Annotated in this window: 134 protein-coding genes, 1 tRNA gene and 2 rRNA genes; 55 read left to right on the plus strand and 82 right to left on the minus strand. The window is 46.9% G+C overall.

The features are described 5' to 3' along the window. Positions 1-231 precede the first annotated feature (231 nt). From AB6805_RS26875 to AB6805_RS26895, 5 genes are all read left to right on the plus strand, one after another. Positions 232-303, plus strand: a tRNA-Met gene (locus AB6805_RS26875). A 150-nt stretch (positions 304-453) separates the two neighbouring features. Beyond that, a complete protein-coding gene (yiaA, locus tag AB6805_RS26880; RefSeq protein WP_370912522.1) occupies positions 454-876 on the plus strand; it encodes an inner membrane protein YiaA in 423 nt (140 codons plus the stop codon). A 283-nt stretch (positions 877-1,159) separates the two neighbouring features. After that, a complete protein-coding gene (locus tag AB6805_RS26885; RefSeq protein ID WP_370912523.1) occupies positions 1,160-2,008 on the plus strand; it encodes a hypothetical protein in 849 nt (282 codons plus the stop codon). 567 nt (positions 2,009-2,575) lie between these two features. Next, complete coding sequence (locus tag AB6805_RS26890; protein ID WP_370912524.1) at positions 2,576-5,551, plus strand: SusC/RagA family TonB-linked outer membrane protein; 2,976 nt, start codon at positions 2,576-2,578, stop codon at positions 5,549-5,551. A gap of 20 nt (positions 5,552-5,571) precedes the next feature. After that, on the plus strand, positions 5,572-7,203 hold the full coding sequence (locus tag AB6805_RS26895) for a RagB/SusD family nutrient uptake outer membrane protein (RefSeq protein ID WP_370912525.1): 1,632 nt from the start codon (positions 5,572-5,574) through the stop codon (positions 7,201-7,203). A gap of 106 nt (positions 7,204-7,309) precedes the next feature. Here the strand turns inward: AB6805_RS26895 and AB6805_RS26900 are convergent, their stop codons facing one another. After that, the gene (locus AB6805_RS26900) at positions 7,310-9,439 is read right to left on the minus strand and encodes a thiamine pyrophosphate-dependent enzyme (protein ID WP_370912526.1); all 2,130 of its coding nucleotides are present in this window, start codon (positions 9,437-9,439) and stop codon (positions 7,310-7,312) included. Between the two features lie 79 nt (positions 9,440-9,518). On the opposite strand from AB6805_RS26900, the gene AB6805_RS26905 reads away from it, so the two are divergent. After that, the gene (locus AB6805_RS26905; protein WP_370912527.1) at positions 9,519-9,953 is read left to right on the plus strand and encodes a MarR family winged helix-turn-helix transcriptional regulator; all 435 of its coding nucleotides are present in this window, start codon (positions 9,519-9,521) and stop codon (positions 9,951-9,953) included. A gap of 208 nt (positions 9,954-10,161) precedes the next feature. Here AB6805_RS26905 and AB6805_RS26910 read toward each other — a convergent pair whose 3' ends face one another. The 4 genes from AB6805_RS26910 to AB6805_RS26925 all read right to left on the minus strand — a co-directional run bounded on the left by AB6805_RS26910 (position 10,162) and on the right by AB6805_RS26925 (position 13,095). After that, a complete protein-coding gene (locus AB6805_RS26910; protein ID WP_370912528.1) occupies positions 10,162-10,773 on the minus strand; it encodes a fumarylacetoacetate hydrolase family protein in 612 nt (203 codons plus the stop codon). A 53-nt stretch (positions 10,774-10,826) separates the two neighbouring features. Further along, the gene (pth, locus tag AB6805_RS26915) at positions 10,827-11,408 is read right to left on the minus strand and encodes an aminoacyl-tRNA hydrolase (RefSeq protein ID WP_370912529.1); all 582 of its coding nucleotides are present in this window, start codon (positions 11,406-11,408) and stop codon (positions 10,827-10,829) included. 87 nt (positions 11,409-11,495) lie between these two features. Then, positions 11,496-12,086 (minus strand): 50S ribosomal protein L25, encoded by a 591-nt coding sequence (locus tag AB6805_RS26920; RefSeq protein ID WP_370912530.1) that lies wholly within the window; start codon positions 12,084-12,086, stop codon positions 11,496-11,498. A 40-nt stretch (positions 12,087-12,126) separates the two neighbouring features. Continuing rightward, positions 12,127-13,095, minus strand: a complete 969-nt coding sequence (locus AB6805_RS26925) for a ribose-phosphate pyrophosphokinase (RefSeq protein WP_370912531.1) — start codon at positions 13,093-13,095, stop codon at positions 12,127-12,129. A 279-nt stretch (positions 13,096-13,374) separates the two neighbouring features. Between AB6805_RS26925 and radC the strand changes: the two genes are divergently transcribed. Both radC and AB6805_RS26935 read left to right on the plus strand, forming a co-directional pair. Then, positions 13,375-14,082 (plus strand): DNA repair protein RadC, encoded by a 708-nt coding sequence (gene radC, locus AB6805_RS26930; RefSeq protein WP_370912532.1) that lies wholly within the window; start codon positions 13,375-13,377, stop codon positions 14,080-14,082. A 46-nt stretch (positions 14,083-14,128) separates the two neighbouring features. Then, the gene (locus AB6805_RS26935) at positions 14,129-15,115 is read left to right on the plus strand and encodes a Gfo/Idh/MocA family protein (RefSeq protein ID WP_079471006.1); all 987 of its coding nucleotides are present in this window, start codon (positions 14,129-14,131) and stop codon (positions 15,113-15,115) included. A gap of 141 nt (positions 15,116-15,256) precedes the next feature. Here AB6805_RS26935 and AB6805_RS26940 read toward each other — a convergent pair whose 3' ends face one another. From AB6805_RS26940 to AB6805_RS26955, 4 genes are all read right to left on the minus strand, one after another. Further along, complete coding sequence (locus tag AB6805_RS26940; RefSeq protein WP_370912533.1) at positions 15,257-15,934, minus strand: 2-C-methyl-D-erythritol 4-phosphate cytidylyltransferase; 678 nt, start codon at positions 15,932-15,934, stop codon at positions 15,257-15,259. A 67-nt stretch (positions 15,935-16,001) separates the two neighbouring features. Next, a complete protein-coding gene (gene queA, locus AB6805_RS26945) occupies positions 16,002-17,051 on the minus strand; it encodes a tRNA preQ1(34) S-adenosylmethionine ribosyltransferase-isomerase QueA (RefSeq protein ID WP_370912534.1) in 1,050 nt (349 codons plus the stop codon). A gap of 98 nt (positions 17,052-17,149) precedes the next feature. Next, positions 17,150-18,898: an ABC transporter ATP-binding protein gene (locus AB6805_RS26950; protein WP_370912535.1), complete on the minus strand. Its 1,749-nt coding sequence runs from the start codon at positions 18,896-18,898 to the stop codon at positions 17,150-17,152. 20 nt (positions 18,899-18,918) lie between these two features. Then, on the minus strand, positions 18,919-19,689 hold the full coding sequence (locus AB6805_RS26955) for an AMP nucleosidase (protein ID WP_370912536.1): 771 nt from the start codon (positions 19,687-19,689) through the stop codon (positions 18,919-18,921). Positions 19,690-19,782: 93 nt separating this feature from the next. Here AB6805_RS26955 and AB6805_RS26960 point away from each other — a divergent pair, with 93 nt between their 5' ends. Beyond that, positions 19,783-20,226, plus strand: a complete 444-nt coding sequence (locus tag AB6805_RS26960) for a type I restriction enzyme HsdR N-terminal domain-containing protein (protein ID WP_370912537.1) — start codon at positions 19,783-19,785, stop codon at positions 20,224-20,226. Positions 20,227-20,461: 235 nt separating this feature from the next. On the opposite strand, the gene AB6805_RS26965 is transcribed toward AB6805_RS26960, so the two are convergent. The 4 genes from AB6805_RS26965 to AB6805_RS26980 all read right to left on the minus strand — a co-directional run bounded on the left by AB6805_RS26965 (position 20,462) and on the right by AB6805_RS26980 (position 23,633). Continuing rightward, entirely contained in the window at positions 20,462-21,880 is a 1,419-nt protein-coding gene (locus AB6805_RS26965; protein ID WP_079470855.1) for a Glu/Leu/Phe/Val dehydrogenase, read from the minus strand. Positions 21,881-21,923: 43 nt separating this feature from the next. After that, positions 21,924-22,160 (minus strand): CcmD family protein, encoded by a 237-nt coding sequence (locus AB6805_RS26970; RefSeq protein WP_370912538.1) that lies wholly within the window; start codon positions 22,158-22,160, stop codon positions 21,924-21,926. Continuing rightward, on the minus strand, positions 22,157-22,819 hold the full coding sequence (gene ccsA, locus AB6805_RS26975; protein WP_370912539.1) for a cytochrome c biogenesis protein CcsA: 663 nt from the start codon (positions 22,817-22,819) through the stop codon (positions 22,157-22,159). Before ccsA ends, AB6805_RS26970 begins: the two co-directional genes overlap by 4 nt. Positions 22,820-22,964: 145 nt before the next feature. Then, on the minus strand, positions 22,965-23,633 hold the full coding sequence (locus AB6805_RS26980; RefSeq protein WP_370912540.1) for a heme exporter protein CcmB: 669 nt from the start codon (positions 23,631-23,633) through the stop codon (positions 22,965-22,967). A gap of 125 nt (positions 23,634-23,758) precedes the next feature. Here AB6805_RS26980 and accC point away from each other — a divergent pair, with 125 nt between their 5' ends. Further along, positions 23,759-25,249 carry an acetyl-CoA carboxylase biotin carboxylase subunit gene (gene accC / locus AB6805_RS26985; protein WP_370912541.1) on the plus strand — a complete coding sequence of 497 codons (1,491 nt, stop codon included), beginning with the start codon at positions 23,759-23,761 and terminating at the stop codon, positions 25,247-25,249. Between the two features lie 76 nt (positions 25,250-25,325). Continuing rightward, the gene (locus AB6805_RS26990) at positions 25,326-25,808 is read left to right on the plus strand and encodes a GtrA family protein (RefSeq protein ID WP_370912542.1); all 483 of its coding nucleotides are present in this window, start codon (positions 25,326-25,328) and stop codon (positions 25,806-25,808) included. Positions 25,809-25,846: 38 nt separating this feature from the next. Here the strand turns inward: AB6805_RS26990 and AB6805_RS26995 are convergent, their stop codons facing one another. After that, positions 25,847-26,416, minus strand: coding sequence for a thymidine kinase (locus AB6805_RS26995; protein WP_370912543.1), 570 nt, complete (start codon positions 26,414-26,416; stop codon positions 25,847-25,849). A 90-nt stretch (positions 26,417-26,506) separates the two neighbouring features. On the opposite strand from AB6805_RS26995, the gene AB6805_RS27000 reads away from it, so the two are divergent. After that, positions 26,507-27,490 carry a hypothetical protein gene (locus AB6805_RS27000; protein ID WP_370912544.1) on the plus strand — a complete coding sequence of 328 codons (984 nt, stop codon included), beginning with the start codon at positions 26,507-26,509 and terminating at the stop codon, positions 27,488-27,490. On the opposite strand, the gene AB6805_RS27005 is transcribed toward AB6805_RS27000, so the two are convergent. Then, complete coding sequence (locus tag AB6805_RS27005; RefSeq protein WP_370912545.1) at positions 27,460-28,722, minus strand: 3-deoxy-D-manno-octulosonic acid transferase; 1,263 nt, start codon at positions 28,720-28,722, stop codon at positions 27,460-27,462. The genes AB6805_RS27000 and AB6805_RS27005 overlap by 31 nt on opposite strands. Before the next feature lie 109 nt (positions 28,723-28,831). On the opposite strand from AB6805_RS27005, the gene AB6805_RS27010 reads away from it, so the two are divergent. The 6 genes from AB6805_RS27010 to rfbD are packed head-to-tail and all read left to right on the plus strand — an operon-like array spanning position 28,832 to position 34,804. Then, a complete protein-coding gene (locus AB6805_RS27010; RefSeq protein WP_370912546.1) occupies positions 28,832-29,959 on the plus strand; it encodes a DegT/DnrJ/EryC1/StrS family aminotransferase in 1,128 nt (375 codons plus the stop codon). 9 nt (positions 29,960-29,968) lie between these two features. After that, a complete protein-coding gene (locus tag AB6805_RS27015) occupies positions 29,969-31,282 on the plus strand; it encodes a UDP-glucose/GDP-mannose dehydrogenase family protein (RefSeq protein ID WP_370912547.1) in 1,314 nt (437 codons plus the stop codon). 17 nt (positions 31,283-31,299) lie between these two features. Then, the gene (locus AB6805_RS27020; RefSeq protein WP_370912548.1) at positions 31,300-32,244 is read left to right on the plus strand and encodes a UDP-glucuronic acid decarboxylase family protein; all 945 of its coding nucleotides are present in this window, start codon (positions 31,300-31,302) and stop codon (positions 32,242-32,244) included. Positions 32,245-32,257: 13 nt separating this feature from the next. After that, on the plus strand, positions 32,258-33,313 hold the full coding sequence (gene rfbB, locus AB6805_RS27025) for a dTDP-glucose 4,6-dehydratase (protein WP_370912549.1): 1,056 nt from the start codon (positions 32,258-32,260) through the stop codon (positions 33,311-33,313). 54 nt (positions 33,314-33,367) lie between these two features. Further along, complete coding sequence (gene rfbC / locus AB6805_RS27030) at positions 33,368-33,928, plus strand: dTDP-4-dehydrorhamnose 3,5-epimerase (RefSeq protein ID WP_370912550.1); 561 nt, start codon at positions 33,368-33,370, stop codon at positions 33,926-33,928. A gap of 9 nt (positions 33,929-33,937) precedes the next feature. Further along, positions 33,938-34,804, plus strand: a complete 867-nt coding sequence (gene rfbD / locus AB6805_RS27035) for a dTDP-4-dehydrorhamnose reductase (RefSeq protein WP_370912551.1) — start codon at positions 33,938-33,940, stop codon at positions 34,802-34,804. Positions 34,805-35,272: 468 nt separating this feature from the next. Here rfbD and AB6805_RS27040 read toward each other — a convergent pair whose 3' ends face one another. Then, the gene (locus AB6805_RS27040) at positions 35,273-35,968 is read right to left on the minus strand and encodes a hypothetical protein (protein ID WP_370912552.1); all 696 of its coding nucleotides are present in this window, start codon (positions 35,966-35,968) and stop codon (positions 35,273-35,275) included. Between the two features lie 160 nt (positions 35,969-36,128). On the opposite strand from AB6805_RS27040, the gene tyrS reads away from it, so the two are divergent. Further along, on the plus strand, positions 36,129-37,409 hold the full coding sequence (gene tyrS, locus AB6805_RS27045; RefSeq protein WP_370912553.1) for a tyrosine--tRNA ligase: 1,281 nt from the start codon (positions 36,129-36,131) through the stop codon (positions 37,407-37,409). 102 nt (positions 37,410-37,511) lie between these two features. Here the strand turns inward: tyrS and AB6805_RS27050 are convergent, their stop codons facing one another. Both AB6805_RS27050 and AB6805_RS27055 read right to left on the minus strand, forming a co-directional pair. Beyond that, positions 37,512-38,798 carry an amidohydrolase family protein gene (locus AB6805_RS27050; protein WP_370912554.1) on the minus strand — a complete coding sequence of 429 codons (1,287 nt, stop codon included), beginning with the start codon at positions 38,796-38,798 and terminating at the stop codon, positions 37,512-37,514. 40 nt (positions 38,799-38,838) lie between these two features. Next, complete coding sequence (locus AB6805_RS27055; protein WP_370912555.1) at positions 38,839-41,886, minus strand: amidohydrolase family protein; 3,048 nt, start codon at positions 41,884-41,886, stop codon at positions 38,839-38,841. Positions 41,887-42,075: 189 nt separating this feature from the next. Between AB6805_RS27055 and AB6805_RS27060 the strand changes: the two genes are divergently transcribed. From AB6805_RS27060 to AB6805_RS27075, 4 genes are all read left to right on the plus strand, one after another. Next, entirely contained in the window at positions 42,076-42,519 is a 444-nt protein-coding gene (locus tag AB6805_RS27060; RefSeq protein WP_370912556.1) for a hypothetical protein, read from the plus strand. 63 nt (positions 42,520-42,582) lie between these two features. Further along, positions 42,583-43,917 (plus strand): glycerate kinase, encoded by a 1,335-nt coding sequence (locus AB6805_RS27065; RefSeq protein ID WP_370912557.1) that lies wholly within the window; start codon positions 42,583-42,585, stop codon positions 43,915-43,917. Between the two features lie 84 nt (positions 43,918-44,001). Then, on the plus strand, positions 44,002-45,177 hold the full coding sequence (uxuA, locus tag AB6805_RS27070; protein ID WP_370912558.1) for a mannonate dehydratase: 1,176 nt from the start codon (positions 44,002-44,004) through the stop codon (positions 45,175-45,177). Between the two features lie 307 nt (positions 45,178-45,484). After that, the gene (locus AB6805_RS27075) at positions 45,485-45,955 is read left to right on the plus strand and encodes a MarR family winged helix-turn-helix transcriptional regulator (RefSeq protein WP_159454348.1); all 471 of its coding nucleotides are present in this window, start codon (positions 45,485-45,487) and stop codon (positions 45,953-45,955) included. Positions 45,956-45,962: 7 nt separating this feature from the next. On the opposite strand, the gene AB6805_RS27080 is transcribed toward AB6805_RS27075, so the two are convergent. After that, positions 45,963-46,922, minus strand: a complete 960-nt coding sequence (locus AB6805_RS27080) for a FecR family protein (RefSeq protein ID WP_370912559.1) — start codon at positions 46,920-46,922, stop codon at positions 45,963-45,965. A gap of 167 nt (positions 46,923-47,089) precedes the next feature. On the opposite strand from AB6805_RS27080, the gene AB6805_RS27085 reads away from it, so the two are divergent. Next, complete coding sequence (locus AB6805_RS27085) at positions 47,090-48,388, plus strand: tetratricopeptide repeat protein (RefSeq protein WP_370912560.1); 1,299 nt, start codon at positions 47,090-47,092, stop codon at positions 48,386-48,388. Here AB6805_RS27085 and AB6805_RS27090 read toward each other — a convergent pair whose 3' ends face one another. The 5 genes from AB6805_RS27090 to AB6805_RS27110 all read right to left on the minus strand — a co-directional run bounded on the left by AB6805_RS27090 (position 48,389) and on the right by AB6805_RS27110 (position 56,051). After that, on the minus strand, positions 48,389-48,625 hold the full coding sequence (locus AB6805_RS27090; RefSeq protein WP_079470877.1) for a hypothetical protein: 237 nt from the start codon (positions 48,623-48,625) through the stop codon (positions 48,389-48,391). It abuts the gene before it with no gap. A gap of 101 nt (positions 48,626-48,726) precedes the next feature. After that, a complete protein-coding gene (locus tag AB6805_RS27095) occupies positions 48,727-49,884 on the minus strand; it encodes an alginate lyase family protein (protein WP_370912561.1) in 1,158 nt (385 codons plus the stop codon). 4 nt (positions 49,885-49,888) lie between these two features. Continuing rightward, the gene (locus tag AB6805_RS27100; protein WP_370912562.1) at positions 49,889-51,688 is read right to left on the minus strand and encodes a glycoside hydrolase family 36 protein; all 1,800 of its coding nucleotides are present in this window, start codon (positions 51,686-51,688) and stop codon (positions 49,889-49,891) included. Between the two features lie 8 nt (positions 51,689-51,696). Continuing rightward, on the minus strand, positions 51,697-53,532 hold the full coding sequence (locus AB6805_RS27105; protein WP_370912563.1) for an alpha-L-fucosidase: 1,836 nt from the start codon (positions 53,530-53,532) through the stop codon (positions 51,697-51,699). Then, positions 53,529-56,051 carry a glycoside hydrolase N-terminal domain-containing protein gene (locus AB6805_RS27110; RefSeq protein WP_370912564.1) on the minus strand — a complete coding sequence of 841 codons (2,523 nt, stop codon included), beginning with the start codon at positions 56,049-56,051 and terminating at the stop codon, positions 53,529-53,531. Before AB6805_RS27110 ends, AB6805_RS27105 begins: the two co-directional genes overlap by 4 nt. Positions 56,052-56,626: 575 nt before the next feature. On the opposite strand from AB6805_RS27110, the gene AB6805_RS27115 reads away from it, so the two are divergent. After that, positions 56,627-57,508: a helix-turn-helix domain-containing protein gene (locus AB6805_RS27115; RefSeq protein ID WP_370912565.1), complete on the plus strand. Its 882-nt coding sequence runs from the start codon at positions 56,627-56,629 to the stop codon at positions 57,506-57,508. 96 nt (positions 57,509-57,604) lie between these two features. After that, on the plus strand, positions 57,605-58,270 hold the full coding sequence (locus AB6805_RS27120; protein WP_370912566.1) for a siderophore-interacting protein: 666 nt from the start codon (positions 57,605-57,607) through the stop codon (positions 58,268-58,270). Positions 58,271-58,280: 10 nt separating this feature from the next. On the opposite strand, the gene AB6805_RS27125 is transcribed toward AB6805_RS27120, so the two are convergent. From AB6805_RS27125 to AB6805_RS27145, 5 genes are all read right to left on the minus strand, one after another. After that, on the minus strand, positions 58,281-58,883 hold the full coding sequence (locus tag AB6805_RS27125; protein ID WP_370912567.1) for a DNA-binding response regulator: 603 nt from the start codon (positions 58,881-58,883) through the stop codon (positions 58,281-58,283). Positions 58,884-59,205: 322 nt separating this feature from the next. After that, complete coding sequence (locus AB6805_RS27130) at positions 59,206-60,684, minus strand: sulfatase (protein WP_370912568.1); 1,479 nt, start codon at positions 60,682-60,684, stop codon at positions 59,206-59,208. A 436-nt stretch (positions 60,685-61,120) separates the two neighbouring features. Further along, on the minus strand, positions 61,121-62,464 hold the full coding sequence (locus AB6805_RS27135) for an alpha-L-fucosidase (RefSeq protein WP_370912569.1): 1,344 nt from the start codon (positions 62,462-62,464) through the stop codon (positions 61,121-61,123). Positions 62,465-62,498: 34 nt separating this feature from the next. Further along, a complete protein-coding gene (locus tag AB6805_RS27140; protein ID WP_370912570.1) occupies positions 62,499-64,658 on the minus strand; it encodes an alpha-galactosidase in 2,160 nt (719 codons plus the stop codon). Between the two features lie 22 nt (positions 64,659-64,680). Beyond that, positions 64,681-66,477, minus strand: a complete 1,797-nt coding sequence (locus AB6805_RS27145) for an alpha-L-fucosidase (RefSeq protein WP_370912571.1) — start codon at positions 66,475-66,477, stop codon at positions 64,681-64,683. 663 nt (positions 66,478-67,140) lie between these two features. Here AB6805_RS27145 and AB6805_RS27150 point away from each other — a divergent pair. From AB6805_RS27150 to AB6805_RS27165, 4 genes are all read left to right on the plus strand, one after another. Next, complete coding sequence (locus AB6805_RS27150; protein ID WP_370912572.1) at positions 67,141-67,713, plus strand: TetR/AcrR family transcriptional regulator; 573 nt, start codon at positions 67,141-67,143, stop codon at positions 67,711-67,713. 40 nt (positions 67,714-67,753) lie between these two features. Beyond that, positions 67,754-68,194, plus strand: coding sequence for a universal stress protein (locus AB6805_RS27155; protein WP_370912573.1), 441 nt, complete (start codon positions 67,754-67,756; stop codon positions 68,192-68,194). Positions 68,195-68,390: 196 nt separating this feature from the next. Continuing rightward, positions 68,391-70,970 carry a phosphatidylglycerol lysyltransferase domain-containing protein gene (locus AB6805_RS27160; protein WP_370912574.1) on the plus strand — a complete coding sequence of 860 codons (2,580 nt, stop codon included), beginning with the start codon at positions 68,391-68,393 and terminating at the stop codon, positions 70,968-70,970. A 57-nt stretch (positions 70,971-71,027) separates the two neighbouring features. Continuing rightward, positions 71,028-71,738, plus strand: a complete 711-nt coding sequence (locus tag AB6805_RS27165) for an AcvB/VirJ family lysyl-phosphatidylglycerol hydrolase (RefSeq protein ID WP_370912575.1) — start codon at positions 71,028-71,030, stop codon at positions 71,736-71,738. Here AB6805_RS27165 and AB6805_RS27170 read toward each other — a convergent pair. The 5 genes from AB6805_RS27170 to AB6805_RS27190 form a co-directional block, all read right to left on the minus strand. Then, entirely contained in the window at positions 71,728-72,423 is a 696-nt protein-coding gene (locus AB6805_RS27170; RefSeq protein WP_370912576.1) for a LytR/AlgR family response regulator transcription factor, read from the minus strand. The two genes, AB6805_RS27165 and AB6805_RS27170, sit on opposite strands and share 11 nt — an antisense overlap. A 441-nt stretch (positions 72,424-72,864) precedes the next feature. Then, positions 72,865-73,011, minus strand: a complete 147-nt coding sequence (locus AB6805_RS27175; RefSeq protein WP_370912577.1) for a hypothetical protein — start codon at positions 73,009-73,011, stop codon at positions 72,865-72,867. 348 nt (positions 73,012-73,359) lie between these two features. After that, positions 73,360-74,730 (minus strand): TlpA family protein disulfide reductase, encoded by a 1,371-nt coding sequence (locus AB6805_RS27180; protein WP_370912578.1) that lies wholly within the window; start codon positions 74,728-74,730, stop codon positions 73,360-73,362. A gap of 196 nt (positions 74,731-74,926) precedes the next feature. Then, positions 74,927-77,110 (minus strand): DUF5916 domain-containing protein, encoded by a 2,184-nt coding sequence (locus tag AB6805_RS27185; RefSeq protein ID WP_370912579.1) that lies wholly within the window; start codon positions 77,108-77,110, stop codon positions 74,927-74,929. Between the two features lie 201 nt (positions 77,111-77,311). After that, positions 77,312-79,924 carry a family 20 glycosylhydrolase gene (locus AB6805_RS27190; protein ID WP_370912580.1) on the minus strand — a complete coding sequence of 871 codons (2,613 nt, stop codon included), beginning with the start codon at positions 79,922-79,924 and terminating at the stop codon, positions 77,312-77,314. 456 nt (positions 79,925-80,380) lie between these two features. Here AB6805_RS27190 and AB6805_RS27195 point away from each other — a divergent pair, with 456 nt between their 5' ends. Beyond that, positions 80,381-81,964, plus strand: a complete 1,584-nt coding sequence (locus AB6805_RS27195) for an FMN-binding glutamate synthase family protein (protein ID WP_370912581.1) — start codon at positions 80,381-80,383, stop codon at positions 81,962-81,964. 97 nt (positions 81,965-82,061) lie between these two features. Here the strand turns inward: AB6805_RS27195 and AB6805_RS27200 are convergent, their stop codons facing one another. The 6 genes from AB6805_RS27200 to AB6805_RS27225 form a co-directional block, all read right to left on the minus strand. Continuing rightward, positions 82,062-82,835, minus strand: coding sequence for an amidohydrolase family protein (locus tag AB6805_RS27200; RefSeq protein WP_370912582.1), 774 nt, complete (start codon positions 82,833-82,835; stop codon positions 82,062-82,064). A 116-nt stretch (positions 82,836-82,951) separates the two neighbouring features. Further along, positions 82,952-83,677, minus strand: coding sequence for a 6-phosphogluconolactonase (pgl, locus tag AB6805_RS27205; protein ID WP_370912583.1), 726 nt, complete (start codon positions 83,675-83,677; stop codon positions 82,952-82,954). Positions 83,678-83,722: 45 nt separating this feature from the next. Then, entirely contained in the window at positions 83,723-85,228 is a 1,506-nt protein-coding gene (zwf, locus tag AB6805_RS27210; RefSeq protein ID WP_370912584.1) for a glucose-6-phosphate dehydrogenase, read from the minus strand. A 24-nt stretch (positions 85,229-85,252) separates the two neighbouring features. Beyond that, a complete protein-coding gene (gene gndA, locus AB6805_RS27215; RefSeq protein ID WP_370912585.1) occupies positions 85,253-86,671 on the minus strand; it encodes an NADP-dependent phosphogluconate dehydrogenase in 1,419 nt (472 codons plus the stop codon). A 147-nt stretch (positions 86,672-86,818) separates the two neighbouring features. Continuing rightward, positions 86,819-89,398, minus strand: a complete 2,580-nt coding sequence (locus AB6805_RS27220) for a phosphoenolpyruvate carboxylase (protein WP_370912586.1) — start codon at positions 89,396-89,398, stop codon at positions 86,819-86,821. Between the two features lie 344 nt (positions 89,399-89,742). Next, entirely contained in the window at positions 89,743-90,585 is an 843-nt protein-coding gene (locus AB6805_RS27225; protein ID WP_370912587.1) for an energy transducer TonB, read from the minus strand. Positions 90,586-91,665: 1,080 nt separating this feature from the next. Between AB6805_RS27225 and AB6805_RS27230 the strand changes: the two genes are divergently transcribed. Next, positions 91,666-92,496, plus strand: a complete 831-nt coding sequence (locus AB6805_RS27230; RefSeq protein WP_370912588.1) for a YitT family protein — start codon at positions 91,666-91,668, stop codon at positions 92,494-92,496. Between the two features lie 42 nt (positions 92,497-92,538). Here AB6805_RS27230 and AB6805_RS27235 read toward each other — a convergent pair whose 3' ends face one another. Continuing rightward, entirely contained in the window at positions 92,539-93,594 is a 1,056-nt protein-coding gene (locus AB6805_RS27235) for a cellulase family glycosylhydrolase (RefSeq protein WP_370912589.1), read from the minus strand. Between the two features lie 186 nt (positions 93,595-93,780). Here AB6805_RS27235 and AB6805_RS27240 point away from each other — a divergent pair, with 186 nt between their 5' ends. Further along, complete coding sequence (locus AB6805_RS27240; RefSeq protein ID WP_370912590.1) at positions 93,781-94,902, plus strand: acyltransferase family protein; 1,122 nt, start codon at positions 93,781-93,783, stop codon at positions 94,900-94,902. A 108-nt stretch (positions 94,903-95,010) separates the two neighbouring features. Then, positions 95,011-95,796 carry an SDR family oxidoreductase gene (locus AB6805_RS27245; RefSeq protein WP_370912591.1) on the plus strand — a complete coding sequence of 262 codons (786 nt, stop codon included), beginning with the start codon at positions 95,011-95,013 and terminating at the stop codon, positions 95,794-95,796. A gap of 1 nt (position 95,797) precedes the next feature. On the opposite strand, the gene AB6805_RS27250 is transcribed toward AB6805_RS27245, so the two are convergent. Further along, the gene (locus tag AB6805_RS27250) at positions 95,798-96,451 is read right to left on the minus strand and encodes a hypothetical protein (RefSeq protein WP_370912592.1); all 654 of its coding nucleotides are present in this window, start codon (positions 96,449-96,451) and stop codon (positions 95,798-95,800) included. Positions 96,452-96,584: 133 nt separating this feature from the next. Between AB6805_RS27250 and AB6805_RS27255 the strand changes: the two genes are divergently transcribed. Next, entirely contained in the window at positions 96,585-97,823 is a 1,239-nt protein-coding gene (locus AB6805_RS27255; RefSeq protein WP_370912593.1) for a glycoside hydrolase family 105 protein, read from the plus strand. Positions 97,824-97,880: 57 nt separating this feature from the next. Here the strand turns inward: AB6805_RS27255 and AB6805_RS27260 are convergent, their stop codons facing one another. The 4 genes from AB6805_RS27260 to AB6805_RS27275 form a co-directional block, all read right to left on the minus strand. Next, on the minus strand, positions 97,881-99,311 hold the full coding sequence (locus AB6805_RS27260; protein WP_370912594.1) for a SusD/RagB family nutrient-binding outer membrane lipoprotein: 1,431 nt from the start codon (positions 99,309-99,311) through the stop codon (positions 97,881-97,883). Positions 99,312-99,324: 13 nt separating this feature from the next. After that, positions 99,325-102,507, minus strand: a complete 3,183-nt coding sequence (locus AB6805_RS27265) for a SusC/RagA family TonB-linked outer membrane protein (RefSeq protein ID WP_370912595.1) — start codon at positions 102,505-102,507, stop codon at positions 99,325-99,327. 586 nt (positions 102,508-103,093) lie between these two features. Then, positions 103,094-103,480, minus strand: a complete 387-nt coding sequence (locus tag AB6805_RS27270; RefSeq protein ID WP_370912596.1) for a hypothetical protein — start codon at positions 103,478-103,480, stop codon at positions 103,094-103,096. A 190-nt stretch (positions 103,481-103,670) separates the two neighbouring features. Beyond that, on the minus strand, positions 103,671-104,504 hold the full coding sequence (locus tag AB6805_RS27275) for an N-acetylmuramoyl-L-alanine amidase (RefSeq protein ID WP_370912597.1): 834 nt from the start codon (positions 104,502-104,504) through the stop codon (positions 103,671-103,673). A 153-nt stretch (positions 104,505-104,657) separates the two neighbouring features. Between AB6805_RS27275 and AB6805_RS27280 the strand changes: the two genes are divergently transcribed. Both AB6805_RS27280 and AB6805_RS27285 read left to right on the plus strand, forming a co-directional pair. After that, positions 104,658-105,539: a lysophospholipid acyltransferase family protein gene (locus AB6805_RS27280; RefSeq protein ID WP_370912598.1), complete on the plus strand. Its 882-nt coding sequence runs from the start codon at positions 104,658-104,660 to the stop codon at positions 105,537-105,539. A gap of 45 nt (positions 105,540-105,584) precedes the next feature. Then, on the plus strand, positions 105,585-106,616 hold the full coding sequence (locus tag AB6805_RS27285) for a fatty acid desaturase (protein WP_370912599.1): 1,032 nt from the start codon (positions 105,585-105,587) through the stop codon (positions 106,614-106,616). Here AB6805_RS27285 and AB6805_RS27290 read toward each other — a convergent pair. Together AB6805_RS27290 and AB6805_RS27295 are read right to left on the minus strand one after the other, a co-directional pair. Further along, on the minus strand, positions 106,564-107,268 hold the full coding sequence (locus AB6805_RS27290) for a DJ-1/PfpI family protein (RefSeq protein WP_370912600.1): 705 nt from the start codon (positions 107,266-107,268) through the stop codon (positions 106,564-106,566). The genes AB6805_RS27285 and AB6805_RS27290 overlap by 53 nt on opposite strands. Positions 107,269-107,334: 66 nt before the next feature. Continuing rightward, positions 107,335-108,231 carry an aldo/keto reductase gene (locus AB6805_RS27295; protein ID WP_370912601.1) on the minus strand — a complete coding sequence of 299 codons (897 nt, stop codon included), beginning with the start codon at positions 108,229-108,231 and terminating at the stop codon, positions 107,335-107,337. A 156-nt stretch (positions 108,232-108,387) separates the two neighbouring features. Between AB6805_RS27295 and AB6805_RS27300 the strand changes: the two genes are divergently transcribed. The 3 genes from AB6805_RS27300 (at position 108,388) to AB6805_RS27310 (ending at position 111,640) form a co-directional block, all read left to right on the plus strand. Next, positions 108,388-108,591, plus strand: a complete 204-nt coding sequence (locus tag AB6805_RS27300) for a hypothetical protein (protein WP_370912602.1) — start codon at positions 108,388-108,390, stop codon at positions 108,589-108,591. A gap of 1,132 nt (positions 108,592-109,723) precedes the next feature. Continuing rightward, entirely contained in the window at positions 109,724-110,677 is a 954-nt protein-coding gene (locus AB6805_RS27305; RefSeq protein WP_370912603.1) for an ADP-ribosylglycohydrolase family protein, read from the plus strand. A 132-nt stretch (positions 110,678-110,809) separates the two neighbouring features. Next, positions 110,810-111,640: a DUF6515 family protein gene (locus AB6805_RS27310; RefSeq protein ID WP_370912604.1), complete on the plus strand. Its 831-nt coding sequence runs from the start codon at positions 110,810-110,812 to the stop codon at positions 111,638-111,640. Positions 111,641-111,713: 73 nt separating this feature from the next. On the opposite strand, the gene AB6805_RS27315 is transcribed toward AB6805_RS27310, so the two are convergent. Further along, positions 111,714-113,357 carry a YgcG family protein gene (locus AB6805_RS27315; RefSeq protein ID WP_370912605.1) on the minus strand — a complete coding sequence of 548 codons (1,644 nt, stop codon included), beginning with the start codon at positions 113,355-113,357 and terminating at the stop codon, positions 111,714-111,716. A 73-nt stretch (positions 113,358-113,430) separates the two neighbouring features. Between AB6805_RS27315 and AB6805_RS27320 the strand changes: the two genes are divergently transcribed. The 3 genes from AB6805_RS27320 to AB6805_RS27330 all read left to right on the plus strand — a co-directional run bounded on the left by AB6805_RS27320 (position 113,431) and on the right by AB6805_RS27330 (position 115,942). Further along, entirely contained in the window at positions 113,431-113,955 is a 525-nt protein-coding gene (locus AB6805_RS27320; protein WP_370912606.1) for a hypothetical protein, read from the plus strand. A 185-nt stretch (positions 113,956-114,140) separates the two neighbouring features. Further along, the gene (locus tag AB6805_RS27325) at positions 114,141-115,238 is read left to right on the plus strand and encodes a hypothetical protein (RefSeq protein ID WP_370912607.1); all 1,098 of its coding nucleotides are present in this window, start codon (positions 114,141-114,143) and stop codon (positions 115,236-115,238) included. Positions 115,239-115,477: 239 nt separating this feature from the next. Continuing rightward, positions 115,478-115,942 carry a VOC family protein gene (locus AB6805_RS27330; protein ID WP_370912608.1) on the plus strand — a complete coding sequence of 155 codons (465 nt, stop codon included), beginning with the start codon at positions 115,478-115,480 and terminating at the stop codon, positions 115,940-115,942. A gap of 200 nt (positions 115,943-116,142) precedes the next feature. Here the strand turns inward: AB6805_RS27330 and AB6805_RS27335 are convergent, their stop codons facing one another. Both AB6805_RS27335 and AB6805_RS27340 read right to left on the minus strand, forming a co-directional pair. After that, a complete protein-coding gene (locus AB6805_RS27335) occupies positions 116,143-116,877 on the minus strand; it encodes an anti-sigma factor (RefSeq protein WP_370912609.1) in 735 nt (244 codons plus the stop codon). A 3-nt stretch (positions 116,878-116,880) separates the two neighbouring features. Then, the gene (locus AB6805_RS27340; protein WP_370912610.1) at positions 116,881-117,471 is read right to left on the minus strand and encodes an RNA polymerase sigma factor; all 591 of its coding nucleotides are present in this window, start codon (positions 117,469-117,471) and stop codon (positions 116,881-116,883) included. Between the two features lie 117 nt (positions 117,472-117,588). Between AB6805_RS27340 and AB6805_RS27345 the strand changes: the two genes are divergently transcribed. From AB6805_RS27345 to AB6805_RS27360, 4 genes are all read left to right on the plus strand, one after another. After that, on the plus strand, positions 117,589-118,695 hold the full coding sequence (locus tag AB6805_RS27345) for a hypothetical protein (protein WP_370912611.1): 1,107 nt from the start codon (positions 117,589-117,591) through the stop codon (positions 118,693-118,695). A gap of 106 nt (positions 118,696-118,801) precedes the next feature. Then, positions 118,802-120,787, plus strand: a complete 1,986-nt coding sequence (locus AB6805_RS27350; RefSeq protein ID WP_370912612.1) for a PKD domain-containing protein — start codon at positions 118,802-118,804, stop codon at positions 120,785-120,787. Between the two features lie 26 nt (positions 120,788-120,813). Continuing rightward, a complete protein-coding gene (locus AB6805_RS27355; RefSeq protein WP_370912613.1) occupies positions 120,814-123,471 on the plus strand; it encodes a CHAT domain-containing protein in 2,658 nt (885 codons plus the stop codon). A gap of 79 nt (positions 123,472-123,550) precedes the next feature. Further along, complete coding sequence (locus AB6805_RS27360) at positions 123,551-124,186, plus strand: DUF5710 domain-containing protein (protein WP_370912614.1); 636 nt, start codon at positions 123,551-123,553, stop codon at positions 124,184-124,186. Here the strand turns inward: AB6805_RS27360 and AB6805_RS27365 are convergent. From AB6805_RS27365 to AB6805_RS27375, 3 genes are all read right to left on the minus strand, one after another. Further along, entirely contained in the window at positions 124,181-125,035 is an 855-nt protein-coding gene (locus AB6805_RS27365; RefSeq protein WP_370912615.1) for a tol-pal system YbgF family protein, read from the minus strand. The genes AB6805_RS27360 and AB6805_RS27365 overlap by 6 nt on opposite strands. Before the next feature lie 50 nt (positions 125,036-125,085). Continuing rightward, entirely contained in the window at positions 125,086-125,913 is an 828-nt protein-coding gene (gene yhdJ / locus AB6805_RS27370) for an adenine-specific DNA-methyltransferase (protein ID WP_370912616.1), read from the minus strand. Between the two features lie 80 nt (positions 125,914-125,993). Further along, positions 125,994-127,634 (minus strand): hypothetical protein, encoded by a 1,641-nt coding sequence (locus tag AB6805_RS27375; protein ID WP_370912617.1) that lies wholly within the window; start codon positions 127,632-127,634, stop codon positions 125,994-125,996. A 101-nt stretch (positions 127,635-127,735) separates the two neighbouring features. On the opposite strand from AB6805_RS27375, the gene AB6805_RS27380 reads away from it, so the two are divergent. Further along, positions 127,736-128,374, plus strand: coding sequence for a Pr6Pr family membrane protein (locus AB6805_RS27380; protein ID WP_370912618.1), 639 nt, complete (start codon positions 127,736-127,738; stop codon positions 128,372-128,374). 6 nt (positions 128,375-128,380) lie between these two features. Here AB6805_RS27380 and AB6805_RS27385 read toward each other — a convergent pair whose 3' ends face one another. The 6 genes from AB6805_RS27385 to AB6805_RS27410 form a co-directional block, all read right to left on the minus strand. Further along, the gene (locus tag AB6805_RS27385) at positions 128,381-129,406 is read right to left on the minus strand and encodes a glycoside hydrolase family 5 protein (protein WP_370912619.1); all 1,026 of its coding nucleotides are present in this window, start codon (positions 129,404-129,406) and stop codon (positions 128,381-128,383) included. Positions 129,407-129,418: 12 nt separating this feature from the next. Next, positions 129,419-133,576 (minus strand): two-component regulator propeller domain-containing protein, encoded by a 4,158-nt coding sequence (locus AB6805_RS27390; protein ID WP_370912620.1) that lies wholly within the window; start codon positions 133,574-133,576, stop codon positions 129,419-129,421. A 107-nt stretch (positions 133,577-133,683) separates the two neighbouring features. Then, complete coding sequence (locus AB6805_RS27395) at positions 133,684-134,286, minus strand: hypothetical protein (protein WP_370912621.1); 603 nt, start codon at positions 134,284-134,286, stop codon at positions 133,684-133,686. A gap of 27 nt (positions 134,287-134,313) precedes the next feature. Further along, on the minus strand, positions 134,314-135,447 hold the full coding sequence (locus tag AB6805_RS27400; protein WP_370912622.1) for a glycan-binding surface protein: 1,134 nt from the start codon (positions 135,445-135,447) through the stop codon (positions 134,314-134,316). Between the two features lie 33 nt (positions 135,448-135,480). After that, positions 135,481-137,163: a RagB/SusD family nutrient uptake outer membrane protein gene (locus AB6805_RS27405; RefSeq protein ID WP_370912623.1), complete on the minus strand. Its 1,683-nt coding sequence runs from the start codon at positions 137,161-137,163 to the stop codon at positions 135,481-135,483. A gap of 11 nt (positions 137,164-137,174) precedes the next feature. After that, on the minus strand, positions 137,175-140,357 hold the full coding sequence (locus AB6805_RS27410; protein WP_370912624.1) for a SusC/RagA family TonB-linked outer membrane protein: 3,183 nt from the start codon (positions 140,355-140,357) through the stop codon (positions 137,175-137,177). A gap of 458 nt (positions 140,358-140,815) precedes the next feature. On the opposite strand from AB6805_RS27410, the gene AB6805_RS27415 reads away from it, so the two are divergent. Beyond that, complete coding sequence (locus AB6805_RS27415; protein WP_370912625.1) at positions 140,816-141,844, plus strand: aldo/keto reductase; 1,029 nt, start codon at positions 140,816-140,818, stop codon at positions 141,842-141,844. A gap of 78 nt (positions 141,845-141,922) precedes the next feature. Here AB6805_RS27415 and AB6805_RS27420 read toward each other — a convergent pair whose 3' ends face one another. Beyond that, entirely contained in the window at positions 141,923-142,564 is a 642-nt protein-coding gene (locus AB6805_RS27420) for a hypothetical protein (RefSeq protein WP_370912626.1), read from the minus strand. 451 nt (positions 142,565-143,015) lie between these two features. Between AB6805_RS27420 and AB6805_RS27425 the strand changes: the two genes are divergently transcribed. Further along, positions 143,016-145,559: a TonB-dependent receptor gene (locus tag AB6805_RS27425; protein WP_370912627.1), complete on the plus strand. Its 2,544-nt coding sequence runs from the start codon at positions 143,016-143,018 to the stop codon at positions 145,557-145,559. A gap of 140 nt (positions 145,560-145,699) precedes the next feature. On the opposite strand, the gene AB6805_RS27430 is transcribed toward AB6805_RS27425, so the two are convergent. After that, on the minus strand, positions 145,700-146,827 hold the full coding sequence (locus AB6805_RS27430) for a tetratricopeptide repeat protein (protein WP_370912628.1): 1,128 nt from the start codon (positions 146,825-146,827) through the stop codon (positions 145,700-145,702). A gap of 692 nt (positions 146,828-147,519) precedes the next feature. Between AB6805_RS27430 and AB6805_RS27435 the strand changes: the two genes are divergently transcribed. Both AB6805_RS27435 and AB6805_RS27440 read left to right on the plus strand, forming a co-directional pair. Further along, a complete protein-coding gene (locus tag AB6805_RS27435) occupies positions 147,520-150,753 on the plus strand; it encodes a SusC/RagA family TonB-linked outer membrane protein (RefSeq protein WP_370912629.1) in 3,234 nt (1,077 codons plus the stop codon). A gap of 15 nt (positions 150,754-150,768) precedes the next feature. Then, complete coding sequence (locus tag AB6805_RS27440; RefSeq protein WP_370912630.1) at positions 150,769-152,295, plus strand: RagB/SusD family nutrient uptake outer membrane protein; 1,527 nt, start codon at positions 150,769-150,771, stop codon at positions 152,293-152,295. A 73-nt stretch (positions 152,296-152,368) separates the two neighbouring features. On the opposite strand, the gene AB6805_RS27445 is transcribed toward AB6805_RS27440, so the two are convergent. From AB6805_RS27445 to AB6805_RS27530, 18 genes are all read right to left on the minus strand, one after another. Then, complete coding sequence (locus tag AB6805_RS27445) at positions 152,369-152,644, minus strand: hypothetical protein (RefSeq protein ID WP_370912631.1); 276 nt, start codon at positions 152,642-152,644, stop codon at positions 152,369-152,371. Positions 152,645-152,775: 131 nt separating this feature from the next. After that, a complete protein-coding gene (locus AB6805_RS27450) occupies positions 152,776-154,299 on the minus strand; it encodes an aldehyde dehydrogenase family protein (RefSeq protein ID WP_370912632.1) in 1,524 nt (507 codons plus the stop codon). Next, positions 154,299-155,192, minus strand: coding sequence for a DUF1338 domain-containing protein (locus AB6805_RS27455; RefSeq protein ID WP_370912633.1), 894 nt, complete (start codon positions 155,190-155,192; stop codon positions 154,299-154,301). Before AB6805_RS27455 ends, AB6805_RS27450 begins: the two co-directional genes overlap by 1 nt. A gap of 17 nt (positions 155,193-155,209) precedes the next feature. Continuing rightward, positions 155,210-157,501 (minus strand): aminotransferase class III-fold pyridoxal phosphate-dependent enzyme, encoded by a 2,292-nt coding sequence (locus AB6805_RS27460; RefSeq protein ID WP_370912634.1) that lies wholly within the window; start codon positions 157,499-157,501, stop codon positions 155,210-155,212. A gap of 4 nt (positions 157,502-157,505) precedes the next feature. After that, complete coding sequence (locus tag AB6805_RS27465) at positions 157,506-159,395, minus strand: trehalase family glycosidase (RefSeq protein WP_370912635.1); 1,890 nt, start codon at positions 159,393-159,395, stop codon at positions 157,506-157,508. 5 nt (positions 159,396-159,400) lie between these two features. Beyond that, positions 159,401-162,493, minus strand: a complete 3,093-nt coding sequence (locus tag AB6805_RS27470) for a glycoside hydrolase family 2 TIM barrel-domain containing protein (RefSeq protein ID WP_370912636.1) — start codon at positions 162,491-162,493, stop codon at positions 159,401-159,403. 66 nt (positions 162,494-162,559) lie between these two features. Further along, positions 162,560-164,086 (minus strand): RagB/SusD family nutrient uptake outer membrane protein, encoded by a 1,527-nt coding sequence (locus AB6805_RS27475; RefSeq protein WP_370912637.1) that lies wholly within the window; start codon positions 164,084-164,086, stop codon positions 162,560-162,562. Positions 164,087-164,109: 23 nt separating this feature from the next. Next, positions 164,110-167,193, minus strand: coding sequence for a SusC/RagA family TonB-linked outer membrane protein (locus AB6805_RS27480; RefSeq protein ID WP_370912638.1), 3,084 nt, complete (start codon positions 167,191-167,193; stop codon positions 164,110-164,112). A 223-nt stretch (positions 167,194-167,416) separates the two neighbouring features. Beyond that, positions 167,417-169,087, minus strand: a complete 1,671-nt coding sequence (locus AB6805_RS27485) for a tetratricopeptide repeat protein (protein ID WP_370912639.1) — start codon at positions 169,085-169,087, stop codon at positions 167,417-167,419. Between the two features lie 322 nt (positions 169,088-169,409). Beyond that, the gene (locus AB6805_RS27490; protein ID WP_370912640.1) at positions 169,410-170,261 is read right to left on the minus strand and encodes a VOC family protein; all 852 of its coding nucleotides are present in this window, start codon (positions 170,259-170,261) and stop codon (positions 169,410-169,412) included. A gap of 61 nt (positions 170,262-170,322) precedes the next feature. Beyond that, positions 170,323-170,997: a helix-turn-helix transcriptional regulator gene (locus AB6805_RS27495; RefSeq protein ID WP_370912641.1), complete on the minus strand. Its 675-nt coding sequence runs from the start codon at positions 170,995-170,997 to the stop codon at positions 170,323-170,325. A gap of 347 nt (positions 170,998-171,344) precedes the next feature. Further along, a complete protein-coding gene (locus tag AB6805_RS27500; protein WP_370912642.1) occupies positions 171,345-173,330 on the minus strand; it encodes a SusD/RagB family nutrient-binding outer membrane lipoprotein in 1,986 nt (661 codons plus the stop codon). 11 nt (positions 173,331-173,341) lie between these two features. Beyond that, positions 173,342-176,677 carry a SusC/RagA family TonB-linked outer membrane protein gene (locus AB6805_RS27505; RefSeq protein ID WP_370912643.1) on the minus strand — a complete coding sequence of 1,112 codons (3,336 nt, stop codon included), beginning with the start codon at positions 176,675-176,677 and terminating at the stop codon, positions 173,342-173,344. Positions 176,678-177,982: 1,305 nt separating this feature from the next. After that, positions 177,983-179,365, minus strand: coding sequence for a tRNA uridine-5-carboxymethylaminomethyl(34) synthesis GTPase MnmE (gene mnmE, locus AB6805_RS27510; protein ID WP_370912644.1), 1,383 nt, complete (start codon positions 179,363-179,365; stop codon positions 177,983-177,985). Positions 179,366-179,500: 135 nt separating this feature from the next. Further along, complete coding sequence (locus tag AB6805_RS27515; RefSeq protein ID WP_079470954.1) at positions 179,501-180,337, minus strand: energy transducer TonB; 837 nt, start codon at positions 180,335-180,337, stop codon at positions 179,501-179,503. Between the two features lie 37 nt (positions 180,338-180,374). Continuing rightward, the gene (locus tag AB6805_RS27520; RefSeq protein ID WP_370912645.1) at positions 180,375-180,992 is read right to left on the minus strand and encodes an ExbD/TolR family protein; all 618 of its coding nucleotides are present in this window, start codon (positions 180,990-180,992) and stop codon (positions 180,375-180,377) included. A gap of 64 nt (positions 180,993-181,056) precedes the next feature. Then, positions 181,057-181,710, minus strand: coding sequence for a biopolymer transporter ExbD (locus AB6805_RS27525; protein ID WP_079470956.1), 654 nt, complete (start codon positions 181,708-181,710; stop codon positions 181,057-181,059). Positions 181,711-181,779: 69 nt separating this feature from the next. Next, a complete protein-coding gene (locus AB6805_RS27530; protein WP_336389237.1) occupies positions 181,780-182,634 on the minus strand; it encodes a MotA/TolQ/ExbB proton channel family protein in 855 nt (284 codons plus the stop codon). Positions 182,635-183,370: 736 nt separating this feature from the next. Here AB6805_RS27530 and AB6805_RS27535 point away from each other — a divergent pair. The 3 genes from AB6805_RS27535 (at position 183,371) to AB6805_RS27545 (ending at position 187,972) form a co-directional block, all read left to right on the plus strand. Beyond that, positions 183,371-185,932: a zinc-dependent metalloprotease gene (locus AB6805_RS27535; protein WP_370912646.1), complete on the plus strand. Its 2,562-nt coding sequence runs from the start codon at positions 183,371-183,373 to the stop codon at positions 185,930-185,932. Positions 185,933-186,073: 141 nt separating this feature from the next. Next, positions 186,074-187,099 carry a LacI family DNA-binding transcriptional regulator gene (locus AB6805_RS27540; protein ID WP_370912647.1) on the plus strand — a complete coding sequence of 342 codons (1,026 nt, stop codon included), beginning with the start codon at positions 186,074-186,076 and terminating at the stop codon, positions 187,097-187,099. A 33-nt stretch (positions 187,100-187,132) separates the two neighbouring features. Beyond that, complete coding sequence (locus AB6805_RS27545) at positions 187,133-187,972, plus strand: hypothetical protein (RefSeq protein ID WP_370912648.1); 840 nt, start codon at positions 187,133-187,135, stop codon at positions 187,970-187,972. 68 nt (positions 187,973-188,040) lie between these two features. Here AB6805_RS27545 and rrf (AB6805_RS27550) read toward each other — a convergent pair. Together rrf (AB6805_RS27550) and rrf (AB6805_RS27555) are read right to left on the minus strand one after the other, a co-directional pair. Then, a 5S ribosomal RNA gene (gene rrf / locus AB6805_RS27550) occupies positions 188,041-188,152 on the minus strand. 163 nt (positions 188,153-188,315) lie between these two features. Further along, positions 188,316-188,427, minus strand: a 5S ribosomal RNA gene (gene rrf, locus AB6805_RS27555). Positions 188,428-188,519 lie beyond the last annotated feature (92 nt).

Genomic DNA, 188,519 nt, shown 5'->3' on the forward strand with positions numbered 1-188,519 from the left:
TTATTCATATCAAACTATTAGTCATCTCTTCTATAAAAATATTTTTTCATCTCACAGAAAATAAAAGAGAAGCGCCAGACCAATTCCCTCAAATGCGCTAGGGCACTACATTATACCGGATCTGTTTTTCCGCGCAAAAACCTCATTGCCCTGAAACATGCGGCTGTGCTCATAAAAAACAACATTTAAATTTTGTGGTTTAAATTATTTACCTACATTTGCACTCCACAATGCGAGGTAGAGCAGAGGTAGCTCGTCGGGCTCATAACCCGAAGGTCAGTGGTTCGAATCCGCTCCTCGCTACAAAAAGTAAAAGTCCTGTACTGAAAGTGCAGGACTTTTTTTATACCACAACAGATCGAAAATAAATAGTATTATTACAACAGGCCATCAATACCTGAAAGCAGTTTTTGTTAGCCATCAACCCAATCCCTAAACAAATTTTATTACTCAATGAAACAAAAACCATCAATGGCATTTATTGCCGCCTCCTGGGTAGCAGTATTTGCAGGTATCCTGGGCTTCATCATCGGCCTGTGGAATGCATCCACTATGCAACTGAATGAAAAAGGATATTACTTCACCGTTTTAATGTACGGCCTGTTCGCAGCGGTATCTGTCCAGAAGTGCGTGCGCGACAGGATTGAAGGCGTTCCGGTAACCGACATTTACTATGGTCTCAGCTGGGTGTCCATGTTGCTCACCATCCTGTTGCTTACTATCGGACTATGGAATGCCACCCTTGCACCAAGTGAAAAAGGTTTTTACGCATTTGCATTTTTGCTGAGTGTTTTCGGTGCCATCACGGTACAGAAAAATACCCGCGACAGCCAGGCCGCGAAAGCAGGCAACGGTCCCGTTTCCGGCGATATCTGATACTTTCTTTTACAGGGAGACTGGTTAGTCTCCCTGTTACTCCCCTCCCTCTTTTTCCGGAATCTATAAATATTTTTCCTGAATCGTCTTCCACAGCAATTGCTGCGGCGGTACATTTACATTATCACCCTGTGGACACCTACTTAAACAGGGCATCAAATATTATATCTATCCTCCAATCCCTTATAATACATCTCCTGAAGTGATTAACAGTATTCCTGCTAATCACTTTTTTTTGCGCCATATTATAATATATTTGTTGATAGTTAACCTTTTTATCCATATGGGAAACAAGATCTATACTGCCATTACCGCAGGTATTGCAGCAATAGTGGTTATTTTTATTGCAGTGCGAACTGTGCGTAAAAGCAACCAGCCGGAGTCAAATGACAAAGCCGGAGCAGCTGCCGCTGTTGTGCTGGATGAAGCGGCAGTACAAGCTGCAGTGGCGGTAGACAGCGTTACCTATGAAATGAAGACAGCAGCAGAATTTCCACTCAGCGTTTCCCAGCTCCGGGATGCCACTGCCTACCTGTTGCATGAACAACTGCAACTGGACAGCCATGTGGTGAAAAAAAGACAAACTTTTGATCTCGCGCTGATGTGGCATTCATATGTACAACCGCTGTATTATGAAGGAGAATCGGAAGATCCGTATAACACAACCGCCTATACGAAAAATCGTGGATTAGAGTCCGCTATCCGGCAATTTTCCTGGACTGGCCGGGACGAAGCCCGGCTGCATGAATCCTTCGCCCGGTATAAAAACCTGTTATACGAAATGCTGCCGTATAATACTTACCAACGTTCCGCGGCACGTTATTATGTGGAAAAGTTATTGCTCACGTATAGCGCGCTCCAGGCAAATGAAAATGTAACGGCACAGCTGGAAAAACTCTATATAAAGATGGCCGTCAGTACTGATCATGGCCTGTCAGAAAATTTCATTGGAGAGGTCAGACAGGTGTTAAACAGCATGAACCGCGTAGATCCTTCTCTGAATAACAACGATCTGAATGCACGCCGGATGACCGTTTGGCTGGTTTCTTTCTGGGCCAGGCGCTACAACGAAGGTAATCAGCAAGCCGTCTATGAAATCCTGAAAGAAATCAGCGATATGTACAGCCGGTGATTGATCCGGTAATATCCCTCCGTTTGACCCCGATCTCAAAAAAAAATGTTAAAAATGATTTCATTTAATACAAATAAATATTACTTTTATTCCGGGCAAGAGAAAATGTGCTGCGTTATTTGACTTGTTATTTAATAAAAGATTCCCATGAATCTTTTTTTTGGAACCTATTGCTAAATCGATTTTTTAACGGAGACTATGATAGGCGCCGGGAAATCTATGCATTACACACCGCGTATGAACGAAAAAAAATATAGTAATTAAAATATATTCCAGGTAAAAAAGCTAACTGAACTTGTTATTCTTATTGTTTGCTAAATCGATATACTACTGACTAAAACAGTACTGTAAGGATCGTACATTTTGCTTATGCGAATATAATGGGAACCATGGCATGCCTGACCGGAAACCAGGCAGCATCTTCATTCAGGAGATATTTTTCACTATTTAAATGATTAAACCAGTATCTGAAAAATTTTAAAAATCAGCCTGTAGGCTTATTGCTAAATCGTTTTTTCTAGTAAGCATACCAGGCTTTTCTTTATTAACCAACTTCAATTAACGTATATGCACAAACGATCCACGTTTTGGGCACGGACCTGCTTTGCCAGTATGGTACTGATGCTCTTCTCGCTGTTTGCCTTTTCACAAGGCAAAACCGTATCCGGAAAAGTAACGGATGCCAATGACAACGCCGCAATTCCCGGTGTATCTGTTCAGATAAAAGGAACCAGCAGCGGAACCATCACCAAACCCGATGGTACCTTTACGCTGCAGGCACCGGAAAATGCCGTGCTGATATTTACTTTTGTTGGTTACCTCCCCCAGGAAGTGCCGGCATCAGCTACTGCCATGAATGTAAAACTGGCAGCTTCCGTAAAGTCGCTGCAAGACGTAGTAGTAGTGGGTTATGGTACCCAAAAAAGAAATGAAGTAACCACTTCAGTAGCCACCGTAAAGGCGGAAAACTTCAACCAGGGCGGCTCCCGCTCTCCAATGGATCTGATCCAAGGTAAAGTAGCCGGCTTATCCGTTACCAGGACCCAGGGGAATAACCCCAACAGCGGCGCTTCTATACAGATCAGGGGTATCAGCTCCATATCCGGTGACATGAAGCCGCTGATCGTTGTGGATGGTATTCCCGGAGGCAACCTCGATCTGCTGCAACAGGACGATATCGCCACTTTCGACGTATTGAAAGACGGTTCCGCAGCAGCTATTTATGGTACCCGCGGTAACAACGGGGTAATCCTCATCACTACCAAAAAAGGTAAAGCAGGTGACCCGCAGTATACTTACTCTACCTACCTGCAACGCGAAGCAGTAGCCAAAAGGCCCAGCATACTCAGCGCAGCAGAATATGTAAAAGTGGCTGGCGCTACCAACGACCAGGGCGCCGATGTGGATATGTATGATCTCCTGCTCGACAAAAACAACCTTAGTCATTACCACAACTTCGCGGCCTCCGGTGGTACTGCCAACAGCAACTACCGCGCATCCCTTTATTACAACGATGCCAATGGTATTGCCCTCGAAAACGGCCGTAAACAATACGGCGGAAGGGTAAATGTAAACCAGACCGGCTTACAAGGCATGCTCACCATGCAGTTCAACCTGGCAGGCAATTTCAGTAAAGCCAACTTAAACGGTGGAAACAGCGGTGACGGTGATAACAAAGCCGGCAACCCAGGCGCCGATTTTGAGCAGGCAGTACAACGGAATCCTACTGCTCCAATCTTTGGACCTGATGGTAAATATGTTGAAACAAACGGTTTCAACAACTACAATCCACTGGCCCGCTTACAGCAGGAATTATACGAAAGGGATCAGAAAACCTATTCAGGAGATGCACGTATAACGCTGGAGCCTATTCAGGATTTGAAATTTTCTGCCTTCGGCGCTATTGTCCGCGATGAATATACCGACCGCCAGTATAAAATGAAGGCTTCCCGCTCTTCCATCCAGGACTTCCAGGGTGGCGGTTATGCGTATAAAGCCAATTCCGCCGCTATGGATAAAACTTTTGAAGCTACGGTAGACTATACAAAAACAATCAATTCAGACCATACATTCAATGTGCTCGGTGGCTACAGCTATCAGTACAGCACCCTGGAAAAGTATGCCATGGATAACAATGGTTTCCTCACCGATGCATTTGAAGACTGGAACATCTCTGCAGGTAACGCCTTAAATGATCCAAAACTGCCACGCCCTACACAGAGCAGCAACAAGGTAGACAACACCCTCATTGCATTCTTCGGCAGGATAAACTATAACTACAAACAGAAATACATGTTGCAGGCTATCCTGCGCCATGAAGGTTCTTCCCGCTTCGGTGCCAACTACAAATGGGGTAACTTCCCTGCAGTATCCGCCGGATGGGTGATTTCAAAAGAAGCCTTCATGCAGGACCTCACCGTTATCAACCACCTGAAACTGCGTGCCGGCTATGGTGTTACCGGTAACCAGGGTATTCCTAACTACCAATCCCTGATCACATTGGGAACAGGGGGCGCTTACCTCCAGTATGGTAAATGGATCCAGACTTATGGTCCCAATAAAAATCCAAACCCGGACCTGAGATGGGAAAAGAAGAAAGAGTTCAACGTGGGTCTTGACTTCTCCCTGCTGAAAAACAGAATCGGCGGTTCCGTTGATGTATACAGCCGTAGAACAGAAGACCTGTTATTCAACTACACGGCACAGCTGCCCTCCAATATCCTGGATAATATCTTCACCAACGTAGGGGAAATCTCCAACAACGGGGTGGAAGTAGTGATCAATGCGGTACCGGTAAGAAGCAAAGATTTTTCCTGGAACAGTGATCTCGCCTTCAATTCCCAGCGGAATAAAATGGTGTCATTCTCCAACCAGATTTATAAAGCCACTGAACAGTTTTATGGCGATCTCCCATCTCCGGGTAATCTTGGTCAGGCCATCCGCGTAGTAGAAGGCGGTCCGCTCGGCACTTTCTATGGCTACCGCTACGCCGGTCTTACCGACGACGGCAAATGGCAGTTCTATAAAAAAGATGGCAGTAAAGCCACTACTTCTGAAATCAATCCGGACGACAAAACAGTGATCGGAAATGGTATTCCCAAGTACATGGCTTCCTGGAACAATACTTTCCGTTACAAGAACTTTGACCTGAGTATCCTCTTCCGCGGCAAATTCGGTTTCGATATCCTGAACCTGCAGGATATGTACTTCGGTAATAAAAAATGGAAACCGAATAACATGTTATCATCTGCTATCGGTAAAAATGATAAGCTGAATGACGATCCACAGTTCTCTGACTACTACCTGGAAAAAGGCGATTTCGTGAAACTGGATAACATCACCCTCGGTTATAATTTCAAACTAAAAACCAAATATATCCGCAACCTGCGCGTGTATGCGAGCGGCCGTAACATCGCCACCATCACCAAATACAGCGGTCTTGATCCCGAACTGCAGGATACCGCGCTGGATTCCGGTATTGATGGAAGAGGATTTTATCCACGCACCCGCTCCTACACTATCGGATTGAACCTTGGATTTTAAAAGCAGCAAAATTGTAACGTATGAAAAAAAATAAAGCATATATCAGCGCAGCCCTGCTGGCCCTCGGATTGAGCGCCTGCACCAAGCTCGATGAAAAACCATACAGCGAAATTATTTCAGATAATTTTTATCATAATAAAGAAGAAGTACTGTCTGCCGTACTGCGTCCGTTTACGCATGCCGGCGCATGGGCCGCTCCTACCGGTCAAACCGGCTACTGGCGCCTGCAGGAGCTCTCCGCCGATCAGCTGGCATGGCCGCAGAAAGGCAAACACGGTTATGATGGCGGTAACTGGATCCGCCTGCATAACCATACCTGGATTGCCAATGAAGACAATGCCTGGAACCCGTGGAGACTGATGTACTGGGGAATGGGCTTCTGTAACAATACACTGGTAGATCTGGCGGCGATGGACTTCACCAAAATTGGTATGACCAATGAAGACAAAGCCTCCTTTATTGCAGAAACAAAAGTGGTGCGCGCATGGCATTACCTGAAACTGATGGACCTCTATGGTAACATTCCCATCGTAACAGAAGTAGGTACACCGGCATCTCCGGCTACCAAAACCCGCAAAGAAGTATTTGAGTTCGTTGAAAAAGAACTGAAAGAAAATGTGGAATTGCTGAAACCATTATCCGCAGACATGGTAGGCCGCGTTACCAAAGCGGGCGGCTATGCGATGCTGGTAGAGCTGTATCTCAACGCACAGGAATGGACAGGCACCCCACGCTGGGACGACTGTATCAACTATTGCAATAAGATCATTGCAGGCGACGGCGGCTCCCTGAGCGGCGCTGTGCCCGCACTGGAACCGGATATTTTCCGCGCTTTTGCCAACAACAACAATACCTCCCCGGAAGACCTGTTCCAGCTCGCCTATGACCTGAGAGCCGGCAACTCCCGCTTCGGATGGCAAGGTGATTTCTGGCACTACCGTCAACGCCAGGTCTACAACGCAGACGTAGATGGAAACAACAGTATCGTTGTGGTTCCTACTGCTTATGATGCGTATAAAGACAATGATCTCCGCAAGCAAAAGTGGATGCTGATCGGACCTCAGAAAAAAGATCCGGCACTACGCACCAGCGTTGCAGACAGTTTGGTACTCGGCACAGAAGAATACAATGGAAAACCACTTGTATTTGTGAAAGAAATCCGCAGAAACACAGAAGGAGAAAGCGGCGCCGGTGGCATGACACAGGGTGAAGAGAACAGCGGCGCACGTTTCGCGAAATATGTTCCCGGCACACAGAGCGATCCTAACTATTGGGGCAACGACTTTGTATTATACCGTTTGACAGAAATTTATTTCAACAAGGCGGAAGCACTGATGAGAAAAAATAACGGCATCGCAACACAGGATGCGGTAGATCTTATCAACACCTGTAAAAAGCGTGCTTTCAAAGCGGAAGACTGGGCAGCAGAGGCTTATACCCCTACTACGCTCACCATGAATGAACTGCTTGCTGAAAGAGGCCGTGAGTTCATCTTTGAAGGTAAACGCCGTTCGGATCTGATCCGCTTTGGCAAATTTACCACTGCCACCTGGTGGGATCATCAGCCATCTGCTGATAAGTACAAGCTGTTCCCGATTCCTTTCAAACAAACAAGTATTAATCCTAACCTGGTTCAAAACCCTGGTTACTGATAAACTGGTTAGGGTAAAGTAGTAAACGACTTTAACCTGGATGCGGAAAACCCAAAACGGCCGTCTCTTAATTGAGATGGCCGTTTTCAATTTAGTATCGTGATGGTCAATAGGCTAGCAGTTCGCTGATAGCAGCTGCTACTTTCCCGGGCGTTGGCAACATGGCTGCTTCCAGGCCGGTGTTAAGCGGCACTGCCGGCAAATCCAGCGCGCCCACCGTAAATACAGGAGCATCGAGGAACCGGAAGCATGTTTGCTGAATGCGTCCTGCCAATGCCTGTGCAAAAGAATTATTGAGTTGTTCTTCTGTAAGGATCAGGCATTTCCCGTGTTGCTTCACCATGTCAAATACCAGTTCTTCATCCAATGGGAAAAGGGTGCGCAGGTCCACTATGGTTACCTGGCCGGGATAGGCCTTAGCAGCAGCTTTGGCCCAGTAAACGCCCATTCCGTAGGTAATAATGCAAAGTGCATTGCCCTGGGCAGTATCTTTTGGATGTGCGCGTTGTATTATATTTCCTTTCCCTAACGGCAGCAGGTAATCAGCTGCTGGTTCTATGGTCATGGCATCGAGTGTACCGGGCACTTTGCTCCAGTACAATCCTTTATGTTCCAGCATCACTACCGGGTTGGGATCCAGGAATGCGGCTTTCATCAGTCCTTTCATATCGGCAGCATTGGAGGGATACACCACTTTGATTCCCTTAATGCTTAACAAAGTGGATTCCACACTGCCGGAATGATAAGGGCCACCACCGCCATAGGCGCCCACCGGAACGCGGATAAGGGTTTGTACGGGAAATTTACCATTGCTCAGGTAACACGACTTTGATATTTCTGTAACCAGTTGATTGAATCCAGGGTAGATATAATCGGCAAACTGTACTTCCACAATGGGTTTTACGCCTACGGCAGATAGACCTGCAGTAGCGCCAATAATGTACGCTTCCTGTATCGCGGTGTTATATACGCGGTGTGGTCCGAATTTTTCGCCCAGGGTCGCCGCTTCGCGGAACACGCCTCCCAATCTTACGCCTACATCCTGCCCAAATAAAATAGCTTCCGGATACTGCTGCATAATCTCTTCCACAGCGTGAAGGGCGGCATCTACCATTACTACTTTGGTTTTACCGGCTGGTATGCGGGTACCACTTTCGGCTGTTACCAATGCAGGCGCAAATACATGCTCCTGCACCGTTTCAGGCAATGGTTCCGGGGCCTGTACAGCCTTGTCAAATGCTGCCTTTATATCGGCCACGGCGGTCTGCTCAATTTTGTCCAGCTCCTCCGGAGTAATGCCGTGTTTCAACAGCAGCGCTCTCATTTTAGGGACCGGATCATTGGCTGCATGCTTTTCCAGGTCTTCCGCGGAGCGGTACCATTCTTTTCGCACGCCGGAAGTATGATGTCCCAGCAGGGGTACATTTGCCTGTACCAGTATGGGCCGTCGTTCTTGTCTTACATAACTGATAGCGGTTTCCATCGCGGCATAGCTGGCGGTGAAGTCGCTGCCGTCTACCCGCATGCGCTCCAGGCCTTTAAACCCGGCGGCATATTCATATGCATCCATTGTTCTTACTTCTGCCGCCGTGGCGGAGATACCCCAATCGTTGTCCTGTACCAGGTAAATTACCGGCAGCTGTTTCAAAACAGCGAATTGCAGGGCTTCGCTCACCTCTCCTTCTGTTACGCTGCCATCTCCGAGGGAGCAGATCACTACCGGCAATTCCCCATCCGGCCCTGTTTTCAGCAGGGGAGAATGTATTTGTTCCAGGTATTGCAGTCCCTGGGCCATGCCGGTGGTGGGGATTACCTGCATACCGGTGGCGCTGCTCTGGTGGGGAATCTGCGGCTTACCGGCCGCTCTGTTGTTAGGGTGACTGTAATAAGATCTTCCGGCGGAAAAAGGATCTTCTCCTTTCGCCAGCAATTGGAGCATTAGTTCATAAGGAGTAAAACCGATAGCGAGCAACATGCTCTCATCCCGGTAATAGGGGCTTACAAAGTCCCACGGCCGCAATTGCAGGCCGGTGGCTATTTGTATGGCTTCATGTCCACGGGAAGTGGAGTGAACATATTTGCAGATTTGCCGGTTTGCCTCATAGATAGCGGCCATACTGCCGGCTTCACACATCAATCGCCAGGCCGTTAATAACTCCGCCCGTTCGCCGGCGTTACCACCCCTGTTGGTGGCCGGCGTTTTTAAAGTTGAAACGCTTGTGTTATCTTTAAACACAGTAAGACTGTTTTGGTGATGATGGTAATTTAAAAACAATAGTTGCCATAGCAACAGTTGCTAATGCAAATTAATTAATATGCCTGATACTTTCGTCAGTAATCCCTCTTTTTTTAAGTTGGATGCTACGCTCAAAAAATTGCGCAACTATTGGCAAAAAACGTTTGATGCCCAACAGAAGGACATTACAGTGGATCAGTGGTTGCTGATTGAGAACCTGTATAAACACAAAAAAACCACCCATAACGAGCTGGCCCGTAATACCTCAAAGGATATTACCACCATTTCCCGCATCATTGAGCTGCTGGTAAAAAAAGGGCTGGTAAAAAGGGAAGCCGATGTGTACGACCGCCGGAAGGTATATTTACAACTCACCCCGGACGGAGTGGAAAAATATAAAGATGTAAAGTCGCTGGTATACGATATGCGTAAAATTGGCTGGAAAACGCTGACAGAAACGGATTATGCCGAGTTAACGCGGATCCTGGACACGATTTACGCAAATATTCCATAGCGAATTTTGTCTTTCTCAGGATTACGCTGATTTTGCTGATTAGCTGGATTTTTACTTTTGGATTTTTTTTGATTTTTAGATTTAATAATTATGGGAGATAAGAGCGAATATATCCGCTTCTATCTCCCATAATCCTTTATAAAATCCAAAAGTAAAAATCCAGCTAATCAGCAAAATCAGCGTAATCCTGAGAAAGACAACCTACGCGCTATCTAACAGAAAATTCCAGCAGGCTGTCGTTTTCAATAAATGCCTCGAAGTCGTCTCCGATTTCCGTTGGTCCTACGCCGGCAGGGGTACCTGTAAAAATGAGATCCCCTATGTTCAGGGTAAAGAAGCGGGAAATATAGGCTACCAGGAAATCGAAGGAGAACAAAAGGTCCTGCGTATTACCGGATTGCGCCAATGCCTTGTTTTTATACAGGCAGAAATTGATGTCTTTTTTATCCATTTCCGGGGTAATAGGGATGAAATTGCCTACTACTGCGGAGTTATCGAAAGCTTTGGCAATTTCCCAGGGTAATCCCTTCGCCTTTTGCTTATCCTGCAGATCCCGGGCGGTAAAATCGATACCTACGGAGATATGATCGTAGTATTTATCTGCAAACTTTTCCTGGATATGTTTACCGTTTTTGCTCACCCTGAGTACCAGTTCGCATTCGTAGTGCAGGTTGGTGGTAAATTCGGGGTAATAAAATGGGTGCCCGTTTTGCAGCAACGCATTCTTTGGTTTCATAAATAACACCGGTTCTGTGGGCACTTCATTCTTCAACTCCCTGGCATGGTCGGCATAATTCCTGCCTACGCAAATAATTTTCATAATGCGTTTGTTTTAAAGTATAAAAAAAGCAGATAGGGACCAGATGAACAAATTTATTTCACGGATGGGAAGGTCAGTTTATTACTGTCGTTCATAGTACGGGCAATGCCGATACTGGCAAAACTTTCAATGATATCCGAACATTTCCATATTTTCTCTTCCACAATCCGTTCTTCTGTATTTTTCCATTTACTGAGTACAAATTCCACCTGACGGCCTTTGGGATAATTATTACCTACCCCGAAACGCAGGCGGGGATACTGGTTGGTGCCCAGGGATTCCTGGATGCTTTTCAGGCCGTTATGCCCGGCATCACTGCCACCGGGACGTAAGCGGAGCACATCCAGCGGAAGGGCCAGGTCGTCGAGGATCACAAGCAGGTTTTCCACGGGGATCTTTTCCTTATCCAGCCAGTATTTGATAGCCTTACCGCTCAGGTTCATGTAAGTGGTGGGCTTAATAACAATAAACGTTTTCCCTTTCCATTTACATTCCGCCACATCGGCGAGCCGGTCGTTCCGGAAGGAGGCTTTATGCCTGGCAACAAAATCATCTACCACATCAAAACCTATATTATGACGGGTATGCCGGTATTCCTCGCCGATATTGCCTAATCCTGCTATTAAGTATTTCATACGGGTCGTTTTCGTACCTGGAGATTTCCAAAATTAAAAAGCCCCTCTAAAAGTAGAGAGGCTTTTTGGAAAAATATATCTAAAAGATTATTTCTTTTTAGCATCTTTTTCAGCAGTTGCTTCTTCCTGACGCAGCTGACGGGTCATTACCACAGAAGCGATTGGAATACGCGGAGAGTTGGTGATTTCAACACCTTCAATTTTCACGTCTTCTACACGGATGTTCGCGTTTAGTTCCAGGTTATCGATGTTAACTTCGATATTTTCAACCAGGTGCTTAGGTAAAGCCTTTACTTTCAGCGCTTTCAGTTTGCTAACCAGTTTACCGCCGGCTTTAACACCTGCAGAAGAACCAACCAGTTTAATAGGAATGGTAACAGCAACCTGTTTGTCTTCTACCAGTTCCATGAAATCGATGTGAGCAAGTGCATCAGTAACTACATCAAACTGCATATCTTTCAATACGCATCTGTAAGTTTTAGCACCCAGTTTAATTTCTGCAATCTGGAAAGCTGCAGTGTAAACCAGTGTTTTGAATGCTTTGGCAGGAGCTGAAAAATTAACAGTTTCTGCACCCCCGTAAATAACGCAAGGCACTTGTTCCTCAGAACGGATCTGGCGGGTGGCTTTTTTGCCGAATTCGCTCCTGAGTTGTCCTTCGATGGTTATTGTGTTCATTGTTTAGACAATTTATATTGATTATTAAAATACTATGTTATCAATCTCCCCGGCGGTGACTGTGAATAAACAGGCTGGTAATTGATTTGTTTTCGTGCATATTACGGATGGCTACCGCAAAAAGCTCTGCAACAGATATCACCTTGATCTTGGAACCGGCTGCCTGTGGTTTGATAGGAATGGTATCACATACCACTATCTCCTGCAGTACTGATTTCTCGATATTTTCGTACGCATTTCCGCTGAAAACGGGATGGGTACAAAAAGCACGTACACTCCGGGCGCCTTTTTCCATTAACAGGTTGGCGGCTTTTGAAAGTGTGCCTGCAGTATCGCAGATATCATCAATGAGCACAATGTCCCTGTTTGTCACATCTCCTATCACTACCATTGATGCTATTTCATTGGCTCGTTTACGATGTTTGTCGCAAATAACCATTTCAGCATTAAAGTAAGACGCTACTTCACGTACCCTATTGGTACTTCCTACGTCAGGGGACGCAAAGGTAAGATTTTCCAGCTTTAAATTCTCTATATAAGGAATAAAAATAGCTGAACTATCAAGATGATCTACCGGGATATCAAAGAACCCCTGGATCTGAGGTGCATGCAAGTCCATGGTTATCACCCTGTTAGCCCCTGCCGAAGTAAGCAGATTAGCCACCAGTTTAGAGCCGATAGCCACGCGGGGCTTATCTTTTCTGTCCTGACGGGCGTATCCGAAATAAGGAATTACTGCGGTGATGTAGCCGGCGGAAGCCCGCTTGGCAGCATCAATCATCAACAGCAGCTCCAGCAGGTTGTCTGAAGGCGCACTGGTTCCCTGGATCAGGAAAACATAGTCCCCCCGGATACTTTCCAGGAAAACAGGCTGGATTTCCCCATCGCTGAATTTCTGAATCTTTACTTTGCCAAGACCGCCATTAAGACCCTTGCCATATTTCTTGGCAATTTTCTCGGCCAATGCCGGATTACTGTTGCCTGTGAAAATTTTTACTGAAGGTTGCATACTAGATACTAGTGGAAAAGAGGTTGCAAAACTAGGATTTTTTGGGAGTACCCGCCTGATTTTTTTTCAAATACAAATTATATAGCTGTTAAAAATCAGCTATAATTGTCACATTATCATAACGTTTTAAAAGATAATAGGTCCCGAAAAATTCCCATAACGATCGGTACCGAATATAACGATTTTATAACGATCCCCTGGTAAAAGGAAAAGAAAAATGTGTTTGGAAGAACAGGTGTGTCATGTTAGGTTCGTATATTTGGATAAATGGAATAAGTCATGTTTGTTGATGTTAACCCGGCTCCCCACCTGGCTATTCATAAATGGCCGGATAATGAAAAGCCAAGAGAAAAACTGATCAATATAGGCCCTACTGCGCTAAGCGATGCAGAGTTACTGGCAATCCTGCTGCATACAGGGCATAAAAGCAAATCCGCCCTTGAGCTGGCAAAGGAAATCCTGCACCTGGCCAATAACAACCTCTCCGAACTGGGAAAAATAAACGTAAAAAAGCTGCAAAAAATCCGGGGAGTGGGTTATGCCAAGGCTGTTACCATACTGGCCGCTATGGAGCTGGCCCGCAGGCGGCAAGCCGGCACCATCCATAAAAAAACAGTGATCAACAACGGATCGGATGCAGCTATGTTTTTCAAGCCCATGCTTGCAGACCAGCCCTATGAAACCTTCCATGTCCTGTTCCTCAGCCACGCCAACAAAGTGCTTCATTACCGCCACCTCAGTACCGGCGGCATCACCAGCACGGTAGTGGATCCCCGCATTATTTTCCGGGAAGCACTGGATACAGGCGCCACCAAGTTATTACTCTGCCATAACCATCCTTCCGGCAGCCTCCGCCCCAGCCAGGCCGATCTCCGGATTACCAGCCGCATAAAAGATATGGGAATGCTCTTCGATATCCAGGTAATGGATCATATCATTGTATCCGAAACCGGGTATTACAGCCTCGCGGAAGAAGGGATGATATAAATCCCGAAATGTGTTTTACTTTCGCACATATTTATTCATTTTCCATATGCTCAAAATAGGACTCTTCGGCGTAGGACATTTAGGTAAGATACACCTCTCTCAACTGGCCACTATGAAAGACGTAGAAGTAGTAGGCTTCTATGATCCCAACAATGCAAATGCAGCCAGCATCTCCGAGCAATATAATATTCAGCGGTATACCACCGCGGAAGAACTGATACTGTCGGTAGACGCCATTGATATTGTGGCGCCAACCACCCTGCACTTCAAATTATGCGAACTGGCCATCCGTAACGGCAAACACATATTCGTGGAAAAACCCATGACCAACACCATGGACGAAGCCAAAACATTGGTTAAACTGGTGGAAGAAGCGAATATAAAATTCCAGGTAGGCCACGTGGAAAGATTCAATCCCGCTTATCTCGCACTCCGGGGATATGATCTCAAACCCATGTTCATTGAAGTACACCGCCTCGCAGAATTCAATCCCCGCGGTACAGACGTAAGCGTTATCCTCGACCTGATGATCCACGACATCGACATCGTGCTGAGCATCGTGAAATCCACCGTGAGCCGCATCTCCGCCAGCGGAGTAGCAGTTATGAGCGACACGCCGGATATCGCCAACGTACGCATCGAATTCCATAATGGCTGCGTAGCCAATCTCACTTCCAGCCGTATCTCCCTGAAAAAGATGCGCAAAATGCGCCTCTTCCAGAAAGATGCTTACATCGGCATCGATTTCCTCGATAAAAAAACAGAGATCATCAAACTCAAAACACCGGAAGACGAAGGCTTGTTTACCCTGGATATTGAAACCAACAGCGGCAGAAAAACAATCGCCATCGATAACCCGGAAATAAAACAATCCAATGCCATCCGTATGGAACTGGAAATGTTCCGCGACAGCATCCTGCAAAATAAACCGGTTGCCGTAAATGCAATCGACGGCCTGCAGGCAATGGATGTAGCCCACCAGATCCTCGCAAAAATAAATAAAGGTCTGTCTGAAACAGCCTCCGCTAAATAGTTATGCTTGTAACCCGGCGAGGTAATTATGCAACAGTGATACGCTTACCAATCGCCGGGTTACGGCATTCGTCGTTTTGGCCAATACTGCAAAAGCAGCAGGCTTTACCCGCAGGTAACGTTATCTTCTATGACAGGCACTTTAGCTACGCTCCTTCAGCAACACTTCTGCAATAGCAAGATCAAGCGGTTTCGTAATTTTAATATTGGACTCTTCTCCCGGCAGCAGATACACAGGATACCCCAGCCGTTCCACTACGGTGGCTTCATCCGTAAACAACGGATCATAGGGCAGTTCAAAGGCGGGCAGGATCAACTCCGAAAGAAATGTTTGCGGCGTCTGGATAATCCTGAAACGGTCGCGGTCCACAGCAGCATTGCTGCCGTCTGATATCTCCCGGATACTGTCTTTCATATCAATCACCGGGATAGCACTACCATGGATAAGCGCTGCTTCATAACAGGCACGGATCAACGTAGTGGATACCAGCGGACGCACCCCGTCGTGTACAAATACCACCGACGGGTGTTTTACCTGCTGCAATCCATTCTGTACAGAATGAAAGCGGGTATTTCCTCCTTTTATAATGGCGATGTCCGGCAGTTTATCAAAAGCCTGCAGGATGTGGTTGGCGAAAGTAAAATGAGCTTCAGGAAGCACCAGCACAATTTCCATATCCGGAAAGGCGGTCGCAAAAGCGGCAATAGTGTGGTACAATACAGGTTTACCGGACAGCTCCAGGAACTGTTTGGGAACAGCGCTCTGCATCCGGGTACCGGACCCGCCGGCAACTATGATAGCAACTTTTTTATATTCCATAAAAAAAGATCGGGGATTTTCTTATCCAGTTGGCTGAATAAGAAAATCCCCGAAAAGTGCTTTGTAATTAAACGATCAGCATGGCATCACCATAGCTGAAGAAACGGTATTTCTCTTTAATCGCCTGCTGGTAAGCCTCCATGACCAGGTCATATCCTGCAAAAGCGCAGGTCATGATGAGCAGGCTGGTTTTAGGCAGGTGGAAGTTCGTTACCAATGAATTTGGAATGGCAAAATCATATGGCGGATGAATGAACGTATTCGTCCATCCTTCAGCTGCTTTCAGGTGGTTTTGCGCAGTTACGGAAGATTCTACAGCACGTACAGAGGTAGTACCAATAGCACAGATCTTGCGGTTTTCTTCTTTCGCTTTGTTTACCACTTTCACCGCGTGTTCTTCAATATGAAAATACTCCGCATCCATTTTGTGTTTGCTCAGGTCTTCCACTTCAATAGGGCGGAAAGTACCTAAACCCGTGTGCAGCGTTACTTCTGCAAACTTAACACCTTTAATTTCCAAACGTTTGATCAACTCACGGCTGAAGTGCAAACCTGCAGTAGGTGCAGCTACAGCGCCCTCGTACTTGGCATACACGGTCTGATAACGCTCTTTATCTTCGTCTTCCGGTTTGCGTTTTATATACTTAGGCAATGGCGTTTCTCCCAGCTGATCAAGCACCTGTTTGAACTCTTCATCATTACCTTCGAATAAAAAACGGATGGTACGGCCTCTTGAAGTAGTGTTATCAATTACCTCTGCTACCAACGTCTCGTCGTCGCCAAAATACAATTTGTTACCTACGCGGATTTTACGCGCCGGGTCAACAATTACATCCCACAGGCGGTTTTGCTTGTTCAGCTCACGCAGCAGGAATACCTCAATTTTTGCTCCTGTTTTTTCTTTACGGCCATATAACCTTGCCGGAAATACCTTTGTATTGTTCACAATCATTACATCCTTGTCGTTGAAATAACCGAGGATGTCCTTGAATACTTTGTGCTCAATTTTGCCGGTATTACGATGTACCACCATTAAACGTGATTCATCTCTTGTCTTGGTAGGGTGCTGGGCGATCAGATTTAAAGGAAGATCGAATTTGAACTGTGATAGTTTCATATTACGGTATGAATAAATTTTAGAGGTGCAAAGTTATCAATTATTATCTACATCATCAAAAAATGATGTATAACGTATAATAACCAGATAATTATATATTATATTCCTTTAGGAATGGCTGCTATCAGTTGTTGCGTATACGGGTTTTCCGGATGGTTATACACCCTGTCGGCTGCGCCCTGTTCTACAATCTTTCCTTTCTGCATCACCATCATCCGGTCGCTGATAAACCTTACCACGGAAAGATCGTGTGAAATAAAAATACACGTAAAGCCCAGCTCTTCCCGTAAACGGATCAGCAGGTTCAGCACCTGCGCCTGCACACTTACATCCAGCGCAGCTACCGATTCATCACAGATGATAAAAGAGGGTTCCACCGCCAGGGCACGCGCTATCACAATCCGTTGCCGTTGACCGCCGGAAAATTCATGCGGGTAACGGTTAAAATGCTCCGGCAGCAGATTCACCTTCTCCAGTAATTCCTGCACTTTTGCTTGCTGCTGCCGCTCCGTACCATACAAACCATGCACTTTCATTGGCTCCAGGATAGCGGCCCCAATGGTTTTCCGGGGATTCAGCGATGCGTATGGGTCCTGGAAAATCAGTTGCATATCCTTCCGCAGCGCACGCATCCCGGTGGCCGACAAACTGCGTATATCCTGTCCTTTATAAATAATACTTCCTGCGGTTGGTTCTGCAAGTCTTAGCAGCGACCGGCCCAAAGTGGTTTTACCACAACCAGATTCGCCTACCAGCCCAAGCGTTTCACCGGTGATTACCCGGAAGCTCACATCGTCCACGGCTTTGGCCCATTGCAGCACTTTGCCGGTGATACTCCTTTTCACGGGAAACCACGTTTTCAGCTGATGCACCTCCAGCAGAGGTGGCGCGGCTGCCAGCTGTTGCTCCCGCTGCCGCAGCACTGCGTCAGGGATTACCAGCGACTGCATCACATCCCGGATGGCTCCGGCTTTTTCGTGTATCTGTCCCCGTGAGTCCGTCTCCATAAAATCCCGGATCACGGGCAATCTCACCAAACGTTTATCCAGCGGGGGCCGGCAAGCCAGCAGCCCCTTTGTGTACGGGTGTTGCGGATGCAGGAACACCTCTTTCACCGTTCCTTCTTCCACAATATTCCCTTTATACATCACCACTACCCTTTCCGCTATTTCCGCTACCACGCCTAAATCATGGGTAATAAAAATAACGCTCATCTCCATCTGCTGTTGCAGTTCCCGGAGTAGTTCCAGTATAGCTTTTTGCACGGTAACATCCAGCGCTGTAGTGGGCTCATCGGCGATGAGCAGGCGGGGATGGCAGGAGATGGCCATCGCGATCATGACCCGTTGTTTTTGTCCGCCGGAAATTTCGTGGGGATAACGGTCCATGATCGCTGCCGGATCAGGGAGCTTTACCTTTTGGAAGAGGGCGATCACTTCCCCGCGGGCGGCCTTGCGGCTTACGCCGGTATGCAAACGGATCGCCTCCGCCACCTGCTCTCCGCAGGTATGCAGCGGATTCAGCGCCGTCATGGGTTCCTGAAAAATCATGGCAATTTCGTTGCCGCGGAAGCTACGCATGGTAGCATCAGGCAACTGCAGCAGGTTTACTGCTGTTTCATCTGCAGCCTGGTAAAGGATCTTTCCACCGGAGATGGTACCAGGCATATCAATGAGTCGCATAAGCGAAAGGGCAGTAACGGATTTTCCGGAACCGGATTCTCCTACTACGCCTACAATTTCACCCTTTCCTATGGAAAGGGAAATCTGATTAACAGCTGTTGTTGTTGTTTGTCCGGACCTGAATGTTACCTCCAGGTCCTGTATCTCTACCCGCGTGGAAAGCATACCCGGAAGATACAACAATTCTAAAAACGCAGGTGCTTCACGGTCTGGTGACTTTCAATCAGCTTCTGTAAGGAGTCGATGCCTACTTTAAGATGGCGTTCCACAAATTTAGTGGTCACCTTTTTGTCGCTTTCTTCCGTTTTTACGCCTTCCGGCACCATCGGCTGATCAGATACCAGCAATAAAGCACCGGTAGGAATCTTGTTAAAGAAACCAACAGAAAAGATGGTGGCTGTTTCCATATCCACTGCCATTGCTCTTATCTTTTCCAGGTATTGTTTAAATGCGGCATCATGCTCCCATACACGCCTGTTGGTGGTATAGCAGGTGCCTGTCCAGTAATCGTAGCCGGAATCACGGATCGTGGTGGAAATGGCTTTTTGCAAAGCAAATGCAGGCAGTGCGGGTACTTCCGGGGGAAAATAATCGTTGCTGGTACCTTCCCCGCGGATAGCGGCGATAGGCAGTATCAGGTCGCCGATGTTATTCTTCTTTTTTAATCCGCCGCATTTTCCGAGGAATAATACCGCTTTCGGGGAGATGGCAGATAACAGGTCCATTACGGTAGCAGCACCCGGACTTCCCATACCAAAGTTGATAATGGTAATATCACCTGCCGTAGCGCATTGCATAGGCCGGCCAACGCCAACGATTTCCACGTTGTTCCATTCGGCAAACATTGTTACATAATTACTGAAGTTGGTGAGGAGGATGTGGGAGCCAAATTGATCCAGTTTCTCACCCGTGTAGCGGGGCAGCCAGTTAGCTACAATTTCGTCTTTTGTCTTCATAGCTTTTTGACAAGCAAATATAAGGTTTTGTTCGCTAACCTCAATATTATCCTAATGTAACTATCTTCGCAATGGTATTAAATCAGTTATATCTTGATCGCGATCAGCTTCCCTCCACCCGATTTCAAAATTATGAAAGAAGGCAGCAAAGAACTCATCTTTGACCGCTTCCGTAAAAAATATGTGGTACTCACACCGGAAGAGTGGGTACGGCAAAATTTCCTGAACTACCTGGTGAAAGTGCTGAATTACCCGGCATCCCTGATAGGTATTGAAAAGGAAATTTTTCTGGGAGAGATGAAGAAGCGATTCGACATCGTAATATACAACCGTGCAACACAGCCCTGGATGCTGGTGGAATGCAAAGAAATGAATGTACCGCTCACCGAGCACACCATGCAGCAGGTGATCCGCTATAACATGGTAATTCCCGCCACCTACCTGGTGATCACCAACGGCCTGAACACCTTCTGCGGCAATTACGTGGCGGCCGAAAATAAATGGCGGTTCCTGCGCGAGTTGCCGGGGTTTGCTTAGCGCGCCTTCGGCGCGGGGAAATTGTCTTGGAGCACTGATTACGCTGATTTTACTGATTTGCTTGATTTGATCATTTTTGATTTTAAAAGATTAGGGGAGATAAAAGCGGATATATTCGCTTTTATCTCCCCTAAATATTTATCAAATCCTAAAAGTAAAAATCAAGCTAATCAGTAAAATCAGCGTAATCAGTGCTCCAAGACAATTTCCCCGCGCCGAAGGCGCGCTAAGCGCATCAAGGGAAAATGCCCAGTTGCTCGTAAGCCGCGCCTACTTTGTTAATGGCTACTACGTAAGCGGCTGTACGCATATCATGGATCTGCGGGTTTGCCATCATTACATCGCGGACTTCGTGGAGGGCAGCGTGCATGGTTTCTTCCAGGCCGGAATATACCAGGTCTACTTCATCCGCGCCATGGGCAATGAATTTTCTTTCTTTATCGGAAACGGTTTTGCCGGTCAGCTCTTCGATGGTTTGCAGGATATGAATGTTCATATTTTCATCAAAGCGTTTGCCCAAACGGCCGTAGCGTACGTGGCTGAGGTTTTTCAGCCATTCGAAATAAGAAACGGTTACACCGCCGGCGTTCAGGAACATATCCGGCACCACAATCACTCCTTTCTTATTCAGGATTTCATCCGCTTCCGGTGTTAAAGGACCATTGGCAGCTTCACCGATGATCTTTGCTTTAACGTTGGGAGCATTGTGTTTATCAATTACATTTTCCAGGGCAGCAGGGATCAGGATTTCACAATCCAGCTCCAGGCCATCTGTATTTTTATTGAGGTTGGTAGCGCCGGCGAAGTTTACGATAGAACCGGTGGCTTTTTTGTGCATCAGTACTTCATCAGGATTCATACCCTGTTCGTTATAGATGGCACCATCCCACTCGATCAGGCAGATTACTTTGGCGCCTGCTTCATGGAAGTATTTGGCAGCGTGGTAACCCACGTTACCCATTCCCTGTACAATCACTCTTTTTCCTTCTATGCCGGTAGTAAGACCGAGGCGGTCCATGTCTTCCTTGATGTTACACAGTTCGCGTAAACCATAGAACACACCTAAACCGGTTGCTTCTGTACGACCGCGTACACCGCCCTGTGATACAGGTTTACCGGTAACGCAACCGTAGCCGTCAATTTCACCCGGGCGCAAGCTCATGTAAGTATCCAGGATCCAGCTCATTTCTCTTTCGCCTGTACCGTAATCAGGAGCAGGAACATCTGTACCTGGTCCGATAAAGTTTTTCTTTACCAGTTCCGCAGTATAACGGCGGGTAATCGCTTCCAGCTGGAAGGGCGTATAATTGCGGGGGTTGATTTTCAAACCACCTTTGGCACCACCAAACGGCACGTTCACAATGGCGCATTTGTAGGTCATCAGGGATGCCAGGGCCATTACTTCGTCCTGGTTTACTTCATCGCTGAAGCGGATACCACCTTTGCAGGGAAGTTTATGATGTGAATGTTGTACGCGGTAAGCTTCAATTACCTGCACAGAATCGCCTATTCTCACCGGGAATTTAATCTGGTAAACGGCGTTGCAGGCCTTGATCTGCTCCAGGATACCTTTGTCCCATTTAGTGAATGCAGCTGCTTTGTCGAAGCTTTTCTCCACACTCTGGAAGAAGCTATAATGCTGATCTTGCGACATAAATTATTGTTTTGGTATAACGATTAGATTTTAAATTTTTGGGTTACTGATTTTTATCTTTTTCTTCCAGCTTACCGATCTTTCTGTCGAGATTGATAAGAAATAATACGATTCCCAGGAAGATGATCACTAAAACACCAACAATGACATAAATTTTATCGTTGCTGCGGAAGAATTCGTTGACCGCTCCTTTCTCTGTATTCTGCTGTTGTGCATTTGCCAGTACCGAAATGAATAGCAAGGCCAGGGTCAGGCAAAATGAAAACGCTCTATTGATCATTTAAAAATATTTTTAAGCTGTAATTTCCTGTAACGTACTACCAGCGTGAATATCCACACACTCAGCAGGGTCCAGCCAATAAAGGCGGGATACAACACCAGTTTCATGGAGCCATCAGTATCTTTTGACGCAAAGCCTGGTGTGGTAGCGCTTCCCGGATGCAGGGAGTCCACCATGCGGGGAATGATATAGGTTAAGGGTATCAGCAATGCAAAGGCAAAAATGTTAAAAACTGCGGATATCCGTGCCCGTTTGTCGAGGTCGTGTATGCTCATGCGCAGCACCAGGTAAGCCATATAGATAAGAATGGCGATGGCGGTGCACATCTGTTTGGGATCGTCTGTAAGCGTGCCGCCCCAGGTATAGGTAGCCCAGAGCGTACCTGTTGCGAAGCCCAATACGCCGAAGAAAGTACCCACTCCCGCAGCGCTGGAGGCAATCACATCTTTCTTTAAATCGTATTTCGACAGATAAAGCAGCGAGTTGATAATAGATATGGTGTACATGGTATACATACATATCCACATCGGTACGTGAAAGAACAATCCGCGGGATGATTGTCCGTTGGTTCCTATTATAGGTATTTTAACAGTGAACCCGGCGATAATTACATATAAAAGAAGCAGTATCGCTAATGCTTTCCACCAATGTCTGGCCATTTTTTAATAGCTATATTCGGGGGCAAACCTACACGTTTTAAACCTAATCACAAAGATTTTCGGGGATTTTAAGTTTATCCAACGGCAGTAATTCCCCGTTAAATATCCTTTACAGAAGTGAGCTTTTTGTTTGATATTTCTAATATCAGTCTTTCCACAAAAACGGGAAAAGGATCATTGTCAGGGCAATAACCAGTATATCCATTCCCCCGAGCAACAGGAACATTTTAGGCAGTTCCGGCTGATATACCGTTACAAAGGCAGATAAAGAGATGTTGGCCAGCAGCATCAGCACCGGCATAATCAGGGGGAAACCCATCACGGCCATCAGTGCAGCATTGTGATTGGCCTGGGCGGCAATAGCCGCCAGCATAGTAAATAACAGGGAGATACTGGTACCGCCCAGGAGCACCATCCCCACAAAATAAACGGGGTTGATAATGGGATTGCCCAGGAACGCAATGCTGCAAACCAGAGCAATAATGCTCATGAGGGTCATTAATATCACATTATAGATCAGTTTGGCCGCAATAAAACAGCGCGGATTCACCAGGGAATAAAAATACAGGAGCCGTCCCCTGCTTTCCTGCATGAAACTTTTAGCGACGGCATTTACCGCCACAAACAGCTGTATCACCCAGAAAAGGGCATTCCATACTTTGTCGTCCGGTCTTCCCATCATCAGGTTGATAACAAAAACAGTAGACACAATATAGAGCAGTACCCCATAAAAAGCATACTGCTGGCGTAATTCCAGCGTAAGATCCTTTTTCACAAGGGTAAGTGTCTGATGTATGGGATTGCTTTTTTTCATGATCAGGCGCAAAGATAGTTATTCACAATTAGCTTTCAGCCGTTACCCATTTTTAAGTATATTTAGCCCCTCATTAAAAAATGACATCCCCATAGCAAAGGGGCCTTGTTAAAAGCAAACTGCTGATGAAGAAAATTCTGGTTGCCAATCGGGGAGAGATTGCATTACGCATTATGCGTTCCGCACATGAAATGGGTATAAAAACAGTGGCGGTATATTCCGAAGCGGATCGTTCCATGCCTTTTGTACAATATGCAGATGAAGCCGTTTGCATTGGTCCCGCACCTTCCAATCAATCTTACCTGCTGGGCGAAAAAATAATTGCCGTGGCTAAAGAAAAAGGAGCGGATGGCATTCACCCGGGATACGGTTTTTTAAGTGAAAATGCCCGTTTTGCGCAGCAGGTAACGGATGCCGGTATTACATTCATTGGTCCGTCTGCCGCTTCCATTGAGGTAATGGGCAGTAAGCTGGCTGCCAAACAGGCGGCGCAGAAATTCGGCGTTCCCATGGTTCCGGGCACAGAAACGCCCTTACGCAGCGTGGAAGAGGCCAGGGAAGTGGTAAAGAAAACAGGCTTTCCAATCCTGATCAAAGCTTCCGCCGGTGGTGGTGGTAAAGGAATGAGGGTGGTTAATGCCCCGGAAGAACTGGATGAGCAGATCAGGATGGCTAAAAGCGAAGCCCTCAGCGCCTTTGGTGACGATGCCGTATTTATAGAAAAGTATGTGGGTTCTCCACGGCATATAGAAATACAGGTACTGGGCGATCGCCACGGCAACTGTGTATATTTATTTGAAAGGGAGTGTTCCATTCAAAGACGCCACCAGAAGCTGATTGAAGAGGCGCCGTCGTCCTGCCTCACACCGGCCATCCGCGCCGCTATGGGCCAGTGTGCCGTAGATGTGGCCAAAGCCTGCAACTATTATGGCGCCGGCACCGTGGAATTCCTGGTAGATGACCAGTTGAACTTCTACTTCCTGGAAATGAATACCCGCCTGCAGGTGGAGCATCCGGTTACGGAACTGATCACCGGCCTCGACCTCGTAAAAGAACAGATTAAGGTGGCCCGGGGAGAAAAATTATCTTTCACCCAGGAAAGCCTGAAAATAAATGGCCATGCCATTGAACTGCGTATCTGCGCTGAAGATCCGGGCAATAACTTTCTGCCGGACACCGGTAAACTCGAATCCTATATCCGTCCGCAGGGTTATGGCGTGCGGGTGGATGACGGATATGAGCAGGGCATGGATATTCCCATTTACTACGATCCGATGATTGCCAAGCTCATCGCCTGGGGCAGCAACCGGGAAGAAGCCCGGCTTCGCCTGATCCGCGCCATTGAAGAATACCAGGTAAAAGGGATCAAAACCACCCTGCCTTTCGGTAAATGGGCGCTGCAGCAGCCTGCCTTCATTGAAGGAGACTTCGACACCAACTTTATCAATAAATATTTTACGCCACAGTCGCTGCTTACAGACGAAGCAGATGTTAATAAACTGGCGGCTATCCTGGCTGCATACGTATGGCAGCAAAACAATATAAATTTACAGGAAGCGGCTATCAGCAATCATCCACGTGAATCGGCCTGGAAAAAAAGGAATATGTTAAGATAAGCCAAAACAGTTGTTAACTTTCGTTAAAGTGTTTCCTGAAAACCCGAAAACGCATAACTTTGCGCCAATTTTAATTATGTTACGTAACGTCATCTTACAGATCCTTCAGTTCTTTTACCAGCCCTTTTCGAAGGTGATGCCCTGGCAAACCTTCCGCTACTTAGCATGTGGCGGAGGCAATACGGTGTTGGATATATGCCTGTATTATGTGTGTTATAATTTTATACTGCACCAGCAAATGGTGCACCTGGGGCCGGTTAGCATGAGTGCGCATATCGCTGCCCTCTTTATGTCCATGGCGGTTACCTTTCCTACCGGTTTCCTGCTCAGCAAATATGTAGTGTTCTCTGAATCCAATTTACGCGGACGCGTACAATTGCTCCGTTACTTCATGCTGGTAGGCATCTGTATTGTACTGAACTATTTATTAATGAAGATATTTGTGGACCACCTGCACTTGTATGCCACCGTAGGTAAGATCTGTACCACTGTGCTGGTAGTGACTTTCAGCTATCTGACCCAGAAGAAATTTACCTTTAAAGTGAAACAACAGGCATAAAGTAAAAAGGAAGGTCGCTGACCTTCCTTTTTACTTTATCATACATTTTCGTAATAGCAATGCCTGCATCTCGGTTCATACAGATCCTTCTCTCCCAGCAACAATGTTTCTTTTGATGCCGATTTACGGTAAGAGTAATTGGCAATATGACCGCACTTCACACAGATGGCGTGTAACTTGGTAATATAATCTGCTTTTGCCAGCAGGAAGGGCATCTGACCAAATGGCTTGCCTGTGAAATCCATATCCAGCCCCGCAACGATTACACGTACCCCACGAAGCGCCAGCTGATCACATACATTGGGTAACTCATCGTCAAAAAACTGTGCTTCATCAATACCCACCACGTCTACTTCCTGGGCCAGCAACAGGATTTGCTGGGAATTTTCTATTGGTGTGGAAATGATTTTATTGTCGTCATGCGACGTAAGGCTTCTTTCATCAAACCGGGTATCTATGGCAGGTCCGAATATTTCCACCTTTAAATTGGCGATACGTACCCGTTTGAGCCGGCGGATCAGTTCTTCGGTTTTCCCCGAAAACATAGAGCCGCAAATTACCTCGATCCAGCCCCTCCGCCCTCCTGCAAGAGAAGGTTCAATAAACATATTATACTAATTTGATTATTAATTAATTAAAATATTCTAATTTTATGAAAATAAAATAATTTCTATCACTAACCCGTTAACAATTAAGGCATGGAAAAAATTAATGCATTAATTGAAAAACTACAGGAATTAAAAAATTCCGGGGCTGAGCTTTCTGCAATTTCGTATTACGCGCAATTGCTCCAGGCAGAGGTGTTGCATGCGCGTAACAAGCTGCATCAGCAACAGGTGCAATCTACACAGGGAAATATCGCGGTGATCATGCCTGCGCAACAACCGATAACGGTACCAGCGCCGGCAGCAACTGCGCCGCAAACTACAACATTACCTTCAAATAAACCGGCGGAAGCACCAATTGCCACCGCTGAGCCTGAAGATATCAATACCCGTGCAGCCAGGCTAAACGATACGCCTACCCGTAATACGGTAATACTTACCGAAGATATTAATGGCCGCGCATCCAGGACGGAAGAACCTTCAGCCGGCAAACCGGCGGAAGTCCCTAAACCCGTGGAAATGCCCAAAGCCACACCGGTGGAAACGCCGATAGCGGCTGTGCCTCCGGCGGCCGACCTGGTGCCGCCCAAACCGGAACCGGTTGTCACCGCACAACCCATTCCCACGCTGGCAATTAATCAATCTCCTGTTGAAAAAACAAAACCCGCGCAGGCTGCTACCCTGTTCGACGATATACAACCTGTAAAAAACACGCCGCCGGTGGCCAACAACGGCGAACTCCGAAAAGACCTCAACGAACTTGCCGGCAGCAACGGTACTTCACTAAACGATCGTTTGCGGCAACAACAGGTAGAAGTAGCGCAGAAACTTGGTGAGATGCCTATTAATGACCTGCGGCAGGCCATTGGTATCAATGAAAAATACCAGTTCATCCAGGAGCTGTTCCGGGGCGACCGCGACCTGTACGAACGTTCTATCAAAACCATCAATGAATGTAGTAATCTCCAGGAAGCGGATTACTGGATCCAGCGTGAAATAAAAATTATACAGGGATGGGAAGACGACCATCACCTGGTGCAACACTTCTATTCGTTGCTCAAAAAACGTTTCTCCTGAATATAATCTAACACCTTTTGGGTAGCTCCGGTATTGGCGGCTACATAGTTTCCGGCGATGGCGGCTACTTCAGCACAGGCTACCTTGTCGGCCAGGAGCATCTCCATACAGGTGTGGAGGTTTCTGTAATTATGTACTACCAATGCGCCACCCGCGGCCACCAGTTCCACTGCTTCGAAGTATTTCCCGAATTCCGGTCCTATGATTACCGGCTTGCTGTAAACGGCCGGCTCCAGTATATTGTGTATGCCGTCCTTGCCAAAGCCCCCTCCAACATAAGTGATAGCAGCATAACGATAGAGCGTAGTGAGCATGCCGATATTATCTATGATCAATACATCCGCCGGCCTGTTATTTCCTTGTTTTAGTTCAGAGAAGCGCTGCGCATCCGGAAACAAAGCCAGTATCGACTGGATATGGTGATCATCAATTTCATGGGGTGCAAGGACCAGCTTTACGTCTGTTTCTTCCTTTTCTTTCCACCAGTCGCCCAGGATTTTTTCATCGGATGGCCAGGTACTACCGGCTACGACTAATCGCTTTTCGCCGGCAAAAACGGAAATTTCAGGCAATTCCCGGTATTCATTGAGCAGGGCGGCCACCCGGTCGAACCGTGTATCCCCGCTGATGCTGCTATTTTGCAACCCTATTCCGCGAAGTAATTGAAGGGATGCCTCATTCTGTACAAAAATATGTGTCAGGTGGCGCAGGAGGCCGCGGAACATGTTGCCGTACCCCTTAAAAAATACCTGATCGGGCCGGAAAATGCCAGATACCAGCAGGGTCGGGATATTCCTTTGATGGAGGGTAGTCAGGTAATGATACCAGAATTCGTATTTTATAAAGATAGCCAGGGCGGGCTGAACAATATCTATAAAATCCCGGGCGTTGCTGCGGGTATCCAGGGGCAGGTAATAAACATAGTCGGCGCCTTTATAGTCTTTCCGGACCTCATACCCCGAAGGCGAAAAAAATGTTAACAAAATTTCGTAGGAGGGCCAGGCAGCGCGGATTGCCTCCAGCACCGGCCTCCCCTGCTCAAATTCCCCCAGGGAGGCAGCATGGATCCATACTACCGGACGGGAGCCGATTCCGTCCTTCCGCATACGCGATTGCCAGTTTTGCCGGCCTTCCAGCCAGCGCCGGGCTTTGGTTTTACCTGCCAATGCGGCCAGGTGAACTCCCGCTTTATACAATTGAAGCCCTGCATTATAAATTCCTGTTGCTATCATTCGCCTGCGTACTTTTACTTAATTTTCAGCTGAATGCAAAGATAATCCCCAGCCAATCCCAAAATTTGTAAATTTGCACACTTTAAACAAAATAAAAATATACGATCATATGGTTCCGATTCAGATGGTAGACTTGAAACGCCAGTATACGAAGATTAAATCACAGGTAGATGCAGCCATCGGCGAAGTGCTGGATAGTTCCGCTTTTATTAATGGTGGCGCGGTTCAGAAGTTTAGCACTGAATTGCAGTCATACCTGGACGTAAAGCATGTGATTCCCTGTGCAAATGGTACAGATGCGCTTCAAATTGCCATGATGGCGCTCGGACTGGAACCAGGCGATGAGGTAATAACCCCTTCATTCACTTTCATAGCCACCGCAGAGGTAATCGCCCTGTTACAACTGAAACCCGTTTTTGTGGATGTAGATCCTCAAACCTACTGTGTGGATGTAGCTGCCATAGAAAAAGCAATTACCCCCAGAACCAAAGCCATCGTGCCGGTACATTTATACGGTCATGTAACGGATATGGAACCGTTGATGGCGCTGGCGGCAAAACATAAACTGTACGTGATTGAAGATAATGCCCAGGCTATTGGCGCCGATTATACTTTTAGCGACGGCACAAAGAAAAAAGCCGGTGCTATTGGTCATATTGGCTGCACTTCTTTCTTCCCTTCAAAAAATCTGGGTTGCTATGGTGATGGTGGCGCCATTTTTACAAATGATGATGAACTGGCGGCGAAAATCCGCATGGTTGCCAATCATGGCCAATCTGCCCGCTATTATCATGATGTCGTAGGCTGCAACTCCCGTCTCGATTCTGTACAGGCAGCCGTATTGCGTATTAAACTTCCATTACTCGATCAATATATTACTGCACGTCGTGCAGTGGCAGATGCTTATGATGCTGCATTTGCTGATATGCCACAAATAACAACACCTTATCGCGCTCCTTACAGCTACCATGTATTTCATCAGTATACACTGCAGTTAAATGGCGCTGACAGAAATGAGCTGCAGAAATACCTGGCAGAAAAAGAGGTGCCTGCAATGATATATTATCCTGTTCCTGCCCACCGCCAGAAAATGTTCGAGCACTTTGGTGGCGCAGCCTTTGATCTTCCCGTAACCGATAGTCTCACCACAAAGGTGATTTCCTTGCCAATACACACTGAAATGGATCCCGATCAATTGGAGCACATTATCCAATCCGTTAAATCATTTTTAAAATAATCACCCCGCATGAAAATTACAGTAGTAGGAACTGGTTATGTAGGTCTTGTAACCGGGACTTGTTTTGCCGAAACAGGAAATGATGTCACTTGTGTAGACATTGATGTCAACAAAGTAAAAAAGCTTTCGTCAGGTCAAATTACTATTTATGAACCTGGCCTGGAAAAATTATTTGAGCGCAACCTCAAAGAGGAACGTTTGTTCTTTACCACTAGTTTGGAAGAGGGCATTAAGGATGCTGAAGTAATTTTCCTTGCATTGCCTACCCCTCCGGGAGCAGACGGAGCTGCAGATCTTTCCTTTGTGCTGAATGTAGCAGAGCACCTGGGTAAAATTATGACTGACTACAAAGTTATCGTAGACAAAAGCACCGTACCTGTGGGTACCGCAGAAAAGGTAATCGCTGCCATCGCGAAAAATTGTAAAACCCCATTTGATGTAGTTTCCAACCCCGAATTTTTACGTGAGGGAGTGGCGGTAGACGACTTCATGAAACCAGACAGGGTGGTGATTGGCACTATGTCTGAAAGGGCACGCAAAGTAATGGGAGAATTGTATGCTCCTTTTGTGAGACAAGGAAATCCTATTCTTTTCATGGATGAAAAATCGGCAGAACTCACCAAGTATGCTGCCAATTCCTTCCTGGCCACAAAGATTTCCTTCATGAATGAAATTGCGGTATTATGTGAAAGACTCGGCGCTGATGTAGATATGGTGCGCAAGGGTATTGGTAGTGATGACCGTATTGGTAAGCGCTTCCTTTTCCCGGGTATCGGATACGGCGGCAGCTGTTTCCCCAAGGATGTACAGGCATTGGTAAAGTCATCGCAGGATGCACAGTACGAATTTAAGATACTGAATGCCGTAATGGATGTAAATGAAAATCAGAAGCTGTTTCTTCTTCCGAAAATAAAAAGTTTCTTTAAAAACGATCTGAAGGGCAAGCATTTTGCGCTCTGGGGACTTGCCTTCAAACCCAATACAGATGACATCAGGGAAGCACCGGCATTGTACATTATTGAAGCATTGCTGGCAGAAGGCGCCACTGTAAGTGTTTTTGATCCGGAAGCTATGGCAAATGTAAAACAGGTAGTGGGAGATAAAATCATCTACGCCGAACATCAATACACTTGCCTGGAAAACGCAGATGCGCTGATTATTGCTACAGAATGGAGTGTATTCAGGACTCCTGACTTCCATAAAATTTCGGCCAGTCTTAAAAATCAGGCTATTTTTGACGGCAGAAATCTTTTCGAAGTCTCCCGCATGAAAGAACTCGGTTACCATTACGAAAGTGTAGGACGTATACCAGCAACATTGTAATTACTTATAACAACAACATGGAAAAGAAAAAAATACTTATTGCCGGTGCAGCTGGATTTCTTGGCTCCCACCTTTGTGATCGTTTTATAAAAGAGGGTTTTCATGTAATAGGCATGGACAACCTCCTTACCGGCAATATCAAAAATATAGAACATCTTTTTCCGTTACCGGAATTTGAATACTATCACCACGATGTTACCAAGTTTGTGCATGTTCCGGGAAAACTGGATTATATACTGAACTTTGCTTCCCCGGCCAGCCCCATTGATTACCTCAAGATGCCTATCCAGACGCTGAAAGTAGGATCATTGGGAACGCATAACCTGCTGGGACTGGCAAAGGAAAAAAAGGCACGTATCCTCGTAGCTTCCACTTCTGAAGTATATGGTGATCCAAACGTACATCCGCAACCGGAAGAATACTGGGGTAATGTAAATCCCGTAGGTCCCAGGGGAGTATATGATGAAGCCAAAAGATTCCTGGAATCTATTACCATGGCTTATCATAATTTCCACGGTGTAGACACCCGTATCATCCGTATCTTCAACACTTACGGTCCGCGTATGCGACTCAATGACGGTCGCGCACTGCCCGCATTCATGAGCCAGGCGCTGAATGGTCAGGATCTCACCGTATTTGGCGACGGCAGCCAGACCCGTTCCTTCTGTTATGTAGATGACCTCGTGGAAGGTATCTATCGTTTATTATTAAGCGACTACCACCTGCCTGTTAACATCGGCAATCCACAGGAAATCACATTGAACCAGTTTGCTGAAGAGATCATTGCATTAACAGGTTCAAAACAAAAGATTGTTTACCATCCGTTACCAAAAGACGATCCGAAACAACGTCAGCCTGATATTACCAAAGCACGTACACTGTTAGGTTGGGAACCAAAAGTAGGCAGACAGGAAGGATTAAGGATCACTTATGAATATTTTAAAGAAGCCTTATTAAAATAAACTTTTCTCCGGAATGAAGCGAAAACTATTAATTACCGGTGGTGCGGGATTCATCGGTTCACATGTGGTAAGGCTATTTGTCAATAAATATCCCGACTACCAGATCGTAAATCTTGATGCTCTTACCTACGCCGGTAATCTGGAAAACCTGACAGATGTAAAAGATAAACCGAATTACATTTTTGAGAAGGGCGATATCACGGAAGAATCTTTTGTTGATGACCTTTTCACCAGGTACGAGTTCGACGGTGTGATTCACCTGGCTGCGGAAAGCCATGTAGACCGCTCCATTATGGACCCGCTGGCGTTTATCAAAACAAATGTGTTAGGTACTGCAGTATTGCTGAACAATGCACGGAAACACTGGAAAGATAACATGAACGGGAAACTTTTCTATCATGTGTCCACGGACGAAGTGTATGGATCACTGGGAGAGGAAGGTTTTTTTCTTGAAACTACCGCCTACGATCCGCGTTCTCCTTACTCCGCTTCAAAAGCGAGTTCGGATCATTTTGTAATGGCCTATTATCATACTTATCACTTACCAGCTGTTATATCCAATTGTTCCAACAACTACGGTTCTCATCATTTTCCTGAAAAGCTGATACCGCTGGCTATTCACAATATCAAAAACAATAAGCCGGTACCCGTTTACGGAAAAGGGGAAAATATACGCGACTGGTTATACGTAAATGACCATGCCCGCGCAATTGACACTATTTTCCATCATGGGAAAGTGGGAGAAACCTATAATGTAGGCGGATTCAACGAATGGAAAAATATTGACCTGATTCAATTATTGTGTAAAATCATGGATAAGAAGCTGGGGCGGCCAGAAGGCACCTCTGCGCAGCTGATTACTTTTGTAAAGGACAGGGCCGGGCATGATCTCCGCTATGCTATTGACGCTACCAAGCTCAATAAAGAACTGGGCTGGGAACCCTCTCTCCAGTTTGAAGAAGGCCTGGAAAAAACGGTCGACTGGTACCTGGAGAATGAAACCTGGCTCAACAATGTTACCAGCGGAAACTACCAGCAATATTATAACGAACAATATCAAAAAAGATAGCTGCCGGCGGTTGGCTTTTATAAGCTAACCGCTCACAGCTTTTAGTTATTACACATGCCTTTTCAACAAACCGGAATACCTGACCTGTTAATTTACGAGCCAAAAGTTTTTGGCGATCACCGTGGTTACTTTTTCGAAAGCTATAACGCCAGTACCTTCAGTGCAGAAGGTATTGAATATAAATTCGTACAGGACAACCAGGCCCGTTCCACCTATGGTGTACTACGTGGACTGCACTACCAGCTGGAACCTCATGCACAAACAAAACTGGTAAGGGTATTGGAAGGAAGCATCATAGATGCGGTGGTAGATATCCGCAAAGGTTCCCCCACTTACGGTAAATCTTTTGCCATTGAGTTAAGCGCCAGTAATAAACTGCAACTACTGGTCCCTAAAGGATTTGCGCATGGTTACGCAGTGATCAGTGAAACAGCAGAAGTAATGTATAAATGCGACAACTTTTACCACAAAGGCAGTGAAGGCGGCATCATCTATAATGACCCCGCCCTGGGAATCGACTGGGGTATCAACCTGGATGATGCGGTGGTTTCAGACAAAGACCTGATCCTGCCCACGCTTGCAGATATTCAACATAACTTTATTTTTAACAGCTGATCATTTGCCATGAAGAATATTCTTGTTACCGGCGGAAACGGCCAACTAGGACAAGCCCTGCAAAAAGTGGCAGGCGATTATCCGCAATTCAACCTGTTATATACCGACTACCAGGACCTTGATATCACGGACGCGGATGCCCTGGCCGCTTATTTTGCTGCCCAACAGATCGATGCCTGTATTAACTGCGCTGCCTATACAGCAGTAGATAAAGCAGAAGAAGATGAAGACAAGGCATTCCTCCTTAATTTCCAGGCGGTACTGAGCCTGGCGGAAATATGCGCTCAATATAATGCCCAGCTGCTGCATATCTCCACGGATTATGTATTCAGCGGAAAACAGAATGTACCTTACACAGAAAGCGACGATACTGATCCTGAAAGCATTTACGGCGCCTCTAAAGTGCGCGGGGAAGCTGCTGCTGCCGGTTATAATCCCGACACCATTATACTCCGTACTTCCTGGCTCTACTCCGAATTCGCGGTTAACTTCGTTAAAAGAATGAAACAACTGATGCAGGAAAAACAGGAGCTGAACGTTGTTTTTGATCAAACCGGCACCCCTACTTACGCAGGCGACCTGGCAAAAGCAATCCTGGACATCTTACAGTATAAATCAGCCAATCCGGATGCAGCCATCGGCGGGGTATATCATTACAGCAACGAAGGCGTAACCAGCTGGTTTGATTTTGCAGTAACCATCAAAGAAATGACGAACGCCACAACTGCCATATACCCGGTTACTTCCGACAAGTATAAAACGGCCGCTAAACGCCCGGCCTACAGCGTATTAAACAAGGAAAAAATTAAAAGCACTTTTGGGATTACTATTCCCTATTGGAGAGATAGTTTGGCCCAATGCCTGAAAAATATATAACCAGAGCGGAGGTTGTCTTTCTCAGGATTACGCTGATTATGCTGATTACGCTGATTTTATTTTTTTGGATTTTAAAATGATTGGGGAGATATAAGCGGATGATAGGGATTGGGTTAAGGATTGACCAGGGGATGCTTCATTGATACCTAACAGATACTTAGCATATGCTTAATACATGCTTAATACATGCAGATAACCCGGAGGTGACGTGGAGGTGACGTGGACTTGATGCCAGGACCTTTTACCACAGGGCTTTACAGAGGAAAAGACGCGGAACGTTTATACGAGCACTACCATATAAGTGAAACGGCGTTCTGACATACTGGTGAAAATGAGTGTGCGGTATTCAATACAGGAATTAGCATCTGACCGGTGTATTAATCTTCAAAAATCCCTCCAAAATCACAAAAAGCTAATCAGTAAAATCAGCGTAATCCTGAGAAAGACAACCTTCGCGCTAAAGCATTTTTATTTCTTCAGCGCCGTGATCATAGTTCCTCCCATGTCCTTTCCATCCTTGCTGGAAGAAGTTTTCACCGGTCCGAAATCAGGGGCAAACCATTCAATAGCACTGAATTTCATCGGAATTCCCTGCCCCATCATTTTCATCTGGAAATTAATATCATAAGCTATTTTAAAACAATCCCAGCTGCCTGCCGGTGTAGTTACTTTTTCTTTTCCCAGTACTTTCCGGTTGCTGATTACATAACTGATTCCCATTTCCATGCCTTTCACATTACCGTTCATTTCAAAGGTGCCACCCGGTAACTCTTGTCCGGCGTGCATTCCGGATGGATAATCCAGGAAAGAAGCATTGGTTTTGCCTTCCATCTTCATGTCTTTCATCTGCGGCATTACAGGAACGCTCATCTTCATATCAATGGCTACCCCGTTTCCGCTGCATTTAAAATGCCCGGTACCGGAAGTTACCTCCTTATTACTTTTGTCATAAAAGGTATTGGTAAAATCAGACACCGTTCCAGTCTCATCTTTGTGCACGTTCGTGATTTTGTAAATAGTTTTGCCACTGGCCACGCCTTTCGCATCCAGGATGGTCATCTCAATTTCCGCATTGTTGAGCAGGTAATAGTATCCTTTGCAATCCTGCGACAGTGCTGGTACCGTAAATATCAGCGCCAATAAAAGAAAGAGTGCTTTTTTCATAATATTTTATTTGGGGTAAGAAATCTCAGACCAGCGGCAGGTGCAAACAGCTGGTCATCTTTATAAATTTACACAGATATTTGTTATACCAGCCCGGAATCCTTAAAATGGGCGAATCCTGCGAATTTTATGTAGGTTTGCAAAAATTGTTATTAAAATCATGAATCTGATAGAAGAGCTGCGCTGGCGGGGTATGCTACAGGATATGATGCCTGGCACGGAAGAGCAACTGAATAAAGAAATGACCACTGCTTATATTGGTTTTGATCCCACAGCAGAGTCGTTACACATCGGCAGCCTGGTTCCCATCCTGTTACTGGTGCATCTGCAAAAGGCAGGACATAAGCCCCTTGCGCTGGTGGGCGGCGCTACCGGAATGGTAGGCGACCCCTCCTTTAAAGCGGAAGAACGAAAAATGCTGGACCTGGATACCCTGCAAAAAAATGTAGCCGGTATCAAAGCCCAGCTGGAACGCTTCCTCGACTTCAATGCTGCCAAACCAAATGCAGCTGAAATGGTGAATAACTTCGACTGGTTCCAACATATTTCCTTTCTCGATTTTATTCGTGATACCGGCAAGCACATCACCGTTAACTATATGATGGCCAAAGATTCCGTTAAGAAAAGAATTGAAGGCGACAACGGGATGTCATTCACTGAATTTACCTATCAGCTGATACAGGGTTACGATTTCTATCATTTGTATACTGCCAAAAACTGCAAATTGCAGATGGGTGGCTCAGATCAGTGGGGTAATATTGTTACCGGCACAGAATTGATCCGCCGTAAGGCGCGGGGGGAAGCTTTTGCATTTACCTGTCCCCTGATCAAAAAAGCAGATGGCACCAAGTTCGGTAAAACCGAGCAAGGTACCGTATGGCTTGATCCTAAACGTACTTCTCCCTACTCCTTCTACCAGTTCTGGCTCAGAACAACCGATGTGGATGCAGAAAGCTATATCAAAATATTCACCTTCCTGGAACAACCTGAAGTGGACGCTTTGATAGAAGAACACAGAAAAGATCCGGGACAGCGGTTGTTACAGAAACGTCTTGCTAAAGAAGTAACCGTATTTATTCACGGGGAAGAAAACTATAATTTCGCGGTAGAAGCGGCGTCTATCCTGTATAATAAGAATACCGCCGAATTACTGGTGTCTCTTTCTGAATCCGATCTGATAGAAGTGATGGATGGTGTTCCGCAATACGAAGTACCAAGAACCGACCTGGAAGCCGGTAAGGATATCGTAAGCCTGCTTGCTGAAACCGGCATTTTCCCCAGTAAAAGCGAAGCCCGTAAAACGGTACAGGGTGGAGGCGTAAGTGTAAATAAAATAAAAGTGCCTGGCATTGATATGATTGTAAACACATCCTCATTGCTAAGGGATAAATATATTTTATTGCAGAAAGGTAAAAGCTATTTCCTGGTGAAGGCAGTGTAATTCTCCGGTTATACCGGTAAAGAAATATTTAAAAAGAAGAGGGAAGAAAAAGCAATTGTCCGCTTTCTCTTCCCTCTTCTTCTTTTAAAAAAACATCTGCTACTATTTCAACCCATATTTCTTTTCATATTTCTCATACAGCTGCTTCTGCTTATTATCCAGGTTTATTTCCCTACCCTGGATAAATGCCTGCGTAATCACGCTCGACTTCATATCCAGGATATCGCCGGTACTTACTGCAATGTTCGCATCCTTGCCGGCTTCCAGTGAGCCGGTAGTTTTATCGATGCCCAGGATTTTAGCGGCATTGAGTGTAATCGCCGACAGCGCCTCTTCTTTTGTTAAACCATAGGTGCTGGCAGTACCTGCTTCAAAACCCAGGTTACGCTGCTGCCAGAAGCCTTCATTGCTGAGGCAAAACAGTACACCGGCTTTCTGCAGTTGTGCAGCGGTTTTGTAAGGCTGATCCACATCGTCGTCCTGCATCACGGGCAAAGCATGCGGCTGTGCGAGTACTACCGGGATATTATTTTGTTTCAGGATGTCTGCAATGAGCCAGGAATCAGCCCCGCCAACAATCACCACATCGAGCTGGAACTCTTTGGCAAAGTCGATCGCTACCAGCATTTCCTTTACCAGGTCGCAGTGGATAAACAGTTTCTGCTCCCGGTTAAACAGCTTGCGCATCGACTCAAACTTCAGATTGGTAGCGGTGTGTTTGCCTTCCTGCTGATAAGCCTTTGCCTCCCGGAAAAATGTTCTCACCGTTTCTATTTGTTCCAGTGCTGCTTTCAGCCGGTCGTTGGGAACAGCCCCACGGCCTCCACCCAGCGGCGCCAGCGGTGGCATAAAAAAGTGCAGGGCATTATCCGTTTTGTAAGCGGCATCTTCCCAGTTCCAGGCATCCAGCTGTACTACGGAAGAAACACCGCTGACAATACCTCCTTCCGGTGTTACCTGAGCCAGCAGGATTCCATTGGAACGCAGGGTGTTGATTACTTTGGAATCGGCATTATACGCAATGATGGAGCGTACGGAAGGATTTATTTCTCCTACTTCACGCACATCGATGGTGGCGCGCACGCTTTCAAATTCCACCAGCCCCAGGTTGGATTCGGGCGCAATAATACCGGGGTATACATGCTGTCCTTTCATATCCAGTACCGTGGCATCGCTGCCGGCAGCGGGAATGTTATTACCTACTGCGGTAATTTTCCCGTTGCTGAATGCAATGGTGCCGTTTTCAATCACCTGTCCGTTGCCCACGTGAATAGTGGCATTGGTAAGGTATACAGGCTTGCTTTGCGGGCCTGCCGGAGATATCGTTTCCTGTGCCCGGGCAGTATACATTCCCAGGGTAAGGCTTAATAAAATTAATTGTCTTTTCATCGCTTGTAGCATTTAGCGGTGCTTAAAAATTTCTAACAGATCAATTACCAATAGCTTGCTGATGTCCGCCCTGCAAATCTTCGCAGTGGTAGATTTCTTCCGGCGTCAGCGAAGCTTTGCGGGTAGGCGTACCTTTTTTCTTTTCCGCCAGCAATAACTGGGTAAGACGGTTACGCTCCGTTGCAATGCGCTTACGCAGCTGCAGATCATTGTCGCGGTCAAATTCCACGATACCATCCACGATAGTCTTTTCGGCTTTGGCATAAATGCTTAGCGGATTATCGCTCCACAATACTACATCTGCATCTTTACCCACTTTGATGCTGCCCATGTGGTTGTCTACATGCAGCAGTTTAGCGGGGTTGATCGTCACCAGCTTAATAGCTTCTTCTTCCGTCATGCCACCGTATTTGATGCTCTTGGCGGCTTCCTGGTTCAGGCGGCGTGCCATTTCCGCATCATCGGAGTTAATGGCGGTAAGCACTCCGGCGCCCTGCATGATGGCAGCGTTGTAAGGAATGGCGTCCTGTACTTCCATTTTATAAGCCCACCAATCGGCGAAAGTGCCTGCACCGGCGCCATGTGCTTTCATTTTATCGGCTACTTTATATCCTTCCAGGATGTGCGTGAACGTATTCACTTTGAAGTGAAAACTGTCTGCTACGTGCATCAGCATATTGATTTCGCTCTGCACATAGGAGTGACAGGTAATGAAACGCTTCTGATGTAATATTTCCACGAGGGCGTCCAGCTCCAGGTCGCGGCGTTTGCCGGCGCCTTGTTTTTCATAGTCCAGCGCACGGGTAAACGCATCTGTATAAATTTGCTCTACGCCCATTCTTGTTTGCGGGAAACGTACCGTATTACGGTCGCCCCAGTTGGATTGCTTCACGTTCTCCCCCAATGCAAATTTGATGAAAGGATCCCAGCTGGTAACTTTCAGTGCTTCTGCATTTTGCCCCCAGCGGAGTTTAATCAGCTGCGACTGCCCGCCGATGGCGTTGGCACTGCCATGCAACAAATGAGAGGCGGTTACGCCACCGCTCAGCTGACGGTAGATATTCACATCATCGGGGTTGAGTACATCTGCAATCCTTACTTCAGAAGTAACCGACTGCGACGATTCGTTCACTCCCTTACTGATGGCAATATGCGAGTGTTCGTCGATGATGCCGGCGCTCAGGTGTTTGCCGGTACCATCAATTACGCGGGCATTGCCGGCAGCCAGGTTTTTACCCATCTGTGCAATTTTGCCGTTGCGGATCAAAACGTCTGTATTTTCCAGTTTCCCCTCTTTTTCGCTGGTCCATACAGTGGCATTTTTGATAAGCAGGTCCTGCTGCGATGGTAATTTCTCCCAGCCATAGCCATTCAACGGATAATACAGCGGGCCAATCGCCAAAGGTGTTTCTTTCTTTACGGAATCTGCTTTTTCCGGGGCGGCCTTTACAAATACAGCATTCCATTTTACAAGATTACCGCTGGTATCGGCGCCGGTACCGGTCCAGCTGTTATCGCCAATGATACCGCTGAGGCGTACATTGCTTTTACTGTTCTTTGCCAGTGTCAGCGACAGGGATACCAGTTTGCCGTTTACATCGATGCGGCCGGGAAGGGTATCTTTCTGCAACACAGACAGTAACGGTGCAACAGCAGTACCTCTTACTTCCACGGAGTAGCTGCCGCCAGGGATAAGATTTACGGTATAGATGCCGCGTATATCATTCCAGCCGTCGGCCTTGATGGTATAACGGTTGCCTTGTACCCAGTTCTGGTACAGGATGGTTTTTTCGTTGAAAACAGGGCCAGAGGTAATGAGGAAGTTGGCCAGTTTACCTGGTTCCAGGCTGCCTACTTTATCATAGGCCTTTATAAGTGTGGCCGGGGTTTTGGTCAGGGCTTCCAGGGCTTTCTGTTCGCTGAGGCCATAGCTGATGGCTTTCCGCACGTTGGCCAGGAATTGCTTTACATCTTTCAGGTCGGCGGCAGTTAAACAGAAGGGAATATTTGCTTTCTCAAAAGCAGCGGGCTCTGTAGGCGCCATTTCCCAGTGTTTCATTTCGGCCAGTGATACATAGCGTGCATCCGCAGGATCCTCCATATCGATGGCGCCGGGGAAGTTCAGCGGCAAAGCGAACGTGGCTTTGGTGGCCGCCATTTCACTGATGCGCTGGTATTCATTGCCACCGGCTTTAATAATATACTGTATCCCAAACTCGTCTCCTATCTTATCTGCGCGAAGCGCATCCCATTTATCGGTCACTTCAAACAGCTGAGGCAGCTGCTGACTGGCATTCCATGCTTCCAGGCTGAGGTTCACTCCTTCCTTTGCGGGCCGGGATTTATACCACTGGGCATCCAGGAACGTTTGCCGCAGGAGGGCGATGCAACCCATGAGGGAGTTAGGATAATTTTGCGTAGAGGTTCCTTTATCAAAAGAATAGGCCGCAGCGGCTTTCTCCCGGATAATGACTTTATTTTCTTTTGCGGTGGCCAGGGTTACCAGGGCAGCCGTACCACGGGCGATGCCATCGGGCTGTTGGGTAAGCACAGCGCCAAATCCGGCTTCCCGCAGGGGCGTTGCCTTTTCGTCATCTGCAGAAAAAAGATCCACGGCATTTACCTCGCTTCTGATGGCCTGGTTCCAGCCATAGGCCCCTTTGGTGTTAGACAGGAACTGCGGTGCTGCATTCCATGCGGAACCGCCCCGTTTAGGCTCTGACAAGCCATAATTGCTAAAGATATCCACAAAGGAAGGATAGATGTATTTTCCTTTACAATCCACGATCACAGCATCTTTGGGAATGGCAGCCGATACGCCGGCAGACACTATTTTCCCGTCGCGGATTACCAGTGTGGCATTGTTCAGGGTGGTTTGCGGGTCTTTTACAATGGTGGCATGTGTAAAAGCAAAGCACCCTTCGCGGGGATCGGCGATCCCGTTGACCGGGTAGGTTTCCTGTGCGCTGACTGCCTGGCCGGTTGCCAGCAGGGCCAGTAACAGCAGTTTACCGCGGTGCCGCTTCATAGCATAGGTAATACACCGCAACAGCAGGGCTGTCCCGGGTTTCTCAAAAGCTCTTTTCATGTAAATCTTTTATTTTTTCGGTTCAGATTCAGTTGATCCGCTAAATGTAATAAATCATTAAGGCGGGATTAAATAAAACGGCATATTTTTTATGAGTGGTAAGTGTATTTTGGATTCACACGAAAAAGGGATAATTTGAAAAGGGTTTACCGCTTAAGTTTGTTTAAATTCGTATAATACTTGCTGACTATGAAGTTTATTTCTGTTTATACATGGATGTTGCTCACCGTTTTTTTTGTAGCAACTACCTTTACTACCAGTGCCCAGGTAAAAGATACTACCAATACAAAAGGCCGCTGGACAGCGGAAGGAAGAGCCGATAAAATCACGGACAAGATTTCCCATAAAGTAAATCTGAACAAAGACCAGGAAAAAAAGATCCTGGTAATCAACCAGGATATTGTGCGCCGGATGGATGCAGTGAAAAACAATCCTTCCCTCTCCAAAAAGGAACGCATGACACAGTTTAAAGCCCTGGATACGGAGCGCAGCCAGCGTTTCAAAACCGTGTTTACGCCCGCGCAGTATAAGAAGTGGAACGACTGGGAAATGACTAAAAAAGAACACCTGGAACAAAAAATGGAAAAAAAGCGGCAAAGGAAGGAAGCGAAAGACTCTACCCAACCGCAATAAATTTCTTAACTTGAAGGATATTGGCAGTGAGTAGTCTCACTGCTTTTTTTATGCCGCGAAAACATGAACAACACCACTGCCGATATAAAAGATATTTTCCTGCAAGGCGTTGCAGCAGTGCATCCGCAGCAGCTGATCAGGAAAAATGTGCAGGTAATACCTGCCACCCGTGTTATTAATATTTCGGGAGATAGCTACGTCCTCCCGGAGCATGCGGCTGTTTGGATACTGGGGGCGGGCAAAGCTGCCGCCGCGATGGCACAGGAGCTGGAAAACATACTCGCTGCGCATTTCCCGGTGAAGGGAATGGTGGTTACAAAATACGGACATGCGTTACCGTTACAGCAGGTGGAGCTTATGGAGGCCGGTCACCCGGTGCCCGATGAACAGAGTGTAGCCGCTTCCGTTAAACTGCTGGATATGGCGGCCAAGGTGCAGCCGCAGGACCTGGTTATCTTTTTACTTTCAGGCGGCGCCTCCGCATTGCTGGCAGATGTGCCGGCAGGTAGCAGTTTACCTGAAGTACAACAATTGTTTGAAGCATTACTGAAAAGCGGCGCCGACATCCGCGAAATGAACACCGTAAGAAAACATCTTTCCGGTATCAAAGGTGGTCAGCTGGCAAAAAGCATATACCCGGCTACGTTATGCACCCTTGTTCTCAGCGATGTGGTAGGCGATGACCTCAGCGTGATAGGGTCAGGGCCTACAGTAGCCGACCCGTCTACCTTTGCGGACACGATGAATGTACTCCGCAAATATCATCTCCCGGAAAAAATATCCGCGTTCCTCCTTCAACATATTGAAGACGGCCTCGCTGGCAGGATACCCGAAACGCCAAAGCCGGGCGATCCTTCCCTGCTGCATACACACAATTATCTCACCGGTACCAACCGTGTGGCATTGGAAGCGGCGGCTGCAAAGGCCCGGCAGCTGGGCTATTACCCGGTATTGTTATCTGATACTATAACGGGAGAAGTGCATGCTGTAGCTGCCAGCCTGGTACAAACGGCCCTACAGTACAACGGTCCTTTGCCGGCCTGTTTGCTGGCAGGCGGGGAAACTACCGTAGCAGTAACCGGGAATGGCCTTGGTGGCAGGAATCAGCAACTGGCGCTGGCAGCGGGCATTGCCCTTGCCGGTTATCCATCGCTTACTTTCCTGAGCGGCGGCACCGATGGCAGTGATGGTCCTACCAATGCTGCCGGAGCTATCGTAGACGCATCAACGATAAAAAATGCGGTAAAAATGCAGCTCGATCCAAATAGTTTTTTACAACAGAACGATGCGTGGCACTTCTTCTCAAAAGCAGGCGGGTTAATGATTACAGGCCCTACCCAAACAAATGTGATGGATCTCATGATCACGCTGATCACCGCAGACGGCCTTAAAATTTGAAATCAAAGTTTGTATATGTGTGGATAGATTATATTTTTGGGGTTTGGAACTAGAAATTCTGGATTTACTAAACGTATTTGCATTATGCTGAGAATGGAACAGACATGGCGGTGGTACGGACCCAATGATCCGGTTAGCTTGTCTGATATTAAACAGGCAGGAGCTACCGGAATTGTAACCGCATTGCACCATGTGCCTAATGGAGTGGTATGGACGAAGGAGGAGATACAAAAGCGGAAAGCCATCATAGAAGCAGCGGGGCTTGCCTGGTCTGTTGTGGAGAGCGTGCCGGTACATGAAGATATCAAAACGCAAAGCGGCCGTTTTAAGGATTATATCCACAACTACCAGCAAAGCCTGCGGAACCTGGCAGCATGCGGTATACGTACTGTTACGTACAACTTCATGCCGGTACTCGACTGGACCCGCACCGATCTGGCTTATACCGTGGAAGATGGTTCCAAAGCGCTGCGCTTTGAAAAAGCGGCGTTCATGGCATTCGACCTGTTCATGTTGCAAAGACCAGATGCAGAGAAAGATTACAGCGAGGAAGAGATAGCCCGTGCAAAGGAACATTTCGACAGCATGACTGCGGCCGACAAAGAGCTGCTGCAAAAAAATATTATTGCCGGATTACCCGGATCTGAAGAAAGCTTTACGCTGCAACAGTTCCAGGCCGCATTGGATAAATATAAAGGCATTGATGCCACCCAGCTGAAACTGCACCTGTTCTATTTCCTTCAGCAAATAGCGCCTGTTGCAGAAGAAGCCGGTATTAAACTGGCTATCCACCCGGATGATCCTCCATTCCCGATTTTGGGACTGCCGCGGGTGGTAAGCACCGAACAGGATGCCCGCGAACTGCTCATTGCGGCGCCATATGCCTCCAATGGACTGTGCTTTTGCACCGGCTCCTATGGCGTAAGGGCCGACAACGATCTTCCCGGCATGATAGAACGCCTGGGCGATCATATCCACTTCATCCACCTGCGCAGCACACAACGGGATGCGTTGGGCAACTTCCACGAAGCCAACCACCTGGAAGGGGATGTAGATATGTTTGCCGTAGTAAAGAACATCCTGCTCACCATGAAACGCCGCAATGTTTCCATTCCTATGCGCCCGGATCATGGCCACCAGATGCTGGATGACCTGCACAAGAAAACAAATCCGGGATACAGTGCTATCGGCCGTTTACGCGGACTGGCAGAATTGCGTGGACTGGAAATGGGTATTGCTGGGGCTTTAGGCTCTGATTGACTGACGTCTACCAGTATCAGGTCTGCACAAAGAGTAAAGGTGGGGATAAGCAATACCATCGTCGGACTGAGATGCTACACCAGGGCAGAAAGCGTATTTGAACATATACCGTAATGGCTGATTACGTGTACAAATAACACTACTCTGAAAATATATTAAAGACCCGCCTTACCGGTGGGTCTTACTTTTTTTAGCACCGGCTAAGCACAAATTTTAAAAGCAGCGCGCAAAAAATCACTGCTTTTTTGTAGCATTGCATCAGGACAAGATTTTATCAACTGTACACTTTTACCAAACCTACAATATGATGAGCGCAACTATAGATGCGAGATATGAGGCATGCCTGGCCAAAAGACCTGACAGCCTCGCCCGCCTGATCAATTTGTTCAAAAAAGATATAGACCTGCGTATTACACAAAAACTACTGGAGCGCGGATACAAGAATTTTAAACTGGGCGATATGGTACTCCTGGTACACATCGATGCGCAGGGCACCATTAACAACGACCTGGCCAGGAAAGCGCGCATCAGTAAACAAGCCATGAGCAAGGTGGTAAAGAACCTGGAAGCAGATAACTACATTGGTACCCGCAAACACGATACCGACAACCGCGCCAGCATTATTTTCCTGACAGAGAAGGGAAAAGAGTTTATGATCAACGCCTACGAAGCGGTAGATGAAGTACAGGACCTGTACGCCGGTATTATAGGTGAAGAAGCTTTTACACAGCTGAAAACGATCCTTAAACAATTAACAGCAGGCTTAAACCTGAGCTGACCATTCTTTATTTCAACGTTATGTAATACCGGTTGGCACTGTCTTTCACCAAAGGTACCTTTAACATCTCTTGCAGTAATTCCAGCGTTTCTTCTGCAGATTTATTTTCAAAGTCAACAGTCAGGCTGCGTTTATACACGCCTGCTGCGGATGGCGGTACCCGTATATCAAGGTGGAAGTAGCTGTTCACCGCATCAATGATTTCTTCCAGGGGAATATTCCGGAACTTCAGGCGGCCTGTTTTCCAGGCGAGCAGCGACTGGCTTTTGACTGTTTTGAACTGCAGCGGCTGATGCAGTTCCCGCTTTGCCTGCATATTTGCGGTGAGGTATACTTTGTTGCCCTGATCCTGCACCAGGGTTACCTTTCCCTTTATCACCAGTACTTTGAAGAGGTTATTGGTTTTATGCACTGCAAATACGGCCTTCAGCGTATACAGATCAGTGTGCTCATCCAGCTGCATCCGGGTGCGGGTTGGCAATGCCACATCAAACCAGGCATCGCCGACAAGCATGCGTAATTCCGGCGTTACATCAAGCTCTTTAGCATAGCTGAACGATGCGCCGTTGCCGGCAATCACGGTACAGCCTGGGGCCAGCAATAGGCTATCGGTATGGCCGGTATTGTTAACGTACCCCAATTGCTTAGCCGGAGCCGGCCAGCAATAGTAAACAATCACCGCTGTAACGAGCAGCATCACTGCAACGGCCACCAGCCATTTACGGTTAAAGGCGCGTACCGGGGAGCGTTTGGATAAAGCGGGTGAAGATGACGGAACCGCACTTTCCACATCATGGGGAACTGGTATACCCTCTGCAAGCCAGGCGGTTAAGCGGCTTTCCACGTAAGCAGCCTGCTCGGGTCCTTCGCGGCATAACCCGGCCATCTGTTCCTGTAAAAAAGGATCCTGTGGAGCATGTATATATCTTGATATCAGATCATCGATATCCTGTTCCGGTTGATACATAGTGATTGGAATGCACGTGGCTATAGCTGGTATGTTTGGCAAGATACTTAACTTCCCTGCAAGTTCCATCGCGCAGGCATTACATTTGTACAGACAGAATAAATAATTAGGTCACTTCCGCAAGGTTTAATATTTTTAGCACAGAGGAACCGGCAAAAACGATATGTATGTCACCTGAACAATTAATAAATAACGACCAGGAATATATTGAGGGATTGCTTCACCATACACCAGCAGTAATTGAAAATATTTATCAGCGCTTTGCTTCCAAAGAAAAGCGGTTCATCCTGCAAAAGAGCGGTCACGTAAAAGATGCGGCGCATATTTTTGAAGAGGCCCTGATGGACATTTATTACTTCGCCCGCCGTCACCCGCTGAAAGTCTCCGACTTTGAGCCCTTTCTGCAACTGCTGTGCAAGCGTATCTGGGAACAGGAACTGGAAAGAAGAGGGCAACGGATTCCCGGCCTGGAAGCAGAGGAGCTCTCTACCATGAGCAGAGACGATATCCAGGATGTGGAAGATGTACTGAAAGAAGGAGAAAAAAGAAGACTCGCCTATCACTACTACCTCGCCCTCTCGGACGACTGCAAAGAATTACTCCGCTGGTCACTCACAGATGGCTGCCTCCAGGAAGATATTGCCGCAGAAACCAACATCCCCATTAATGAACTGCCTGGCAGACGGGCCGATTGTTTCCGCAGCCTGTTCAGGGATATCGACATAAAACTAAAAGCCAACAGCCTTTCAGAAAAAGACCTGCTGGAAACAGACCGTTTCCTCAGCGGGCAAATGAGTGAGGCAGAGCGCAAAGCTTTCTCCGAACGACTTCAAACCGACACCCTGCTTACACAACAGGTAAAACGTTTTGATGCTGTCCGGCAACTGCTGGGCCAGAAAATTTGTAACGACGCCAACCGGGATGAGTTGCAACATTTGCTGTTTACCCACCGCAACGCCTGGTACACGCTGAAAGACAGTTCGCCCATACCCATCCGTAATTATGTAATCCTTACTGCATTGATAGCAGCAGGACTGGCTATCCTGTTGTATGTAAGCCCCTGGAGAAAAAATATCTACCGGCAATTCGCCTCCACCGAAATGCAGATTCCGGATATCGACAGCCTGCGGCTTCCGGAAGAAGCGATCGAACAGTTCAATCGCGGCCACTTTAACGAAGCTGTATTGCTATTGAATAAAGCACTGGCAGCCAATCCAGGCAACCTATACGCCCGCTATTACCGCGGCGTAGCCCTGATCGACCAAAACCAGATGGAAAGCGCACGACAGGACCTCACCACCGTTTTTAACAACAGCAGTGAACTCCGGTACGAAGCAGCCTTTTATATGGCGTTGAGCTATCTGCGGGAAGGACGTAAGCAGCAATGCCTCGAATGGTTATTAAAAATCCCATCCGGCGCGCCGAATTACCTCAAAGTGCAGAAACTGATAGAAGAATTAAAATAATTAACTCAGGTATTGTCCCTTACTGTAGTGGATAATATTTTCTACTTCTCCCTTAATTAACTCATAAACAGGCGCCTTGCCTGTTTTGATCTGTACCAGTTGTTGTAATACCAGGAAATAGATCTCTCCGCGGTTACAGCCATCAATCTGGGCTTTTAAAATGTCATGTTTTACCTCTTCACAACCGGTGGCATCCAGTTTCTGGTAAATAACATACAAGTCGTCCATCCAACTCATTTCTCTAAAGTTTAAACATAGTGTATAGTCTCCTAAAGTTAAGGATTTATATTAAGAAAATAAAACATCTGAATCTTAAATAATTGTAAATTCTAAAGCGCTCATAACCAGATCAGAGGATTCCTCACGGGAAGGTTTCGAAGCACCTCTTCTTCCTCCGGATCCTGGTTAAGCGACAGCCATAGCCGGTAATATTCCGGCCGCTGAAAAGCAGCCGCACCAAAAATGAGGAAGGGCTGCGCCACCGGCCAGCTGTTCCAGTACATCACATCATGTGCATAAGGCCAGCTGTTTTTGTTATTTACATATGGATAAAGAAAGGCGATTCCTCTCTCCATATTTTTACTGCTGTCTGCTGTAAAGCGCCACAGGTCATTATCCGGCGTACTCAGCAACTGGCAGATGGTGCTCATGGCATCCAGGTTAAACAGCGAGTAGCCGTAAGGTTTAGTACGTTTCAACTCCAGTGGAAAACTGCCGTCAGCAGCCATCTGGCGAGGCAGCAATACCGTTTTATAACGGTTGCTGCAAAATTCCAACAGCTCCTTGTTATCCACAAAACGCGCAAAAGCGGCCACCTGCATCACCCAGCATGTGCCGTGATTATTGGCAGCATTCATTTCATCCTTCCCGTAAGGATGTGTGGTCAGCCATTGCAGGTATTCACTGAACCAGCTTTTAAACGCTGTAAGATCCGCCGGCGGAATGGCGCCGGCTTTCTCCATCACACTTAAAGCTTGCACTACTTCCATCAAGTGGATCGTATCAATAATACCAATGCCCCTGCCGGTTGCCTTTCCTTTGATGGCCTGTGCATACAGCAGCGAAGGATTCATCCGGGTAGCCGCTGTTTCAAACCAGGCCTTTGCATGCAGCAATGCCTGCTGCGGATAAGTGTTGTCTTTGGTGGCAATATATCCTGCCGCCAGTGCGCCCATCACCCGGCTGAAACGGATCATGGCCAGCCGGTGCGCTACAAAATTTTCAGGGTTGGTTTGGCCATCCCGCTGGATATAAGCTCCGTTTGGATTTGCCGGATCGGGCCACCAGTAATCCCCTTCTGAATAAAAGTCATGTATGCCGCCGGCGCTGCGGTCGCAGCGGAAGGCAGTAATCGTTTGTGGTGGCTGCTGCATGGCCCATGCGGCCCGTTTGATCACCGCCCCCCGTGTATCTTTAAGCAGCTGCTGCTGATAAGGTGATTGCGCCTGCATTATGCAGGAAATACTGATGAATAAAGCTGCCAGGAACGTACGCATGGAATTATTTTTTTGGTGTTAATAGTAATACCCGGCCGTCATGTGCTGCCAGCTCCATCACAAAAGAACCGTTGTGTGTACCTAAACCGGCGCCTGTCCAGTAATCTGATATTTGGTATGGCTGATCAAGTTTCACCGTTATTTTTTTTGAAGATGACTGCCAGTTGAGCAAAATCACCTGTTTGCCTGCCGCGGTAGCAACCCTTCCTATTTCAAAATCAGTGCCTTCAAAAGCCGCTGCCTTTGCGGTGGGTGGCAACGCCTTCTTCAAAACGTTGAGCCGTTGCCGTGATATCTTCGTCAAGTCATCGCCACTTAGTAACATACCGCCGGTAGCGTACAGCAAAGCTGCATGGAAATTAAATTCGTTACCGGGCATGTTGCCGGTAAGTACCAGGCAATCAGGATCGTTCCACCATAAACGGCCGTTTTGCCAGGCACGGTAAAGGTTTTCACGACCGGAACGCTCAAATACCGTCCAGGTGCGCTTAATGTCCATTGAGCTGCGGCTGCCATGCACCAACCCTAATGATGGCCACAGCGGATGATTACAGCCAAGTATAAAAGCATCCCTGCTGCCTTTGAGAATGGCTTCCATGCCACGCCGGTATGCTTCTACCCTTGTAGCTTTAGCATCATAAAATTTGCCGCCATGAATAGCGCCCCAGAAATTGGCATCCAGTTTAAAATAAGTAACGCCCCAGTCGTTGCGCATGGTCCGGAATAATTGCTCCAGGTGTTGCTGCACCGCAGGGTTTGTGCCATCCAGCACAAACCAGGGCTTCATCCGCCAGCCGCCAAACGTAACCAGGTCGCTGCGCAAAGGCGCACCAGACGCGTCTTTCACCAGCCAGTCTTTATGATCTTTATAAATAGTGGAATTGCTGTCGCAAATAAACGGCGCTACCCAAATAGCCGGCTCAAAGCCTTTTTCCCGGATGGCTTTCAGCACCTGTTGCACATTGCCGCCAAAAGAATTACCCGACTCCAGCCAGTCGCCCATATGCGGCTGATAACCATCGTCTACCTGTATATATTTTAGCGCCGGAATGTTACTTTTTATGTAATCAAGGTTATCGTAAATATTCTGTGCGGTTACCTTCGGACCGAAACAATACCAGGAGCACCAGCCGGTTGGTGGCTGCTTAAACTCAAGCCGTGGATGATGTTCCTGTATCCTGGCGGCGAAGCGGTCCAGCAATGCGTTGCCATCCTTACCCGTGATCACCATTAATTCTTCCAGCTTAAAATCAGCTCCGGGAGCAAGTTCCAGGTTCTCCAGGTCGGTTACTGTTTTGATGGTATCTGCAGAAATATAAAACTTGCCCACAAAACGCTTGCTGGATGTATATCCCAATAATATCTGTTCTTCATTTGCAGGGTACAAACGCAGCAGGTTGTATACTGCCAGGTAACCCTCCGGTTGCGGAATTTTATAATGCCCGGCATCTGTGTAATTTCCTAATGTTTCAGGATGAGCAAGCGTACCGGCTGTTTGCGTCAGCATCTGGAAACCCTCCGCATAAAAGGGTGTGGTGGGTAACAATATCTTACCTGCCGCACCGGTAATCACTTCCTTCAATCGCACAGGTGCACTACCGGTGTTGACTATACGTATTTCACAGTGATCATTTTTCCAGTTGCGGATTACTTTAATATAATCCGGCGCTATACTGCCATTGGCGGTATACACCACAGCTGCACTGCTTTTCAGCGCCTGTACAAATGCTGCGGGCGTTCCTGCCATGGCGGTGAGGGCACCCCACAGTAAACCGGCAGTTAAAAGCCAACTATTTTTTTTCATCGTGGATATTATTTTGGTTGCATCGTGAGTTCAAATAGTTTCATCAATTCCTTTCCTGTTATCCCGTTTGCCTTAATTGTTATGTCATATTCGCCTGCCGGCAGATAAATATCTTTCAGTGACTTTACGGTTGCTTTAACCGGTTGCACAGTTTCCTTCATAACATGATCGCCTATACGCAATATGAAACTGCCACCGGCATCTGCACCATACTTAATACTAAGCCTGTACGCTGCATCGCGTACAGTACGCACCTTCCAGCTGATGTACTGCGCAGTGTCTTTCCAGTTACGTACGTCATAATTATTCTTCTTTCCGTCGCTGTACTGCCAGCCGCTGCCATGCAGGGTGGCATCAAACGCCCTGAGTACATTCGTAATGTTATAAGTATCCAATACTCTTACGCTATCTGTTTTAAGCTGGTCTGTTTCCAGTACAATAACGCTGTTAATGCTATCGGGCGCGTGTGCAGGCAATGCAATCAGCCAGTCTTTGGACTGCTGCCGCTTTAATTGCAGCGGCTTTTTACTTTTGTCGCCCAAAAGATACGCGTTGCGGATACTGCTTTCCAGTCCGCCTACATATAAGGTAGACTGCCAGTTAAAAACGTGCAGGTATAACTTGTTGTCCTTCCGCGTGCTTTCGCCCCAGGGCTGCACCGGTAGCGGACTTGCTGTAGTGCCGTAAATACTTTCGCCGTATTGTTGCATCCACGCTCCAATGGTATGCAGTATTACCGTATCACGCGGGTCAATGCTGCCGTCGCCTTCCGGGCCAATGTTCATAAGCAGGTTGCCGCCTTTGCCGGCCGCTTTGGCCAGCAGCCGGATAAAGAAGCCCGGCGGCTTATGACTGCTGTCGTACTTCGAATATCCGTACGACTCGTTGGTGGTGGGAATGGCTTCCCAATCGCCGGTTACCGGGTAAAACTCCGCGGGCCGGTCGGCCGTGTTCACATAATCGCCGAAAGAAACGCCGGGAGCGCGTGCCAGCCGGCCATTCACTACTACCTTGTTATCTGCCGCCCGGATCGCCTGCAGTATACGGATGTTTTCACTTAGCGGTAACTTATGCGGCGTATCAAACCAAAGAATATCCGGATGATATCTTTTCAACAACTCTAATATTTGGGGGATTGCTTTTTCATTCACATACTTCACCGCTTTGGGCAGTAATTCCGGATGTGCATTATACCAGGTGACGCCACCATACAGGTTCTTATCTCCCCCGGGATTTTTATAATCCCAGTCATTACCTGGCGCATCGGGATGCTCCCAGTCGAACGCATGGGAGTAATAAAAGCCGAAACGGATGCCATATTTCTTACAGGCGACCGACAATGCCGCCAAAGGATCCTGCTGAATGTGATAGTTGCCGATAGCAGTGGGATACATGGCCACGCCATCATGATGCTTGGCGGTGATGACCAGGTATTTCATACCTGCTGCTTTAATCATACGCACCCAGGCGTCCGCATCAAAATTTACCGGGTTAAATGTTTGAATGAGCTTATCCGCATATTCCTGCCGGCCGATCTTCTCCTTCCGCATCAGGTGCTCGGCGTAGCCCTCCACCTTCTTTCCATTCCATTCGCCACCGGCGGTAGAATAAACGCCCCAGTGGACAAAGCATCCGAATTTAGCTTCCCGCCACCAGGCAATGCGGGCATCGTGGTTTTTCATAGATGCTTTCCACCAGCCATTCAGCGCGTCGTTGACTGCTATGCTGTCGCGCGCAGCGGCCTGCTGGCTCAGGATGCCATCATCATCGCCTTTCACCTGCGCAACAGTTACTCCTGTTATAATGCTAAAGGCTATACTTAATATGCGCCTGCTATAGTTCATAAGATATCATAAATTTTACCAGGTGCAGTTGAAAAATCATACTCAAAAACTTTTTCCAACTGCAACACTGGTAATTTCGTTGTGTCTTTTACAATAGTGTTGCCCCGGATCTGCAACTGGTAGAATGGATTTACGTTGTTACCAACCGCCGGCTTTGCCGGTTGTCCGTTCACCTTAACGGCAACGCGCGTACGAATACGGCAGTTACCACCCAATGCGGAACGGATAACGGCATGCGTGAGCTGCCCATTTTTCCATTCCATATCTACTTCAAAACCACCTCTTGCTTTTAATCCTTTCACACTGCCGGAAGGCCACGCATCGGGCAATGCGGGAAGCAGGTACAGTGCGCCATCATGGCTTTGCAGCAACATTTCCGTAATCCCGGAAGTTACCCCGAAATTGCCGTCGATCTGGAACGGAGGATGCGCATCAAACAGGTTGGGATAAGACCCGCCGCTGTTGTCGGCTACGCTCACTGCCTGCCCGCCGGCCAGGAATAACTGCTTATTCAACATGGTATACGCGTGATTGCCATCTTCCAGGCGTGCCCACCAGTTTATCTTCCATGATTTAGACCAGCCGGTTCCGCCATCTCCCCGCAGCAGCAAACTGCGTGTAGCCGCCGCAGATAGTACGGTATCCCTTCGGGGCGAAATGAAATTACCCGGGAATAAGCCATACAGGTGGGATACGTGGCGGTGTGAGTCCTTTGGATCGTCCCAGTCTTTGTACCACTCCTGCAATTGTCCATACTGACCGGTATGGAAAGGATACATTTCCTTCATGGTTTGTTTGATACGGGCTACAAGGGCTGCATCCTGTTGTAACACGGTTGCCGCCTGGATTGTATTATTAAACAGGTCGTGAATAATGGAAAGATCCATGGTAGTAGCAATACTCACAGAACCTTCCCGCTTACCGTTTACCATAAAATTATTCTCCGGCGTAGTAGAAGGGCTTGTGATCCATTGGCCCTCTTTGTTTTTTACCAGCCAGTCGAGCATAAATAATGCAGCGCCTTTCAGATCGGGATATACCTGTTGCAGCATTTTCTTATCGCCGGTAAACTGGTAGTACTCCCACAGGTGGCGGCTCAGCCAGGCTCCGCCCATTGGCCATATTGCCCATTTGGGGTTACCGCTGGGATCGGAAAAGTCAATACCACCGGCCGGGTTGGTCATACCCCATATATCCGAGTTATGATGCGCCGTCCATCCTTTTGCACCGTAATTAACGGCAGCGGTTACACGCCCGTGTTGCGCCAGCTGGCCAATAAATTCAAATAATGGCGCACCGCAATCCGATAAGTTGGCGGTTTCGGACGGCCAGTAATTCATTTCCGTATTGATATTGATAGTATAGTTGGAGCCCCAGGGCGGCTGCATTTCCTTATTCCACAATCCCTGCAGATTCATAGCCGGACCGCCCTTGCGGGATCCGGATATCATCAGGTAGCGGCCGTATTGATACAGCAGCGTGGTTAATTGCGGATCGCGGTTGCCACCGGAAAGCGTATATACTTTCAGTCTTTCATCTGTTGGCTGCAGTGCGGAAGTGTCGCTTCCGAGGTTGAGCGATACCCGGCTGAACAACGACGTATAGTCGTTTATGTGACCAGTCAGTAATTGCGGATAACTGCCGGCTTTCTGTAAAGGCTCCACAGCCGCCGTATGTGGATCTTTCCCGTTGGGTAATCCTTCTTTAAAACTGGTACCAACTGATAACAGGAGTACTGCTTCCGTTGCGCCGGAAATGTGTATGCCCGCAGTATCTGTATTTACCTGTCCTCCGTGTACGCGCGCATCAAGATGTACTTCGTAATTGATTCCTTTATCGCCGTAAACAATCTGTTTTGGCTCATAAGCCCTTGCTGCCACATATTCGGGGCATCTGCCTTTCATGACCAGGTAATGCGGGTTAACCACGCTGTTCGTATGCGGCATCGGGTTGGCAAAACGGGTGCTGAAACTAAGCTGCCCGGCTTTACTGGCCGTATAGCGTATTACCAGCAATTGCTTCGGGTAACTGCAAAACACTTCCCTCGTATAGTCGACGCCGTTAGCTGTATAACTAACGCGCGCTACCCCGTTGTTCAGGTTCAGTTCACGTTTATATTGCGTGGCCTCCTGTGGTATATCGTTGTCTATAAAAAGACTTCCCAGTGTGAGATAGCGGGCGCTGTAGGTACCCATCATTTTGCGGGCCAGCTGATCTGCTTCCATATATTTTTCCTCTGCCAGCAGCTGGCGGATGACGGGCAGCAGTTCTTTGGCCGCCGGGTTATTACCATCACGTGGAACGCCGGACCAGAGATAACCTTCATTGAGTTGCAGTTCTTCCTGCTGTACGCCGCCAAAGACCATGGCACCCATGCGGCCATTTCCTACAGGGAGCGCCTCTACCCATTGTTTGGCCGGTTGCCGGTACCAGAGTTTTAACAGGGAATCTGCCGGTGTTGCGGCGCCGGTGTTTCCGGCCAATAACATCAACGAAGCTGCTAACAGATATTTTATCATCAATATATTATTTTTCAGGTTGAGTCATGCCTGTTTCCATTCCCTTGCTTACGGCTGCCACTACCTTACCATCGTTCATACCAGCCTGGACCTCCATAGTGATTCTGATCCGGCTATGATGGCAAGGCAGGTGGCCATTCCTCTGATTAACATTTGCTTTTAAATTTTTTTTGGCGAATCTGTTTTAAGGAAATGTCCGCTGCAGGCTTTCTTTTTTTTAGAAAGGGGAATGTATATCAGTCACCTGACATTCGTTCTTTCATCATGGAATTCATCTGTTTCAGCAAACGTTTGCAAAATATCTTTAGTTGACCTTAACCAGTGTTTTCATTACTCTACGGGTATTTTAAAAACTATGCTTTGCTAATATAATCCGAAACTATGCAATCGGTTGCAAATAAATGTATGCAATTTTACCCATTTCAGGTATCTTTTTAAGGCAGTGTAAAAAAGAGGGAATAACAGGTTATGAGACAGGTTGACCATGAAAGGTTCCTGTCTTGCAAAAGCAAAAAAAGAAAATTATACAATAATTGTTTTGTTCGATCGTCTGGTAATAAAGTGAGGATGTTGTTATGAAAAAAGGAAAACAATCCATCATTGCGTCATACCGGCTGGAAGAGCTTCTGGTTGTTCCGGGGTTGATGATAGATGTTCATCATAAACAGGCCGGGGAACCGGCCCACCACCCCAATGCTGATTTAACAGCGGCCCACCGGCACGAGTTTTACACATTGGTGATAACAGGCAGGCAGCGAAGCCGGCACATGGTAGATTTCAGGCTGATAGACATGCCACCGGAGAGCATGTTTTTATTAACACCGTGGCAGGTGCACCTGTCGATGGATGGAGAACAGGTGCAGGACGTGTACCTGATCTCCTTCACGCGTGATTTTTTACCTGTTGGCTTTGCTGCTTTGCCTTTATGTGTGGAGCATCCGGTAACACCCGACAACGCTGCTTACCAGGAAATATGGCATTTGTGTGCACAGATGCTGCGGGAATTCAATACGCGTAAGGCGCTGCAGGAACAGGTATTGCAACATTACCTGGCGGTATTGCTCACCCAGTTTATGCGGTATCTTCCGGAAAACACCCAAAGCTCCCCTTTACAATCAACATTATTAAACCGTTACCGGGAACTGATGGAGCAACACCTGCTGAGCTGGAACAGTGCCGGGGAATACGCGCGGGCGCTGTATGTTACCACAGACCATTTAAACGAAGTAGTAAAACAGGAAACAGGGCAAACGGCTTCCGCGTTGCTGGCAGCAAGACGTATACTGGAAGCCAAGCGGATGTTGCTGCATTCCACGCATGGCATCAAGGAAATAGCCTGGTACCTGCAGTTCAATGAAGTCACCTATTTCAACCGTTTTTTCAAACAGCATACCGGGCAAACGCCGGTGGCCTTCCGGATCTCAAGCCGGGAAAAGTATAACTATAACCCGGAATAGTATAATAACGGAGAAGTGCAGCTCCGGTAGTTTTGCTGAAACACTGCAACTGCCGCCGTAAGCCGGCGCGTTTTAATCATCAAACACATTTAATAAATGCCTTCAATCAAAGAAAGGGCGACCAGTTTACTGATGTCGCGCATAGGGAAAACTGCGCACGTAATAAGCGTAGCACGTATAGGAAATTTTTTATTAGAAATAGATTTGCAACTGTCGCAGGCCCTGCCAGAACGCAGCACCCAGCATCTCAAATGTGAGGTGGCTCCATATGCGTATCGCGATTACACTGTTGCATGCTGGGACACTGCTGCACAAACCGCCACCCTTATAGTGGATTGCGGACATGAGGGAGCTGGCAGCTCCTGGGCGCTGGAACTGCAACCGGGTGATGAAGTAAATTATGCCGGACCCGGTGGTGGTCAGCATCAGCCCTCCGGCACGCAACACCTGGTATGCATAGGTGATGCCAGCGCCGCAGGGCACTTCCATTCTTTATACCTGCGTAAAACCAATCAACAACAATTTCATTGTTTCCTGCAATTGGAAGATCCGCTTACCCGGCAGATATTACAAATGCCGGTGCAGCCGCTTTCCAATAACGGTCATTATTTCACCGATCTGCATGAATGGTTATACCATTATGATTTCCCGGTGGCAAATACAACTTATTATGTGGCAGGTAATCAGCAGATGGCGGTACAGGTACGCAAATTATTACGTCAGCAAGGCAAACAGGTAAAGGCACAGGGTTTCTGGGGCTAAGTGCGGGGCATCAGACCAGGTGTTCTTTCATTGCCTTTACAATGGCGTTGGAGCGGGATTTTACATCGAGCTTGCGATAAATATTCATGATATGGGAACGGACCGTTCCCACACTGATATGACACCCTTCCGCTACCTGCTTATAGGTGTCGCCATTTACCAGGCAACGTAAAATCTCTTTCTCCCGCGGCGATAATCCGTAGGGGTCCTGATAAACCTGTTTCTCCTTACGGAAAAAGGCCAGTACTTTGTTAACCGCCACTAAGTTCGACTGCAAAGCCGTCTCATATATCTGAGAAATAAACTCTGTCAGGGAGACCGGGGGTACATGATCGATTTTAAACGCTTCTGTTGCTGCCGGCACCTGTATTAATCCCTGTTCCGTCTCGTTCAGGGTAAGCAATAGCACATTTATATCAGGGTAAGCTGCTTTTACTATGCTGGCGGCTTCTATTGCGTTCAATCCGGGTATCTCTATATCCATAAAAACCAGGTTGCAGATATCTTTTGCTAATTGTTGTAACGTTTCCGATGATTCGCTGTGCAATCCTGAAACTTCTAAAACACGCGCTCCTCCCAGGTTAGCAGGATTAATTGGCCGCACTTTTTTCATAATATTCCTTTTGGGTTATGTATATTCATATGAAATCTTCCATTAATAACTGCAGGTTTCCGGAAGCTGGTATGGTTGATAAATTATAAATGGAAAGAATCACACGGTTCCCATACCCGTCGCAAATTTGAAACAATTACATGCAGTAGTCAATCGGATACATATATGGTTTTTCAATAAATATTAATATACAATTCATTTTATATTAGCAATAAAACGAAAATATAACGTGGTATCTGACAGTTTATTAAAGGATTAACCTGGATACAATTACTTACTAATCAACTACTTAAAAGTCAGGACTTCTATCATTTAAAACAAATTATACTTTGGTATATATATTATAGCTGTATTTTCCTGCAGCTCTCCGCTCAGTTCCCTTCGCCCCGGTAAGGTCGTCACCGAGCATCGACCGGTACTTTTCTGCTATCGCCTGCAGGGATTTCACCATCTCCGGAAACTGCTGCTGCACATCCAGTGTTTCACCCGGGTCACGCCGCATGTCATACAATGCCATAGGTACATCCACTTCCGGCTGCGCACCTGGAAAACCATCATATCCCGGCAGGTTTAATTTATACGTTCTGCTTCTATGCGGGAGCACCAGTTTCCACGGCCCCTTCCGGATGGCCTCCAAACTATTCACCTGGTAATATACGGCCAGCTCATCCCGCGGATTTGCCTCCGGCTCATTAAATAACAATGACTTCATATCCACTCCGTCAATTTTCCTGACCGGCAATGCAGCCCCGCATAAATTAGCCACCGTGGGAAGCAGATCAATGGTAGCAGCCATTTTGTTGCAAACAGTACCGGCAGGAATTTTCCCCGGCCAGCGCATGATACACGGTACCCTCGTGCCACCTTCCCAGGAAGTACCTTTACCTTCGCGCAGGCCACCGGTATTTCCGGCATGGTTACCATAAGATAACCACGGACCATTATCGCTGGAAAAAATCACCAGGGTGTTATCAGACAAACCATTCTCCTCCAACGTTTTTAATACCTGGCCAACAGACCAGTCTATTTCTGCTATCACATCTCCAAAAAGTCCATCCTTACTTTTTCCTTTATACTTCTCTGACACCGCAATAGGCACATGTGGCATACTGTGCGCCAGGTAAAGAAAAAATGGTTGCTGCCGGTTATTTTTTATAAAACGGCAGGCCCTTTCTGTATAAAGCGTAGTGAGTTGCGACTGATCTTCCAGTGTTTTAATATATCTGAGTGGCTTATTACCTTCTATCAGCGGCAGCGGCGGATACTTTCTCCGCGGATGCGTAGAGGTATCGGAATAAGGCTTTCCATCATAATGTACCGGCCACATATCATTGGAATAAGGCAGTCCGAGGTATTCATCAAAGCCATGCTGCAAAGGCAACCATGGTTCCCTGCTTCCCAGGTGCCATTTGCCTACCATCCCGGTGCGGTAACCCTGTGCTTTTAACACAGATGCAATGGTTTGTTCGGCGGTATCCAGCGCAATAGGCGATGCCGGCGACAAAGCGCCATTAATGCCTACCCTGTTCGGATAACAGCCGGTCAGCAATCCTGCCCTTGATGCAGAACAAACAGCCTGCGCTGCATAAAAATAAGTGAAACGCATGCCCTGAGCGGCCATACGGTTGATATTGGGAGTGTGCCAGGGAGTGCCGGCAAAACATTCAAGGTCACCATAACCCATGTCATCCATGAAGATGATCACAATATTCGGCTTTTTTGCCACCGGCGGCAGTTCCGCAAAGCTGTATGATACAGCCGCCAATATGAATGTACTCAGGCAAAAAAAAGCTTTTTTCATCCGGGACGTTTAACAATAAATAATGGTGACTATAAAAATATACATCTTCCGCGGATTTCCTAGAAAAATTTGTCCTAAGCGAGTTTTGTCTTGAGCGAGTTTTGTCTTGAGCGCTGATTACGCTGATTATAATGATTTAGGGGATTGACCTTTGGGATTTTATTATGATTAGCGGAGATAGAAGCGATTTGACTTTTCTGGATTTTTATATGAGTAAAGAAGATATGAGCGATTTGATGTCATAAGATATAAAAGATCAAGGGAGATATAAGCGAATCGCTTCGCCTATATCTCCCTTATCACAATAAAAATCTAAAAAAATTAATCGCTTCTATCTCCGCTAATCATAATAAAATCCCAAAGGTCAATCCCCTAAATCATTATAATCAGCGTAATCAGCGCTCAAGACAAAACTCGCTCAAGACAAAATCCGCGCTTACTTCAGAATCAACTCTATCACCGGGATCTCGACGTCAGGTTTGCGTACGGGTAGTTCCAGGGTCAGGTCGCCTTTGTCGGTGGCGCGCATTTTCACTTCGGAGCCATCGTTTAGTAGCTGCGCGTATTTTACTTTGCCTTTCATGCCCGGCAGTTCGAAACGCTGTAATGGGTAGTCGAGCAAATGCACATACAAACGTTTGGTTGTTGGATTGTAAGTCAGCAAGCTGTTATCAGGGCGCTTGAACTCCGCTGGCGCTTCGGTGCAGCCGTAAATGGAACGGCCATTCACCTGCATCCACTCACCCATTCCTTTCAGCCTGTCCTGTGCGCGGGCATCAAAAGTACCGCGGGAGGTAGGTCCTACGTTTAGCAACAGGTTACCGCCTTTACTCACCGATTCAATCAGCAACACCAGTAACTGCTTGTTATCTTTCCAGGAAGTTTCATCACGGTAATATCCCCACGAACCGGAAAAAGTCTGACAGGTTTCCCAATGAATACGCTTGCCATTACGGGTAGGCCATTCGGATACTTTGTATTGCTCCGGTGTGGCAAAATCGCCGCCATCTTCATATTCTCCAAGGTCCAGGCGGTCGTTGATGATAATGCCTGGTTGCAGCTTGCGGATCATTTTAATAAGATCCAGCGAATTCCAGTCGTTATGATCTTTTCCATGTTCACCCGGAAAAGAAAAGTCGGTCCAGAGGATATCAATTTTGCCGTAGTTGGTCATGAGTTCCTTTACCTGGTTCTTCAGATAAGTACGGTATTTTTCCATATCGCGGCCCTTATTCAGCTGCTCATAATCCTTCGGATCGGAAGGACGCTGCGGGTGCACCCGGTCGATGGTATAATCCGGATGATGCCAGTCGATCAGCGAATAATAGAACCCTACTTTTAATCCTTCTGCCCGGAAAGCGTCTACCCATTCTTTGATCAGATCCCTTTTTGCTGCTGTATTAGGGGCTTTGTAATCCGTGTATTTAGAATCAAATAAACAGAAGCCTTCATGGTGCTTGGTGGTGATCACTGCATACTTCATACCTGCGGCTTTCGCCTGCCGCGCCCATTCGCGTGGATTGTAGAGGTCCGGGTTATAGAGGTCGAAATATTTCTGGTAGGCACTGTCTGTAATATGCTCATTACTTTTTACCCATTCGTGGCGGGAAGGCATGGAATACAGTCCCCAGTGAATAAACATGCCGAAGCGGTCGTTCACCCACCAGGCCAGCCGTTGTTCTTTCTGTGCATCTGTTTCGTTGAATATTTTCTTTTCCTGTGCGTTAACTGCCGACAGGAATACCAGGAAAGTGAGAATACAAAGTGATAGTTTCTTCATAACTAATAAATTATACATTCGGTTTGATACAAGGTTACTCGGCTACCAGCCAGGTGTAGCCATTTGCGGCGATGGTTACTTTCACATGCGCGCGGTAATTACGGTCAAGGGTATACGTTTTTAGCGGTCCTTCTTTTTCCCGGATACGCACGCTTTGTGTAAGCCCGCTGTAATACAGAGGCAGCGCCACTTCACGGGTAATGGCCTGTTGCGTTGGATTATACAGCATCACCAGGGCCTTTTGCGGCAATTGGGCGCTTATATGCATAATCCCGTCCCAGTCGCGACCATCGGCTCTGCGCAGATGAATGATATCCGTATTGAGAATGTCGCGGTATTTTTTATACCAGGCGACCATGTTCTTTACCACTGCTTTGGTGCTATCGGTGTCGTATAAACGCGGGCCGCGGTAGCAGGCCTGTACTCCGGCGCCATAGTATTGCGCCATCAGCTGGTCGTAGGCGTCCAGGTGATCTTTCAGCGGTTCAAGGGTAGCAGCTGCACCGCCGCCCTGGTATTCGCTGAGCGGTACAAAGCCCCAGCTCATGGAAGGGGTTTTCTCCCAGGTGCCATCAAAAATATTCTGCCTGTTCAGGATCAGTTGTTCTGCGCGTGGCAGGGAAAAATTTACTTCGCGGTAGCCCAATGCTATTTTGTTGGTACCATCCAGGAAGTACCAATCGGGGGCATTTACATATACTCCTTTTTCATTGAGCCAGTGATAAAGCCCTTTCTGCAGCTGCATTTGCTTCCATTGGGAATCTTCCAGCCCGGTGTGGCCCGGGTGTGTGGTGGAGGCGCAAACATCTCCGGGGTAAGGACCATCATTTTCAAAAATATCGAAGCCGGTAGCGCTGATAAAACTTTTAATTTTCTGCAGATAGGCCAGGCCCCATTTGCTACCCATGCAGGGAGCATTCCCAAAAAATGCACCGCCTGTTTTACCGGTTGCCGGGTTAATCACATCATCTTCCTCACTGATACGCCTGCTCGAAAACAGGGAGTAACCGCCCAGCAACACCTTTTTACTATGTGCATAATCCGCCAGCGCTTTGAATTTAGCGATGTTGGCAGCACCTGTATCTTCCATATTCAAACCACTGCCAAAGCTGAGGATCACGCCTTCATAGCCGGTTGCGGCGCATTGGTCGATGATCGCTTTTACTTTCACGGGGTCGGTACTTACCAGGTGCATGAAAATAGGATTTTCTGTGGTCCACGGCGCGATGGTGCGGTAAAACCTTCTCTTAGCCAATCCATTTCTTTCGCGGTCGTATCCATCAAACAACAGTTCGTAGGTACGGATCGATTCAAAATGTTCACCGGCGGCTAAGGTGATGCCTACCGGCACACTTGGGTATACTTCCAGTACGCAGGGCGTTTGCAGGTCGTAGTTTACCTGGGAAGTGTAGGTGCTGTCGGCTTTCCAGTGGGTAGTCTGATCGCTGAGATTTGCCTTCATGGCATTATTGAAAGCGTAATTGCTTTCAATATAAATTCCGTGCGGTACCTGCATTTTATTCACGCTGCCTACTACTGCAGATTCTTCTTCCGGCGTTGCAAGTATTTCATTCACTACCTGTTGCAGCTTTATGGGTTGCCCGCTCTGGTTGGTTATTTCCAGCCATTTCGAGAGGAGTGGGATGCCGTCAAAAATATCGTAATGCACTTTAACGCTGATGCCTTTCAGTTCAGGCGCCTGCGCCTCATACGAGAAGGTAAGCTCTTTGCCGGAGGGCTGCTTTGGATTGCTGCACCAGCCTTTTGCCTGCCATTGTAAATAGGGGGAGATGACGGTTACCTGGTGGCCGCTGTAAATAAAATCTGTTGAACCGGCTTTCAGGTTATCCAGCCACGCGGGAAGCAGATACGCCTGTTGCTTTTGGCCCTGGGCGCCGCCGATCATATAGTCGTGCCCGTTAATAGTAAGCCGGGCTTCGGGCTTAATGGCACGCAGCAGCTGTTCACCGCTGACCAGGTTACGGTAGTCGGTGCAGATTACGTTTGGGGCTATACGAAAACTCCGGCTCAGCAAACCGTTGCTGAGTGTAATTTCCTTTTCCTTTTCTGTTACCGTGGCGGTATACGACTGGTGGCTGATGAGCCAGTCGGGCGCAGGGGCTTTCACCTGTGCGATCGCTATACCGGAATAAAGACTGGTAACCAGTCCAAACAGGAGTTGTGTTCTTTTCATGTTCTTGTTCTCTGATAAATTATTATTTCACTGGCTGCAGGATCACTTTCCGTAACCAGCATAATTCATTTTTATTTCCGGAAACCGGTTTCACTGTCAGATTTTGTTTGCCCGCCTTATCAATATGTATAATGCCAACTGCGTGTTGAATAAAGTTCATGGGTTTGTGGCTGTCGTAGCTGCCGGTTACCAGTGTGAGGAAGGGCAGTTGCTGCCCACCAAGGGTTACCAGTCCCTGCTGCGAGGCGCTTCCCGGTTCGCAGGCATAATCCAGTATAATTTTATAGTCGCCTGCGTCCTGTACTTCCAGCGGAAATACAATCGCGTCATCGGGAGTTACCATACCGGTGATGCAGTTATCATGTTTCCAGTCGCCGAAGTAATGGGAATACGTAAAGAGTTTGCTTTTGGCGGCGCCGTTGAAAACGGCCCATACAGCAGGTATTTCCGCCTGCGCATATTCGCTGCTCACGGTTTGTGTGCGCAGCTGTGATAGATCTGTTTGCTGCCCGGTATACACCACTTCAATCACGGTACTTCGGGTATCCGGCAATATTGCCGGCAGCTGGATTACGGTTTCTTCCGGCAGCTGTTTCCACGCAAGCTGGTCTTTAGTACCCAGGATTTTTACCGATTTAATTTTTGCTGTGAGTCCGGGTACCCGTAGTTGCCTGTTGGCTGGCATTTGCCAGATATGCAGGAATAACTTTCCTGGTTTACTAGTGGATACGCCCCAGGGCTGTGCCGGGATCAATCCCCAGGTGGTGCCATAAATGCTTTCACCATAGGTTTGCAGCCATTTACCGGTGGCTTTCAGGTATGCTACGGAATAGGCCGGCCATTGGCCATTGCCATCGGGACCAACATTCAGCATCAAGTTTCCTCCTTTGGAGGCTACATTACCCAGGAGCCGGATGATTTCCGTTGGTGATTTAAAGTTCAGGTCGTGCCGGATATAGCCCCAGGAGTCGTTGTGGGTATAAATAGATTCCCAGGCGCCCGGGATGGGAACCGGAGGTACTTCAGAATCGCCAAAATCGCGGTAGTCGCCAAGATCATGTCCAACGCGGCTGCTAAACAGGCAGCCTGGCTGCAGTAACCGGAGACTGTCGATCATCTGTTTGGTTTGCGCTGCGGTTAAGCCGCCGGGCATATCAAACCAAACGAGGCCCAGCGGACCGTAGTTGGTTAACAGTTCCTTCAGCTGCGGAATTGATTTGGTGCGGTAGTATTGCTGGTAATCTTTCTCTTTATTTTTAAAATCCCAGTTATTTCCGCCGCCGTTAGGTTCGTGCCAGTCGAGGAACTGGGAGTAATAAAATCCGAAGTGTATGTCTTTTGTGCGGCAGGCGTCGGAGAGCGCCTTCATCGGATCTTTTTTATAGGGAGAAGCGTCAACGATATCAAAGTCAGTTACTTTGGAATCGTACATGCTGAAGCCTTCGTGGTGCTTGGCGGTGATCACCATATACTTAATCCCCGACTCTCGGGCTGTTTCTGCCCACTCTTCTGCATTAAACCCGGTGGGGTTGAAGGTTTGTGCTACTTTGGCGTATTCAGCAGCCGGGGCTTTTGCGCGGTTCATGATCCATTCGCCGCTGCCGTAGTAGCTGCTGTCTTTCCAGCGGCCACCGAGTTTAGAATAAAGTCCCCAGTGAATGAACAGCCCAAACTTGGCTTCTCCGAACCATTTCAGCCCGGGATGGAGCTTATTGGCTACCGCACCTTTGTTCCACATATCCGGCATGTCCTGGGCATTCGCTTTTAGCGGGGTGAGCAGGCACAGGAATAGTAATAACGTTGGAATCCGGTGGAACATATAGCTAAGTTTAGTAGTACAATCCGTAAAAAATATACATATCCCCTGGTATATGCAAATGCGTGGAAAATGGTATCAGGGAAAGGGAAAATGCTACAATCAGCGGAGGGAGGCGGGCGCTTCGCGTCATTAACCAACGGTTAACGATTATTCCGGATAGTAATATCTAATTTCGGGTTCGACAAGTTACAATCCACTAAGCAAATTGGTAACTTTCCAAATTCAGCAATCATCTTATTTAGCTTAATAGCAGGCTATAAATGTGTTATCAGCATCTGACGCGATGCCGCAGGTGCCATGTGAATGTTTTTTTTTAAACCCTTGCTGTGGTCATCAGCAAGGGTTTCTTTTTTGCCCTTTCTCCCCGTTATTTCAATTCTTGTTTAGGTTTAATTAACGCTCTGCACACCGGATCCGGCTAATATTGTTTTATCGTTATGTTCAGTCTGATAACTGAAATGCATACAACTAACAAATATCTCAGCAGTACCTGTTGGCCTTTTCAGGCCGACGGGGATTTTCCTGTGTTAAACAATCACCCACCGGTCTGACGATCAATGGGTTTTTGATTTAATCATCATCTAGCTACAGCGCCTCTGCGGTTTCCACTGCGGAGGCTTTTTTGATCTTGAAAATGAATATTTATTCGCTTATCTTTGTAATGTGAAACTGAAAGATGATAAAAAAGTAGCCCAGATTTTTCAATCGGCCCTCAAGCTGGTGGCCAAAAAAGGATTGTCCGGCATTACCATGGGCGACATCTCCAGGGAGGCCGGCATTGCCACCGGCACCCTGTACGTTTACTTCAAAGGGAAAGATGAACTGATCAACGCCTTATTTGCCGCCTGCCGGGAAAACTCGGTACAGGTATCTTTTAAAGGCTATAACCCGCAGTTACCCTTCAAACCAGGGTTCAAAAATATATGGCTGAATATCCTGCGCTATAAGCTGCAACACTTTGAAGAAGTGATTTTCATGGAGCAATGTTATCACTCCCCTTTTATCACAGCCGGTACGCGGGAAAAAGCACAGCAACTGTCGGCCCCCTTCTACGCATTGATGGAAAGAGGCCAGAAAGAACAACTTATCAAGCAAACAGATATTGGACTTTTGCTCACCTTTATGATGGGCGCTATGAATGAACTGGTAAAACAAACGCATTACAGCAGCATTACCCTTAACAGAAGCCGGATCAACAGTACGTTCGACCTATGCTGGGATGCCCTGAAAGCATAATGATAAATGAATAAATATTCACAAATTAATCCACCTGCATATGTCAGACATCATGATCGCAGTAGACCTGAGCAGCTTTTCAGAAAGCCTGATCAGGACCGGCCTCGAACTGGCCGATAAAATGAATGCTTCCGTTACCCTCTTTTCCGTGGTAGAAATAGGTATTGGCATCGGCCTGCCGGAAGGTGGCCCCGTGTTTACCGACGATATTCCGGCCCGTATCCGTGAAGTGGAGGAAAGACTGGAAGCTTACAAGCAGCTTTACCCGGATAAGCAGAACATCAGCATTGTAGTAGGTACCGGCAACCCTAAAAATGAAACACTGGTACAGGCACATGACAGCAATGCCACCATGCTGGTGGTAGGTACTCATGGCAGGACCGGCCTGGATCATATGCTGCTGGGCAGCAATGCGGAATATATTATCCGCCATTCCCGCATTCCCGTACTGGTGGTTCCCTATAACCTGGAGGAACACTAAAATAACACTCAACAATTCATACAACCGCAACAACTCCCGGCAAAACAGCCGGGAGTTGCTTTATATCCCTGCCACCATCTGAACACCCGGCAGATTAAAATAGCCTTAAACTCCCCGTGGCCTAAAAGATTCGTTTAAAAGTTGGTATACCTTTGTGGTCATTGCGAACAACAGACCTAACGAAACCCACGAACCTTTGAAAAAGAAATTTTTTACTGCAGCGTTTTTACGTAAACTCCACCTCAAAGAGCTACTGGCCGTGTTATTCATATTACTGGCCATTTATTTCTTCCGGTCACAGCGTCATGAATTATACTCCCTGATCCCTGCTATTGAAAAGGCCCAGAGAGGTTGGGTGGTGCTGGGAGTAGTAGTAACTATCGCCTATATTTTATTACAGGCAGGCATGTATGTATTCAGTTTCCGAGCGGTAGGCGCCAAACTGGATGCAGGCCGGAGTACCGAATTATTCCTGAAGCGCAATCTTTTATCCGTATTTCTTCCCGCAGGCGGTATCAGCTCACTGGCCTATCTGCCACAGAGCTTACGCCGCACAGGCTTACATAAACAGCAAATCCACCAGGCCTCCGGCATCTATGGATTTGTAGGCATCCTGTCTGTTTTCCTGGTGGGTATTCCGGTTGTTGCTTATGCAATGTTTCATGCAGCCACCATGAAAGATGCTTTGTGGGGTCTCATCGCCATTTGTGCGCTGCTGCTCGGCGTAGTATGGCTGGTACGTTCCATGCAATTGAAAGGCAAAGCCTACCAGTGGCTGGTGAAATATTTTCCGGGAGCGGCCCGGCAGGCAGATGAAATATTTACCTTTCAATTGTCGGTACCCTCTTTCATGAATACGGTACTCGCCTCGGCGCTGATAGAAATAGCGGGCATAGGGCATCTTTACCTGAGCATGCTGGCAGTGGGAGTTACCCCATCGCTGGAAGCGGCCTGCGTAGGATATATTGTAGCCACTATCTTCTTAATTATTTCCCCTTTTCTCCGCGGATTGGGCGCCATCGAACTATCGCTGGCTTATATCCTCAGCAATTATGGATTCAGTACACTGGAGGCACTGGAAATCACTTTATTATTCCGGCTGTTTGAGTTCTGGCTGCCATTGGTTGCAGGCATGATCGCCTTTGCCCTGAAAGGCAGGGAATTGGTATTGCGGTTACTCCCTCCTATCCTGATCTTCCTGTTGGGTATGGTGAACATCTTTTCGGTGCTTACTCCTCCCCTGGCCAACCGTATTCATTTGCTGCGGGCTTATATTCCCGGAACGTCTATTCACGCTACTAACTTACTGGTGGTGTTCCTGGGCCTGGTGTTGCTGGTAACAGCCACCTTTTTGTTCCGGGGCCTGCGCAGCGCGTGGATTGTGGCGCTGGCCGTTTCCCTGTTGTCGGTATTCGGTCATATCGGAAAGGCGTTGGATTATGAAGAAGCTTCACTGGCACTGGTTACCAGTGTGATATTACTTATCACTTCGCGGCAATACCGGGTAAAAAGTAATCCCCAGCTGGTAAATATTGGTGTGGTAACGGCATTGGCTACCCTGTTTGTCGTCCTTATTTTTGGTACCGTTGGTTTTTATTTTTTAGATGTGAGACATTTCGGGATCGATTTCACCTGGCAGCAATCTATCCGCCATGCTTTCCATTGTTTTATGTTGCTGGAAGATGACGGATTGCAACCCGTTACCCGGTTCGGGAAAGAGTTTATGTCGGCGATCCGTGTATTAGGCGTAAGTGCATGGGCCTTCCTGTTTTATACGATTATACGGCCCTACCTGCATGTTACCCAGCAAACGAATATCAGCCTGGAGAAAGCACGGTTTTACCTGAGCCAGTACGGCGACTCCCCGATGGATTACTTCAAAATAGGCCAGGACAAACTATTGTTTATGTCTGAACAATATGAAGGCTTTATCGCTTACCGGGTGGCCGGCAGTTTTGCTATTGTACTGGAAGAACCGGTGTGCAGCGAAGATAATAAGCTGCTGGTATTGGAAGAATTTGAACAACAATGCCGGAAGATGGGCCTCCGGCCTGCTTTTTACCGGGTAGATGAAGATAGTACCTACTATTTCAGGCATCTTAAAAAGAAAAAAATGCTGATCGGCCAGGAAGCGATTATGGATATCAGGGACTTCACGCTGAGCGGCAAAGACAAAAAATCACTACGTAATGGCTTGAACAGCCTGGCTAATAAAGGTTATGTAACCACCTTCCATGCGGCGCCTCAAACGACTGCTATGCTGCAGGATTTAAAAGCGGTGAGCGATGAATGGCTGCATCAGTATGAAGTAAAGGAACTCACTTTCTCGCAGGGCTTATTTGATGAAGACGTGATCCGCAACCAGGATATCATTACGGTAACCGACGCAGAGGGAAAAGTAGCGGCGTTCCTCAATATTATTCCAGACTATGCCCCCGGGGAATGCACTTATGACCTGATCCGCAAACGCGCCGACGCGCCGGGCGGAGTGATGGATGCGCTGATCATTGCACTGATCCAGGATGCACAGCAAAAAGAGCTGCACTACCTGAACCTGGGAATGGTACCAATGTCCGGCATTATTCAACCGGAAAATACCGCGGAAAAAATGGTGAAATATGCATACGAGAAGCTGCGGTTCTTCCGTCACTACCAGGGGTTGCGTGAGTTTAAAGAAAAATATGCCACCGAGTGGACTAACAAATACCTGGTATATGGGCATGATTTCGATTTGATACAATTACCTTCTGCCCTCAGTAAAGTAATGCAGCCCTGAGGCCGGGCGAACAATAGCGGAACGGATTTTGTTTTACAGGAGGCGTTAATCTGGTATATGAGTAAGTTATTCCGTGCAGCCATGCTGCTTAGCTTTTGTCTATTTTTCACAACGTTTCCGTCAAACGCACAAAGCGGGATTAATAACCTGCCGGTGGTTATTAAAGCGCCTCCCGCAGGCAATACTGCACCATTGATTGTGTATATAACCGGTGACGGTGGCATGAAGAAATTTTCCGCAAATGTGATTGAATCATTTCATCAGCAACACTACCCGGTAGTAGCATTGAATGCATTAAAATATTTCTGGAGTAAAAAATCGCCACAGCAGGCGGCAAAGGATATAGCATCATTGATTACGTATTATCAGTCGCAGTGGGGTGGTAACCACGGGGTAGTACTGGTCGGGTATTCGCTGGGGGCAGATGTACTGCCGTTCATTTACACCAGTTTACCACCGGAAGTGGCGGCAGAAGTAAAGCACCTGGTATTTTTGTCGCCGTCTCTTTATACCGATCTCGAAGTGCATCTTTCTGATATGCTGGGCAGATCCGGCAATAAGGGAATGAGTGTTCCCGGGGAGATCAACAAAATTACCAACAAACCTTTGCTATTGGTATTTGGTGCAGAGGAAAAAGACTTCAACCTGTCAGCCCTGAATATCCGGTATGAAAAAATGATCCTGCCCGGCGGGCATGCTTACGATGAAGATGCCGGCGGCGTGGCGGGTAAGATACTGACGGCGCTGCATACAGGCGCTACTCCATAGGCAGCTGGTATCTCTTAGCCAGTTCCTTTCTTACTTCTTTTGTCAGGGTAATCCTGGCGTCCCCAATCATTACATGATCGTCTGCCAGTGCTGTGATATGGCGGAATCCTATCACGAACCAGTGATGTACCCGCATAAAAGCGTTTGCCGGCAACTGTGAAATGATCCAGTCAAGTTTTTCGGTGGTCACCATTTTCTGACCGCGGAGATGAAGCATGATATGATCATCCATCACTTCTACATATTGCAGATCATCATAAAATACTTTCTCAAAACTGTGCTGTGTTTTCAGCGTGAAATAATCCGCTGAATATTTGGTGGGGCTGGTAATTGCGTCCATTTCTATGGTCTTATAAATTTTAGTGAACACATTATTTAACGTTTCGGCAGTAAAGGGCAGTTGCAGGAGTGCTGCCGGGAGGAAATCGAATCCTCCGGGTGGCGTATCATTATACGTCATCATTAAAACGGGCAATATGCCTGTTATGGTCATTGGAAGGGAAAGCGGATCATCATATTCTCCTGCTATCAGTACATGAATGGTTTGTGTTTCCAGCCAAAAACGTGATTCCGCCATCGTTTGGCTTCTGCAAACCAGGTAAACATAGGGAATAGCAGACAAATAATTCTCCAGCTCTTCAAATCCCTCCGGGTTATTACCCAAAATAATACAGTTTAGTACCATAGAGCTGATTTGTTCAAATATGGGTACGTAAATTTACTCCAGTCAGTTGCCACGGAAAGAGAGGATTTAAGTAGGGCAGGTGACTGAACAGAAACCCGCGTATAATCTAAAATCTAATCTAAACCGCGTTATGAAAAAAACTATTCTTCACAGTAAATTCTTATTAAAAAGCTGACAATAATTTCAGCCGTAAAATTGAAGCTATTCCGGGTAGCAACAGTTAATCGAATGTTAAGGATTTTGGAAAAAGAAGATGGACAGACAAAGCCACCGTCCCGAAAGACAATACTTTCCCTGTCCACCAGTTAAGGAAGATTACATAAAAGATCCTGGAACAGCTGCCTTACAGCTGTGCAACAGATCTAAGGCCCTGAAAGGGCAGCGCGGGCGCAGGGAGAGCTAACAGGGAGGCCGGTTAACTGGTCAGTGCGCGGACCATGTTCACCAAATAAGGAAGCATAAAAGAAACATCGTACTCACGGCGATCAGGTTTTTCGAGAACCTGACGTTGAAGCCGCCTTTTTCTGAGTAGAAGTAACTTTCTTTGTACCGGTCGTACTCAATGGGAGCACCTAACTCCTTCATCATTTTGAGGAATTCATAGAGTGTTCTTTCGGAAATACGAAGCCGCTTGGCTAACTGAGCGGGCTTACCGGTCCCTTTGATCCTAATGAGGTAATCAATGGTCTGTAGTCTGTCAAAATAACGCTTTGGCATGTGGCATAGAGGGGTCTTAACGGTTATTTACTGAATATACGATTTGTGTCTTTATTAAACCAGCATTATCATATATATATTTAAACGTAAATATTAACAATCTGGTTTAAATGGGTTTTCGAAATTTTAGCCGCGGAACAATGGCGCTGATGCGGATAAGCTGCGTACTTTTACTAAACGTTGCTACCTTGGTTTTATTGGCTGTTGCCCTAAAAAAACTCACTGCAATAATGCTTCATAGATAATGTTGGCAAGCGCTGTACCGCGGTCCACTGCGGGATCCGGAGGCTTTATAGCATATACTTTTCCATTCTTTCCCACAATGATAAATGAAGGATATTTACTGATATTGTATTGCGTAAGTACGTCGCGGTGCTGTTCATCCAGCTGCCATATCCATCCCGGCAAACCCTTTACAGCACTGCCATCGCAGCAGATATTCACAAACGTAACGCTATCATCAAAGCAATTTTTTATTTCTGTAAGTGCAGGCAGCAGCGGATCTTTCCCACTGTAGAAATGCAGCAGTACTACCTTTCCGCTGAATTGCCGCAGGCTCACCAGGTTTCCCTGCGCATCGGGAAAACTGAATACCGGTGCTGTCACACCTCTGCTGATCCCCCTCCTGGATCGTCCGTAAAGCTTTGCGATGGCCTGCTTACATGCTTCATCCTGCACCAGCTCCAGGTAATCACGCACACACCATTCCTGTTCTTCCGGCGAATTGCCGGCAGCAAAACCCAACACCAGTGAATGCGCCAGCAGCCTGTCGCGTAACCGGCCACTGTAATGCGTTTTAAGCCATTCATAGATCGCCCTGTTATTACATTCATAACGATGCTGAATGAAATAATCTGCTTCTGCTTTTTGCAACAGATAACTCAAATAACGTATAGACGTCACCGTTGTATCTGAAAGAATGATCTCCGGTAATGCAGGCAATATATTATCCTTATAAAAAAGCACTTGTCTTTCTTCCAGCGTACTATCCGGCGCGGCGGCCACTTTCCATACAGTACTCACCAGCCCCGCGGCGGCTTCCGCCAATACATGCGATCTTACCAGCGCCCACGTGGCAGTATTTATGCTGTCGCGGTAAACCGCCAGTACCTTGCCTGCCGCCTGCAACCGCTGCCGCCACGCCGCTGCCAGCCGGAACGCATCAGGCAATACAGGAAGCTGCACGGCAGACTGCTCCCGCTTAGCAGCATAAACAGCCCTGTTCAACACTGCACCGCTGCCGCCAAACCGGATACTGTCGCCCTGCATCATCATCTGCAGGCTATCCCCGCCGCGGATCATCCCATAAAAATTATATCCATTACCTGCATCTGCATAAAAAAATATTACCCTTCCTACCGGAACGGATATACGGAAATAAAAAGAATCAGATTTTAGCAAAGTATCCTGCGTAACTGCCGGAGAAATTCCCGGATCATACCAGTAAGATAACGACACCTTCTGCACAGGGCGGTCCACTATCCTGCCTGTAATTACCGCGGCGGATTGTTGTGCTGCAGCTGTTCCTGCCAGCATCAAAAAAATACAGCTGATACGCAGCAGCTGCATCATCATAGGAGGACGGTTCATAATTAGATTTTAAATGGTGAAAATCCCCGTAGTAAAAACTACAGGGAGATAATATTCACAACGATAGTAAATGAAAACTTTATATATATCTTAACGGGCATACCCGTTTCATTACGCCAAACTTGTGGTGCAATGTAACGGGTATAAAACGGTAAAGTGTTAATCGAATCTTAACTGTTAATACGAAAACGGATTTTTAGAGATTAAACCAATACACCAGCTTCAGCACCAAAGCGCGGTTTCTCACATAAAATGGCTCCGGGAGATAATTGTCGGTATACACTATAAAAAGGTCGGATGCAGGCCGGTAGCGCCATTGGAAGCGGGTATTCAGGTTCATATTCTTCTGCTGACCATTGTACTGCATAAACCCGGTAAAGAAAAGGGTGTTTGTCATCGTTACATCCAACCGCGGGCCTACCAGCCAGAAAGAATTATTGCCCCAGGGCTTTGGCAGGTTGATATTGTTATAGTTAGCGCTTAATGCAATGCTCACATACGGCTGGAAACGATATCCCAGTTCCGTATTGGTCATCAACCGGCTGCCATCTGCATAATAGCCTCCATAGCGGGCCGATAATGAATAGGTAAACAAACTCTGTGGCTTTGACACGTAATCAGCGCCCACAGTGTTCCAGTTATGCTGACTCCCGTTCACCAGGCTATCTTTACCGGTATTGGTAGGATCAAAAGGCTGCAGCAGTTTGATATAAGTGTTGGACGCCCAGATATTGAGCGTGTTTCGCTTCCGGAACACAATGCCATAGTTTAGCATGGTTTCGTTATCAGTACGGCGCATATGCGCTTCGTCAAAAAACCAGGTACTGGTTACCTGCGGCCCATGACTCAACACCGCACCCGATAAGGGAAAGAAAAGACGGGTAACCTGCGGCGCTATCTTTATATATCCCTGACGGGGCACATATCCCACCTCCGCATTATAATTACGCCCCACATATTCATGCTGCCACCCAATGTTCCATTGCTTGCTGGTATACTGCAGATTAGCGGCGTGCGCCACATCATGACCGGTTTTATTGGGGGTATACGACTTCAGCAGCATGGCCTTGCCCGTCCAGAAATTGTTGGAAGAAGCCAGGTTATACTCCAGCCCCATGTTCCGGTTATATCGGTTGTAAATTGGCTTATCCGTTACTTTAGCCGGATCATAGTTTACCGACTCCTTATTGATAAAGATAAAACCCAGGTTGGAGCGGGAAAACACCCGGCGCTGTAAAGCCGCTACGGTAAAGTTCTGCGCCGGTAACCCGGTTTCTTCCTGCTTCCCGGTTTGCATATTCATTACACCTAAGCGCCAGTCTTTATTCAGTTTACCACTCAGCCTGGCGCCGAAACGGATTGGCACGCCACCAAGACCAATACGCCTGGAGAAAAAAGGACGGATCGTGGAATACCCGAAATTTGAAAACTGGTCTCCGTTTTCGAGAAAGAACTGCCGCTTCTCCGGGTAAAACAATTCAAAACGATCCAGGTTGGTCACCTGTTTATCCACATCTACCTGCGAGAAATCCGGGTTCACCGTCAGATCGAGGTTCAGCGAGGAAGTAACCGCTACCTTGGCATCTAAACCTGCATCCCGGCGGTATTTGGTGGGAGTAGCCTTATCATAGTCCTTTAACATGCCTCCCAGCAGGTAAGGAATCAGCGACACATTTGCGCCCGCAGCAGGAGGGGCAGCATCCCAAACCAGGTTGCCTGTATACGCCAGCGAAGCGGTGGGGAACTGCCGTGGCACCGGCGCCCATGCCGATTTCTCTGTTGTTTTCAGATCGTTCCTACTAAAGTTGATACCCCACCTGGTAATTCCCTTCTTATACCGGATGGTTTTAAACGGTATCGCTGCTTCAAAAACCCATTTATCCGGGTAGTTCTTTACTACCGATGTCCACTTATTATCCCAGCTCAGGTCCACCTTTCCACCATCATACATCAAACCGTCCCATTGCGCGCCGGCTGCATTGGCGCCAAACGAAAAGCCGTTGGTCTGGTCATCAAACGGGTCCATGAATAAAAGGAAGTTATCATTCTTCAGAAAAGCAAAATCGCGTCTCAATGATTCCACCATATAAGGTCCGTCGCCTATTGTATAGTTCTCTACTATGAGGTAAAGGTTTTTGTCGTCGTAGGTCATCCGCACATCTGTACGCAACCGGGCTGCACTGGTATCCATTGGCAGCACCATATGAAAACCGGTGGCAATATCCGCCTCCAGCCACGCTGCTTCATCTGCCACACCATCTATCTTAACAGGGGAAACCGCTTTGCGGATCTGCAATTGATAAGCATCATTTTTCTTTTGTGCAAACACAGCGCATCCAACAATACAACAGCTAATAATAAGTGGAATTATGCGAAACATCAGGTTGATATGGGTTTAACGAACAAAATACAAAAATTGCAAAAGGAGACACAAGAAAATGGATGAAGGGTAAATGCAGCGGATTTAACTGGTCCTGCCGTTATCTTTTTTGAAAGATGATTTCCGGATGATAACCCGTAAATAAAAACGGTAAGCAACAGGAAGATCCCGTTGCTCACCGTCTTTCTTTCTTCCGGAAAATTATAATTTGTTATTCTTCATCTGCGTATCGGCTACCGGCACTTTTACGGTGATAGTCCTGCTGCTGCGGCCCTTAGGGCTGAATACTTTCAGCTTCACCGTTTTACCGCCTGCTGCTACCGGGGTAGTATACACCGGGCTCTTCAACGTAGGCTCGTCGCCGTTAGTAGTATAGCGGATCAACAACCCCGGCATCTGGATGTTTGCGCTCAGCACGCCATTTTCCACTTTCGCGCCTGCGGTTGGGATACGCCAGTTGAAACCCCCTTCATAATAATCCAGGCGCGGCATTTCACGCTTACCCATTACATTGCTGAATACACTCCATGCCTGTGCATACAATGCATCGGCCTTAGCGGAATCCTTTTCGGTAGCCCACTCCGGATCCTGCGCCCACGCACGTTCTGCAAGCCCAAGTAGTTTTGGTAGCATCATATATTCCATACGGTCAGGGCTGGTTACCGTTTCACTCCACAGCAATCCCTGGATACCCGGGATATTGGAAGCGCCAAAACCTGTTAACCGGTCCTTGCCCACAAACAATTCCGGTGTAACCGGGTTGCCTCTGCCATCTACTTTTGAGTTCTTGTAGTAGTCGAACGGAATAAAATAAAACGGCTTATCCACGTCTACAAATCCACCCCAGTAAAATCCGGGTTCATCAAAAGATTTCATGTAAGCCATGTCAAAATAAAAATTGCTTACACCAGACAGGATCACTTTATATCCGGCATTTGCCAGGCGATAGGATAAATCTTCCTGTCCGCCGCCGATCACGTTGTTCCATACATTCAGCTGGAAATGATCGTTTACAAAATCGGGGTTAGGGATGCTCTGTGATTCGCCACCGACCGTTGTTTTACGCATCCCTGCTTCTTCCCATCCTGCTACAGATAAGCCTCGGGCCTTCAGCAGGTCATTTACCTTACGGTAGTAATAATACCAGAGATCATTTACATCTTTCAGTGATTTATCCTGCTGCATCAACGCGATACAGGCAGGCGATTTTTCAAACACGCCGCCAGGCACTTCATCACCGCCCATATGCACTGATTCCAGCGGGGCGCCGGCTTCTTTATACATCGACTGGATTTCTTCCACCACTTTATCGAGGAAGTGGTAAGTAGAAGGCAATGCTACGTTCATCACGTTGTCGTTCCAATACTGAACGGAATGGTATTCAGATTTATCCTGCAAATCGGTCAGCAGGTATTCATTGGCTTCCTGGTCGCGACCAGCCGCTTTCAGGCGGTAGTAGCGGGATTCCATCGCTTTTACCGCAGCGCGGGCATGGCCCGGGCTTTCTATTTCAGGTAAAACACGTATATGCCTTGTCGTTGCATAGCGGAGGATTTCTATAAAATCGTTGCGTGAAAAATAACCACTGCCCGCGGTGTTAGTAGTATCCGGACCGGAGCCATAAGACGGCGGCAGCATATTTTTCCAGTCGCTGCTATGGCCGCGTTTAGCGCCTACCGAAGTGAGTTCCGGCAGGGAAGGGATTTCCAGGCGCCAGCCTTCATCATCGCTGAAATGAAAGTGCAACACGTTTAGTTTATACAGCGCCATCAGGTCGATGATGCGTAGCATATCGCGCTTGTTATGAAAGTTACGGGCTACATCTATCATGAAAGCGCGGTAACCAAAGCGGGGTTCATCTGTAACCTCCACACCCGGTATGGTAATGGCTTTCTGATTGCCGGCGAATGCCGTTGGCGGAACCAGCGTTTTTAAAGACTGGATAGCATAGAAGGCGCCTGCTTCAGTGCCGGCGGTAATGGTAATTCCTTCCGCTGCCACTTTCAAACGGTAACCTTCCGGAGCGGTGATAGCAGCGTCATAAACCAGGTTGATAACTGCCGTTCCTTTTTTTCGTTTACCCAGCAACGTTAGCAACTCTGCATCCAGCATTGCCGCGCTGGCAGACAACTGCGGATCGGCTTTTACTTCCGGGAATGCATCCAGCACCAGGCCTTTACCGGTGGCAGTGTAGGACTTCGGCGTCGGGAACACCAGCGGCAGCTGTGATACGGGAATATCCTTTACTGCCGCATTCTGTTTAAATATATCCGTTGGCGTTACTACGGCGGTTTTATCACCAGGATAACGCATCAGTTGTTTTGCGGTAGTAGAAGGGCGAATGCTATAATCCTTAATTGAGAAGCCTTTCTCCGGCTGTTCGTCCCATACCAGGTACAACCCGGTAGGTGCATCTGTAAAATTCACGGCCCAGGCATCGCCGGTAATAGCGAGTTTCAGGGAGTCGCCGGGAGCGATACCGGTAAAACCATCTGCCGGTGTAAACCGGTACAGGTCACCGTTAAGATGCTCCACTTTCACATGCCCCGGTAATTCCGCGGGAGCAACCATCCTGATAAAATTGAAATACAACTGCCATCCTTTGGCAGGAAACGGTTTACCGGCCGTATTCACAAAGGTGAAGGCCGACTGGAAATTATCGCGGCCCTGGTAATGGTTTTCTACCACTTCCCAGCTGGTTTTCAGCCGGGCAGCATCATAGGGCGTGGCTTGTTGCGCCCGGACAGCCGCTACAGTACTAAATAAGAACAGGAAAGTTGCTACCAACTTACGAGGATGAATGTATCTTTTCATTTGGTGGATTGATTGAAGATTGGCTTATTTTGAAAGATAATAAATAAATTTAAAAACTGCGCGGATTTTAGCGAAGGTTGTCTTTCTCAGGATTACGCTGATTATATTGATTTTGGGGATTTTGTTTTTTTGATTTTGTTTTTGATTTTAAAAAGATTTGGGAAGACAGCAGCGGATATTTTGCTTTTGTCGTTCCTTACCTTTTTTAAAAAATATAAGAAATTTAAATCCTAAAACGCATATCTCCGCTGCTGTCTCCCAAAATCCTTTATAAAATCAAAAAAAACAAAATCCCCAAAATCAATATAATCAGCGTAATCCTGAGAAAGACAACCTTCGCGAAGATTTAACAAATTTATCTGCTATACGTTAAGTAGATTTATAAGAACAATAGCGAAGGAAGTATTCGGCAATCTCCTGTGGTTAGGAGCATCAAAAAATCAAAAATTACAGTCTATGGTCAAAGCATTTATTGGATTTTCATGTGTAAGTGTAGGTGTTATCGTCGTTTTGGGTTTATTTTTTCCCTGGGTTTTCTGGTTACTGGTGTTGGTATTGCCCATTGTTGTGATGGGTGTACTTGACTTGTTGCAAACCAAACACGCCATCATCCGTAATTACCCGGTAGTAGGGCGGATGCGTTACTGGATGGAAGCGCTGCGGCCAAAAATTTACCAGTATTTTGTGGAAAGCGATATTGATGGTAGCCCGATTAACCGGGTAGACCGCTCCACTATTTACCAGCGCGCCAAGCGGGAACTGGACTCCCAGCCATTTGGTACCCAATTTAATGTATATGCAGAGGGATATGAATGGATGGCCCATTCTATTCAGCCGCAAAATTTTGATCATCTTGAGAAGGACCCGCGTGTAGTCTTTGGCGGGAAGGACTGTAAACAGCCTTATTCCGGCAGCATCCTCAACGTAAGCGCCATGAGCTATGGATCGCTCAGTAACAACGCTGTACAGGCTTTAAATGGCGGTGCCAAAATAGGAAACTTCGCGCATAACACCGGTGAAGGAGGTATCAGCGAAGCGCATCTCAAACAAGGTGGCGATATCATCTGGCAAATAGGTACCGGCTATTTCGGTTGCCGCGACGATGACGGCAATTTCTCCGACGGTTTGTTTGCAGAAAAAAGTGCGCTGCCACAAGTCAAAATGATAGAACTGAAAATTTCGCAGGGCGCCAAACCGGGCCATGGTGGCATATTACCGGCGGCCAAAAACACGCCCGAAATTGCAGCCATCCGTCACGTAAAACCACATACCACCGTATTCTCTCCCCCTTACCATAAAGCATTTAACAGTCCGCGCGAAATGATGCTGTTTATCCAGCGCCTGCGTGATCTCAGCAAAGGCAAACCGGTTGGATTCAAACTGTGCATCGGCCAGCAACGGGAATTCTACGCCATCTGCAAGGCCATGATAGAAACCGATATCTATCCCGATTTCATTACCGTAGATGGTGGTGAAGGCGGTACCGGTGCTGCGCCGCCGGAATTTTCCAACTCGGTGGGCATGCCGCTGATGGATGGACTTTCCTTCGTACACGATACCCTTACCGGATTCAATATCCGTCACCATATGAAGATCATTGCCTCCGGCAAAATACTCACCGGCTATCACATGCTGCGGGCCATGGCTCTGGGCGCCGATACCTGCAACAGTGCCCGTGCCATGATGATGGCGCTGGGATGTATCCAGGCATTGGTATGTAATACCAATAAATGTCCTACCGGCGTGGCTACACAGGACAAATGGTTATCTGCCGGCCTGGTGGTAGACGACAAGAAACACCGCGTAGCCAACTATCACCGCGATACCATTGAAAGCGCCATAGAACTCGCTGGGGCAGCAGGTTTAAAAGATCCGCATCATATTACCAGGCGACATATTTTCCGCCGGGTATTTATGAACCAGGTAAAAACTTTTGAAGACATATACCCAAGTGCAGCTCCGGGTATACTGTTAAACGGACTAATGCCCGAACATTTGAAAAAAGAAATGGAAACCGTGGGAATTGATACATGGGTATAATATAAAAAGGATTCCGGCTTTTACCCCACAGGGAATAAAAGCCGGAATCTTTTTATCTCTCAAAATATTTTTTAAAATATAATCCCCAACATCATCATCATCCAGCGTCAGACAAACTCCGCGGCCGGTACAATGCGATGGCGTTTTCCCTGCATATTTTAGCGGCAATATCTGCCGGGAAATTCTGGAGGATCAATTGCAGATCGGAGGCGGCAAATGGCCGCGGCGCCCGTGTAGAAGGCAAATCGGTGCCAAATAATAAAGCGCCGGCATTAATAGCTGTAATCTGGCGCATGGCAGTTAACACATCAAAATCACAACGACTGAAACCCGTTGCTTTTACCCTCGCTCCTTTCTCTACCAATGGCAATAAATATTTGAACCCGGCTTTTGATAAACCCAGGTGATCAATAACCACGGCAGGCAGTTTATGCAGTGTGGTGGATAATCCGGGCAGTTGCCGGGAATCCACATACAGCTCCACATGCCATTTCACGAGTTCATATACACGTAACGCCAGCCGTTCGAGGTGTTTTACACTCTCGGAACCGCCGCGCTGTACATTAAATCTTACGGCGCGTACACCTGCTTCATGCAGGGCTATAATTTCTTCGTCGCTGGTACCGGCAGGTATCTGCGTTACGCCTACATAACCGGGGCCCAGCTGCTTCAATGCTTCCAGCAGGTATCCCTGATCAAATCCCTGGAAAGAGCCGGAAACCACTGCGCCGCCACCTACGTTCAGCGACGCTACCTGTTGCTGGTAGTCGGCTACTGAAAATTCCGACGGCAAAAAGCCTTCGTTTGGCTGCAAAGGGAACCGGTGATCAATGATATGCAGGTGTGCGTCGAATATGGGCTTATCAAACATAATCTCATCGTTGTTACAATACACAAGCTACAGAAAATAGCTGAAAGCAGAAAGCAGAAGGCCCGGAGGGATCTCTTAATCCGCCCGGGCCTTTACCGCAATTGCTTTATGTTTTGTTAAATTTCCATTGCGCCGGCAGCGGCTTCGTCCACAAACCAATGCAGCTCGCCTTCTTCGGGCCTGATGAGTTGGGAAGGATATTTCTCCGCATCAAAAGTGCCTTCAATCACACTTTTCAGCGTAATGGCTTTATTGGCGCCGGTGGTGAGAAACAATACACAGGCGGCTTTATTAACCACCGGTGCAGTTAAGGTAATGCGGTACATGTCCTGTGCTTCCAGGAAAAATGATTTTACCCAGGCTTTCTTTTCGTGCACAATGGGTAATCCGGGGAACAGCGACAGCGTGTGTCCATCATCTCCCATACCCAGTAACACGAGGTCGAACGTGGCATCATCTTTTCCGAAATACGATTTCAGGATCTTTTCATATTCGGCAGCCGATTCTTCCGGGCCGATATCGGTGCGCATTACATGGATATTATCGGGGTTTACACTTACTTTATCCAGTAATGATTCAAATGCCATGCGGGCATTATTGCGTTCATCTTCAAAAGGCACATCTCTTTCATCTCCCCAGAAAAAATGTATTTTCTCCCAGGGTATCACCATGTTGTAAGGAGCTTTCGCCAGCAGGCTGTATAGCTGCTTTGGCGTATTACCACCGGACAGTACAAATGTAAACCGTTCCTGTGTTTGCAATACTTCCAGTATGTAGTTGCTGATCCATGCAGCTACATTTTCACTCAGCTGGGCAGGATCTTTTGCGATATGTAGTTCCATAAGACAAAAAAGTTACGGACCATTTTCACAAATGGTCCGTAATTATTATTTAGTAGGTAAATTAATCCAGGTATGACCGTCGCGGGCAACGAGTGCATCTGCATCGTCGGGGCCCCATGAATCAGGTGCATAGTTCGGGAAGTCCTGCGGCGTGCGGTTTTCCCATGTTTCCAGGATGGGCATGATCACTTTCCAGGCGGCATCTACCTGGTCGCCGCGCATGAACAGGGTAGCATCTCCTTCCATTACATCCAGCAGCAGCGTTTCGTATGCCTCCGGTGCATGCTCGCCATTGGCGGCATCGTAGTTAAAGGTCATGTCTACCGGGTCCAGCGTCATGGTTTGACCGGGACGTTTTGCCTGGAAGCGGATCCGTATATCCATTTCCGGTTGAATGCTGATGGTGAGCCTGTTAGGGCGCCATGTTTGTGCAGCTTCTATCGGGAAGGAATAAGGAGGTGCTTCCTTAAAGGTGATGATGATATTAGTAGCTTTCTGGTGGAGGTATTTACCGGTCCGCACATAGATCGGAACGCCCTGCCAGCGCCAGTTGTCGATATAAAATTTAACAGCCGCGTAGGTATCGATGTTGGATTTGGGATCCACACCTTTTTCCTCGCGGTAGCCGGCTACTTTATTGCCTTTCATCCAGCCGGCAGAATACTGTCCGCGTACGGCATGTTCATGCACTTTATCCGGTGTGATACGGCGGATCGCGTTAAGCACATCCACTTTCTTGTTACGCACTTCGTTGGCATCAAAAGACACCGGCGCTTCCATGGCCAGGATACACATGATCTGCAGGATATGGTTCTGCACCATATCGCGCAATGCGCCTGCCCTTTCGTAGTAACCGCCACGACCTTCCAGTCCCACGCTTTCAGCAGCAGTGATCTGGATGTTGTCGATGTAATTGCGGTTCCATACCGGTTCAAACAATGCGTTTGCGAAGCGGAAAGCCAGGATATTCTGAATGGTTTCTTTACCGAGATAGTGATCAATACGATAGATCTGCTCTTCTGTAAATTTCTTTGCCAGCAGTTCATTCAGTTCATGCGCGCTTTGCAGGTCATGCCCGAATGGTTTTTCTACTACAATGCGGGTGCAGTGTTTATCGGAGCAAAGGTTCAGCTCACCCAAACGGGTAGCTATGTTTGGCACCAGCTGCGGCGCTACGGCCAGGTAAAAGATAACCGTAGGATGTACGCCCCACTCTTCTTCCTTCTGCGTTACAAAATCGGTGATCTTGCTGTAAGATGCAGGATCTTCTGCATCCATCTGCAGGTAAGTAACATGATTGCTGAAATCTTTCCAGTGACCATTCTGCTCGCCCTTCCGACGGGAAAACTTACTGATCCCTTCCAGCAGGTGTTTGTTATAGTCTTCGTTGCTGTATGGGCTGCGGCCTAAGCCTGCAATGGCAAATTGCTCAGGCATCCACTCATCTAAAAAGAGATTATATAACGCAGGCGTTAGTTTCCGGTAGTTTAAATCGCCACTGCCTCCGAATATGAACAGGATGGATGCAGGCGGGCGTTTATGGATCTGCATATGTTTAATTAAAGATGAACATTTTTAGTGTTGCTGCCACTCTGTGTGGAAAGTACCTGGCATATCAATACGCTGGTAGGTGTGCGCGCCGAAATAGTCGCGCTGTGCCTGAATCAGGTTGGTAGCCATACGGCCGGTACGGAACGCATCGAAATAAGACAAAGCAGACATGAATCCGCCCACAGGAATACCTGCGGAGGCGGCCTGCGCAATGACGCTGCGGGTGTTGCTTTCTACCGATTGTACGAGATACGCTACGCCTTCATCCAGCAGGATGTTGGCCAGGTCAGCATTTTTCTGGTAAGCTTGTGTAAATATTTCCAGCAGGGAAGAACGGATGATACAACCACCTCTCCATACTTTCACCACTTCCGGTAACGGGATCTCCATTTTCAGATCACCGGAGGCTTCTCTCAGCATAGCCAAACCCTGTGCATAGCTCAGGATGGTGGCAAAGTAGAGGGCATCGTGTACCTGTTTGATCCACATTTCAGCGTCGGCATGAATGGTATTTTCAGGTGCTTTATAGATCGCTTCTGCTTCCAGGCGCTGCTCTTTGTAACCGGAAAGGGTACGCATCGCCACGGCGGTATCAATAACCGGAACGGCCACCGGCAATTCCATCGCATCCTGTGAAGTCCATTTACCGGTTCCTTTGGAGCCAGCCTTATCGGAGATCACGTCTACCAGGCGTTTGTCAGATTTATCGTCGTTTTGCAGGAAGATATCCGCGGTAATTTCTACCAGGAAAGATTGTAAAGCGCCCTGGTTCCAGCTTTTGAATACTTCGTGCAATTGATCATTGTTGAGGCCAGCCCCCTTTTGCAACAGGGTATAGCTTTCACTGATCAGTTGCATAATGGCATATTCAATACCATTGTGTACCATTTTCACATAATGGCCGGCGCCTTCTTTACCCAGGTAAGCCACACACGGCGTACCCTTTACTTTGGCGGAAATCGCCTCCAGCATGGGTTGTACCTTTGCATAGGCGTCGAGGTCGCCACCGGGCATAATGCTTGGACCGCTACGCGCGCCCTGCTCACCACCGGAAACGCCGATACCCATAAAATGGATACCTTTTTCGCGGAGTTGTTTCACACGGCGTAAAGTGTCCGTATAGTGGGAGTTACCACCATCTATTACTACGTCGCCCTGCTCCAGCAGCGGCAACAGGGATGCTATCACGTCATCTACCGGTTGACCGGCGGGTACCAACATCATTAATTTGCGGGGACGTTCCAGCAACTGTACCATAGTGGCCAGCTCTGCAACACCTTTAACGGTAGTACCGGGGGTAGCGGCTGCTTCCAGTGCGCTGTTCTTGGCAGCGTCTTTATCAAAGCCGATAACGGAAAAGCCATGATCTGCCATGTTGAGTAACAGGTTTCTACCCATTACGCCGAGACCGATCATTCCAAAGTCATATAAGCTGTTTGCCATATATAGAGAAGTTACTTAAGGAGGTGTAAAAGTAGGGAAGAATTACGAAATACAAATTACGAATTACGGAGTTATATGGAGACAGCCGCTGATGTTGTTCACCGCCACTATTTCCACATAACTCCGTAGCCGGATGATGAATAATTTTTATGCTGAGTTTCTGCCAGCATTGATAATACCAAAAGAGCAACGCATGATGAGCTTTTCGTAGGTTTCCCTGCCATGTCCGTTGTCGGGATGTGCGTCCAGCTCCCGGATGCGCGTAAGCGCATATTGCTGGGTAGTAAGCAAAGGCAACACAATCCGTTCGCGCATCTGGATAGACAGCAAATCGATCGGGCTGCCGGCCATCAGTTCGGATTCATTAGTGAGCAGCAGCAGGTATTTCTTCGTCAGCTCAAATTCGTTATAGATCATCTGCCATACTTCGCCGTATTGCGGATGCTTGGCCAGGTAAGCGGTGAGCGGGAAATAACTCTTCTTCATCGCCATTACACAGTTATCGAGCAGGGTCCTGAAAAACAGGGAGTGCACATATAACGCCTGTACCTCTTCCCATTTACCTTGCTTTTCCAGCTGCTCCAGCGCACTGCCCACGCCGTAATAGCCAGGCACATTCTGTTTCAGCTGGCTCCACGCACCCACATAAGGCACTGCTCTCAGGTCATTAAGATTGAGTTTGGCAGAAGCATTACGTTTGCTGGGACGGCTGCCGATATTGGCCTCCGCATAATAACGCAGCGGGCTGGCATGATCGAGATAAGCCAGGAAATGAGGATGTGTTTTTAATGTATTGTAAGATTTATATCCTTCGTCAGCTAACAACTGCAGCAGATCTTCCTCTGATTTACTCAGGGTTACTTCCCGGGAAGAAAACAGCTCATTGCTGATGCCGGCGTGTATCAGCTGTTCCATATTGAACTGTGCCGCATCCACGGTGCCAAAATTGGAGCTGATCGTTTGCCCCTGAATGGTTTGCTGTATTTCTTTATTGGCAATGTTCCTGCCCATTGAAGCATAGAACTGGTGCGTTTTTCCACCGCCACGGGCCGGAGGACCTCCCCTGCCGTCAAAGAACACCACATTGATACCGTATTCTTTGGAGATAGTAGTGAGTTCTTCTTTTGCTTTATAGATGCTCCAGTTGGCCATGAGATAGCCACCGTCTTTGGTGCCGTCTGAGAAGCCGAGCATAATCGTTTGTTTGCACTGGCGGCGACGCAGATGCTCGCGGTAGTCGGCGTTTTCGTACAGCTCTTTCATCACCTGTCCTGCATGACGCAGGTCATCGATGGTTTCAAACAGCGGCACAATATCTACCGTCATCTCTTCTTTTTTCCAGCCGCTCAGCAGGAACAGCCCGTATACTTCCATTACGTTGAGTACACTGGTACTGTGACTGATAATATAACGGTTGCAGCCTTCTTCTCCATTGGCAGCCTGTATTTCCTTAATGGCAGCAATGGTTTCAAGCGTATCCTGGTGCAGTGGATTTTCCAGCGCTTTAGGATCTGCGGCTTCTTTTATATTCAGTAACAGGTTGATCTTTTCTTTATCTCCCAGGGAAGTATAATTATCCGGCAGCGCGGTTGTTCTGGCGGCTATCGCTTCCAGTACAGCTTCATGAATGGAGCTGTCCTGGCGGATATCCAGGGAAGCAAAGAACAATCCGAATATTTCCACTTTACTGATCAGGTTATCTACGAGATGCACAAACAGTCCGTTCAGATCAGCAATAATGGTATTTCGTATATCCGACAACGTATCTAATATTTCCTGGCGGCTGATATCCGCTTTATGCCCGGGAATAAAGAGGTTGCGGGATAATTTTGATTCCAGTGCGGCTACTACATTTTCCACGCCTTTAAAAGTAAGGCGGCGGCGCAGGTTGCGTACTTCCCGGAAATAGCACTTCATAATAGATGCTCGCAGGGCGGCGGCCACTTCCACGGTGGTGGGCGCTTTCACAAACGGGTTCCCGTCACGGTCGCCACCAGGCCAGAAGCCCATGCGGATCACGGAGTTATCGCTGCTGATAGCGCCCGGAAACTGCGCCCGGATAGACGACAGGATGCGGCCGGCCGACTGGTAAAATATATTTTCGAGGAACCACACCAGGCTGATGGCTTCATCATACGGGGTGGGTTTTTCTTTTTTGAAGAACGGTGTTTTTCCCAGCTGTTGCAGGTACATATTTACCTGGCTGGTATTTTCATCGATGAGGGCTTTCGACAGGTCGTTGATAATGCCCAGCACCTCACTGGGGTAAAATTGTGTCGGATGCGCCGTCAGCACCAATCTCACTGAAAAGTCCTTCAGTTTATCCCTGAGTTTATCCTGGGCTTGTTCCTGGATCACTTCCGACTGCAGGTGGCGCAGGGTACCGGCGCCCTGGAGGTCGCGGATATTCCGGAACGCAGCATCTTCCAGTGCATCAAACAGTACTACTTGTCTTTCAGCGTATTGCACGAAGCGAAACAGGAGGTCCGTTCGCTGTTTTTCTTCCGTATAGGTGGTATACTGGGAAAAAAAGGAGTCCATTATTTCCTGGGGGCTGTTGCCTTTGGCGTATCCTTCTTCACAATGAAGCAGGAACAGGGACAGGAAGATACCCGTCTTTTCCACCCGGTGGAAAGGCAAAGAGGTGAAGAGGCTATTATACAGCTGAAACTTGGTCCCAACGAGGTTTTTGAACTGTTGCAGCGAATTATTTACCGGCGCTTCCATACTAATTATCCGTTTATAGTGCTAAAGAAGAAGACTAAGCGGCTGTTAAATTAATAATTATTATGTTAATTTCTTAGATTTTTGATTTTTGTTTTACAGACAGTGATAATGTTTGAATATTATCTAATAAGAAGCGAGGGTATTAAAAGGCAATCCCGGCCGCTATATGCGGGCCGGGACTGGTATCAGGAATCAGAATGCGCAGGTTAAATGGATGTAAGCCGGATAAACAGGAATTGTAAGAATTAAAGAGATAATAATATGAACGGTCACGCCGTCAAACGATGACAGCACTTTTCCGGGTTATTAATAAAATGTTTATTGAAAAAAGAGGAAAGGTGAAATTAGTTGCCGCTTAACCGGAAGCTGACCGGGAGGTTAAAATATACCGCCACATACTGTCCATTCTGTTTGCCGGGTTTCCACTTGGGCATTTTGCTGATCACACGGATCGCTTCTTCTTCCAGGCCGCCGCCTTTTGCTGCACCAACAGTTTTTACCTGCGAAATAGTGCCGTCGCGGTTTACCACGAACTGGATAAATACAGTGCCTTGTATTTCATTCTCCTGGGCGATGTGCGGGTACCGGATATTATTACCCAGGTATTTCGCCAATGCAGCTTCTCCACCAGGGAATTCTGGCATAATTTCCACGAAGCGAAACGTAACATCCGACTCGGCGGCCGGGGGAGCTTTTACTACGCCGGAACCACCGCCGCTGCCGCTTGCACCCAGGTCAATGTCCATCCCTCCTTCTACTCCTTCTGAAGTAGTAAATCCTACTACCTGCTTGCCTATATCATCATTCTTCGGAGGCATTTCATCCGGCGGAACATCCGTGTTAACAATCACCGGTGTAGTTACCCTGATAGATGCAGCCAATGGAGGTGGTGCGGAGGTTACCGGGGGAGGAGGAATAGTAACCGGGGGTTCGGGGGGCATTTCCAATGCCTGTAATTCAATTTTTTTCTCTGCCAATACAGGCCGGTGTACATTTTCTGCGGCCATCAACGTGTTGTTCAACACGTAGCCGCCGATCATTACCAGCATAATAGAAGCGGTGCCCATTACTGCGTTACGAACACGCCTGTCGTAGCGACTGCGTAATTCATAGGCCCCATAATCTTTGTTCCTTCCATAGAAGAGAATGTCGAGGAAATCGTTCCCCGGGATTTTAGCTGAGTCCATGGTAAATATGTTTCTAATTAGATGATGCAGTAAAATATTTTCCATAAGGTTTTTGAAAATATATTTTCCGGGAGATGGATAACGGGGCGGGGCATATATAATAGCGTAAGATACAGGTAATATTAAAAATAGAAGTCCCGACACGTGTCGGGACTTGCTGGCACTGGGGACCTTACCTGAAAACAAGTGGTTCCTTCATTTTAATTAGGCTTTCCGAAAAAGTATAGGCGTATACGTTATCACGTATTTGCCCGGCTGCTTCCGGATAATATCTTAATAACAGTTGGTTTGGAAGCAGTCCTTAATGATCCGATAATGCTTCAGTCCCTGGGGCAGTTGCCGACAAAACCCACCAGTATTGTTTGAGACAACGCCCCTTTTGAACTGAAGTTGATCGTTTAATTTCAATGGATAGTAACCCAATTCTATTCCGTTACCAATACACTATAAAAAACGTGTATCCGTATACGTTATATTATCTTATACAGCTGTTGTTGCCGGGCTGCCGGGTAACGGCATCAGGACTGAACAGTTGATGTTTGTTTTCATGTTAAATAAAATGAGAGAGGCTGGTTTAAGATTTCAGTTGATAAATGCCAGGAGGATGCGGGGAGGTACGTTGCTGATAAATTTACCACCAATAAATTTGCAGCCCACCTTTCCCGCAAGCCTGACCAGGCATTCTATTTACAGCTTACAGAACGCAAGATTTTCTTTCAACAGCGGCTGCAATAACAGCCTGCTATTTGAATGTAACGGGGACAGGTGATATTTACCACGGTATTTTGCGTGTGGTAACGCATTCCACTAGTTAGCGTGTGCCTTTTCATAGTGTATTTTTATTTACACATTTTCAATAAATGATGGCAGCAACACCTTGCTGGTGGTCAAAGGATGCCGGAAGCGTTTGCCTGATGCTTCCCTGTGGTGGTAGATTTTATTAGTCTACTGATTTGGTAGACAAATATACATCGAGTTTTATTAATTCCAAATAATTGCACAATTTTTTTTTGTGATTTTTTGTTCATGGCCGGAGAAGCAGGCCAGTATCCACGTACGACAAAAGCGTATTTTTGCGGCATGAAAGAGCATGTGAAAAACATATTACTCATTATAGTAGGTGCCTTCATCTTTGCAGCAGGCATTAACTACCTGGCCATTCCCAACAAATTATCTGAGGGAGGCGTCATTGGTATTACCATCGTAACTTACTACTATTGGGGCTGGTCGCCGGGCATTACCAACTTCATCATCAATGCCATCCTGATTGTAACTGGTTACCGGCTCCTGGATAAAAGGAGTATGGTATATACCATACTTGGCATCCTGTTTTGCTCGTTGTTCCTGTATCTCACGGAAAACAAACTCGCCCCGGTTACCAGCAATCCTTTGCTGGCGGCTATTTTCGCGGGGCTGCTGGTAGGTATAGGCATCGGGCTGGTATTCCTTTCCGGCGGCACCACCGGCGGATCAGCTATTGTAGCCCGGTTATTTAATAAGTATTTCGGCTGGACACTGGGTAACGCCATGCTCATTTTTGACATCGTGGTGATCATGGCTTCTTCCTTTATTATAGGCATAGAAAAAACCATGTACACTTTTATTGCCGTTTACATTGGCGCCAGAACAGTAGATTATATCGTGGATGGTCTTAACACCAAACGCGCCATCACCATTATCTCTGCACGCACCGAAGCTATTGCGGCCAGGATCACCGGCGAAATGAAACGCGGCGCCACCGTGTTGCATGGCCATGGCGCCTATACCGGCGCCCCCAAAGAAGTGTTGTATGTAGTGATCGGCAAACAGGAGCTGATGCGCCTTAAATCACTGGTGCAGGAAACCGACCCGGAGGCCTTTGTGGTGATACACGAAGTACATGAGGTACTGGGGAGAGGGTTTTCAAAATAGCATAGTTGCCGGCTTCCTGTAACCGGAAGCCGGCAACCACTATTACTTACCGGTTAGTCCACGGATCACTTTTACTTCTTCCTCGCTGTAAGGCGTGCCATCCGGCCGGAAAATATCATGAAACCAGGTAGGCGGCTCGCCGCCATCCGGCATAGGCGTACTCCACGCATATTTTGTATTGGTTTTACCCGCTACCAGTCCCCAGTTAATGGCGCCGATATTTTCTTTTTTCAGCAACGGCATAATATTATCAAAACGGCTGCTGCGCGTACGGGCCATATATTCTGTACAAATGAGCGGCCTTCCCAGGCGGCGCAGGGTATCAATATCCCGCTGATGCTCTTCCGGCGGAGCGTAGTTGTGGTAGGTAATTACATCGGAATGTGTTTCCTGGAAGTTGGAAAGGTCCTTCAGCTTCCAATCCCATATCCCTGCAGACAAAGGCTGCGAAGGATTTACTTCCCTGCCCCAGGCAAATACTTTTTCCAGCAGGGGCAAACTCCTGTTGCCATGACCGGAGTTACCGGGTTCATTATACAGGTCCCATAACAGGATACGCTTATCATCAGAGAAGGAGGTCAGGATATCTTTCACATATCTCTCCAATGTATCCACCAGCTCAGGACGTTGATGAATGGCTAATCCCGGGTCCTGTACCCAGCCGGAATTATGGATGCCCGGCCTTGGCGCCCGCTGCGGCCCCGCCTGGTAGGTACTGTCCCAGCAATCGTCGAAGAATACGAACAAAGTAGCAATATGATGCCTGTCTGCAATATCGAGGTAGGTATTGATCCTTTGCTTAAACCCTGCCGAGTCAACCACCCAGGGCACATGATGCAGGTACACCCGCATGGTGTTCATGCCTATCCCTTCCGCATAACCCAGTTCCCGGTTAATGGTGGCAGTATCAAAAGTGGCGGCCTGCCACATTTCCAGCTGGTTGATAGCCGTACTGGGAATGAAATCGCTTCCCCTGATCCAGTCTTTACCTGCATACCAGGTATTGGCCCTTTCCTTTGACCACAAACCTTTTTCGGGCTGCTTACAGCTCATCTGAACAAGCACGGCCACACACAACGCAATAAATCTGTAATTCATAACGTAACTTTTTTAGTGGAGTCACCAAAATAGTGATTATACGTGTCTCACGTTAGCCGATATGTCTCAATTTGTTTTCCCGGAACGAATTCATATTTGGATTTTGAAAATTAGATGTATATATTGTAGGCAGCTCAACGCTTTTTCTATCCTTACCATCTTATCAACCAATACAATTAAAGGGAAATGACACAAAGCTCTCAACGCTTTTTACCGCTGGACGTATTCCGCGGGCTGACCGTTTGTTTCATGATCATAGTGAACACAGGCGGCACTGGTGGGACTTACTGGCCACTTGACCATGCTGCCTGGCATGGCTGGACACCCACCGATATGGTATTTCCCTCTTTTCTTTTTGCTGTGGGCAATGCCATGAGCTTCAGCATGAAGAAATATATTCAACTGGGAAATTCAGCGGTGCTGGGAAAAATTTTCAAACGCACCCTGATCATTTTCCTCCTCGGGTACCTGATGTACTGGTTCCCGTTTGTAGAACATACCGATGCCGGGCTTCAATTCAAACCATTTAGTCATACCCGCGTACTGGGCGTGCTGCAGCGTATTGCGTTGTGCTACTGTATTGCCTCCCTCCTGATCCACTACTGTTCTAAAAAAGTGGTATGGGCGGTAAGTGCCGTATTCCTCCTGGGCTACTGGGCCATTATGTGGTACTTCGGTACTCCCGGCGAACAGTACAGCATGGGCGGCAATGCCGGCATCCTGCTCGATAAACTTATTTTAGGAGATAACCACATGTATCACGGCGAAGGCATTGCCTTTGATCCGGAAGGCATCCTCAGCACCATCCCGGCGGTAGTAAACGTGGTGGCAGGTTATTACACCGGCCTGTTTGTGCAGCAACAGGGCAGAACAAAACCCGGCCTGCTCCGCATGGTGGGTGCCGGCGTATTATTCCTGCTACTGGCATATGCCTGGAACACGGTATTTCCTATCAATAAAAAATTGTGGACCAGCTCCTATGTATTGCTCACCATCGGAATCGACCTGTTGCTGTTATCTCTCCTGATTTTTGTGATAGATATCCTCGGCTTCACCAAAGGCACCGGCTTCTTTACCGTATTCGGTAAAAACCCGTTGTTCCTCTACCTGCTGTCGGAAGTAATGGCTATCCTGTTCTATTTCTTTATGGTCAATGGCGTGTCGCTCTACCAATGGATCAACGACACCATCTTCCAGCCATTGTCGCCGGGTAAATTCGGGTCGTTGCTGTTTTCACTGGCATTCATGCTCACCTGCTGGCTGGTAGGATTCATTCTCGACAAAAAGAAGATCTACGTCCGCGTATAACTATATTATCTTACTGAATTATAAAAGCAAAGGGAAGGTCGCATGGCCTTCCCTTCGCTTTTATATGCGTCAGACATTTTCATTAAATTGTACATAAAATTATCACGGATGGATCTCTCACTCAAAGGAAGAACAGCGCTGGTGTGCGGTAGCTCACAGGGAATAGGACTGGCCACCGCAAAGGAACTGGCTTTATTAGGCGCTACGTGTATTTTACTGGCAAGGAATGAAGACCGGTTAAAAACGGTACTGCCAACACTGAGTACCTCCGGCGGACAACAACACAGTTATGCCATCGCCGATTTTTCAGATGTGGCGCAGGTGACGGCGGCGGCAGAAAAAATTGCTGCCCGCGGCCCGGTGCATATACTGATTAATAACACCGGCGGTCCGGCGGGTGGTCCCATTTTAGAAGCCGGCGCGGCGGCTTTCACTGCCGCCTTTTCACAACACCTGCTGTGTAACCATGCATTGGCGCAAATATTTGTACCCGGTATGATCAGCGCAGGTTTTGGCCGGATCATCAATATCATTTCCACTTCTGTAAAAACACCTATAAAAAATTTAGGCGTATCCAATACTACCCGCTGGGCAGTGGCGGCGTGGTCAAAAACCCTTGCCACAGAACTGGCGCCGCACGGTATTACCGTGAATAATGTATTACCCGGCTCCACTTCTACCGCTCGGCTGGAAGGATTGTTTAAGAGCAGCGCTGCTGCCCGCAATGTATCTCCGGAAGTAATAGAAGCAGAATGGCTGAAAGAAATTCCCATGCAGCGCTTTGGAGAAGCCCATGAAATAGCGGCGCTGGCAGCATTCCTGGCATCGCCCGCGGCGGCCTACATTACAGGCACCAGTACTGCTGTAGACGGAGGCAAAACACCCGTGATGTAAATCAACAGGGAATAAAATTAACGATCCTTACCAGGTGCCCGTTTTCAAAATATAACTGCACACTGCTTTCGCTGTCTTTGCTATAGGAATCGCGCAGGATGATCATATCTCTTTTGCCTTCGTTTTCCGCCTGCAGTACTGCCTTGGGATACAGCTGTTTTGCCTCTTCCCAGGTAGTATTGCGGGTAAGTGAAATTTTACCGGAAGTAAGTGAGTTGCTATCTGTAAAAACAAATTCTTCACAGGCCAGTGAGTCTTTACAGTGTTCAAAAGTAGATCCATCTTTATAGAAAAAATCAAAGTCCTCCGCAAACTGCGACCCGCAGATATCTTCCCCATTTGCAGAGATGATGCTATCGGCCGCACCTATGGCTGCTTCCAGGCGCTGCCTGCTGGTAAATAACGGCACTTTGTTATTGATGAGCGCTTTGGCAAAGAGGAAAACCTCTATCTGTTCCCAGGCAATGTTCCGCCGGATTTCCTGCAGGGAGTCTTCCTCTTCCGTAAGCGGCCGGATGTTTTCCGAAGGCGCCGCTACGGCGATGTTATCCGCTTCTTCTGTTTTGTGCTGCTGACAGGCTGTTAACGACAGCAATAGGACGATACTGAACACGCGCTTTCTTTCTTCGTTCAGCCGATACCGTATATTCCGCATGATCCCGATAAATTTAAACTGGTTACTTTGAAACACATAATTAAAATAAATTATATTAAGAACCAAGTTATTTTTATGCAATCGTTTGCAATAATGATAAATGCGGGCTATATTGTACATACAATTTCCACATATGAAAAAGCAAACCCTTGTCTTACTCCCGGGCATAACCCTCCCGTTAGCCGCGCTGTCGCAGGATAATTCCGCCGACGCAGCAATTGTAAAAAAAGTAGCTGACTATGCTGTGGCACACGCTGCCTTCCAGTTTAAAGATGATAACAACCAAACCTGGAACTCCAGCAAGGAAATACCAGCCGGCACAACAGCCAGGATATCCGACCACCTGAGCGAATGGCATTATCCAAACGGTGTATTGAATATCGCTATGACGGATCTCGGCAACTACCTGAAAGACGAAAAATATACTGCCTTTGCGCAGCGGCATGTAGCTTTTGCATTCGACAACTACGCCTATTTTGAAGCACTCAGCAAAAAAGGAGTAAAGTACAAAGCTTTTCCGTTCAACCAGCTAATCAATACCCGCGTGTTGGATGATTGCGGCGCTATGGGAGCCAGCCTGTTAGACGTCTACCAAAAAGTAAAAAGAAGCGATTACAGGGCCTATATTGATAAAGCGGCCAATCATATCAGCAAGGTGCAGGAAAGGCTGGCAGACGGCACGTTATGCCGGCCAACGCCCTATAAGTGGACACTCTGGGGAGACGACCTGTATATGAGCGTTCCTTTCCTCGCACGTATGGGTAAACTCACCGGCAACAACGCTTATTTTGATGATGCCGTAGCCCAGGTAAAACATTTTTCGCATTACCTCTGGGATGAACGGAATGAATTGTATGTGCACTATTATTACGAAGATCTGAAAAGACAGGGTGTTGCTCACTGGGGCCGCGCCAATGGTTGGATCATGCTGGCAAAAGTACAGCTGCTGAACGACCTTCCTGCCAATCACCCCGGCAGGAATGAAGTAATTGCAGATGTTACCCGGCAAATCCTGGGCATCGCGAAATACCAGTCGGCCAGCGGCCTGTTTCACCAGGTACTGGACCGTACCGATTCCTACACGGAAACTTCCTGCACCGCGATGTTTGTATATTCCATTGCGCGGGGGGTAAATGAAGGCTGGCTCGATAAACGCTATATCTCCATAGCAGAAAGGGGTTGGGAAGGATTGGTAAAGGAGAAAATTCAGGAAGATGGACAACTGAAAGATGTGTGCATCGGTACAAACACGTCGGCGGACCTGTCTTTTTACTATAACCGTCCTACAGAACTGAACGATTTCCACGGGATCGGACCGGTGATAGAAGCAGGTATAGAAATCATGCGCTACCGCGCGAATAATAAAAAATAAAAGAAGACGGATTTGCAGTAAGTCGTTACCTGCAAATCCGTCTTCTTTTTCATTTTTTTAGTACATATCAAACCAAACCTTCGTCGTCAGCAGATCCGCACCCTGGCGGGCAACAGCTGCTTTGTAGTTGGCGCCGTTCAGCGCCTGCTCACTTGAAGGATACGTTAAACGCAGCGGCATTTTACCCTGCAGTGCGCCGGTATAAGCGGGCTTCAACTGTGGATAATCCAATCTCCTCCATTCTGCAAAGGCCTCCAGGCCTTCACTGAATAAGGCCAGCCACTTCTGCTCTCCTATTGATTTCTTAAAATTATTGGCGTCATACGCTACGGCCGGTTGCGCGAGGTAAGCGTCTACCTGGGCGCCGGTAATACCGTATTGTTTGAAGGATGCGCGGATAGCCTGTGCATACAAATCGGCAGCGTTGCCGCTGATCAGGTTACGCTGCGCCGCTTCTGCCAGGATAAACAATTGCTCTGCATACGTAAACACATAGGCAGGCGCCTGGGTAGCGGTAAAAACGGCCCCCACATCGGAAGTTTTGCTGAAACCTAACCGGGAAGCCGAGTCGGCAGACAATCCATTGGTAACGCCGATATAGGTATTGGTATCAGCCGGCAGTGCTGCGTAGATACTTAACCGTGGGTCCTTCAGCGCTTTCAGTTTATCGACCACTGTTTTGCTGATGCGGTAATCGTTTCTCGTTTCCCTGTTTTTGCCAACCGGGTTCTGGTTGGGAGAAGTGAGGTAATTCAGTTTCACTTCACGGTCGCCGGCAGTCAGGAAAAAGTTGCCTTCTGCCGCCAGTTCCGCAAATACCGCTTTAGCGGCAGCAGGATCACGATCGGCCAGGCGTAAGGCAATGCGCGAGCGCAGCCCGTTAGCAAATTTCTTCCAGCCATTCATATTCCCGGCCAGTAAAGAATCGCCGAGGATAGGATTGTCTGACGGGGAAATCGTGTTCACCGCATTTTTCAGTTCAGCCAGGAGTCCCCTGTATACTACCCGCTGACTGTCGTACACCGGTGTAAGGTACTTATCGATATTGCCTGCCTGTGTGTAAGGAATATCCCCGTACAGGTCCGTCAACACCTGGAAAATCCAGGAACGCATGATAATACCTACGGCCTTATAATTAGGATTATGCAACGTGTCGCCCAACTCTGCCAGCTTGGTAAAATCCGCGATTCCCTGTGCATAAAAATTATTCCACACCGTTTGGATATTGGTAGATGCGGGGATATAACGATCCGGGTCCGGGTACTGGATCTTAGCCCAGTACTGGATGTACAGCAGGGATGTTTCCATGGTGGCATCACTGCCCCAGTAGGTATCCACGTTGGATTTAATGCCGTTGCTCAGCAGGTAGTCCGGCTGTACAACGGTAGGTTCATTCGGATTTATGTTGGTGCGCTCCAGGTCTTTCTGGCAACCGGCCAGCCATGCAGCAGCGAATATTAAGCAAAAAGGTATCAACAACTTTTTCATAATCAATCAATCATTAAAATGAAACATTCAGGTTAAAGCCAAAGCTACGGGTAGTGGGTATCTGCAGCGTTTCCAATCCCTGCCCGTTACCCGTATTAAAGGCCGTTTCGGGATCTATGTTCGGTGTGTTCTTGTGCAGGTACCCGAGATTCCGTCCTACCAGCGCCACATTCACCGCCTGTAGTCCCCATTTCTTCACCAGGGAAACCGGTAAAGTATATCCAACTTTTATTTCCCGCAGTTTAACAAAGGACGCGTCATATACAGCGCTTTCATTCAGGTTGCTGCTGTATACGGCCTTGTAATAGTTTTGTGCCGGCAGGATAGCGGTATTCTTCTTACCGTCTGCTGTGTAGCCGTCGAAGATGATCCCGTCGTGTTTCACGGTGGCGCCGCCTGGCGCGGTGGCGTTATGATCCGGCAGCTGCACATTTTTGGAGCCATCATTATAGTAAGGCAACCCACCATGTTCCTGGTCGCGGCCCGGCATAGTTGCCGCCAGCACACCGGTACTCATACCGGTGGCATTGGTACCGGACCAGATGGATCCGCCTTGTTTGGTGTCTATCAGGAAGCTCAGGTTAAACCCTTTGAAGGAGAAATTATTGTTGATGCTACCTGTCCACTTTGGTGTGTAGTAGCCTAATATTTTTTTACTCGGATCTACAGCCGGGGTACCATCCGCATTTACCAATATCCTGTTTTCGCTGTCCCTTTTATAGGCAGTGCCATAAAGAGCGCCATAGCGCTGGCCTTTACTGGCAAGTACCTGGATATTACCGGAGCTGCCGAGTACATAGTTGGTAAGATATCCATCTGCATCCAGTTCTATTACTTTACTCACGTTACGGGCATAATTGATGTTTGCATCCCAGCGGAAGCCGGAGCGTGTAGTGATGGGCGTTAGTCCCAGCATCACTTCCACACCATGATTACTGAGTTCACCGGTATTGAGCAGTTTCTTCAGATAGCCGGTAGTTGAGCTCACATCCGCCAGCAGGATCTGGTTACGGCTGTGGGAGCTGTAGTACGTAACATCCAGCCGTACGCGGTTATCGATAAACCCGGCTTCCACCCCTACTTCTGTTGAAGTGGTGATTTCTGGTTTCAGGTCTTTATTCAGGTACTTATCCGACACGGTGAGTAACGGCAGTGAGCCAAACGGCTGGTTGAATGGATAGGTATTGATTTCCTGGTAAGGATCGGTGTCCTTTCCTACCTGTGCCCATCCGCCGCGCAGTTTCAGCAGGGAGAGTGCCTGGCCCTGGATATGCAGCGCTTCAGACAATACCAGGCTGGCATTTACAGAAGGATAAAAATAAGAGTTGCTGCCTCTTGGGAGTGTGGATGACCAGTCGTTACGTGCGGTTAAATTCACGAACGCATAATTGCGGTAACCTACCTGTGCGGCCGCGAATCCGCTGTACACTTTCTGCCTGTTGAGCAAACTGGTAGAGATAAGCGGATCGCGGGAGTTGTTCAGTGTGTATACATCTTTCACAGCCAGGCGTGGCGCCTGCTGGTAGTTTTGTTCCAGCTGATTAGAGCGGAGGTTGGCTCCGGCCAGCACATCTATATCAAAATCACTGCTTAGTTTTTTCTTGGCGTTTAATGTAAACTCGCCATTGGTTTCGCTAACTGCGTAGGCATCTTCTGTATAAGAACCGAATGGCGTACCATTGGTATAGTAAGCAATTTTATATTTGCGTCTGTCCTGGTAGTAGTCGGTACCAATGCGGAAGCTGGCAGTGAGCCAATCCTGGATCTGGTACGACAGCCGGGCGTTACCGAGGAAACGGTTGCGCAGCATGCCTACTGTATTTTCGTTCTGGATCCAGTAAGGGTTGCTATAGTAACTATGGTTCCAGTTGTAATCGGTACCATCTGCATTTTTGTAGTTCTTCAGTTTGCTCACATCTACCTGGCGGCCAAACCAGATGAACTGGAGGGTAACGCTGTTACCGCGCCGGCCGTCTACACCCGGAAGATTATCAGCAGCGCTGCGCACATAATTGGCATAGGTACTGAGGGTGAGCTTTGGTGTAATACGGAAAGTATTGCTGGCGGTGAAGGTATTGCGGGTAATACCGGTGTTTGGTAAAATACCGCCTTGTTTGGTGTTGTTATAAGAGAACCGGTAATCCAGTTTTTCGTTGGTGCCGCCTACAGATAAACCGTTATTCAGTGTATAGCCGGTAACGTAGAAATCTTTTACGTTATCGGGATGTGCTACAAACGGTACTGCTTCGCCATTGGAGAAGAACTGCGGGATGAGGCGTCCGTCCATTTTGGGACCCCAGCTTTCGTCAACGCCGTCGTTGATACCGCCGCCTTTACCGTCTTTATAGGAGAATTGTCCGCCGGTACCTTGTCCGTAGGAGTTCTGAAAGTCGGGCAGGATAAGGAGTTTTTCAAAGGTAGCGCCGGAATTTACGGTAACGCCCATGCCTCCTTTGGTATCTTTTCCTGTTTTTGTTTTGATGACGATTACGCCGCTGGAAGCGCGCGATCCGTACAATGCCGCGGCATTGGGGCCTTTCAGTACGCTGATGGAGGCAATGTCATCAGGGTTGATATCCGAAATAGCATTGGCAAAATCGCGGCCGGTGCCAATGCCGAGCTGGCTGTTGTCTACCGGCACACCATCCAGTACAAACAGTGGCTGGTTATACCCTGCAATGGAGGTTTCGCCGCGGATCACGATGCGGGAAGAACCGAGGTTACCCTGGCTGTTGGTAACCTGTACGCCTGCTATCTTTCCGGACAATGCGTTTACCAGGTTGGTTTCCTTTGCTTCAGAAAAATCTTTTGATTTTAATTCCTGCACAGCGTAGCCGAGTGATTTCTTTTCGCGGGAAATGCCCAGTGCGGTCACTACTACTTCTTCCAGTTTCCTGTTACTGTTTTCCAGGGAGATGTTGATCACTTTATTGTTTCCAACAACAGCAAACGTTGTTTCAAAGCCTAGTGAGGAAAATTGCAGCGTATCATTCACCTGCGCACTGATCGAATACTTTCCATCCGGATCGGTTTGTGTACCGCGACCGGTTCCTTTCACCTGAACAATTGCGCCGGGTATGTTCTGTGCATCTGAACGGGATGTGACTACCCCGTTTACCCTGATTTCCTGGGCAATGCTCTGCTGCAGCCACAGTAAACCGGGCAGCAGGCATAACAGCCTTTTTACGTAATTCATGCTTTGTACTTGATTTATAAGTTGACTCAGATCTTTGCGGATATGGTTACACCGTTCAGATTTTGGCATTTATTTTTTGGTGTATAATCAGTTGGTGATATCGGGGGCAAAAGTAAGGCACAATTACTAATCTACAAAATTTATAGACTATGTGGGCTGTGAAAATAGCGGGAGGATGCTGCTAAATATTTAGCAGGGAAGGGCTGTTGGACGGGCATTGTGCGTATGGGATGGCGGCAACCGCGGGGCGATTCCGGTCAGGCTGTTTGTCACTGAAATGAGCAGGTAACGGATACATGGAGATAATGCCGGTGTTACTTCACGGATGCTTCAGCCATGCCTGAAATATGCGTATGTCATGGACTATCTATACACTTCCCATGCACTTCCCATGCACTATTAATGCACTCCTCATGCACTCCCCATACACTATCTTCTCCTGAGGCCGGTTTATACCCCGGGATGAGATAATCCTGTTTTTGGGTTACATCGGTTCCTGGTAATCCTGCATTTGATTTACAGGCAACCAGCTTCGCGGAATTTACCGGGAAGGCATTTCCCGGTAAATTCTTATGAAAATGTCATTTTACTTCGCCCCCAGCAGCTTTTTGAGCTCCGACTTACAGTCTTCAATATTCTGCCAGATCATCCTGTCTTCGCAAATGGTGCCTTTGTATTTGATGGTCACCTTTGTTTTGCGCAGTACTACCTGGTAATATTCCGGGGCGTCGGGAGAATTTTCCCAGGTGACTCTGCCGCTTTCTTCGATACCACCGGCAAGTTTATCTTCTATGATGTCGTTTACTTTTTTGTGCATATTATCTGCAAAATCGTAGCTGACATCTGTTTTCACCAGGCAGGAAGAATCTTTTGCGGGATGGTCTGTTTGTGCGGCGGCCTGTTCACGGGGCCAGCATAGCAATGCGATGCTGGCTGCTGCCAGCAGTAACGGGAATTTAAAAGAACGTTTCATAACAAGAAAGATTAGTATAACATGGAGATTAGGTATAATAACAAGTCCGGGAAAATGGGTCTCTTGATTGCTGATTTTGGTTTATATCTCTTTTTAACTCATTATTAAAATATGATATTTATCCCACTCTACAAAATAATCTTTGCGGAAACATAGGGGTAAAAGTAAAGTTGGGTGTCTTTCTAACAGATCACTGGTATTGCTGCTGCAGGTTGAACATTATTTTCCTGCCGGCGTCATCAAGACCCGGGAGGCTGTCTTCCGGTATAAAGTGGCGTTTAAAGGCCATGATGGCAGCGGTGGAGTCTTTCACATCGTACCCGATGATGCGAAGCGAGAGCAACGGGTCGAATGTTTGGGGCACAATGGTATTGCTTGTGTCTTTATACCAGAGGCCAAAGCCTTTATCGGCCAGTTGATGCCAGGGAAACCAGGCGCTGGGGTCTACTTTTCTGCCGGGAGCGATATCGCCGTGGCCGATGAAGTTGGCGGCGGGGATATTGTAGCGGTGCTGAAGGGTGTCCAGTAACACTAACAGGCTGCGGATCTGGGCCGAATCGAAAGGTTCCTTGCCGTTGTTGTCCAGCTCTATACCGATGGAAGAAGAATTGATATCCGTGAGGTTGCCCCATTTGGCGACGCCTCCGTGCCAGGCGCGGAGATAATCGTTCAGCATATGATGGATGGCTCCGTTACGGCATATCACATAATGGGCGCTTACCTGGGTTCTTTGCAGGGTAAACGTTTTCAGTGTTTGTTCACATGAATTCTGAGCGGTATGATGTATGATAACAAGACTGGGTTTCCTCATATTAAAGTTCACCGTGCCTACCCAGGAGGGGGCTGCTGCGCCGCCGGCGCCATTCAGCGCTCCCGGCTGCTCACGCAACACCTTCGCGTAGGATTTAGCTTCCTGCCGGTAAACCTTATTGGTGGCGGCATATGGGTTACGGGCGCAATAAGAAAGGCCGCCAATCGCTGCCAGCAGGCAGCCGTATCTCGCAAATCGGGCTATGGTCTTCATCTGGAACTGTTAAAGTTTAGACAACACTACCTGATAAAGATACTAAATGAACCAATGCATCGTTTTTTTTACGGATACTATGAAAAGTGTTCTTTAAGGTATACATTTACATTTTCAATAATACTTTTCGAAGTATCAAAAACCTGTGCCACATTGTCTGCTATTGCCTACTACTTACTGTTACCACTGATCTACGCGTTATCGCTACTGCCATTCCGTGTGCTTTACCTGGTTTCTGACGCAGTATATGTGTTGTTATATTACGTGATGGGCTACCGGAAAAAGGTGGTTCTTCAGAATTTGCGGAATTCTTTTCCTGAAAAGAGTGACGCAGAGATCCAACGTATATGCAAAGATTTCTATCATTACCTCTGTGATCTTTTCCTGGAAACGTTTAAAACGCTTACCATCAGCAAAACAGCGATGGTGAAACACTGCAGCTTTACACCGGCTACAGTGGAGCTTTTTAACCAGCTCGAAGCAGAGAAAAAAAGTGCGGTGCTTGTAATGGGGCATAAAGGAAACTGGGAATGGGCAGGAAATACGTTTAGCATACTATGCCGCCAGCAGCTTTATGTTATCTATCACCCGCTGGCCAACAAACATTTTAACGGTCTCATGTACCGCATGCGTACCCGCTTTGGCACCAAACTGATTGCCATGCAGGACACCTTCCGCGACATGGTCCAAAACCGCGGAGAAGTAAATGCCACTGCTTTTATCGCTGACCAGGCCCCACAACCGAAAACAGCGCAATGGCTCAACTTCCTTCACCAGGATACGCCTGTTTTCAAGGGTACTGAAAAAATAGCGCAGAAAATGAACTACCCGGTAGTATATGTAACCGTGCAACGCGAAAAGAGAGGCTACTACACTGTGTCAGCTGAATTACTGACCGCAACGCCGGCTGAAGAAAAAGACGGCGCTATTACCTCCGCACATACCCGTAAACTGGAAGAGGACATTGTTTCCCAGCCAGCAACGTGGCTTTGGTCGCACAAAAGGTGGAAACACAAACGCCCTGCCGTTATTTAATCATTTTACAAACAACAACTTAAGATAGATCATCCTACGACAATTATGCTGGAAGGGAAACAACTGATACTGGCTACCAAGCCATATGCGCGCGAAGAGAGAGCCAAAAGCTGGTTCTATACAATATCAACATTATTACTGTTGATGCTGGCCTTAACAGGCACCCTGGTATTGCCTAACCTGGTACTTAAAATAATGGCCAGTATTCTTTCCGGATTACTGATCGTAAGGATGTTTGTTATTTATCATGATCATCAGCATCATGCTATTCTGCATAAATCATGGTTAGCGGAAGCAATCATGGTTACTTTCGGGGTGTATGTGCTGGCGCCTTCCAGTATCTGGAAGCGTTCGCACGATTACCACCATAAACATAATTCGAAGTTGTTCAGCGCCAGCATTGGTTCCTACCCTATTATTACCCGTAAGAAATTTGAATCCATCACACCGGCAGAGAGGAGAACTTACCTGTTCAGCCGCCACCCGGTAACAATTGCAGCCGGTTACCTGTCGATGTTTATGATCGGTATGTGTGTGCAGTCTTTTTTAAGCAGTCCGCGTAAACACCTGGATTCTTTACTGGCGCTGATCATCCATATCGGTGGCAGCGCGGCGGTGATTTACTTCCTTGGCTGGCAAAGCTGGTTGTTGTTTATCCTCATTCCGTTTACCATTGCATGTGGACTGGGCGCCTATCTTTTTTATGCGCAGCATAATTTTCCGGGCGTTACGTTTAATGTAAACAAGGAATGGTGTTATGATAAGGCCGCATTACTGTCTTCCAGCTATATGGTGATGAATCCCGTAATGAAATGGTTTACCGGCAATATTGGCTATCATCATATTCATCACCTGAATGCACGTATTCCCTTTTACCGTTTACCGGAAGTAATGCAAAAGATCCCTGCCATGCAGTCTGTTAAAACCACCAGCCTGGGCTTCCGGGATGTGTGCGCCTGTTTCCGGCTGAAGGTATGGGATCCTGAACAAAACCGGATGATCAGCCTGCGCGAAGTACGTAGCATCAGGAGGGCCCTGCTGAGGAGGGAGCGCGATCCTGCAGTAGTTGCCGGATAATTTTCTTCCTGGCATCCAGCATCTGCGCGCTGAGTTCTTTTGCTTTTTGCAGCACCGGCAATCCCGCGGTATGTGGCGATCCTGCCCTGAATGGCGGCGCGGGATTATATTCCAGTTGCAGCTGTATAATTTTAGCCACTTCATCTCCGGCTATAAGTGCTGTCAGCACCAATCCGAAATCGATGCCTGCGGTTACGCCCCCGCCGGTAATGCGGCTCCGGTCTCTCACCACTCTTTCTTCTACCGTTTCCACACCGAACATCCGTAACAATTCCAGCGAACGCCAGTGGGTAGTCGCCCTGAATCCATCAAGCAATCCTGCCGCAGCCAGCACCAATGCACCGGTACAAACAGACGTGATATACTTTGCTTTTACCGCCTGATCCTGCAGGAACTTCAGCACTACAGCGTTGGTGAGTAACGCATTGATTCCTCTCCCACCGGGAACAAAAATGATATCCAGTTGCGGACAATCCGCCAGTGCTACCTGTGGCTGCAGTAACAGGCCGCCTTCCGCGCGGATAATACCAGTGGTTTCCCCGATAACGATCACTTCAAAACAGGGCGCCTTCACAAATACGTCGTAAGGGCCTGTAAAATCAAGGACGGTTAACTCAGGAAACAATAACATTCCAACTTTCAGTTTTTGCATAACAGCGGCTTTAAATGGGGTACAATATAATGCAGGCAGCATGAAGGCAGGGAGCAGCGCAAATCGCTACCGGTGCTGATCATACCTGTTTATGGCTACTGCCTGTTGCAGTTTTTTTATTTCATCCGGCGGTAATGCGGTTGCTTTCACAGCGCGCAGTGCATCTTCCAGTTGTGCGGGGGTGCGTATGCCTACCACAGCGCTGGCTACCGCCGGCTGCTGTAATACAAACCGCAGCGCCGTTTGCGCGGCATCCCGGGAAGCCGTGCTGAACGCTTTCACTGCAGCGGCGGCAGCGCTCACTTCTTCCGCGGTATAGTTCAGGTAAGGCGCGGCGGGTTTATTTACCAGCAGGCCTTTTGCCACACTTCCCCTTGCCAGCACACCGATGTTGTTTTCCAGTAATAAAGGGAACGCCGTTTCTTCCGGACGCCGGTCCAGCAGGCTGTATTGCATCATTACACTTACCATACCGGACCGCTGTACATATTCGCGGATCACATTGGGCCGGATGGAAGAGATGCCATAATACCTTATTTTCCCTTGCTGTTGCAGGATTTCAAAGGCCTCAATTGTTTCCTCAATTGGATCGTCAATAGTGCCTCCATGCAGCTGATACAAGTCGATATAATCTGTTTTCAGCCGTTGTAAACTTGCTTCTACAGCCGCCATGATATATGCTTTGCTGGGATTCCAGTCCCATCCGCTACCGTCTTCTTTCCACTGGTTTCCCACTTTAGTGGCGATGATTACAGATGATCTTCTGTCCCGCAGTGCTTTGCCTACGGTGATTTCATTTTGCCCGTGTTCATAGAGGTCGGCGGTATCAAAGAAATTGATTCCCTGGTCGCAGGCATGATGAAGAAGGCTTGCGTTAGCGGCATCATCATTTCCGAGCGACATGCAGCCGAATCCGATTTCACTGACGGCGAGGTCTGATTTTCCGAGGAGATGATATTGCATGCGTTTCCGGGTTTACGATGTTTTCAACAAGCGCTTTCTGTGAAAGTGCAGGTAACGAAGTTATCACCAAAACTTTCATTTTTCACATAAATCCGGTTTAAAATAGTGGGCTGTTTTGATAAACAGCCCCGATATCAATTTACGTCCACCTCAAAAATGAGCTATGTTGCAGTAAGCGCGGCATTGCCGCTGCGTTACCATGTGTTGGTCAGGAGATGGGGCCGCCTGGAAAAACAGCCCCTGTTTTTTAGTATGTCCGATCCATTGTTGAATGAATTTCGTCAGGATGATCCGGAGGAAGAAATCAGGACCATCTGGAAAGATGGTCCCTTCCTTTCCCAAATCAAATTGAACCTATGAAAAAGCGTTGTATCACGAAGACTGTTGCCAGCCTGGTTTTTAAAGACGGGGACCGCCTGGAAAAACAGTCCCCCGGTTTTCCGAATCAATCGCAGCATAAATGATCTCGTTTCTACACTGATCGGTTTAACGTATGGCTTTATATTTGAACAATATGGAGGGTATGCGCCTTCATATTGGTGATTCCGGTAATGGGGACCGTTTAGAAAAACGGTCCAGGGCATAAAGCTTCCATCGTGTATGTTGCACTCCAATAATCTTTTCATATAAAATTTTTATGGGATTGAAAAACAGGGGACTACCTGAATAAGTGGCCCCGTTTAACATGCGTCGCAAAGACTTCAACTAAATGTTCATCTCAATGTTAAAAAAACCGGACTGCCTGGAAAAACGGTCCGTTCTTGTATGTACTATCACCCCATGTGAATAGGATTTGATTGGTTAACTGTAGCCGGGAACAAACAATGAATACCTTTTAGCTGCAAGTTTACATGCCGCTCCCGTAACAACCATCCGGTAAAACCAGGTCTGACCAGTTACCGCATATCAATGCCGGTAATACATCACCATTTTCCTATGCCTGATCTTCCTTAACCCTGATCAGGACCTGGCGTACCGAAAGCAACAGCTGTTCTGCTAATTCAACACAAAAAAAAATAACTGATAGTGGTAATGTCCAAGAAATGTGCATGTTTGAAAATGCCGGTTGAACAAAAAAGATTGCATGTGGGTTAATTTTCGTTTTCAATAAATAAATACAAGGAATAGCCAGCTATTTGGCGCTGCTAATAATGGTTGAATAACCTTTGTATTGTAACCGGGTTAACTGTGACAACAAGGTTATATAAATGCTCCAGACAAACTAAAAAACGGATTTTCGGTAATTCTTTTCAGCGATATGTTCATCGTGATAAAGCAAAGGTAGGAAGTTACCGTTCCCGGAGAACAGGTTTTGCAGCCATTATGACAATGAACAATCCTGAATGGAACAAAAAAATGCTGAATAAAATGAATACCGGAGATCAAAAAATTTGTTGTATAAATATCATATTCTGATGGTCAGAATTAACAAATCAACCGTATATTCATTGCTATAATTTCATATGTACCTTAACGTTAGTTATTCTATCCCATGCAACAACAAATTACAGGCGCTTTTTACGGTATCGCTATCGGCGATGCATTGGGCGTACCGGTAGAATTCAAAACGCGTAGTTATCTCTCAGAAAATCCCATTACTACCCTCACGGGATATGGATGCTGGAATCAGCCTCCCGGTACCTTTTCAGATGATTCCTCCCTCACTTTCTGCACAGCGGAGAGCCTGATAACCGGTTACAACCTTCAAAACATAGCGCAGTCGTTTGTACGCTGGTCATCGGAAGGTTACTGGGGGGCGCATAACGAGGTATTTGATATTGGTCATACTACCCGCCGGGCGCTGCTGAGGGTAAGTACCGGCACGTCGCCGCTGGTAAGCGGTGGATTTGAGGAATTTGAAAATGGCAACGGATCTTTAATGCGCATGATGCCACTCGCCCTGTTCCTCACCAATGAAAATGATATCCATACCCGGTACCAGGTTATCCGGGAAGTGTCTGGCATCACGCACCAGCATTTCCGCTCGGTACTGGGCTGTTTTATCTACGTGGAATTTCTCCGGGCGCTGCTTTCCCTGAAAGACCTCCGGGAGGCTTATTTGCAGATGCAGCGGGGTGTAAACGCCTACCTGGGCACCCAACCTTTTAACCCGGCGGAAATAAAGCTTTATGAGCGTGTATTACAGCAAAATATAGCCGCTATCCCTGAACAACAGATCCTTAGTTCCGGGTACGTAATACATACCCTGGAAAGCGCCCTCTGGTGCCTGCTCACTACGCAGGATTACCAAAGCTGCGTGCTCACTGCTGTAAACCTGGGAGGAGATACGGATACCACCGGCGCAGTGGCTGGTGCGGCGGCGGGCATCCACTACGGGTTTGACCAGCTGCCTGCACAGTGGATAAACCAGGTGGTAAAATCAGCTGAAATAGGAAATCTCGCCAAACGCTTTATGGCAGCCATTAATACCACCAGCACCCAGTAAACAGCCGCATTTCAGCAAACCGGCCGCATTTTTGCATTATATGGTATTGCAGTTAAACTTCAAGCCCCCTTTACCGTCTAATAACTGACAGCGAAAGAGAACTGAAGAGACGATTACCAAATGTTAAAAAAAATGAAAAACAGACTTTATATACTGTTTGTGCTGGTTGGCCTGTTGGGCACATTTACAGTAAGCAACGCCTATGCGCAACGTGTTAGCTCAGGCCAGGGCGGTGGCCGCGGTGGAGGTCATCATGGCGGTGGCGGAGGATTCCGGTCAGGCGGTAGCGGCAGGGTATACGCGTCCCCCCGCATGTATTCACCAAGGGTAGTAGCTCCGGTAAACAGAGGCTATTATCACGGTTATCGCGGTCCCGTTTACCGCGGACGTGTATATTACGGACGTCCCTGGTACAGACCTTACTATAACCCGTTCTTCCCGCCAGTGGGATTATATGTTTCCTCACTGCCTTTCGGTTACTTCTCCCTGGGCGCCTCCTTTGGTCCGATGTACTATTACGGAGGAACCTATTACCAGTCGACCGGCGATACCAAAGGCTATAAAGTAGTGGAAGCTCCCGTCGGCGCAGCAGTACCGGACCTGCCGGAAGGTGCGGAAGAAATACAGGTAGACGGAAATACCTATTACGAACTGAATGGCACCTATTACCAGGAGTCCATGACGGATAACGGCAGACGTTATGTAGTAGTTGGCAAAAATGGTAAAATAGGTGATAAAACAGTAACCATTAATGACGACCAGGGAAATAACAATCCCGATAACGGCGCAGGCAACAGTGGTACAGATATGGTTTCACAGCTGCCGGATAACAGCCGCTCCGTGAACATCAACGGTCAGCAGTATTACTTATCACCAGACGGCATGTACTACCAGGCTGTTCTGAACAGCGATAATTCTATCGCAGGATATAAAGTGGTTGGTAAAATGAATGCCGATAATTAAAACAACATAGTTATTCAGTTTAACAGGAGAGCCGGTTTTACACCGGCTCTTTTTTTATTCCGGGAGAAAAAATTTACCAGCTGCTGCTTGCTCCGCCACCGCCCGAAGATCCGCCGCCCCAGCTGGAAGAAGAGGACGACGAAGAAGAGCTTCCGGAAGAAGAAGATGATGATGATTTGGATATCTTCGGAATAACAAACTGGTAGTCGTGTGCATAAGCACAAAATGCGCAGGCATATTCCTTGATGCCCCATCCTTCGGAGGAAGTGGTGGCACGCTTTTTTGTTACCGTTTTATTACACTTGTAGGTTTTATGTTTGCACGACGGACAATCTGCCAGCGCGGAGCGCATATTCGTATAATTCAGTACTGTTTGGGTATTGCACGTATCGCAGCGCCATACGTCATAGTCAACCGAGTCCAGTTTTTCCTCCACCACCTGCCCCTTTTCCAGGTAAGTGTTATCTTCTGTTTCGTCCAGTTTGTGCATGGCATGTGTGCATTGCGGGCAATCATACACGTCGTTCCGCAGATGATTAAGCCGGTTCTTCAGCCACATCATATACAGCCATAAATACGGCAGCGGGAACACGTAACCGGCAATCCGCAGATCCCTTCTCAATACCTCCAGCCGCAACCATTTCAGGTGGCGGTCATCATTTCTCAGCATCACTGCAGCACGGAGCATGATCAGCAACACCGCTGCATGCATAAACACCAGCCACACCAGGTAGTAGATCAGGAATACTTTCAGAAAGCCTACATCCGTGTGCCGCTTTGTAGCGATATAAAAAATGGTATAAAAAGCGATGGCGTGAATAATGATCAGGCCAATCCAGCGGGGACGCAGGAATTCATTGGGAACAGCCGTTATAGCCAGTGGCTCCGCATCCGGATCATCTTCGCGCCGCTTTACCTTTTTCCCGAAGAAAACATGCATCATTGCCGCCGAGGCGAATAACCAGAAGATAATGGCAGTAAACGAGAAATCGCCGGTATAGTCATTGGAAGCGGAATTGGTAGCCTGCTCTGTACTGGCAAATGATTGGGGGGCTACGTCTATTACGTCGCCATCTGTCGCAGGCACGGTGGCCGGCGTGGTAGCCTCATCTCCGGCAATGACTACGATATCGGGAGCCATCAGGGAGGAATCCGCCCGTGGCAGATCCGGCAGCATATTGTATGCATAGTTGCCGTTATCAAACAGGGAGGCCACCGACTTAATACCGTCCGTAAAGGCTGCATCATAGTTGTGCTCTTTGATGCGCGGGATCATATATTCCTGCTGGATGCGGAAACAGATAATATCCGGCATATCTGCCTCAAGGCCATATCCCGTTTCAAATTCAAGTTTACGGGCATCTTCCACCATCAGGATCAGCAGCCCGTTATTTTTTTCCTTATCTCCTATTTTCCAGTAATTAAACAGCTTATGGGCAAAGTCGCGCGTTTCATTGTCGCCGATACTGTGCAGTATTACCACCGCCACCTGCGCCTTACCGGCGTTATCCAGGGCAGATAACTTTTCATTCAGCTCATTCATGGCAGCTGCTGAAATCAGCTGGTCGGGATTACTTACATACCCGCCGCCGGATTTCTTTGGATCCGGTACATCCTCCACACTGAACTTTTGTTTTTTGCTTTGATTACACGACGCCAGGAAACCAATCAGCAATGCCAGCAACAAGCATCTCAATAAAAACGGTTGATACTTCATCAGAATATTTTCTGTGCCGAAGATATGTTTATTTAATTTTTTCTTTCAACAGAAGAAAGTATTTTAACTGCCAATGAAGCCCGTAGTAACCACCTGGATAATAATATTATGCTTTGCCGCGACCCGCAGTTTTGCACAGGCCAAAACTGCCGACACCACCACGAAACCACCGGTACAACTGAAAACAGTGAATATTGTCCGGTATAATTTTTTTAAAGATTCTGCCGCCTTCCGGGAAGAATACAGCAAAGAGATGACCTTCCGCCGGCCCAAATGGTTCGAAGTTTACAAGATCACCGCCGTAGATATCAACAAACTATACCGGGTTACGCAGTTTAAGAAGAATAAAAAGAAGATCGCCTTCAAACATATGTTGCTGGATAAAGAACAGGAGATGTACGTAAACAGTGTATACACCCCCTCCATGGTGAATAAAGTGACCCGGCTCGATGGCGACAGTCTCCAGCTTTTTATGCGGTACTACCGCCCGGAATATTCATTTATTAAAAACGCTTCCGATTACGACATCTACGCGGATATAAAAAAGCACTACGGGGCATTTATTAAAACCCGCGACAGTATACCATCTCCACCATAAAACACGCCGCACCGGCATTTCTTTGGCGTCCCCTGCCTCTAAAAATACTATATTTCAGTATCCATACGTTTTACTAATTCCCGCTATTATTGCGGTAATGGTAACTGCTGTGGCAAAGATTACATAAATTAGTGATCTCAAACCAGTTAACGTTGTTAGTTTTAAAGATTCTCAATACAGCTCACATGAAAAGGCTTTTCATATTGGTTGCCCTTCTCGTGCCGGTGGTACTCACGGCGCAAACGAAACTCAGTCAAAATATCGTAGACGATTTCTCCGCCCGGGTGGCCGCTCATTACCAGCTGCCGCATGATTCCATCACCGGGTACATCGCAGAACAGCTCACCCGCAGCGGTAATGCCGGCCTGGATATCGACTCTACTGTTTTTGACCTGAAAAAAGACCCGGTAGCTTTCGATGCCGCCCTGAAATACCTTTACCAGTACAGCGACTGTAACCGGCAACGGTTTATTACCAACCTGCGCAGTATGGGACTTCAAACCAACAGCGTATTTCCCATTGCCACCTACACTGCCAACAAGTATAAGGGCGAAGTAAAAGCGCTCATGGAAGATAAAACGGATTTCCTGGCCACCTATACAGGCCCGGTAACCGGTAAAAAGCCACCTGCTACCATTGCGGAAGTAGCAGCAGCCAACCAGGCAGCTGCCACCGCTCCGGCCAGTACCAGCAGCAGCAACGAAAGCACCGCCACCACGACAACAGGCAATGCGGAAGCTACCACCCCTGCTGCACCGGCAGCGGATACACGTAACTGGGAAGTACGTCCCCTGTTCCAGGTACGCACCCCGGAACAACTGGTGGAAATGTACGGCGCCAATAACGTTACCCAGCATGATGCCATCAACCTCTCCGGCGAAAAAGAAGGCGAGGCTTACCTGATCTATCCTGATACCGACAATGAACTGGAAGTACAGTTTGACGGCGAAAACGGCAACATCCTTACCTTTTCGCACTACCCCTCCAAATGGAAATCGCCTTATGGCATCAAAGCCGGCGACCCACTGGATAAACTCATCAAGGTAAATGGCCGCCCCTTTAAGCTGAACGCCTTTGAATGGACCAACGGCGGAATGGTATCCAGCTGGAACGGCGGCGCCCTGGAAGGCAAAAGCGTGATCGTTATACTGAAAGCCAATAACACCGGCGATCCCAAGCAATACGACCAGGTCACCGGCGACAAAATACTCCGCTCCGATATGCCGGCACTGAAAAAACTGGACGTGGTTATTGAATCGGTGGCATTCAAAGCAGCGAATTAAGCGGATTTTGTCTTTCTCAGGATTACGCTGATTTTACAGATTAATTTGATTTTTACTTTTTGATTTTATTTGGATTTTAAAAGATTTTGGGAGATATCAGCGGGTATATCGCTTGTATCTCCCAAAATCTTTTAAAATCAAAATAAAATCAAAAAAAGTAAATCAGTAAAATCAGCGTAATCCTGAGAAAGACAACATCCGCTCTTGCACTTTTCATTTGTGCTCATTATCTTGTTTGTATGAAAAAGTTTTTATTATCCGGCGGCCTCCTCTTTCTGGCGCTTACCGGTATTTCTATTCACATGAGCGGACAAGCAAAGAAGTATCCATCGCTGAACCACATGGCGTTGTACGTAGTAGATCTGAAAATAAGCACGGAATTTTACCGGGATATTATTGGGCTGGAACCAATGGACGAGCCCTTTAAAGATGGAAGACACAGCTGGTTCAAAGTGGGTGAGAACAGCCATGTACACGTTATTTCCGGCGCAGCCAAAGCCACTGCGCACGACAAAAACACGCACCTTTGCTTCAGCGTGCCCGATATGCAGGCTTTCGTGGAAGTATTGAAAAAGCACCAGATTCCTTTTGAAGACTGGCCAGGCAAAGCGGGCGCTATCAACAAAAGAGTGGATGGCGTACAGCAGATCTACCTCCGTGACCCGGATGGCTACTGGCTGGAGATCAATGACGATAAATACTGATCATACGCGGATTTTGTCTTTCTCGCTGATTACGCTGATTATACTGATTAGTTTGATTTTTACTTTTGGATTTTTTCTGATTTAATAATTAAGGGAGATAAGAGCGAATATATCCGCTTCTATCTCCCTTAATCCTTTATAAAATCCAAAAGTAAAAATCAAACTAATCAGCGTAATCAGCGAGAAAGACAAAATCCGCGTTATTTCAACTCTTTCTCCAGCGCAGCAGCTTTCGCTGCAGCAGAGGCATCGGCCGGGATTTTCTTTAACCAGGTCAATGCCTCTTTTTTATGCTGCGCCTGTGCGTGATACAGGGCAATATAAAACACGGCATCATATTTAAATACTGATTCCCCTTCGTATACTTTTACCAGGTCTTTCATACCTGTTTGCACCGCACCCGTTTGGATAAGGGCTATTCCCCGGTAATAAAGGGCGGTTTGACTGCTACTGTCTGTTTTGAGATAGGTGTCCAGCAAAGGAATCACCTTCGTGTAGGCCTTCTCGTTAAAATATAATGCAGCAGACTGTAACAGCGTATCCTCACTGTTTCCCCGCTCCGCGGCTACCTGCATTTCAATGTTGCCATAGGTATCCATATAGCCGGTATCGTGGGAATAAAAGCGGAATAAGAAGATCCCTCCCAGCACCGCTGCGGCCATACCAATTGTGACCAGGTACTTTTTAAAACCCACCACTTTCCCTGTACGCCGGAAATGTTCAGCGCGCTGTGCCTCCAGGATGGTTTTCAACTGCTGAAGCCCCGGATCAGGCTTTAAGCGGTCCGACAAGGCAGCAGTGACCTCGCGGTATTGCTGTACCGATGCCGACAAAGCAGCATCTTCCCGGAGGGCCGCTTCAAAATGCAGCAGTTCCTCCGGCTGCATGTCGCCTTCTACGTAACGGATAATATCTTCCTGGTTATAAGCAGCCATACACTAAATTTTCTGAGCCTGAATATAGGATAACAATGTAGCCATGCACTCCGATTTTTTCTTCCGCAGATAACCATAGGAAACCCCCATGGCCGCTGCAATTTTTTCCTGGGCTTCACCGGTCAGCGATTGCCGGAGAATTTCCCGGCACTTCTTCCCCAACCGTTCAAACTGTGCCAGGTACATGCCCACCCGCGCTTCCTCTTTCACCACCTGTTCGGCCGCGGCAAATACATCTTCTCCCACATCATATAAATCATCGAGCCTTTTTGTTACCGGCTGACGGCCTCTTTTTTTTAGTTCATTCAGCCATTTCCTTTTACAGATCAATAAAAAGAACGGTTCAAAGGGACAGGTAAGCTGCAGCTGTTTGTACTTTGCCTGGTGATATACATCTATAATGGACTCCTGGAAAATATCGGCAGCATCATCTTCCGTACCCTGGTGTTGCAGGATATGGTGTTTGATCTTTCCCGCAAAACGCTGATAAATCTCCTGCACCAGCAACGTATCGTTCTGGAGCAGTCCTTCAAGGTATCGCTGGTCGGGGTGAATACTCATCTGGAAGTGATTCGCATGGGTTGACAGGAACATGCGCTGACTAAAAGTACATCTTTCTAAAAAAATATTCCGGAAAGGGGGTAACAAAATAAAAAGGCTGTTGATCTACTATCAAACAAGCAAAAACATTACTCAACAAAAATATCTTTTATGAAAGCGATTACCTTAACGTCGATCACCTGCCTGGTAGCTGCCGCACTGGCCATTTCTTCCTGTAAAAAGAATAACAGCCAGGAAATACCCGGCCCGGAAAAAGGCCAGGACGCTAAAATGCTGGCCGAATTCCTTGACAGTCACGCCCAACCATTTGAACACTTCAGCATAAATGCAGCAGCGGGCGGTGTTATCACTACCAGCCAGGGAACAAAATTCAATATTCCTCCCAATGTTTTTATTACTGCCGGCGGGGCACCTGTTACGGGCGCAGTAGATATCAGTATCAAAGAAATCAGGGATGTGAGCAGCATGATCCTGTCGGACAAAGCAACTGTTACTGCCGATGGGAAGATGCTGGTATCATTTGGAGAATTTTTTGTAAGAGCCGTCCAGAACAATCAGGACCTTGGCCTGCGACCGAAGAATGATACCGGCAAAGGCATCATGGTACAGGTACCCGCCAGGCCGGCAGATAACGTAATGAATGGCATGAAAGAAGTGCCGATGTGGAACGGCGACACCACCGTATCTGTTACCCAGCACGGCTTTAGCTACATCAACCAGCCCGTGACCATTACCACCGAGCACACTATTTCGAGGGGCGTGTTATGGAACCAGATCCAGAGCAGTTATGCACTGTTCAATTCATCCAATGGCTCCATGAACTTCCGGCTCGACAGCCTTATCCGGTGGGTTAACTGCGATGGCCTGGCTAATATGCCTAATCCTAAAACCACGGTGATGGCTTATTTCACCAACCACTTTAACAATGAAACAGGCAGCAGCTACGGCGGCGAACAACCCAGCATGCTGTTCTTCAAACCCAAAAACTATAATACACTGGTAAAATTCTACAACGTTATTATGACGCCTCCCGCTGGTAAAGAAGGCTTCCATAGCTACCAGACCTCCATCCCTGTAGGAATTGAAGGCACCTTCCTCGCTATCAGCGCTGTAAATGGCCAGCTGTATGCAGAACAGAAAACAGTTACCATCGGCACACCGGCAGGCAGCGATAACTATTCCACCGTAAGCTTTGATCTGCAGGCCGTGGATGCCACTACGTTGTTGTCGTTAATTAACAGCATGAATTCCAAATAACCGGCCTGTTATCCGTTTACAAGTACTCCAAATCTGAAGGCAATAAGTCAATCCCCCGGTTGGCTTATTGCTGCTTTTATATAATATTTATTTATATTTATGTTATATGCAACCTACAGCTCTCCTGGCAGCACTATTCCTTTTCTTTCAAAGCGTTGTGATGGCGCAATCCCCTGTACCTCCATCATTTCCACAGGATACCCTTCCTCCGGAAATTGAAGTACAAGGTAACGACGACAGTATGCACCTCATTGCAAAGCTGCGCCCACTGCGCCAGATAGCCGGTGCTCCCGCCTCTTTTTACACCTATTTCTGGGAACTGGGAGATGGCACCTTCAGTTTTAGTCCAACGCCGGAACTGCACTATAAAGATACCGGCACCTACCAGGTACGCCTATACGCTACCAATAACTACGACGATGGTAAGGCGCCGCCCACCAAACCCAGGCCCATAAAGGTGAAGAAGCCCGTAAAAAACAGCGCCTGGGCTTCCCGTTTCTTTCACGGAAATGGGAATATAGAGATGAAGATAAACCGGAACCCCAAACCGGGCGAAGACTTCATGGCGCTCATTGGTTACCGGAATATGGCCGGCGACGCAGGCAGCGGCACCATCCTGTTGTTTTATAACGAGAAACAGTTTGGGCATGCTGCATTTGATCTCACAGAAAAAAGAAGTTATCATGGGGAAGACAGCAGCTCCCTGCAATCCTTGCTGGCCCAACTGGAAACACCCGGTATTGAACCCGACGTAGCACTGGCCCGTGGCCCCCATGCCGGCTTACCCGCAGTGAACAACGCCGCTGCCAAAGCTATGTTACAGGCCATGCAGGGCGCATATAGCAGTCATACCGTATTGCACTTCAGCAATGCCGGCAAAACGGCGGAACAATTCCTTTTCCTCAACATGCACACGCTTCCGGAAATGGTGCAGGACACCAATGCGACCGTTACCATGACCGCCATGATGGTGCCCGACAACGCGTTGGCGCAACCGGAAGTATATGAGCTGGAAATGGCCGTGGTAAATTCCCACGACCCCAACCGGCTGCAACTGCGGAAACACCGGATCAACTATCGTTTTATGGGAAAGAAAAAAGAACTGACCTATAAAATTCAATTCCAGAATACCGGCAAAGGGCCGGCAAAAAGAGTGGCCATCGGCATCGCCGTGCCACGGCAACTGAACACAGAAACCATACAACTGAAAGAAGTAAGCCCGGCCTGCATTGCCTGCGACTCCGCCTATCAGTCGCAAAGCTGTATTGACACCGTACGGACAAAAGACAGCATCTATTTTGTTTTCAGAAATATTTATCTCCCCGGCCTCCAGCAGGAAGGTGTTACCGATCCTGATTCCACCAAAGGATTTGTGCGGTATTCCATCCTGTTTAAAAAGAAACCTAAAAAGATTCCTTTCAGCAGCAGCGCGGCCATCATCTTCGATAAAAACGAGCCCATTTATACCAACCGCGCCACTGCCAGGTTTATCAAAGGATTTTCCCCCGGGATTATTGCCGGCTATACGTTTTCTCCTAACAGCGGCGACTATACGCTGAAAGGGCCGTTACAGCTCGGCGCAGTACTGGCGCCTTTTGCACCCGACCGTCCTTATTTCCAGGTGGAAGCCTTCGCCGGCCTGCTGGAAAAGGAATCTTCCGGAACAACCATCATACGCGATAAACGGGATACCACGGTAAACGGCCAGGTGTACCTGATCAGGGGCCGGAATGAACTCACTACCACCACGCGGCAGTCGCTGCAACTGGTGCCGTTACATTTCCGGTATAACCTCAGCAACTGGATCGGTGTAGGTATTGGTGCGATGGCGCAAATAAACATCGCTACCAAAACAACCACTGAGTCAAAAGTATACCTGACCGGTGTGCAGCAACCGGACGTAGTCACCAACACTGTCAGTAAAACGCTCAAAGATGATCCGCAATGGTTTGCCAGCATCAACGCGGCGCCCTTTGCCGATATACAGATAGGAAAAATAAAAAGCGGACCGGCAATAGGGTTGCGTTACCTGCGGCAGGTAACCGGTAACACGCCCGATCGTTTCTTTGTATACGCTATCTACAAACTGTAATAAATCATAACTTCAGCCATTATACCATGGCTGGAGCCCGATCATATATCACCAACCCGAAAAAAGTACTGCTGTTACTGGCGGTATCTGGTCTGTTGATTTCCTGGCAGGACCCAGCACCGGCAGTGCTGAAAAAACACGAGGCCGCCAACCGGCTGGATGAGTGGATCTACGCCTATATTCAATGCCCTGCCGCTTCGCCTGCAGAAAAGGCCGCACAGCTGAAAAGCGCTGCAGCCAATGCCTGGCGGGCGCCCCGGTCTACTGATGAAATACAGGCGTGGATGGACCTGCTCATTAACCATGGCTATTCCCTGTTGCAAAGCGGCGATATCATTTCCTCTACAGACGCTTACCAGCAAGCCTTTGAATGGGGCCGGCAACACACCTCCGTTACTGATCCCGGCCTGGTACTGGAATATATCCTGAAGCCGCTGGGTAACAATTATACGCGGCTCGGCGACTATGAACAGGCATTGTTTATTCACCGCATAGCGCTGGAATTTGCCCGTGAGCTCAACGATCGTCAGGCTACTGCAGCCACTTACAGCAATCTCGCCAACACTGCCGCCAACATGGGCCAGCTGGAACAATCGCTTCGATACTGCCGGGAAGGCTTGCTGCTGGCGGATCAGCGCAGTGCTACCTATGGTTTGCTGTTATCTGAGCAGGCAGATGCCTGCCAGCAGTTACACCAGTTTCCGGCGGCACAGCAAAGTATTGCGCAAAGTATCCGCATCCTGCAACAGCAGCCCGCCGGCAACCCGGAAGCCACGCACTGGTTGTTTATGGCCTATCAGCAGGCAGGTGATATTTATCTCGCTGATCCCAAAACCGCAGCGCAATACTACTTCCGTGCCCTGACCATGCCGGAAAGTCAGCGCACGCTGCGAAAGAGGGAACAGGCCCGCCTGTTCCTGCGCATCGCGAAGTTGCAGGTATCGGGGAAACAACCGGCAAAAGCCCTTCCCTGGCTGGATAGCTGCGCAAAAATATTACTACCCGGAAAGGATATACGTAAACTTACTACTGATGATATTTATGGGGAATACACCCTGCTGGATCTTCTCTTCACCACAGCATCGGTGTACCAGTCGCTCGGGCAACCCACTACAGCGCTGACCCTGTACCGCCTGAGCTTTACCGCAGAAAGGGAGCTGCGGCACCAGTATATATCGCCATCGGCTAAAGAAGCAGCTATATCAGATAGCCGTTACCGTTATGAAGCCGCTATTGCACTGGCCTGGCAGTGCTGGCAAACCACGCACCAGGCGGCGTACCAACTGGCTATCCTGCAGTTTATGGAAGATAGTAAGTCGCAGTTATTGTGGGAAGAAATGCAGCAGCAGTCCATTCATTCCGGCAACGATACTATCCAGAAACGAATCCGGCTGCTGGAGCAGGCGCAGCTCTACTACCGGAAAGAAGCACTACTCGGTAGTAAAAATGATAGCTTATTGCAGCTTCGCCAGCAGCGACTGGCCTGGGACCTGGCCACTTTAAGGAAAAAAGTACGGCAGACAGCACATAACGGCAATGAATTGTTTTCGCCCGACAGCCTGCTACAGCAACTGGCTCCCCGCCAGCGGATCCGGACTTACTTTGCGGGAGAGCATACCTTATACACTATAGAATCGGATCACCAGGGTATACGGTATGCGGATAGCACGCCGCTGGACCGTGATGCGATCCGCTATTTTAAGCAGCATTTTTTTGAAGAAGGGCCGGCGGCCATGGTGAACCATCCGAAGGCCTATCACCAGGCAGCATACCGCCTGTATACGCAAATATTTGCCGGGCATCCATTACAGGCCGGCTACAGTTACCTGCTGATGCCCGACGGTCCGCTCAACACACTCCCGATGGATGCCCTGATAACGGACCCTGTATACAAATCCTCCATTGGGCAATGGCCCTTCCTGGTGAAACAGGCAACGGTATCTTACGCTTATTCATTACGCACCTGGAACCTGCAGATGCAGGCCCATAGCAACCCCAAAGGCTTCAGCGGTTTCTTTATTTCGAGGCAGCGCACCGGATTACCGGATCTGCAGGGAGTGATGAAAGAAAAAGAGTTGCTGTCGCCGGTGATAAATAACGGGCAATGGTTTGTGAATGAACAGGCACACAGCCAACAGTTCAGGAATGCGTTGGAGCAATCGGGCATTGTGCATATCAGCACGCACGGGTTCACTCAAAAAGATAGCACCGCTGCCCCGCACCTCATGTTGTATGATGCGCCGTTCTATTTATTTGAATTGAATGGTATTGTCCGCCACCCGGCCCTGGTGGTACTGAGTGCCTGTAAAACCGGCGACGGCCGCCTGGTAACCGGGGAAGGCATCCAGAGTATGGCGCATGCTTTTATGGCGGGTGGCACGCCTGCAGTGGTAGCCGCTTACTGGAATGTAAACGATGCCACCGCTCCCCTACTGATGCAACAATTTTATCAGCAACTCACTATACAACACAATGCCGCCATCGCATTGCAACAGGCCAAGCTAAACTGGCTTAAAGACCCCATGGTAACGGACATGCATAAACTCCCCTATTACTGGGCTGCATTGAGCTTCCAGGGGAATACAGCGGCGGCAGTCCTGTCTTCTTCCCGTTTCTCCTGGTATTGGCTGCTTTTATTGCTGTTGATACCGGCCTTCCTGTTGGTACGCAAATGGATTCGTTAAGGAATCATGAACAGTCCACCGAATTCCCCTTTTTTTCCTTAAATTCATTGAAGAGAGTCTTCAGTCATATCCTGCTTTTATGTCATTACTACTGAATGTTCCCAACGCGGAAAAAGAGCATGCTGCATCTATGGGCGCCCAATGGGATCAGGTGGCGCGCGCCTGGTACTTACCGGAGGACCGGTACGACCGGCTCATAGAGGTGGCCCGGTGGATACCGGAAAAGCATCCTGCCATTATTCTGCCCACCGAAATAAGCATTGTGCAGGCCGGCAGGACGTGCTGGAAATGCCAGCACAACAACCGGGTAATAGCGCTTGCCGGCAATTATTTTTATGAGAAAGATATGAATGAGCGGGATGAGTCGGTATGGCTGGCGCAGGATTTCTTTACAGTATTCCAGCAGGTGTCGTCCATTTCAGATAACCTGCAAACGTTTCTGAATGATTACTATCCGCGTTACAAACGGGCCTGGTCAAATACACTGGGGAGTCATTGCTGGTCTAATCATTGCGAATCATGCGACAGCATCCAGGGCGACTGGTTCCTGTTTGATGAAGCAGGCAGCGTGTTTAATCCGACTGTAAGAGAAGAGGCTGCCCGGCTGACGATCAGGAACTACACCCTGAAATATGCGCCCCTGATCGATGCGGTTTATTCTCTCGGAGATCATGCACGGCTCATCAATGAATTTGCAGAAAGAGCGGATCTATAATTTCACATGTGTTTTCAGGAAAATAAAATAGCGGGGATCTTCTTCTGCAAAAATCTCCTTCCCCTCCAGCATATACGCCCGTAAAAGGTATTCCAGCGATTGATCATGCTGATTCAATTCATACAGGCTTTCCCCCAAACGTAAATTCACAAAGCCGTTGGCCTGTGCATCCGGGCCGTTTAAGGCGTCATAAAAGCTATTGGCAGCGGCCTCGTAGTGGCCTTTAAAGTAATACATATCACCGATGCTGGCATACAGCCAGGTACTGGCTTCCCAGTTCCGCGCCGGTTCCGGCAGGAGTTGCAAAGCTTCGGTAAACCGGGCAATGGCGCCATCAAAATCATCTGCATCCGCCAGTTCATTGCCAGCCTCAGATAAAGCTTCTACTTTTTCGTGGATATCTGCCGGCAGTTCTTCTTCCACTACAGTTGCCAGGCCGGAAAATACATGCAGGTATTTTTCATCCACCCCTTCAAATACGCGCCCGGCCGACTTATGCATAGCCGTAGTAAAATATTCTTCTGCTCCTTTCATATCCCCGTTTTCAAAACGGGCTTTACCCAGCACAAATTCACGTTCACCATCATCTGCATGCGCAGGATCGCATTGTTGTAAAGTATTTGCCCAGCGGAGCATGGCCGGGAAATCCTTTAATATGAAATAGGTTTCTGCAATGGCAAGGGCAATATGATAGCTTTCGTCATACCCCTCTTTGGGTATTGGCAACAGGTCCCAGGCTTCTTCCAGCTTCAATGCATACCTGGCAGGATCATTGTTTTCAAACAACACTTCTGCTTCTTCCCAGATGGCTTCAATAGCTGCCACAATTTTCTGATCGTGTAATTCCATATATCCTGTTTTAAAAAATCCCTGTACAACCGGAATTGTACAGCGGCCATTCAGATGATGCCGCTTTCGAAGGAGCGTATCTCACGTTGTAATTTTTCGCCTTTGTATTCTTCTGCGAGCTGCAATCTTCGCAGCCCGATCTTTACATATTCTTCCTGCACTTCTATACCGATGCAATTCCTTCCCAGCTCTTTAGCCACCGCGCAGGTAGTGAAAGTACCGGAGAACGGGTCCAGGATTACGTCTCCCGGGTTGGAACTGGCTTTAATGATACGTTCCAGCAGGGCAACAGGTTTCTGGGTGGGATGATTTTCATATTCATCCATGCGATAGCGTACCCGTGCAAAGTCCCATACATTCCCGGGAACTTTTTGCGTGTTATAGGCAGCCGGCGTGCTTTTCCGGTAATCGATCAGTTTTCTTTTTGCCCCTGTTTTAGCTTCAATGAGAATATCGGCTGCATTGAAGGTATAGTTGTTTTTATCATTTGCGCAAAACAGGATGGGCTCATACATGGACCCAAAGTATTTCCTGGCCTGCACGCCTGAGCTATCGTAGCTCCATACAATGCGGGAGAGAATATTGATTTTCTGACGCAGGTAAATATCAAAATAAGGCATGAACTGGGTGGCTGTCATCACATAAAAGCTGCCGGCAGGTTTGAGTTTCTTTAGGCAAAGGTCCAGCCACTGGTAGCACCAGTTAAGGTATTCTTCTTCTGTATCCCATTTTTCAATATGTCCATTAAAGTTTTTGCCGATATTATAGGGAGGATCGGCGAAGATGAGATCCACAGAATGATCCGGCACCAGCGTTTGCAGCGCCTGCAACGCATCTCCATGTATTATTGTATGATTGTGGTTACCGAATACTTCCATTTCCTTCTTTTCTGCCGATAAAATTAGCTAAAAAAAGGCCAGGATAAAGATACCCTGGCCTTTTTTAGCGGAAACCTGCGTCAGAAGGTGATCCACACGATATATGCTTTCTTGTCATTTCCCTTCCGTTCTATCATCAGGGTAGCTAACGATTTATTGTCATCGCTGTGCGCGTTGATCTCCAGTAAGCTGAACCTGGCTTCATCTTTTCTGCCCGGATCGCCAAACAGGAAGGTCTTTTTCACTTTGTCGCCGTCGCAATAGGCAATTACCGTATTGACCGCACTTACGGCGACCATTGTTTTCTTCTTACGGTAGTTCTCCGTGCTATCCGAAACATTTACCGGAACATCGTTAAAAATGCTATAGCCAACATTATTCACAAACATGTAGTCATAAGAAAGGAATCCTTCATTATAGGCGCCTGTTTTAAAGAACAACCTGCGGAAATTCCAATCGGTTTGAGGCCTGCGGTAAATAAAATAAGGACGCAATAAAGAACCGGTATGTTGACTTTTCGCAATGGCATAACTGCCGGGTGTTTCCTTCCCGTCATCATCGAGCCTTACAATCCCGATATCGCCAAAGCGGGTACTATAACTGGTACGGTTACTTGTAGAGGGTCTTCCATTGATATAGGTGGTAGAAGTATAATATTCTGTTTTTGCTTCCAGCTCTTCATACATCAGCGTGATGGAATTATCTTCATTGATCCGGAAATCCTGGATAACACCATAATAGGGTTTCTTATATTTCAGGTGTTCCTTTGCGTAGTCCGACAATAAAGGATGATCAACAAAATACTTTTTGCTTACCGCTAACGCAAACGGATCGATGACACTCATCTGCAATACCAGGTTCTCGTTGGTGGTATACATCGTGTAGGGCCGGCCTGCGCTTTTAGCATTTATAGCTGCCAGCAGGTATAAATTCTTATTGGCGCTGTTGTACTTCAGGGCAACCATTGGCTCCTTATAATCGTCGGTATAATCCAGCAGCTTGTGTTCGAACGCCTTTGCGCCTTTGGCGATGCGGGAAATCAGTATCCGGGAATCCTTTCCGGAAGTTTTTGTGTTATGTGCAAAAGTGGCAATAAATACAAACTGATCCTGGTGTACATACATGCCTTTAAATTCCATGTATTTAAAGCCACCGTTGGGGGATTCGTAAGATGCTTCATTTATTTCTTTGTGATCCGGGCTGTAATGCGTGACTTTAATCATTTCATTACTACCACGCTCCAGCGAGCTGAATCCTGCCACGGCATAGTACTCCGAGTTAGGATCCTTGCGTACCTGGGAATCCGGCAGGTCTGAAATCATCTCTTCTTTGACCAGCTTACCTGTTTTACCATCGAAAATAAGGCGGAAAAGACAGGTCTTCCTGTGTATGGCCTGCTTTATAAAAACAACGCCCTCGCCATTCATTTCATATAATCCTGCAAGGGAAGCATTCTTCGTCTTCTTTGCCTTCCATGATCTTATCCGGCTATTCACTGTGGAGGAGGCATGATGCTTTTTGTCGTACACAACTACGTCAACACCCTTTTTTGCGGTAAAGTGGAAGAAAAGGGTATTTCCATTTTTCATCAGCAGTAACCGGCTGGCGCCATCATCGGGTTCATCGAAAGGTTTACTCCGGGTTATTTCCGGCGCCTGGGCCAATAGCGTTACGGGTAACAACAGGCTGCAAAGGCAGACCAGTAAAAGATTTTTAAGCATAGGAATAAAATAAACAGCGCGCAAGATAGAAATAGTTATTCAGCCGTGAATAACACTAAATGGGGATTATATTATTATATTCGTATAAATACTAATGGAAGATGAGCCTGCAAAAACCCATTTCAATAAAAATTTTCCTGGCGTTCTTATCCTGCTTTGCCTGGTTCGCCCTGATCCCACAGTTTTTTATCACCATCGGCAGTAACCAGGCGCCCTGGTTTGAGAATTTCATCCGGTATTTCAGTTATTTCACCCTGCTTACCAATGCCATGGTAGCCATTTCAAGCACTGTGTTGTTACTGGCGTCCAACAGCAGCTGGGGGCGATTTTTTGCACGTACCACCACTGCCACTGCTATAGCGGTGTATATTACTATTGTGGCGCTGATATATAACGTGATCCTTCGCCCCCTCTACCAATTTGAAGGGTTACAAAAAATATTAAACGAGGTACAGCATGTAATCGTACCGGTATTATTTGTTTTATACTGGTGTGTGTTTGTGAACAAAAGTTCCCTTCAATGGAAAGACTTCCTTCCATGGCTCTGGTATCCCCTGATTTATGTTTTATTTGTACTGATCCGTGGCTCCTTCTCCGGTTTTTATCCTTATCCGTTTATCAACTTAAATGATTTAGGCTTCCGGCAAACATTAATAAACGCCCTGGGAATGGGCGTGCTGTTCGCCTTAATGTCCCTGGCTTTTATTGGCGTCGGGAAATTATGGTCGCGTAAAAAATAATTATTGTCAGGGGCGGGTGCTGTAGCCTCTTAATTTCGCCCGGATATATTTACCGGATGCTGTTAGCTGAGCGTCGGCCCAACCTCCGTTTGCGGGCGCACCAGGCAACAGGATAGAACATAACTCGTTGGGTTTATCGGACACCGACCAGTTAATCCAGCTCACCTGGTTGCTTTCCAGGAAAGTGAACCAGGCCTCCCATTGCGGGTAGTCGATATGGCCGCTGCCGGTAGCTTCCGAGCCGTTACACTCTGTTACAAATACAGGAATGTTTTTGCTGAGCGCATAGGCACAGTCATCTCTCAGCCACTGGCCATGTGACGCTGCATAAAAATGTACCGTGTACATAATATTACTGTAGCCGGTTAAAGGTGCATCTGCTACTTCGCGGATCTTCTGGTCCCAGTGCGGGCAACCTACAATTATAATATTATCCGGATCATATGCACGGATACCGGCAATCACCTCCGCTGCATAGGATTTCACCTGTTCCCATGTTTGCGTTTTATTAGGTTCATTGATGATTTCATAAAGTATGTGCGGATGATGACCATACGTTTGCGCCATCAATTTAAAGAAGGCAACCGCTTCTTCCTGGTGAAATGCTTCGCAATGCCAGTCGATAATTACATAACTGCCTTTTGCCAGCGCGGCGTCAATTACTTTCTTCAGCAATGCAAGCTGACGGGCACGATCATTCAGGTAAGCAGGTGTTGCATCAACGCCCATTGCGGCGCGGACAATATCTGTTTTGAAATCATCCGTCAGCCAGTTCACTACGCCCGGGTTCCAGTATTGCGGCCACCAGGTGCTCCAGCCGAAGCTTTGTCCGCGCAGGGATATAGTGTTGTTACGCTGGTCTTTCAGGTAGCGGCCGGATACATGCAACGCGCCATACCGCTGCACCGGTGATCCCGCCGGGAGCGTGTCTTTCGGAGGCTTATCCCCGGCGTCCGACCGGGCCGGTTTTGCACAGGCAAAGGCGCATAAAAAAAATACAATGATGTGGAAAGATAACGGAAGCCGTTTCATATACTACATAATTTATACTGCTTTCTTCGGTGAATCTTTCCCCGACTGCTTGATATAGGCAGAAGGCAATACACCAAATTCAGCTTTGAAAGATTTTGTGAAATAATGCGGGGTATTAAATCCCACTTCGTATGATATTTCTGCAATACTCAGCTGGCTTTTTTCCAGCATCAGTGCTGCTTTCTGCAGGCGGATAGAGCGGATGAAATCAACCGGTGTTTTACCGGTGAGCAGCAACATTTTTTTATAAAGCGATACCCTGCTGATGCAAAGATGCCTGCTTAATTCTGCCACGCTCAGGTTGGCGTTCTGCAGGTTTTCTTCCACATAAGTCAGTGCGGCGGCAATAAATTTTTCATCTACCGACTGGATGGAGATATCCGCCACCTGCACCTCCACCTGTTTGGTATATACTTTTTTGATAGTGGTTTGTAACGTAAGCAGGTTCCGGATCTTTGACACCAGCATTTCAAAATTGAAAGGCTTACAGAGATAGTCGTTGGCGCCTGTTTCCAATCCCTTTATCTGATATTCCTCTCCTACCAATGCGGTGAGCAGGATAATCGGGATATGCGAGGTGCGTTTATCCTGTTTGATTTTTGTACACAGCTCCAGGCCATTCATTTCAGGCATACTTACATCACTCACAATCAGATCGGGATGCAATGCCAGCGCCTTCTGCCATCCCTCTTTACCATTGGCAGCTTCCAGTAAACAGAAGTATTCCTGCAAATTATCTTTCAGGTAAAATCTGAAATCATCGTTATCTTCTACCAGCAAAATGGTAGGTTTCTTATTCTTTTCCCGTTGTGTAACGGCTGTTTGCTGGTTTTCTGTAATTACTTCCCCGTTTTCTGCCGGTTCTGTTTTCAGTGGCAACTCTACTATAAAGCAACTCCCGCCATTGGTAATAGATTCCACACGGATGCTTCCCTGATGCAATTTTACAAACTCGCGCGTAATAGATAAACCAATACCACTGCCCTGGTTGATGAGCGAGGCAGGAATATCGTGCTGGTAAAAACGGTCAAAGATCTTATCTACTTTTTCCGGAGGAATACCAATGCCGGAATCCATTACATTGATGCGGAGTGTTACGGTATTGCCGCTTTCATCTGCCGGGAGACAATTCAAGAACACGCCCACATGACCGCCTGCCGGTGTAAATTTGAAAGCGTTGGAAAGCAGGTTGAATAAAATCCTTTCTATCTTATCATAATCAAAACTGGTTTCAAGGGAAGAAATATCGGTATCAAACGCAAACTTGATATTTTTCTGTTCCGCAATATCCATAAATGAAAAGGATACTTCTTTAATGAAACGAATAATATCGCCCGGACGGGTATCCAGTTTCAGTTCATACACTTCCATCTTCCTGAAATCCAGCAGTTGGTTTACCAGGTTCAGTAAGCGTCTTACGTTGCGTTTGATCATATTTACCTGGACGTTCTGTTCTGCCAGCTGCGGATCTTTCAGCATTTTATCAAGTGGCGCTATGATCAGCGACAAGGGCGTCCGGAACTCGTGGCTTACATTCGTGAGGAATTTAATCTTCAGCCGGTCCAGTTCATGGAGTCTCCTGGCTTCTTCCCTCTCCTGCTCGCGGCTCCGTTGCGCTTCCTGTTTTTCCTGCTCCTGTAAAAACTGTGTCCGTATTTTTTTGATACCCCTGTATCTCAGGTAAAATAAACCCGCTAAAACCAGCAACACATAAGTGATGTAGGCGACCTGAGTTTTCCAGAAAGGCGGAAGGATACGGATGTTGATCGTGAGCACTTTTTCGTTCCAGGTATCATGTACAGTGGATGTTCTCACTTTAAATACATAACTGCCCGGGTCCACATTGGTATAAGTGGCTTTACGGATTTTGTTATCAACGGCTACCCAGTTTTCATCCAGCCCTTCCATCTTGTACTGGTACTTTACTTTATCAGGGTTCAGGTAATCCAGTGCGGCAAATTCTATCGAAAAAAAGTTCTGATTATAATTCAGTACAATATTTTTGGCAATGGTAATAGAAACAGGAAGAATCACCCTGCCATTTATTTTTTCACCGGTATTTACGGTATGATTAAATAACTGGAAATCTGTAAATACCAGTTCTGGTAAGACGTTGTTGATCTTAATACTTGCCGGGTTGAAAATATTAAAGCCGCTGCCTCCGCCAAAGACCATTTCTCCTTTGGAGGTTACCAGGGAGGCATCTTCATTAAACTGCTTTCCCTGCAGGCCGTCTTTTACATCATAGTTAATAAAGTTCAGCTTGTACACCTCATTTTCCACCGACACTATGGCATTGGAAAGGCCGTTGGCTGTACTTAGCCACAGGTGATGATTTTTATCCTCACGGATACCGAGGATGTTATTATCCGGCAATCCATCTTCTTCCCGGAACAGGGAAAACTGTTTGGTATTGGGATTAAAAATGTTCAGTCCCTCGCGTGTACCGATACAGATATATCCCCTGCTGTCTTCGATCATGGAAAGGATATTATCATTTGCCAGGCTGTTGGGATTATCATTTTCATGCTGGTAATGCACAAACCTCCCGGTCTTTTTCTGCAATACGTCGATACCGTTCGACGTGCCGATCCAGATATCCTTGCGCCGGTCTTCCAGCAGGGTAAAAACGTAGTTTGAACGGATGCTGACGGAATCTTCCCTTCTTAAATGCCTGAATATTTTTGTTTCCGGATCAAAAATATCTACGCCACCAGACAGTGTTCCCACCCAGATACGGTGTTCACTGTCTTCCATAATTTCATAGATCCTGTTATCAGACAAACTATTGGGGTTCTGTTCATCATGACGATAATGGGTAAACGTTTTTCCGTCGAAGTACTCAAGTCCACCGAGGTAGGTGCCGACCCATATATGCTGTTTATGATCTATACAAATACTTACAAGCACATTGGTGCTTATGCTTTGCGGGTTGGATTTATCATGTACATACGCCTTATAAGTACCTGTTTGCGGGTTAAAACAAGTAAGTCCGCCGCCGTTACTGGCCAGCCACAGGTTGCCTTTCGCGTCTTCCGCAAATGCGTTTATGTCGCTGTAGTTGAGTCCTTCCGGTTTCATTGGATCATGGCTGTACAAAGGGAATTTGAAGAGATCCGGATAATAATAATTAACCCCTTTTTTGTAAGTCCCAAACCAGATCATGCCGGCTGCATCGCTGTACAGTGTGGTAATACTATTTTGGGAAATACTGTTTGGATTACGTTCATCCATTACCAGGTTCTGTATATGAAACCCTGATTTATCGAGCAGGTTGATGCCACCGGGATCGGTGGCAATCCACACTTTGCCTTGTTTATCCTGCATTACTGCATTCACAACATTTGCGGTGATCCTGTTTTCCGGTGCATCTTTATAGAAGTGTTTCAGCAGGTTGCCTGAAGGGCTGTAATAGTAAAGCCCATCACCGCTGCCGGTAAAAACCCAGATATCCTGCTGGTGGTCGATGTACAGCTGGTACCTGGTAGCTTTCTTTTTCGCCAGGGTTGCATACAAAGGCATGGCCCTGTATACCACTTTACGGGTACGGGTGTCAAATTGTTCCACCCATCCGTCGAGGTACGCAATCCACAGGTCGCCGCGATCATCCAGCGCAATATCAGATATAGCGATGGAATGAAGAGAGGTACTATCGTTTGCAACAACGCAGTAGGCTTTTATTTGTTTGGTGTGCTCATTAAGAATGATAATGCCATGATCGGCATGTAAAAAATAAAAATCGCCGTTGGCGCCCTTCAGTATTTTTTCTACCTGGTAGCCATATACCTGCAGCGGGTGCAGCAATTTGGCTACATCATCATTGAAGCTGTCTGTTTCCGGATCATAGATAGAAAAGCCGAGCTGTGTTCTGATCCACAGGCGGTTCCCGGGGGCATCATAAATCTGGGTAATAAAATTATCACTGAGAGAAGTGGCATCATTCAGCCGGTGTTTATATACCTTAAATTTAGAACCATCAAACCGGTTCAGTCCATTCAGGCTCCCCATCCACAGGAATCCTTTGGCATCTTTGAGGATGCTGGTAATTCCATTATGGGACAGCCCGTTATTTACATCCAGGTGCGAGAAAGCATACGGCATATCCTGTGCAGAAACGGATGTGCAGTACATCCATAACAACAGCAGGTATTTTATATTGGTAAGTTTCATCTTATAACGCGGACGTAATTGAAAAAAGGTATATCCCCGCTGCCGGTAGTGACAGCGGGCGATATGAAAATACGATTCCTCTGTTTAAAATGTATGCTATTTTCGGGTTATTCAATTACCAGCGGATTTTCCGACTCAATATCCATTGGTGTGATACCGTCCGTGCTGAATACCAGTGTGCCGGTAGTGGCCGTGGCCGGTACTTTCAGCACCAGGTCTGTCACCGTTTTGCTGACAAATTCCGTTACTGCAGCATCGTCGTTCCCAAAAGTGACCCGCGTTACCCAGTTTACAAAAGTGCCTTTAATGGTGATCGTAGCTCCTTTGGCGGCGGAAGCGGGAACTGTGGTAATGGTTACCGGCACATTGAGGTTCAGTACCGTTTTGGATACAATATCGCCTTCGGGTGCTTTCAGGGTAACCACGCCTTTCTCTGTTTCCTGCGGCACCGTGATGATGATATGATCGGCCGTTTGTTCTGAGAACGCCGCCGCCTCTACGGTAGCGCCTTTCAGCACGATGGCGGTTACCTTATTAAGATTGGTACCAATAAAGCCGATCTTCTCGCCCGGCTTTGACCCGGATGGGCCAAAGCTCAGGAGTGTTACCTTATCCGTTTTAACGGCATCGTCGTCGTCTTTGCTGCATGACATCAGTCCGGCGGTGAGCAGGAGCAACCAAAGCAGTTGTTTATATAAAATAGTTTTCATTGAAATGAGTTGAGAACTTGTGAACCTTTATTTCTTAATCACTTTTGGCACTACGCGGAAATTATCGAACGACATATCGCAGTCGAGGTCGCCGGCGCCGCTGAATACAATCCGGGTGTAGTACCCATTGGGTTGCACGGTTTGTTTGGCGTAGCTGGCGGTCACTTCTTCGTAGGGAATCGTCACCGTTTGCCACACGCCTTTGGTGTCGTAAGGAGGCATCCAGGAGAAATCGCCCTGGCCGTCATTCTTCACACCTACACAAAATTTAAGTGCATTATTGTTGTAGGGTTTCTTCGTGTTCAGTTCAAATTTCAGGTTATAATTTTCCGGTTTCAGGATCGCTTCATCCGGGATATTTTTGCTGATGGGTCCCATCGCATCTGCGGGTCCGCCGGCGATCTCCACCCAGCCCCAGTTGCTGATGGGTTGTTTTACGCGGATATAGTTACCATTGATAGCGGCAGGGTCGCCGGCGCCGGGATTGGTTACTACAAAAGAGGAATTCCACCAACCGGTGAACGGGTCGCTGCTGATAAAAATGTTCCTGTTATCGCGGAACCAGAAATCGGAAATGGCTTCCCCGAAATTGGTTTTAACGGCGATCTGCCCGGGTTGTGCGCCGGCAGGCACCCTTACTCTCACCTGCTTATCTGTTGTTTCCACTATTTCGCCAACAGCGCCACCGGTGAAGGTTACCGTTACGGGCGCATAGAAAAAATCACCGGTGATCACGGCTACATCCCCGGCGGCCACATATTCACAATCCATCCGGGTAACCAGTGGTTTACTGATCTTTACCGGGAAATTATACTCGAGTTTTTTCCCGCTGCCGAAGATGATCTTCAGTTTATTATCTACTTCTACCGGGATCTGGGAAGGTATGCTTACGAGGATAACGGTAGGCGTAATGTAGGGTTGTGTAAGACTGGCTTTCTGATCGTTAAACCAGATTTCCCTGGCGTCTCCGAGGTTTTCCCCTACAATAGCGATCAGCACGCCCTGCCCGGCTTCCACGAGCAAGGAGTCGCTGGTAGCGGGATCTGTGAGCCGGACATAACTGATGCGCGGCTCTCCGTTATTGGGGAGACTATCTTTGCTACAGGAAATGATTCCTATACACATAATGAGCAATACTATGGAGCTATATATCTTTTGCATGAGTATATTATTTTTTGTAAAAAGCGTATAGGCCTACTTGTTATAATAATCTACTGCCGGCTTCTTCAGATTTGGCGCCTGGCTTAGTTCTGCTGCAGGTATCGGAATCAGGAAGTTGCCATCGTTGGCAATAATTTTCCGGAAGGAGGCCCAGGATGTTTTCACACATTTCCACGATGTAGGATCAGGCATTTTGTCCGGCGCGGTGGCAAACAAGCCCCTGTCCTGCGAGTTTAAGATGGCGTATGCTTTTGCTTTATTGTAATAGTGCAAAGCTACCAGGTCGTACCAGGCCATTCCTTCCATGGCAAACTCCACGATGCGTTCGTTAAAGATCACATCTGCGGTAAGTGGTTTTTCAAAACGGGGTAAGCCTGCGCGGGTATGCACGGCGTTAAAATACTCCAGTGCAGTAGCGTCTGTAGTGCTGGCGCTGTTGCCCAGTACTGCTTCCGCATAGATCAGGTACATTTCAGATACGCGCATCATGTAGGTATCGTTGCCATAGTTTTGCTGCGCCGACTGTCCGCCTACATCGGCGGCCCTGCCGGTTACATATTTCTTGATGCAGAGGAAATTATTATCACCGGTGTTATAAGGGTAAATTAATTTAGGTGTGGTACCATCTGCCAGCTTCTCTGTAATTTCCGGGTAGTAGGCGCCCGGCATAAAAAAGGTGGCTTTTAGTCTTTGGTCCAGCGTTCTGCCACTTATCAGCGTATCGCCGGAGTTCACGAAGCCTTCGTACTTGCTGATCATCCACCAGGTGGCGCTTTTATCGCCGCCCCAGCCATCGCCGTTGCACATTTTGCTATCATAGTTCAGGTCGGACGGAGAAGCATTGGAGGCGCCCCAATCGCCCGGTGCGTATACCCATTGCAGTGAGAACATGGATTCTGCGTTGTTGTCATAAGGAAAGAGGAAGAGGTCGTAGTAACTTCTCAGCAATGAATATTTACTTTTTGTGATGACCTGTTGAGAGAAGTATTTGGCGCTGTCGAGGTCCGATTGATTGCGGGCGCCGGAACCGTTTGCTCCTAATCCGGACCTGGCCAGGTAAAAGCGTGCGAGCATGCCTTGGGCGGTCCACTTTGTGATCCGGCCTTCGCGGGCTGGTACTTCCGGCAGGTCTTCCGCCACCGCACGCATTTCGCTGATCACAAATTTCCATACGCTTTCTGCGGTATTTTTCCGGAGAGAAGTATCGGAAATCAGCTTCAGGTTATCTTCGATAATGGGCACTTCTCCCCAGTTCATTACCAGGTAGCGGTAAGCCAGCGCCCTCATAAACCGGGCTTCCGCAATAGCCATTTTTTTAGCGTTGGCAGAAACTTCCGGACCTGCATATTTATTGATATTGGAAATAGTGAGATTGGACTGGCCGATCACAATAAAGAATGATCGCCAGGACGCGCCATTGGCCGTAGTATTGGCGGTGGTATTAAACTCCACATTATCTTTATCATTCCATGCCGAATAAGCAGTACCCGCCCTGAAATCACCGATGCTGATCGCCGAACGGCCATTGTAATCAGACCATACTTTACTGTATAGCAAAGCGGTAGCCGCCATCAGCTGATCATCCGTTTTATAAAATCCCGCATCCACGATAGCATCTTTGGGTGGACGGCGTAAAAATTCTTTTGAACAGGCTGCCAGTAAAAACACAGATAACAGCAGCACCCCGTGATATATATTGAATGTACTTTTTTTCATAACCAGCAATTTTAGAAATTAACGCTTAGGGCAAAAGTGTAGATGCGGGTGAGCGGATAGCGTCCATAATCAAGTCCTATAGCCTGATTCCCGGAGCTGGACTCCCTTCCCACGTAACCACCTACTTCAGGATCGTATCCGGTATAACCGGTGAGAGTGGCCAGGTTTTGCGCACCAAAAGTTAACCGGGCGCCCCTGACTATCTTTTGCTTTGCCAGCAGGGAAGCGGGCAAGCTATAAGAGAGGGAAACATTCTTCAGCCGCAGGAAAGAACCATCTTCCACGTACCTGTCGGTGATCCGGCCGTAGTTGCCGTTCGGACCACTGGATATTCTCGGGATATTTGTTCCCGGATTTGATAAGGACACATTGCCGTCTTTATCCGTTACAGGTTTGGCATAGTCCATTGCTTCTATCATCATGTTGCGGCTAAGATTGATCTGGTTGGGATTGGAGTTCACCCTCGTCAGGTAATTATATACATCATTGCCGTAAGTGCCGGTGATTAAAATGCTCAGGTCAAATCCTTTATAAGAAAAGGTGTTGGTAAAGCCGCCGAATACTTTCGGGTAAGGGTTGCCGATATAGGTTTGATCATTTACATCAATGATGCCATCGGGCTTTCCTTGCGGACCGCTTACATCTTTGAACTTCACATCTCCTACCCAGATATTGTCCACATTGGTGGGAAGACGCTGCCCGGTATTATCTACCGGAACGGCGCTTTTATTGATTTCGTCTACCGACTGGAAAATACCTTCCTGGATATAGCCCAGGAACAGCCAGGGCGCTTGGCCTACAACAGATTGCTGGGTCCAGTTATCCAGCCACCAGGAGGTGCGGTTCAGCACACCTGCATCCGTATTGAACTTTTTGATCGTTGTTTTGAACCCTGAGAGGTTGAGACTGGATTCCCATTTAAAATCTTTTGTGCGGATGTTGGTGGTGTTGATGGTTACGGCCCATCCTTTATTTTCCAGGGAGCCGATGTTTACAGTCGGCGCTCCTACCGCACCAATTCCGTTGGTACCCATGTACCAGGGCAGTGGAATATCCATCAGCAGGTTGTCGGTATTTTTCACATAATAGTCCGCCTCGATGCTGATCCTGTTATTCAGGAAGCCCATATTAATACCAATATTATTGGTTTGAGTAGATTCCCACTGTAATCCCGGGTTCGCATACCGGGATGTTAAAAACCCTGTACCGGTTGGTGTGGCGGCGGCCTGCATAGGCGCATAGATACCGGCGCTCCAGCCCGAGTTACCGGTGATACCGGTTTCAAATCTCAGTTTAAGGTCGCTGATAAAAGGTACCTGGAAGAAGTGTTCCCTGGAAACGCGCCATGCTGCTGAAACAGCGGAGAAGGTGCCCCAGATATTTTCATCTCCGAAGTTGGCTGATCCGTCTCTCCTGGCAGAAGCTGACAGGATATACCGGTCATCGTAATTATAATTTATTCTTCCAAGATAAGATTCCATTGCCCAGTCGCCCTGGCCGCCGGAGTTGGTGGCATCGGCCGCCTCACCTGCGTTCAGATCCAGGATGTCATTGGTAAGAAACCCTTTCCTGCCACCGGTTAAATTTTTCCAGTTGGATTCCTGCGCCTCATGGCTCACCATCAGGTTAATATTATGTTTTCCAAGTTGTTTGGAGTATTCAATCAGCTGATTCCAGTTCCAGTAGGTACTTACATTGCTTCCGTTGGTAAGACTGGCCCGGTCGTTTACCGCCCAGCCAATAGAATAGGTAGGCAGGTAATTTTCTGTGTTGGCAAAGCCAAAATTGGTGTTGAAGGTAGTTCTGATGTAGAGATCCTTTATTGGATTTATGCTGGCGCCGATGCCGCCGATCAACTGCCGTCTTACTGCCCTGTTAATATTCAGATTGGCAATGGCAATAGGATTCACCGGGGTAAAGATATTGGCGCCATTAGTAAGATCGCCGCCTCCCCAGGAACCGTCCATATTTTTCACGGGGATTTGCGGTGTGAGCATCAAAGCAGTAGAAATAATATTTTCCTGGCTGGTAGTGAGATTCTCCTTTGTTTGGTTGAAACTCAGGTTGGCATTCAGTGCGATCCAGTTGCGGGGTTTATTATCGAGGTTTAACCGGAACCCGTACCTGTCGAACCCGGAGCCCAGTGCAATACCCTCCTGCTTCATGTATTCGCCGGAAAGGTAGAAGGTTGTTTTGTCGGTGCCTCCGCTCAAACTCAGCTGGTGTTTGCTCATCGGTGCATTTCTGAACAATTCTTTTTGCCAGTCGGTGCCTTTGCCCAGCAGTGAGGGATCTTTAAATTCTCCGGGGGTGTTGCCACCGGCCAGTGCGTGGTATTCATTTACCATCTGTGCATATTGGCGCAGATCCATCACTTCCACATGTGGTGGCGGTGTTTGTATATTATATTGGAATAGGTAGTCCATTTTGGTATCGCCGGCTTTACCTCTTTTGGTGGTTACGATCAGCACCCCGTTGGTGGCCCTGGAGCCATACAGCGCGGTAGCAGAAGGCCCCTGCAATACTTCAATATTTTCGATGTCGGCGGGGTTAAGGCCGGCCAGAGGATTGGACGAACTGGTTGACCCAAAGGAGATGGACGCACCGGGCATCTGAACACCATCAATTACATACAACGGCTCGTTGGTACCATTAATAGAGTTCACGCCACGGATGTTCACGGAGATGCCGCCACCGGGCTGACCGGAATTCTGAGTAATATACACGCCTGCGGAGCGTCCCTGTATGGCCTGTTCCAGCGTGGTATTTACTGTCCGGTCCATTTCTTTGGAGGTAACGGTGGTTTGTGCGCTGGTGAGGTTGGCCCGTTTGGCCTTGCCATAAGCCACTACCACCAGCTCGTCGAGCTTACTGGTAGCGGAGGTAAGTGATATACGGATAACATCTTCCTCTCCTACACGGATTTCCCTGGTTTGATAACTGAGATAGGTAACGACCAATACATCTCCTTTGGCGGCTGCAATAGTGAATTCTCCGTTTAAATTGCTAAGTGCCATTGTTTTGGTGCCTTTTACCAGCACGGTTGCACCGGGTAGTGGCTGCGATTCACCTGTAATCACTCCCTTTACAGTACGGGATTGACTGTAAGCACGCAGGGAGCAGCTGATCATTAACAATGAATAGCAGAGGAAAAAACAGCATATGGGTTTTAACCTTGTTAGAGTTTTTTTCATTGAAGAATGATTTGGAGGTGAGGTAATAAGTGTTTCATAACGTTTGTTTTAAACATACTGACGGTATCTGGTTGATATAAAAAGTGGAATTATTAAGATGGAAATTGTTCTTGTACAGGTCCTTTTTATGGCATTAATACGATGCATCATAAAAGTGGTATAGGCCAATTTTACAAATCATAACGTCTGGAATTCATGATGAAGCTATCGTTCTTTCGTAAGAATCCATATCAGCTTTGATAACGATTATAACACAAATGTTAACCGGTGCTAACAAACTTTAAATCAACAATTTGTGTAAAAAGTATTTAAAAAAATGGTAGTCTGCAGGGTCAGAAAAATACTACTATTGATAAATAAGTATTAACAATAGTAGTATCAGGGAATAAATTTTCCGGCGATATTTGTTATTCTTTTTGATGGCTTAACCATATTTTGAACCAACAATTAAGTTTCTTATGAAATACACTACCCTGGGAAATACCGGATTGATTGTTTCCAGATTATCCTTTGGCGCCATGACCTTTGGCAGCGATCCATCTATGCCTACTATATATAAGGTATCAGATGAGGAAGCGCGTAAAATGATTGACACATCGCTGGCTGCCGGCATAAACTTCTTTGATACTGCCGACGGGTATGCCGGTGGCCAGTCGGAAGTAATGCTTGGCAAATTGCTGGCCAGCCGCCGGCATGAAGTGGTGATTGCCACCAAAGTAGGATTCCGGAATGGTGCGCCTATTACGCAGTCGGGGCTTTCCCGCAGGCATATCCTTTACTCCTGCGATCAGAGCCTGAAGCGCCTGGGCACCGACTACATTGATCTGTACATTGTTCACCGGGAAGACCCGGTAACACCACTCGAAGAAACCCTGGCCACACTGGACGGGTTGGTAAAAAGCGGGAAGGTGCGGTACATCGGGTTCTCCAACTGGTCGGTATGGAAATCGGCGCTTGCCTGGCAGATGCAGCGCGACAATAATTGGGCGACCTTCTGCAATGGCCAGATGAACTACACCCTTGTTGGCCGTGATGTGGAATACGACGTGGTGCCGTTTATGCAACAGGCAGGAATTGGTATGACGGTTTGGGGACCACTGGCCGGCGGATTCCTGAGTGGCAAATACACCCGGGAAAATCTGAAAGAAGAAGGGAACCGTCTTTCCGGCTTTGATATCATTCCGTTCGACAAAGAAAAAGGGTTTGTCCTGGTAGACCGGATGAAAGAAATTGCGGCGGCACATAACGCCACGGTGGCACAAATATCATTGGCCTGGCTGCTCACCAAACCGGTAGTGTCCAGCGTACTGATTGGCGCGTCCAAAGTGCAGCAGCTGGAAGACAACCTGAAAGCTGCGTCCATTGAGCTTTCTGTTGCGGAAGTGGAATTACTGGACAGTCTCACAGCTCCGGGGCCGTTATATCCGCACTGGTTTAACCATAACCTGGCAGATGCTCAGCATGTGGCAGCGGGGCTGGTGAAATAGGCTTACAGCAATAAAAATGGCGGACCTGGTTATTGCTTAAACGATAACCAGGCCGGTCGGAATAAAATGGGTTGGCCATTACTTTTGGTCAGCCTCTTCATTTCTTAACCGCTCGTTCCAGATCTCTTCCATTACTTTTCCTATTTTCTTAAACTCTTCTTCGGAGAATTCATCTGTTTTGGCATTATTGCACCAGTAACAGCAAAGCACCAGGTTTCCTTCTTCATAAGGTTGGAACGGATTGATCCTGTCTACCTCCAGTGTTTTTCCTCTTGTGATGAAACGTTTGGTTTTTATTTTGTTCTCCTTTTTCAGCCTTCTGATTTTCTCTTCCGTAATGTTACAGTAGTGGCATTTCCTCTCTGTACTATTATAAATCTCAACGAATCTTTCTATGGAGAGAAAACAGTTATTTTCAAAATGTTGTTGCAGGGACCGAAGTTCCGGCGGGTGATTGTTATACCAGTTTGTGTATAGCTTGTCCAGTTCCCCGATGGTAAGAGATTGGCCCTCCTGTACTTTCTCAACAGATGTTAGCTGGTAACAGGATGCATATAGATCATATAATCCGGGTTCTATTATAAGCTGTGTAATATCGTTTACATCCGGATTCGCTATTGCACGTTGGAAAAAATAGAACAACCGGATTTCTATATAATTATTAAAAGCGCGCTTGCGGATACTGTTATATCTTTTGAAGGTTATGTCCTGGGATGTCATAGTCCAATAGATTTCCCTGAAAGCTATCTATATTTTTTAATCTTTCCGCAAAACCCTTTCCTGTACTATTTCTCAGAGCGATATTATAGTCTGATAAAATTCCATGAAGGCCACCACTAAATGGATTCCTCTCCCGTATTATTTTCTCCACCAATCAATCTTTTTTATCAAGTAAACATTTATTTTAAATTAGTTATCTTATTAATCAACTATTTATCATCTACATACAAATGCTAAATATTAATTACTCCACCAGTCCTATAGGATATGTAATTATATTTTGTATTTTTAATCCGGGAATAACGCCCCTCAACCGATTTCATTCTGTACGTACATGGCATAAGACCTATAGGCTTTTACCGGGCTAATTCTATGAGCTGATAACAGTGCGTCCCTATTTCTTCTGCTGTCAAAAGCTCACGCATATTAGAAAACAATTAATTCAACCACAATGATAAAACTACTACCACTATTCCTCCCTATCTTATTGGCAGTTAACATAGCGGCTGCCCAAACCACCTTACAGGGTGTGATAAAAAACGGAGAGGGCACACCTTTACCGGGAGCCACCGTATTAGTAAAAGGTACCAATGTGCATGCACTTGCGGATTCTGTTGGCCGTTTTTCCCTTGAAACACAAAAAGATCCCCCGTTCACCCTGTTGGTTAGCTTCATTGGCCATAAACCAAAGGAGCTACATGTTCCCAAACAACCATCCGGCTCCCTGCAGGTAGCGCTTGCGAAAAATGATTTGCTGTCGGAAGTGGTGATCACAGCCAGGCGACGAAAGGAAACACTGCAAAATGTTCCCATTCCCATATCCGTGATCAGTGGCGCACTTGCGGAAGATGCAGGCGCATTCAATGTAAACCGCTTAAAAGAACTGGTTCCCTCCGTTCAACTATATTCCTCCAATCCGCGTAACACGGGGCTAAGCATCCGCGGGTTGGGCACTACCTTCGGTCTTACCAACGATGGTATTGATCCAGGCGTAGGATTTTATGTAGATGGCGTGTACTATGCCCGCACGGCCGCCACTACCATCGACTTCCTCGACGTAGAACAAATTGAAGTATTGCGCGGGCCACAAGGAACACTGTTTGGAAAAAATACCACTGCCGGCGCATTTAACGTAACCACGCGTAAGCCGAGCTTTACGCCCGGCGCCAGCTTTGAGCTTAGTTATGGCAACTACGGATACATCCAGGCGAAGAGTTCTCTCACCGGGCCTTTAGGAAAAAAAGTAGCCGCACGCTTATCATTTTCAGGTACACAACGCGACGGACTGCTTTACAATGTTGCCAAAAACAAACCAACGAATGACCTTAATAATCTCGGCGCCCGCGCACAAATATTATTCAAGCCTTCAGAGAAAGTAGACATCATCCTGGCGGCAGATGCCACCCGGCAGCGCCCCGACGGATATGCACAGGTATATGCAGGCACTGCTCCGACCCTGCGTGCAGGCTACCGGCAATTCAACAGCATCATTACGGATCTCAATTATAAACTGCCAACGCTTAATCCATTCGACCGGGTAATTGACCACGATACCCCGTGGCAATCCTACCAGGATTTCGGCGGCGTGTCACTCAATGTTGATATCCAGCTGGGACCAGGGAAACTGACATCCACTACGGCTTACCGGTACTGGAACTGGGATCCTTCCAACGACAGGGACTTTACAGGACTACAGGCTTTGGCATTATCACAGGCGCCATCGAAACATAAACAATGGTCGCAGGAAGTACGTTGGGCAGGATCGCTGCATCCCCGCCTCAGCGCAGTGTTTGGCCTATTTGCCTTTGGCCAGCAACTGGATCCGGATGGCGCACACACCGAAGAATCCGGGCGCGATCAGTGGCGCTTCTCTCAAAGCACTACCAGCGACCTGTGGAAAACCCCGGGACTTTTTGATGGATACGGTATCAAATCGTATCCCCGGCTTAAAACTTTTAGCGGCGCTTTCTTTGGTCAGCTCGACTGGAAAATTTCCAATCGTCTGAACCTGTTGCCCGGTCTGCGTTTCAACTATGATGATAAAAAAGTGGACTTCCGGCGCGATACCTATGGTGGTTTACAAACAGAAGACCCGCAACTGATTGCACTTAAAAACCTGGTTTATACCTCACAGGCATTTAAAACAGATATTGACGATACCAACTTGTCCGGTCAGTTAACACTGGCATTCAAAGTGAACAGCCGGATCAATACTTTTGCCACCTTCTCTACCGGCTTCAAACCTATTGGCCTTAACCTCGGCGGATTACCCACCGCTTCCGGCAAAACAATGCTGGAACTGGCCGTGATCAAACCGGAAGAAGTACGTCACTATGAAGTAGGTATCAAAACCTCACCTTCTCCTAATTCAACCGTAAACCTGACCGTTTATAATACCGATATCTCCGACTACCAAACACAGGTACAGGCGGCAGATCTTTCCGTAAACCGTGGCTACCTTGCCAATGCAGAGAAAGTTCGTGTACGCGGCGCTGAGCTGGATGCCAACATAAAAATAAAAGACTTCCTCTCCTTCTATGGAGCGCTGGCTTACACCGACGGTAAATATGTGTCATTCAAAAACGCGCCGCCGCCACTTGAAGAAACCGGTGGCCCTACTTTCAAGGATATTTCCGGTGGTGAGTTACCCGGTATCTCTAAATGGGCCGCCTCTTTAGGCGGAGAAGTAACCGCTGTCGGAAAGCTGCTGGGCCACGATGGCAACTTCTTCCTGGCGCTGGATAGTTACTACCGTTCTTCGTTCTCTTCTAATCCTACTCCTTCCAAATACCTGGTAGTGGATTCATATGTACTGCTCAATGGCAGGGTGGGATTCCGGGCGCCTAACGGCTTGTCGCTCTTTGTTTGGGGCCGCAACCTGCTTGACAAAGATTATTTTGAACAACTGTTACCCGGAGCCGGCAATGCCGGTCACTATGCCGGTGTACTGGGCGATCCACGCACATATGGCGTAACAATACGATATTCTTTATAAATTATTTCACCGGCACGCTGTTGCAAAGTTTAACGCTTTGCAACAGCTTGTTGATAGATACCGGTCGATAGTACTGATAATATATTTTCCGGGAGAAAAAAATTGAAACCAGGTCCGGGATCTGATTGGTTCCAGATTTCCTATTTACTTTCAGCCACTGTTTTGTATTTCTTCTCCAGAATATTAACTACCGCATTTTTCAAATCATCATACTTAAAGTTATCATTAAACCCGATGCCATAGTTTAAATGCGTTCCTCCCTGAGAACCACAAAGAATATATTTCGGGCCTCCCATCTCTACAGAAATAGGTGAATATTCCGTTTGTATAGTGAAGTCCACATTTCCAATGGAATCCAGCACATAAAAAATCTGCTTATTAAAAATCCCCCGTTTAGGGCCTTCTTCATATCGCTCAAAAGCCTGGATGGATTTACCTTTCCACTTAAACTGATCAAAGCAGAACATATCTTCCATATTTTCTTTCAGCAGTCCTTGTTTGTGCGCATCATATAAACTGGCTCTATAAAACTTTGCCTTTTCATAGGTTTTATTATGATAATACACCTGGATCAGTTTTGCATAAGCATGAAAGTCGGATGAATCGGATTTTATCACTGCAAGAAAAGCCGTTTCCGCTTTATCATAGTTGCCGTTCAGAGATTCGATCTGGCCGATGTTAAACCACGACTTCGTATATCCCTCGCTTCCATGGGGAAGCTTCGATGTATTATTATAAAGTGCTTCCAGCGCTTTCGACTCCTGGTGCAGATTAAAGTATACCTGGGGAACCATTAAAAACGGCCGCTCGCCGGGAGCTTTCTTTTCCGTTGCCGTTTTATAATTTTCGAGGGCCGATTCATACAGGTGGAGATTGTAGTATGCATCTCCCAATCCGCTGTAATATTCTGCGGTATCTGGCTTCAGTGCAATGGCAGCTTTGAAGCATTTAATCGACTGATCAAACTGCTGCATGTAATTCAGTGTAGATCCTTTTATAAAATATGCCCGGTGATCATTCGCATTTTTATCAATAGAAAGATCCATAAATTTCAGGCAGCTATCATCCTGCTGTTTCATAAAATACGCATATCCTACGTAGTATAATGCTGCTGAAGACAGGTGCTCCTGTGCGGGAGCATACTGCGTGATAATTGCATCAAATTGTTTGTCGGTGGTTAATTTTTGTAGTGAAGCAAGAGTAGTATCCTGCGCAAAGGAGAATACTACCTGGAGACTAAGCATTATTGTTAAGAGTATCTTGTTCATAGATAGCGCTAAATTTGAGCGGATACTAATATAGGCAAAAGGGTTAAACAATACTTCCTGCGGAATTCTTTGCGTCAATAAAGTGCGCTCTCAAAAAAAAATTATAAAAAGAAAAAGTTTTATTTATTTTTACGGCAGGAGCACATCAATTACAACAAAACTATACCCGATGGAAGGTGGCCATGCCGGCCCTTCTATACCTTTAGAATTTATTGCGTGAGCACTGAAGTTATAGTAACCCGTTTCGGTAGTAAAACCAAAGTCTAACCTAAATTACAGCAGTACTATGGCGATTTTATCCTGAGTTAAAAGTCAAAATATTTTATCTAAACAGCTAAATGCTAAGATGGATGTCTTAGGAATGATAACTTATTGTACAAGTCTAAATCTAAACAACGCCTTTAGGGGCGGCCTATTTGCTTATATGAGAACTAAAATCCAAAATCTGAATAAGGGCTACTGAGGCGGCGCTTCAGTAGTACATATTCGCTTACGAGATAAAATTCAAGCTGAATTTTTAAAGAGATGTTTTAAAGGCCGGCGCCTTTAACGTCATTCTTGCGCGTAGTAAATCCAGTTTGAAATAAACCTGCATATCTCCTGATATGTGCGGCTGGCAGGGCTATGGGGATACTACAGCTGCAATCTTTTCTATGTCTGAGTTTTCTTTCTATATCTAAATCTAAATTTTCATGAGAAAAAGTTTACTTGTTTTTTTCCTGTTGAGCATGCTGCAAACCATTGCAGTATTTGCACAGGAAAAAAGAATTACCGGTAAAGTTACCAACACCGCCGATGGAAGCGGTATTCCCGGCACTTCGGTAGTAATCCAGGGTACATCCACGGGAACCCAAACCGATGCAAATGGCAATTACAGTATTACTGTGCCTCCCGGCAAAGTGTTATCGTTCCGCTCCATAGGCTTTGCGATAAAAAATATTACGGTAGGCGCCTCAGATATTATCAACGTGACACTCGCCGTGCAACGTGATGATCTGAACGAGGTGATTGTAGTCGCTTATGGTAATGCAAAGAAAGAATCGCTGACAGGTTCTGTAGCTGCAATTAAGGCCAAAGACATCGAAAAACGCCCTGTTTCCAATGCGCTGAGTGTGTTGGAAGGTAGTGCAGGTATTCAGGTTAATAACACTACAGGAACACCGGGTGCACTGCCCAGTATCCGCATCCGCGGGTTTAGTTCTGTAAACGGTGATAACACTCCGTTGTATGTTATTGATGGCGTGCCTTTTTCCGGCAATGTAACGGATATCAATCCGGCAGACATAGAATCTGTTTCTGTATTGAAAGACGCTGCAGCCGGCGCCTTATATGGCAACAAGGCATCTAACGGTGTTATTATTATGACCACAAAAAGGGCTTCCAAAGCCAGCGATGGCAATGTGAACCTGGTTATGAACCAGGGCGTATACACCCGTGGTATCAAAGAATATAAAGTACTGAGCGCTAACGAGTTTATGGAAACCATGTGGAAAGGTTACAGAAACAACCTGATGTCTACCAACCCTGCCGGCTATCCGACGAAAGAAGCGGCCGGTGCAAAAGCCACCAGCAGCTTGATTTCCGACTACTTATACTTAAACATCTACAACAAACCAGACGACCAGCTATTTGATGCCAACGGCAAACTGGTTGGTGATGCCAGGATAAAATCAGGCTACGCCAATGACCTGAACTGGTTTGATGGTGTGGAAAGAACCGGTTTCCGCCAGGAATACTCAATCAATGGTAGTGCAAGCAATAAAAAAAGTAATCTCTATTACTCCGCCGGATATCTTGATGAAGACGGATATGTGATAAATACCGGTTATAAAAGATTCACCGGCAGGATTAACGCTGATATACAGGCGAAAGACTGGTTTAAATACGGATTTAATCTCGCTGGTTCCCATCAGAATACCAGCAATATTTCCGCTACTTCAACAAGTGCGTCTTCCTATGCCAACCCCTTCATGTATGCCAGGGGCATAGCACCTATCTATCCTGTACACTTACACGACAAAGCTACCGGTGAACTGGTACTGGATGATGCCGGTAAAGAACAATATGATGATGGTTCTACCAGCCGCAATCAATTTATTGGCCGTCATACTACCTGGGAAAATGAACTGAATAAAGACCTGGTATATAGAAATACAGTAAATGGCCAGGTGTTCCTGGACTTTAAATTGCCGAAAGACTTTACTTTCACCGTAAAGGGCGACCTCAACGTCCGCAACAGTGATACCCAGACTTACGATAACGCCATCATCGGTGATGGTGCAGGTAACCAGGGCCGCGCATCCCGTACCAACTACCGCTATAAAAATTACACCGCCCAGCAAATGCTGAACTGGGGTAAATCTTATGGTTTTCATACAGTGGATGCGCTGGTAGGTCATGAAAACTATTACGACAACTACAACTATCTGTATGGATATAAGACGACCGAAACGTTTGCGAATGCAACCGAATTAGTAAACTTTACCAACATTACTGATCTCACCGACTACCAGGTAAACTACAGATCCGAGGGATACTTCGCACGTGCACGCTATAACTACGATGAAAAGTATTTCCTGGATGGTTCATTCAGAAGAGATGGTTCTTCCAAGTTCTATAAAGATAACCGCTGGGGTAATTTCTGGTCATTAGGTGGTAGCTGGCTCTTGTCTAAAGAAAAGTTCTTTACCGGCCTTTCCCGATATGCGGATTATGCAAAGCTCCGTGCTTCTTACGGCCAGGTAGGTAACGACGCAAGCGCCGCCACCTACGCATACATGGCATTGTATACCATTGATCAGAATAACAATCTTGCCGCGTTATATAAAACGCAAAACGAAGCACTGGATCTGCAATGGGAAACCTCTTCTTCCATTTCTGCCGCTTTGGAAACACGTTTGTTCAACAGGGCCAACTTCACTATTGAGTATTTTGATAAACGTTCACAAAACCTGTTATTTGATGTAAGCTTACCATTATCTGCCGGTGGTACTTCTAATACGGTAGCCGAGTCTGTTATCACAAAAAACCTGGGTACGGTTTCCAATAAAGGCTTTGAGCTGTCGCTGGATGTTGATGTAATCAGGAAGAGAGATTTTAAATGGAACGTTGGCGTAAATGCTACCTTCCTGAAAAATAAAATTGTTTCCTTACCGGAGCAAAACCGGGCCAATGGGATTATCAACGGGAATTATAAATACATGGAAGGACATGGCATTTATGACTTCTGGACATACCAGTACGCAGGCGTGGATCAAATGACCGGCAGCGCTTTATACCTGGCGGACAATGAAAACTTCGATCCGAAAGATGTAAATGGCGCACACTACAAATATCTTGTAAATATCAACGGCGTTGACTATACCACCTACACCACTTACGCAAAACGTGATTGGTCAGGCAGTGCCATCCCGGATGTTTTTGGCAGCTTCTCCACCGGACTTACCTACAAAGATCTCACATTGTCCGGTATCTTCACCTATTCCCTGGGAGGTAAAGTTTATGATGATTCCTACCTGGATCTGATGACTATGTCGGGTACTGTAGGCCAGATGCATAAAGACGTACTAAAATCATGGGATGGAGTTCCTTCCGGCATCACAGAAACTTCTTCCAACCGTATTGACCCTAAAGGCGTTCCTGTAATGGATTTCTCCAAAAGCAATTATAGCAACGCTATGTCAACCCGGTTTCTCCAGAATGGTTCTTACTTCGTAGTGAAGAATATTGCTTTGGCTTACCAGGTACCTTTTTCTTTACTACAGAAAATAGACATCAGATCTGCCAGATTTACTTTGAGTGTTGAAAACCTGGTGACGCTTACAAAACTACAAGGCATGAATCCGCAGCAGTCGTTTAACGGAAGAAGCCTGAACGCTTTTGTAACGCCACGTGTAATATCTCTTGGTGTTAATATTGGTTTATAATTAAAAAGAAGAAAGATGAATAAGATATATAATATAGGTTTGTTGTTTTTTGTACTGCTTGCAGGCTCTTGTAAAAAAGACTACCTGGACACCGTACCTACCAGCTCAACCGGTACTTCTACTGCATTTGAATCAACGGAAAATGCAAAATTAGCCGTTAACGGCCTGGCCAAAATGATGACGGTGCAGTACCTGTCTTCCCAGGGATTCAACGGGGAAGGAACGATTAAAATGTATTATGGCAACTACCCTGGCAACAATTTTTATGTAAACCTGCCGGGCTGGGCCACGCTTATCAATGGTACTATCAACGAAAATGTAAGTAGCATTTATGACTACTATCCATGGTACTACTATTACAAAGTAATTGGCAATGCCAACGCCATCATTTTTTACATTGATGCCGCAAAGGGATCAGAGGCTGATAAAAATTTCATCAAAGCACAGGCATTAACCTACAGGGCCTACTGCTATACTATGCTGGCACAGTTATATGGTAACAGATGGAGCGATTCCAATAACGGCGCAACTCCGGGCGTTGTGCTGAGAACGGACCTCTCCAATGGCGATCTCGAAAGATCTTCACTGGGAGCTACCTATAGCCTTATCTACAGTGACCTGGATAAAGCGATCGAACTGTTCACCGCCGCTGGTAAATCCAGGTCGAAGAATTTTGAAATGGATATCAATGTGGCGTATGCAGTTTATGCCCGTGCAGCACTCACACGCCAGGACTATCCAAAAGCAGAGGCTTTTGCTGCCAAAGCCCGCACCGGATATCCTTTGATGTCTGTAGCTGACTACAAAGCAGGCTTCTCTACTCCAAACAGCGAATGGTTATGGAGCAGCTATGGCGCATCAGATGAGACCTTATACTATTACTCTTACCAGTCATACATCGCATACAATTCCAGCGCTTCTGCAGTCAGAACTTATCCTAAGTGTATCAGCAAAGAATTGTATAATAAAATTCCTGCTACGGATATCCGCAAAAACCTGTTCCTGGATCCCAAAACAGATCCTTATACAACTGCCACAGGCGCCGCCGGCGCAGCATTGAAAGCCCGTGCTTTCCAGCTGTTCCCGGATATCTACAGCACTTCAAACGTATACGCCTATATGCAGTTTAAAGTGAAAGCGAATGATCAGCCCGGCGTCGGTAATGTGAATCACTTCCGCTCTTCCGAAATGTATCTGATTGAAGCAGAAGCAAAATATTACCAGAATAAGCCGGCAGCCGAAGTTCAGCAGGTACTGGTTGACTTAACGAAAAACTCGGGACGTGACGCAAGCTATACCTGCACCAAAACCGGTACAGACCTGCTAAATGAAATCAAAACATACCGCGCTATTGAGCTGTGGGGAGAAGGTTTCGATTGGTTTGACATGAAACGTTGGGGAGACCCTATTGTAAGACGCGATTACGCCAACGGTGGTAATTTTATAACTTCTTTGGCTATTACCATCACTCCGGAAAGCAATAACAAATGGACCTGGAAAGTTCCGTTGAAAGAATCAGATTATAATGGTGCTTTAGAATAGTATTCAATCAATCAAAAAAATGGGCTGCAGGTAATTCACCTCGCAGCCCATTTTGAATTTTATAATAGAGAAATTAGTCCGTCTCCTCACACATCTTCAGGTAACGCCGGTGATTGGCCGGTTCAATATCAACCTTGCTGAATATTTCCTTTGCCACTTCAAAAGCAGTCAGGGAAGATGGCATTTTTTCTCCCTTAAAATAATAATCCTTCTTATCCCTGGCCAAGGCCTTATATACCGGGTGTACTTTAAAAGAGGCATAATCTGCTGCCACCGGGTCGAGGCTGTATGCATAGTGGTAAACTTTTTTCCCATCAGTAATATACTTAGATCCTGCGGACACTTTCATACTTCCGGGCTTCACTTTATAGATCGGGAAGATCTGATAATAGAGTGTGTCGCCATTCAGGAGATATCCACATAGACAATAAGAAAGGGGCCATGCTTTACAGCATAGCCCCTCCCGTGGTATACCCTGTATCAGAGATTAAACCGGATCCCTTGTGCCAGTGGCAGATGGGAGCCGTAATTAATGGTGTTGGTTTGTCTTCTCATATAAACTTTCCAGGCGTCGCTGCCGCTTTCCCTGCCACCGCCGGTTTCTTTTTCTCCGCCGAAGGCGCCTCCTATTTCTGCGCCGGAAGTACCGATGTTCACATTTGCAATCCCGCAATCGCTGCCGGAGGCAGACAGGAAGTATTCCGCCTCCCGGAGGTTCATGGTCATAATAGCGGAAGATAACCCCTGAGGTACCTCATTCTGTATGGCTACTGCTTCTTCTGTGGTTTTATATTTCATGAGATATAGAATGGGGGCAAAAGTTTCGGTTTGTACGATGGGGCAACCAGGCAGGACTTCTGCAATACAGGGTTTCACGTAACAACCGCTTTCATAACCCGGTCCCTCCATTACGCCGCCTTCCACAACAAAACGGCCTCCCTGCTCTTTACAGGCTGCAATAGCCTCCAGGTAAGTGTTTACGGCATCCTTATCTATTAAAGGTCCAACATGATTTAACTCATCCAGGGGATTGCCAATCCTGAGCTGGCCGTAGGCATGTACCAATAACTCCGTAAAACGGGTGTATATATCTTCATGGATGATCAGTCGCCGGGTGGTGGTGCAGCGCTGCCCGGCAGTGCCCACGGCGCCAAATACGCTGCCGGTGAGTGCCATGTCCAGGTCAGCATCTTTAGAAATTATGATGGCATTATTCCCACCAAGCTCCAGCAGGCAACGTCCAAACCTGGCCGCTACGGCAACACCTACATTTCTTCCCATGAGCGTTGACCCCGTGGCCGATACAATCGGTATTCTTACATCCGTGGACAGCAGAATGCCGGTTTCTTTTCCACCATTGATTAAGCAACTAACTCCTTCCGGTACATTGTTACGCTGTAATACCGTTGCAATGATTTTCTGGCAGGCGATGGCAGATACAGGTGTTTTCTCACTGGGTTTCCACACACATACGTCCCCGCATATCATTGCCAGCATTGCATTCCAGCTCCACACGGCCACCGGGAAATTAAAAGCAGATATTATACCCGTAATCCCCAGCGGGTGCCATTGCTCATACATCCGGTGCAACGGACGTTCGCTATGCATGGTAAGCCCATATAACTGACGGCTCAATCCTGTCGCAAAATCGCATATGTCAATCATCTCCTGTACTTCTCCCAAACCTTCCTGCAGGCTTTTCCCCATTTCAAAACTTACCAGGCTGCCCAGCGCCTGTTTCTTTTGGCGAAGCGCTTCTCCTACCTGCCGTACTATTTCGCCGCGTTGCGGCGCAGGTACGGTACGCCAATACGCAAAGGCTTTTACCGCAGTATTGATCACCGCGTCATAATCAGTTTCATCAGCCGTCGTAACAGTAGCAATCAGCTGCCCGTTTACAGGAGAATACGACGCGAGATCTACGCCCCTGCTGTTCAACCAGTTCATACCGGTGCTAACGCCGGAATTGTGCGGCATTATACCTAACTCCTTTAGAAATTCCATTACTTTTTATTGGTTTGAGATGAATACGTGCTTTCGAATATTTTGTTGGCATTGGCTGCCTCAAAGCCCTCCCGGCGATGTTCCCTTTTTATGGCTATAGCATTCAGATGCCGGAATGCAGGCAACACGCGGCGCTCCGCGAATTCTACATAAGAACCGGAGATCGGGTGCTTTTCACCATCTGCAAATGCTGCTGTTATCATACCCGCTACAGTGGAGCTTTGCAGCAAAAGGCCATCCGGACTTTCCTTGAACTTTCCGCCGGCATCATTAAGCACGAAGCCATGTTTTTCAAGAAACTGGTTGAACGCTGCAATGTCATTATAGCCAGGCTTCAGGTTGTGTACACTGATCGTGAAATGATTGAGATAATAACGGTTGTAAATAGTCCATGAAGCATATTCACTTTCTTTCGCTAATGTTGAAAAATCGCTGTAAGCAGGTAGTCTCCAAAGACCGCTGTGGAGAAAATCATCTACCGCAGCGGCATCGTTCAGATCCAGTTGCAGTACAGGATCCGCAGTAACTTCATCTGTATAATGGTGTATAATATCCTGAGCTTCGGGAGAAAGGTCTTTCACCCGGAGCTCACTGATAAAGATACGGGGCAAAGAAGGCGCCGGCGGGGCATACCAATAAGCGTCAAGTTTCTTTTCAGCGAAATAATAATAATCCCTTTTGACATATCCATGGTGCAGGAATATTTTCTCCAGTGATTGGATGCCCAGGTGGGGCACGCCAATTGTCCGGAATGCGATGTGATCATTTTCAATTTCATTTGCATGTTGTATCAGTCCTTCTTCTATCATGGCTGATATTACTTTTTCCACATCCGGCACCCGTTCTTTATAACGGCGCATCAGGCCGTCCAGTATCAATTGCAGGTTACTCATACCTGTTATATTTTAAGTTAAAGATTGGATAATACTTCGTCGAGATGATGCACCATATCGGCAGCGTTTTCTTTACTGAACACCAGTGGCGGTTTTATTTTCAACACATTGTATAATGGTCCGTCGGTGCTGAGCAGAAATCCTCTTTCCTTCATTTCTTCCACTACCTTGTTGATCTCATCCACAGCGGGTTCCATAGAATTCCTGTTTTTCACCATCTCAGCTCCCACAAATAAACCGTGTCCTCTTACATCGCTGATAATGGTGTGTTTATTCATTAACCCCCGCAAGCCATCCATGAGGTAATTGCCTGTTTCCAGGGCATGCTGCTGCAAATCTTCAGATTGTATTACGTCCAGTACTGCCCTGCCGGTAGCCATTGAAACGGGGTTCCCGCCAAACGTATTGAAATACTCCATACCGTTGTTAAATGCAGCGGCAATTTCTTTGGTAACCACTACGGCAGCCAGGGGATGGCCGTTGCCGATAGGTTTACCCAACACTACGATATCAGGTTCCACCTGCTGCAGCTCAAATCCCCAGAACTTCTCTCCTACCCGCCCGAAACCTACCTGCACTTCGTCAGCAATACATACGCCGCCGGCTTCACGTACATGCCGGTATACGGCTTCCAGGTAATGATCCGGTAAAGGTATTTGTCCGCCTACACCCAACAATGTTTCACAGATAAAGGCCGCTACCTTGCCCTGATTCCCGGCGAGAATAGCTTGTACATCCTGCGCATATTTAACGCCCGCTTCCGGATCGTTGTACCGGTATGCTCCGCGGTATAAATCGGGAGAGATGGCTTTGTGGATATAAGGCATTTGCCCGGAGCCGCCTTTGCCATCGAACTTGTAGGGACTCATTTCCATTGCAACAGTAGACGTGCCATGATAAGCATGATCCAGCACCACCACATCCTTCCGGCGGGTAAAATGACGGCTCATGCGAATAGCCAGATCGTTTGCTTCACTTCCTGAATTGGTGAAGTAACATACGGAGAGCTTTGAAGGCAGCGTGCGATGGATCGCTTTGGCAAACTCCACCAGGTGGTCGTTCAGGTAGCGGGTATTCGTATTCAGCGTGGCAATCTGTTTCTGCATCGCTTTCACTACTACCGGGTGGCAATGCCCAACATGGCTTACATTATTCACGCAATCGATAAACGTATTTCCTTTGTCGTCGTAGAGGTATTGCAATGCACCTTTTACAATTTTCAATGGCTTGCGGTAGCTGATACTCAGGTTGGCACCGATGAATGTTTTCCTTTCCTGTAGCAACGGGCTGTAATCCTCGCCTAAATTGATAAGCGTGGGCATGCCACACGCTTTCCGGAAAGTATCTGCGGCTTTTAGTGGGTTTATCCGGATCAGTTGATTGAGCAGCGACCAGGCGTCCCGTTCTGTTACAAAGTGATGGCCGTTGACAGAGCCGAGCGAGGCCTGCCAGGCCGACTGTGTTACACTGATACAAAGCCTCGCAGCCACCAGGTAATAAATAAGATCCGTTTCCTGCTCTGTTAACGGGAAGGCGCTGTGATATCCCTGTATCACCCAGGACGCGGCCTGTAAAGGATCTTCCGTGTTCAGCATCGCATAGGTACAGGCAATAGCCACATTATTCACCAGTGCAGAATACACCATATCGCCCAGGTCTATCAAACCGCTTACTTCACCGTTTTGAACCAATACGTTATAGTCGTTGGCGTCGTTGTGGATGCTCGCATGACGAAGCGAGTCGAGCACCGGCAATACTTCTGTTTCAAAGGCAAGGAGAAAATATCCGGCCAGCCTTCTTTTTTCATGGTCGCGGATGCAATGCAGCAGGCGGTTAGCGCTTGCAGCAGTGCTGATATCCCAGGTGTAATGCCGGTGCAGGGCGTCATGTTGGAAATCCTGCATCGCCTCATCTGTTTTACCGAGGAAGCTGCCGAGACCAATATAGAGCTCCTTGTTTTTGTGCGGGACCTGCGCCCAGCATGCTCCTTCCAGCCAGGAGAGGATACGCAGGTAATATTGTTTACCGTCCTTGAAGATGGGCGTAAGTTCCTGCCGGTTTTTGTTGCGGAGTATCTGCTGAAAGTTCCACGCCACGGCGCTCACTGAAAGATGTTCCAGTATGCGGAGTTGCGCATCCAGGAAGGAGTAGCGCTTTTCTTCCCCCGTTATTTTGAGGATGAATTTACGGCCGGAGACGTCCGTTATTTTATAATTAAATTCATCGTAGCCCTGGAGTGTTTCCACTTCTACTGCAAGCAGGTAATTCTTTTGTACCAGTTGCTTTACTTCATTTGCTGTAAATTCCATGACGTTATTTATTTTTCAGTATCATTAACAAGTGTGCGGCAGACCAGCTGAAATTCTTTGCATTCAGCCCTTTACCGGTAAGCGGGTGATAGTTTTCATATACCGGTTCGTTGCCTGTCATGCCTGCTGCATTTTCCAATAGTTGCTTTTCGAATGCTGCGGCCAGGCTATCATAGCCGTATTTCCGTAAACCACTTGTACCGAAGGCAAACTGGTCCAGCCATACCGGCCCGCGCCAGTATCCTTTCATCGGATCAAAAGCAACATGATCGGCAGCCAGGGTAGGCAGCGGTACTTTCGTATTAAATTTTGCCGTGTCTTCCATTTTTTCTTTTACCCTTCTGGCCTGCTGCGAAGTGGCTACACCAGCCCATAACGGGATCCATCCTTCCGGGCCATCTACCTCTACACGGCCATTCGCCCTGGTGTCGTAGAAGTAACCGGCATGCTCATCGTAGAACTGTGTGCGAATTAGCGGGAGCAGCTTCTCCGCTTGCTGCCGGTAGGTATGTTGTTTGTTATCCAGGAGAGATGAAAGCTTTACCAGGTATAATTTCTCCGCATATAGATAAGTATTGAGATCTACACTTTCCTGGTTCAGCGACCAGGCGCTGTTGTTGTTTTGCAGCATCACCGCGCTGTCGAAGCGTACGGCATTATCCATCCCGCTTTCCCATGCTGCAGCTATGCGGGTACCATCGGTGGCGCCGTATTCGCAGAGACCATTCCGGTCGTGATCGCGGTTAGCATACCACCATTCATGATAGGCAATAAGTTTAGGCAGCATTTCTTTAACAAATGCTTTGTCTTTTGTATGCAGATAGATTTCCCACACTGCCCAGGCGGCAAGAGGAGGTTTGGTATCCCGCCAGTTGTTTTCCCGCTTATCTGCGTAGATACAGTCTGCCACCATGCCGTGATCATCCTGGTAATCGAACATGGAACGGACATTGTCTTTCGCCAGCTGGGGGAAAAAGGTGGCAAGGCCCGCGGCCTGCTTCCAGCTGTCCCAGCTCCACACGCCATAAAAGCCCTGGTAATTTACAGAGGGAAACACGCCGTCGTGCAGGATGTCTCTAGCGCTGCTTCGCCAGTTGGTAATAAGCGTGATGATACATTTGACTGCCAGCCGTTTCTTTATCTCTGTTAAATGAGATGCCAGGGAGAAATACCGGGAGAGATAACCATTCCATCGCGCTTCATTTTTTCTCAACGCTGTTTTGAAGTCGTATTGAAAAGGTTGCCGCGTTTCACCGGGATAATACGCCTGCACCTGTGTTTGTTCATAACTTCCGCCGGGTTGTATCACTACATTCTTCCAAAGCGCTTTATAAGTAAAGCTGTCCGCCTGCAATGCAGTGCCCTTGGGGAATACGGTTACAAAACCATTTACCCGCAGGGTGGAAGCCTCCGCAGTCATCCTCTTTTTTGTCTGACCATAATATTCCACATCCAGCGTACGGGGATGACGGGAACGGTTGGTAATTTTTGTGTACAGCAGTGCTTCGCGACTGGAAGCAAAAAGTAGCTGCTGGCATATCACCAGGCCGGCTATTTCGAACTGTTGCTGTAACAGGCCAGGATAAAACTTAATGTCGGACTTCGCTGCCGGCAGGTTAACCGGCACGCCATTTTCGCTGATGGCTAATCTTGAGAAAGAGCCGGAAAGCCATTCTCCCTGCATATCCATCAACAAGGGGCCCATAAAGGCGCCATTGTTTTCTTTCCCGGAGGGCAGTGCATAGGCATGCCATGCACCCATATCGCTGAATACATTGGCCTCGATACTTTCACTGGCAGGAGGTGCCGTCCGCAAATCCAATACATCAGGATAACGGTAGCGCTGCGCAGTAGCTGCCTGCACGGTGAGCAATAGTAATATCCATATTCTCATCTGCTTCATTTTATAGCGGGACGTAGCGTGAAAGAATAACTGTAATCCTGGTAAGGCAGCAAATATTCGGCGTGTGGGGTGGCGCCCCAGCTGTTGTCGCCGCCTACGCCCATTTGTTTATAATCGATATTCCACCATACCAGGTCTTCGTTTATCATAGAGCCGCCGTGGTTGTTCTCTGCTGCGTAGCGGTCAAACTCAAGATGATCCATATTGAAATGCAATACGCCTGTGCTGATATGCGGCTTGCCCTGTGCGGTCAATCCCACGCCGTTTTTATCGGTCAGGGTTATCCAGCGCACATCCGTTCTGTAGCCGCTTTCCTGTGCACGCGGATAAGGATGAAAAAGCTGATCGGCGTTCATGCTGTATACATCAATAGCTGCAGCAGTTTGCCGGTCGGCATAATTATCAAAAGGACCGCGGCCCAGCCACTTCACCTGATCGAATGCTCCGTGCAGGATCATGCGCATACCGAATCGCGGAAGCTCCGGCATGGGATCTCTCCCGGATTTCATCGCTACGCTGATGTTTATTACTCCATCTCCCGTTACTTTATACTCCGCTTTATACACTGCTTTTACCGCAGGCAGATAGTGCCAGGTGCGGATGATTACCTCTCGTTTATTTGTGGTGTCTATTTTCAGGGAATCGAGCCGCGCTGTTTGCAATACATCCTTCCATACGGCACAGCGGATCTGCTGACTGTTACCTATATCATTATCCGTTGCAGCGCGCCAGAAGTGCGGCTCAAGGGGTGACTTCATCATTGCCTGCTGCTCCCAGTTATAAGCGCTCAGCCAGCCAGTTTTCCGGCTGAATGCCACTTCAAAATCATCCCCGGCAATTTTTATTTGCGATGGGTCTTCTTTGATCGACATTGCTTTAATGCTTGCAGAAGCGGGCATTTCAGCCAGTGCCGCAGGCAAGGGGAACTGCTCCCATGCCGCGAGGTAGTGTGCAGGCACCAGTGGCGCATCGTGCCGCGTCCTCATTTCTATCGTAACAAAATATTCCGCACCGGGCTTCGCTTTCAACACCGGCAAAGGCAGCGTGATGATCTTTTCTTTATGGGGCGCCACGGAACCCGCATTCAGTTCACCTTTGGCGATCGTTTCCCCGTTTGACCTGATAACCCAGTTGAAATAAAACTGATCCAGATCTGTAAAATCGAGGCGGTTAATAATGCGGATACTGTTTGCCGACAACGGTACTGGTTCAAAGCCTGCCGGCTGTATTACTTTTTTAAATTCAAACGCCTGCGGATGCGGCGTACGATCGGCCGCAAACAACCCGTCAGCACAATAACTCGTATCGCTGGTAATTCCTACATTACCCATATCCCGGCCATAGGCCCAGATATCCCTTCCTGCTTTATCTTTCTTCTTAAAAGTCTGATCAGAAAAATCCCAGATAAAACCGCCCTGCAATTGCGGGTAACGATACATCAGGTCCCAGTACTCTTTCAGGTTACCACCGCCGTTGCCCATCATGTGCGCATATTCGCAAAGAATAAACGGACGGCTGCGCCACTCTCTCACATATCCCAGCAGCACACTGGTGGATTTATACATCGGGCACACGATGTCTGTAAATTCATTATCTCCTGCCGCTTCGTATTGAACCGGGCGGGTGTTGTCTTTTGATTTAAGATACCGGTAGGTAGCTTCAAAGTTTTCACCAAAGCCGCTTTCATTGCCCAACGACCATGTAATAATGGAGCAATGGTTCTTGTTAGTTTCAAACATCCTCCGGGTGCGGTGCAGATAGGCTTCTTTCCATTGCGGTTTATCGGATAGTGTTTTCATCGGATGAAACGACATGCCATCGCATTCAATATTGGCTTCGTCTACCACGTAAATACCGTATTCGTCGCAAAGGCGGTACCATTCCGGGCTGTTGGGATAGTGACTGGCACGTACCGCATTGATGTTATATAGTTTCATCAGCTGTATATCTTCCATCATATTTTCCTGCGTGATCACCTTCCCGGTGTACATGTTGTGTTCGTGCCGGTTTACGCCTTTGATCTTTACCGCCACGCCGTTTACCATCAATAGCCCATTCCTGATCTCTATCGTCCGGAAGCCTGTTTCATGCGCAATACATTCCACCAGCTTGCCATTTTTATCGAATTGGGAAATGAGTAGTTTATAAAGATGGGGATGCTCTGCATTCCAGCTTTTTACATTATGCAGCGTAGCATCAAAGTGATAATCTGCAGTACCGTTCAATGTTTGCTGTTGTTGTATAACGATGTTTCCCTTGTCATCCAGCAGTTTTATTTGCAAGCGTCCTTGTCGTGCTACTGTATTTAGTTGTACGTCCAGACTGAAGATGCCGTTGGTGTAAGTGCTGTCCAGACCTGCTTTTACAAAGAAATCGCGTACAGCTATATTAGGCTGTGCGATCAGCTGCACGCTTCGCTCTATTCCACTCAGCTTCCACATATCCTGCCCTTCCAGGTAGGTGGCGTCGCTAAAACGGAGTACCTGTACGGAAACCGTGTTCTCTCCTTTCCGTAAATAATGGGTGATATCAAATTCGGCGGCAGTTTTACTGTCTTTGCTAAAGCCTATGTACCGGCCATTGATCCAGCAATAAAAAAAGGAATTTACGGCACCGAAGCGGAGGATTATATTCCTTCCCGCCCATTCCGCGGGAATGGTAAAGCTCCGGCGGTAGGAGCCGGTGGGATTGTCGTTCTCCGGCGGATACGGCGGATTTACGGGAATAGGATATTCCACATCCGTGAAAATAAATTTATCGAAACCTTCCGTTTGCCAGTGCGCGGGCACTTTAATATCCTTCCAGTTGCTCACATCATAATGGTCCGCAAAAAAACTATCGGGGCTTGCTGCGGGTGATGCATCGAGCCTGAACTTCCAGGTGCCATCCAGCGAAAGCAGGAATGGGGACGGGGAACCCGAGATGGCAGCGGCCTCCGAGATGGCGGGTATAAACCATGCCCGCGGCGCCAGGGCGTTTTCTGTTTGTATCTCCGGGTGCTGCCAGGGCTGTGGATGCTGTTGGGAACTGGCAGTAAGAATATTGAGCCATAACAACCCACCAATCATCAATCCGGTGCTGTATTTCATTAAGTTCCTTGCTTATCTTGAAAAAAAATTACCGGCCGGCATACAACGGTACACCGGCCCGGTTGTTTAGTACAAATTGTTTTGCTTCAGGAGCGGGTTTACGTTGATCTCTTTCAGCGGTATAGGGTAGCGGATATGTTTATCTTCTACATAGTTGGCAGCAGCAGCTTTGCCGTGGTTTGTCAGCAGGGCCTTTACCGGTTGTTTGGCGGTAGCGCCACGGCCCCAGCGTACCAGGTCGAACCAGCGGATGCCAAATTCCATTGCCAGTTCTACCGGTCTTTCGTGGTTGCGGATCTGCTCCCGCAGCTGTTCTTTATTCAGGCTGCCGGGTGCAATTGGTTTCGCGTGACTGCGGTTACGCACTTCATTCACGAGGTCGATTGCTGCAGCCGTTTTCCCATTTTCATTCGTTGCCTCTGCCAGCATAAGCAGCACATCTGCATAACGGATCAGGGAGATGTTCGTTCCTACATAAGAACCGCCCCTGTCGTTAGGGTATGCGTACTTATTGAAGAAGGCGGGATGGGAAAGATTGCCGGCCACATCTGCGTAAGGCACAAGGTTGGCGGGAATGTTGAGGTCCCACATTTTTGACGCCGGATCGTTGAAAAAGATAGTACCATATACCCTGTCGCTGTAACCGCCCGTTGCGGTTTTATCTTTCATCAATGTCGTCACCAGCCAGTCGGACGGGTAAAAGAGTTCCCAGCCATCAAGTGCATAAGGCCGCACTTCAAAATTGAAAGGATGTCTTTCATCAGACACGGAACGATCGCCGCTGAATTGCACTTCAAAGATGGATTCAGGGCCATTTTCCTTTGTGCCGTTGAAGTTGTCTGTATAATTTGTGTTAAGGGAATACTGTCCGTATATCTCCCTGAATTTTGTTTCTGCCGCTGTCCATTTTTCCTGGAAGAGATATGTTTTTGCCAGCAGCGCTTTAGCGGCGCCTTTTGTTGCACGGCCTTTATATGCATCCGGATAAGCGGGTGGCAGCACGGCTTCTGCTTCTGTCAGATCTTTTTCAATTTGCGCCCAAACGTCTGCAGCGGGCGATTGCGGCGTTTGCAGTTTTGTAAGATCTTTTTCAAATTTCAATACCAGCGGCACATTTTCAAAACCATTTACCAGTATGAAATAGTTATAGGCGCGGAGAAATTTAGCTTCTGCAACAATTTCATTTCTTTCTTTTTCCGTCATAGCGGTAATGCCTGGTACTTTTTCGATCACCTGGTTAGCACGACCAATTCCTGCATAACAGGTAGCCCAGAGATTCCAGGGACCGCCTTCATCTGCACTGTTTACAAACGCAGCCAGATTTTTTCCATAAGGTTCATTTTTGTTATTATCTATATCATCCGCTTTATAGGTGAGCGTGATATACACTTCTTCAAAGAAAGTCCACATGGAGCCGTCGTGCCCCTGTAATGCCGCATAGCTGGCGGTAATTCCCTGCAAAGCATGCTGCCGGGTGGTCCAGAAAGTATTTTCTGTGAGGTTTTGTTTATCGTCCAGCTCCAGGTATTTATCGGAGCACGCAGTGAAGAGCGCAACGGAAAAGAAGAAGAGAACGGCTATTGATAGTTTCATGATTGTCAGTTTAAAATTTCAGATTAGAATCCAACGTTAAGGCCGAATACAAAAGAGCGGCTCAGCGGGTAGTAGCCACGGTCTACCCCACGGCCAAAGATGCCGGTATTGGAGAGGTCCGGATCAAAACCTGTATATTTTGTAAAGGTGACCAGGTTGTATGCGCCGGCATAGACCCGCAGGCGGTCGATGTGTACTTTTGCCGTGAGTTGCTGCGGAAGTGTGTAACCCAGCTGGAGGTTTCGCAGGCGTACAAAAGAAGCGTCTTCCAGGAAGTAGTCGGACACACGGAGGTTTTCGTTTTCATCTGTATTGGAAAGACGATATACCGAAGCATCCGGATTGGAGGGGCTCCAGGCGTTCAGCAGGTCTGCAGAGCGGTAGAAGCGGTACAGGAACATCTTTGCGCCGTTGTACATCTTCTGGCCCTGTTTGCCGTTGAAGAACACCATCAGATCGAAGTTTTTGTAACTGGCGTTGAAAGTAATACCGAAGTCGAGGTTAGGGAGACCGTTACCCATCAGCTGTTTATCATTATCGTCCAATGCACCGTCGCCATTTGTATCCACAAAACGGAGGTCGCCGGGTTTGGCATTGGGTTGCAGCGGGTCGCCGGATTTATTCACATGTGCATCCACATCCGCCTGCGATCTGAAGATGCCATCTGTTTTATAGAGATAAAACGATGCCAGCGCCTCCCCTTTTTTGGTAAGCGTAGTACCACGGTTGTTAAAATCAACATATCCGTCAGCAATCACCCCTTCGTCATATCCCAACCGGATGATCTTATTCCGGCTGTGCGAGATATTTGCAGTTATATCCCAGTAAAATGCATTGGACGCCGGGCGGCGGTAGGTAGCCGTTACTTCCCATCCTTTATTTTCCATATCCGCGATATTGGTGAGCGGCAATGCCGTGATACCGGATGATGCAGGGATAGGTGTTTCGGCCAGCATATCAGATGTTCTGGAACTGAAATAATCGAAGCTGCCGCTCACAGCACCTTTTAAGAAACTAAAATTCAACCCTGTATTGAGGGTAGCCGTTTGTTCCCATTTGATGTTGTTATTAGCCAATGTAGCTGCAATGGCGCCGACATATACCTGCTGACTGAGCGCGGAACCCAAAGGATAGTTCAGGTAAGGACTGGAGCCTGTCAGGAATATCTTGGCGAGGTACTGAAAGTTGCTCACGTTCTGATTCCCCACGGTACCATAGCTGATACGCGGCTTTAGTTCTGATATCCACGGGATATTGAAAAAGGATTCCTTATGCATGTTCCAGCCTGCAGAGAAAGAGTAGAAGGTACCGTAACGGTTCAGAGGGCCGAATTTAGAAGAGCCGTCACGGCGGAGGCTTCCCTGGAGAAAATACTTATCGTCATAATTGTAGCTTGCGCGGCCAAAATAGGATTGCAGCGTGCTGGAAAAATTCCAGCCGCCGGCGCGGATAAAATCTCCTTTACCGTCGATGATCAGGCCCGACAGTGATTCGATCAGCGGACTACTCAAATGATTGCCTGCGCCGGTGGTACCCTGGCTTACAGACTTTTCACGGGAGAAGCCGTACATGCCTTTGATATTGTGCTTGCCCAGTTGTTTTTCGTAATTCAGGAGATGGGTAAACACGGTGAACTCATTCCGGCCACGGCTCTCGGAACGACTCGGATTTTCCACCAGTGCCTGTGCGCCAAAGTCGTAAGGATCTGTTTGCGTGTACTCGTAGGTGTTTACAATGTTACGGCCCACGGTGAAGTTGTAGGAGAACCCTTTCCAGAGTTGCAGGTCTGCAGCCATATTGAACTGCAGGTGATCATCTATTGTACTGCCGTTACTCAGCATTCTTTCACCTACCGGGTTGCCGGAACCCAGCTCTGTTTCGGGTTTGGCATAACCGTTCACCGAGGCGGGATCGTAGATGCGTTTATGTGGGAGGGTATTATAAACGTTCATAATGGGAGAAAATCCTGCATTTCCATCACCGTTCACATCTCCAAAATTCTTATTATCAAAACGGGTATAAGCGATAATGGGACTTAATTTGAGGCGATTGTTGAGTAGTTTGATCTCTGTATTCAGCCGGATGTTATCTCTTTTAGAGCCGGAATTGATGATGGAGCCGGAATGTCCCCAGTGGCCCAACGACAGGCGGTAAGCAATTTTCTCCGAGGCGCCTGCCACATCAACATCATATTTCTGTTCCACGCCTTGTTTGGTGAAAGCGCCGAGCCAGTCGGAGTTAGCGTATTTATTATCGTCCTGCACATAAATGGGGGGTGTTTCGCCGTCATTGGCATAGGCTTCTCTCACCACCTTATTCATGGGAACTTTTTCCAGCAGGTCAATATTATTATTCAGCTTGTGCAGGGATGCGTAGGAATTGAAGGTGATACGCGGTTCACCTGTTTTCCCTTTTTTGGTGGTGATGATGATCACACCGCCGGCCGCCCGGGCGCCATAAATGGTAGCGGCAGAAGCATCTTTAAGGATGCTTACTGATTCGATATCATTGGGGTTGATATCATATGCATATCCCAGGGGAATACCATCCACTACATAAAGGGGGTTGTCGTTGTTAATACTGTTGAGGCCACGCACCAGTACTACGGGATTGGCCGCGGGGTTGCCTGTACCGGCACTTACGATCACGCCGGCCGCTTGTCCCTGCAGCATGGTACCGATGTTACCGGCGGGCTGTTTGGCGAGATTTTTTGTATTGACGGAAGATATGGCCGCTGTCACATCTCCTTTTTTCTGGGTACCATAGCCGATCACCAGTACTTCATCCAGTCCTTTCACACTTTCTTCCAGGGCTACTACCAGTTCTTTGTCGCTGGTCAGTTTAATTTCTTTGGCTGTAAATCCCATTGCCGAAATAACCAGGGTAGCATTTCCAGGTACGGTTAGTGTAAAAACGCCCTTGTCTGAGGTAGCCGTTCCGTTAGCCGTGTTTTTTACCACGACGCTAGCGCCGGGAATAGGGTTGCCTGCGGCGTCTTTAATTCTCCCTTTCAGGGTCCAGTTAACGGATGCCGTTTGAGCGATTGCCGTTAACCCGGTAAATAAAAGGAATAATAATATTCCGTTTCTCCGTAATAGTTTCCACATACGCATTTTGGTTTTTAGATCTTTTTTTTAAAAAGTATAACATGGATCGTCCGGATGCTGCAGCATAGGTATCTGCTTTCAAACGTGAAATCGGCAGCAACGGATCAGGGAAGTAATGTAGGCAGGAAAGATGGGCACAGGAGAGTTGTAAGCCTCTATATGAGCCTTACAGGCACCTCTACATGACCTCTACAAGAGAGACAGGTAGTTGATAATTAATTGGTTAGAAATTCTTCAGAAAATCAGACAGGTTGTCTTTGTGTTCCAGGTTGAATGCTTTACGGAGGCGGTAGCGAGCCATTTCAACTGATTTTACAGAGATATTATTCAATGAAGCGATGTCTTTGATAGAGAGATTTAACCGGATTTGTGCACAAAGGCGGCGTTCATTTTCTGTAAGGCCCGGATATTTTTGAAGGAGATTAAAGAAGAAGTCTTTATGGATTTCATTTACCGAGAGATTAAAATCCTGGGCATCTTTATTATGATCGAGGTCATGCTGGAATTTATGGACCAGGCGGTTGAAACGGGTGATATTCTCATTTCTGGCGTCGTTATGGATATCAAGGCTGGTCAGTTCATCAATAAAATTCCGGATCATTTCATTACGCTGGGAAATGTATAACGCATAGTTTTTGAGGTCGTTATCGCGGAATTCCAGTTTACCATTCAGGGCTTCCTTTTCCATCAGGGCGCCATCAAGCTCCTGTTTGATCAGGGCACGTTTAACCTCTTCCAGTTCTTTCTCCTTTTTCTGCTTTTGTTTCATCTTGCTGTAAAACAGCAACCAGATAATAATAAGGAGTACCACCCCTGCTGCCAGCGCATTCCGTTGAAACGCCCGAAGTTCCTTCTGCGCCACCAGTGTGATGATGCGGGTTTCGTTCTCTTTTGCCTCCCGTTGCAGCTTAAGCGCCGAAATAGCTTCACTCTTGCTTTTGGAAAGGATCTGGTTTCGGACCCTGGTATATTCCTGCAGTTCGGTGAAAGCCTTCCGGTATTCTCCCAGCTCCTGGTATAACAATACTGAATTGGTAAGGTTATCCAGCAGCTTCTCCTTCTTTGTATTGGAGTTCGATTGGTTGATCAGTACCCTTGCATCCCGGAGGAGGGTTTCCGCCTGCGGATATTCCTTCAGCATAATGCGGGAGTAAGCCATCTGGTTCAGCACCTCCGCATGGGACAACACTTCTGCAGGGTTAATGATTGACAATGCCTGGTTAAAATCGGCGATGGCCACCTGGTACTTCCCTTGTTCATTCCAGCAAATACCACGGTTACTCAACGCTGTAGCAATCATCCCTTCCAGATGATTTTGCTTTGCGATGGCGAGCGTGCTATCAAAATACAGGCGGGCCGTTTCAAAATCATCTTTCATCAGGTAAACCAGTCCCAGTGCATTCATAGACACCGCCATCCGGTGGGGATCTCCGTTTTTTTTATATAGTGTGTGCGCCTGCTGGTGGTACTGAAGAGAGAAGTGAGCGTTCTCCGTATCATAAAAGACCCAGCCCAGGTTTGTAAAGCACCGGGCAATAGCGCTATCATTGCCCGACTCCAGGCAGAGATCCAGTGCATTATAGGCGTAATTGAGCGCCTGGTCGTATTGATCGTTATAGAGATATCCCTCGGAAAGGTTGAGCAGAGAAGCCGCCTGGAGCGGCTTGTTCTTCTCTTTCAGGGAAAGCAGGTAAGCCTCATTGGCCAGCACCAGTGCCACATTGGTGGAATCCTGGTTGTAATGTGCCGCCAACATATTGAGCGCCGTAATCCTTTCCGGCGTGGTCATGTTTTTATTTGCCAGCAGCTGATTCAGGCTATCCGCATTCAGCTGGGCGTTGGCAATAATGCACGTACAGCAGCAGGCTGCAAGAAGGAGTAGCAATTTCATCATTCAGTCATCATTTTGGCATGTTCAGGCGCCGATCCGTGGATTTGTGGATTGTAAAATACGGATTATAGGTATGCGAAAAGCGGGAGGGCAATACATTTGTAATTAATTATCTGTCCAAAACAGGAAACAGTAATATCTGGGAGAATGCAAGGCATGTAGAAATTACATTGCGGAATGAGTATCAATTACAGTGCTGTTTGCCAGGCGGCGATGCAATAAAGCAAAGCCGCCTGTATTTAGTAATAATTGGACGTGGGAAATATTATAGTTCCACTTTTGGGGTAAAATAATCTAACGAATAGCCGGTACGGCCTTTCAAAATTTACTCAAGCGTTGCCTGCACAATCTTTTCAATATCAAATTTTCGCATTTGCATAAACGCCTGGGCTGCTTTACCGGCCTTATTGGGATCGGTCATCAATTTCCCGAGAATAGTAGGTATTACCTGCCAGGAAACGCCAAATTTATCTTTCAACCATCCACACCTGCTTTCTTCACCGCTTTCGGTTAATTTTCCCCAATAGTGATCTATTTCTTCCTGTGTGTTGCAATGGATCGTTAAGGAAACGCCTTCGTTAAACGCAAATTTGTGAGCATGAGCGCTTTCCATTAGCATAAACTTCTGCCCGGCTAAGGTTATCACGGCATGCTTTACTTTTCCCTCTATATCGGGCTGTTCCTGTTGAGAGTAACGGAGTATCCCATCTGTTGCTGAGTCCTGGAATATGGAACTATAATGCTGGATGGCCTCTTCCACACGGCCATACTGATCTCCAACGAACATCAAAAAGGGCGTAATCTTTTGACCCACCGCGGCTACTGTACCCAGGGCAACCTGCCATGAAATGCCAAACCGGTCGCTCAACCAGCCGTATTTTTCACTCCAGGGATACTTATCCAATGGCATCATTATAAAACCGTCGCTGGATAATCCTTCCCAGATATCCTTTAGTTCTTCTTCTGTTTCACAGATGTAATACATTGAAATGGATGGATTGGGTCTGAACATAGGACCCCCATCTAACAGCGTAATATGCTGTCCGGCTATCTCTATTTCGGTGACAACAGGCGACTGCATTACTATTTTTGCGCCGGGAATTAATTTGCAATACAAAGCGGCGGCTTCTTTTGCCTGGTTATCGAACCATAAGCAAGGCGTGATTAGTTCTTTCATACATTTAAATTTTGTGTAAAGATGAACCAGCTGCCAAACATCTCCTTGTACAAAACCGACATTATTTTTTCTTTAGCCCAAACTGCAGGTATTCATTGGGAGTGGTTGCTGTAAATTCCTTAAAAGAACGGATATAATGGCTTTGATCAAAATAACCATTGGCATATGCCACGTCGGTCAATTTATCAAACTGGCCGGACTTTAACTGGTAAAAAGCCATCTGGAACTGGCAGATCCGCCGGTATTCGCTGGCCGTTATACCTACATATTTTTTAAAGATCCGTTGAAATGTTCTTTCTGTGAGACTAAGCTCCTGCAGCATTTGTGCCAACACATCGGCTTCCGGGTTTTCCAATATTTTGTCGGTCGCATACCGGATGATCCTGCATTCCCGTTGGTTGGCTGTAACCTGGGAAAGAATAAACTGGTGTAGCACCTCCACTTTTTCGGCTGTTGATGGAGCATAGGCTAGTTGAATGGTCAATGCCATTGCCTTTTGTGGATTCCAACGATTCAGCCCGATGGCTTCATTTTTTAATTGCTGTGCAGATAGCTTAAAAACAGGGCCTATGGCAAATGGTTTAAAGAAAAAAGTAATCAGGGTAGCATTCCCCCATTCGGCCCATCTTTCTGAAGGAACGGTCTTTCCGAACAGCGACAGCCGACTTTCCTTATGCTGTGCTGTACACAATAAAGCCGGCATACCGTTGGTAAATATGGGTAAGTCATCTGGCATAGGGGGATCGGCACTATCGAGGATTAAGACGGCCTGGACAGTGTCTTTTAGGGCTGGGTCTAGTTTATTATACCATTGTTGCATATGAAATTACACTAGGCTTAATCAAAAAAAGGTATTTATTCCCCGGAAGAAACACTCTCTAATTAAAAATATGAAAAATGTAGCGAATCTGTTGAAACGTCACATATAAAAGCAATAAAGCCGCACAATGGCGGCCTTATTGCTGTCTTCACGTTGCTATTAAACCACTGGCGGTGTCAACTTCACCTGCCAGAAGATTTTGTTTTACGCGCATTTGATTTTTGCGACGTCGTCTTTTCTATGTGCTTAAAGAGTAATCAGTCTTATTCTAATGTGTTCTTCCATTTGGCAGTACGGCCCGTAAACCATACAGGGAGATCCGGGTTATTAGAAGGACTAATAATTGACCAACCCTCTGGATCAGAAGCCTGAACGCTACCAGGATAAGTCATTCTTTCTTTCCATTTGTATCTTTCATACATTGAAGCGGGATTTGTACCCAGGTATTTAATTAACCTGCGGGCAGCGGTATATGGCACTTCAAAATTCAACATATTGTAATGCAACTGAAGTTGATTAAAAATTGCCTGCACTTTTTGAGTACTCGACATCGCATCAAATTTCTGTGCTGCCACTTCTGCATAAACACTTGCGTTATATTCCATTGCAGGCCTGGCGCTGATTCTCGAATCGTCCATTGTTGTTGGCATAGCCGGCAAGGTTGTCTTAGAATATTGATTTGAGTTATTCAGTTCATACCAATATTTGCAGGATAAGATAATGGCATTCTTGTAGTGATCGCGCGCAGCACCATTCAGTTGACCAAAACCTCTTACTGCTGCCTCTGCCAATGAAAGCTCCGTTTCAACCGCATGAATGGTTGGATATTTCAGCGCAAAGTTAAATTGCGGGCGTACATTGTACTCGGCAACCAGGTTGTTTGCAGTGCCTACGTTCCAACCATTGTCATCATAGTTGGCCACTCTGCTGCGAAGTGTATTTAACAGGAACGCCTCACGTTTACTCAGATCTGCTTTGGATGCTGCGTCCAACGCGATCGACTGGCTATTATTTACGCCGTAATAAAAGGTTGTTTTTGAAATATCGGTCAGGATAGGATCGTTGATGTAAAGGCCACGCAAAATTTTATTTAAGTAACTATTCTTATCAGTATTGCCATCCCATTTTGTATCAACACCCAGGTATCTGCCACTCCAGTCTGGAGCGAAGATATAAGAAACGCGCGGGTCAACAGTACCATCCAATAAACCTGTTGCAGAATTATCACCACTGAAATAATATAACGTTTGTCCGTTCACCACCTTACTGCTCATTGTCGGCTGGCAGTACATCACGTCCTGCAGGAATTTTTTCCCTGCACGGCAATCATCCGCTCTTTCCCTGAAAGCACGTGTAATACCCAGTTCATTACAAATACGATTAAGTGCAATCACTGCTATGTCAGCTACACCAGCTACATCGTTATAGTCGGTCAGTAGGGGTTTGCCTTGCAACTCCGTAAGCACCTGCTTCGTAATAGCAGGCAAAACTTCGCTTACATTCATCGCACAACGCAACCTTAACGAATTAATATACTTACGCCATTTCAAAATATTTCCGCCAAAAAGGATATCCTGTTGGTTAAATGATGCCTGCTCGGTAGACGTAAGTGTCAGCGTCGTCAACACTTCTTCGGCGGCCTTAAAATCACTGATTATCTTCGGATATATATCTGATTGGCCAAGGTATTTTGCTTTAACGCCATCAAGCCCACCCGCGGAACCTGTTTCTATGTAGGGAATCTTATCGTACATGTCGGTTGCTCTTTGGTAGGCATAACCTTTTAAAACATGCATTAAGGTGATATACAGGCTATCTAAATTGGTCCGTTTAGCCTGCGGAGTGTTGTTGTATTCACGTTGAGCCCAGAGTATTGGTGTGATCCATTGTGTATTAACAAAGTTGAAAACAGATTCGTTAAAACCACCTGTACCCCAGTCGTGCTCAACATCTGCGAGCGTGTAGGAACTTCCTTCAGTAGTTGTGTTATAAATCTGAACGGCATTTGCCATAATCCTGTTTCCACTTCTCACCTGGTGGTAAACAGAACCGTAATCACCGCTAAGAAAGAATCCCTGGGTTAGCTGAGAAGTGAAGAATCCGGCAATAACGCTTACTCCCGACTTATCAGCCATGTCTTTCGAATATCCGTCAGGATTTTGATATGAGTCTTCCAGGCTCTTCTTGCACGCAACAGAAGATAATAACAACGTAAGCAAGAAAAAAGATCTTAATTGTATAAATTTCATCTTAGTTGTTTTTAAAATTTAGTTTTGATAGAAATACCTATTGAACGTTGTGAGGGTAATGCAGTTGTTCCATAGGAACCCACGCCCCAGCCTGTTCCGTTAGTTGATTCAGGTACTGAATTTGGTGCATCTTTGTAGAGGTAACCCACATTGTTCGCAAAAACTGATATTATCAGACTGCTCATATGGATCTTTTGAGGAATCTTTGGATTCAAAGTATAATCGATGGCCACATTACGCAGGGCTACGTAATCGCTTTTAAAGATCCTGTCTTCAGGGAAAAAGCCATTTGAAAAATAAGAATCGTAATAATAATTATCAGCAGAAACCACTTTTGTGTTCGTTTTGCCATCAGTACTAACACCATCCAATATTACACCGTCGTGAAAGGTGGGTCCACCATTAGGGTTTGTGCCTGCAACTTTCTTAGAATTGGCATCTAAATAATAGGCAGATCCCCCATGTGCCTCATCTCTATATTTCAATGTTTCGTTTAGCGCACCAGCTGCCATCATATAAGTTTCTGAGCCTGACAGGAAAGTGGCGCCAAACTGGTAGTCTATATTTGCAATAAGGCGAATATTTTTGTATGCAAAAGAAGTGAAAAACCCTCCTGTTACATCAGGAATTGTTTTGCCGATTAACTTTGCTGTGCTCGTATAATCATAAGCCGAGCCAGCAGCATTTACAACTTTTTTCCCATTGTTTGGATCACTTGGATCATTTGGATTATTGTAGGTGTAGGTTGACTTAGTCAGGTAAAGCTGACCATATTCCTGACCCACATTAGCCACTGCATTCACTGCGCCGAACGCATTCCACAGTGTGAGAGATTGTAGTTTGCCATCCAGTTTTTCTACATACGTTTTGCCATGTGCAAACATTAAGTTTACATCCCACTCAAAATCTTTCGTTAAAATTGGTTTTGTTTTAATAGCCAGTTCCCATCCTTTGTTCATCACGTTACCAGCGTTCATACGAACATTTTTAACACCCATTCCCGGAGGAGCTGCTACCGCCATGATCTGGTCGTAGATATTTGATTTGTAATAAGAGAAGTCCACTCCAATTCTCCTGTTATGGAACAGATAGGTTTCAAAACCTACTTCGAATTCACGTTTACGCTCAGGTTTCAGATTTGGGTTGCCGTTGGCATCCATTGGAGGAAGATCGGAAGGAGGAGTAAGCACATATCCACCACCAGTTTGAGATGTAGCATAGTTCACGTTGCTGAAATAGCGTGGACCCGGACGGCCCACGTCAGCCCATGATGCCCTTACTTTGGCATAATCAAACACCGCCGGTAATTTCAGGCTTTCGCTGAAGATCCATGCTGCACTTATACCAGGATAGAAATAACTATTCTGATTTGGAGGCAAAATAGATGACCAGTCTTGTCTCGCCTGGGCTTCTATATAAACCTGGTTTCTCCATGCCAGCTGTGCAGATCCCAATAAACTGTATAACATATCCTCACCATTTGTAAACTGGTACTGAGGCTGCGCTCCCAATGGTAAATTATTAAATGAGAAGTAATTAGGAATAACCAGCTGTCCATAACCATTCACAGATGCACCTTTTCCTTCTGTATAATTTTTTCTGATCACTCCACCTACAAAACCAGACAAATCAAAATCACTATTTATTTTGGTATTGAAGTTAAGCATGCCCTGGCCATAGGTATTTTTGTATACATTGGTTACATCACTATACATGAAACCACTATTAGGGCCTAATAACTGAGGATCCAACAATTTGCCTTTATATTCATTCCTCTCTGTGCTATAATCTATGCCCCCCATTAATGTGGCACTAAAAATATCGGTAAGCTTTATATCGGCAGATAAAGACTGGATATTGTGCAATCTTGTAAAAATAGATTTATTCTGGAGCTGATCCCAAAGATAACCTACCACTCCCTTCCTACCGTTGGAGATTAAATTTCTCTGGCTTGGGTTGGCAAAGTAATTATATCCATCTGGTGTTAATAAATGCGACTTTAACAAGCCTACATTGATATCAGCGCTATATGCCCCTATCTCTGCCTGCTGCCCTTCTCCATTCATTGTACTCAGGTTGGCAGCATTCAGGTTTCTGGAAATAAAAAAGTTGCCGGTATATTTAAGGGTAATGTTATTGTTTAACTTATAGGACGAGTTAAGGCTAAAAGTATTTTTGTCATAATCAGAACCGGGTCTGATTGGGGTCATACTTAAGTTAGTGTATGAAAAACGAATCTGTCCCTGATCATTCCCGCCACTTAAAGCCACATTAGTTGTGTTCTGATGCCCCGTTTGGTAAAGATCGTTATAGATATTTTTGGATTGAGCCTGCCATGGTCTTTCTACTCCGTCCCACCACAAAAGTTTCACGCTTGGGTCGAATTTTGGTCCAAATGCAGCTGCGCCAAAACCATCTCCCAATGTAGTTGCCAACGCTCTTTTTCCATTTGCATCAATATAGTATCCCTCAGCGTCATTCCTGGAGTTACTAGGGCTGGAGCCTGTTCCATATTCATTTTGCAGCTTAGGCAGGAACGCTGCCCGGTCCCATGAAGTTGTGAAAGAAGCCGCCACTCCCAGTCCTTTCCCTTTGGTACCGCTTTTGGTGGTAATCAGCACCACACCATTGGCACCTTCACTACCGTATAGTACTGATGCTTTAGCTCCTTTCAAAATTTCCATGGAAGCAATGTCATCAGGGTTGATATCGTTAATACCTGTTCCGTTGTCGCGATCAGTAGCACCGAAACCCATTTGCGTATTCTGGTCGTGAATGGGAACACCATCTACTACAATAAGTGGACGTGTTGATGAATTTTGGTCAAAAGATACCGCATTACGAATGTTGATTTTCATCCCAGCGGAAGGGCCGGCTGCTGTAGCTGCAACCTGCACGCCAGGCGCGGCACCGTAGAGTGCTTGTAAAGCATTGGTAGGTGTACCACTGGCCATAATCCTGTCATTATCAATTTTGGATACCGCATAACCTAACGCTTTAGATTGTTTTTTGATACCCAAGGCAGTAACAACTACTTCTTCAGTACTCTGAACACTGGCGACTAGCGTTATCTGCATAGAAGATGTGGCCTGCAATTCCTGGGTTACAAAGCCAACATAAGAAATAACCAGTTTTGCATCTGGCTTTACATTGATGGTAAAGCTACCACCCTTGCTGGTCGGCACCCAATTGGATGTGCCTTTTTCGCTCACGGTAGCTCCTTCAAGAACATTGCCGGTTGCGTCCTTGATGGTACCTGAAACCGTCATTTTTCCCTGCCCATAGGCAAACATGCTTCCTATGCAAAAGAGCATAAAAAGCAAAAGAGATCTTTTGGTTGACTGCATCGTTTTTTTGTTTTTATAATTGAATAGAACTGATTTTGGTATAGTATTACGAATGGAAATCTTCTATGTTGTTGGCCGTTTGTATCTTCCACATCAATCAGTGCCAGACTGCTAATTTCTATATCGAACAGACCACCCTGCTGATAACACTGATGGTAGATAGAGTTGGCGGAGATAGTATTTTTTGATGCATTAAAGTTAAACCTGTTTTCCCGGGAAGGTCACCATTGGTTGGTTATAAGACAGTAATTAGTCGCCATATACGCATACATTGTATATGGTACTATATGTACCATTCTCGCCATGACAAAGGGTGCTCAGCTTTGTTTAAAATTTTAGCACTATAGCCCGTAAGGCCATACTCATTCTTCTCGCAGTTGCAATCCTCGCTGCTGATAATGGCTGGAATTATATGGATGTCATTGTCGGTACCATTCTTTTGGTTCATACTTTTCTGCAAAAGCAGTAGCTAGTGCGCTATTTCATAGCACAAAAAACAATGCTTAGTCATCTGATTTATTAAAGCAATATGATGCTGTTTGAAAGACATCACTATTGTTCACCAACGATGTTTGATGATAGAAACATTTTAACGCATATGCTTACGAATAACAAGTTGATTGATAAAAAAGTCCGGTTATTTAGTGGAATTCTCGTTGACTGTTAAAAATCTAATTTTTCCAATTATTGCTGATGCTGATTGAATTTACGGTTTAGGAAATAAATTGTTGTAGGTTGATATGTGCTAATCAGTCATTAGTTAAACGTTTTAGCTACCAATAATGAATCATTTCTTTCTTTGCTCTATTGCTCTTTTTTGCTCTTTCCCAAACCTATGTAAACTTTTTCAAGTCGCGCAATTTTTTAACTACTTTTTTAGGAAAAGGTCAAGATAGAATTGTTCTTCATCAAAATAGAATCATTAGTATAGTCGCAGATTCGAGGAAGCAAAACTTGGTAACGGTCTTTTGGGTAACGAATATCTCATTGCAATGCTCACAGATCTTTCTTATTCTGATATTACTGCTCAGGTGGAATTATTAAAAAGCAGAAATACGGATTATAAGAGGTCTGCTTATCCGGGTCGTCTATTATTATAAACTGTTTATTACTGTCAACTACTGCCATCATTTCTCCAAAACAGAGAATCCTGTACCTCTTTCCATATTATTTAAAAAATACACTTTTGAGAGGGTTCCAAACCAAAAAAATCAATGGAAAATGTAAAAATCTTATTCGGGTAATGCTATTTACTACATTGAGTTTGGAAAGAATACTAAAATAGAGAAAAGTATGAGAAAGCCGTTACTTCCCGATACAAAACTTACTAAAAATATAATCCAGCCTATCCTCATTTGTCACCTCACCCGTTATCTCTCCCAGATAATGCAAACAAAGCCGGATATCCAGTGCCAGCAAGTCTCCAGGCAAACCGTCATCCATTCCCTGTTTTACATCCTGTAGTGATTTCAGCACTTCCTGCAGTGCGGCATGATGGCGGGCATTGGTGATGATGGTATCTTCTGTGTTAACATCGCCGGCCAGTACTTTATGTACCAATGCATCTTTCAGCTCCTGAATGTGTGCATGATTTTTTGCTGAGATAAAAAGTATTTCAGGTATACCGGCGAATTTGGCGCGGATGGCTGCTTCACCGGTGATGTCTGTTTTGTTTCCTACCAGGAGATAGTTAACGTTTTGTGATTCAAAAGCAGCAACCTGATTACGTATATCCGTTTCAGTGAGTTCATTCACATCAAAGAGATAAACGACTACACCGGCCTCGCGTATTTTCTCCATTGTTTTCTGCACACCAATGCTTTCAATGGTATCCAGGCTTTCGCGGATACCGGCAGTATCTATAAGACGGAATAGGATGCCATCAATGTTGAGTATTTCCTCGATGGTATCGCGGGTGGTGCCGGCAATATCGCTGACGATGGCGCGGTTTTCATTGAGAAGTGTATTCAGTAACGTTGATTTGCCGGCATTGGGTTTACCTACTATGGCGGTATTCACACCATTTTTGATAACATTTCCCATCCGGAAGGAATCGATGAGGTGCTTCACTACTCCGGTGGCATTGGTAACGAGGGTATATAAGCCGCTACGATCAGCAAATTCCACGTCTTCCTGGCTGAAGTCCAGTTCAAGTTCGATCAGGGCGGAAAAGGTAATTAATTGTTCACGCAGGGCATGTAGTTCCTTGGAGAAGCCACCACGCATTTGCTGCATGGCAGTTTGATGGGAGGCGGCAGAATTGCTGGCTATCAGATCGGCCACAGACTCAGCCTGGGTAAGGTCCAGTTTACCGTTCAGGAATGCCCGTTGGGTGAATTCACCGGGCTTCGCCAGCCGTGCACCTGCTTTGATGGTGGCATCAATAATTTGTTGTTGGATATAGGGAGAACCATGGCAGGATATCTCAATCACATCTTCGCCGGTATAAGAACGGGGGCCTTTATACAGGCTCACCACTACTTCGTCGATGATGTGACCATTGGAAACGATGTTACCAAAATGCAGGGTATGACTAGCTTGTTGCAGGAGGTCCTTACCAGGGAATAGTCCGTTACAGATCGCATAGGTATCGGGACCGCTCAGCCGTATTACCGCAATAGCGCCGAGGCCCGGGGCTGTTGCTACTGCTACAATCGTATCATCAAATCCTGTTAATTTACCCAGCATACCATGTTTAGTTTATGAATATTCCCAAAGGGCACAAATTTACGGACAATCGGGGCTATCACCAATTCCTGAAAATCAAAGGTCCCGTTCCAACTATGTTGAAACGGGACCTTTGAAAATTATATTGATACAGTACTACTCCTGCAAAGTAAAGCGGATAGGGAGGTTGAACTGTACAGAAACCTGGCGGCCATTTTGCTTACCAGCTTTCCACTTAGGCATGGTTTTCACCACACGCACAGCTTCTTCTTCCAGGCCACCACCTTTTGCGGCACCTACTGTTTTTACATCTTTAATGTTTCCTTCAGAATCTACTACGAACTGAACGAATACTGTACCGGAGATACCATTTTCCTGCGCAACGCGTGGGTAACGGATATTTTTGCTCAGGTATTTGGCCAGTGCTTCTTCTCCACCAGGGAAGGTTGGAGGTTGCTCTACGAAAGTGAAGATTTCTTCCTTTGCAGGAGCAGGAGGCGGGCCTACTACACCGGTACCTTTACTATCTTCCAGTAATCCCGGATCAACTCCGTTTGGATCACCGTCTACAGTTTTAGTACTGATGGCTTTATCCTTAATATCCTCATGTTTCGGAGGTTCCTCATCCGGTGGTACTTCATTATCCTTCTTAATAACAGGAGGAGTGAACTGTACTGACGGTTTTACCGGTGGTGGCGGCGCAGGCGGTGGAGGTGGCGGAGGTGGCGTTTTCGGATCATCCGGTAACTTCACATCCTCCATCTTAATTTCCTGTATCACCGGCTTCTTCGTGTTTTCACCCTCAGAAGCTTTAACCCACTGTGATATCATGTACGTTGCAAAGAATATTACAAACAATGACGCGGTTCCCAAAATGGCATTCCGCACACGCTTATTATACTGTCTCCGCAAATCGTACGCCCCATAATCCTTGTTCCTGCCGTCAAACAGGATATCAAGAAAATCGGACTTTAAGACTTTAGCAGAATCCATTGTTGTTGTTTTATGATGGATGCAAAAAAATAATTAGTTATTTAGCCGGCGGAGCTGCGGGAGCTGTTGCGGGAACACCGTTCGCTGTTTCTGTAGACTGTATCCATTTTTTATCCTGGTCACTGATATCTACGGTTGCATAACGTTGAATCCTGTTGATGGCCATTTCATCAAGAATATCTACGAAATTCTTGTAATTAGCCTGATCATCAGCTTTAATAATCACCACAACATCTTCTGGTTCACCTTTTGCATTTCTCAGTTTGGCAACCTCATCCCTCTTTCTGATAATCTCATCTCTGATTCCTCCGGTATTGGCAAATGATGTTGCCTTGAAGAAGTCAGGATTAGCAGAGGCATTCGGGTCTTGTGCCAAACCTTCGTAATAGTAAACACGATTATCTTTTCCGAGTAAAATGGTCAGGGCCGTACTTTCTTTTACTTTGTTCTGGTCCTTCTCATTTTCGGTATCCTTTGGCATGATCAAGTCCATTGTTTTGGGCTTGGACATGGTAGTGGTAAGCATGAAGAAGGTAATCAGGAGAAAACCTAAGTCTACCATCGGTGTCATATCTACACGGGTAGATTGTTTCTTGGATTTCGTCCCACCGTGTTTCTTGCCACCGCCACTACTACTGGTATCCATTTCTGCCATAGTAGCCAATTTTTTTTAGTTCTTAAATCAACAGCCTTCCAGGTCAGGAAGTAATTACTGCCGTTTACTTCTTAGGTGCATTTGCCTCTTCCCAGGCAGCAGTACCTTTAGGTGCTTCTTCCAGGTTAGTAACCAGGTTCAGCTTCTGAATATGCTTCTTTTTGAAGGTATCCAGGATTTCCTTGATCTTTGGATAAGGAGTCTGGTTGTCTGCTTTGATACAGTACTTCAGCTTCGCAATGCTTCCGCCTTGTGCTGCAACACCATATTCGATCCAGGCACCTAACTCATTATTAGCAGAATCTGTAGGAATTCCCTTGTCCAGGCCTGATTTTTTACGTTCGTCCTCAGAGAGGGAGAGGTATTGTTTCAGGTCTTTGATAGGTGCTCCTACACTGGCTCCGGTTACAAAGCTTTTAATTTCTTTATCGTCCAGGCCCAGTTTGTACTGCGTGTTCAGATCTTCTATCAGCTTCTTTCTTTTGGGCTGACCATCCATGCTGAAAAACACTCTGCCATCCTTATCCACTGTGAATAACAACACATCGGAATCAGGTAAAAGGGTGGTGTTTATAGAGGATGGGGTAACTACTGTTACCGGTTCATCCGGTTTAAACTTAGTCGCCAGCATAAAGAAAGTTAACAGCAGGAAAGCCACATCACACATTGCTGTCATGTCAATGGCCGTGCTTTTCCTTGGCATTTTAACTTTAGGCATCTTTACTCTGTTTTATGGTTTACTTTAAATAGATTCAAAACCGCTCAAATTCCACAAAATAATCTCAGATTATTTGTGGTTTGCTGCGAAGCTCTGAGTTAAAGTAAAGCCAGATTCGTCAATAGCGTAAGTGATGCTATCAATATTGGTAGTAAAGTAGTTGTACATTACGATCGCAATAGCGGATGTACCGATACCCAGTGCGGTGTTAATCAACGCCTCAGAGATACCTAACGCCAGCTGTGCAGAATCCGGAGCACCACCAGAAGACATTGCAGAGAACGCCTTGATCATACCCAATACTGTACCGAACAGACCCAACAGGGTTGCTACGGATGCAATGGTAGACAGGAACACCAGGTTCTTTTCCATCATTGGCAGTTCCAGTGCAGTGGTTTCTTCAATTTCATTTTTGATGGTCAGGATCTTCTGTTCTGTATCCAGATCAGCGTTGGTAACCATTTCTTTGTACTTTTTCAGACCAGCTTTCAGTACATTTCCTACAGAGCCTTTCTGTTTGTCACACTCAGCCAGTGCTGCGTCTACATTTTTGTTAGCCAAGTGATACTGTACTTTACGTACCAGCTCAGAACCGCTGAATTTACCTTTTGCTTTTGACAGGTACAGGAAGCGCTCGATCACGAAAGTCAGACACACCAGTAATACTGAAATCAATACCGGTACTACCAATCCTCCTTTGTAAACAGTACCAAACCATTTACCGATACCTGAATCTATAGGATGTCCATCGGGATTATTACCCTGGAAATTGGCTGGATTACCTAATACAAAAAAGAAAAACAGGAATCCTATCACTAAGCAGATAGGCACAGCCAACGTCGCGAACAGGTTGGATGACTTTTTAGGTTGATGAGAAGAAGCCTTAGCTGTAGCTGCAGTCACAGTTGTTTTAGTCTCAGCCATGTTGATTGAAATTTTAGTGTTAAAAATTAAACTATTGTTTGTTAGAAGTTTCTGTCCCTTTAGAATGCCCCTCAGCACCCAATTTACTGTTTTAATCAGTGATTCGCAAAGTTATACGGTTGGTCCAAAAAAACAAGTGCAGCCCAAAAAAACCCACAAAAATTAACCTTCACACGTAAAAGCCCCATCACAGGGCTTTTAGACCACTCATTTTTTTAGAGCAAACACTTACATAAGCGAATAAACCAATATTGCAGTTCTCACAACTGATTGTTACTGTCCCAATTCTTGAAATCGTTTGATTTTTTTCAAAGTTGGACGCACAATTTAAGAAAAAATTCAAATGTTCCAACAGAAATCTCACAATTCTGCCAACTTATTTATTTCCGCGCCAGTAAACACTTTCAGGCCACGCTAATAGCATTTAGCAATACAACATCCATATTTGCCCGTCCCATAACTTGAAATTCAATGCCGCAGCGGCAATCAACTTCTCCCCTGCTATCTCTGCCATATGAAATTATTATTTGCTATAACAATAAATACTTACATAAAAAAAGTTGCCACCGCAACTATTGTTTCAACGCCTACCATTCAATTTTGCTTCTTTTTTTCCATTCCTACAGTCATTACTGCGCTTATGGATTTTCCTGATAAGTTAATACTTAAAATACTTACTTGCAAAGGTTTTTAAAAAAACATAACAACTAATCAAAAACCAATTTATTAAATCGTAATGATCAAACCAATTCATCACAAACTGATAATAGCCATGGCAGGCGCACTTTGCCTGGGTACTACAGTTTATCAACCTGCCAGCGCACAGCGAAAAAAACAATCGCGTAACGCCACCCCAACTACTCCTGCTCCTGCTAAAGATTCTACCGGGAAACCTCCCATGATCAAGCCGGGACCAAAGCCAGGACCCAAACCCTTTGCCGAAGTAATTACTGATAAAGCCCAGGCTGATTCCGGCCTGTTTAACATCTACAAACTGGATGACCGCTTCTTTTTTGAAATCCCTGATTCCCTGCTCGGAAGAGACGTACTGGTGGTAAACAGGATCTCAAAATCAGCTGCAGGTCTCCGCGCCATGATGATGGGCTTCAGTGGCGATATCATCGGCGAAAATGTGATCCGCTTTGAAAAAGGCCCCAACAATCGCATCTTCCTTAAAAATATCTCCTACGCCGACGTTTCAAAAGATTCTACCCAACCTATGTTCACCTCTGTGAGCAACTCCAACCTGCAACCCATTGTTGCAGCGTTTGACGTAAAGGCGGCATCTAAAAACGGGAAAGGTACAGTTATCGACCTCACAGAATACATCAGCGGGGATAACGAGATCCTGTTCTTCGACGGCCAGATTAAAAACATGCTCAAAATCGGCGGTGTTCAGCCTGATAAATCTTACATCTCTGATGTAAAATCCTATCCGATGAATACCGAAATCAAAACCGTAAAAACATACAGCAAATCCGGCGGACCGGGTGGCCCAGGTATGCCCCCATCTCCGGGCGGCAATGCTACCGTAGAGTTAAACAGCTCTATGGTGTTGCTTCCCGCAGTGCCCATGCAACCTCGCTATTTTGATCCCCGCGTAGGCTACTTCACCACCAGCGTAACCGACTTCGATGCGGATCCGCAAGGCGTGAAAAGACTCCAGATGATCACCCGCTGGCGCCTGGAACCAAAACCTGAAGACATGGAGAAATATAAACGCGGCGAACTGGTGGAACCAGTTAAACCCATCGTGTTCTATATTGACCCTGCAACGCCCGTAAAATGGCGTAAATACCTGATCATGGGTGTGAACGACTGGCAGTCTGCCTTCGAGCAGGCGGGCTTTAAAAACGCTATTATTGCGAAAATGGCGCCTACTCCCCAGGAAGATTCCACCTGGTCTATTGAAGATGCCAGATTCTCTGCTATCGTTTACAAACCTTCAGATGTACCTAATGCGAGCGGTCCTCACGTACACGATCCCCGCTCCGGTGAAATTATCGAAAGTCATATCAACTGGTACCACAACGTGATGCATTTGCTGCGTAACTGGTATTTTGTACAGGCGTCTCCCAACGATCCCCGTGCCCGTAACATGCAGTTCAGCGATGAACTGATGGGTGAACTGATCCGCTTTGTATCTTCCCACGAAGTGGGCCATACGCTCGGTTTGCGCCATAACTTCGGCTCCAGTTCCACCTACCCGGTTGAGAAACTGCGTGATAAGGAATGGGTGAAAAAGAACGGCCATGCAGCGTCTATCATGGACTACGCCCGTTTTAACTACATAGCCCAACCTGGCGACGGCATCACCGGCGCTGATCTCTATCCCCGCATTAACTACTACGATAAATGGGCAATCGAATGGGGCTATAAACTGCTGCCACAGGCCAAATCACCGGAAGCAGAAACGCCTATCCTGAATAAAATGACGGTGGAAAAGCTGAAGGATAAGAAATTCTGGTTCGGTACAGAAATGAACCCGGATGATCCAAGATCCCAAAATGAAGACCTGGGCGACAATGCCATGATTGCCAGTACATACGGCATAAAAAACCTCCAGTATATTATGCCTAACCTCCTTAGCTGGACAAAGGTAGATAACGAAGGTTATGCAAACCTGTCTGAATTGTATAAAGAAGTAGCCGGCCAGTTTAGCCGTTACATGGGTCATGTGGCTAAAAACGTAGGTGGTATCTACGAAACACCAAAAACCGTAGAACAAGCTGGTGGGGTGTATGAATACGTACCCGAAGCAACCCAGAAAGAGGCGATACAGTTCCTGAACAAGCAACTGTTTACCACTCCGAAGTGGCTGATTAACCAGGATTTACTGAGCCGCATAGGCAGCGATGGCGTATCCCTGATCAATTCCCGCCAAACACCGGTGCTGGACAGGCTGATGAGTACCAATACCATCAATAAACTGATTGCTGGTGAAGCTGCACTGGGAGCGAAGGCTTATTCACCCGTTGATATGCTGAACGATCTGAAAAAATCCATCTTCTCAGAACTTTATACACATCAACCAATAGACGTATACCGCAGAAATCTGCAACGCGACTATGTGGATAACCTTTCTGACCTGGTAGCTCCAGCTGCCCCCGCCAATCCAATGATGGGTGGTTATGCACCTCCGAGTGCAGCCAGATCAGATGCTGCAGGCATTGGCCGTGCCCAGCTGACAGCCCTGAGAACGGAGCTGCGTGCAGCTGCAGGCAGTGGCGACAGCATGACCCGCAACCATCTCCAGGAGCTGATTGCCCGTATCAATAAGGCACTGGATCCGAAATAACGAATGCGCATACACGAAAATATCTGCACCCTTCCCGGTAACTCCGGGAAGGGTGCCTTCGTTTTATAGATGTTCAAAAGCCTATAAATTATTGCGGAAAATGCTTAATATCGCTGCATTATTAACTTAGAAGCCTCAAAAGTGAAAGATCGGACTAACAAAATCACGATATACGATATCGCGCATAAGCTGAATCTGTCGGCATCTACTGTTTCACGTGCATTGCAAAACAATCCGCTCATTAACCTGGAAACACGTGAAAAGGTACAAGCCGCAGCTACAGAGATGGGCTACGTACCTAACTGGATTGCTTCCAGTTTGCGCAAGAAACGGTCGAACATTCTCGGCCTTATCGTGCCCCGAACTTCCATGTACTTTCAGAGTACGGCGATCAGCGGTATTCAGCATGAGGCGCATAAATATGGGTTCAGCATTGTAATTGGCCAGTCGGATGAAACCGTGGCGATGGAGAAGGAATTAGTACATACTTTTTATTCTCTTCGTGTAGATGGATTACTGGCAGTTGCTTCCATGTTTACCACCAATTTTGATCATTTCAGCCCGTTTATCAAGAACAATATTCCACTGGTATTTTATGACCGTGTGCCTACCGATTTTCAGGGCTACACTATTACCGGAGATGATTTCAGAGGCGGTTTCCTGGCCACCGAACACCTGATCAAACAAGGTTGTAAACGTATTGCCCACTTCTCCGGAGTGCTCACCTGTAACCTTTACCAGCAAAGGCTTTCAGGATATAAAGAGGCATTGGCGCAATATAATATTCCTTTCGACGAAGAGCTGGTTTATATCCATGATCTGACGATGGACTCGGCGACTATTGCTGCACAACAATTGTTTGATGCGCAGAAAATGCCCGATGGTATGTTTGCAGCCAATGATAGTTCGGCGGTGGCTTTTATCCGTGAAGCGAGGAACAGGAATATTGCGGTTCCCGGACAGATCAAAGTAGTGGGATATTCCAATGATCTGTCTTCCCGTATTATTTCTCCTTCTTTAACTACCATTGAACAATCCGGGTATAATATGGGGCAGAAAGCTGTGGAAACAATCGTTCAGCTGATCAACCACGAAGAGACAGTGAAAGTGACAAAAAATTACGTATTCCCGGTGGAGTTAATCAAGCGGGAATCTACCGGAATATAATTTTAATACTAAAACTGATAACCTACAACCTTTATGAAATCTTCCATTTATGTAGCATTATTATGTACTGCCGCAGTTGCCGTATCCTCTTGTAACAAGCGTATTTACGTGCCTAACCAGGTAAATGTGCCGTTGTTGAAAGAGAAGTATGAATTCAAAGGCAGCGTTACACCTACCAATCTGCAGACCGCTTTTGCAATTACTGATAATATAGCCATCATGGCCAATGGCCAGTACCTGTGGGGATTTAATTATGCAGATCCGACCAATAGTTACGATGAAGATGGCTTATTCCGGGATAACAATACCCGCGGAGGATTGATAGAAGGGGCAGTTGGCTTCTTCAAGCCTATTGGCGTCAGTAAAAAAGCAGTTTTTGATGTATATGCAGGTTATGGCAGCGGTAATTTCAAAACATTGACTGGCAACTACAAATCCGATAATGATGGTACGGGTAACATTAACCTGAACGACTATGTCATAAAAAACCGCTTCAGCAAAGTATTTATACAACCCAGCTTCGGGCTTTCCCATCGTGTGGTGGAAGCAGCGTTCAGCAGTCGCTTTTCCCTGATAAACTTTTACGACAGTAATATTGGCGTAAAGGCATTTGAAAATAATGAACAGGAGCAGACGAAATTTATGCGTATCCACGACAAATCCGTGGTGTTCTATGAGCCGGCATTTACAGTGCGGGTGGGTTATAAATACGTAAAGTTTCAGGCACAGTTACAGTTTTCAACACCGATAAACAGTAATAGTTTTTACGACGATACCGACGACCATAATTTCAATGAGTATTTCCAGCCGGTAAATTTTAATATGGGTGTTGCGATAAATCTGGCGAAGTGGTATAATCGTACGAATAGATAAGTGATTCCAGGAGGTGATATAAAAGAGAAAGCCTTAGTGTTTGAAACACTAAGGCTTTCTTTTAATAAGTATGGCAGCTACCTACTCTCCCGCATGATATTGCAGTACCATCGGCCATGAGGGGCTTAACTTCTCTGTTCGGAATGGGAAGAGGTGAACACCCTCGGCATAACCACCATAAGATCTTTAGCCTGTTTGAGCGGGCAATTATATGATGAAGTTCTGAACGAACTGTGAATCGTATTTGAGTCTCTTAAAGAGATAACCTATAACAGCTTTTCTGTTTGGATAGAATTTAAATAAAGAAGCCCCGGTGTTTGTACACCAAGGCTTCTCTTAATAAGTATGGCAGCTACCTACTCTCCCGCATGATATTGCAGTACCATCGGCCATGAGGGGCTTAACTTCTCTGTTCGGAATGGGAAGAGGTGAACACCCTCGGCATAACCACCATAAGATCTTTTTTGCTGTTACAGCAAACTAATAAGATAACATATCGGGAAAGTTGTATTCTAAGACTCTTTAACGTAATATTTAAAAAATTAAA

This window comes from Chitinophaga sp. RCC_12, assembly GCF_041360695.1.
Taxonomy (GTDB): Bacteria; Bacteroidota; Bacteroidia; order Chitinophagales; family Chitinophagaceae; genus Chitinophaga.

Bases quoted from the DNA above. Each gene is read 5' to 3' on its own strand.
- yiaA (WP_370912522.1), top strand. From the start codon at position 454: ATGAAACAAAAACCATCAATGGCATTTATTGCCGCCTCCTGGGTAGCA.
- AB6805_RS26885 (WP_370912523.1), top strand. From the start codon at position 1,160: ATGGGAAACAAGATCTATACTGCCATTACCGCAGGTATTGCAGCAATA.
- AB6805_RS26890 (WP_370912524.1), top strand. From the start codon at position 2,576: ATGCACAAACGATCCACGTTTTGGGCACGGACCTGCTTTGCCAGTATG.
- AB6805_RS26895 (WP_370912525.1), top strand. From the start codon at position 5,572: ATGAAAAAAAATAAAGCATATATCAGCGCAGCCCTGCTGGCCCTCGGA.
- AB6805_RS26905 (WP_370912527.1), top strand. From the start codon at position 9,519: ATGCCTGATACTTTCGTCAGTAATCCCTCTTTTTTTAAGTTGGATGCT.
- AB6805_RS26910 (WP_370912528.1), bottom strand. From the start codon at position 10,773: ATGAAAATTATTTGCGTAGGCAGGAATTATGCCGACCATGCCAGGGAG.
- pth (WP_370912529.1), bottom strand. From the start codon at position 11,408: ATGAAATACTTAATAGCAGGATTAGGCAATATCGGCGAGGAATACCGG.
- AB6805_RS26920 (WP_370912530.1), bottom strand. From the start codon at position 12,086: ATGAACACAATAACCATCGAAGGACAACTCAGGAGCGAATTCGGCAAA.
- AB6805_RS26925 (WP_370912531.1), bottom strand. From the start codon at position 13,095: ATGCAACCTTCAGTAAAAATTTTCACAGGCAACAGTAATCCGGCATTG.
- radC (WP_370912532.1), top strand. From the start codon at position 13,375: ATGTTTGTTGATGTTAACCCGGCTCCCCACCTGGCTATTCATAAATGG.
- AB6805_RS26935 (WP_079471006.1), top strand. From the start codon at position 14,129: ATGCTCAAAATAGGACTCTTCGGCGTAGGACATTTAGGTAAGATACAC.
- AB6805_RS26940 (WP_370912533.1), bottom strand. From the start codon at position 15,934: ATGGAATATAAAAAAGTTGCTATCATAGTTGCCGGCGGGTCCGGTACC.
- queA (WP_370912534.1), bottom strand. From the start codon at position 17,051: ATGAAACTATCACAGTTCAAATTCGATCTTCCTTTAAATCTGATCGCC.
- AB6805_RS26950 (WP_370912535.1), bottom strand. From the start codon at position 18,898: ATGCTTTCCACGCGGGTAGAGATACAGGACCTGGAGGTAACATTCAGG.
- AB6805_RS26955 (WP_370912536.1), bottom strand. From the start codon at position 19,689: ATGAAGACAAAAGACGAAATTGTAGCTAACTGGCTGCCCCGCTACACG.
- AB6805_RS26965 (WP_079470855.1), bottom strand. From the start codon at position 21,880: ATGTCGCAAGATCAGCATTATAGCTTCTTCCAGAGTGTGGAGAAAAGC.
- AB6805_RS26970 (WP_370912538.1), bottom strand. From the start codon at position 22,160: ATGATCAATAGAGCGTTTTCATTTTGCCTGACCCTGGCCTTGCTATTC.
- ccsA (WP_370912539.1), bottom strand. From the start codon at position 22,819: ATGGCCAGACATTGGTGGAAAGCATTAGCGATACTGCTTCTTTTATAT.
- AB6805_RS26980 (WP_370912540.1), bottom strand. From the start codon at position 23,633: ATGAAAAAAAGCAATCCCATACATCAGACACTTACCCTTGTGAAAAAG.
- accC (WP_370912541.1), top strand. From the start codon at position 23,759: ATGAAGAAAATTCTGGTTGCCAATCGGGGAGAGATTGCATTACGCATT.
- AB6805_RS26990 (WP_370912542.1), top strand. From the start codon at position 25,326: ATGTTACGTAACGTCATCTTACAGATCCTTCAGTTCTTTTACCAGCCC.
- AB6805_RS26995 (WP_370912543.1), bottom strand. From the start codon at position 26,416: ATGTTTATTGAACCTTCTCTTGCAGGAGGGCGGAGGGGCTGGATCGAG.
- AB6805_RS27000 (WP_370912544.1), top strand. From the start codon at position 26,507: ATGGAAAAAATTAATGCATTAATTGAAAAACTACAGGAATTAAAAAAT.
- AB6805_RS27005 (WP_370912545.1), bottom strand. From the start codon at position 28,722: ATGATAGCAACAGGAATTTATAATGCAGGGCTTCAATTGTATAAAGCG.
- AB6805_RS27010 (WP_370912546.1), top strand. From the start codon at position 28,832: ATGGTTCCGATTCAGATGGTAGACTTGAAACGCCAGTATACGAAGATT.
- AB6805_RS27015 (WP_370912547.1), top strand. From the start codon at position 29,969: ATGAAAATTACAGTAGTAGGAACTGGTTATGTAGGTCTTGTAACCGGG.
- AB6805_RS27020 (WP_370912548.1), top strand. From the start codon at position 31,300: ATGGAAAAGAAAAAAATACTTATTGCCGGTGCAGCTGGATTTCTTGGC.
- rfbB (WP_370912549.1), top strand. From the start codon at position 32,258: ATGAAGCGAAAACTATTAATTACCGGTGGTGCGGGATTCATCGGTTCA.
- rfbC (WP_370912550.1), top strand. From the start codon at position 33,368: ATGCCTTTTCAACAAACCGGAATACCTGACCTGTTAATTTACGAGCCA.
- rfbD (WP_370912551.1), top strand. From the start codon at position 33,938: ATGAAGAATATTCTTGTTACCGGCGGAAACGGCCAACTAGGACAAGCC.
- AB6805_RS27040 (WP_370912552.1), bottom strand. From the start codon at position 35,968: ATGAAAAAAGCACTCTTTCTTTTATTGGCGCTGATATTTACGGTACCA.
- tyrS (WP_370912553.1), top strand. From the start codon at position 36,129: ATGAATCTGATAGAAGAGCTGCGCTGGCGGGGTATGCTACAGGATATG.
- AB6805_RS27050 (WP_370912554.1), bottom strand. From the start codon at position 38,798: ATGAAAAGACAATTAATTTTATTAAGCCTTACCCTGGGAATGTATACT.
- AB6805_RS27055 (WP_370912555.1), bottom strand. From the start codon at position 41,886: ATGAAAAGAGCTTTTGAGAAACCCGGGACAGCCCTGCTGTTGCGGTGT.
- AB6805_RS27060 (WP_370912556.1), top strand. From the start codon at position 42,076: ATGAAGTTTATTTCTGTTTATACATGGATGTTGCTCACCGTTTTTTTT.
- AB6805_RS27065 (WP_370912557.1), top strand. From the start codon at position 42,583: ATGAACAACACCACTGCCGATATAAAAGATATTTTCCTGCAAGGCGTT.
- uxuA (WP_370912558.1), top strand. From the start codon at position 44,002: ATGCTGAGAATGGAACAGACATGGCGGTGGTACGGACCCAATGATCCG.
- AB6805_RS27075 (WP_159454348.1), top strand. From the start codon at position 45,485: ATGAGCGCAACTATAGATGCGAGATATGAGGCATGCCTGGCCAAAAGA.
- AB6805_RS27080 (WP_370912559.1), bottom strand. From the start codon at position 46,922: ATGTATCAACCGGAACAGGATATCGATGATCTGATATCAAGATATATA.
- AB6805_RS27085 (WP_370912560.1), top strand. From the start codon at position 47,090: ATGTCACCTGAACAATTAATAAATAACGACCAGGAATATATTGAGGGA.
- AB6805_RS27090 (WP_079470877.1), bottom strand. From the start codon at position 48,625: ATGAGTTGGATGGACGACTTGTATGTTATTTACCAGAAACTGGATGCC.
- AB6805_RS27095 (WP_370912561.1), bottom strand. From the start codon at position 49,884: ATGCGTACGTTCCTGGCAGCTTTATTCATCAGTATTTCCTGCATAATG.
- AB6805_RS27100 (WP_370912562.1), bottom strand. From the start codon at position 51,688: ATGAAAAAAAATAGTTGGCTTTTAACTGCCGGTTTACTGTGGGGTGCC.
- AB6805_RS27105 (WP_370912563.1), bottom strand. From the start codon at position 53,532: ATGAACTATAGCAGGCGCATATTAAGTATAGCCTTTAGCATTATAACA.
- AB6805_RS27110 (WP_370912564.1), bottom strand. From the start codon at position 56,051: ATGATAAAATATCTGTTAGCAGCTTCGTTGATGTTATTGGCCGGAAAC.
- AB6805_RS27115 (WP_370912565.1), top strand. From the start codon at position 56,627: ATGAAAAAAGGAAAACAATCCATCATTGCGTCATACCGGCTGGAAGAG.
- AB6805_RS27120 (WP_370912566.1), top strand. From the start codon at position 57,605: ATGCCTTCAATCAAAGAAAGGGCGACCAGTTTACTGATGTCGCGCATA.
- AB6805_RS27125 (WP_370912567.1), bottom strand. From the start codon at position 58,883: ATGAAAAAAGTGCGGCCAATTAATCCTGCTAACCTGGGAGGAGCGCGT.
- AB6805_RS27130 (WP_370912568.1), bottom strand. From the start codon at position 60,684: ATGAAAAAAGCTTTTTTTTGCCTGAGTACATTCATATTGGCGGCTGTA.
- AB6805_RS27135 (WP_370912569.1), bottom strand. From the start codon at position 62,464: ATGAAGAAACTATCACTTTGTATTCTCACTTTCCTGGTATTCCTGTCG.
- AB6805_RS27140 (WP_370912570.1), bottom strand. From the start codon at position 64,658: ATGAAAAGAACACAACTCCTGTTTGGACTGGTTACCAGTCTTTATTCC.
- AB6805_RS27145 (WP_370912571.1), bottom strand. From the start codon at position 66,477: ATGTTCCACCGGATTCCAACGTTATTACTATTCCTGTGCCTGCTCACC.
- AB6805_RS27155 (WP_370912573.1), top strand. From the start codon at position 67,754: ATGTCAGACATCATGATCGCAGTAGACCTGAGCAGCTTTTCAGAAAGC.
- AB6805_RS27165 (WP_370912575.1), top strand. From the start codon at position 71,028: ATGAGTAAGTTATTCCGTGCAGCCATGCTGCTTAGCTTTTGTCTATTT.
- AB6805_RS27170 (WP_370912576.1), bottom strand. From the start codon at position 72,423: ATGGTACTAAACTGTATTATTTTGGGTAATAACCCGGAGGGATTTGAA.
- AB6805_RS27175 (WP_370912577.1), bottom strand. From the start codon at position 73,011: ATGATGAAGGAGTTAGGTGCTCCCATTGAGTACGACCGGTACAAAGAA.
- AB6805_RS27180 (WP_370912578.1), bottom strand. From the start codon at position 74,730: ATGAACCGTCCTCCTATGATGATGCAGCTGCTGCGTATCAGCTGTATT.
- AB6805_RS27185 (WP_370912579.1), bottom strand. From the start codon at position 77,110: ATGTTTCGCATAATTCCACTTATTATTAGCTGTTGTATTGTTGGATGC.
- AB6805_RS27190 (WP_370912580.1), bottom strand. From the start codon at position 79,924: ATGAAAAGATACATTCATCCTCGTAAGTTGGTAGCAACTTTCCTGTTC.
- AB6805_RS27195 (WP_370912581.1), top strand. From the start codon at position 80,381: ATGGTCAAAGCATTTATTGGATTTTCATGTGTAAGTGTAGGTGTTATC.
- AB6805_RS27200 (WP_370912582.1), bottom strand. From the start codon at position 82,835: ATGTTTGATAAGCCCATATTCGACGCACACCTGCATATCATTGATCAC.
- pgl (WP_370912583.1), bottom strand. From the start codon at position 83,677: ATGGAACTACATATCGCAAAAGATCCTGCCCAGCTGAGTGAAAATGTA.
- zwf (WP_370912584.1), bottom strand. From the start codon at position 85,228: ATGCAGATCCATAAACGCCCGCCTGCATCCATCCTGTTCATATTCGGA.
- gndA (WP_370912585.1), bottom strand. From the start codon at position 86,671: ATGGCAAACAGCTTATATGACTTTGGAATGATCGGTCTCGGCGTAATG.
- AB6805_RS27220 (WP_370912586.1), bottom strand. From the start codon at position 89,398: ATGGAAGCGCCGGTAAATAATTCGCTGCAACAGTTCAAAAACCTCGTT.
- AB6805_RS27225 (WP_370912587.1), bottom strand. From the start codon at position 90,585: ATGGACTCAGCTAAAATCCCGGGGAACGATTTCCTCGACATTCTCTTC.
- AB6805_RS27230 (WP_370912588.1), top strand. From the start codon at position 91,666: ATGAAAGAGCATGTGAAAAACATATTACTCATTATAGTAGGTGCCTTC.
- AB6805_RS27235 (WP_370912589.1), bottom strand. From the start codon at position 93,594: ATGAATTACAGATTTATTGCGTTGTGTGTGGCCGTGCTTGTTCAGATG.
- AB6805_RS27240 (WP_370912590.1), top strand. From the start codon at position 93,781: ATGACACAAAGCTCTCAACGCTTTTTACCGCTGGACGTATTCCGCGGG.
- AB6805_RS27245 (WP_370912591.1), top strand. From the start codon at position 95,011: ATGGATCTCTCACTCAAAGGAAGAACAGCGCTGGTGTGCGGTAGCTCA.
- AB6805_RS27250 (WP_370912592.1), bottom strand. From the start codon at position 96,451: ATGCGGAATATACGGTATCGGCTGAACGAAGAAAGAAAGCGCGTGTTC.
- AB6805_RS27255 (WP_370912593.1), top strand. From the start codon at position 96,585: ATGAAAAAGCAAACCCTTGTCTTACTCCCGGGCATAACCCTCCCGTTA.
- AB6805_RS27260 (WP_370912594.1), bottom strand. From the start codon at position 99,311: ATGAAAAAGTTGTTGATACCTTTTTGCTTAATATTCGCTGCTGCATGG.
- AB6805_RS27265 (WP_370912595.1), bottom strand. From the start codon at position 102,507: ATGAATTACGTAAAAAGGCTGTTATGCCTGCTGCCCGGTTTACTGTGG.
- AB6805_RS27270 (WP_370912596.1), bottom strand. From the start codon at position 103,480: ATGAAACGTTCTTTTAAATTCCCGTTACTGCTGGCAGCAGCCAGCATC.
- AB6805_RS27275 (WP_370912597.1), bottom strand. From the start codon at position 104,504: ATGAAGACCATAGCCCGATTTGCGAGATACGGCTGCCTGCTGGCAGCG.
- AB6805_RS27285 (WP_370912599.1), top strand. From the start codon at position 105,585: ATGCTGGAAGGGAAACAACTGATACTGGCTACCAAGCCATATGCGCGC.
- AB6805_RS27290 (WP_370912600.1), bottom strand. From the start codon at position 107,268: ATGCAAAAACTGAAAGTTGGAATGTTATTGTTTCCTGAGTTAACCGTC.
- AB6805_RS27295 (WP_370912601.1), bottom strand. From the start codon at position 108,231: ATGCAATATCATCTCCTCGGAAAATCAGACCTCGCCGTCAGTGAAATC.
- AB6805_RS27300 (WP_370912602.1), top strand. From the start codon at position 108,388: ATGAGCTATGTTGCAGTAAGCGCGGCATTGCCGCTGCGTTACCATGTG.
- AB6805_RS27305 (WP_370912603.1), top strand. From the start codon at position 109,724: ATGCAACAACAAATTACAGGCGCTTTTTACGGTATCGCTATCGGCGAT.
- AB6805_RS27310 (WP_370912604.1), top strand. From the start codon at position 110,810: ATGAAAAACAGACTTTATATACTGTTTGTGCTGGTTGGCCTGTTGGGC.
- AB6805_RS27315 (WP_370912605.1), bottom strand. From the start codon at position 113,357: ATGAAGTATCAACCGTTTTTATTGAGATGCTTGTTGCTGGCATTGCTG.
- AB6805_RS27320 (WP_370912606.1), top strand. From the start codon at position 113,431: ATGAAGCCCGTAGTAACCACCTGGATAATAATATTATGCTTTGCCGCG.
- AB6805_RS27325 (WP_370912607.1), top strand. From the start codon at position 114,141: ATGAAAAGGCTTTTCATATTGGTTGCCCTTCTCGTGCCGGTGGTACTC.
- AB6805_RS27330 (WP_370912608.1), top strand. From the start codon at position 115,478: ATGAAAAAGTTTTTATTATCCGGCGGCCTCCTCTTTCTGGCGCTTACC.
- AB6805_RS27335 (WP_370912609.1), bottom strand. From the start codon at position 116,877: ATGGCTGCTTATAACCAGGAAGATATTATCCGTTACGTAGAAGGCGAC.
- AB6805_RS27340 (WP_370912610.1), bottom strand. From the start codon at position 117,471: ATGTTCCTGTCAACCCATGCGAATCACTTCCAGATGAGTATTCACCCC.
- AB6805_RS27345 (WP_370912611.1), top strand. From the start codon at position 117,589: ATGAAAGCGATTACCTTAACGTCGATCACCTGCCTGGTAGCTGCCGCA.
- AB6805_RS27350 (WP_370912612.1), top strand. From the start codon at position 118,802: ATGCAACCTACAGCTCTCCTGGCAGCACTATTCCTTTTCTTTCAAAGC.
- AB6805_RS27355 (WP_370912613.1), top strand. From the start codon at position 120,814: ATGGCTGGAGCCCGATCATATATCACCAACCCGAAAAAAGTACTGCTG.
- AB6805_RS27360 (WP_370912614.1), top strand. From the start codon at position 123,551: ATGTCATTACTACTGAATGTTCCCAACGCGGAAAAAGAGCATGCTGCA.
- AB6805_RS27365 (WP_370912615.1), bottom strand. From the start codon at position 125,035: ATGGAATTACACGATCAGAAAATTGTGGCAGCTATTGAAGCCATCTGG.
- yhdJ (WP_370912616.1), bottom strand. From the start codon at position 125,913: ATGGAAGTATTCGGTAACCACAATCATACAATAATACATGGAGATGCG.
- AB6805_RS27375 (WP_370912617.1), bottom strand. From the start codon at position 127,634: ATGCTTAAAAATCTTTTACTGGTCTGCCTTTGCAGCCTGTTGTTACCC.
- AB6805_RS27380 (WP_370912618.1), top strand. From the start codon at position 127,736: ATGAGCCTGCAAAAACCCATTTCAATAAAAATTTTCCTGGCGTTCTTA.
- AB6805_RS27385 (WP_370912619.1), bottom strand. From the start codon at position 129,406: ATGAAACGGCTTCCGTTATCTTTCCACATCATTGTATTTTTTTTATGC.
- AB6805_RS27390 (WP_370912620.1), bottom strand. From the start codon at position 133,576: ATGAAACTTACCAATATAAAATACCTGCTGTTGTTATGGATGTACTGC.
- AB6805_RS27395 (WP_370912621.1), bottom strand. From the start codon at position 134,286: ATGAAAACTATTTTATATAAACAACTGCTTTGGTTGCTCCTGCTCACC.
- AB6805_RS27400 (WP_370912622.1), bottom strand. From the start codon at position 135,447: ATGCAAAAGATATATAGCTCCATAGTATTGCTCATTATGTGTATAGGA.
- AB6805_RS27405 (WP_370912623.1), bottom strand. From the start codon at position 137,163: ATGAAAAAAAGTACATTCAATATATATCACGGGGTGCTGCTGTTATCT.
- AB6805_RS27410 (WP_370912624.1), bottom strand. From the start codon at position 140,357: ATGAAAAAAACTCTAACAAGGTTAAAACCCATATGCTGTTTTTTCCTC.
- AB6805_RS27415 (WP_370912625.1), top strand. From the start codon at position 140,816: ATGAAATACACTACCCTGGGAAATACCGGATTGATTGTTTCCAGATTA.
- AB6805_RS27420 (WP_370912626.1), bottom strand. From the start codon at position 142,564: ATGACATCCCAGGACATAACCTTCAAAAGATATAACAGTATCCGCAAG.
- AB6805_RS27425 (WP_370912627.1), top strand. From the start codon at position 143,016: ATGATAAAACTACTACCACTATTCCTCCCTATCTTATTGGCAGTTAAC.
- AB6805_RS27430 (WP_370912628.1), bottom strand. From the start codon at position 146,827: ATGAACAAGATACTCTTAACAATAATGCTTAGTCTCCAGGTAGTATTC.
- AB6805_RS27435 (WP_370912629.1), top strand. From the start codon at position 147,520: ATGAGAAAAAGTTTACTTGTTTTTTTCCTGTTGAGCATGCTGCAAACC.
- AB6805_RS27440 (WP_370912630.1), top strand. From the start codon at position 150,769: ATGAATAAGATATATAATATAGGTTTGTTGTTTTTTGTACTGCTTGCA.
- AB6805_RS27445 (WP_370912631.1), bottom strand. From the start codon at position 152,644: ATGAAAGTGTCCGCAGGATCTAAGTATATTACTGATGGGAAAAAAGTT.
- AB6805_RS27450 (WP_370912632.1), bottom strand. From the start codon at position 154,299: ATGGAATTTCTAAAGGAGTTAGGTATAATGCCGCACAATTCCGGCGTT.
- AB6805_RS27455 (WP_370912633.1), bottom strand. From the start codon at position 155,192: ATGAGTAACCTGCAATTGATACTGGACGGCCTGATGCGCCGTTATAAA.
- AB6805_RS27460 (WP_370912634.1), bottom strand. From the start codon at position 157,501: ATGGAATTTACAGCAAATGAAGTAAAGCAACTGGTACAAAAGAATTAC.
- AB6805_RS27465 (WP_370912635.1), bottom strand. From the start codon at position 159,395: ATGAGAATATGGATATTACTATTGCTCACCGTGCAGGCAGCTACTGCG.
- AB6805_RS27470 (WP_370912636.1), bottom strand. From the start codon at position 162,493: ATGAAATACAGCACCGGATTGATGATTGGTGGGTTGTTATGGCTCAAT.
- AB6805_RS27475 (WP_370912637.1), bottom strand. From the start codon at position 164,086: ATGAAACTATCAATAGCCGTTCTCTTCTTCTTTTCCGTTGCGCTCTTC.
- AB6805_RS27480 (WP_370912638.1), bottom strand. From the start codon at position 167,193: ATGTGGAAACTATTACGGAGAAACGGAATATTATTATTCCTTTTATTT.
- AB6805_RS27485 (WP_370912639.1), bottom strand. From the start codon at position 169,087: ATGATGAAATTGCTACTCCTTCTTGCAGCCTGCTGCTGTACGTGCATT.
- AB6805_RS27490 (WP_370912640.1), bottom strand. From the start codon at position 170,261: ATGAAAGAACTAATCACGCCTTGCTTATGGTTCGATAACCAGGCAAAA.
- AB6805_RS27495 (WP_370912641.1), bottom strand. From the start codon at position 170,997: ATGCCAGATGACTTACCCATATTTACCAACGGTATGCCGGCTTTATTG.
- AB6805_RS27500 (WP_370912642.1), bottom strand. From the start codon at position 173,330: ATGAAATTTATACAATTAAGATCTTTTTTCTTGCTTACGTTGTTATTA.
- AB6805_RS27505 (WP_370912643.1), bottom strand. From the start codon at position 176,677: ATGCAGTCAACCAAAAGATCTCTTTTGCTTTTTATGCTCTTTTGCATA.
- mnmE (WP_370912644.1), bottom strand. From the start codon at position 179,365: ATGCTGGGTAAATTAACAGGATTTGATGATACGATTGTAGCAGTAGCA.
- AB6805_RS27515 (WP_079470954.1), bottom strand. From the start codon at position 180,337: ATGGATTCTGCTAAAGTCTTAAAGTCCGATTTTCTTGATATCCTGTTT.
- AB6805_RS27520 (WP_370912645.1), bottom strand. From the start codon at position 180,992: ATGGCAGAAATGGATACCAGTAGTAGTGGCGGTGGCAAGAAACACGGT.
- AB6805_RS27525 (WP_079470956.1), bottom strand. From the start codon at position 181,710: ATGCCTAAAGTTAAAATGCCAAGGAAAAGCACGGCCATTGACATGACA.
- AB6805_RS27530 (WP_336389237.1), bottom strand. From the start codon at position 182,634: ATGGCTGAGACTAAAACAACTGTGACTGCAGCTACAGCTAAGGCTTCT.
- AB6805_RS27535 (WP_370912646.1), top strand. From the start codon at position 183,371: ATGATCAAACCAATTCATCACAAACTGATAATAGCCATGGCAGGCGCA.
- AB6805_RS27545 (WP_370912648.1), top strand. From the start codon at position 187,133: ATGAAATCTTCCATTTATGTAGCATTATTATGTACTGCCGCAGTTGCC.